A 224,512-nucleotide genomic window follows, 5' to 3' on the forward strand; every position below is an offset into this window, starting at 1 on the left:
CAAAGAGATCATGCAGGTTGCTCTGAACCAGGCTAAAGGTGCGCGTCTGCACATCCTGGGCGTGATGGAACAGGCGATTAACGCGCCGCGTGGCGACATTTCTCAGTTCGCTCCACGTATCCACACCATCAAGATCAATCCAGACAAGATCAAAGATGTTATCGGTAAGGGCGGTTCCGTAATCCGTGCGCTGACCGAAGAGACCGGCACCACCATCGAAATCGAAGATGACGGTACTGTGAAGATCGCAGCAACCGACGGCGAGAAAGCGAAATTCGCGATCCGTCGCATCGAAGAAATTACTGCAGAAATCGAAGTGGGCCGTGTCTACGCAGGTAAAGTGACCCGTATCGTTGACTTTGGCGCGTTCGTTGCCATCGGTGGCGGTAAAGAAGGTCTGGTTCACATCTCTCAGATCGCTGACAAGCGCGTTGAGAAAGTGACTGATTACCTGCAGATGGGTCAGGAAGTACCGGTGAAAGTTCTGGAAGTTGATCGCCAGGGCCGTATCCGTCTGAGCATTAAAGAAGCAACCGAGCAGTCTCAGCCAGCTGCTGCGCCAGAAGCACAGGCAGCAGAACAGCAAGGCGAGTAAGTTGCCATTTGCCCTCCGCTTTGCGGAGGGCCTATTATCAGGCAGGACGCCTTGTTAAGCCGCCGGGGGACAGGACGTTCATCCAATAGTTGTCTTCGGGAGTGGGAAATGAAGCCTTTTTTGCGCTGGTGTTTCGTTGCGACAGCTTTAACGCTGGCAGGATGCAGCAACTCTGCCTGGCGTAAGAGCGAAGTCCTCGCAGTGCCATTGCAACCGACTTTGCAGCAGGAAGTGATCCTGGCACGCATGGAACAAATACTTGCCAGTCGGGCTTTAACCGATGAAGAACGCGCACAGCTTTTATATGAGCGCGGAGTGTTGTATGATAGTCTCGGTCTGAGGGCATTGGCGCGAAATGATTTTTCACAAGCGCTGGCTATCCGACCTGATATGCCTGAAGTATTCAATTACTTAGGCATTTATTTAACGCAGGCAGGCAATTTTGATGCTGCCTATGAAGCGTTTGATTCTGTACTTGAGCTTGATCCAACTTACAACTACGCGCACTTGAATCGCGGTATCGCATTGTATTACGGCGGTCGTGACAAGTTAGCGCAAGATGATCTGCTGGCGTTTTATCAAGACGATCCTAATGATCCTTTCCGTAGCCTGTGGCTTTACATCGTTGAGCGGAAGCTCGATGAGAAGCAGGCAAAAGAGGCACTGAAACAGCGCTTCGATAAATCGGACAAGGAACAGTGGGGATGGAACATTGTCGAGTTCTACCTGGGCAACATTAGCGAAGCAACGCTGATGGAACGCCTCAAGGCGGACGCAACGGATAACACCTCGCTCGCTGAGCATCTCAGTGAAACCAACTTCTATTTAGGTAAGTACTACCTAAGTCTGGGGGATATGGACAGCGCTACGGCACTGTTCAAATTAGCGGTTGCTAACAACGTACACAACTTCGTTGAGCACCGTTATGCATTGTTGGAATTATCGCTCTTGGGCCAGGAGCATGACGACCTGGCAGAATCGGACCAGCAATAGCTGACGACAGAAACATCAGCCCGTAATCTTTTGATTGCCATCACCTTAACTGGTGAGGGCGTTGTTGTTCGTCAATACACCTACTTTGAGCCGGTTCACACTTTTCAATGAAAATTGCTAATCATTTTCACGATGAGCTAAGTAGACTGGCCGCCATTGACATTGAGGCACTCGTACTACATGGCTGAATTCGAAACCACTTTTGCAGATCTGGGCCTGAAGGCTCCTATCCTTGAAGCCCTTAACGATCTGGGTTACGAAAAACCATCTCCGATCCAGGCTGAGTGTATCCCACACCTGCTTTCTGGTCGTGACGTGCTGGGCATGGCCCAGACTGGTAGCGGTAAAACTGCAGCATTCTCGCTGCCGCTGCTGAACAACATTGATCCGGACCTGCGTGCACCGCAGATCCTCGTCCTGGCTCCAACCCGTGAACTGGCTGTTCAGGTTGCAGAAGCCATGACGGAATTCTCTAAACATATGCGCGGCGTAAACGTGGTTGCCCTGTACGGCGGCCAGCGTTATGACGTGCAGTTACGCGCCCTGCGTCAGGGCCCACAGATTGTTGTCGGTACGCCGGGCCGTCTGCTGGATCACCTGAAGCGCGGTACCCTGGACCTCTCTAAACTGAGCGGTCTGGTACTGGATGAAGCAGATGAAATGCTGCGTATGGGCTTCATCGAAGACGTTGAAACCATCATGGCGCAGATCCCGGACGGTCATCAGACCGCGCTGTTCTCTGCAACCATGCCGGAAGCTATCCGTCGCATTACCCGCCGCTTCATGAAAGAGCCGCAGGAAGTGCGTATTCAGTCCAGCGTAACCACTCGCCCGGACATCAGCCAGAGCTACTGGTCTGTGTACGGCATGCGTAAAAACGAAGCGCTGGTACGTTTCCTGGAAGCGGAAGATTTTGATGCGGCGATTATCTTCGTTCGTACCAAAAACGCGACCCTGGAAGTGGCTGAAGCCCTGGAGCGTAGCGGCTACAACAGCGCAGCGCTGAACGGCGATATGAACCAGGCCCTGCGTGAGCAGACTCTGGAGCGTCTGAAAGACGGTCGTCTGGATATTCTGATTGCCACCGACGTGGCAGCACGTGGTCTGGACGTTGAGCGTATCAGCCTTGTTGTTAACTACGACATCCCGATGGATTCCGAGTCTTACGTTCACCGTATCGGCCGTACCGGTCGTGCGGGTCGTGCTGGCCGTGCACTGCTGTTCGTTGAGAACCGCGAGCGTCGTCTGCTGCGTAACATCGAACGTACCATGAAGCTGACCATTCCAGAAGCGGACCTGCCAAACGCAGAGCTGCTGGGCAAACGCCGTCTGGAAAAATTCGCCGCCAAAGTACAGCAGCAGCTGGAAAGCAGCGATCTGGATCAGTACCGCGCGCTGCTGTCGCAGATTCAGCCTGTTGCTGAAGGCGAAGAGCTGGACATGGAAACCCTGGCTGCAGCACTGCTGAAAATGGCTCAGGGCGAACGTAGCCTGATCGTGCCACCAGATGCGCCGATGCGTCCTAAGCGTGAATTCCGTGACCGTGACGATCGCTTCGAACGTCGTGGCGACCGTAACGATCGTGGCCCACGCGGTGACCGTCCAGAGCGTGGTGGTGAAGACCGTCCACGTCGTGAACGCCGTGACGCGGGTGACATGGAGCTGTATCGCATTGAAGTGGGTCGTGATGATGGCGTTGAAGTTCGTCACATCGTTGGCGCGATCGCTAACGAAGGCGACATCAGCAGCCGTTACATCGGTAACATCAAGCTGTTCGCATCCCACTCTACCATCGAGCTGCCAAAAGGCATGCCGGGCGAAGTGCTGCAGCACTTTACGCGTACCCGCATCCTGAACAAGCCGATGAACATGCAGTTGCTGGGCGATGCACAGCCACGTCCTGACCGTGGCGGCGAACGTCGTGGCGGTGGTCGCAGCTTCGGCGGCGAGCGTCGTGAAGGCGGTCGCAGCGAAGGTCGCGGTGGTGAAGGTCGTCGTTTCTCCGGCGAGCGCCGCGAAAGCCGTGGCCCGCGTCGTGAAGAAGGCACCAGCCGTCGTCGTTTCGGTGACGCGTAAGCCTTACGCTTCTGACGTAAAGTAAAATATACAGCCCCGATACATGCTATCGGGGCTTTTTTTATTCCCTTTGTACTCTTGTACTGGTACAGTGCGTCACATTAAAATGCAGAACCGCATGATTGACTGGAGAAAAGGCTGTATGGCGACACTAACCACCACCCAAACGTCACCTTCGCTGCTTGGCGGCGTGGTGATCATCGGCGGAACCATTATAGGTGCCGGGATGTTCTCCCTGCCCGTGGTCATGTCCGGTGCGTGGTTCTTCTGGTCGCTGGCTGCGCTGGTCTTTACCTGGTTCTGTATGCTCCATTCCGGGCTGATGATCCTCGAAGCAAACCTGAACTACCGCATTGGCTCCAGCTTCGACACCATCACCAAAGATCTGCTGGGCAAAGGCTGGAACCTGGTTAACGGGCTGTCCATCGCCTTTGTGCTCTATATCCTGACCTACGCATATATCTCGGCGAGCGGTTCGATTCTGCATCACACCTTCTCTGAGATGTCGCTGAACGTTCCGGCGCGTCTGGCCGGACTATGCTTTGCGCTGGGCGTGGCGTTTATCGTCTGGATGAGTACCAAAGCGGTAAGCCGGATGACGGCAATCGTACTGGGCGCGAAGGTCATCACCTTCTTCCTGACCTTCGGCAGCCTGCTGGGGCACGTGACGCCCGCCACGCTGTTTAACGTTGCCGAAGTGAATACCTCCTATACGCCGTACCTGCTGATGACGCTACCGTTCTGTCTGGCGTCGTTCGGCTACCACGGCAACGTGCCGAGCCTGATGAAGTACTACGGCAAAGATCCGCGCACGATTGTGAAGTGTCTGGTCTACGGCACGCTGCTGGCGCTGGGGCTGTATGTGATCTGGCTGCTGGGGACGATGGGCAACATCCCGCGTCCGGACTTTATCGGCATTGCCCAGAAGGGCGGTAACATCGACGTGCTGGTGCAGGCCCTGAGCGGCGTGCTGAACAGCCGCAGCCTGGATCTGCTGCTGGTTATCTTCTCTAACTTCGCAGTGGCGAGCTCTTTCCTCGGCGTGACCCTGGGCCTGTTTGACTACCTGGCGGATCTGTTTGGCTTTGATGATTCTGCAATGGGGCGCTTCAAAACCGCGCTGCTGACCTTCCTGCCGCCGATTGTGGGCGGCCTGCTGTGGCCGAACGGCTTCCTGTACGCCATCGGCTATGCCGGACTGGCGGCAACCATCTGGGCGGCGATTGTGCCAGCGCTGCTGGCACGTAAATCACGTAAACGCTTCGGCAGCCCGAAATTCCGCGTCTGGGGCGGCAAGCCGATGATTGCGCTGATTCTGGTGTTCGGTGCTGGCAATGCGCTGGTCCACGTGCTGTCGAGTTTTAACCTGCTGCCTGTGTATCAATAAACAGAAAGCCCGGTGGCGCTGCGCTTACCGGGCCTACAGGGATCGCGTAGGCCGGATAAGGCGAAGCCGCCATCCGGCAAAAAACTACCCCACCAGCTCCTCTTTCACCTGCATCGCCAGCTCAAACGAATGCAATCGCGCCTGGTGATCGAAAATCTGGCCGTTAACCATAATTTCATCCGCCTGCGTTTCGCGCAGCACCGCCTCCAGCCCGTGACGCACTTTCGCCTTATCGCCTACCAGCGACATGCTCAGCGCCTGCTGAACGCCATACTGCTCTGACGCTGACCACAGCTGATGCATATTCTCCACCGGCGGCGGAAGCTGGCCCGTCTCACCGCGGCGCAGCTTCACAAACGCCTGCTGCATAGAGGTGAACAGAAATTCCGCGTCGCGATTGCTGTCGGCGGCAATGATGTTGATGCACACCATCGCGTACGGCTTCTCCAGACGCTCGGACGGTTTGAAGTGCGTGCGGTAAAGATGCAGCGCCTGATGCAGCATATCCGGCGCGAAGTGCGAGGCAAACGCAAACGGCAGCCCCAGCTGTGCGGCCAGCTGTGCGCTGTAGAGGCTTGATCCCAACAGCCATACCGGGATCTTCTCACCGTAGCCCGGTACCGGGCGCACGTGCGGGTTCGGATCGCGCGCGTCGAACCAGTCCACCAGCTCTGCCACGTCGCGCGGGAAGTTATCGATATCGCCGCTCATATGGCGGCGCAGGGTGCGCATGGTCGGCTGGTCGCTGCCGGGCGCACGGCCAAGCCCCAAATCAATACGGCCCGGATAGAGGGTATTCAGCGTGCCGAACTGCTCGGCGATCACCAGCGGGGCGTGGTTCGGCAGCATCACGCCGCCGGAGCCCAGGTGCAGAGTGGTGGTATTTGCCGCCAGATAACCAATCAGTACCGAGGTGGCGGCGCTGGCAATGCCCACCATGTTGTGGTGCTCGGCCAGCCAGTAGCGGTGATAGCCACGCTTTTCGGCCAGCTGAGCCAGATCCAGAGAGTGCGAAAAGGCTTCTCTTGCCGAGGAGCCTTGTGGGATCGGCGCCAGATCCAGCACCGAAAACGGAATAGTTTTGTCAGTCATAACAGCTCACTTTGTCGACGGTCAATCTTTAATACTGCATTAAAAAATGATAACCGTTGTTAACAAAGTGAGCCTTTTTTAGGCCTGCAGTTCCAGCCCGGCCAGACGCTTCCAGTAGCCGTTGCAGTCGCTGTTTGCCGTCAGCGGCAGCGGAGCGGCGCCGTTTTCGTTGGCGCGGAAGGCATCCAGCATCGCAAACACGCCGGTATCCAGCGGCGACAGGCGCACCATATCCACCAGCCCGTCCATCGACGCCAGCTCGTTGCCGAGGTTATAGACATAGCCGCTCATGGTCTGAATGCCGTTGAGGACAAACACCTGCTGATTCTCCTGCGACAGCATGCTGCGCCCGTTCGGATACTTAATGCAGCAGGTTTCGCACTCGTCTTTCGGACGGTCTTCCGAGCGCGCGGTAAAGCAGCGGGCAGAATAGGCCAGCGGCAGATGCCCATAGCTCAGCACTTCCACTTCAAACTGATTGCGAATGCCCAGCTCGTCGCACTGGTTAAGCAGGTTAGCCAGCCAGTCGCGGGAGAGTTCCACCGGCATGCACCAGCGCGTCATGCCCTGTTTGAGAAGCAGGCGCAGGGTCACGGCGTTGTAGCAGTTCAGGGCATGGCCCGCGACAAACGGTAGCTTGCGTTCGGCGCACATATTCACCACGCCGAGATCGCTCGCTTCCAGCAGGAACTCGCCGTTTTCGACATAGCGCTTCAGCTCGCCCAGTTCGGAAGACGCCTGCACCAGCGCAAGCGTGGAGAGCACGACCTGCTTGCCGCTTCCGGCCAGGCTTTGCGCCATCTCCAGCCAGTCGCCCACTTTGGTGGCGCGGCGCTTGCTGCACACCGCTTCACCGAGGTAAATCACATCGGCGCTGCTGGTGGCGGCCTGTTGGTAAAAATCTTCCAGCGTCTCTTTTGGCCAGTAGTAAAGCACCGGTCCTAATGAATATTTCATGATTTTCTCACTGCCATTTACGGTGATACGCGCCCAGCGTGGTTTGCGTGCCTTCGGACATCGATCCGAGCGTCTCCATCCAGGCCTGCTGCGGAGCGTAGTTCTGCGGGGCCGCCATGCAGCGGTCGATGGCCTGACGCCACACTTTCGCCACCTGGCTCACGTAGGCCGGGCTACGCTGGCGACCTTCGATTTTCACCGAGGCAATATTGGCCGCCAGCAGTTCCGGCAGCAGCTCCAGCGTGTTGAGGCTGGTGGGCTCTTCCAGGGCGTGGTAACGCTCGCCGTCGACCAGATAGCGGCCTTTACACAGGGTGGGATAACCGGCGTTTTCACCGTCCTGATAGCGGTCGATCAGCACCTCATTCAGGCGAGATTCCAGCCCCTGCGGCGTTTGCTGCCAGCGGACAAAGCGGGCAGGGGAGCAGGCCCCGACAGTATTCGGCGATTCACCGGTTAAATAAGAGGAAAGATAGCAACGGCCTTCGGCCATGATGCACAGGCTGCCAAAGGCAAAAACTTCCAGCGGCACTGGCGTGACGCGTGCGAGTTGCTTAACCTGATGAATAGAGAGCACGCGCGGCAGCACCACGCGAGCCACGTCAAAGTGTTGATGGTAAAAACGCACGGCCTCTTCGTTGGTGGCAGATGCCTGAACAGAGACGTGGCGCTCAATATGGGGATAGCGTTCTGCCGCATACTCAAGCATGGCGAGGTCGGCCAGGATCAGCGCATCGGCACCCAGCTGTGCCGCCATATCCACCGCGCGCTGCCAGCGGGCGTAGCCGTCAGGATGAGCAAAGGTATTGATGGCGATATGCAGTTTGCGGCGGTGCTGGTGAACGAAGTTAACGGCTTCCTGAAGCTTTTTCTCCGTAAAGTTGAGGCCAGCAAAATGGCGGGCGTTGGTGTCATCTTTTAGCCCGATATAGACCGCATCGGCCCCATTTTCGATGGCCGCCTTAAGCGCCGGAAGATTTCCGGCAGGGCAGAGCAGCTCCATAATTTATCCTGATGTAGTCGATCGCAAAATTGTTAACGAGCTGGGATTTTAATTAACCCATAGGCGACAATTTTTGATTTAAGGCAGCTAATGGCGTATTGATGACACCAATAATGAGGTACGGCGGACGACGGTTTGTTGATTTACGCCGCTATGTTGCGCTTCGGATATGGCAAAATAGCAGGACTATAGATATCAGGGAGTAAAGCTCGTGCTGGATAAACTGCGTTCACGTCTCGTACAATTTGGTCCACCAATGCTGAGCGTGCCGGTAAAGCTGGCGCCGTTCGCGCTTAAACGTCAGGTGCTGGAGCAGGTCCTGAGCTGGCAGTTCCGCCAGGCGCTGCAGGATGGCGAGCTGGAATTCCTGGAAGGGCGCTGGTTGAGCATTGAGGTGCGTGATATCGGGCTGCGCTGGTTTACTTCCGTTGAGAATGACCAGCTAATCGTCCGCGAAACCGCCGAGGCGGATGTGAGCTTTAGCGCCAACGCCAGTGATCTGCTGATGATCGCCGCGCGTAAGCAGGATCCGGATACGCTCTTCTTCCAGCGCCGTCTGGTGATTGAAGGCGACACGGAGCTCGGTCTGTACGTGAAGAATTTAATGGATGCCATTGAGCTGGAGCAGATGCCGAAAGCGCTGCGCGTGATGTTAATGCAAATGGCAGATTTCGTTGAGGCCGGGCTGAAAACCCCGCCGGACGGTAAACACACTTCAGTAGGTGAGCCATGCTGATTCGAGTCGAAATTGGGATTGATGCGCCGGGGATCGATGCGTTGTTACGCCGCGCCTTTGCGAGCGATGCCGAAGCCCAACTGGTCCACGACCTTCGCGAAGACGGCCTGATTACGCTGGGGCTGGTTGCCACCGATGACGAAGGTCAGGTGGTGGGCTATGTTGCCTTCAGTCCGGTCATCGTTCAGGGCGAAGAGCTGCAGTGGGTAGGCATGGCACCGCTGGCGGTAGATGAAAGCTATCGCGGGCAGGGGCTGGCACGTCAGCTGGTCTATGAAGGCCTGGATTCGCTCAATGAGTTCGGTTATGCGGCCGTTGTCACGCTGGGCGATCCGGCGTTCTATGGCCGTTTAGGCTTTGAGCAGGCCGCGCATTACGATCTGCGCTGCCGCTGGCCGGGTACGGAATCCGCTTTCCAGGTGCACCGTCTGGCGGATGACGCGCTCAACGGCGTCAATGGCCTGGTCGAGTACCACGACCATTTCAATCGCTTTTAATCAGGCTCTCGCGTAGCGCCTCAAAGGAGCCGTCTCCGGTCACGAGGCGCTCTTTCTGGCGCTTCGTCAGCTGCTTGATGCGGTATTCCAGCCTGAGCGCCAGCGATCGGTCACCGACGGGCGCCGAAAAGGCGAGCTGTAATTCCCCTTTCCCTCGCAGTGCTTTTGCCCCTTTCCCCGTTTGATGTTGTAAAAAACGCCGCGCCACATCGGTGGTGATCCCGGTGTAGAGTGCGTTATCAGCGGTTCGGACAAGATAGAGAAACCAGCACACGGTAAACAGATTCAGTATGTTAAGGTGAACGCACCATAGCATGAGAGAGAACGAAAATGGAAACACTGGCCGCCATTAACCGCTGGCTGGCGAAGCAGCATGTTGTCACCTGGTGCGTCTATGACGAGGGGGAGATGTGGTGCGCTAACGCGTTTTACTACTACGATCCGGAGCGCGTCGCGTTTTATGTCATGAGCGAAGACAAAACGCGTCATGCGCAGATGACTGGCCTGCAGGCGAAGGTCGCGGGCACGGTGAATGGCCAGCCGAAAACGGTCGCGCTGATCCGCGGCGTGCAGTTCAAAGGGGAGATCCGTCGTCTGGATGGCGAAGAGAGCGACGCGCGCCGTAAGCTCTACACGCGCCGCTTTCCCGTTGCCGCTGCGCTAAAAGCCCCGGTGTGGGAAATCCGCCTCGATGAGCTGAAATTTACCGACAACACCCTGGGCTTTGGCAAGAAGCTGCACTGGTTACGCGCCGAGCAGGCGTAGCGCTTCACGGTTAAACGCCGGGAGATCGTCCGGGGTACGGCTGGTGATCAGCTGATCTTTGTCGTTGACCACTTCCTGATCGTAAAACTCGGCGCCCGCATTTTTCAGATCGATAACGATCGGTTTCACCGCCGTGAGCTTACGCCCGCGTACAACCTCCGCGCTGATAAGGAGCTGCGGACCGTGACAGATGGCAAAGACCGGTTTGCCGGTAGAGACAAAGTTCCGGGTAAAGGTCACGAAGCGTTCGTCCCCGCGCAGGGAATCCGGGGAATGGCCACCGGGTAACAGCAGGGCGTCGAAATCTGAGGGGCTAACGTTATCGATAGTCTCATCAATGGTTACGGTCGCCTCGCCCTTATGACCTGTCACCGTTTTGCCCGCCTCTTTCTCAATGGTGATGACCTCATGTCCTGCCTTGCGGAACGCCTCTGCAGGCGAGGTGAATTCTGAATCTTCAAACTCGTCGGTAATCAAGACTGCGATTTTCTTGCCCATGCTTCCTCCGTTGTTTTGGCTTCAGACTGATTTTTCTCCGCTTGTGGTAAATACTTACCTGTAACAGACTTCTAAGTGTGGTCGACGACGCTGAGTTCGCAAACGGACAATTCTGTAAAGGGGATACGATGAGTCAGGTATTGATTACCGGGGCTACCGGGTTAGTGGGCGATCATCTGCTGCGGCTGCTGATTCAGGATCGCCGCGTGAACTATATCGCCGCCCCGACGCGTCGACCGCTGGCAGATTTATCTGGCGTCTTTAATCCGCACGATTCTCAGCTGACGGACGCGCTGGCGCAGGTCCAGGATCCTATTGATATCGCGTTTTGCTGTCTGGGCACCACGCGACGGGAGGCGGGCAGCAAAGAGGCATTTATCCACGCCGACTATACGCTGGTGGTGGACACCGCGCTTACGGCGAAAAAACTGGGGGCCAGACATTTTCTGGTGGTCAGCGCGCTGGGCGCCAGTGCCGGATCGCCTTTCTTCTACAACAAGGTGAAGGGCAAGATGGAGGATGCGCTGATTGCGCAGAAATGGGAGCAGCTGACGATTGTGCGCCCTTCGATGCTGATCGGCCACCGGGACGAACGCCGCTTTAACGAGTCGATACTGGCCCCGCTGTTTCGCATCCTTCCCGGCAACTGGAAGGCCATCGAGGCGCGGGACGTCGCGCGGGCGATGTTAAAAGAGGGACTGGCCCCGTCGAAAGCGGGCGTAAACATTATCCCCTCGGCAAAACTACGTGAAATCGCGCAGGGCGAGGCGTAAACTCCCCCGGCTAATAACCTAATACTCTCCGGGGAATGCTATGACTGGTCAGTCTTCATCTCAGGCGGCAACACCTGTTCAATGGTGGAAGCCCGCACTCTTCTTTCTCGTGGTCATTATTGGCCTCTGGTACGTGAAATGGCAGCCGTACTACGGCAAAGCCTTCACCGCCGCCGAAACGCACAGCATCGGTAAATCTATTCTCGCTCAGGCTGAGTCCAGCCCGCTGCAGGCGGCGTGGGACTATGCCATGGTCTACTTCCTTGCCGTCTGGAAAGCCGCCGTTTTAGGCGTCATTCTGGGGTCGCTGATTCAGGTGCTGATCCCGCGTAACTGGCTGGTGAAAACCCTCGGTCAGCCGCGCTTTCAGGGCACGCTTCTGGGGACGATTTTCTCCCTGCCAGGCATGATGTGCTCCTGCTGTGCCGCGCCTGTGGCGGCAGGGATGCGCCGCCAGCGCGTGTCGATGGGCGGCGCGCTGGCGTTCTGGATGGGCAACCCGCTGCTCAATCCGGCGACGCTGGTGTTTATGGGCTTTGTGCTGGGCTGGCATTTCGCGTTCATCCGTCTGGTCGCCGGGCTGCTGACCGTGCTGGTGGTGGCGACGCTGGTGCAAAAACTGGTGAAGGATACTGCTGAAGAACCCGCAGCCGTTGAGCTGGACGTCAGCGAGCCGCAGGGCGGGTTCTTTGCGCGCTGGGGCAGGGCGCTATGGCAACTTTTCTGGAGCACCATCCCGGTCTATATCCTGGCGGTACTGGTTCTGGGGGCGGCGCGCGTCTGGCTCTTCCCGCATGCGGATGGTGCTATCGACAACACGCTGATGTGGGTCATTGCGATGGCCGTTGCAGGCTGCCTGTTTGTGATCCCAACGGCGGCGGAGATCCCGATTGTTCAGACCATGATGCTGGCCGGCATGGGCACCGCGCCGGCGCTGGCGCTGCTGATTACGCTGCCGGCGATCAGCCTGCCGTCGCTGATTATGCTGCGTAAGTCATTCCCGGCGAAAGCGCTCTGGCTGACCGCGGGGCTGGTGGCGTTGAGCGGGGTGATGGTGGGAAGTATTGCGCTTCTGTGAAAAACGCCCGGTGGCGCTACGCTTACCGGGCCTATAAAAAATCCCCTCAAGTGAGGGGATTTTTTTTTATTTAATGTAAGTAAACGCGGTGGTGACGTGCTTCACGCCGCTCACCCGGCTGGCGATATCGGCCGCCGCTTTCCCTTCACGGTCGGTCACCAGACCCAGCAGGAACACTTCGCCGTTTTCAGTCGTCACTTTCACGTTGGAGGATTTCACCTGGTCCGAGCCGAGAAGCTGGGAACGCACTTTGGTGGTGATCCAGGTATCGGAAGAGGCATCACCCAGGCCAATTGGCTTGCCCTGACGCACTTCGTTAAACACCTCTGTGGTTCCTTCAACACCCATCGCGATTTGTTTCGCACGAGAGGCGAGTTCCATATTCGGCGCCTGGCCTGCCAGCAGAACTTTGCCCTGGTAAGCCGTCACGTTGATACGCGCCTCTTTCTTGATCTGTTCGTCTTTCGACAGCGCACTGTTGACGCGCAGCTCCAGCGTACCGTCATCCACCTGTGTCCCCACAGAGCGCGGATCGGTTGCCGCTTTGGTGCCTACTGCGGCGGTACCCACAACGGCCGCAGCGATACATCCCTGAAGCAGTAATGCAGACATAAGGACTGCGAGGGTCGATAAAGCCTTCATAAGAACTCCTTAATCATCCTGGTGAGGGAAAAGCGTGTTATCGATCAAGTCACATAAGCAGTTCACCGTGAGCATATGCATTTCCTGAATACGCGCGCTCCGGTGAGACGGAATGCGGATTTCCACATCCTGCGGCCCAAGCAGACCCGCCAGCTCACCCCCGTCATAGCCGGTTAAGGCCACGATGGTCATGTCGCGGGTGACGGCGGCTTCAACGGCTTTGACAATATCCCGGCTATTGCCGCGCGTAGAGATGGCCAGCAGCACATCTCCGGCATGACCCAGGGCTCGCACCTGCTTTGCGTAAATTTCGTCATGCAGACGATCGTTAGCAATCGCCGTTAAGACCACATTATCGGTATTAAGTGCAATGGCGGGTAAACTCGGGCGTTCTGTTTCAAAGCGATTGATCATGCTGGCAGCAAAATGCTGTGCGTTGGCGGCTGACGTGCCGTTGCCACAACAGAGGATTTTGTTGCCATTAAGCAGGGATTGCACCAGCGTCATTGCGGCACGCGAGATAGCATCCGGAAGGGCTTCCGCCGCGGCAATCTGAGTCTGGATGCTTTCTGTGAAGCACACTTTAATTCTTTCGAGCACGTTATCCCTTTTAAATCTTAATTATGCGTCTTCGCCAAAAGCGTTTTTAAGCCATTCGATCTCATTTCCGGTGAAGGCTATCACATCGAACCGGCAATCCACAGTATCAAAGCTCCCATTATGGCGGGCAAGCCACAAGTGGGCAGTCTGTAATAATTTATGTTGTTTGGCGAGCGTCACGCTGGCGGCAGCACCGCCAAAACGGGAGGACTGTCGAAAGCGCACTTCTACAAACACGATGACCTGACCGTCTTTCATGATCAGGTCGATTTCGCCGCCACGCCCGCGGACGTTGGCGGCGATGAAATGCAGTCCTTTGCCTTCAAGCCAGCGACGCGCCTTTAACTCCCACGCATCGCCGGTCTGTTTGCGGCTTAACTGGCCGGGACGATCTGCCCCTGCTGGTATTTGAGCCATGATAACTTCCTGTTGATCACGCAGTCCTGAGTGGCGGTCAGATCGCCGGTGTTGCCGTTAAGCTCGAAGCCCGGTACCTGACGCATCTGGGTAAAGTGGTTCGCCAGCGCCCATGCATCGACACCCATCGCATACAGACGGGCCAGCGAATAATCGTTACGTACGGTACTCAGCGCCTGCTGCATCAGCGCCGGGTTGCTGCCTGCCAGCATCGGGATTTCGCTGTACTGCAGACCGTCCATTTCCAGACGGAAATCCGGGCCTGCGGTGCCCTGCGCGCTGCGGGAGCTGGCGTAGAGCGTTGCGCCGCTCTGGCTGCCGTTACGCATCGCAATCATCGGTTTGATAAAGGCGATCTCCTGCGGCGTGGCAACGATATAGGCCGCATCCACTTTACCGCCACCGCTGATCTGCGCGTCGGTAGGTGGGGCAGGGATCGTCAGGCCGCCAATCGTCACGCCCTGCTGCTGCGGCAGGCTCGCGGTGACAGGACTGCCGTTAAGCGCGATGCCCGCCCCGCCGTTTACGCCAGCGCGCAGTTCAGAGACGGAACCGAATTTCTGCTGCAGCACCACGCCGCCGCCCAGCTTCTGCCACTCATCGGCAAAGGCATTGGCCACGCGATCGCCCAGCGCGCTGCGCGGGATGAGCAGCAGCGGAGCCTGCTTACCCTGCTCGTGAATATGACGCGCCGCATCGCGGGCTTCATCTTCAGGAGAGAGCGCGAAGTAGCAAATATTGGCCCGGTTCTGAACCTGCTCCGGCTGGTTGAGCGCCAGCACGTTCAGCGTGGTATTGCTCTTCATCAGCTCTTCCACGTTGTTTTTCAGCAGCGGGCCGACAACAATGCTCGCCCCGTCCTGTTGAACCTGCGCCAGCACCTGATCAAGCGGCTGCGAACTGGTGTCGTAGATTTTCAATTCAGCGCCCGGGTTGGCGCTGGTGGTTGCCACGGCCTGCGGCTGCGCGGCAGGTTGGGCCGCGGGTTGCGCAGGCTGCTGTTGAGGTTGCTCTGCTGTTGTGACAGGTGCAGGTGCCGCTTGCGTCTCGGCCGGAGCCTGGGTCGCAGGTACTGTAGTAGCCGGTGCCGCTGTAGCTGGCGGTGTCGTCGGAGCCGTCACCGGGTTTTGCATCGTGCCCTGCGCCGGCGCTTGCGCCGAGGTCAGGTCGCTGGTCTCTGCGGCAGATGGGCTGACAACATCATTCACGTTAGCCGCCTGAGCCGCCTGCGCGGGAACCGCGCTGCCGGTTACCGACGTCGTGCCGTTTTTCGCCGCTTCAAAGCCCTGCTGAATGGTGCGTCCAAACACCGCCGCCTGGCCGTTGAGTGGCAGAAGGAGTGCGATTTTGCTGGTCGAGGCAGGCTTAAAGTTCTGCACGTTCACCAGCTGGGTTGGCAGCATTTTCGCGCCCGGGTTTTGCGGGTAGCGCGTCTGCCAGTCCGTAATACCGGCTTTCAGCATCTTTGGATCGCTGCGGTTGTTAAACCACATCTGCTGCAAATCCAGCCAGCCCTGCAGGACGTTTTCATCGGCGTTGATGACCAGCGCCTGCGCCTGTTCCTGCGTCATCGACGCCAGCGCTTGCCAGGTGGCATCGATATTTTTCTGCTTATCGGCACCGCCAAGCAGTGGCTCTTGCGCGACGAGCGCGCGGAGCAAGGTCAGCGAAGGGCGTCCCTGCTCAGCGGTAATACCCGCCTGCCAGAAGCGCGCCTGCTGATTTTTATCCAGCGCGCTCACGTCAATATCCCCGAGGATCTTCTTCGCGGCGGCGTAATCTTTCAGCGCGACTTTCAGCTCGGCAGAGAGCAGGCTCTGCTCACGACGCTGGGCGTCGTTAAGATCTTTTGGCAACTGGTTAAACAGCTCGGCTGCCCGCTGGGTTTTACCCTCTTTCAGCAGTGCACGAATGGCGAGTAATTGCCAGTTGGTCTTGGTATCATTTGAACTCTGCGACATTTGTTGCAGATAAAAGCCAGAATCAGCCTGAGCAGAACCCTGGAGATGGGCGGTGCTCTGGTCAGGTGCCTGGGTGCCACAGCCTGCAAAGATCAGGGCTGCCAGCAGAAGCGGCACGCTGCGCGTGGCTTTTTTTCGAAGAAACGTTAACGGTACCATACTGTATCCAGTGATTTTTTTTACGCAATGCTCAATATTAAATCGGCAATACGGACGAAACAATGAAACAACACGAAACGGCAGATAATTCTCAAGGCCAGCTTTATATTGTACCTACTCCTATCGGGAATTTGTCTGATATTACCCAACGTGCGCTCACCGTACTGCAAGCTGTTGATTTAATTGCTGCTGAAGATACCCGCCACACTGGCCTGCTGCTGCAACATTTCGCGATTAACGCCCGTTTGTTCGCTCTGCACGATCACAATGAGCAACAAAAAGCCGAAACGCTGGTGGCGAAGCTGAAAGAGGGGCAGAACATCGCCCTGGTCTCCGACGCCGGTACGCCGCTGATCAACGATCCGGGCTATCACCTGGTGCGTACCTGTCGCGAAGCCGGTATTCGCGTTGTGCCCCTGCCGGGTCCATGCGCTGCCATTGCTGCGCTGAGCGCCGCAGGTCTGCCGTCTGACCGTTTCTGCTATGAAGGCTTTCTGCCTGCCAAATCCAAAGGCCGCCGCGACGTCTTAAAAGACCTGGAAGCGGAACCGCGTACCCTGATTTTCTACGAATCCACGCACCGCCTGCTGGAGAGCCTGGAAGATATGGTGACCGTCTGGGGGGAAGCCCGCTACGTGGTGCTGGCGCGCGAGCTGACCAAAACCTGGGAGACTATCCACGGCGCGCCGGTGGGTGAACTACTGGCGTGGGTGAAGGAAGACGAAAACCGCCGCAAGGGCGAAATGGTGCTGATTGTCGAAGGGCACAAGGCGGAAGAAGACGCGCTTCCTGCCGACGCGCTGCGTACGCTGGCGCTGCTGCAGGCGGAACTGCCGCTGAAGAAAGCCGCTGCGCTGGCGGCAGAAATTCACAGCGTTAAGAAAAATGCGCTGTATAAGTATGCGCTGGAGCAGCAGGGGGAGTAAGTCCCTGACGCCTGTTTTGCCGGGTGGCGGCTGCGCCTTACCCGGCCTACAGAGCTTGATACACCTTTTAGTTAACTGGCATCGCCTCAAACACCAGCGTTTCCAGCGGCTGCAGTGTAATCACCACCGCATTTTTGTACGCCTCCGGTACGGTTGAATTACGGCCATACACCGCCTTCAGACTAAACTGCGCCGCGTTTCCTGTCGGGACTTCGAAATCTTTCGCCAAATCCAGGAAGTAGCTTTGCGGCTTATCCGACGGGTTACGCAAGCCGAGAATCGCTTTGTCCTTGCTCCAGGATGCCCAGCCGTAAACCTGCAGTGCGGTTGGATCACCACCAATCCAGTGCGTATCCACCAGCACGCTGGCGTTATCCCGCGACCACTTCGCCGCCTGTGCCAGGGTATCCCACTTCGCCTTGTTCAGCATTGACGGGGTGATATACAGCTCCTGCAACTGCGTGCCGGTGGCGAAGTAGCTCCAGACCTGGTCGGCAAAATCGCTGTCCGTTTGCACTTTCTCCAGCCCGTAATAGGCGTTTTCCGCGCTGACGATCCCGTGGTACATCAGCGAGTTCAGCGGGAACAGCGGGCCTTTGCGCACAATGGAGCGGTACGTTTCCGCATCGCGGTAGGTCATCCACTGCTGCACCGGCGTGCCGGGGCCGTACAGGTTGATGTCATCGCCCTGGCGCCAGATAGAATCGGCATAGAACAGCCAGGACGGGCTGGCGTTGGTACCTGTCGTCAGGTTGATAAACAGATTCGGGTTGGCGCTGCGCATGTTGTGCAGCAGGGCGATGGAGGCGTCAAAATCCGAGGCATACGGGCTGCCCTGGATATGCGCGTTGGCATTACCCATCCCGTCCAGCTTGAATGAGGTAATGTGTTCGTTTTTGATTAGCTTAACGATCTGCTCATTGAAGTTCTTAAAGTAGTTCGGCCCTGACAGCGCCAGCTTCCCGTCGACGGTTTCGAACCCATACTCTTTTGCATGCGAGACGCGAACGTCGCGCGGCTTGTTGTAGCCTCCCCACGGTGAGAGCCACAGTCCAACCGAGCTGTGCAGGCTGTCGGCTTTTTCCCGAACCTTGCCAAAACCGTTGCTGAATGCCGGGCCAAATAGCCAGCGCCCGGTAAGGTCGTCCCATCCGTCGTCCAGCAGGAAGGCGTCCAGCGCCACGCCGCGTCCGGTAATAAACTCCTTATTCCACTCGTCCATCCGCTCCAGCACATCCTGCTCAGTGTAGGGATTGAAAAAGCCGATATCCATCCAGCTGTTGTAGTGCAGATAAGGCTTGTACGGTCGCGGACGAACGGCATCAATAAACTGGTTTACGCTGCGGCGCAGCTGGCTGATTTCCGGGAAAGTGCCGAACCAGGTGGTAAAGCTGACCGGCGACTCTGGCTGGATCGGCGTTTTCAGTTCTACGTTGAGATTAGTGGTCGCTTCATAGGCGTAAGTGTTAACGATGGGCTTGTCCGGCAAAATAAAGAATGAATCAGCAACGATCGGCGAGCTGTTAATTGCTCCGTCGACATAGGGGGCCTGAGACTGTTTTTTGGTCGGGAAGAAGGTAATTTTCGCCACGTCTCGCGGCTGGCCGACTGCGGCAATGGTGTAGTCGATGCTGGCGTATTTTCCCTTCACCAGGTTTAGCTTCACCGTCACGTTAAAGTCCGGATGGGTAAAGTCGATGACAATTGCGTTGTCCTGCTTTTCGACGTGCTTGATGGTGAAATCAGCAGTGTGGATTTTTGTCTCATCCGGCAGCGTCAGAAAGAACAGCTCCTGCGGCGTGAGCGGATGGTTAGCCTTATTATCCTTAACCACTACCGTTGAGTTTGCGTCATCAAACGAGAGGGCAATATTGTCGTTATTGAGCGCGTAGTTCGCCGCCGCCGCGCTATGGGAAACGCACAGGGCCAGCACTGAGAGTGCGAAGATTTTTTTCATCAGCGTAAGCTCCTTTTTAATCAGGCTTCAGCCGGAAGCAGCAATCGGTTTGCCGAGCCGCAAACGGCGATCTTGCTCCTGACCACCTCTTTCATGGCGTCCATGCCGACCCGCATATAGAAGCGCGGATCGTTACCCTGCGGGTTTTCGGCAAACCAGGCTTTAACCGCGTCAGAGAAGGCAATTTTCAGTTCGGTGGCCACGTTGACTTTGCACACGCCCAGTTCGATGGTGCGACGCACATCCTCATCCGGCACATCGCTCGCGCCGTGCAGCACCAGCGGCACCGTGACCACTTCGCGAATTTCTGCCAGCCGCTGGAAGTCGATTTTTGGGCGCTTGGTATACAGGCCGTGCGCGGTGCCGATGGCGACGGCAAGGCTGTCGACGCCGGTCAGTTCGACGAAGCGTTTCGCCTCCTGCGGATCGGTGAGGAACGCGCTTTCCGCATCAACGCTCATGTCATCTTCCACGCCGCCCAGGCGGCCCAGCTCGGCTTCGACGCTGCAGTCGTTGAGGTGGCAGAAATCGACCACCGACTTCACTAGCTTCACGTTCTGTTCAAACGGATAGTGGCTGCCGTCGATCATCGCGCTGCGCACGCCCGCGTTGACCTTGCGGCGAATATCGTCCAGCGATTCGTGGTGATCGAGGTGCAGCGCCAGCGGCATGTCGTAGGTGTGGGAGTACGCGCTGCACAGGGCGTAGATCTCTTCCAGCGCAATATGCTTAAAGGTGCCCGGCGTGCCCGCGAGGATCACCGGCGATCGCATTTCGCTGCACACTTCGAGGATCGCCTGGATCGTCTCCGCGTTGTGGATGTTGAACGCCGGAACGGCGTAGCCTTTTGCCTGCGCGTCCAGCAGAAGATATTTCGTCGAGATAATACTCATAATCAGATCCTCTTAAGCCTGCCACGGATGAATAACAACGCCCTGCACCACGCGGTTGACCGTTCCGCTGGCGGATGGCGTATCGGGCGTATTGCCTACGCTGAGCGACTGGGTGAGTGCAAAGACCTGGGCATAGATCAGGAAGCAGAACGCCTGTTCCATATCGATAAACGGACGTGAAGGCGGCAGCAGAATGTGCGGACCCGCTTCAATGACCGGATCGTTTTCAGCGGCGATGGCGACGACGCGCATAGCCTGGCGATCGCGGCGCAGCTCGGCCAGCAGATCCAGATCGTACTGGCGCGTATACGGATGGCTGGAGATGAACACCACCACCAGCGTTTCGTTGTCGACCAGAGACTTCGGTCCGTGACGGAAGCCCGTCGGAGAATCGTAAAACGCCGCCAGCTTGCCCGCCGTCAGCTCCAGCACCTTCAGAGCCGATTCGCGCGCCGCGCCCTGCAGGCCGCCGCTTCCCAGATAGACGACGCGTTTCCACGCTTCATTGCCAAAGACGCCGTGGCTGAAATCGCCGAGCGAGGTGAGGATCGCCTGACAGCGATCGGCGACGTCGCGGAAGGTTTTACTGTTGATCGTCTCAGGGGCGAATACGGCCAGACAGCTCGCCATCATGGTGGTGATGCTGCTGGTCATTGCGAACCCGCGATCGTGCGTTTCGGCAGGCATCAGCAGGGCACAGGCGTTATCGCTGTCGACGGCGTTCTGGTACAGGCTCCCCGCCTCGTTGCAGGTAATCGACAGGTGGTAGCACTCCGGCACGAACTGGTTTGCCAGCTCGACGGCTGCGACGCTTTCCGGGCTGTTGCCGGAGCGGGCAAACGAAACCAGCAGCAGCGGATGCGCAGGGCTGAAGTAGTCCATCGGGTTCGTGACCAGATCGGTTGTCGGGACGGCAGTGAAGTTTTTCCCGGTGTAGCTCGCGAGCCAGGGAGAAACGATATCGCCGATAAAGGCGGACGTGCCCGCGCCGGTAAGGACGATCCGCAGATCGTCCTTACGCAGTAGCGGCGTCAGGAAGCTGTCGATCGAAGCACGCAGGCTATCGATATTGTTGAGCGAGCGGATCCAGCTGGCAGGCTGCTGGCGGATCTCTTCCTCGGTCCAGGTGCCGGTTGCGGCGGTGGTAGTTTGTGGCATAACTCAGTCCTTAGTCGTGTGAATTCCACATCAGACGCTGGCAATCGTGTCGCTATCTTTCGTTTCGTTTCACTTGTTCACTTTAGCAGTTAAATAAAATCTATAGAAAAGAAACCGAAACTTCAATGGAAGAAAAGAAATAAAACGAAAAGTGTGATCGTGAAAGGAAAGGGAAAATTTAAGGAAAGGAAAAGAAAGGCCTTACGATCGGGTGCCGTAAGGCCAACAGGAGACACAATGAAAGGGCTAAAGGGGGAGAGCCTGGCCCTGAATCCAGATCTGCTGGAGGTGCAAACCCCCGTCCAGCGCAATGATATTGGCGCGTTTACCCGGGGCTAAGGATCCGAGCTGACCGTCAACGCCAAGCAGCCGGGCAGGGTGTAGCGAGGCCATATGGATAGCGTCTTCGGCGGTTACGCCCGCATACTCCACCATATTCCTGACCGCGGCATCCAGCGACAGCGTGCTACCTGCCAGCCCGCCGGAGCCGGTTCGAACCACGCCGTTTTGCATTGAGACCTCTTCACCACAGAGCGTGTACCGTCCGTCCGGCATACCTGCCGCCTGCATGGCATCGGTAATCAGCACCACGCGATCCTTCGCACAGCAACAGCATAAGCGCATCGCCCCAGGATGTACGTGGTGGCCGTCGGCAATTAGCTCCAGGCACGCCCGTTTGTCCGTCAGCCCTGCACCGACCATGCCGGGCTCTCTGTGGTGCAGCCCCGTCATGCCGTTGTAGCAGTGAACCAGCCCGTCGGCACCCGCATCAAACGCGGCGAGTGTTTGCCGGTACGTGGCAGCGCTGTGGCCCAGCATCACGCGTAAACCGCGCTGTTTAAGATGGTGGATCGCCTGCAGCGCGCCGGGTTTTTCTGGCGCGAGCGCCACTACCCGCAACGTGTTATGCGAGACGTCGATCAGTGCATCCAGCTCCGTGATATTCAGTTCCCGGAATAACTCGGGCGGGTGCGCCCCTTTGTTCTGCGGCGTAAAGTACGGTCCTTCCAGGTAGCTGCCCAGGATCTGCGCCCCGGGGCCGCCCGACTGAGCGCGCCGGGCGATTCGCGCGAGCGCGCCGTTGATAGTCTCCAGCGGCGCGGTAACGGTGGTGGGTAAAAAGGCACCCACGCCTTCGCGCGCTTTATGCATCGCGAGAATATCCAGCACGTCAGGCGCATCATCCATCACGTCCACGCCCGCGCCGCCGTGGACGTGCGTATCGATATACGCCGGGCAGAGCAGCTCTGCATCGCGCGACGTCACGCCTGCCGGGACAGGCTCAATAGCCGCAATCACGCCGTTTTCAATGCGTAGCTGGTGGTCATCCAGCCAGCCCTGTTCGGTAAGCACCCGCCTCGCGCGCAGCAGCTGGCTCATATCCCTTCCTCGGCAGGGGCTTCCTCGCGACAGCGTCCCAGCTCGTCTACGAGGCTCGTCAGGCCGCGGTGCCCGCACTCCAGTGCCTGCAGACGAAATGCTTCACTGCTTAATCCGTCGCGCTCCAGCACCATCTCCAGCAGCAGCTGCAGGTTGGTGCCGGTGATCACTTCACTGCCCGGCCGTTGCATGGCGAGCGTCGATGCCACGCGAAACGGCGTGCCGCCGAGCAAATCGGTGAGAAACACAATATCGTGCTCTGCATCGAGTTCGCTCACCGCCTGCTCAAGCTGAGCGGTCAGCCGCGCGGTGGTGGACGTTTCAGGAAAATCGATGGCGATAAACTGCGGCTGTTCGCCGAGGATCTGCTTCATCGCCTGCTCAAGCCCGCTGGCAAACCCGCCGTGACCCGTCAAAATAATGCCTAACATCGCAACCTCTTTGCTTTTACAGGAAGTGACAGAATTTACCGACAACGCCCAGCAGCACGGTGATACCAATCAGCCGCAGCGGGCTCCAGCCGCGACGCACCAGCCAGAACATGGTCAGGGTGTAGACCAGCGGCAGGAACGCGGGCATCAGCTTGTCGATAACGTCGGCCTGCAGTTTGACAACGGCATCACCTGCCTTGATTTCAAGCGTCGTATTGAGGCGGACGTAGGTTGCCACCAGCGCGCCGATCACCGTCATCCCGACGATAGACGCCGCGTGGCCGACCTTTTTGGTGTTGGCTTTAATCAGCGGGATGGCCGCCACGCCCATCCGGTAAGCGTAGTGCGCCAGGCCAAAACGCAGGCCGAGGTGCACCACGTTAAACAGCACGATAAAGACCACGGCCCCCAGAATCGACCCTTGCAGCGCCAGGCTGGCGCCGATACCACCGCAGATGGGCAGCAGGGTTAGCCAGAACATGGCGTCGCCAATACCGCCGAGCGGCGCGCCGACGGCAATTTTGGTGCTCTGGATACTGTTCACATCCTGCTTGGAGCGCTCCATCGCCAGAATGATGCCGATTACAAAGGTCACCAGGAACGGGTGGGTGTTAAAGAAGCCCATATGGCCTTTCATTGCCCGCGCCAGGTCCCGCTTGTTGGTGTGGATCTTTTTCAACGCGGGCAGCAACCCGTACAGCCAGCCGGAGGCCTGCATACGTTCATAGTTAAACGAGGCCTGCAGCAGCATGGAACGCCAGGCCACGCGGTTAATATCCTTTTTAGTTAACTCGGCACCGATGCTCTGGTCTTCGTAGACGTTTTCATTCACGCCGGTCAGCAGCGTCTCTTCGCGTTCAGACACGTCCGGCAGGGTGGTTTGGTTAGATGCCATCTTCGAATTCCTCTTTCTGGGCTACTGGAGCCGTCGGCTCAGGTGATTTACGCATCAGGTCGATCAGCGCCATCGCCAGCGCGGCCGCCGCAATCGCCAGCACCGGAAGCTTGAGCCAGGCGGCGGCGACAAAACCGATAATGAAGTAAGGGATGTAGACGTTTTTCATCATGATCTTCAGCAGCACGGCGAAGCCGATGGCTGGCATGATGCCGCCCGCGACGCCGAGGCCGTCAATCAACCGTGCCGGCAGAACATCAATGGCGGTTTTCGCATGTTCCGCACCGAAGTAGATCGGCAGGAACGCGCAAAGAAAATAGAAGATGCCGAGCGCCAGCAGCGCAAGATAGTTAACCCGTTCAATACCGTGAGTATCAGCATTGGCCGCCATGCGATCGCAGCGTGACATCACGCCGGACATCACCGAGAAGAGGAACGTAATCCCCATTTGAACCGCAACGGCAAACGGGACGGCGACGCCAACCGCGACTTCTGGCTTCACGCCGGTGCTGATGGCAAATGCGGTACCCACGATGGTGCCGATAATGACGTTCGGCGGCTGGGCACCGGCGAGCGGGGCCAGCCCCATCCAGACCAGCTCTAACGTACCGCCGGTCAAAATACCGGTATGCAGGTCGCCCAGAATCAGGCCGACCAGCGGCCCGAGCACCACCGGGCGGTGCATGTGCGTTAACCCGTTAAACATATCCAGACCGGCGATAAAGGCGAGTATGCCCAACCCCAGCGCCTGCAACAGACTGATTTCCATTGTGAATCCCTCAGAGCAGTTTAAAGAGGTCCAAAGCAGTTTCTGTTGGAACACCCTGAACGAAGCATTCCACACCGGCCGCTTTCAGGCCGTTGAACGCGGCGATATCGTTCGCGTCGACAGAGACCGTTTTGGCAATTTGTTGTTTGCCACTGGCGTAGTGCATGTTTCCGACGTTGATACGGGTGATGGGCACGCCGCCCTCAACCAGCTTCAGAAAATCAGCGGGTGATTTGCAGACCAGCAGGATTTTCTGGCGGTCAGCGGCGCGGTGAATGTTGTCGATCACTTTTTGCAGCGACCAGAAGCGCACGGCGATCCCTTCCGCGAGCACCATCTCCATCAGGTTCTGTTGAACCGGATCTTCAGCCACCTCATCGTTGGCGACGAGTACCAGGTTTGCCCCCGCAAACCCCACCCACTGCACGCCCACCTGACCGTGGATCAGGCGTTCATCAATGCGGCATAAGACAATGTTTGGCATAGCGCTTTCCTCTTTTTATTATGCGTTTTGCGTTGTTACGCCTTCGCAGGCGGCGTGGTACTGCTGGAGTATGTCCTGAATGTGGTCAATGATGAGTTCCCGTGGCGTTGACTTGAGAGCGCCCTCGCGAACTTTGCTGTACTGCAACGGCAGGTACTGGCTGATCAGCGGCAGCGGAATGGGCTCGTCTGCCAGGTTACGCACCAGGCGTTCAAAGGCGTCGTCAATCTGACCGTCCGGCCAGTAGTAGCGCACGCGGTCAGAGTAGCTGTAGCCGCGCGCCAGGCGACGCGCGTTGCCGTCACCGTGGTAATGGCTTTGCCAGTATTCCGGGCGGTCGAGCATGACGTTTTCCAGTACGTGACGCAGGCCGGAGCTGGCTTTTGCCGGCAGCAGCTCCTCTTCTATAGCGGCCAGCGAGAACAGCGCTTCGCGCAGGGCGAAGGTCAGGGCAGGACCAACTTTCAGAATCGCAAAGTGATCGTTGACCAGCTTTCGCAGCGCCTGCGGCGTCTGGTAGTCGGTGGAGTGTGCTTCAAACACCAGCGTGTCGTAGGCTTCAACCATTTTGCTCAGGGCAACGGCTTTCTGCGGCTGATAGTCGCAGACGTGCGCATGGTCGAACTCCACGCCAGGCTGGACCACCAGGCCAATAATGCGCGGCCAGATGTCGCTTAAGCCTTCCTTTTCGAACGCGTGGCGGTGCGCTTCAAGCGTGGCGCGGGCCGCGTCTGGCGTGGTGACGGCAAGTTCGGTGAGCGTCTCGTGCGCGCCACCGGGAACCGGCACTTCCGTGCCGATAACATAGACCAGATCGGATTCACCAAACTGCTCGCGACAGGTCGCTTCGGCAATCTTCGCCAGGCGTGCGGCGCGTCCGGCAACGATCGCATCGGTCAGGGGAACCGGGTCGTCCGCGCAGGACATGCTGCAGTCGAGGTGGATCTTTTTGAATCCGGCAGAAACATAGCTTTTGATCAGATCGTCGGCATTTGCCATCGCCTGTTGCGCAGGCAGGTTTTGCCAGCGGTTAGGGCCCAGGTGATCGCCGCCGAGGATCAGCTGTGACGTCGGGAAACCGAGCGACTCGGCCAGCTGGCAGACAAACCCGTGAAAATCAGCGGGCGTCATGCCGGCATAGCCACCAAACTGATCCACCTGGTTGGAGGTGGCCTCGATCAACAGCGGGGATCGATGTGAATGCGCGTAACGAATTGCAGCTTCCAGTACCAGCGGATGTGCGGAGCAGACGGCGTAAATCCCGTTTGAATTCCCCCGTTTATGGTGTTCCACCATTTCTGTCAGATGTTTCACTTTCCTCTCCATTTCGGATGGTAATGATATTTATCTTTCGTTTTGTTTCATTTAATCCTGCATCATGGTGATCTAAAAATAAAACGAAAGATAATAGTTTTCCGATCTGTTTCACAAAAGAAACATAATGAAAGGTTTCAGCGCGGTGCCAGCTTGCGTATCGTCACTATGCAGGGCTTGCATTCCCGTAAAGGAAAGGCCTTAATAGGCAAAACGAAATGAAACGAAAGAATATTGATTAAGGAGCTCGTATGAGCAGCACCGATTCATCCGCGGAAAAGCGCATCACCAGCACCAGTGAAAGGCGGGAGCAGATCATTCAGCGGTTGCGGGCGCAGGGAAGCGTACAGGTTAACGATCTGTCTCATCTGTACGGCGTATCGACGGTAACAATCCGCAACGACCTGGCGTTCCTGGAGAAGCAGGGCATTGCCGTTCGCGCTTACGGTGGGGCATTGATTTGCGAAGGCAACATGCCGGGCGCTGAGCCTTCCGTGGAGGATAAAAGCTCGCTGAATACGGCGGTGAAGCGCAGTATCGCGCAGGCTGCTGCCGCGCTGGTCAAACCCGGGCACCGTATTATTCTGGACTCCGGCACCACGACGTTTGAAATCGCCCGTATGCTGCGTCAGCACACGGACGTCATCGCGATGACCAACGGGATGAACGTGGCGAATGCGTTGCTGGAAGCGGAAGGGGTGGAACTGCTGATGACCGGCGGACATTTGCGCCGTCAGTCGCAATCTTTCTACGGTGACCAGGCAGAACAGTCGCTACAGAATTACCATTTTGACCTGCTGTTCCTGGGCGTTGACGCCATCGATCTCGACCGCGGCGTGAGCACGCACAACGAAGACGAAGCCCGTCTGAATCGCAAAATGTGCGAGGTGGCAGAACGCATTATTGTGGTGACGGACTCCAGCAAATTTAACCGCTCGAGCCTGCATAAAATCATTGATACACAACGGATTGATATGATTATTGTCGATGAAGGCATTCCGGCGGAGAGCCTGGAAGGGCTGCGAAAAAGCGGGATTGAGGTGGTGTTGGTTTAAGGTTTTTTACCCTCTCCCCTGGGGGGAGAGGGCTGGGTGACGGGAAGTCACGTCACCGGTGCCGGGTTAAACACCGCCAGCTGATTATGCAATCCCCACTGATCCGAAAAGGTTTTCTTCCGTCCGCTGGCGACATCCAGAATGAAGTGGAACAGTTTCCAGCCCACGTCCTCAATACTCTCTTCTCCGGTGGCGATAGTGCCCGCGTTGATATCCATTAAGTCATACCAGCGGTTTGCCAGCTCGGTGCGGGTCGCCATCTTAATCACCGGCACCGCCATCAGGCCGTACGGCGTGCCGCGCCCGGTGGTAAAGACCTGTACCGTAATGCCGGATGCCACCTGCTGCGTGCCGCAGACAAAATCGCTGGCCGGCGTTGCCGCGTAAATCAGGCCGCGTTTCGTCGGGCGCTGGCCCGGGGAGAGCACTTCTGCAATGGCGCTCTGACCGGATTTGGCAATGGAGCCAAGGGCTTTTTCCACCACGTTCGCCAGACCGCCTTTTTTGTTCCCCGGAGACGGGTTGGCGCTGCGGTCGGTTTTGCCCATATCGAGATAGCTATCGTACCAGGCCATCTCCTCAAGCAGGCGCTTGCCGACCTCTTCATTAACGGCGCGTGGCGTAAGCAGATGGATGGCGTCACGCACTTCGGTCACCTCGGAGAACATCACCGTGGCGCCGCAGCGAACAAGCAGATCGGACGCATAGCCTACCGCCGGGTTGGCCGTCACGCCGGAGAAGGCATCGCTGCCGCCGCACTGGGTGCCCACAACCAGCTCAGAGGCCGGACACGTTTCGCGCTGGCGGCGGTTGAGTTTGTCCAGATGTCGCTCTGCCACCTGCAGAATGTCATCGACCATTGAGCGGAAACCAACGTGGCGTTCGTCCTGCAGGCGCACGATGCTGGCCTCGTCTGCCGGGATGGCTTTGACATCCTCGGTACCCTGCAGCAGGCGTTCTGGCTGCAATTTTTCACAGCCGAGGCCGATGACCATCACCTCGCCGCCAAAGTTCGGGTTGAGGGCGATATTGTGGATGGTCCGGATAGGCACCACGGCAGCGGGCGCGTTAATCGCCACGCCGCAGCCGTAGAGGTGGTTCAGGCCCACCACGCCGTCGACGTTCGGGTATTTTGGCAGCAGATCGCGTTCGATGATTTTCACCACGTAATCCACTACGCCCGCCACGCAGTGCACGCTGGTGGTAATACCGAGCAGATTTTTGGTGCCGACGCTGCCGTCCGCATTGCGGTAGCCTTCGAAGGTATAGCCCTCCAGCGGAGGAAGCGGTTCCGGCACGCGGGTTGCCAGCGGAAGCGTGTTCAGCGGCGGCGCTTCTGGAAGTGCCACCAGCGACTCCTCAACCCAGCTACCCTGTGGTATAGCGCGAACGGCATAGCCGATGACTTCACCGTAACGTACGATTTCGCTATTAGCAGGGATATTCACCAGGGCGACTTTATGTCCCTGTGGAATATGCTCAATCAGTTCCAGCCCGTCCGGGAATCGAGTGCCCGCTTTTAAGCCATTGTCGTTGACAATAATCGCCACATTATCGATGTCGTGTACTTTTATATAAAACGCCGTCGGCGATGCCTGTCGAATTTCAATGTCGGCCATTGTTCACTATTCTCCAGCAAAGTATCTGATAATAAATTCAGCCAATTTTCTAATGGTAGAAATTAATACGCGGCTTTCAGAAATAAAGCATGTCAGCATAGGGGATATTAAAATGTGATCGCGATCGCTCCCGAACCCGTAATCCTTGATTCTGTGCATTAGCGCCCAGTGCTTTGTGCATATGCAAAAATTTTTATCAAAATATGCCGTAATACCTGAGCATTAAAACAATGTGCGGTCGCGGATAGCGTCTTATACTGAATGACGTTTTTATCACGCCAGAATACGGCAGAATAATAAATATCATGCTGGCACGGTGTCTGAATGAATAAATAAAATGATACTGGAAAAGGCTGCGGAATAAAAAAGGTAAATACGATGAGTAACGATATCTTCCCGAATAAATTTAAAGCGGCCCTCGCGGCGCACCAGATTCAGATTGGCTGTTGGTCCGCGCTGGCAAACCCAATCAGCACCGAAGTGCTGGGCCTGGCCGGTTTCGACTGGCTAGTGCTGGACGGCGAGCATGCACCGAACGATATCAGCACCTTTATTCCGCAGTTGATGGCGCTTAAAGGCAGCCACAGTGCTCCGGTGGTGCGTGTCCCCACCAACGAACCGGTGATTATCAAGCGTCTGCTGGATATCGGCTTCTACAACTTTCTGATCCCGTTTGTGGAGACGGAAGAACAAGCGGCGCTGGCCGTTGCGTCAACGCGCTACCCCCCGGAAGGGATCCGCGGCGTCTCCGTTTCGCACCGCGCCAATATGTTTGGCACCGTGCCGGACTATTTCGCGCAGTCCAACAGCAACATCACCATTCTGGTTCAGATCGAGAGCCAGCAGGGCGTTGATAACGTCGACGCAATTGCCGCCACAAACGGTGTGGACGGTATCTTCGTCGGCCCAAGCGATCTGGCTGCCGCCTTTGGCCATCTGGGCAACGCCAGCCACCCCGACGTGCAGCGCGCGATCCAGCACATCTTTGCCCGCGCCAAAGCACACGGCAAACCGTGCGGCATTCTGGCGCCGGTTGAGGCGGACGCCCGTCGCTATCTGGAGTGGGGAGCCACGTTTGTTGCCGTCGGCAGCGACCTCGGCGTATTCCGCTCGGCCACGCAGAAATTAGCGGACGCTTTTAAAAAATAACCATCATTGAGGATACAGATTATGACGCTGAAAGTGGGTTTTATTGGCCTGGGGATCATGGGTAAACCAATGAGTAAGAACCTCATCAAAGCGGGTTACTCGCTGGTGGTATCCGATCATAATCCACAGGCCGTGGCGGAAGTGATGGCGGCGGGCGCAGAAACGGCCACCACAGCCAAAGCGATTGCCGAGCAGTGCGACGTCATCATCACCATGCTGCCAAACTCACCGCATGTTAAAGAGGTCGCGCTGGGTGAAAACGGCATTATCGATGGCGCGAAGCCGGGCCTGGTGCTGATTGATATGAGCTCTATTGCGCCGCTCGCAAGTCGTGAAATCAGCGAGGCGCTAAAAGCAAAGGGCGTCGATATGCTGGACGCGCCGGTCAGCGGCGGTGAGCCGAAAGCGATAGACGGTACGCTGTCGGTGATGGTCGGCGGTGATAAAGCCGTTTTCGATAGATATTACGACCTGATGAAAGCGATGGCGGGCTCCGTGGTGCATACCGGGGATATCGGGGCGGGTAACGTGACCAAGCTGGCAAACCAGGTGATTGTGGCGCTGAACATTGCCGCCATGTCCGAAGCGCTGACGCTGGCAACCAAAGCGGGCGTCAACCCGGACCTGGTCTATCAGGCCATTCGCGGTGGCCTGGCGGGCAGTACCGTGCTGGAGGCCAAAGCGCCGATGGTCATGGATCGTAATTTCAAACCCGGTTTCCGCATCGACCTGCATATCAAAGATCTGGCCAACGCGCTGGATACGTCACACGGCGTGGGCGCGCAGCTGCCGTTGACCGCAGCGGTCATGGAGATGATGCAGGCGCTGCGTGCCGATGGCCTGGGCACGGCCGATCACAGCGCGATTGCATGCTACTACGAAAAACTGGCGAAGGTGGAAGTGGCGCGTTAATCACGCCTTGCCCATACCTGAGGGTGACAGCGGCGCGCAAACCCTCTATACTGCGCGCCGAAGCTGACCAGACAGTCGCCGCTTCGTCGTCGTCCCTTTCGGGGGAGACGGGCGGAGGGGAGGAAAGTCCGGGCTCCATAGGGCAGGGTGCCAGGTAACGCCTGGGGGGGAAACCCACGACCAGTGCAACAGAGAGCAAACCGCCGATGGCCCGCGCAAGCGGGATCAGGTAAGGGTGAAAGGGTGCGGTAAGAGCGCACCGCGCGGCTGGTAACAGTCCGTGGCACGGTAAACTCCACCCGGAGCAAGGCCAAATAGGGGTTCACATGGTACGGCCCGTACTGAACCCGGGTAGGCTGCTTGAGCCAGTGAGCGATTGCTGGCCTAGATGAATGACTGTCCAACGACAGAACCCGGCTTATCGGTCAGCTTCAACTTTTTAGAGAACCCCGCTTCGGCGGGGTTTTTGCTTTCAGGGGGTGTAGACTGGGTAAGCGCAGCGCCACCCGGCACCAGACAAACGACATCAATTCTCATATTTGCGACATTAAGCACATTTCACTGTTTTTACCCCTTCCGTATCGCTCCTGTGTCTGCGGACGATCGTCATCACAAAATTTCACGCTAAAAAACTCGCGATTTTCAGTATTGATAATTTGTTATGATTGTTATCTTAATGATCGCGAAACTTTTCTCGTTTGATATGCATACATTGAAATCAAATACATTTCTCCTGTGAATATGTGACGTATTCCACTCTTTTCCGCCAGCCTGAAAATTCGCGTCGGAAAAATTTGATAAATTGAAAGAATGTTTCAAACAAATAGCGGTTATTTATTGGTCTTTAATTGCCTGAAATATCGCCTTTATTGATTTTTTCCGGATGGTAAAATTTATCCGGGTTATCGCCATAAAATAAATTTATTACCGCTATTTTTGTTGATCAATATCAGCGTAGTAGCATATTTGTCTCTATTTATTCCTTTGATAAGTAAGCGTTTTTATGGTTTTTCGCTGTGCGTGATAAAGGGCCTGGAAAGCAAATTGTGAGTAACAGCACATACCCCTTCAAACATTATTGAGTAGAATTCACCCCGTCATAGGGAAATAAGTGCAGAATATTATGAACACTATTATTCTACCGAAAACACAGCACCTCGTGGTATTTCAGGAAGTCATTAAAAGTGGCTCCATAGGTTCTGCAGCAAGACAGCTGGGTCTGACGCAACCCGCCGTCAGCAAAATCATCAGCGATATTGAGTCCTACTTCGGTGTGGAAGTGATGGTGCGTAAAAACACCGGCGTAAAACTCACTGCTGCGGGCCAGGTTCTGCTCTCGTACTCAGAGTCCATCACCCGCGAAATGAAAAACATGGTGAGTGAGATTAACAGCCTGAGTTTCAGCACCGTTATGGACGTCTCCTTTGGTTACCCGTCGCTGATCGGTTTCACCTTCCTGTCCGAAATGATCAAAAAATTTAAGGAAGTGTTCCCGAAAGCACGCGTCTCGATGTATGAAGCCCAGCTCTCCTCTTTCCTGCCGGCCATTCGCGACGGTCGTCTGGATTTCGCTATCGGCACGCTGAGTGATGAAATGCTGCTGCAGGATCTGCACGTCGAACCGCTGTTTGAGTCCGAGTTTGTGCTGGTCGCCAGCAAAACGCGAACGTGCACCGGCCCGACGACACTGGCATCGCTCACGCACGAGCAGTGGGTGATGCCGCAAACCGATATGGGCTACTACAAAGAACTTCTGACCACCCTGCAAGACAATCACATCAGCATCGAAAACATCGTCCAGACCGATTCCGTCGTCACCATTTATAACCTTGTGCTGAATGCCGATTATCTGACGGTTATTCCCCGCGACATGATTGCACCGTTCGGTTCTGACCAGTTTATTGTGCTGCCAGTGGAAGATGAATTACCCGTGGCGCGTTATGCCGCCGTGTGGTCAAAAAATTACAGGATTAAAAAATCGGCGTCAGTATTAGTTGAGCTGGCAAAACAATATTCGTCGATGAATATCGAAAGACGACGATGAATAATTAGTACCCATTTTAAAGAACACCCAGAGCGTTAACGTGTTAACGCGCTGATACCCTGACTTTGCCTGAAAAGAATGAATTATTATAACGAGGATATTATGCATATTACCTACGATCTCCCGGTAACGATTGAAGATATTCAGGACGCCAGAAAACGACTGGCAGGAAAAATATATAAAACCGGTATGCCACGTTCGAATTATCTCAGCGAACGTTGTAAGGGCGAAATATTCCTGAAATTTGAGAATATGCAGCGTACCGGCTCGTTTAAGATCCGCGGCGCGTTTAACAAGTTAAGCTCGCTGACCGACGCTGAAAAACGCAAAGGCGTGGTCGCCTGCTCAGCGGGAAACCACGCGCAGGGGGTTTCCCTTTCCTGCGCCATGCTCGGCATCGATGGCAAAGTGGTGATGCCAATGGGCGCACCAAAATCCAAGGTCGCCGCGACGCGCGACTACTCAGCGGAAGTGGTGCTGCACGGTGAGAACTTTAACGACACCATCGCCAAAGTCAGCGAAATCGTCGAGATGGAAGGGCGTATTTTTATTCCGCCTTACGATGACCCAAAAGTGATTGCCGGGCAGGGCACCATCGGCCTGGAAATTCTCGAAGATTTATACGACGTGGATAACGTCATTGTACCTATCGGCGGCGGCGGATTAATTGCCGGGATTGCGACGGCGATTAAATCCATCAACCCGACCATTAATATTATCGGCGTACAGTCTGAAAACGTGCACGGAATGGCAGCCTCCTGGCAGGCAGGAGAAATAACCAACCATCGCGTTACCGGCACGTTAGCCGACGGCTGCGACGTCTCTCGTCCGGGGAAATTAACCTTCGAAATCGTTCGTGAACTGGTCGATGACATTGTGCTGGTGAGCGAAGACGATATTCGCAACAGCATGATTGCCCTTATTCAGCGAAATAAAGTGGTGACGGAAGGCGCTGGCGCACTGGCTTGTGCTGCGTTATTAAGCGGCAAACTTGACCACTATATTCAGGGCCGCAAAACCGTCTGCATTATTTCCGGCGGCAATATCGACCTCTCCCGTGTTTCCCAAATTACCGGCTTCGTTGACGCATAAAGGTGACCTATGAGCAACACAGAAAGCATTATCGTTGGCCAGACAAAAACGTCCTCCTGGCGTAAGTCTGATACCACCTGGACGCTTGGCCTGTTTGGTACCGCCATTGGCGCAGGCGTGCTGTTCTTCCCCATTCGCGCAGGCTTTGGCGGATTAATCCCTATCCTGCTGATGCTGGTTCTCGCATTCCCGATTGCGTTTTACTGCCACCGCGCGCTGGCGCGTTTGTGTTTGTCCGGCAGCAACGTCTCCGGCAACATCACCGAAACGGTGGAAGAGCATTTCGGTAAAACCGGCGGGGTGGTGATCACGTTCCTCTACTTCTTCGCCATTTGCCCGCTGCTGTGGATTTATGGCGTCACCATTACCAACACCTTTATGACCTTCTGGGAAAACCAGCTCCAGCTGCCCGCGCTGAACCGCGGCGTGGTGGCGCTGTTCCTGCTGCTGCTGATGGCCTTTGTTATCTGGTTTGGTAAAGACCTGATGGTGAAGGTCATGAGCTTCCTGGTGTTCCCGTTTATCGCCAGCCTGGTGCTGATTTCCCTGTCGCTGATCCCTTACTGGAACTCGGCGGTGATCGACCAGGTCAACCTGAGCGATATCGCCTTCACCGGTCATGACGGCATTCTGGTCACCGTGTGGCTGGGTATCTCCATCATGGTCTTCTCCTTCAACTTCTCGCCTATCGTCTCCTCGTTTGTGGTCTCCAAGCGCGAAGAGTACGAGCCAACGTTCGGTAAAGAGTTCACCGAGCAGAAATGTTCCAAAATCATCGGTCGCGCCAGCCTGCTGATGGTGGCTGTGGTGATGTTCTTCGCCTTTAGCTGTCTGTTTACGCTCTCTCCGCAGAACATGGCGGACGCCAAGGCGCAGAATATTCCGGTGCTCTCTTACCTGGCGAACCACTTTGCGTCAATGTCCGGAACCAAATCGACGTTCGCGACGGTACTGGAATACGGCGCGTCTATCATCGCGCTGGTTGCTATCTTCAAATCCTTCTTCGGGCACTACCTGGGCACGCTGGAAGGTCTGAATGGCCTGATCCTTAAGTTCGGCTACAAGGGCGATAAGAAGAAAGTTTCTGTTGGCAAACTGAACACCATCAGCATGGTGTTCATCATGGGCTCCACCTGGGTTGTGGCCTACGCCAACCCGAACATTCTCGACCTTATTGAAGCCATGGGCGCACCAATCATCGCCTCTCTGCTGTGCCTGCTGCCGATGTACGCCATCCGCAAAGCCCCAGCTCTGGCGAAATACAAAGGGCGTACCGAGAACATCTTCGTTACCGCGGTCGGCCTGCTGACCATTCTGAATATTGTTTACAAACTGTTCTAACCCATTGCTCAGGAAGAGCGGAGTCACATGATGATTGAGTTTCCGGTTGTACTGGTAATTAACTGCGGTTCGTCCTCTGTTAAGTTTTCGGTGCTCGACGCCAGCAGCTGCGACGCCCTGATGACGGGCATTGCAGACGGCATCAACACCGAGAAGGCCTTTATTTCCGTGAACGGGGGTGAGCCAGCCAGACTGGCTCACCAGGACTACGAAGGGGCGCTGGCTGCCATCGCCCTGGAGCTGGAGAAGCGTGACCTGATGAGCAGCGTGGCCTTAATTGGCCACCGCATTGCGCACGGCGGCGACCTCTTCAGCGAGTCGACCCTGATTACGGAAGCGGTGATTGAGCAGATCCGCCAGGTCTCTCCGCTGGCGCCGCTGCATAACTACGCTAACCTGAGCGGCGTGGAAGCCGCAGAGCGCTTGTTCCCGGGCGTGCAGCAGGTCGCGGTATTTGATACCAGCTTCCACCAGACGCTGCCGCCGCAGGCGTATCTGTACGGATTGCCGTACCGCTATTTTGAAGAGCTGGGCGTGCGCCGCTACGGCTTCCACGGCACCTCTCACCGCTACGTGGCCGCGCAGGCGCATACGCTTCTCGGGCTGTCCCCCGATGACAGCGGCCTGGTGATTGCCCACCTCGGCAACGGAGCGTCCATCTGCGCGGTGCGCAACGGCGAAAGCGTGGATACTTCCATGGGGATGACGCCGCTGGAAGGGCTGGTAATGGGTACGCGCTGCGGCGATGTGGACTTCGGCGCGATGGCGTGGATTGCCCAGCAGACCGGGCAGTCGTTCGAGGATCTGGAGCGCGTGGTCAACAAAGAGTCCGGGTTGCTTGGGATTTCCGGCATCTCCTCCGATTTACGCACGCTGGAGAAAGCCTGGCACGCTGGCAACGAGCGGGCGCAGCTGGCTATCCAGACCTTCGTTCACCGTATAGCGCGACACATTGCCGGGCACGCTGCGTCACTGCACCGCCTCGATGGGGTGGTCTTTACCGGCGGTATTGGCGAAAACTCGACGCTTGTCCGCGCGCTGGTGGCGGAACATCTGAACGTGTTCGGCATCCGCCTCGACGACGCCAAAAATGCCCTGCCGGGCAGCGCGGGTGAGCGCGTGATCTCCACCGAGTCGTCCCGCGTGGCCTGCGCGGTGATCCCTACCAACGAAGAAAAAATGATCGCGCTGGACGCCCTCCGTCTTGGGAAGGTTACCCCGGCTGCGGCTTACGCCTGATAAAGCGAGAAACACATGAAAGTAACAATCGATACGGGCGTCGCGCCCTACAGCGACGCATGGGCCGGGTTTCGCGGTGAAGAATGGAAAAACGCCGTCAACGTCCGCGATTTTATTCAGCATAACTACACCCCTTATGAAGGCGATGAAGCTTTCCTCGCGCAGGCGACGCCAGCAACGACGGCGCTGTGGCAGAAGGTGATGGTCGGCATTCGCCAGGAGAATGCCACCCACGCTCCGGTGGATTTTGACACCAACATTGCCACCACCATTACGGCCCACGGGCCGGGCTATATCGACCAGGATCTGGAGACGATCGTCGGCCTGCAAACCGATAAGCCTCTCAAGCGTGCGCTCCATCCGTACGGCGGGATCAACATGATCCGCAGCTCGTTCGAAGCCTATGGCCGGGAGATGGATCCGCAGTTTGAATATCTCTTTACCGACCTGCGCAAAACCCACAACCAGGGCGTGTTTGACGTCTATTCGCCAGAGATGATGCGCTGCCGTAAGTCCGGCGTGCTGACCGGCTTGCCAGACGGCTACGGGCGCGGACGTATCATTGGCGACTATCGCCGCGTGGCGCTGTACGGGATTGCTTATCTGGTGCGCGAGCGTGAACTCCAGTTTACGGATCTGCAGGGCAGGCTGGAGCGCGGTGAGGATCTGGAGGCGACGATCCGCCTGCGTGAAGAGCTGGCGGAGCATAAGCGCGCGCTGCTGCAGATCCAGCAGATGGCGGCGAACTATGGCTTCGATATCGCACGCCCGGCGATGAACGCCCAGGAAGCGGTGCAGTGGCTCTATTTTGCCTACCTTGCCGCGGTGAAATCCCAGAACGGCGGGGCGATGTCGCTGGGGCGCACGGCCTCGTTCCTCGATATCTACATTGAACGTGACATGCAGGCAGGAAGGCTGAATGAAGTCCAGGCGCAGGAGCTGATCGACCACTTCATCATGAAGATCCGCATGGTGCGCTTCCTGCGCACGCCGGAGTTCGACACGCTCTTCTCCGGCGATCCGATCTGGGCGACGGAAGTGATCGGCGGCATGGGGCTGGACGGGCGCACGCTGGTGACCAAGAACAGCTTCCGCTATCTGCACACGCTGCACACCATGGGGCCAGCACCTGAGCCGAACCTGACGATCCTCTGGTCTGAACAACTGCCGATCGCGTTCAAGAAATACGCCGCGCAGGTGTCGATCGTCACCTCTTCGCTGCAGTATGAGAACGACGATCTGATGCGTGCGGACTTCAACAGCGACGACTACGCCATTGCCTGCTGCGTCAGCCCGATGGTGATCGGCAAGCAGATGCAGTTCTTTGGCGCGCGCGCCAACCTCGCCAAAACGCTGCTGTACGCGATCAACGGCGGGGTGGACGAGAAGCTGAAGATCCAGGTCGGTCCTAAAACCGAGCCGCTGCTGGACGACGTGCTGGATTACGACACCGTGATGGCGAGCCTCGATCACTTTATGGACTGGCTGGCGGTGCAGTACATTAGCGCCCTGAATCTCATTCACTACATGCATGATAAGTACAGCTACGAAGCCTCGCTGATGGCGCTGCACGACCGGGACGTCTATCGCACCATGGCCTGCGGCATTGCCGGGCTGTCGGTAGCCGCGGATTCCCTGTCGGCCATTAAATATGCCACGGTGAAGCCGGTGCGCGACCATACCGGACTGGCAGTCGATTTCGTGATTGAAGGGGATTATCCGCAGTACGGCAACAACGACGACCGCGTGGACAGCATTGCCTGCGATCTGGTAGAGCGCTTTATGAAGAAAATTCAGGCGCTGCGGACCTACCGCAACGCGGTGCCAACTCAGTCGATCCTGACCATCACCTCCAACGTGGTTTATGGTCAGAAGACCGGGAACACGCCGGACGGACGACGCGGCGGCACGCCGTTTGCCCCAGGCGCGAACCCAATGCACGGGCGCGACAGAAAAGGGGCGGTGGCCTCGCTAACGTCGGTTGCCAAACTGCCGTTCACCTATGCGAAAGACGGGATTTCCTACACCTTCTCCATCGTGCCGCAGGCGCTGGGCAAGGACGAGCTGGTGCGCAAAACCAACCTGGTGGGGCTACTGGACGGGTATTTCCATCACGAAGCCTCTATTGAGGGAGGGCAGCATCTGAACGTCAACGTCATGAACCGGGAAATGCTCCTCGATGCCATCGCGCACCCGGAGAATTACCCGAACCTGACCATCCGCGTTTCAGGTTATGCGGTGCGGTTTAATGCGCTGACGCGCGAGCAGCAGCAGGATGTGATTTCGCGAACCTTTACCCACTCTATCTAAACGTGAGCTCTCATGCCCCCTCAATGCAGGGGGCCTTTTTTTGTCCGCTAAACATACAAAATTGTTTATATAATTACTCACACATATTCATCCGCTCTTGAAAAACAATACCCCTGCTTTTCCCTATAACAGCATGTAAGGACAGTAAGATGATGAAAATGACCCGTATTGCGCTGGTCGCCGCCTCGCTGGCAGTGTGTAGTTTTACGGCACAGGCCGCGAACGTTGAGGCTGCTCCGTCTCCATCGCAGGATCCGCTGGTGCAGCACCTGAAGCTCAGCAATGAGCAGGTTAAGGAGATTGAAGGTCTGCATAAGCAGCTGGAACAAAATGTCAGCAAGATCCCGATGACGGGCGTGAAGGACGGCGCGCTGATCGACATGTTCCAGGCGGGCAAGTGGGACGAAAGCACGGTGAAAAGCCAGCTTGCTGCCTTTAGCAAAATTGAAGAGCAGACCCGTTATTACCGCGTGAAATATTACTTCGACGTCAGCCAGGTTTTGACGCCGGAACAGCGTAAACAAATTAGAACGGATATGGCTAACGCGCTGGCTAACTGATTTCCTGCCCGCGCATGGCGCGGGTTTTTATTTCTTGATCGGCGTCACTTTTAGAAAATTAGCTTTTAATATCCCACTTCAGAAGCAAAATTTCCTCCAGAAGCAGAATATCCTTATTAATGTTGTGACATTTTTCTCCCGCTCTCCGGATATGATCTTCCCACACCAATAACACTCACCTGCAACCATCTGAATCGTAATCGCTGGCGATCGGAAACTAATAAAAACAACTGTTTACCCTACAAAATAAGCGAGTGCCCAATGGATACGGCAACAAACAGCAGTGTGATTGTGAGTGATTCCCCTGCGGCAAGGCGGGCGGGAATGAGTGAAAGCGAGTGGCGAGAGGCGATTAAATTCGACAGCACCGACACGGGCTGGGTCATCATGAGTATTGGGATGGCTATCGGCGCGGGGATAGTTTTTCTCCCCGTGCAGGTCGGATTAATGGGGCTGTGGGTATTTTTGCTCTCATCAATAATCGGCTATCCGGCCATGTATTTATTCCAGCGTCTGTTTATTAATACGCTGGCGGAATCACCGGAGTGCAAAGATTACCCGAGCGTAATTAGCGGTTATTTGGGTAAGAACTGGGGCATTTTATTAGGCGCACTCTATTTCGTGATGCTGGTGATCTGGATGTTTGTCTATTCTACGGCCATTACCAACGACAGCGCCTCGTATTTGCACACCTTCGGCGTGACCGACGGCTTGTTATCTGAAAATCCGTTCTACGGTCTATTCCTGATTTGCATTCTGGTTGCGATTTCTTCACGCGGAGAAAAGCTGCTGTTTAAAGTCTCCAGCCTGATGGTGCTTACCAAGCTGTTTGTCGTTGCGGCACTGGGGCTGTCAATGATTGGCCTCTGGCAGTTGGCCAACGTGGGCATGTTGCCGCCGCTGGGACTGTTGATTAAAAACGCCATCATTACGCTGCCCTTTACCTTAACCTCCATTCTGTTTATTCAGACCCTGAGTCCGATGGTGATCTCATACCGTTCACGGGAAAAATCGGTGGAGGTGGCGCGCCACAAAGCGCTGCGGGCGATGAATATTGCCTTTGGCATCCTGTTTGTGACGGTCTTTTTCTACGCCGTCTCCTTCACGCTGGCGATGGGGCACGATGAGGCGGTTAAAGCCTACGAGCAGAACATTTCGGCTCTGGCGATTGCGGCGCAGTTTATCAGCGGTGACGGCGCGGGCTGGGTCAAAATCGTCAGCGTGATCCTCAATATCTTCGCCGTGATGACCGCGTTCTTCGGCGTCTATCTCGGCTTTCGCGAGGCGACGCAGGGTATCGTCATGAACATCCTGCGCCGCAGAATGCCGGCTGAGAAAATCAATGAAAACGCCGTCCAGCGCGGGATTATGCTGTTCGCCATCCTGCTGGCCTGGAGCGCGATAGTCCTGAACGCGCCGGTGCTGAGCTTCACCTCCATTTGCAGCCCCATCTTCGGCATGGTGGGCTGCCTGATACCTGCATGGCTGGTCTACAAGGTGCCAGCCCTGCATAAATATAAAGGCGTATCGCTGGTGATTATCGTCATCACCGGACTGCTGCTTTGTGTTTCTCCTTTCCTCGCATTCTCCTGAGGGTAATTAAGGTCGTAACGATGTCTGAGCAAACTCATCCTTTATGGAATCAATTTATTCGCGCGGTGCAGGAAGAAGTGAAGCCTGCCCTTGGGTGTACCGAACCCGTCTCTCTGGCACTGGCCTGTGCGATGGCCGCAGACCTTCTGCCGGGGGAGGTCACACGGATTGAGGCGTGGGTCTCGCCGAACCTGATGAAAAACGGGCTGGGCGTGACGGTGCCGGGTACCGGTATGGTCGGGTTACCGATTGCGGCGGCGCTGGGCGCGATTGGCGGTAACGCGCACGCCGGACTGGAGGTGTTGAAAGATGCCACCGCCGATGCACTTGTCCGCGCCAAAGCCCTGCTTGAGGCAGGGCAAGTGCAGGTAAAACTGCAGGAGCCCTGTGATGAGATCCTCTATTCCCGCGCCTGCGTTCATGCCGGGGATCTCTCGGCGATGGTGACCATCGCGGGCGGGCATACGCGGGTGGTGGAAGTGGTTTGCCAGGGGGAAACGCGCTTTACGCTTGACGATCAACGGTGCCAGACGAATGACGATCCGCTGGCGGTGCTTTCAACTACTACACTGTCGCAGATCCTGGAATTTGTCGAGCAGGTGCCGTTTGAGGCGATCCGCTTTATCCTGCAGGCAGGGCGGCTGAACGATGCGCTCTCCCGCGAAGGGCTCAGCGGGAAGTGGGGGCTGCATATTGGCGCAACGCTTGATAAGCAGCGCGCGCGCGGATGGATGGCGCAGGATCTGGGGTCAGATATTGTAATTCGTACCAGCGCAGCCTCGGATGCCCGCATGGGCGGCGCGACGCTGCCCGCGATGAGCAATTCGGGCTCCGGCAATCAGGGGATCACCGCCACTATGCCGGTTGTGGTCGTGGCTGAACACGTTCAGGCTGACGACGAAAGGCTGGCGCGGGCGCTGATGCTGTCGCATCTTTCGGCGATCTATATTCATTATCAGCTTCCGCGCCTGTCCGCACTGTGTGCGGCGACAACGGCGGCGATGGGCGCTGCGGCGGGTATGGCGTGGCTGATGGGGGGCACTTACCAGACCATTGCGATGGCGATTGGAAGCATGATCGGTGACGTCAGCGGGATGATCTGCGACGGGGCGTCAAACAGCTGCGCCATGAAGGTCTCAACCAGCGTCAGTAGCGCCTGGAAAGCGGTGATGATGGCGCTGGATGAGTCGGGCGTAACGGGAAACGAGGGGATTGTGGCGCACGATGTGGAGCAGTCAATCGCAAACCTGTGCGCGCTGGCGTGCCGCTCGATGCAGGCCACGGACCGGCAGATTATTCAGATTATGGCGAGTAAGGTGTCGTGATTTAATCCAACCCGTTACCCCTCACCCTGGCCCTCTCCCCAAAGGGGAGAGGGAACGATCGAGCCCCTTGCCCCTTTGGGGAGAGGGGTTGGGATGAGGGGCAAGTGGCATTCTTTAAACCGGCAAATCAATCAGCAGCGCGCGCAGCGGCGTATCCGCCACCAGGGTGATATTCGCTTCATCACGAATAAACGCCCCGTCGCCGCAGGTTAGCGCTTCTTTCTCTTCCGTATGCGTCACCGCATGCACCGTACCGTGAATAGACTGCAAATAGGCGCGCGGGCCATGAAGCTGGAAGCTCGCCTGTTCACCTTTCTTCAGTTCGATATGGTGCAGCCACACCTGCTGACGCAGCTGCAGGCTACCTTTACTGCCATCCGGCGATGCAATCAGCTGTTGCTTATCGCCCGTTAAATCTAACTTCTGTACCAGCGGATTTTCCCGCTCAGGGCAGGCGTCCAGCCACAGCTGCATGCGGGTCAGCGTTTTGTCTTTGCTGAGGTTATGCTCGCTGTAGCTGATGCCCGGCTGCGTGGAAATTAACAATGCTTCGCCAGCCTTTGCCTGGACATGATTGCCCTCGCTATCGCGGTATTCTGCCTCGCCTTCCAGGATCAGGTTCAGGATATCGACTTTCGGGTACGTACGCGGCTGGAAGGAGGCGCCCGGGGCGAGCACTTCCTGGTTCAATACGCGCAGTGAAGCGTAACCGAGGAGTTTAGGGTCAAAGTAGTGTCCAAAGGAAAAGGTGTAGCGGGCCTGCAGCCAACCGAAATCGGCTTGTCCGCACTGTTTAGCTGTTCTTGTCGTAATCATAAACTTGACCTCTCTTTACACTAAAACAATGGTAAAGGTATGGACGCTGCATTGTTAGCCAGATATTCTGCCTGGTATGTTCAAATTTCCTGAATGAGAACGAGATGGCTAAAGAGAGAGCATTGACGCTTGAGGCGCTTCGCGTCATGGACGCGATTGATCGGCGCGGCAGTTTTGCGGCGGCGGCAGATGAACTGGGGCGCGTTCCGTCTGCGCTGAGCTACACCATGCAGAAGCTGGAAGAAGAGCTGGACGTGGTGCTGTTTGACCGCTCCGGCCATCGAACTAAATTCACCAACGTCGGGCGGATGCTGCTGGAGCGTGGCCGCGTGCTGCTGGAGGCGGCGGACAAGCTCACGACGGACGCCGAAGCGCTGGCGCGCGGCTGGGAAACCCATCTGACGTTAGTTACCGAAGCGCTGGTGCCGTCAGAAGCGCTGTTCCCGCTGGTGGACCGCCTGGCAGCGAAGGCCAATACGCAGCTGTCGATCATCACCGAGGTGCTGGCAGGGGCGTGGGAGCGTCTGGAGACGGGCAGGGCGGATATCGTCATTGCGCCGGACATGCACTTCCGCTCATCGTCAGAAATCAACTCGCGCAAGCTCTACAGCGTGATGAACGTCTACGTTGCCGCCCCCAACCACCCGATTCACCAGGAGCCGGAGCCGCTCTCTGAAGTCACGCGCGTGAAGTATCGCGGCGTGGCGGTCGCGGATACCGCGCGCGAGCGTCCGGTGCTGACGGTGCAACTTCTGGATAAACAGCCTCGTCTGACGGTGACCTCGCTGGAAGACAAACGGCAGGCGCTGCTGGCAGGTCTGGGCGTGGCGACGATGCCGTACCCGTTTGTGGAAAAAGATATTGCAGAAGGGCGACTGCGGGTCGTGAGCCCGGAGTATACCAGCGAAGTGGATATCATTATGGCGTGGCGTCGCGACAGCATGGGCGAAGCCAAATCATGGTGCCTGCGCGAAATACCCAAACTTTTCGCCCACCACAATAAATGAACGAGTAGGCCCGGTAAGCGTAAGCGCCACCGGGCGTTATTTTACGCGCCGACCTTAGGATCGGGGCCAAAGCGGTTTTCGCCCGGCGTCCCGCTCTGGCAGTTGAAAATCAAAATCACGATCCAGCCCACAATCGGGATCAACAGCAGCAATAGCCACCACGCTGAACGATCGGTGTCGTGCAGTCGACGGAACAGCACCGCCCATGATGGCAGCAGGACCAACAGGCCATAAATGGTGGTCAGCACGCCTTCACCGCCAGCCCGCTCCCAGCCGAGAATTTTATCCACAATGCCCAGCACCATGACGAGGATGAAGTTTACCAGAACGAACATCCAGTACTCTTTGCGGCGGGCGCGGCCACCGAATCCAATGTAGTTGCGCAGTACTTTTAAATACCAGTCCATTTTCCTTGCCTCATTAGTCAGTCAATCACTTGTTTTCTAAGCGATCGAGGTAAGGATAGATGGAGATTGTGAATTAAAAAAGGGCATTTACCCGTCATACTTCAAGTTGCCTGGGCGTTGGCTTTCCTCGCTCACCCCAGTCACGTACTAATGTACGCTCCTGGGGATTCGCTGCGTCGCCGCCTTCACGCAACTTGAATTATTTAGGGTATTGATTGGTGTCCTTAATATTTATCCAAAACGGACGTCGCGCCCGTGAGGTTCATCCAGATCCTGCCACGGCCCAATGGAGATAATGCCCGTCGGGTTGATGGTCTTGTGGCTGCGGAAATAGTGGGTGCGAATATGGTCGAAGTTGACCGTCTCCGCGATGCCCGGCATCTGGTAGATGTCGCGCAGGAAACCATACAGGTTCAGGTAATCGCTGATGCGGTGCTTGTCGCACTTAAAGTGGGTGACATAGACCGGATCAAAGCGAACCAGCGTGGTCCACAGGCGAATGTCCGCTTCCGTCAGGCGATCGCCCGTCAGGTAGCGATGCTTGCCCAGGAGCTGTTCCAGGCGTTCAAGCGATTCAAACACTTTTCCAACCGCTTCGTCATACGCTTCCTGGCTGGTGGCGAAACCGGCCTTATAGACACCGTTGTTGACGTTGTCGTAAATCCAGCTGTTCAGCTCATCAATCTTATCGCGCAATTCAACCGGGTAGTAATCCCCGGCGCGGGCGCCGTGGGCATCAAATGCGGTATTGAACATGCGGATGATTTCCGCAGACTCATTGCTGACAATCGTCTGGTTTTTCTTGTCCCACAGCACCGGCACGGTCACGCGACCGGTGTAATGTGGATCGGCGCGCAGATAGAGCTGGTACAGGAAATCGTGGTGATACAGTTCGTCGCCGGTCGCCGCAGGGAAATCACTGTCAAACGTCCAGCCGTTTTCCAGCATCAACGGGTTGACGACGGAAACCGGAATGAAGGATTCAAGACCTTTAAGCTTGCGCACGATCAGCGTGCGGTGGGCCCACGGACAGGCAAGGGAAACATAAAGATGATAACGGTCTTTCTCAGCCGCGAAGCCGCCTTCACCGCTAGGGCCTGGCGCACCATCGGCGGTCAGCCAGTTACGGAAGGCCGAAACAGAGCGTTTAAAGCGACCTCCGGTGGATTTGGTGTCATACCAGACATCCTGCCAGACGCCGTCTACGAGTTGTCCCATTTTTTCTCCTCCGTCAGATAGCAAAAGCGAGGAGATGTCTCCTCGCTTTGTGTTCATTCAGTATAGCGTGCTTACCATTTCTTATTCAGAACGCGGTCGATGCTGTATGCGCCCGGGCCAGTGACGGCCAGCAGCAGGAAGCCACCCGCGATGGTCAGGTTTTTCATGAACATCAGAGAGTTCACGCCTTCCGCAAAGTTGCTGTGGAAGATGAACGCCGTCAGCACGGTGAAGCCTGCAGTAAACAGCGCGGTGGTGCGGGTCAGGAAGCCGAACAGGACTGCCAGGCCGCCGCCGAACTCAAGAAGAATGGTCAGTGGCAACAGGAACCCCGGAACGCCCATGGCTTCCATATACTGCTGGGTACCCGCATAACCGGTGATTTTTCCCCAACCTGCCACGATGAACAGAATTGGCATCAGAATACGCGCTACCAGTACACCAACATCTTCTAATTTTTTCATTTTACTCTCCAGGAAACCACATCAGCGGCTGAACGTTATTTGTCTGCAATTCCGCGTAGATACCGCGTCGTTGCTGTCGATGGAGAGGATAATAAACGGGGCGGGTGGCAATTGTTAGCAAGGAAAACTGTCAATCTTTTTCAAAGATATTGAGTAAGGGAAAGTGCGCGCTGGTGCCCTCACCCCAACCCTCTCCCACAGGGAGAGGGTGCAAAAACAAAAAACGGTAACCTGGGTTACCGTTTTGCTTTTATCACCGCAGTTGCTGCTGCCGCAACGTTGCTTTCACCAGACGCCAGGCGCTCCAGGCACCAAATCCACGACGCGCCCAGCGGATCAGCATGTTCGGATGACGAACGGACCAGATAGCCATGACGCTGCTGCCGACCAGCGCCCATGAACGCAGGCTCAGGACGGTATTCCAGCCCCGGTCAAACCGTCGCGTCACGTCAATCCAGTCGCGACGGCTGGCAGACAGGTCCAGCCGTTGCTGCTGGATCTGGCTTAGCAGGTACGCTTTTCGCTTTTGACGTTCGGCTTTACCGCTCACGGCTAGTCATCCTCCAGCAGGGCGCGATCGTTCGCCAGCTCCTGACGCGTATGGCGCAGGAAAGTAGACTTGCGCGCTTTACGCAGCGTCCAGATACCGCCTATCAACGCGGCGACCAGCAGAACGACGGTGGTGGCAATCATCGCGTTAAGACGATACTGCGGGTCAATGGCCCAGATGATTAACACCATCAGGCTCATCAGGCCAAACGCGGCGAAGAGCATGGTCAGCCCGAGCATCAGCAGCATCTGGAAGAGGTTGGCTTTCTCCTCTTCCAGCTCGACCACTGCCAGCCGGACGCGCGTTTCGGCAATCCCGACCAGCGTCGTTAAAATACGCTGGCCGATGCCGAGGACGTTGTTAGCAGGCCCTTGTGCGTGACGAGGATCTTCCATATCAACGACGCGTCAGCAGGACACCCAGCACCACACCCACTGCGGCACCAATCCCTACACCCGTCCATGGATTATCACGCACATATTCGTCCGCGCGGGCAGCCGCTTCACGGGTCTGTTTCGCCAGTGCATCACCGGTTTCACCCAGGCGATAACGGCTCTCTTTCAGCGCTTGCTCCGCCTTGCTGCGCAGCTTGCTGACCTCTTCTTTTGACTTGTCAGCAGAGGAGTTCAGCACCTCTTCAAGGGTATCGGCCAGGGATTTCAGTTCAGCGCGCAGATGTTCAGACGTCGTATCTTTTGACATGATTCTCTCTCCTGTTGAGATTTCCGTTAACTCAATAATCGCGAGCTTCCAGCGCTTTCAGGTCGTCCTGCGCTTCTTTCAACTTCTTCTCGCGCTTAGCAATTTTTTCCGCATCCCCTTTCTCTTTCGCTTCCTGCAGGTCGCGACGGCGCTCGGCTATCTCGTCCTTCTGTTCAGCGATTTTCTTCTGGTGGTCGGCACGAAGCTTGCTGTCTGAACAGTTCGCTTTCACTTCGCTCAGCGCTTTTTTAAGTCCATCAACACGGTGCTGATTGTTATGCTTTTCGGCATAACCGATCTCACGCTGAATATCCTGTTCTTTCTCCTGACAGAGAGAGTTTGCGAAGGATGCTGTGCTTAAAGAAAAAAGGGCCAGAGCCAGAGTCATGCGGAATTTCATTATCGAAACCTTCCATTGTGTTGCGGCTTGAGCCGCTATCCAAAGTTATGCGGAGTACATCGAGGGGTGCTCCGCGTACTTAAGCATAGTAAGTAAACGGGGGATTCACCAAAGTGAGTGAAAAGATTCGGAATCCTGGAAGTTATCCAAACCGATGCGACGTATCGCGAATCAGCGACAGCCAGGCAGCAGGCTGGCTGTCATCTTCCTGCTGAGCAATGATATACCCGCGCGGCAGCGTACGGTCGAGAACCACTTTCGCGGCGGCACTTTGCGCACGGGAATCAAACTTGATCAGTAAAACATCGTCCTGCGGGGTGATGCTCTTAAAGCGGATCCCGTTCGCATCCAGATGATGCCAGACAGAAAAACCGTCAGGTACGCTGGCACCCTGGTTTACCGGGCGGATGGCCAGCGTCGATTCCTGATGCGAAAGCGCGCTCCAGGCCAGCAGCAGGGCGCTGAGCAGCACCAGCGTAATCATGGCAAAGGCAAAACGGCGCAGAGCGAGCGGTGAGATAACCATCGTCAGCCTCTGGCTCCGTATTTCTTTTTCCACAGGACGACCAGGGAGCCGATCAGGCCGAAGACCAGCAGAACCACAGGCAGCAGCATCAGGCAGGACATCAGCTGGTCTTCATATTTCATAAAGACCGGCGTTTTACCCAATGCATAACCCAGCGTCGTCAGAATAAGCACCCATAGCAGACCACTCATCCAGTTGAAGAACTGGAAGCGCGTGCTGCTCAACCCAGACAGCCCGGCAATGGTGGGCAACAGGGTGCGAACAAAGGCAATAAAGCGGCCAATCAGCAGCGCGGAAAGCCCGTGCTTATGGAAAAGGTGGTGCGCACGCTGATGATAATGTGCAGGCAGGTGCGAGAGCCAGTTCTGGACGATTCGGGTATTGCCCAGCCATCTTCCCTGGATATAGCTCACCCAGCAGCCGAGGCTGGCCGCGACGGTCAGTAATAAAATGGTGTGTGGAAACGCCATCGCCCCTTTGGCACACAGCACGCCGACGAGCACCAGCAAACTATCACCGGGCAGGAAGGCAGCAGGCAGCAAACCGTTCTCAAGGAACAGGATCATAAACAAGACGAAATAGAGCATGCCAATCATGGAAGGGTTGGCCAGCGTTTCAAAATCCTGCGCCCAGAGGGCATGCAGTAGTTGGGTCAAAAGTTCCATTCAGTGTTCCTGGAAATCGGTTAACGTCACGCCTGTTATCCGGGACAAACAGCACGGCGACATTGTTGTGATTTCATTATGGTCGCTCGCGGACACATTGCGGTGTGGCCAACACTGTTCCCTGTTAATTGGCTGGTTAGCAAGCACTAACTTACAAAATAAGGAATTGAATCCAATTGTAACAAAGCCCAACGTTCTGCGTCACAGAATTTGCAGGGGGTGAGTTGATTTTGGCGTAAGCCCAGGAAGTGAGCGAGGGGATTTACAAAGGCTGACACTATATATGTTTTGCTTACCCATGTAAGCCGGAAGGCGCAACGTAGCGCCTGCCAGCAGAAAGGTCATCTATTTTGCGGCACTGGATGCCGTATCGAGATGAACAACGGGATTGTCGGCGAAAAGATAGCGGTCAGCGTTAAATTCGAAGTCATCGCTGGTTTCGTTGAACAGCATCTGCTTGGTGTTTTCCAGGTGCTGCCACATCGCCAGCTTAGCGGCATGCGGGTCTTTACGAATCAGAGCCTTAAGGATTTGATCGTGATCGTCACACCAGTTGTCGACGGTACGGGAATCGATATGGTCGTGCAGTTTTTTCCAGTACGGGTTGTGAACGCGCTGAGTCCACATTTTTTCTACGATTGCCGCCAGCGCCGTATTTTGGGTTGCCAGGGCGACCTGAACGTGGAACTGCAGATCCCACTCTGAATCGCGGAAACATTTTTCCTTACGGGCATTCTCCTGGATCTCCATCAACTTCATGATGTCCTGCTTGGTCACCTGCGTCGCCGCAAACTCGGCAATATTGCTTTCGATCAGCTGGCGAGCCTGGAGCAGCTCAAACGGGCCATAGCTGGCGAATTCCAGACTTTCGTCCGCGACGGGAGAGTGTTTCGGCAGATTAGAAATCACGTGAATGCCGGAGCCTTTGCGTACCTCAACGTAGCCTTCCACTTCGAGCATGATAATCGCTTCACGCACCACGGTGCGGCTCACACTTTTTTCATCCGCGATAAAGCGCTCGGCGGGAGGTTTATCACCGACAAGATAGACCCCTTGCTCGATGCGATCTTTCAGCTCGGCAGCAAGTTGTTGATATAAACGACGTGGTTCGGTGATTTCCATATGCGCTCCAGGCAGGGTACGGCAGATGATTTGTTATACCACTTTTGCGTGCCACTCTCCAGATTTTGCCATTAAAAAAGCCGCCCGGAGGCGGCTTCGGTGAAACGCATTTTCGCTAACTCTGCGTCGCCGGTTTCCCGAGGGACTCTTTCGCCAGCTCTTCTGCCGATTTGCTTTTCAACACCGTCCAGATCACTACCGCCCCCAGCAGGTCGAAAATAGCCAGCACGGCGAACAGCGGGCTGAAGCCGATGGTATCCGCCAGCGCGCCGACCACCAGCGCAAACATCGTACTCGCGGTCCAGGCGGCCATCCCGGTCAGGCCGTTGGCGGTGGCCACTTCGTTGCGGCCGAAGACGTCAGACGAGAGCGTAATCAGCGCGCCGGACAGGGACTGGTGCGCAAAGCCACCGATGCACAGCAGGGCAATGGCGACGTACGGGCTGGTGAACAGGCCGATCATACCGGGGCCAATCATCAGCAGCGCGCCCATGGTGACGACCATCTTACGGGAAACAATCAGGTTCACCCCAAACCAGCGCTGGAACAGCGGTGGCAGGTAGCCGCCCACGATACAGCCCAGGTCAGCGAACAGCATTGGCATCCAGGCGAACATCGCGATCTCTTTCAGGTTAAAGCCGTAGACTTTAAACATGAACAGGGGGATCCACGCGTTAAAGGTGCCCCAGGCCGGTTCAGCCAGGAAACGCGGCAGGGCGATACCCCAGAACTGACGGGTGCCCAGGATCTGCCAGACGGTCATTTTTTTGCCGTTGTTGGTCTGATGCTGCGCTTCCTGACCACCAATGATGTATTCGCGTTCTTCTTCGGAGAGCTTTTTCTGATCGCGCGGGTGTTTATAGAAAATCAGCCACGCCATTGCCCAGGCAAAGCTCAGCACGCCAGAGATGATGAACGCCATCTGCCAGCTGTGCATCACAATGGCCCACACCACCAGCGGCGGTGCAATCATTGCCCCGATGGACGAGCCCACGTTGAAGTAGCCGACCGCAATGGAGCGCTCTTTCGCCGGGAACCACTCGGAGCTGGCCTTCAGGCCTGCCGGGATCATTGCGGCTTCTGCCGCACCGACCGCACCACGCGCCAGCGCCAGTCCACCCCAGCTGCCTGCCAGCGCGGTGGCACCGCAGAACACCGCCCAGGCGATGGCGAAGAAGGCATAACCGATTTTGGTACCGAGAATGTCCAGCACATAGCCAGCAACAGGCTGCATGATGGTATACGCCGCGGAATAGGCGGCAATGATGTAGGAGTATTGCTGCGTGGAGATATGCAGCTCTTCCATCAACGTTGGCGCTGCAGCTGCCACGGTGTTACGCGTCAGGTAGCCCAGCACGGTGCCTAACGTCACCAGTGCGATCATATACCAACGTAACCCTTTAATTTTACGCATCTAAAACCTCATCGTTATGTTATGTCCGCGCCAGAGCACGGCAACCTCTCAACCGTTTCCGGGAGCAGTTGTGTAACGGGAGGGGCGTAGCGGGAGCATGTCCCGGAACGGCCCGAACCTTGCCATAAGTAAGCGTGCATAAGTCGGTATCCGTACCGTTAAACCCGATGCCTCTCACACCGGTAATGCATTCCGTCGGCTTAGCGTTTGCGACGGCGAAAAGATAACTTGTCATACAACTTTAAAAGGTGAGTGACATCACAAATGTATGATTCTTTGTAGGGACATTAATCGCTGCGCACAAAGCCAGTAATGGCGCGGCCTGTAGAAGGGTTTACGCCATTGAGGGTAATTTATTTGTTGGTGTTTATTGATCTCACTCACGAAAAAAGCTTCGGTGGGTGGAAATTGGTGTGATAACTTTGCAGCATATGAACATACGCTTTCTGACGCTCCCGTAATGAGGAAGACGATAATGACGCCGTTTATGACCGAAGATTTTCTGTTGGATACCGAATTTGCTCGCCGCCTGTATCACGACTACGCAAAAGACCAGCCGATTTTCGACTACCACTGCCATTTACCGCCGCAGCAGGTTGCCGAAAATTACCGTTTCAAAAACCTGTATGACATCTGGCTGAAGGGTGACCACTACAAATGGCGTGCCATGCGCACCAACGGCGTCGCTGAACGCCTGTGCACCGGCGATGCGACCGACCGCGAGAAGTTTGACGCCTGGGCGGCGACCGTTCCGCACACCATCGGCAACCCGCTTTATCACTGGACGCACCTCGAGCTGCGTCGTCCGTTTGGCATCACCGGCAAACTGCTCTCCCCAGCGACCGCCGATGAAATCTGGGATCGGTGCAATGCGCTGCTGGCGGAGGATAACTTCTCCGCGCGCGGCATCATGAAGCAGATGAACGTGAAGATGGTGGGTACCACCGACGATCCGATTGATTCCCTGAAACATCATGCCGTCGTCGCCAAAGACACCTCTTTTGATATCAAAGTGCTCCCAAGCTGGCGCCCGGACAAAGCCTTCAACATAGAGCAGGCCACGTTTAACGACTACATGGCGAAGCTGGCGGAAGTGTCCGATACCGACATTCGCCGTTTCGCTGACCTGCAAACCGCGCTGACCAAACGTCTGGATCACTTCGCGGCGCACGGCTGTAAAGTCTCTGACCACGCGCTGGACGTCGTGCTGTTCGCGGAATCAAACGAGGCCGAGCTGGACAGCATTCTGGCGCGTCGCCTGTCCGGTGAATCGCTTAGCGAGCACGAAGTGGCGCAGTTCAAAACGGCGGTGCTGGTGTTCCTCGGCGCGGAATACGCGCGTCGCGGCTGGGTACAGCAGTACCACATCGGCGCGCTGCGCAATAATAACCAGCGCCAGTTCAAACTGATCGGCGCGGACGTGGGCTTTGACTCCATCAACGACCGTCCGCTGGCGGAAGAGCTGTCCAAACTGCTGAGCAAACAGAACGAACAAAACCTGCTGCCAAAAACCATCCTGTACTGCCTGAACCCGCGCGATAACGAAGTGCTGGGCACCATGGTCGGCAACTTCCAGGGCGAAGGGATGCCGGGCAAGATGCAGTTTGGTTCCGGCTGGTGGTTCAACGACCAGAAAGACGGCATGGAGCGTCAGATGACGCAGCTGGCGCAGCTTGGCCTGCTGAGCCGCTTTGTCGGCATGCTAACCGATAGCCGCAGCTTCCTCTCTTACACTCGCCACGAATACTTCCGCCGCATTCTGTGCCAGATGATTGGCCGCTGGGTGCACGCGGGCGAAGCGCCGGCGGATATCCAGCTGCTGGGCGACATGGTGAGAAACATCTGCTTTAACAATGCGCGTGACTACTTCGCCATTGAACTGAACTAAGGCCGTTTGAGGTTGATATGCAATACATCAAAATCCATTCGCTGGATAACGTGGCCGTCGCGCTGACGGATCTCGCTGAAGGCGACGTGGTGACCGTTGATAACCAGAGCGTCACCCTGCGTCAGGCGATTGCTCGCGGACACAAGTTTGCCGTGAAGCCTCTCGCTAAAGGGGACAACGTCATTAAGTACGGTCTTCCGATTGGGCATGCGCTGGCGGATATCGTGCCGGGTGAACATATTCATTCCCATAATACCCGCACCAATCTGAGCGATCTGGACAAGTACAGCTATCAACCTGATTTACCTGCGGCACAAGAGCAGGCGGCGGATCGTGACGTGCAGATCTACCGCCGCGCCAATGGCGACGTGGGGATCCGCAACGAGCTGTGGATCCTCCCGACCGTCGGCTGCGTGAACGGGATTGCGCGTCAGATCCAGACGCGCTTCCTGAAAGAGACCCACGATGCCGAAGGCACTGACGGGGTGCATCTGTTCAGTCACACCTACGGCTGCTCCCAGCTGGGGGATGACCACATTAACACCCGCACCATGCTGCAAAACATGGTGCGTCACCCGAACGCGGGCGCGGTGCTGGTGATTGGCCTGGGCTGCGAGAACAACCAGGTGGACGCCTTCCGCGATACGCTGGGCGAATTCGACCCTGAGCGCGTGCATTTTATGGTGTGTCAGCACCAGGACGACGAAGTGGAAGTGGGCGTTGAACAGCTGCACCAGCTGTATAACGTGATGCGCCACGACAAGCGCGAGCCGGGCAAGCTGAGCGAGCTGAAGTTTGGTCTGGAGTGCGGCGGGTCTGACGGCCTGTCCGGTATCACCGCCAACCCGATGCTGGGCCGCTTCTCGGACTATATGATTGCTAACGGCGGCACGACGGTGCTGACCGAAGTGCCGGAAATGTTCGGCGCGGAACGTATTCTGATGAGCCACTGCCGCGACGAAGAGACGTTTGAGAAAACCGTCACCATGGTGAACGACTTCAAACAGTACTTCATTGCTCACAATCAGCCGATTTATGAAAACCCGTCTCCGGGTAACAAAGCGGGCGGGATCACCACGCTGGAAGAGAAATCCCTCGGCTGCACCCAGAAAGCGGGCGTGAGCCAGGTGGTTGACGTTCTGCGCTACGGCGAGCGCCTGAAAACGCACGGTCTGAACCTGCTGAGCGCCCCGGGTAACGATGCGGTCGCCACCAGCGCGCTGGCGGGTGCCGGCTGCCATATGGTGCTGTTTAGCACCGGGCGCGGCACGCCGTACGGTGGTTTTGTGCCGACGGTGAAAATCGCCACCAACAGCGAGCTGGCGGCGAAGAAAAAGCACTGGATCGACTTTGATGCGGGGCAGCTTATCCACGGCAAGGCGATGCCGCAGCTGCTGACGGAATTCGTGGACGCGATTGTGGAATTTGCCAACGGCAGGCAGACCTGCAACGAGAAGAATGAGTTCCGCGAGCTGGCGATCTTTAAGAGTGGTGTGACGCTTTAATCGGTGCGGCCTGATGCCCTCACCCTGGCCCTCTCCCACGGGGAGAGGGTACAAACACTAAAAACGGCAACCTCAGGGTTGCCGTTTTGCTGTTAACCTCGCAGGGCGTTCTTCGCTAAACGCGCGTCTTCCGCCTGGCACACGGCGGCGGTGAACATCACGTCGGTGGAGGAGTTAATCGCCGTCTCGCAGGAGTCCTGCAGCACGCCGATGATAAAGCCTACCGCAACCACCTGCATGGCGATCTCATTCGGGATGCCGAACATATTACATGCCAGCGGGATCAGCAGCAGGGAACCGCCCGCCACGCCGGATGCGCCGCAGGCACAGAGCGCAGCAACGACGCTTAGCAGCAGCGCGGTTGGCAGATCCACCGGAATACCCAGCGTATGCACCGCGGCCAGCGTTAGCACCGTGATGGTGATGGCCGCTCCCGCCATATTGACGGTCGCACCCAGCGGAATGGATACGGAGTAGGTATCACGGTCCAGATTCAGCTTCTCACACAGCGACATGTTGACCGGAATGTTTGCCGCCGAGCTGCGGGTGAAGAAGGCGGTCACGCCGCTTTCGCGCAGGCACATCAGCACCAGCGGGTACGGGTTACGGCGGGTCTGCAGAAACACCAGCAGTGGGTTAATCACCAGTGCCACGACGGCCATACAGCCAATCAGCACCAACAGCAGCTGCGCATAGCCCCACAGCGCGCCGAAACCGGTGGTTGCCAGCGTGGATGCCACGAGGCCAAAAATACCAATCGGTGCGAAGCGGATGACCACCGTCACGATAAAGGTTACGGCGTGAGAAAGGTCGTTAACCAGATTTTTGGTCGTGTCGTTGCTGTGGCGCAGAGCGAAGCCCAGACCGACGGCCCATACCAGGATCCCGATGTAGTTTGCGTTAATCAGCGCATGGATCGGGTTGGCGACAATGCTCATCAGCAGGCCGTGCATCACCTCAACAATGCCCGCAGGTGGGGTAATGTCGGTAGCGCCGGTGGTCAGCTGCAGCGTGGACGGGAAGATAAAGCTCACCACCACGGCCGTCAGGGCCGCAGAGAAAGTCCCCAGCAGGTACATCCACAGAATCGGGCGAATATTGGTTTTTTGTCCCTGCTGGTGATTGGCGATTGAGGCCATCACCAGGGTCAAAACCAGAATCGGCGCGACCGCTTTCAGCGCGCCGACGAACAGCGTGCCGAGCAGGCCGGTGGCCTCGGCGGCAGGTTTCGAGATCAGTGCTAGTGCGATGCCGAGCACAAGGCCAACCAGTATTTGCTTAACGAGGCTGCCGCGCGAGAGGCGCGCAAACAGACCAGACGAGGATGTAGTCATAGGTGTTCCTTAAGTGAAATTGCGTTCCATCCCGGATGTGCTCTTAGTCACATTTATGTCCGGATGTAAGTAAATGTTTGCCTGGTCGAGTATAGGGAAAGTGTCTTGGGAAGGAAGCGTAAAATGCTGGATTTTACGTGGTGCGTCATGTTTTTTAACTACTGCGTTACAAATGTGTGTTCACCCTCTCCCTGTGGGAAAGGGCCGGGGTGAGGGCATCACCCCGCACCGAACGTTTTACTCCACCTGCTGCTTCTTATCGTGCTGGCGGTTAACCCAGGTATTGATAATCAGCGTCACGATCAGAATGCCAAACACCACGCCGAGCGAAATGGCGATCGGGATATGGTAGAAATCGACGATCAGCATTTTGATACCGATAAACACCAGGATCACCGACAGACCGTACTTCAGCATCGAGAAGCGCTCCGCCGCGCCTGCCAGCAGGAAGTACATCGCACGCAGGCCGAGGATGGCGAACAGGTTTGAGGTCAGGACGATGAACGGGTCGGTGGTGACCGCAAAAATGGCCGGAATGCTGTCCACGGCGAAAATCACGTCGCTTAGCTCAACCAGAATCAGCACCAGCAGCAGCGGGGTGGCAAACAGCAGGCCGTTCTTGCGCACGAAGAAGTGCTCGCTCTCAATCTTGTCGGTCATGCGCAGGTGTCCACGGATCCACTTCACCAGCGGGCGATCGCCAATCGCAGAGCCGTCCTCTTTCGCCAGCGCCATTTTGACTCCGGTGAACAGCAGGAACGCGCCGAAGACGTACAGCAGCCATTCGAACTGGGTAATCAGCCAGCTGCCGGCGAAGATCATGATGGTACGCAGGATAATCGCGCCCAGCACGCCGTAGACCAGCACGCGGCGCTGCAGGGCCGCAGGCACGGCGAAGTAGCTGAACAGCATCAGCCAGACAAAGACGTTATCGACCGCCAGGGCTTTTTCAATCAGATAGCCGGTGAGGAAGGCGAGGGCCTGAGGAGCGGCCACCGCGCGGCCTTCGGTCGAAGCCAGATACCACCAGAAGGCGGCACAGAAGAGCAGGGAGAGGGTGACCCACACCAGCGACCAGGCCGCAGCCTGTTTCATGGTCATGCCGTGCGCGCCGCGACGCCCCTGTAAAAAGAGGTCGATCGCCAGCATGATGAGCACGACAACCGCGAATCCGCCCCACAACATGGGAGTGCCGACAGAATGCATACTATTTTCCTTACACATAAAAAAACAAAAACGGCCATGGTCAGAAGACGATAGCCGTTAGCTTTTTATGCATAGACCTCGCCTTCCGGCAAGGTCTCACTTACAACCACGAGGGTTGCCCGGCGACCGGATGCGGTATTGCACGCATCGTAATGACGATCCACCGACGAAGAAGTTACTCCCCTTTGCAGGTAACAAAATATGTCAGACCATTGGTTTCGTCAATGGTCTGCGCCGTTTCATTACACAGCTTTACGCGATCGCTTCCGCGCTCACGCCGTCTGCCGGGAATACCACGCCGGTCTGACGGCGGATCTCCGTTTGCAGCTTCGCCGTGGTGCGGCTCACCGCAAGGCCTGGGTGATTCACTTCGTTGTCTTCCACCAGACGGGCGAAGACCTCTGCCTCATAGAGCATAGTGTTTATATGCTGAGGCTGCGTCAGCTCCTGGGCTTTGCCGCCGCGCGGCACGAAGCTCACCTTCTGGCACTCGGAGATCTTCTCGATGACCAGCGAGCCCGCTTCGCCCTGAATTTCGCTCGGCAGGACTGAATCGCTCACCTTGGAGTGCTGCAGCGTGACGCTGAAATCACCGTAATCCAGCACCGCGACACCGTGCGCATCCACGCCGCTCTCCAGCAGGCTGGCGGTGGCCGTGACGCCGTGTGGCTCGCCCCACAGGGCCACGGCAGAGGCCAGGCAATAGAAACCGATATCCATAATCGAGCCGTTAGAGAAGGCCGGATTAAAGGTGTTCGGGTTCTCGCCGTCGAGATAGCGCTGGTAGCGCGACGAGTACTGGCAGTAGTTGATAAACGCTTTGCGCACTTTGCCCACCTTCGGCAGGGACTGCTGCAGCAGCAGGAAGTTCGGCAGGCTGGCGGTTTTGAAGGCTTCGAACAGCACCACCTGGTTTTCGCGGGCAAGCGCAATGGCGGCTTCGACTTCATCGATGTTCGACGCCAGCGGCTTCTCGCAAATCACATGCTTTTTATGGCTGAGGAACAGCTTCGTTTGCGGGAAGTGCAGGGAGTTCGGGCTGGCAATATAGACCGCGTCAATGGCGTCGCTTTGCGCCATCTCATCAAGCGAGGTGAAGAGATGCTCGACGAGGTAGTCGTTGGCAAAACTCTGCGCCTGCTCAAGGCTGCGGGAATAGACTGCGGTAAGTTTCAGTTTGCCGGTTTCGTGGGCGGCGTCGACGAACTGGCGCGTGATCCAGTTCGTTCCAATGACTGCGAAACGTATCATAAACGTTTACGTACTCCGTAGCGGGGAACCTTTAGCCACTGTAGCACGTCATCATGACAATTCGCGTGCGCTATTCCGCATTACCTTTTAACGATAAATGCGTAAGCCACAGACGGGTATCAAACTCCAGCTGGTGGTACTGCGGCTCCATGTGGCAGCACAGGGAATAGAACGCTTTGTCGTGCTCTTTCTCTTTCAGGTGTGCCAGCTCATGGACGACGATCATCCGCAGAAAGGCTTCCGGCGCATTGCGGAAAACCGTCGCGACGCGGATTTCGGCCTTCGCCTTCAGCTTGCCGCCCTGCACGCGGGAAACGGCGGTGTGCAGGCCGAGCGCGTTTTTCAGCACGTGGATCTTGTTGTCGTACATCACCTTGTTGATCGGCGGGGCGCTCTTCAGATACCGGTTTTTCAGATCCTGCGTATACTGCCAGAGGGCCTTATCGGTCGCGAAATCGTGGGTGCCGGGGTAGCGTTTTTCCAGCACCGCGCCCAGCTTCTGCTCGGCAATCAGGCTGCGAACCTGAGTCAGTAAATGCTCCGGGTAGCCCTGGAGATAAGTAAGTTGGTTCATCAAGAGCCCAAATTAATGCGAAAAAGGGTATACCCTTCATCCTTCACGTTGTCTCTGCGTTGGCTGCGTCTGCTCACCCCAGTCACTTACTTGTGTAAGCTCCTGGGGATTCTCAGACTTGCCGCCTTGATACAACTTGAATGATTTTGGGTATATACTCACGCACCCTTTTCAGGGATACGCCAAATTTTACCATTCAGGAGGGCCGATGAGCCACTTAGACAACGGTTTCCGTTCACTCAACCTTAAACGTTTCCCGGAAACGGACGACGTTAACCCGCTTCAGGCGTGGGAAGCAGCGGATGAATATCTGCTGCAGCAGTTGGATGACACTGAAATCCGCGGCCCGGTTTTGATCCTGAATGACGCGTTTGGCGCGCTGGGATGCGCCCTGGCGGAGCACACGCCATACAGCATCGGCGATTCCTACCTGAGCGAGCTGGCGACGCGTGAAAACCTGCGCCATAACGACATCGAAGAGTCCAGCGTGAAGTTTCTCGACAGCACCTCGGACTACCCGCAGGCGCCCGGCGTGGTGCTGATCAAAGTGCCAAAAACCATGGCGCTGCTGGAGCAGCAGCTGCGCGCGCTGCGTAAGGTCGTGACGCCGGATACGCGCATCATCGCGGGTGCCAAAGCGCGCGATATTCATACTTCGACGCTGGAGCTGTTCGAGAAAGTCCTCGGCCCGACCACCACCACGCTGGCCTGGAAAAAAGCGCGCCTGATCAACTGCACCTTCAGCGCACCGGAGCTGGCCGACGCGCCAGAAACGCTGAGCTGGAAGCTGGAAGGGACTGACTGGACCATCCATAACCACGCGAACGTCTTCTCCCGCACCGGTCTGGATATCGGCGCGCGCTTCTTTATGGAACATCTGCCGGAAAATCTGGAAGGTGAGATTGTCGACCTGGGCTGCGGTAATGGCGTGATTGGCCTGACGCTGCTGGCGAAGAACCCGGAAGCCAGCGTGGTGTTCAGCGACGAGTCGCCGATGGCGGTGGCCTCCAGCCGTCTGAACGTGGAAACCAACATGCCGGAAGCGCTGGACCGCTGCGAGTTTATGATCAACAACGCGCTGTCTGGCGTAGAGCCGTTCCGCTTCAACGCGGTGTTCTGTAACCCGCCGTTCCACCAGAAGCACGCCCTGACGGATAACGTTGCGTGGGAAATGTTCCACCACGCGCGCCGCTGCCTGAAAATCAACGGCGAGCTGTACATCGTGGCGAACCGCCACCTGGACTACTTCCACAAGCTGAAGAAGATTTTCGGCAACTGCGTCACCATTGCGACCAACAATAAGTTTGTGGTGCTGAAGTCGGTGAAGCTGGGACGTCGTCGTTAAGATTGGGTATGTGCGGCCTGATGCCCTCACCCCGACCCTCTCCCACAGGGAGAGGGAGCAAACATTAAAAACGGCAACTGGGTTGCCGTTTTGCTTTTACCCCGCTGCCCGGCAATGTTCTAGATCATCAGAGCTAATTTCGTCCCCTGCGCAATCGCGCGCCGCGCGTCCAGCTCCATCGCCACGTCGCACCCGCCAATCAGATGCACCGTTTTACCGGCTTCGCGCAGCGGATCCGCCAGATCGCGCTTTGGCTCCTGCCCGGCACATAAAACGACATGATCCACGCGCAGCAGCTGCGGTTCGCCGCCGATCGTGACGTGCAGACCCTCGTCGTCGATCTTCTCATAGCTCACTGCCGGGATCATCTTCACCCCGCGCGAGAGCAGGGTGGCGCGGTGGATCCAGCCCGTGGTTTTACCCAGCCCTTCGCCCGGCTTGCTGGCTTTACGCTGCAGCATCATGATCTGGCGCGGACTTTTCGGCAGCTGCGGCCCTTCGGGGCGCAGGCCGCCGGACTGGCTGAGGCTGGTATCAATGCCCCATTCGACGCAAAACTCGGCGATATTCTGGCTGGTGGCCTCGCCCGGCTGGCTTAAATACATGGCGGTATCAAAGCCGATCCCGCCGCAGCCGATAATCGCCACCTTCTCGCCAACCGGCGTTTTGTCTCGCAATACATCCAGATAGCTCAACACCTTCGGATGATCGATACCCTCGATCGCAGGTGTGCGCGGTACGATCCCGCTCGCCAGGATCACCTCATCGAAATCAGTCAGATCCGCCGCGCGGACAAACTGGTTAAGCCGCAGCTCGACGCCCGTCAGCTCGATCATCCGGCGGTAGTAGCGCAGCGTTTCGTAGAATTCCTCTTTGCCGGGGATCTGTTTGGCGATATTAAACTGTCCGCCAATCTCCCCGAGCGCATCAAACAGCGTCACGCTGTGCCCGCGCGAGGCGGCATTGACCGCAAACGACAGGCCCGCAGGCCCTGCGCCGACAACCGCCAGGCGTTTTTTCGCTATCGCCGGGATCACCGGCATTTTGGTTTCGTGGCAGGCGCGCGGGTTAACCAGGCATGAGGTGACCTTGCCGACGAAGATCTGATCCAGGCAGGCCTGGTTACAGCCGATGCAGGTGTTGATTTCATCCGCACGGCCGCTTTGCGCTTTGGACAGCAGCTCGGCATCGGCAAGGAACGGCCGCGCCATTGAGACCATGTCGGCGTCGCCGCGTGAAATCACATCGTCCGCCACCTGCGGATCGTTAATGCGGTTGGTGGTGACCAGCGGAACAGACACTTTCCCTTTCAGCCTGCGCGTCACCCAGCTGAACGCCGCGCGCGGCACCGGCGTGGCGATGGTCGGGATGCGCGCCTCGTGCCAGCCGATGCCGGTGTTGATAATGGTGGCACCTGCGGCTTCAATCGCCTGCGCCAGCTGCACGGTTTCATCGAACGTTCCGCCGCCTTCCACCAGGTCGAGCATCGACAGGCGGAAGACGATAATAAAATCAGCCCCTGCACGTTCGCGCACCGCGCGCACCACCTCTACGGCAAAGCGCATCCGGCGGGCATAGTCGCCGCCCCATTCGTCTTCACGGTGGTTGGTGCGGGCGGCGAGAAACTCGTTGATCAGGTAGCCTTCTGAGCCCATCACCTCAACGCCGTCGTAGCCCGCCTCGCGCGCCAGCGCCGCGCAGCGGGCGAAGTCGTCAATCAACGCCAGGATCTCGTCGTGGGTGAGGGCGTGAGGTTTAAAACGGTTAATCGGTGCCTGAAGAGCCGATGGCGCGACCAGATTCGGCTGATAGCTGTAGCGTCCGGTGTGCAGAATTTGCAGGGCGATTTTGCCGCCCTCGCGGTGTACCGCGTCGGTCACAATGCGGTGGTGCGGCAGCTGTGACGCATCGTTCAGGACCGCGCCGCCCTCCATGCCCACGCCGGAAGGGGCAGGGGCCACGCCGCCGGTGACGATCAGCGCCACCCCGTGGCGTGCGCGCTCGGCATAGAAAGCCGCCAGACGCTCGGCCCCGTCCGGGTGCTCCTCCAGCCCGGTGTGCATCGACCCCATCAACACGCGGTTTTTGAGTGTGGTGAACCCCAGATCGAGAGGGGCGAATAACGACGGGTAGCGGCTCATAGTCTCTTCCAGTGTAAAATTATTGTTATGTGGTCGGATGAGTTACTAATTTAGCCAGCGGCAGCGGAAAGGTAAAAGCGGGATCGAATGATTGTGATAGATCTCAAAGAACTTCCCCGGTGGCGCTGCGCTTACCGGGGCTACAAAACCCCAGGACAGATAAGCGTAGCGCCATCCGGCGTTATTTACGGCGCCGCTGCCCGCACCAGCCCCGGTGCCTGCCACATCGACGTCGTCAGCCCGCTGTCCACCAGCCCAAGCTGGTCGGCGTACACCGCCTGCCATTTCTTCATCATGCCGTCGTACAGCTCGCGATGTACCGGGTTTGGCGTGAACTCGCGGCTCCATTTCACCAGCCGCTCGCCCGTCGAGGCCATATCGGCAAACAGCCCCGCGCCAACGCCTGCCGCAATGGCGCAGCCGAGCGCCGTCGCCTCCTTTACTTCCGGCACGCGCACCGGCAGGCCGGTGACGTCGCTGAGGATCTGGCTCCACAGCGCGCCTTTCGAACCGCCACCGGCAAACACCAGGCTCTCAAACGTCACGCCGGAGAAGCGCGAAATCTGCGCCAGGTTGCAGGCCGAGACGATCGCCGCGTTCTCTTCCAGCGCGCGGAACAGCGTCGCTTTGTTGCACTTTTCCGGGTCGATGGAGAGGTTAATAAACGACGGCGCGGCGTGGTACCACTGCTTAAAATGCATGGCGTCGGAGAAGATCGGCATCACCCCGTGTGAACCCGCCGGCACGCGGCTGGCCATCTCTTCCAGCAGGGAGTAGGTGTCCATCCCCATCCGCTCGGCAATCAGCTTTTCCTCCGCGCAGAAGGCGTCGCGGAACCAGCGCATGGTCAGCCCGGTAAAAAAGCTGATCGACTCCGCCTGCGCCATGCCGGGGATAACGTGCGGGTTGACGCGGATGTTCATCTCGGGGTCGGTGCGCACCTGCGGCAGGTTCACCACCTGCTGCCAGAAGGTGCCGCCCAGCACCGCCGTCTGCCCGGCGCGAACTACGCCCAGCCCCAGACAGCCCAGCTGTACGTCGCCGCCGCCCATGACGACCGGCGTGCCTTCGCGCAGGCCGCTTTGCTGCGCGGCCTCTTTGGTGATAGCGCCCAGCACGGTGCCGGTCTCTTTCACCGGGGAGAGAATATCGGCGCGCAGCCCGGCCATGTCGAGCAGCGCCGGACGCCAGTCGCGGGAGAAGAGATCCAGCATGCCGGTGGTGCCCGCGTTAGACGGGTCGACCGCCAGCTCGCCGGAGAGCTTCGCCGCCAGCCAGTCGCTGATCATGGTGATGGTCGCGGCCTTGCGGTAAATATCCGGGCGATGGTGTGCCAGCCACAGCAGGCGCGGCATGGCGCTCAGCGCCAGCGTCTGCCCGGAAACGTCATACACTTCGGATTCAAAACGGTAGTCGTGGATCTCTTTGAGTTCGGCCACCTCGCGGCTGGCGCGGGCGTCAACGTTGGCGCAGGCCCAGATGGCCTCGCCGTTGCGGTCATACAGCACTATCCCTTCGCGCATGGAGCAGCATGCAACGGACTGAATATCCGCCGCGCCCAGATTCGCGCGCGACAGCGCCTGATGAATGCACTGGCAGGCCAGCCGCCAGTTGGTGTCGAGGTCGAACTCCATCGACCCCGGCACGTTCTCTACGTTCAGGTGCTTCCACTCGGCCTGGCCGACGGCAATCTGGTTGCCCTGCAAATCGAAAATCACGGCGCGAACGCTGCCGGTCCCTGCATCTAACGCTAAAAGGTAACTCATGAGCTTGCCTCGCTGTTAGCGCAGGGCGGGCTCTCACTTGGCCAGAGCCAGCACCGCGCGGGCTGTCGTCTCCTCCGTCACCAGGCCATTGATACGGCGACCCTTCAGTGCGGCATAAATCGCATCGGCTTTCTCTTCCCCTCCGGCCACGCCAACGATGGTGGGCAGCTGCGCCAGCTCATCAAGCGAGACGCCGAGTAATTCTTTATGGATCTCCAGTTCCTCGACGCACTCCCCTTCGGCATTGAGGAAATAGCCGAGAATGTCGCCGACCGCGCCTTTGCGGGCGTACATCAGCTGTTCACCTTCGCTGATATAGCCGGATCGCAGTATCGTGGCGTCACGGCGCTGGTTCACCGACCCAATGCCGACCACCGCCACGTCGGCAGCGGTGGCGGCGAGGATTACGTCCCGCACGCTGGTTTCACGTTTTAAGATCCCGGCCACCTCGGCGGATGACACGCGAAGCGGGGCGGGGATCATGCTGACACTGCATGCCGCGTCCAGCTGGCCGATACCGGTCATATACGGCCCGACGCCGCCGGAGAGCGTCACCAGGCGGATCTGCTGCGAGCTGATAAAGCCGCTCAGGTGCTGCAGGCTGCTCATGGTGGTTTCACCAAACCCCACCGCCAGCAGCTGGCCGGGCTCCAGTACGCCCATCAGCGACTGCGCCGCGCCAATGCCCAGCCGCACGTTCATCGGCGGCGTATTCAGGGCGGGCATCACGCGCACCAGCTTCAGGTCAAAGCGCTGCTGTAGCTCGGTTTCCAGCGCCAGGCAGCCCTCGTAGCGGGAGTTGATCTGCACGCGGATCACCCCGGACTGACGGCCCTTCTCCAGCAGGCGGGAGATTTTTAATCGCGGCAGCCCGAGCCGCTCGCCGATATCGTTCTGGGTCAGCCCATCGTGGTAGTAGCACCAGGCCACGCGCGCCACCAGCTCCTCTTCCGCCAGTGCCAGCCCGGCAAACCGTCCTTCTTCCGCAGTGCGTTTATCGCTCATAGTTGAACTCTTATAAAAATTTAGATCATATGTTCGTGATGGCGCGAAGGGAAAGTGTGAGCCACGCGACAAAACGGATCATTTCGATCGTTTCTGGTTTATCTGAATCTCAATCGATAAAACTGTGATCCCTGCACGGTTGTAAATATAGTTCACCGTCTACGCTTTTGAACATTATTAAATCTAAAAATCATTTGTTCAATAGCGGAGCGATGATGACCTCACTTCTCGACGCGCGGAATATCAGCAAGCAGTTCTCAGGCGTGCCGGTTCTTAAAGGCATTGATTTCACGCTGCTTGCGGGCCAGGTGCACGCCCTGATGGGCGGAAACGGCGCGGGAAAATCGACGCTGATGAAAATCATCGCCGGGGTCGAAACGCCTGACAGCGGTGAACTTTCTGTCGAGGGGCAGTCATATGCGCGGCTGACGCCCGTTCAGGCGCACAGGCTTGGCATTTATCTCGTGCCGCAGGAGCCGCTGCTGTTCCCCAACCTGACGGTGCGGGAAAACATCCTGTTCCGTCTGCCGCGCGAGCGCGATCTTGAAAAGTGCCTGGCGGAGAAACTCCAGCAGCTGCAGTGCCAGCTTAACCTCGACGCCGCCGCCAGCACTCTGGAAGTGGCGGATCAGCAGATGTTGGAGATCCTGCGCGGATTAATGCGCAACGCCCGGATCCTGATCCTCGACGAACCTACGGCCTCCCTCACGCCGGGCGAAACCGAACGGCTGTTCCGCCAGATCCGCGCCCTGCAGACACTCGGCGTCGGGATTGTTTTTATCTCCCATAAGCTGCCGGAAATTCGCATGCTTTCAAGCCATGTCTCGGTGATGCGCGACGGCGCGGTGGTGCTGAGCGGCGAAACCGCGCAGTTTGACGATAGCGCCCTGATCGCCGCCATGACGCCAGTAAGCCGGGAGAAATCCCTCAGCGATACGCAAAAGCTGTGGCTGGCGCTCCCGGGCAATCGCCGTACCCAGCCGCAGGATTTCCCGGTGCTGCGCGTTGACGATCTTACCGGGGAAGGCTTTATCGATCTCAGTCTTGAGATCTATGCCGGGGAGATCGTTGGCCTGGCAGGGCTGGTGGGATCCGGACGCACCGAGTTTGCGGAAACGCTCTACGGCCTGCGGCCCGTGCGCGGGGGCCGCGTCTGGCTGGAGAACCAGGAGATCACCGGCGATCCGGTAAGTTCACGCCTGGAAAAAGGGCTGGTCTACCTGCCGGAAGACCGGCAGGTGTCCGGCCTGTTCCTCGACGCGCCGATCCGCTGGAACACCGTGGCGCTGAACGAGCCGTCGCTCTGGCAGCAGCGCAAGCGGGAGTCGGCGGTGGTGGAACGCTATCACCGGGCGCTGGGGATCAAGCTCAACCATGCGGATCAAACCGTGCGCACGCTCTCCGGCGGTAACCAGCAGAAGGTGCTGCTGGCGCGCTGCCTGGAGGCCAACCCTTTGCTGCTGATCGTCGATGAACCGACGCGCGGCGTGGACGTCTCGGCGCGCGCCGACATCTACCAGCTGATCAAAAGCGTGGCGGCGCAGAACGTGGCGGTGCTGATGATCTCAAGCGATCTCGATGAGTTTCCGGGCCTCGCGGACCGCGTGCTGGTGATGCACCAGGGCGTGCTCAGCGGCGAGCTGCCGCGCCATGCCGTCAGCCTCGACAGAATGATGGCGCTGGCGTTCGGAGGGCAAGCATGAAGACCTTACTGAAAAACCGCGAGCTGAGCGCGTTTCTCGCCATTCTGGCTCTGTTCGCCGTGCTGGTGGCGCTCAATCCGTCCTACCTGAGTTTGCAGACGCTGGGGATGATCTTCGCCAGCTCGCAGATCCTGATCCTGCTGGCCATCGGCGCGGCGCTGGTGATGCTGACCCGCAATATCGACGTTTCCGTCGGCTCCATCGTCGGGCTGTCCGCCATCGCCGTCGGCGTGGCGCTCAACAGCGGCTACAGCCTGCCGGTTTCCATCCTCTTCGCGCTCACGGTTGGCGCGCTGGCCGGGGTATTCAACGGGTTTCTGGTGGTGGGGCTGCGCATCCCGGCGATTGTCGCCACCCTCGGCACGCTGGGGCTGTACCGTGGAGCGATGCTGCTCTGGACGGGCGGAAAGTGGATTGAAGGGCTGCCGCCGGGGTTGAAATCCCTCTCTGAGCCTGCGGCCATCGGCGTGTCGCCCCTTGGCATGGTGGTGTTGATTATCGTGGTCACCGGCGCGTGGACGCTGTCGCGCACCGCGTTCGGGCGTGATTTTTACGCCGTGGGCGATAACCTCGCCGCCGCGCGGCAGCTGGGCGTGGCGGTGAACCGCACCCGCATGATCGCCTTTACCCTCAACGGCGTGCTGGCGGCCTGCGCCGGGATCGTCTTTGCCGCGCAGATTGGTTTTGTGCCCAACCAGACCGGCAGCGGGCTGGAGATGAAGGCCATCGCCGCCTGCGTGCTCGGCGGTATTTCGCTGCTGGGCGGCACGGGCACGCTGCTCGGCGCGCTGCTCGGCGCGTTTTTCCTGACGCAAATCGACACCGTGCTGGTGCTGTTCAGGCTCCCGGCCTGGTGGAACGACTTTATCGCCGGGCTGGTGCTGCTGGGCGTCCTGGTGCTCGACGGGCGTCTGCGTCAGGCGCTGGCGCGCCATCAGCGGGCGCTGAAGTACGGTCGCTTCCAGCCGGGTAACAGAGGGGGAAAGCACGTCACCCCGTTTCCCAAAAGCAAAAAAGAGGTGGCGTAAATGAGGCTTAACTGGGAAAGCGCGCTGCTCATTTTGCTGGTGCTGGAGATCCTGCTCTTCGGCGCCATCAACCCGCGCATGCTCGACATCAACATGCTGCTGTTCAGCACCAGCGACTTCATCTGCATCGGCATTGTGGCGCTGCCGCTGACGCTGGTGATCATCAGCGGCGGGATCGACATTTCGCTGGGCTCAACCATTGGCCTTTGCGCCATTGCGCTGGGGGTGATGATGCAGGCCGGGTGGCCGATGGCGGTCGCGATTCCGCTGACGCTGCTGCTGGGACTGCTGTGCGGGCTGGTAAACGCGGCGCTGATCCACTACACCGGCATCAGCCCGCTGGTGATTACCCTTGGCACGCTCTACCTCTACGGCGGCGGGGCGCTGCTGCTCTCCGGCATGGCGGGAGCCACGGGCTACGAGGGCATCGGCGGCTTCCCGGACAGCTTCACGGCGTTTGCTAACCTCACGGTGTTGGGCTTGCCGATCCCGCTGGTGCTGTTCGCGGTGATTACGTTTTTTTTCTGGCTGATTACCCACCGCGGGCGCTTTGGTCGTCACCTGTTTTTAATCGGCCAGAATCCTCGCGCGGCGCGCTATGCGGCGCTGTCGGTGAACGGCATGCCCTATGCGCTGTACGGCCTGGTGGGCGTGGCCTCGGCGGTTGCCGCGCTGGTGATGGTCTCCTATTTCGGCTCCGCGCGGTCGGATCTGGGGCGCGATTTGCTGATGCCAGCGCTCACCGCCGCCGTACTCGGCGGGGCCAATATCTACGGCGGGTCAGGTTCGGTTGTCGGTACGGCGCTGGCGGCGCTGCTGGTGGGCTACCTGCAGCAGGGTTTACAGATGGTCGGCATACCTAACCAGGTGTCGAGCGCGCTGTCAGGGGCGCTGCTGGTTGTGGTGGTGATGGGACGTTCGCTGAGTCTGCACCGTGAATGGGTGCGATCTCTCTTTAGAAAACTATCCGGAGCGTAAGATGAAAACAAAACTGTTCGTCCTGGCAATGGCCCTCGGCTTCGCTTCGGCGCAGGCGGCGGATCGCATTGCCTTTATCCCGAAGCTGGTGGGCGTGGGCTTCTTCACCAGCGGCGGCAACGGCGCGAAAGAGGCGGGGAAAGATCTTGGGGTGGACGTCACCTACGACGGCCCGACCGAGCCGAGCGTCTCCGGCCAGGTGCAGCTGATCAATAACTTCGTCAACCAGGGCTATAACGCCATCATCGTCTCCGCCGTGTCGCCGGACGGCCTCTGCCCGGCGCTCAAGCGCGCGATGCAGCGCGGCGTCAAGGTCCTGACCTGGGACTCCGACACCAAACCGGAGTGCCGCAGCATCTATATCAACCAGGGAACGCCGGAACAGCTGGGCGGCCTGCTGGTGGAGATGGCGGGCAAGCAGGTCACCAAACCGAATGCCAAAGTGGCGTTCTTCTACTCCAGCCCCACCGTCACCGACCAGAACCAGTGGGTGAAAGAGGCGAAGGCCAAAATCGAGAAAGATCATCCCCAGTGGCAGGTCGTCACCACCCAGTTTGGCTATAACGACGCCACCAAATCTTTGCAAACCGCCGAAGGGATCTTAAAAGCGTATCCGGATCTGGATGCGATCATCGCCCCGGACGCCAACGCGCTGCCGGCCGCGGCGCAGGCGGCGGAAAACCTGAAGCGCGAAGGGGTGGCGATTGTCGGGTTCAGTACGCCGAACGTGATGCGCCCGTACGTTGAGCGCGGCACGGTAAAAGCCTTCGGCCTGTGGGATGTCGTACAACAGGGCAAAATTGCGGTCAATGTCGCCGATCGTTTGCTGAAAAAAGGCGATCTTAACGTCGGCGACAGCGTGGACGTAAAAAATATCGGGGCGCTGAAGGTCGAGCCGAACAGCGTGCAGGGCTACCAGTATGAGGCGAAGGGCAACGGCATCGTGCTGCTGCCGGAGCGGGTGGTGTTCACCAAAGAGAACATCAGCAAATACGATTTCTGACGGGGGAGCAAATGGCTGATTTAGACGATATCAAAGACGGTAAGGATTTTGGCATCGGCACGCCGCAGGTCAACGTGCCGTTCACGCTGAAGGGCTGCGGCTCGCTGGACTGGGGCATGCAGTCCCGCCTGGCACGCATCTTCAACCCTAAGAGCAACCGTACGGTGATGCTTGCCTTTGACCACGGCTACTTTCAGGGGCCGACCACCGGCCTTGAGCGTATCGATCTCTCCATCGCGCCGCTGTTTGGTGAAACCGACGTGCTGATGTGCACCCGCGGCATCCTCAGGAGCCAGGTGCCCGCCGCGACGAACAAACCGGTGGTGCTGCGCGCCTCCGGCGGTAATTCGATTCTTGGCGAGCTGTCGAACGAGTGCGTGGCGGTGGCGATGGAGGACGCGCTGCGCCTGAACGTCTGCGCGGTGGCGGCGCAGGTGTACATCGGCAGTGAGTTTGAGCATCAGTCGATCAACAACATCATCAAGCTTGTCGATGCGGGCGCGCGCTACGGCATGCCGACGCTGGCGGTGACGGGGGTCGGTAAAGAGATGTCGCGTGACGCGCGCTATTTCTCGCTCGCCAGCCGCATCGCCGCTGAAATGGGGGCGCAGTTCGTCAAAACCTACTACGTGGACGAAGGCTTTGAAAAAGTGACCGCCAGCTGCCCGGTGCCGATTGTGATCGCCGGGGGCAAAAAGCTGCCGGAGCACGAGGCGCTGGAGATGTGCTGGCGTGCGATAGATCAGGGGGCATCCGGCGTGGACATGGGGCGCAACATCTTCCAGTCCAGCGCGCCGCTCGCCATGCTGAAGGCGGTGAAAAAAGTGGTTCACGAGAACTGGAACGCCCGCGATGCGTTCCAGTTCTGGCAGGAAGAGAAACAGGGAGAAGCAAAATGAACGTGACGCTGGTTGAAATCAACATTAAGCCCGAGCGGGTGGACGAGTTTCTGGAGGTATTCCGCGCCAACCACGAGGGGGCAATCAAGGAGCCGGGAAACCTGCGCTTTGACGTATTGCAGGACCCGAGGGTGAAAACCCGGTTCTTTATCTACGAAGCCTACAAAGACGAAGAGGCGGTGCTGGCGCATAAGCAAACGCCGCACTATCTGGCGTGCGTGGATAAGCTTGAGGAATTGATGTCGGAGCCACGTAAGAAACGCAGTTTTGTGGGGTTGTTGCCGGAGTAACGGTACGGGTAAGAGGTTGTGTTGATTTTGTAGGCCGGGTAAGCGTTAGCGCCACCCGGCATTGTTCAGGCCAGCACCAGATCCGCAAGTATCGCAGCAAGCGCTTCGCGCGGCTCACCCTGAATAGCCTGAAGCGGGAAGGGGAGCGCGGGTGTTTCCACTTTCCCCAGCATTTCTGCCGCTGCCGCTACCACCCGCAAGCTGCCGTATCGACGGAACAATTCCCACAGCGGCTCCAGCCGCTCGGAGTGTGCCGTCTCTTTCGAACGCGCAATCGCCAGCGCTGTTTGCGGGAACAATCCGCCGAGCACCGAGTACCAGACGTCAAACCCGGCATGCAGGGCGGAGGCCGCTCGCCAGTCGCCGGCGATACCCAGCGTGACGGTATCAGGAAGACGAGCCCGTACCTGCGACAGGTCCTCCGGCACGCGGCCAAGCTTTATGGAGCCTATATTCGGCAGGGCCGCGACGGCAAATAACAATGCATCGCTAAACGAAAAACCGGTCGTGGCGGGATTATCGTAAATGCACAGCGGTACGGAGATCTGGCGGGTCACCGTTTCATAGAGATTAAACACTTCGTCTTCCGTTAATCGCTGGTACGACACGGGCGCCAGCAGCAAGCCGGAGACACCTGCCGATTGCGCGTCGTCAGCCAGACGCAGAATATCGTCCAGCCGTAATGCGCCAATGCTGACGATGACCGGAATGTCATCAGCATGCGCCACCGCGCAGCGTGCGACCCGACCGCGCTCTTCTACGGTAAGATAGGCATAGCTTCCCGTTGAGCCGAGAATGCCCAGAGAATCCACGCCAGCGTCGACCATGGGGCGCAGAAGATTAATGAAGGACTGCTCGTCAAACGTCCCCTCTTTCAGGGGGGTTAACGGAAAAGCGCTTAATCCGTGAAACATCGTGTTGTCCTCTTACAGCGTCAGCATCTTAACCTGAGCCGTGGCCCCCGGCATCAGCCGCTGCAGGTTGTTGACCAGCTCTTCTCCCGCCTCTTCCAGTGCCGCAAGCGGCATCGACGGCAGGCTTTCAAGAATAAACCACATAGATTGCGCCTGGCTGTCCAGACGGGTACGCACCCCCTGTCGCCAGTTCCAGCGGCGGCAGGTGACGCCGAGATTGTCGCGCCAGATAACTTCGCCTGGTTCCGGATGTTCCACCACTGGTTGTCCCTCTTTTAAAGTATCAAACGGCTCGCTGCCGTCGGCCAGCGTCAGACGCGGCGCACCCGAGTACGCCGCGAGATTTTCCCCACCCACCGGAATGGCATAGCGAATGCTCACTGCGTTATAGATATCCACCACCGGATCCAGCGACGGCAGCGAACCGTCTTTCAGCACCCGCTTACGCAGGGCGGTCGCCGAGCAGGGCGTGCGTTTCGGTTTCGCACCGAAGGCTTTAAACACCTCATCCCAGTCTGAAAGGTGTGCATCAGCCCACGGCACATCATCATTCAACATCTGCTGGCAGGCCTGCGCCAGCGCGGCGGGCGCTACCTCCGGGTGAGTAATCGGCGCAGCTTCAACCAGAATGCTCAGCGCCCGAAAGCCTGGGGCAATCCCGGCAAGACGCGAATCTATTGACGGCGTAACGAGAGACATAAATAATCCTGTATTGACTGTTTTATACCATGGTAGTGACCAATGACTGATAAAGTCAATATAATGACTGATTCGGGTGCCGATGTTGCCCAGGTAAGCCTGGCCGTGGCGAACCGCATCCGCAACTGGCGTAAAGAGAAAAAGCTGTCGCTGGACGAGCTGTCCCGCCGCGCCAGCGTCAGCAAAGGGATGCTGGTGGAGATCGAAAAGGGCGCAGCCAATCCCAGCATCGCCATTTTGTGCAAGCTTGCCGCCGCGCTCGGCATCTCCGTGGCGGATATCGTCAACGTCTCCAGCGAGCCGCTGGTACATGTTATCGAAGAAGAGGCGATTCCGGTGCTGTGGCAGGGCGCGCTGGGTGGACGCGCCAGACTGCTGGCGGGTACCGCGGGACCTGACATGATTGAGTTATGGCAGTGGGAGATGCAGCCGGGAGAACGTTTTACCTCTCCGGGGCACCCGGCGGGAACCTTTGAGCTGCTGCACGTAAACGAGGGCGTGTTAACGCTGACGGTGGATGAGACGGTGACCCAGGTTAACGCTGGTGCGTCGGCGGTGGCGAAAACGGAAGCGTCGCACGGCTACGCCAATGAAAGCGATACCGTGCTTCGCTTCACCATGACGGTGGCGGAGTTTCACCGATAAAAAACTGCCGGGTAGCGTAACGCCACCCGGCGTTGATTACGCCTCTTCCACGCTCACCCGCAGCGCTGCCAGCGCTTTACGCGCCGCTTTCAGCACCTGCTCACACTGCTCAATCGTCAGCGTCAGCGGCGGTTCAATGCGGATGGTTTTCGAGTTGTTGAGCGTTCCGGCCACCAGCACCCGCTGGCGGAACATCTCGCTCGCGAAGCTGTAGCCGGTTTCGTTATCAACAAACTCAATCGCCATCAGCATCCCTTTCCCACGCGCGTCCTGCACCAGGTCCGGATACTCCCGGCCTAGCTGACGGAAGCCGTCCAGCAGCATGTCGCCTTTCTGCTCCGCCTGCGCGGGCAGGTTTTGCTCCAGCAGCACGTTAATGGTCGCCAGAGCGGCCGCACAGGCCAGCGGGTTACCGCCAAAGGTGGTGGTATGCAGGAACGGATTGTCGAACAGCACCGAGAAGACCTCCTCGGTGGCCACCGTCGCGCCAATCGGCATCACGCCGCCGCCGAGCGCCTTCGCCAGGCACAGGATGTCCGGCTGCACGTTCTCGTGCTCGCAGGCAAACATCTTGCCCGTGCGGCCCATCCCGGTCTGGACTTCGTCGAGGATCAGCAGGGCGCCAAACTCATCGCACAGCTGACGCACGGCGGGCAGATAGCCCTGCGGAGGGAGGATCACGCCGCCTTCGCCCTGAATCGGCTCCAGGATCACCGCCGCCACGTCATCGCCGGTCTTGCGGCATTCGCTCAGCGCGGTGCGCATGGCGTTGATGTCGCCAAACGGCACGTGGCGGAAGCCCGGCAGCAGCGGCATAAACGGTTTGCGGAAGGTGGATTTGGCGGTAGCAGACAGTGCGCCCAGGGATTTACCGTGGAACGCGCCGCTGGTGGCGATAAAGGTGAATTTCCCGCGCGGCGACTGGTACGCTTTGGCGAGTTTAATCGCCGCTTCGACCGATTCCGTGCCGCTGTTGCTAAAGAAGCTGTACTTCAGTTTGCCGGGCGTTAAGGCCGCCAGCGTTTTCGCGAGCATGGCGCGAAGCGGGTCGAGCAGTTCCTGGCTATGGAGAGGTTGTTTCGCAAGTTGATTCTGTACGGCGGAAACCACAACTGGATTACGGTGCCCCACGTTGAAAATTCCAAAACCTCCCAGGCAATCGATAAACTCCTGTCCCTGGGTGTCGACAAGCGTGTTCAGACTTCCCGCTTGCCACTCTACGGCTCCGTAATCCCCGCCGGCGGTAACAGATTTGCGATACTCCAGAAACCCTGGATTGACGTGCTCTTTAAAGTAATCGATGACCTCTCGGTTAAGTTGTTTCATCTCCTCATGATCGAGCGTTCGCTTCTCAATGAGATTCAGTGCGTGCGCGGTACAGGCAAGAGCCGAGGCGCTGGAAGGTAACCTGTTCAAAATGTGCTCCCGGGGATCGCGTATCACATGATACTGAGTTAAGTATTGCAGGGATTACGCCACTTCAGATGACTTAACGAAAATCGGGATAAACGCCAGGTTAAAATAATGTTGCACAATATTTAATCATGCCGATAGAAGCCAAACGGGATTTAGCGGTACGGGGCAGAGAGTATAAAAGAAGGGGGAAGAGCGCCGCTGCACTAAAGAAGTGCATACGCTGCAACTTAAGTGGGCATTAACGGGTCATGCTTTGTGGGTAATTTCTCTGCGAAAGTATTTGAAATCAATGGATTAAAAAATCGCACAAAAAGTATGGTTTAAGTCAAATCTGCGATCTCCATCAAGTTTAACAACTAAAGATAAATTGTTTACCGCCGAAAAAACATTGACCCACAAAATTAACATTCAAATAACCTGCAAGGGATGCCCACGATGTCCTCTCCAACCTATGTCACCCAGAATGAATATCCTCTGGACGATGACACCACCTTAATGTCTACCACAGACGTCCACAGCTATATCACACACGCCAACGACACCTTTGTGCAGGTGAGCGGCTACCAGCTCGATGAGCTGACGGGCCAGCCGCACAATATGGTACGCCATCCCGATATGCCAAAAGCCGCGTTTGCCGATATGTGGTACACGCTGCAGCAGGGCGAGCCGTGGAGCGGGATTGTTAAAAACCGGCGCAAAAACGGCGACCACTACTGGGTGCGTGCGAATGCGGTACCGATGGTGCGCCGCGGGCAGGTGACGGGCTATATGTCCATTCGCACCAAAGCCACAGCGGAAGAGATTGCCACAGTGGAGCCGCTCTACCGGGCGCTGAACGACGGGCGCTGTAAAAAACGTATTCATAAAGGGCTGGTGGTCGGAAAGGGCTGGCTGGGCAAACTGCCGGCAATGCCGCTGCGCTGGCGCGTGCGTAGCGTGATGGCGGTGCTTTTTGCCGTACTCGCCGCCACGCTGGTCGCGACCTCCGCCGGGTGGATGTCGCTCGCCGCAGCCGCGCTGGTGATGCTGCTGGGGACACTGCTGTTTGAGCAACAGATTGTCCGCCCGATAGAGAATGTGGCGCGACAGGCGCTGAAGGTCGCCACCGGCGAGCGCAACAGCGTGCAGCACCTTAACCGCAGCGACGAGCTGGGGCTGACGCTGCGTGCGGTAGGACAGCTTGGCCTGATGTGCCGCTGGTTGATCAATGACGTGTCGAGCCAGGTGGTGAGCGTCCGTGACGGTAGCGACAGGCTGGCGCAGGGAAATGAAGATCTGAACGATCGGACGCGTCAGACCGTGGCGAACGTGCAGCAGACCGTCGCGACAATGAACCAGATGGCCGCGTCCGTTCAGAGCAATTCCGAAACCGCCGCCGAGGTGGACAAACTCTCCGTGGCCGCGAGCAGCGCGGCAACGAAAGGGGGCAACGCGATGCAGACTGTCGTTAAAACCATGGATGACATTGCCGACAGCACGCAGCGAATTGGCTCGATTACCTCCCTGATTAACGATATCGCTTTCCAGACCAATATTCTGGCGCTGAACGCGGCGGTTGAAGCGGCAAGGGCAGGGGAGCAGGGCAAAGGTTTTGCCGTGGTCGCGGGCGAAGTCCGCCATCTTGCCAGCCGCAGCGCCAGTGCCGCGAATGATATTCGTAAACTGATTGATGCCAGCGCCAGCAAGGTGCAGTCCGGCTCTGAGCAGGTACACGCCGCAGGCCGTACGATGGATGATATCGTTGTGCAGGTGAAAAACGTGACGCAGCTTATCGCCCAGATCAGCCACGCGACCTCCGAGCAGGCAACCGGACTTTCAGAGTTGACCCGCGCGGTGGCTGAACTCGACAGCATCACGCAGAAAAACGCCGACCTGGTCGAGGAGAGCGCGCACATTTCTGCGATGGTGAAGCATCGCGCCGGACGCCTTAAGGATGCGGTGACTGTGCTCCATTGAGTCAATAATGTTCCGGAAAAGCCGTTTATTCCGTAAGGAATAAGCGGCGTTTTATTTTCTGGTTGTGACTATTAATGTATTTTATTGTTAAGTTAATATTAAATAACTAAAGAAAGTGCCTCAGTTATTTATTCCTGCCTAAGTCAATTATTCAGAACGCTATTTTGAAAAATACCCATCTGGTGGTCTGGTAACGATCGATGGAGCAATATTAATAGCCTCTACCTATCCATTGTGATGGTTATGAAATAAAAAAACGATCAAAGTCATAAAGTTAGCAAATTCGTTACCGATAACAGCGATCGTCTGAGAAATAATCACATCGATGGAGAAAATATGCTCTTACATGACGTAAAGATCGGCACGAAATTATTTCTGGCGTTTGGATTCTTTATTGTCCTGATGGCGATCAGCGCGAGCCTGTCTCTGCTGAGTCTGAACCGGGCTAATAACGGGATGCAATCCATTATTACCAGTGATTATCCGACCACGGTAAAAGCGAACCAGTTAATCGATAACTTCCAGGAATTTATTAGCACGCAACAGCTGATGCTGCTGGATGAGCAGGGTACCTACACGGGGCAATCGCAGCAGCGCCTGAAAGAGATCAGCGAGCACATCACGGTGATCCTGGGCGAGCTGAACAACGCGCTGCAGGATCAAAAGTCTCAGCAGGTGCTGGCGGATATCCGCAGCGTGCGCCAGCAGTATCTGGACTCGCGCTACCGCATTTTGCAGGCGGTGCAGAACAACAATCGTGCGGGCGCTATTCAGGAGATGATGACCACCACCCTCGCCGTGCAGCAGGCTTATAAAGCGAAGGTGAAGGAGCTGATTACTATTCAAAACAGCGAGATGCAGAGTGCAGGGGCGCAGGTGGAAGGAGATTTCAGGTCTAACCGCCTGCTGCTGATCCTGATCACGCTCTTTAGCGTCGTGGCAGGCAGCCTGATTGGCTGGTTTATCGTGCGCGCTATCACACGTCCGCTCGGCGAGGCGGTGCATTTTGCAAAAGCCATTTCAGAGGGCGATCTGACGGGAAGCATCACGCCGCACGGCAAAGACGAAACGGGTCTGCTGCTGCATGCGCTGATGGAGATGAAGACGCGACTGCTGGACATTGTGCAGCAGGTGCAAACCGGCTCGGAGAATATCTCCAGCGCAGCCGCGCAGATTGTCGCCGGGAACCAGGATTTGGCCGCGCGCACGGAAGAGCAGGCAAGTTCTGTCGAACAGACCGCTGCCTCGATGGAGCAGATCACCGCGACGGTGAAAAATACCGCCTCGCATACCGGGGAAGCGACCAACCTTTCTGCCGATGCCGCCACGGTGGTCAAAAACAACGGTGAGATGATGAAGCAGGTGACCAGCAAAATGCGCCTGATTAACGAAACATCGAACCGGATGTCCGACATTATCGACCTGATCGACGCCATTGCGTTCCAGACCAACATTCTGGCGCTCAACGCGGCGGTGGAAGCGGCGCGCGCCGGCGAGCACGGACGCGGCTTTGCGGTGGTGGCCGGTGAGGTTCGCCAGCTTGCCCAGAAGAGCGCGTCGTCTGCCAGCGAAATCCGGGAGCTGATTGAGAGCTCCACCAGCCAGACCCAGGACGGGATGAACCTTGTCGAAAAAGCGAGTGGGCTGATCAACGGGATGGTGGGCAACGTGGAGGAGATGGACGTGATTCTGCGGGAAATTCGCCAGGCCAGCCACGAGCAGACGGAAGGTATCTCGCAGATTAACAGCGCGATTGGCCTGATTGATGCCACCACCCAGCAGAACTCCGCGCTGGTGGAGGAGTCTGTGGCTGCGGCGGCATCGCTTAACGAACAGGCGATGCACCTGAAAGAGCTGGTACGCGTCTTCCGCGTGAGCGAGCACGCGCCGGCTTAATCCAGCTGGGAGATCTCCAGCGCCGCGCGGTCAATCACGCCGATAATCTGCTTAAGCTGCGCGTCGTTGAGCTCTCCCTGATTCACCTTCAGGTCTAACACCGCTTTAAAGTTATCCAGCGCCCGCTTCATCTGCGGGTTTTTGCGCAGCTGAAAACCGACGCTGCGCGCTTTGATACGCACCTGGATCTGTTCCAGCTGTTCCCGGTTTTCATCCAGCCAGCGCTGTCCTTCAGCGGTAATCGCAATGCGCTTACGCCCGCTCTCTTCTTCCGTAATGGTGATAAATGTCTGATCCTGAAGATAATCCAGGGTTGGGTAGATGACGCCTGGGCTCGGGGTGTAATTCCCCTGGGTCAGGTTTTCAATCTCTTTGATCAGTTCGTAGCCGTGGCTCGCGCTACGGGTCAGGATATCCAGAATCACCAGCCGCAGATCGCCGTGGCCGAAAAAGCGCGGTCGGCGCCCGCCGCTGTCGTGTTCGTGTCGCATAACAGGTCCTTTAATTGATATATCTAAACTATATCTAAGATATATTCAGATGCAATCTAAAAGATCTTGCATTTTTCATTATTAGTAATCATTATCATTTGAAAATTGATTTAGATATATCGTATTTACCAGAAAAGGGTCTAAAAATGGCATCTACTCGTTATCCACAGCGTGTTCGTAATGACCTGCGTTTTCGCGAGCTGACGGTGCTCCGCGTTGAGCGCGCCAGCGTGGGTTTCCAGCGCATTGTTTTAGGCGGTGAGGCGCTGGAGGGCTTTAGCTCCCGCGGTTTCGACGACCATACCAAAGTCTTTTTTCCGGCGCCCGGGACGACGTTTACGCCGCCAATGGTCACCGATGAAGGCATCGACTGGGGCGACGGCGTGCGTCCGCAGGCGCGCGACTATACGCCGCTCTACGATGAGGCAAATCATGAGCTGGTTCTCGATTTCTTCATTCATGACGGCGGCATTGCCAGCAGCTGGGCGGTCGAGGCGAAAGCGGGCGACAGGCTGACCATCGGCGGCCCGCGCGGTTCGCTGGTGGTGCCGGAGGATTACGCCTGGCAGCTATACGTGTGCGATGAATCCGGCATGCCCGCGCTGCGTCGACGTTTAGAAAGCATTGCTAAACTGCCGGTTCGCCCGGAGGTTCATGCGGTCGTGACGGTCGGGGACGAATCTTATAAAGACTATCTGGCGCACCTGAGCGGGTTCAATATCACCTGGGTGGTGGGCCATAGCGAGCAGGCGGTCGCAGACCATCTGACGGCGCTGACCGTTCCGGGGGAAGACTACTTCATCTGGCTGACCGGGGAAGGGAAGGTGGTGAAAACGCTGAGCCGTCAGTTTGAAACCGACGCGATTGATCCGCAGCTGGTGCGTGCCAGCGCATACTGGCACGCCAAATAATCAGGCGGCGGAATCCAGCTGCGCTTCGTTCACCTGATGTTCGAGCGAGGCGCGGACCTCGTGCAGCGCTTTCTCCTGCTGAGCGAAGTACGCTTCCATATTGTTGAGCGACGAGACCAGCAGCCAGGACTCCTCTTTCTCCAGTTCCGCCAGCTCGTTCACTAAAATGTCGATTTGCTCGCGGACCTGCGCCATTTTTTTGCGGATACGTTCCAGATCGTTCAGCCTGTCGCTGGCCATCAATGGCTCGAAGCCCTGTTGCAGACGGGCCACCAGCGAGCGAATGGCTTTCACATCGCCGCGCTGCTTCGCCTGGTTAAGCTGCACCATCATGCTGTTGGCTTCTTCTTTCAGATCGTCCGCCACCAGATCCGGGTGACAGAGCTTGCTCGCCTGCCGCCAGAGACGCTTGAGTTCGTTCTGGTCTTCTTCCGAAAGATGCTTACCTTTGCGCAGCCGCACTTCGGCATCATGATGCTGCTCGCGATACTTCTCGTACTCTTCGTTCGCCTCGTCGCGCGCCTGACGCGCAGGCTCCTCTTCGCGTGTTAAGCCGCTCTCCAGCTCCAGCGCTTCGGCCAGCAGGTTGGCAATCAGATTGCTTTGCTGCTCCAGATGCTTACGCGCCTCAGCGGCCTGTACGGAATCGGCCGGGAGATCGCGCCAGCGCTGGGTGAGCGTCGCCAGCACCTCTACCGCCTGCGCCATATAGTGCTGGCAGCGACGGTAATCTTCCTCGCGACGACGCGCTTCCGCCTGCTGACGACGCAGGTTTAGCTCCGCCAGGGTTTTACGCAGGGCGAGGATCTGCTGCATCAGCGGCCCAAGGCGGGAAAAATAGAGATCGTTAAACTCATCAAGCTGCTGCACGCGGGCGTTGCGGCGGTCAATCAGATCGCGCAGACGCTCTTCCAGCGCCTTCAGCTCCAGCTTGCTGGCGGCCACCTGCGGGTCGCGCCACGGGGTGACGGCGCGCTGGCCCTGCAGCCAGGCGGTAATGGCCGCCATGGCCACGGTGTAGTTCTTCTCCTCAAGCGCCACGACGATTGCCTGTAGCTCATCGTCAAACGCTTCATTTTTCAGGCGTGTCAGCTGGCTCTGGATGATGTCGTCATCTTCCAGTTCAATGGCATTTTTAATGATTTCTAGCCGTTTGATCGGTGTGCTCATGATGCCTTTCGCTTTGGCGCTTAAGTATTTGAGTTAAGGTTAGTTGTTGTAAAAGCTACAGGAAATAATACACACGGATGATGATCGGCGCGATGGGGGATTTCTTTAGTTTTGCAGTTTGTGAGGTGGGGAAGTGAGCAGGAGCCTGTAAGGTGGAGGGTGAGGATAACTCCGTTTCCTGCTCTACCTGTGAAACCATTCTTGGCTATGGGCTTTGCAATTCCTTCAACGCGCCTTGTGCGGCATTCTCAATCTGATTGCAGAACGCTTTACCGCCTTCGGGGCAGCTATCCGTGGCGTTTCTCACGACTTTATCGAGCTCGCGATCGTTCGTGGTCGTATCGATGTGATTAATCATCCATGACTCAAAAGCGCGATCGTTTACAGATAGCTGCATGAGTTGATGGGAGGTCTTCCAGTTGTTGGCTAACAGCCCGACAATAGTCGCTGATATCCCTTCTGCGATATATCCCTCATCACACTGTCTGTAATTTTTGTAAAAAGAATGGATGCCTTGCCAGTCCTGAATGGCAGAGGCTGCGTTATCTGCCTTATCCATTTCTTCAACAGAAGTACAGTCATTTGCATAAGCCACGTGCGATATCACTAACATAATCAAAAACAGCTGCATCGTTTTCATATCAAGTTCATTCCCGGTGGGATATAGATATTTTCAAATTTCTGCGTCGCACTCATAGCCGAGCAGCCGCTGTTATTTGATACGGTGATGGTTGAAAGGGAGGATTTAGCCATGTGCTCTTTTATTTTTGGATAAACTGGAGTGATATGTAGTTTATTATTTAATGGTTCAAAGATTAAGCGCTCAGAAGAGCGCTTGTTATAATATGATGCTAACGTTTTGAGTCCTTAACCTTTTCTTGCTTAACCTCATTGATTACATCGAGCATATTGCTTAAGCATTCTCTTGCTGGGGAGCCCGCTTTCTCCAATGCTGGTTTAGCCTTTGCTAAATAGGTTTCAACCTCCGCATTAGTGCTGTGTATCATCATCGGTATGCTACATATCAAAGTGGTTCCAAACCGTTGCTGTAAAGGGTCTGGGTTCAACTCAAATTGATTGGTGACATTCAGCACTAATTCTGGGGCGCGGATAAGCGCCATGCTGATGGCGGTCGCCAACTGTTCAGCATGCTCGTCATCCAGATTATCACCAGTGCTTTTAATCTTCGCTGGTAATGCCTGAATAGCTGCCATGTCAGCGCTGGACACCAGCTTAATATAGGTTATCCAGTCACTCTCTGACGCTATACAGGAAGCCGTAAGAATGCAGGTAATTAGAGAAAACACGTACTTTTTCAACGAACTACCTCAAGCGTACGATCTGACGAAAGAATTATTTTAGAGCGAATGTGAGGTCCCATGATAATGCAGCCCTCTGATGCAAAACCAGGAATGGCTGGTGCCTTTTTCTCACCATGGATGCGAAACAGCGATCGCCCATAGCTCTCACCAGAGGTTTGTTTGAGGTTAATTGTCATTGGCCCCCTTGAGGATGTATGGCCTCCTATGCGATACGTTCCGCGTGGTAATGGTCCCATCCCCTTAACGTGCTGACGGTCTGGATTATTTTTGTTTGTCAGGTTTCCGGAATAACCTGTGCCAATAAGTTTACCTTTATGCCACAGTTCACCGGTACTTTGGTAGTAGGTCCATGCCATGAGCTATTCCCCTTATGCCGCGCTGCGTTCTTTCCAGCTATCGGAATGGACAATGTTACCGTCCAGATATTTCCATGTTATTTTTTCATATGTCATTTCTATGGCTTCCATATGATCATAATGTGTGAAGTCGGGATCCTTCACATCTTCCATATAAGGCACAATGCAGGTAATACGTGCATTTTCCATAAAAATATTAAAATATTCTTCTTCCTGCCCTGCGTGGTTGATTCGATAAAATTTTAGCTCAGCAGATTTAAGAACGCTCCCCGTACTAACGATCTGATAAAGGTAAGGACTTGAGACGTCTTGCGCTTTTGTAAAAACAAAGGGAGAATGTTGGCGTGTGGCTGTTATTTTTCCGGAGTAATCATCTGTAGGTATCTCTACGCCGTGTGACAGTCCGGTTATTTCAATGCTACCTTCGCGTCTATGTACATCAACGCTACCTTTTAACTGTTTCCCTTCTTCGCTGTAAATCCAGAGATAAACTGGTATAGCCATTCTGGTTAACTCCATTTATTTAATTAATTTCTCTGACCTTACTCCTTCATGATTTTTCTGTTTGTAATATTTCGTGTCACTACAGTTACATGCATTCATTGGTTGAATGAAGTAATAAAAAATATAATTTAAAAACATATATTTTTTTATGAGTGTTATAAGCCTGATTAAACAAGAACAGAGAAGCGAATTATACGGACATATAATTCGCTTCTCTGTATCGGTTTATCTTGCGGCAGATCCACAGCCACGAGGGGGGGATGAAACATCCTCAGCTTACTTCGCTATAGATCCCCACCACACGCCCTACCGTTTTAATCTCGTCGATACCGCACTCAAACGGAACCTTGCCGCCCGCCACGTGGAGTTTTTTACCCGGCAGCAGAGTTAGGTCGCGGATGCTGGCGGTGCCTTCAATCTCAACCAGCCACAGGCCGTCGGTTAACGACGCGTCTTTTTCGATAAAGTGCAGCTTCCCATCCGCCCGGACGGCGATGCCGCGCGCCAGCGGTTTGCTAAAGAAAGCAGAGTCTATACTCAAAATGGAATTTTCTTCCAGTCTCCCGTCACTGAGTGTGAATGTCGAAACTGAAACGGGATCGCCCGGCACGGGATGACCTTCAAACTGCGCCCCTTGGCCGGTCATCAGCCAGCGAAGGCTCGCGCCGGTGTCCAGCGCGCACTGAACCGCAAAGTCGTAAGAGACGGTACCGCGCGCGTAGCGGTTCTGAAGCGAGCTGGCGGCGATATTAAAGTGCCGGGCCAGCTGGATTTTCTGCGTGAAACCATATACCTGACAGATTCTATCGAGTAACTCTTCATTATTCACTTGAGAATCTAAGATCAAAATATATTCCTTTGGGTGTTTACTAATACTCAATTGGGTATTAATATCATTGCAAATTCGGGCAATCAGCGGCAGACGTTGGCAAACAGAGGCTAATGATTGCAGACAGTATCAAAATGGGAATCATGCAGCATGGCTTCTGAAATCGCAATCATCAAACGGTGGAAAAAACCGTGCTGTACCCGTTTTCAGCACATTAGCGTGCGTGAATTTATGCGAGGGGAGATATGGCGATAGAAGCTGCCCGTGCAAGGGTTCCACTTAGCGTGGGAGCGCGTCTTAACGGGCTTAACCACGTCGCTGAACTGCGCGCCCGATACGGGAGCGATAGCGGAAAAGAGCTGGCGCGGTTTATGGCCGAGCTGCGCGATAAGCGCGATCCCTGTTTTGAGGAGAACTGCAGGGCGCTGGCCGCCCTCTTTTTCCTGGCGAGATTGCCCGTCGCCCGGCATGAGTGCGATATCAGCGAGCTGACGACCGAAGAGAAACGGGCGCTGATTAACGCCATGAACCATTTTCGTGCTGTTGTGAGTTTATTTCCTGAACGGCTGACCATGCCGATATAACCCAACCCAAAAACTAATGGCGTAAACCCGCCGGGCATCCTTTTGCCTGAATTTAAGGAGAACGCGTGATGCGAAACAGTGAAAACCGCCCTTATCCGATCGGAAGTGAAGAACTGAAACGCCTGCTGGCAGAGGCAAAAACGGAGGAACGATGCGCGCGAGCCCTCGCGGTCTCCCTGCGCCTGGAGGCGCTGGCGAGCCATATCTACAAAACCGGTATGAGCGGAGAGGACGTTGCCGAACTGCTGTGCCACGAAGCGGCTCGCTACGAGCGTGAATCCCAGGAGCTGCACTGATGGCCGATTTTATCGATCTTGCCCAGGCGCGCGAACAGGAAGACAGAGAGCGCCACATTAATAGCGCCCGCAGACGACCCGCATCGCCTTCGCGTTTCTTCTGCGAGGAGTGTGAGGCTCCAATACCGCAGGCGCGCCGTATGGCGGTGCCCGGTGTGGCCCTGTGCGTAACCTGCCAGGAGATCGCAGAGATGAAAAATAAACACGTCCGGGGAGGATGAGTTGGCGACGTCATTTGCTTATCCGTGGAATGCCCCACGGTCGGCCATTGCCAGCCCTTATCTCACCCATGCCCAACAGCAGCGCCGCGATCGCTTCTTCGCGGCGCTGAAGCAGGCAAGAATGGCTCTTTCACAGCAGCCTGACTGCGTGCGTTTTGAGGTCTGGCGCGCGTTTGACGCCCTCGAACAGCATCGTGGCAGCCCGCAGGCTAACGCCTTTTTGATCCGCTTCTGCAAAAGAATGTTACCTCGCCTGCGGCGGGTCTCTGAACGCTATGCCTGCGCAGGTTTGCATGAAGCAGTCTCCCGAACCGTGTTTGACGGCCATTTCGATACCCTGCTTCTGCAGTACCTTGCCTCGCGAATGGTCGAACTGGTTGCCCGCTATAACCGTCTGCCGGATATGTCCCGCGCGGACATCGACCTGCTGGCCGCCGATATCGCCAGCTTTATTCGCGGCGAGCTGGCGAATATTAACGATGCTGAGATGGGCGAATACCAGACGCTGTACGTCTGGTATCAGCGCGCCGGACTGATCGCCCGCCAGTTCAACGTGTCGCCTCCGCACTGGGAACGGGTGTCGAAGACATGTTTCGACAAAGATGACGTTGCCGCGGCGGTGATACGCATGTTTTCCGAGGCGTGGTGGCGCGGGCGTCTGCGTCGGGTCGCGGCGGCCTGGCGCGAGCATTTGCAGATTGCCCTCGGCAACGTCAGCAAACGGAGAACGGCGTATGCGAGCAAACGCTGCGTGACCGAGTGGCGCGAGCAGAAGCGCCGCACCCGCGAATTTCTCAAGGGCATGGAGCTGGAAGATGAAGAGGGCAACCGCATTAGCCTGATTGAAAAATTCGATAGCTCGGTGGCCAACCCGGCGATACGACGCTGTGAACTGATGACCCGTATCCGCGGATTTGAAAATATCTGTGAGGCGCTGGGCTATGTGGGCGAGTTCTATACCTTAACCGCACCCGCGCAGTATCACGCGACGCTGAAATCAGGCTACCCCAACGCGAAGTGGAGCGGGGCCAGTCCGGCGGATACGCAAAGCTACCTCACCCGGCTGTGGGCGCGCATCCGCGCAAAGCTCCACCGTGATGGGATCCGTATTTTCGGTATCCGCGTTGCGGAACCCCATCACGACGGTACACCCCACTGGCACATGCTGATGTTTATGCTGCCGGAAGATGTCGAATGCGTTCGTCGGATTATCGGGGACTACGCGCGGCAGGAGGATGCCGCTGAGCTGCAGAGCGAAAGCGCCAGACAGGCGCGCTTTCACGCGGACGCGATCGATCCGCAGAAAGGCAGTGCTACCGGCTATATTGCCAAATACATCTCAAAGAATATCGACGGCTATGCGCTCGATGGCGAGACCGATAGCGAAAGCGGCGGGCTGCTGAAGGAGACGGCGTCCGCCGTGTCGGCCTGGGCGGGGCGCTGGCACATTCGCCAGTTTCAGTTTATCGGCGGCGCGCCGGTAACGGTCTACCGCGAGCTGCGACGTCTGGCGGATCCCGAGGCCGCGCGCGGTCTGAGCGTCGAGTTTGCTGCCGTTCATGAGGCTGCCGACGCCGGCGACTGGGCGGGATACGTTACTGCACAGGGCGGCCCGTTTGTGCGTCGCGATGATTTACAGGTGCGCACCCTGTATGAGCCGGGCGCCGGGTTTAACCAGTACGGCGAGGAAACGGTCCGCATCCGCGGCGTGTACGATTCCGCCGTCGGCGCGGGCAGCCCGGTTTTAACCCGGCTCACGCAGTGGAAAATTGTGCCGAAGCGGGCCGCGGAACTTAAGGACGCACCTGTATCCTCTCGGAGTTCTGTCAATAACTGTACGCAGACCGATCTTTCTCAACCCCTCAGCAGGCGTGCGAGGCGGGCGTTAACCGAACGCATCAAATTCATCCGCCCAGGCGCGTCGTCGCCCATCGTCTTCGCGAGCGACCCGCAGAACGGGGTTCCGGAGAAGGTGATCGATGAGATACGGCTCGCCACCGGAATCGCCATCAGCCGTGGAGAGGCCCTGCATCTTATGGCTGGCGGCGTTAGCCGCTTTAACGACAAATGGTGCAGAGGCGCAGCTGACGGATCGCTCTTTCCGGCAGCGCGTTCTTATCAGCACAAGGCGCGGAAAATCCTTGAACGTATTGGCTATTTAACGGATCTCTTTGCTCAGAGAGCCCGCTAATCTCCATCCATATCATGTACATACCGTGAAGGGTTCTGATTTTTCGCTTCACTCTTTTTATGAATACGTGCTACTGTATGTTTATACAGTATCTCGTGGTGGAGGTTGTGTGGACAGAGAGTTGAACGAGCAGGTCATGATTGAACGCGTCGAGATGATTGCGCGACTGACGACAGAAGGAACATGTCAGGAAAGAGATCGTGAGATTGCCCTGAATTTGATTGCTGAGATTGCGCGGGGAAATTTAATCAAGAACAACGCATTTACCGTTGTTTTCTCAGCATCGCCTGTTCCGGAACGAATCAAAAAAGAGGGCAACGTTCGGGTGAACATTACGCTCGATAAAGATCAGCAGATTGGCCATGCCGTCGTTGAAGCCTTTCAGTGCGAACTGACCCGCAGAATACGATCCCTGTTTCCGTCATCGCGGGTGAGCGTGAAAATAGGATCGGTGACGGGAGTCGAGCTCCAGGGGCTTGAAGGAGAGGCCGATCGCGAAATGCTGGATAATATTCTCCGGGAAGTCTGGGAAGACGAGAGCTGGCGTTAGCCCAGCGTCATAGCCCGAACGTACACCCTCATTCAGATTTTGCGCTTTCGTCGACCCACGCTTCGCTGCTTGTGGACGGTCTGTTGTGTCCGAGATTGTCCATCCGTCAGCGATAGCGAAAAGACCGCCGGCCCGGGAAACTCTACAGTACCTGGTAACCGGATGTTGGGAGCGTCTGATGAAGATCTATGCAATGCAGGGGGACACGCTTGATGCCGTTTGCGCCCGCTATTATGGGCGCACGGCTGGCGTCGTAGAAACCGTTCTGAAGGCCAATCCTGGCCTCGCGGAGTCAGGCGTTATTTTGCCTCACGGCACGCCGGTAGAGATGCCGGAGGTGAATAGCGCCCCCACCAAAGAATCCGTAAACCTATGGGACTGAGCCTGGAGAAAATCACCACGGTTATCGCTTACTGGCTGGCCGTGGTGCTGGCCTGGTTCGGGGCGGTGTCTCCTGAAAAGGTTGCGCTGTACGTGGGGAGCCTTTGCGCCATTTTTACCGCGCTGACGAATTACTGGTTTAAGCGCAAAACCTGGCGCTACCTCCAGTCTTTGGGCCTCGATAAGAAGAGCATTCGTGAACTCAATCATTAAGCGTTGCAGCGTCGCCGGCGTGCTGGCCCTGGCGGTGCTGATGCCTGACTTTCGATTACTGAAAACCTCCCCGGAGGGGCTGGCGCTGATTGCCGATCTCGAAGGATGTCGCCTCTCGCCCTACCGGTGCAGCGCTGGCGTATGGACGTCAGGCATTGGGCACACGGCAAACGTCGTGCCGACGCGGGACATTACCGAGCGTGAGGCCGCGGTAAATCTGGTCGCTGATGTGCTCAACGTTGAGCGTCGTCTGGCGGCGTGCGCGCCGGTGGAGATGCCGCCGCGGGTCTACGACGCGCTGGTGAGTTTTTCCTTTAACGTCGGCGCAGGCGCCGCCTGCCGTTCGACTCTGGTCTCCTTTATCAAACGTAAACAGTGGTCACAGGCGTGCGGGCAGCTTACCCGCTGGGTGTACGTCAACGGCGTCAAAAATACCGGGCTGGAAAATCGTCGTGTCCGCGAGAAGGCCTGGTGCATGAAGGGGCTGCCATGAGAGTCCTCATGCTGATGCTGGCCGGACTGCTGGCCATCACGCTGTGGCTTCGTCATGACAACCAGACCCTGTCCCGTTCTTTAGCCACGGCCAACCGGGTCGCCAGCGAGCAAAAAACGGCCCTCGCCACGCTTAACCATCAGCTGTCCCTGTCGCAACGGTTGGCCAGAGCAAATGAAAACGCCCAGGTCAGGCTCCGTGAGGAGCTTGTTACTGCGGGCGAGGAGAGGGCAAGACGGGAAGCGACTATCGGGAGATTACTCAATGAAAATGAAGCGTTACGCCGCTGGTATACCGCTCAGTTGCCTGATGCTGTCCGCAGGTTGCACACCCGCACCGCCTGTGCCTCCGCAGCCCATTGTTTACAACGCCTGCCCGAAGGTGAGCCGCTGCCCGATGCCGGGAAGCGAACCCGCCACTAACGGCGATCTCAGCGCGGATATTCGCAGGCTGGAATACGCCCTTATCGCCTGCGCGCTGCAGGTTGAAACCATAAAAGACTGTCAGGATAAACTCGATGCACAAACTCAAGAGCCTGCGTCAGGCATTAATTGACGCGATCCCCCAGCTGAATGCCAACCCGGAGCGCCTGCAGATGTCGGTCGGCAGCGGCAATATAGACGCCCGACTGGCCTCCTCGCTCTCCTTTGAAAAGCGGTATGCGCTGAACGCGAAGGTCAGCGGTTTCACCGGCGACAGCGAGGGATTTTTTGTCCCGGTGCTGGCCTGGCTGCGGGAAAACCAGCCGGACATTTTTACTCTCGATGACGGACGCAAAAACGGATACACCTTCACGATCGTCTTAAACGATGACGATACGATGGATATCACCATCAGCGTGCAATTGACCGAGCGCATTCTTGTTTCCCAGGATCATGGCGCTCTGCACGCGACCTATTCCCCGGAGCCGCCGCTGCCGGAGCCCGTCACGCGTCCGAAGGCGTTGTACATCAATGGTGAGCTGGTCAGCCAGTGGGAGGACTAAGCTCCCCGCGCTGAAGGCCGCCAGCCGCCTGCTGTCTGGACCGCTTGTTGTATCATCCCGCAGAAAACCCCGTCTCGTTGCTGCCGTTCGTCCTGAACGGCATTCTCTTCTCATGAATACATTAACTTCCATGAACGGTATCGCTCGCGCGATCCGCAACCTGATTCGTATCGGTGTTGTGACCGACGTTGACCTCAACAGAGGGCTTTGTCGTGTCCAGACCGGCGGGATGAAAACCACCTGGCTGAACTGGCTAACCTGTCGTGCGGGACGTTCGCGCGTGTGGTGGGCCCCTTCCGAGGGAGAGCAGGTGCTGCTGCTGGCCATCGGCGGTGAGCTGGATACCGCCTTTGTTCTGCCCGGCATTTTCTCGGACGACCATCCGGCACCGTCCGGGTCACCTGACGCGTTCCACGTCTCGTTTCCGGACGGCGCGGTGATCGAGTACGAACCCGGGCGCGGGGCGTTGACGGTTGCAGGCATTAAAACGGCCGATATTACCGCCTCTGAATCGCTGACCGCCACAGTGCCAGAGGTGAGGGTGACATCAACGTCCCGCATCACGTTGGATACGCCTGAAGTGGTGTGTACCAACAGGTTAATTACCGCCTCGCTGGAAGTGCAGAAAGGCGGTGTGATGGCCGGAAATATTGAGCATTCCGGCGGTAAATTCACCTCCAACGGGGTGCAGGTGGACAACCACGCGCACGGCAGTGTGCAAAGCGGCGGAAGCTGGACTAAGGGGACACAATGACGGTGCGTTACAGGGGGATGAACAGGCAGACCGGGCTGAGCATTTCAGAGGCTGAACACATTCGGCAAAGCGTGCGCGACATCCTGGTCACGCCGATTGGTTCGCGGGTCATGCGGCGGGATTACGGCTCGCTGCTGGCGGAGATGATTGACAGGCCGCAGAGCCCGGCGCTGCGCCTGCAGATCATGGCCGCATGCTATTCCGCCATCCAGAAATGGGAGCCGCGGATAAGCCTGACGGCCATCACTTTCGAGCGTTCGGAGAACGACGGGACGTTGTATGTCGATATCACCGGCACGCGCCCGATCTCCGGACAATCCTTTTCTATCACCATTTCACTGAGTTAAACGCTATGGCTATTTTTGATCTGAGCCAGCTCGCCGCGCCTGATGTCGTGGAGGAGGTGGATTATGAAACGCTGTTGGCAGAACGAAAGGCCACCTTTGTCTCCCTCTATCCGGAAGAGGAGCGAGAGGCGATTGCACGGACGCTGACCCTGGAGTCAGAGCCGATTGTGAAGCTGCTGCAGGAGAACGCCTACCGGGAAGTCATCTGGCGCCAGCGGGTTAACGAGGCTGCACGGGCGGTCATGTTGGCCTACGCGGCGGGCAGCGATCTGGACCAGATTGGGGCAAACGCGAACCTTGCGCGTCTGACTATTACCCCTGCCGACGACACCACGTTACCGCCCACTCCGGCTGTGATGGAGTCCGATACCGACTTTCGTCTGCGCATCCAGCAGGCGCCGGAAGGGCTGAGCGTGGCCGGTTCGACGGGCGCGTATCAGTTCCATGGCCGCAGTGCAGATGGCCGGGTGGCAGACATTTCCGTCATTAGCCCACAGCCGGCAAACGTCACGGTCTCCGTACTCTCCCGGGAGAATAACGGCATAGCGTCTGAGGAACTGCTCGCCATTGTTCGCAATGCGCTGAACGATGAGGATGTCAGGCCCGTCGCCGACCGGGTGACCGTCCAGTCGGCCAATATTGTCGACTACAGCATTGAAGCATCGCTTTTCCTTTTTCCCGGCCCCGAAAGTGAACCGGTACTCAATGCGGCAAGAGCCCGGTTACAGGCCTACATCACGGCTCAGCATCGGCTGGGACGCGATATCCGCAAGTCCGCCATTTACGCGGCCCTTCATGTGGAAGGGGTGCAGCGGGTGGAACTGACCGCACCCGCGGCTGACATCGTGCTTGATGAAACGCAGGCCTCATGGTGCAGCCACTACAGCGTAATCGTGGGGGGAAACGATGAGTAATACACGCCTGTTACCGGTTGGCTCATCGGCGCTTGAGGTCGCTGCGGCGCGCGCCTGCGCGGACATCGAAAATACGCCGGTTCCGCTGCGCCATCTCTGGAGTGCGGATACCTGTCCGGCGAATTTGCTTCCCTGGCTGGCGTGGGCGTTTTCCGTTGACCGCTGGGATGAGAACTGGCCGGAGGCCACCAAACGGGAGGTGATCCGCGCCGCGTGGTTTATTCATGCCCACAAGGGAACGATAGGCGCTGTACGTCGCGTGGTGGAGCCGCTTGGCTATCTGATTAACGTTACCGAGTGGTGGCAAACCAACGATCCGCCCGGCACCTTCCGCCTTGATATCGGCGTACTGGACACGGGCATCACTGAGGAAATGTATTACGAAATGGAGAGGCTTATTGCCGATGCAAAGCCTGCCAGCCGCCACCTTATTGGCCTGAATATCATCCAGGACATTCCCGGTTATCTCTATACCGGTGCCCTGAGCTATGACGGCGACATCATCACGGTTTATCCCGGATAAGTGAGAGCACTATGACAGTGAAATATAAAACGGTTATCACCAAAGCCGGTGCCGAAAAACTGGCTGCCGCGACCGTCCCGAACGGGAAGAAAGTCAATTTTACGGCGATGGCGGTCGGCGACGGTGGCGGTGCACTGCCGACGCCCGACGCCGGACAGACGAAGCTGGTGAATGAAGTCTGGCGCCATGGGCTAAATAAAATCAGCCAGGACAACAAGAATCAAAATTATGTGATCGCTGAGCTGCTCATCCCACCTGAAACCGGCGGTTTCTGGATGCGCGAAATGGGGCTTTATGATGACACGGGTACACTGATCGCTGTCGGGAACATGGCAGAAAGTTATAAGCCGTTGTTGGATGAGGGATCTGGGCGTGCGCAGACCGTGAGAATGGTGATCATGGTTAGTGATATCGTCTCGGTCGAACTTTCGATAGATACATCCACGGTAATAGCGACCCAGGAGTATGTAGACGAAAAGATCGAAGAGCATGAGCAGTCCCGCAGGCATCCTGATGCAACGCTAACGGTAAAAGGATTTACTCAGCTCAGTAGCGCGACCGATAGTCTGTCTGAGACGCTTGCCGCAACACCGAAATCGGTTAAGGCCGCCTATGACCTTGCCAGTGGGAAGTATACGGCTCAGGATGCGACCACAGGACAGAAAGGGATTGTTCAGCTCAGTAGCACCACTGACAGCGCGTCTGAGACACTGGCAGCGACGCCGAAAGCAGTCAAGGCGGCGAATGACAATGCGAATGGCCGCGTGCCGTCAGCAAGGAAGATTAACGGGCGGGCTCTGACGAATGATATCAATATTACCTCTCAGGATATTGGCGCAGTATCGTCGAATGGAGGGAATTATAATTCAATATTCAGGTTTGGTAGCGTCGGAACTGTGCCTACTGAAAGAAATACTGCGTCGCTTGTCAGTGCCCAAGGAGGTGCTGGCAGTATTATCTCTGGAGTTGCTTTCGAATGGTACGATAATGCGATGGTTCTCGGCCTTGTGAGAGGTGACAGCACTAACACGCTGGGGTTCGCTATGTGGTTGGGCAGTAAGAACCTTTTCAATATTGATCCTACCGGGAATGCAGGTCTTGCAGGTAACTTAGTTTCTAATGGTAGTATTTATGCAAATTACGTACAAACATCCGGAGATTTGCGTTCTGAACGCAATATCAGCAGTAAGGGGTTAATAGAGGCCGGTGGGGGATTATACGATACTCCCGGTGTGCGAGTGTATTCACCTAATAACCAACCGCCAAAGCAGGATTTGAGTCCTTATGCAACTACAGCATGGACTATAGCAAATTTCCTGCAAGGAGGGCTCCGGCTTGCATCGGCGGGAGTCGCTACAAACGGGAATAATGATAATGAGTTTGCATATGCACCTAACGGGACGGTGGTCACTGCTGTGCAGCAAAAAACGAATTACACAGCGGTACAATATCGCTCCCTTCAATATAACATCGGTGGAAACTGGTACACAGCGTGGGTGGCTTAATGACAATGCAATCAGGTGTATTCGAAAAATATAATCCGTTAGACAAATGGGGAGAGTATACTGCTGCGAAAGTGGCTAAACTTTCACAGGAGGAACTTGAGCTATATTATATTGCGAAATCTCCAGTTATGAATGTTATTTTTCTGAAAGATGAGAATGGCAATGACTGGTATCAGTGGCTAAAGAGACTTTCAAAAGAAACGCTTAAGATATCTTTTAATCCAGAATCAAAAGAAATTATTCACTTCTCTTACGATGCTAGCGCTATTTTTCCTATTAATCAGATTGTCGTGGAAGTTGAACCAGACAATGTGCCTGATGAATTTACTAATGCTGGAAATAATGCGCTAGGTGGCGCGTTTATTTTTGATGATGGGAAGATAACCCTTGCTCCAGTGGAGCATCGGGCAGAAGCACAACGCAAAAAACTGGAATTGTTAAAACAGGCAAATAATGCGATTGCCATGCTTCAGGATGCGATTGAGCTGGATATGGCGACCGAGGAAGAAGCTGCGAAATTGCAGAAGTGGAAACAATTCCGTGTGTTATTGAACCGCGTTGACGTGAGTAAACCGGACTGGCCTCCATTACCAGATACAGAGATATGAGTCAGCAAGATCGTGCCATTGCCTGACTAAACCCAAACCCTCCATCCGGAGGGTTTTCGTTTGTTGTGTAATCCTTTCCCCAACCCCAATACGTCGCATCAATCACGCACTCCACAGACAATAGCCTCACCACTAAACGAAGGAGTTAACCGGATGGGCGACTATCACCACGGCGTGGAAGTTATCGAAATCAACGATGGCACCCGCACCATTTCCACCGTCTCGACGGCAATCATCGGTATGGTCTGTACGGCCAGCGATGCTGACGACAAGACATTTCCTTTAAACGAGCCCGTGCTCATTACCAACGTGCAAGCTGCGATTGCGAAAGCCGGTAAGGCGGGGACGCTGTCCGCTTCTCTGCAGGCGATCGCTGACCAGTGTAAACCGGTTGTCGTTGTTGTTCGCGTGGCTGAAGGCACCGCAGAAACCCCGGAAGAGGCGCGCAAACAGACCGTTTCCAACATCATCGGTACCACCGATGAAAACGGTAAATATACCGGCCTGAAGGCACTTCTGACCGCGAAAACAGTGACCGGCGTTAAGCCACGTATTCTCGGCGTCCCGGGGCTCGATTCTCAGGAAGTGGCGACCGCACTGGCCGCGATGTGCCAGAGCCTGCGCGCGTTCGGCTATGTCAGCGCGTGGGGCTGTAAAACCATCTCTGACGCGATCAACTACCGCAAAAACTTCAGCCAGCGCGAGCTGATGGTTATCCATCCTGATTTTCTGGCATGGGATACCACCACGAACGCAACGACGACGGCCTGGGCGACCGCCCGTGCGCTTGGCCTGCGCGCCAAAATCGACCAGACCATCGGCTGGCATAAAACCCTGTCAAACGTTGGCGTCAACGGCGTTACGGGCGTAAGCGCCTCTGTCTCCTGGGATCTGCAGGAACAGGCTACCGATGCGAACCTGCTTAATCAGGCGGGCGTCACCACGCTGATTCGCAACGACGGCTTCAAATTCTGGGGTAACCGTACCTGCTCTGACGACCCGTTATTCGTCTTTGAAAACTACACCCGTACCGCGCAGGTGCTGGCCGATACCATGGCGGAAGCGCACGCGTGGGCGATGGATAAACCCATCACGCCAACGCTTATCCGCGACATCGTTTCCGGTATTAATGCCAAGTTCCGCGAGCTGAAAACCAACGGCTATATCGTCGACGGCTCCTGCTGGTATGACCCTGAGTCTAACGATGCATCAACCCTGAAAGCGGGGAAACTGTATATCGATTACGACTACACCCCTGTCCCGCCGCTGGAAAATCTGACCCTGCGCCAGCGCATCACCGATACCTATCTGGCAGACCTGTCAGATTCGGTTAATAGCTAAGGAGCTGCAGCATGGCGTTACCACGCAAACTTAAATACCTGAATATGTTCAACGATGGCCTGAGCTATATGGGCGTTGTTGAGTCTGTCACCTTACCTAAGCTTACCCGCAAGCTGGAGAAGTATCGCGGCGGCGGTATGCCGGGCTCGGTCTCTGTCGACCTCGGTCTGGACGATGATGCCCTGGCGCTGGAGTGGACCGTTGGCGGTCTGCCGGACGCCGCGCTGTGGGCGCAGTATGCCTCTCCGGGCGCGGACAGCGTGCCGCTGCGCTTTACCGGCTCTTATCAGCGCGATGATACCGGCGAAATCTCTGCCGTCGAAATCGTCATGCGCGGCCGTCATAAAGAGTTCGATGGCGGTGAAAACAAGCAGGGCGAGAGCGGCACTACCAAGATGTCCACCGAGTGCGCGTACTACCAACTGACCATTGATGGCAAAGAGATCATCGAGATCGACATCATCAACATGGTGCTGAAAGTCGACGGCGTCGATCGTCTGGCAGAACACCGTAAGGCCATCGGCCTGTAACCCTTTAACCGGCCGGGATTACCGGCCGGTGAGTTAACTTTCTGAAGAGTAAAGAAATGGAAAATATCAACGAGACCGCCATGCACGAAAGTGAAAACCCACATATCGTCACGCTTGATAGCCCCGTTCAGCGCGGTGAGCAGAAAATTGAACAGGTGACGGTTTCTAAACCCAATGCGGGAACCCTGCGCGGGGTATCGCTGGCGTCGCTGGCGCAATCTGACGTCGATGCGCTGATTAAGGTGCTGCCGCGAATGACCTCTCCGGCCCTGACCGAGCATGAGGTTGCGCGCCTGGATGCCTGCGATCTGCTCTCTTTTGCAGGTAAGGTGATCGGTTTTTTGTCACCGGCTTCGGCTCGCTGAAATTTCCCGAAAATCTGTCGGTCGACGATCTGATGGCGGATATCGCGGTGATCTTTCACTGGCCGCCGTCAGAACTGTACTCCCTTAGCGTGACCGAACTCCTCTTATGGCGCGAAAAAGCGCTGCAGCGAAGCGGAAACCACCATGAGTAATAATGTCAGTCTTCAGGAGCTGCTTAAGGCAGTCGACCGGGCAACCCGACCGCTTAACGCTCTCCAGAACGCCAGCGTCACTCTCGCAAGCGATATCCACGATTCGCAGACGGCGTTGGGGGCGCTTGATGAGCAGGCGGGGCGTATTAACGGCTTCAGGAAAGCAAACGCCCAGCTCTCCGTGACGGAGCAGTCGCTTGCTCAGGCGAAACAGCAGGCAGCGGCGCTGGCGGTGCAGCTTAAAAACACGCAAAACCCTACCCAGGCACAGGCTGATGCGCTGTCCGCAGCCCGAAAATCGGCGGCCGACCTTAAGCTTGAGTACAACAGCTTACGCTATTCGGTACAGCGCCAGCGCACTGAACTCGCCCTGGCGGGAGTCAACACGCGTACGCTCTCGTCTGATGAGCGTCGTTTACGAACTCACATCAGCGAAAAAACGCAGCAGCTTAACCGACAGCGGGATGCGCTGGCCCGCGTCAACCAGCAGCAGGAGCGGCTGAGTACCGTTCAGAATCGCTATGAGTCAGGCAAACGCGTTACCGCGCGGGTGCGCCAGCTTGCGAATGCGGGTGTGGGCATGGCCAAAGCGGGCTTTGACCAGACGTCCCGGTTTATGGCGCCAGGCATCAGCGTTGAAAAGCAGATGTCGGCCATTCAGGCAAACCTTGGCCTGGCGAAGGGGGATTCCCGGCTTGAGGCGATTCGCCAGCAGGCGCGGGAGGTCAGTGCCAGGACCGGAGTACCTGCAGATACGGTCCTTCGGGCACAAACCGAACTGACTCGTTCAGGCTATGACGCCGATGGGCTGCTTGCGGCCACCGCGCCAACGGTCAACCTCAGCCTGGCGGGGAATGTCGACGCGGCTAAAGCGGCCGATATGATCGCCAGCACGCAGGCCGCGTATAGCCTGGCCGATGCGGATGCGGGACGCATCGCAGATGTGCTTACCCGCGGTTTTACCTCTTCGAATACCAGCCTCGCTGAGATGGTGGCGGCCGTCACCTCTGCAGCGCCCGCTGCGGATGCCGCCGGTATGGGGCTTGAAGAGACCACCGCGCTGCTGGGCGTTCTGGCGGAAAAAGGGATGAAAGGCGCCGCCGCCGGGGACGCGCTTAGCGCGATGTTGCGCCATGTTCAGACTCCGGATTCTATAAAAGCCTCGGGGGCGCTGGCTTCCGCCGCGGGTGATGGATCGCTTGATGAAAAACGCCAGCAGTTGCAAGGGGCGAAGGGCAGTACCGCGCTCGCGGCTTCCGTGCAGACCGATAATCTTGACGGCGATATCAACCGACTCCAGGCCGCGTGGAACGGGTTGAAGATTGATGTATTTGATAAAGCGGATGGCGCTCTGCGTAACCTGATAACAACCGCAACCGGCTGGCTTGGCACGGCCTCCCTTTGGGTGAATGCCAACCCTGAGCTGACGCAGACCCTCGCCAGCGTAGTTGTCGGCGCGCAGGCGTTTGCTGGCGTACTGGGTGGCGTAGGCACGGTTCTCGGCCCGGTTCTAACGGGCGTCAATATGGTTATCACCGCGGCCGGGATGTTAGGAACGGTATTCAGCGTGGTGGGCGGCGCCATCATGACGGTGCTGGGTGCCCTTAGCTGGCCGGTGATTGCCCTTGGCGCGGCGATTGCCGCCGGCGCCTTACTGATTTTCAAATACTGGGAGCCCATCAGCGCCTTCTTTGGCGGAGTGATGGAAGGGCTTTCAACGGCTTTCGCACCGCTGGGTGCGCTGTTCTCACCGGTGATGGCGGTATTTGACGCTATCTCGGAGAAGCTGGGCGGTATCTGGCAATGGTTCACCGACTTAATCACGCCGATCAAGGCGACGCAGGAAACGCTGGATGGCTGTAAAAACGCTGGCGTGATTTTTGGACAGGCGCTGGGTGATGCGTTAATGGCACCGCTTAATCTCTTTAACAGCCTGAGCGGCAAGGCCAGCTGGCTGCTGGAGAAACTCGGTCTTATCAAAAACGAGTCGGGTAATCTCGATGCCGCGGCGGAAAAAGCAGGCGCGACATCCTCTTCTGCGGGCAGTTCGTCCATTCCGGTGGCGGGGATCTCTGGCGTCGGCCTGGGGTATCAGCCAACCCTCGTGCCGGGAGGACGCTCTTACGTCGATCAGAGTAAAAGCGAATACAACATCACGCTGCAGGGGGGCACGGCTTCAGGAACGGATCTGACGCGTCAAATCCGGGAGACAATAGATAGCATTGAACAGGATAAAGCGAGACGGCAGCAAGCCAGCTTTATGTAAGGTTGAGGAGAGAGAAAATGTTAATGGTGCTGGGTCTGTTTGTCTTTGAACGACGAACCTTACCCTATCAGACAATGCAGTTTACAAAGGATTATCGCTGGGTGTCCAACAATCGGATCGGGAAACCTAAAGCCTGGCAGTACCTTGGCGAAGGCGAGACATCTTTTACCCTCTCCGGACTGCTTTACCCTGAGCTCACGGGAGGGCGGCTTTCCCTCAAGGCGGTTGAGCTGATGGCGAATGAGGGGCGGGCATGGCCGTTGATAGACGGTACCGGCATCATTCACGGCATGTTTATCATTGAAAAAGTCACGCATACGCATTCGGATTTTTACAGTGACGGTACCGCCCGAAAAATTAATTTTACGCTGGAACTGAAACGCGTGGACGAATCGCTGATGACGATGTTTGGCGATCTGAGAACCCAGGTCGAAGAGCTGGTGACGAGCGCACGTAATAGCATTGGAGGGCTGGTGGGATGATTACGGAAATGAATATCCGGGCGGGTGGGAAAATCGCCCCTGATTTTATGCTTAAGCTTGACGATCGCGATATCACACAAAATTTCAGCCATCGTCTTATCAGTCTGAGCATGATCGACAAACGTGGACTGGAAGCCGATCAGCTGGATATTCAACTGGATGATTCCGACGGGCTGTTAGACTTGCCGGCCCGGGGGGCAAAGCTCTCCTTATGGCTGGGATGGGAGGGAACCCCGCTCCAGCCGAAAGGGAACTTTACGATCGATACAATTGAATTTCGGGGCGCGCCGGACACGCTGACCATTCGGGGATGCAGCGCTGATTTTCGTGGAAAGCTAAACGTGCGGCGCGAACAGTCGTGGCATGACACGACGATCGGCGCGATAGTCAATACTATCGCTCAGCGTAACCAGTTAACTGCCAGCGTTGCGGCGGGACTTTCATCGATTGCTATTTCTCATATCGATCAGTCTCAGGAGACCGATGCTGCGTTTCTCACCCGCCTGGCCGAACGTAATGGTGCCTTTGTTTCAATCAAAGCCGGCAAGGTTATTTTTATGAAAGCGGGGCACGCCGTGACGGCCAGCGGCACGCCGATCCCCTTAATGATGATTGAGCGTGGGGACGGCGATAAGCACCTTTTTTACGTTGCCGATCGTGAAAACTATTCCGGCGTGACGGCCAAATGGCTGCAAACGCGCGACCCAAAACAGCAAAATACTCAATTGAGTATTAATCGTCTGCCTGAGGGGCAAGCGACAGAGGGGCTGCAGCACCCGGAAGCCGCCGTGCCGATTGCAGAACCAGGAGGCAAGGAGCAGAAGCCGCAAGAGAGGCTGGTAGGATCGGCGGAAAACGTATTTGAGCTCACCACGGTGTATGCCTCTGAAGAGCAGGCTCTCAGGGCCGCAGAGGCGAAGTGGCGCGCGCTGCAGCGGGGTACCGTGAATTTTTCTATCCAACTGGCGCTGGGGCGAGCCGATCTGTACCCCGAAACGCCGGTATTGGTAAACGGTTTTAAACGCGTCATTGACGAGCAGGCGTGGATCATCAGCGAGGTGGTGCATACCCTCAACGATAGCGGATTTACCACGCAGCTTAAGCTTGAACTGAATGCCACTGACGAAAAATTTATTGTTGATAGTGAGTAATGTAGTTGCTATTGGTTTTATTTTGGGTATTATTAATTCACAAAATGTGAATCAAGTGGAGGGGTACATGTTTCATTGTCCTAAGTGCAAGCACTCTGCGCATGCGCGTACCAGTCGCTATCTAAGTGAAAATACCAAAGAGCGCTATCACCAGTGCACCAATGTGGACTGCAGCTGTACGTTCGTGACTATGGAGTCCGTGGAGCGCCTGATTGCGACTCCCGGTGCCTCTGAACGTGTCCAGACGGCTTCGCTGAACCAGGGTTAGTGGCTGCGTCACCGGCTCAAAAAAGCCAATAAAAAAGCCACTCAATCGAGTGGCTTAATCATATGATTCTAAAACTAAAATTTGGTGGCCCTGCTGGACTTGAACCAGCAACCTGGCGATTATGAGTCCCAATTTAAAGTCTTATAAAACAATACCTTACTTTTTAAATGGGTTGTTGCATCGAATAATTTCAAATATGAAAGCATAGTGAATAGGTCTGCTGCCATTTTGCTGCCAATGATGCCTATAAAAAAAGATAATCGCCATTCAAGAGGTAGAGGGCTAAACCAATCATAAAGGAGCCGAACAGCGAAAACACAGTGTTATACCAGTAGAAGTAGATAGGTGTTTCGGATCGGTAGATGTAGTAATTTTCATATGTGCCTTTATACCAGCCGACGAAGACCCCACTTCTAAGAGCTTTTGCTGAATGAAAAATCATCCACAATCCGCAAAGAAGTACACAGATCAATACTAATAATGTATCCCATTCCATAGCTTATCTTCTAAAAACAATGCCTTAAAAAAGTGTTAGTGGGTTGAGCAATGTCGCTTCATTCAGGTGGTCAGGTGCAAAGTGAGCGTAGCCGAGAAACTCGAAAATTTGGAGCTATGGAGGCGCGCAGCAACGCGCTGGCTTGAGGTGATGTATTTGCCAGACCAGACCGATAAAACGCGCGCAGCGGCAGCGGTACGCCGCAATAACTGCCAGAGAATGCTTAACAGCATAAAGCATGATTAAAATACCCCAAACGTATAAGAAGTGCGGAGAGCCGGCACCGGGTGATCGAGCGGGGTATTGCTATCGAGGGAGGCTACGTGCTGGCAGACCCAGGGTGCGAGAGAATTGGCACTAAAAACAATATAGGGCGGATTAACCGCCCCCTTTTTTTTACGCTGTTACACGCTCGTTCCATGCGTCTGAATATTGGACGTTCCCATCGCAATACTTCCAGGTGATCCGCTCATAGCGCAGCTGTACGCCCTCATTATGATTATGCATCTGTAAACCTGGCTCTTTGCAGTTATGCATAACTGGGTTAATGCTGACTACCCGCACATTCTCAAGCAGCATGTTGAAATACTCGACCTCTTGCCCCGCGTCGTTGATTCTGTACCACTTAATTTCAACGCTTTTAAGCGTCTGGCCGGTTGCTACCGCTTTATAGAGATACGGGCTGGAGCTATCAAATTCTTTCTCGATCATAAGCGGCGCATGTAAGCGTGTACCCGTGATTTTGCCCGTGTTGCTATCGGTTGGAACAAGCAAGCCGTGACTAAAAGAGAGAATTTCTACGCTACTTTCACGATCCTGAACATCTACAGACCCCCTGATCAGGTTGCCGCCATCGTCTTTAAGCCACATGTAAGCTGGAATAGCCATTTTTAAAACTCCATTTTATGAGGGTAAACCCTCATTAAACGGCTAAAACCGGATCGCAGGTGATACAAATTGTGTTATCGGTATGAGTGATTAAAACGCGTTAATTATTGATATTAATAATAAAAATGATTGATTGATCTCAAACAGTACCGTGCAGCGCCGTTGCTCTTATGTTGCTGGTTTTGCCAGGCAAAAGGGAATAACGATGGCATGTATACCGATTTACCCGCCCCGCGGGCTGGAAATTTTGCGCGAACACATTAGGCTCGCGCGGGCGCGTCACGGAGTCCAGGATATGGCTACCCCGCTTACGTATACGTGGTTTTATGAGCGAGTAAGAAACGGCGGGGTGTGGGATTACAAACAACAAAAACGGGCTTACGCTGACTTCGGGAATTTTCATTACGGCGCAGTGGGTTATGCAGCGTGCATACCTGCAAAGATTTTGCTTATTGCCGCCGGCGCGGCGCAGTGGAAAGCCGGCACATCAAGACCAGAGTGGGGGAATTTCACGGGGGCCCCGCCGTTTGGTGATGATCCGATGGACCAATTTTGGATAAAGCAAGGCATAGACTATGTTAAGCAGCACCACTATTAAGGCGTTTAAGGCGTTGCATTGGGTGGCTACATTCGCTATGGCTATCGTGATTGCGGGGTACTGTTATTTTCAGCATATCCAGCACTTAACGGTGAGTGACAAACTTTATGAGGTTCGCCAGCTCACGCCCCGTACGTGGTTATATATAACTGAATATGACGGCTCGGACATGACCACAGGGGAAGTATATCGTTATTTTTTAGCAAGCAAGATTGACGGCGATCCGCTGGTGGCTCTCGAAAAACAACATATCGCCCCAACGCTTACAGCGAACACCGCCCGTGTGAAAGTTGACGGTATAGGCAACAATATCTCATTTACTGTTTATGGCACCGTGTACAGCTTTACAACGTCCGCATTTTTTTATGATGCAGAGGGAATAGCGGCCGCGCCGTCAATCGACTTAACGGCCCGTGGCGAGGGCTGGGACAAGGGGAAATTTAGTCGATAGTAAAAATCCATTGCAGTCGGGTCAATGACCCGATTAGCCGCGTGTAAGTTTTCACGGCGTACCCGTAGCGGTTCATGGATCAAAAGTACATTGTGATTGCCCGCCGGGCACAAATTGGGTTATTGCCCCTGCAGGTCAATGGTTGGGGCGTGGGTGAGATCCGGTTGATGTTACCAGGGAAGAACTTCCCTGCAAAAATTACAGCCAGAATCCCCCACATACGATCTGCGAATTCGCAACTTTTGGTTTAATGATTTCGGGAATCATCATGATGCTTCGATCGTCTCAAAACACATGTCGGCGGTATGTCTAGCGGGTTTTTTGGCAGGGGAAGGCCTGATAATTCGCGGATATGCCTTACCCTGTTAGCTGTTAAAAAATGATAAGGTTTTTGGGGCATACCTTCAAAAGGGTTTTTGCGTTGATTGCTGCGAGCAAAAAGAAAAGGCAGCATTAACTGATAAGCTTTTCCGGTTGAGTCAACTTTCATGGGCGGATATCCGCCAGCAGCACCGGCATAAATTCGGATACGAAAAAATCTCCCGTAACTCAATCAAGGCGGCCATCCCCGCTCATGTTACCGAAGACGTGGAGCTTATTGCATTCCGCTTCTGTAGCAAGGCACCCATGGTAGGTTACAAGCGCGATGCTACGTTTTACGTTCTGTGGCTAGACAGGGCATTTACGCTTTATAACCATTCCTGACACGTTCCCATACTGACTATCTGAAACCTCGCTACTGGGCTACCACCAGCATCAGACTCGTAACAGATAACCAAAATATACAGGTGTATATTTAGCTTTTCTGTATCGGTTTATCTTGCTGCATACCCATGGATAGGAGGGGGAGGATCAATCCCAGAGCCTTTCATTTTGCGGAACGGCCCGCTTCATCGAATTTTTACACCCGCGAAAATAAAAAATTAGGGTAACGAACAATGCAGGCATCTGACGTGCTGGTGGGATGGTGTTTTAAACACCTTTCGGACTGAGGAACATCAGTAAGCCTGTGCCGACGACCGCGCCAAGAAAACCATAACCGCCGATGAAGTACATGGAGATCAGTCCAGAAAAATTCACTACGGCCAGCAAAACACAGAAAAGTAAGGAGGGCAGTTTATTTTTTGAGGCTATCAATGCTGCCCCAAACTCCCAGCCCAGCGAAAAGCAAAAGTAGAAGGCCGAAAATCAGCAGCGCTTTTTCATTCGTTAGGTTTCTACAGGCATAGTAACAGCCAGTATGAGCATTATTGAGAGTGGCAAACAGAACCGAAGCAGTGATGAAGATCCGTTTCATTCATACCCCTTGCAGTAGTGGTTACTGCATGAAGCTGGTTAATTCCAGGAGTGTATGAACTGTCATAAATTAACCATGAATCACTATGGTTAATTTTTTGGAAATCCCCGGTATAGCCCCGGAAAAATCAGGCTGGTAGGTGACTCCCCGCCAGCCATTGCGGTGTCTGGTGGCCCCTGCTGGACTTGAACCAGCGACCAAGCGATTATGAGTCGCCTGCTCTAACCACTGAGCTAAGGGGCCGTGGCGGTGAATTATAAAGTAACTCCCCGCAGCAATCCAGCCATTCACACCTGCCTGCTGTTTTTATAAACAACGCATAATCAATCCTTTATACTTCCCTGACGATGTATCGAGCAGGAGTAAAGATGATCAACGATATTCTGGCCCCAGGCCTGCGGGTGGTGTTCTGCGGAATCAACCCGGGCAAGTCCTCGGCGCACACCGGTTTTCACTTCGCCCATCCGGGGAATCGCTTCTGGAAGGTGATCTACCAGGCCGGGTTTACCGACAGGCTACTCAAGCCCGAAGAGGAGCAGCATCTGCTGGACACGCGCTGCGGGATCACCATGCTGGTCGAGCGGCCGACGGTGCAGGCGAGTGAGGTCAACCTGCATGAGCTGCGCAGCGGCGGGCGGGAGCTGATCAAGAAGATAGAGGATTATCAGCCGGCCGCGCTGGCGATCCTCGGCAAGCAGGCCTACGAGCAGGCGTTTAGCCAGCGCGGAACGCAATGGGGTAAGCAGAGCATCATGATTGGCGTGACGCAGGTGTGGGTCTTGCCGAACCCGAGCGGGCTCAACAGAGCAACGCTGGATAAGCTGGTAGAGGCGTATCGGGAGCTGGATGAGGCCCTGATGGTGCGGGGGCTTTAGGGGCCTCTGCGGGCTGATGCCTTCACCCTAATCCTCTCCCACAGGGCTGAGGGTTCCCCAGTAATTTTCCCTGAAGCGATGAACGTTGCTTCAGCAAAATTAATAACTTACAGCGACGCCCTGGTCCGGCTGTAAATCGCCGAAGCGTTTCCGTAAGGCCGGGGCGAGGCGCAGGGATGCGCCGAGAGGGCGTGGCCTGCAGGGATGCAGGCTCATGCCCGACCCGATAGCCTGAAGGAATAAGCTGAGGGTACCGCGAAGCGGCGATTTACCGCCGGGAGCCCGGGTCGCCAGGGTGGTGGCGACTGAGCCACCCTGGCACGTTCACTGGTCATGTCGTTACAGAGTAGCAAGGAACATAAAGTGAACGGAATGACCACCACAGCCGTAGGTTCCCCCTCACCCCATCCCTCTCCCTCAAGGGAGAGGGGGTCGTCCGTGCAGCCATTATTTTGAGGGGATCCCACAGCCCACAGGGAGAAGGAATAAACAAAAAAAAGCTCCCGATTGGGAGCTTTTTCACGGTCAGGACAGGTTAGTCGTCCAGGAAGCTACGCAGCACTTCAGAGCGGCTTGGGTGACGCAGCTTACGCAGCGCCTTCGCTTCGATCTGACGGATACGTTCGCGGGTAACGTCGAACTGTTTACCCACTTCTTCAAGCGTGTGGTCGGTGTTCATATCAATACCGAAACGCATACGCAGTACTTTCGCTTCACGGGCGGTCAGGCCAGCCAGCACGTCGTGCGTTGCGGCACGCAGGCTCTCGGTGGTGGCAGAGTCCAGCGGCAGCTCGAGGGTGGTATCCTCGATGAAATCACCCAGATGTGAATCTTCATCATCACCGATTGGTGTTTCCATGGAGATTGGCTCTTTGGCGATCTTCAGCACTTTACGGATCTTGTCTTCCGGCATCAGCATGCGCTCGGCCAGCTCTTCCGGCGTCGGCTCGCGGCCCATCTCCTGCAGCATCTGGCGGGAAATACGGTTGAGCTTGTTGATGGTCTCAATCATATGCACCGGAATACGGATGGTGCGCGCCTGATCCGCGATAGAGCGAGTGATCGCCTGACGGATCCACCAGGTTGCGTAGGTGGAGAACTTGTAACCACGACGGTATTCAAACTTATCTACCGCTTTCATCAGACCGATGTTGCCTTCCTGAATCAGATCCAGGAACTGCAGACCGCGGTTGGTGTATTTCTTGGCGATAGAGATAACCAGACGCAAGTTCGCTTCAACCATCTCTTTCTTCGCACGGCGGGCTTTCGCTTCACCGATGGACATACGACGGTTGATATCTTTAACCTGCTCGATGGTCAGGCCGGTCTCTTCTTCAATCTGATGCAGTTTCTGCAGGCCGCGATGCACATCGTCCTTCACGTCGTGCAGTTTTTCAGACCATGGCTTGTTCATCGCGATAGCCGCGTTGAACCAGGTTTCGCTGGTTTCGTTGCCGGTGAAGAGGGTGATGAAGTTCTTCTTCGGCATTTTGCACTGCTCAACGCACAGCTTCATGATGATGCGTTCCTGGGTACGTACGCGATCCATCATCACGCGCATGCTGTTTACCAGGTAGTCGAACTGTTTTGGCACCAGGCGGAACTGTTTGAATACTTCAGACAGTTTCAGGATCTCTTCCTGTGCGGCAGCATGGCTGCGGCCTTTCGCTTTGATGGTGTCACGCGTCACTTCGTACTGGGTACGCAGCTCGGCAAACTTCTCACGCGCCAGCTCCGGGTCGATGCTGTTGTCATCATCCGCGGTGTCGTCGTCGCTCTCTTCCTCATCTTCGTCTTCGTCATCATCCATCTCTTCCTGAGACAGTTCAGAACCGACGTGAGTGGCGGTAGGCGCCATATCTTCTTCAGCGTTCGGGTCGACAAAACCGGTGATCAGGTCAGACAGGCGCGCTTCTTCCGCTTCAACGCGATCGTACTGCTCCAGCAGATAGGTAATCGCTTCAGGGTACTCGGCAACAGAGCACTGAACCTGGTTGATCCCGTCTTCGATGCGTTTTGCGATGTCAATTTCGCCTTCGCGGGTCAACAGTTCAACGGTACCCATTTCGCGCATGTACATGCGGACCGGGTCAGTGGTACGCCCGATTTCAGATTCCACGCTGGACAGTACCTGTGCAGCAGCTTCTTCCGCATCTTCGTCAGTGTTGTTGGAGGTTTCAGCCAGCAACAGATCATCGGCATCCGGTGCTTCTTCCATCACCTGAATGCCCATGTCATTGATCATTTGGATGATATCTTCGATTTGATCTGAATCGACGATATCTTCCGGCAGATGGTCATTGACCTCGGCATAGGTCAGATAGCCTTGCTCCTTACCACGTTGGACAAGAAGTTTCAGCTGTGACTGCGGGTTTTGCTCCATAAGACGGTATCCACACTTAATTCGTTTGATTGGTGTCGGCGATGGGGCTGCCAACCTTTAAAGCGAGGGCGTACTTATATTTTTGCCGCTGCCTCTCAGTGCGGCTGCCGGGGGCTTCCCGATCGATATTCGGCACTTAAGCCGTTAAATTTCTTTATTTCTTCGCCAGTTCCTGGTTAATCATCCAGAGCTCCCGGCGTTCTTCGCTGCTTAAACCGTGTGTGCGCTCGCGAGCTATCAACTCTTCCTGGCGCAGCTCAAGCATCGAATCAAACATATGGTTGAGTGAGTCGGTGAACGTTTTTTCTGCAATGTCCTTATCTGCTATATCGTCCCACATCGACAATTTTTCAAGGGTTGCGGCCTCTTTTGTGCCGCGATAATGCTCTAAAAGTTGTCCGGTGGTCAGACCTGGCTGAGACAAACAGGTGTTGACCAGTTCTGAAAATAAGCCAAGCCCGGGCAATTTTTCGTGGTTCAAACCCGCCAGCGACGGCACCTGTGGCGCCAGTTCGGGGTTTTGCACCAGTAACCCTATCAGTATACGCATGGTTGTGCGTTTTAGCTGAGGCGCGGGGCGAACCGCGCCGTTTTCAGCCTGTTTAGGCATTAAACGTTCAAGCTGGCTATCATCCAGAATACCGAGCTTGTTGCCTAACTCCTGACGCAGGTAAATGCGCAGCGTTTCGCCGGGCACCTGGCTGATTAACGGCAGCGCCAGCGTACTGAGCTGCGCGCGCCCGTCAGGGGTACTCAAATCGACCTGCGGCATCAGGCTGTTAAACAAAAACGTGGAGAGCGGCTGAGCCTGCTCCATCCGCGCTTCAAACGCCGCTTTGCCCTCTTTACGCACCAGCGTATCCGGGTCTTCACCGTCGGGCAGAAACATAAAGCGTAGCTGACGCCCGTCGGTCATATAGGGTAGCGCGGTTTCCAGCGCGCGCCAGGCGGCATCGCGTCCTGCGCGGTCACCGTCGTAACAGCAAATCACGTTGTTGGTCACGCGGAACAGCAGTTGAATGTGATCCGCTGTCGTTGACGTTCCTAACGACGCAACCGCGTAGTTGATGTCGTACTGCGCCAGCGCAACGACGTCCATATACCCTTCGACGACCAGAAGACGCGGAGGTTCCGCGTTATCCTGCTGCGCCTCATAAAGACCGTAAAGCTGGCGGCCTTTATGGAAAATATCGGTTTCCGGGGAGTTGAGGTACTTCGGCAGGGCATCACCCAGCACGCGACCACCAAAACCAATTACCCGGCCTCGCTTGTCGCGGATTGGGAACATCACCCGTTCGCGGAAGCGGTCGTAGCTTCGTCCCTGGTCATTGGTGACCAGCATGCCTGCATCGATAAGAGACTTACGATCTTCGCTATTGCCGCCAAAACGCTTTAACACGTTGTCCCAGCCGGGCGGGGCGTAGCCAATAGCGAAACGCGCAATGACATCGTCGCTCAGTCCGCGCTTGTTCAGATACTGACGCGCAGGCTCAGCCGCAGAGTGCTTAAGAGACTGTTGGTAAAACGAATTCAGGCCATCCATCAGTTGATACAGCGTTTGCCGTTGATGGCGCTCGATCTGACTTGGCCCACTGCCTGCTTCATACGGCACTTCAAGGTTATGCATCGCCGCCAGCTCTTCGACGGTTTCAACGAACTCGAGCTTGTCGTAGTTCATCAAAAAATCGACGGCATTACCGTGTGCGCCACAGCCGAAGCAATGGTAGAACTGCTTTTCACCGTTTACGGTGAAGGAGGGGGTTTTTTCGTTATGGAACGGACAGCACGCATGGTAGTTCTTGCCCTGCTTTTTCAGCTTTACCCGCGCGTCGATGAGATCGACGATGTCGGTTCTGGCAAGCAGGTCATTGATGAAAACGCGTGGGATTCTTCCGGCCATATGCCCCAAAATTTTAAGCGACTTATAAACGAAAACAAGCCGCGCATTCCTTCCGGAAGCACGGCCTTACGACTATTACTCTGTCTGTCAATTGAGGGCTGAGGCCCTCAACCAATTAGTACAGACGAGTACGGCGTGCGTTTTCGCGAGCCAGTTTCTTCGCGTGACGTTTCACAGCGGAAGCTTTAGCGCGCTTACGTTCGGTCGTTGGTTTTTCATAAAACTCACGACGACGAACTTCAGCCAGAACACCTGCTTTCTCGCATGAACGTTTGAAGCGACGCAGTGCTACGTCGAACGGCTCGTTTTCACGTACTTTAATTACCGGCATGTAACTCTCACCTTTAATAAATTCGGTTTGCCGCTGGCATCAACGCCAGCTTATTTCAAAATGGTGCGGAATTTTACTGCAAATGCTGCTGCTTTGTAAAGCACCGATGCGATTTTGAAAGGGACTTTAATAAGGGTGAGGAGTATACACGAGCCTTCTTCCTGGGGCGAACAAAGTTTTACATCAACCCGCCCAGGCTCTACACTGCGCGGTATTGAAACGAGGTAAAACAAGTCATGCGTGTACTGGGTATTGAAACATCCTGCGATGAAACCGGCATCGCCATTTACGACGACGAAAAAGGGCTTCTGGCCAACCAGCTGTATAGTCAGGTGAAATTGCACGCTGACTACGGCGGCGTCGTGCCTGAACTGGCCTCTCGTGACCACGTGCGTAAAACGGTTCCCCTGATTCAGGCGGCGCTGAAAGAAGCAGGATTAACGGCAAAAGAGATTGATGCAGTGGCGTATACCGCAGGCCCGGGCCTGGTCGGTGCGCTGCTGGTTGGCGCAACGGTTGGCCGTTCGCTGGCCTTCGCGTGGGATGTGCCGGCGATCCCGGTTCACCATATGGAAGGGCACCTTCTGGCGCCGATGCTGGAAGAGAATCCGCCTGAATTTCCGTTTGTGGCGCTGCTGGTCTCCGGCGGTCACACGCAGCTGATTAGCGTAACGGGCATTGGCAAATACGAGCTGCTGGGCGAGTCGATCGACGACGCCGCCGGCGAAGCCTTCGACAAAACCGCCAAGCTGCTGGGACTCGATTACCCAGGCGGCCCGATGCTGTCGAAAATGGCGTCACAGGGAACGGAAGGGCGCTTTGTCTTCCCGCGCCCGATGACAGACCGTCCGGGGCTGGACTTCAGCTTCTCCGGGCTGAAAACCTTCGCGGCCAACACGATCCGCAATAACGATGACAGCGAGCAGACCCGCGCCGATATCGCCCGCGCGTTTGAAGACGCAGTGGTGGATACGCTGATGATCAAGTGCAAGCGCGCGCTGGATCAGACCGGCTTCAAGCGTCTGGTGATGGCGGGCGGCGTGAGTGCCAACCGTACGCTGCGCGCGAAGCTCGCCGAGATGATGCAAAAGCGTCGCGGGGAAGTGTTCTATGCCCGTCCGGAATTCTGTACCGATAACGGGGCAATGATCGCCTACGCGGGTATGGTGCGCCTGAACGCTGGCGCAACGTCCGACCTGAGCGTGTCCGTGCGTCCGCGCTGGCCGCTGGCGGAACTGCCTGAGGCGTGAGTTTTTTTGTCCGGTGGCGCTGCGCTTACCGGGCCTACGGTTTTGTAGGCCGGGTCAGGCGAAGCCGCCACCCGGCAACAAACCGCACTACACCCGCAGCATCCCTTTCTCTTCCAGAAACGCAATAATCGTCGCTAAACCGTCCCCCGCCTTCAGGTTGGTAAAGGTCCATGGACGCTCGCCGCGCATGCGGTTGGTATCGCGCTCCATCACCTCCAGCGACGCACCGACGTACGGCGCGAGATCGGTTTTGTTGATCACCAGAAAATCGGATTTGGTGATCCCCGGCCCGCCCTTGCGCGGGATTTTTTCCCCTTCGGCCACGTCGATCACGTAAATAGTCAAATCCGCCAGCTCCGGGCTGAACGTCGCGCTCAGGTTATCCCCGCCGCTTTCAACGAAGATCAGATCCAGGTTGCCGAACTTCTCGCTGAGCGCTTCCACCGCCGCCAGGTTCATTGAGGCGTCTTCGCGGATAGCGGTATGCGGACAGCCGCCCGTCTCCACGCCCACGATGCGCTCCGGCGCCAGCGCGCCCGCCTCGGTCAGAATGCGCTGATCCTCTTTGGTGTAGATATCGTTGGTCACCACCGCAAGATGATAGGTATCGCGCATCGCCTTGCAGAGCGCTTCCAGCAGCGCGGTTTTGCCCGACCCTACCGGGCCGCCTACGCCCACGCGCAGGGGATGTTTGTAATCAGCCATATTGACTCCTCAGGAACGGAATAGTCGAGAATATTGGGTTTCGTGGCGCGCGGAGGCGATGGCGGACAGCGGCGTTGCTGCCCCCAGCGCGTCGTCGCGACGTAAAAATGCCTGTTCAAAACCAGCGGCGTAGTGGTCGCTCAGTTCGATAATCAGCTGCTGTGCGGCCTGCTGCCCAAACGGCACCAGCTTGACGCCTGCCATCACCGCGCTCTCAATCCAGCTGTAGCCAAGGCTCAGCGCCAGCTCGCGCACGCTAATGCCCCAGCGTACGCCGAGCCAGGCCATGCCGCAGAGCTGGCTTTGCATAAACAGCGGCAGCCATTCGGGCGGACAGTCAGGTTCCCAGCTCTTAATCAGTCGCGTAAAGGCCGCCCCACGGTTGCGCTCCTCTTCGCGCAGCTCGCGCGTTTCACGGCAGGCGAGAAGGTATGCCGTCCAGCGTTTTGCATTTGTAAGAGAGGATTGCTCACAGGCCTGATAAAGACGGATAAACAGCGGCAGATCGACGCAGAAAAAGCTCTGCTCCATCTGCTGTATTTGCCAGCGTTTAAAGGCCCCGGCGTCCGTGACCCAGCCCGCCTCAACGGCCCACTCCAGCCCCTGGGACCAGGTAAACGACCCGACCGGCAGGCTGCTGCTGGAGAGCTGCATCAGGCGCAGCCTCTGGCGAGCGTGCTCCATCAGCTCATCAGCGCCAGCAGGGCGGAGACAATCAGCCCGCCGCCGAAGGTTTTACGCAGGCCGTCGTGACGGCGCAGCAGCAATCCTGCGGCGAAACTGGCGCACAGCACCGTGGCGCTGGCGAACATAAACCCGCTGGTGAAGAGCCAGAAGTTATGGCCGGACATCTCCACGCCGTGCGCCCAGCCGTGGAACATCGCCAGGGCAGGCACCGCCAGCAGCAGACGGTTTTCCGTTTTAAACATCATCACGCCGCTGACCGCCAGCGAGGCGATAATCAGCATCTCCATGCCGCTGAAGCCGCCGAGCAGGCTGCCCGCAATGGCGCCGACAAGCATCATCCCGAGGGTGGCAAACGGCAGCAGGAGTTTGCGACCGCTCAGCGCCGAGAGCACGCCTGCACCGGTCAGCATCAGGAGATGATCGAGCCCGGTCAGCGGGTGGAGAAAACCGGCCTGAAAGCTGTCGGCGCCGTGGCCGGGATGCGCGAGCGCGGGAACGGAAAAAGCCAGCAGTAACAGCGGTAAATACTTGCGCATGATGGATCCTTAATGTGAATGAGCGTGAGAATGGCCGTGGCTGTGGGCACCGCTGGTATAAGCGCCCGCTTCCGGTTCAAACGGCAGGCTGGCGTAGCCCACGTCCAGCCCGAACTGGCGCAGCATGTCGTCGAGAACGTGGTCGTGGTGATAGCGCAGCTCGCCGGGCATGATCTGCAGCGGCACGTGGCGGTTGCCCAGGTGGTAGCAGGCGCGGGCGAGCAGGAACGGATCGGCGCAGCGCACCACGGAAACCGACTCCGGGGCGGCGATCACTTCGATCACTTCGCTGCCGTCGTCGGTAGTCAGCAGGTCGCCCCCGCGCAGCAGCAGGCCGCGCGGCAGCATCAGCCCGGCTTCGCGGCCGTCGTTCAGCGCCACGCGGGCGCGGCTTTTCACCCGCACGTCAATCGGCAGCGTGACGCTGGCGGTAGTCTGATGCGCATGGTCCAGGCGTTGGGTTAAATAGATCATCATCACTCCTCAAAACAGGAAATAGCGTTGCGCCATCGGCAGAACGTCAGCCGGTTCGCTGGTAATCAGTTCGCCGTCGACGCGCACCTCGTAGGTTTGCGAGTCGACGGTGATATTCGGCTGCAGCCCGTTGTGGATCATGTCCGCCTTTTTCACCGTCCGGCAGCCTTTTACCACCGCGGTGGCGCTTTGCAGGTTGAGCTGCTGCGGGATACCGTTCGCACTGGCCGCCTGCGAGACAAACGTCAGTCGGGTGGCGTGGCGCGCGGCGCCCAGCGCGCCAAACATCGGGCGGTAATGCACCGGCTGCGGCGTGGGGATTGAGGCGTTGATATCCCCCATCGGCGCGCAGGCGATCATCCCGCCCTTGACGATGGTGGCGGGTTTGACGCCGAAGAACGCCGGAGACCAGACGACCAGATCCGCCAGCTTGCCCGCCTCAATCGAACCGACCTCATGGGCGATACCGTGGGTCAACGCCGGGTTGATGGTGTATTTGGCGACATAGCGCTTCACGCGGAAGTTATCGTTCTCGCCGGTCTCTTCCGGCAGCGCGCCGCGCTGGACCTTCATGCGGTGCGCGACCTGCCAGGTGCGGATAATCACTTCCCCGACGCGGCCCATGGCCTGAGAGTCTGACGAGGTGAGCGAGAACGCGCCGATGTCGTGCAGCACGTCTTCGGCGGCGATGGTCTCCCGGCGAATGCGGGATTCGGCAAACGCCACGTCCTCGGCGATATCCGGATCGAGGTGATGGCAAACCATCAGCATGTCGAGATGCTCGTCGATGGTATTCACCGTGTAGGGCAGGGTCGGGTTGGTGGAGGAGGGCAGAATATTCGGGTGCGCACAGGCGGTGATGATATCCGGCGCGTGGCCACCGCCCGCCCCTTCGGTGTGGAAGGTGTGGATTGTGCGCCCGCCAATGGCGGCCAGCGTATCTTCGACAAACCCGGACTCGTTCAGCGTGTCGCTGTGCAGCGCCACCTGAATGTCCATCTCTTCGGCCACCTCCAGCGAGCAGTTGATCGCCGCAGGCGTCGCGCCCCAGTCTTCGTGGATTTTAAGCCCGATGGCGCCGGCGGCAATCTGCTCGCGCAGGGCGTCCGGACTGGAGCCGTTACCTTTGCCGAGCAGGCCGATATTCACCGGCAGCGTATCGGCAGCCTGCAGCATGCGGGCGATATACCACGGCCCCGGCGTGCAGGTAGTGGCGTTGGTGCCCGCCGCCGGTCCGGTGCCGCCGCCGATCATGGTGGTGACGCCGGAGATCAGCGCCTCTTCCGCCTGCTGCGGGCAGATCCAGTGGATGTGGGTGTCGATCCCGCCTGCGGTGACGATCTTTCCTTCGGCGGCAATCACTTCGGTTGCGGCACCAATCGGGATCGTCACACCGGGCTGAATGTCCGGGTTTCCGGCTTTACCGACGGCGAAGATCCGCCCGTTCTTCACGCCGATATCGGCTTTCACGATCCCCCAGTGATCGACGATCAGTGCATTGGTGAGAACCAGATCCACGCAGCCGTCTGCGGTCATCTGCCCCTGACCCATGCCGTCGCGGATCACCTTCCCGCCGCCGAACTTGACCTCTTCACCGTAGACCGTGAGATCGTCTTCCACTTCGATCCACAGCTCGCTGTCGGCCAGCCGCACTTTATCCCCGGTGGTGGGGCCGAACATATCGGCATAGGCCTGGCGCGAAATCTCAGCCATGTTTCACCTCGCCCATCACCTCGCCGCGAAAGCCGACAATGCGCTGCGCGCCGGCGACCTGAACCAGCGTGACTTCCCGCTTCTGGCCTGGCTCGAAGCGCACGGCGGTACCCGCCGGGATGTTCAGCCGGTAGCCTTTGGTGGCTTCCCGATCGAACTTCAGCGCCGGGTTGACCTCGTAAAAGTGGTAGTGCGATCCGACCTGGATCGGCCTGTCGCCGTGGTTTTCGACAATCACGGCTTGGGTTTCGCGCCCCACGTTGATCGCAATCGCGCCGGGCTGGATCTGATATTCGCCAGGGATCATCATGCGCTCCTTAGACGATCGGGTTGTGGACGGTGACGAGCTTCGATCCGTCCGGGAAGGTGGCTTCGACCTGAATATCCGGGATCATCTCCGGCACGCCCTCCATCACCTGGTCGCGGCTCAGGACGTGGCGGCCTGCCTCCATCAGCGAGGCGACGGTTTCACCATCGCGCGCGCCTTCCATGATGAAGGCGCTGATCAACGCGACCGATTCCGGGTAATTGAGCTTTACCCCGCGCGCAAGGCGGCGTTCGGCAACCAGCGCAGCGGTGAACAGCAACAGCTTGTCTTTTTCTCTGGGGGTCAGTTCCATAACGTTTCTCTTATGTCTGCCAGATACGCGGCGAACAGGCGGTTTTGGTGGTGAGAAGCGGGCGAAGCGACTGCCAGACGTCGCGCATCACCCGCTGACAAATCAGGTTATCGTGGGAGAGAAAGCGCATCGACATGAGATCGTCTGCGAGCGTGGCGCCCGCAAACGTATCCAGCGGGGCGAGCAGTGCACGCGCCGCGTCGAGATGTGCTTCTCTGGCCGGGTAGAACAGCAGCGTGCCAATCCACGGATGCCCGGCGACGGGCGTGAGATCGCCGTCGGCAAGGTGCTGACGTTCAATCAGGCGTGGCTCGTCCTCAACCCAGACTTCAAGGCGGCTCTCCAGCGTGCCGTGGCTGAAGGTCTCATTGATTACCGGTCGTCCCAGGCAGTACAGCTCCCACGCCAGCAGCGTGCTGGAGGCCTTCAGGTGGAAGACGGAGCGCAGCGCGGCATTCGCACCGGGGAAGATAATGGTGTCCTGCGGCAGCCACTCCAGCGTGGATCCCTCATCGAGATAAAAGTGCTGATGCAGGCGAGCCTGCGGGCCGCTGCTGCGATAGAACTTGCTGGCGCCGGGCATGGTGATAAGCGCATGGCTTTTGGCGTCCAGACGCACGGTGATATCCAGCGTATCCCCGCCCACAACCCCGCCCGGCGGGTGCAGAAGATAGAGGTGGCAGGTCTCGCCTTCGGGATAAAATGGACGCTGAACGGTAAGCGGCCCGACGTGATGAGCGGAGTGCAGGAGGGTTTTCTCAGGGGTGTGACAAAACTGCAGGGCAAGCGACGCCAGCCAGCCTTTGTACGAATTATCAGTGACCTGAGCTGCTAACATGCTGCATCCATTTCCACACCATCGGGATACGTTTCAGTATGCCCTGGCGGAAATGAAGGCTGTCATATGAGTCGCTTATGGATAAAAAACCGGCTCTTGTGAGCCGGTTTGCGGGACTAGCGGTAATCCTCCGCATCCACATCATACCCGGACGGCTCCCAGCGGATCGCCAGCAGCGAGGCCAGGCCGATAAACGGCGCCAGGGCAATTACCCAGAACACGGCGGTATCCAGCGAGGCGACCAGCAGCGGGAACAGGAACAGCGACAGCGTCGAGCTGCTGCGCATCAGCGTCTGGTTGAGGCCCACGCCCACGCCGCGCAGCGAGGTCGGGTAGCTCAGCGAGGCGAACGTCATGGTATGCGCGCCCGGGCCAAAGCCCTGACCGAACAGGAATAGCGCCAGCATCGCGACGGCGAGCACCCCTTCAGAGGCGCCTTCAGGGCGGCCAATCAGCGCCAGTCCCAGCAGCGCGACCAGCTGGCAGGCGTAACCCGCCAGCGACATTCGCCATGCGCCGAAGCGCGGCACGTAGCGTACCGCCAGCAGTCCGCCAACGAAGGCAAACAGCAGGTTAAGCGCCAGAGATATCAGGATGGTGGTCAGCATCGACTGGACAAAGAAGCTGGAGATGATCACTGGCAGACCAAACGCCACCGCGTTATAGGCGAACGAGGAGACGACGGACAGCAGCGTGGCGAGCGTGGTGCGCCGCAAGTAGATGCCGCGGAACAGGTTCAGGTAGTTGGACCATTTCGCTTTATTCACGACGGGGGCTGGCTGGCTCAGCGCATCCTGCGGCACGTGGGCATTGATGTTGTATGAGTGGCGTAAAATGGACGCTGCCTCCTTCAGGTTGCCCTGATTCGCCGCCCAGACCGGCGATTCGCTCATATAGCGGCTGCGGATGGCAATAATCACCAGCGCCGGCACGGCACCAAAGCCGAGAATCAAACGCCACAGCCAGTCGCTGTGGCTTTCCGGCAGCACGGCGTAGAAGAAAAGCACCAGCAGGTAGGAGATACTGATGGCGGCATACCAGGTGGGGCACCACATCGCGACGCTGGAGGCCTTATTGCCGGGCCCTTTCAGCCTGGCGAACTCGCTTAAAAACGCCATCGCTACGGGAAGATCGATCCCGACCCCGAGCCCCATGACAAAGCGGGCGCCCGCGAGCACATATTCGTTCGGGGCCAGCGCACAGGCGATGGCTGCCACCACGAAGAACACCATATCAGCCATAAAAACGCGGTAGCGCCCGATTTTATCCGTGAGGTAACCGCCGAGAAGCGCCCCGACAATGGCTCCAAAGGTAATCGCCGAGGCCACCATGCCGGTACCGGCGGGCGTCAGGTTAAATTCGCGGGTGATGTCTTTAATGCCGAATGCCAGCGCGCCCAGATCGTAGGCATCGAGGAAAATGCCGCCCAGCGCGATACCGACTACGATACGGGCGTTTGCCCGGCCCTGAGAACCGTCATTAACGAGGCGTGATACATCCGATGCGCTGCGCACCCACTGGATGTCGCCATCAGGGGGAATACCTGCCGTTGAAAGGGGAGTAGATTCTGTGATTTCAGCCATTTTCTTCTTATGCGGTTGTGTTGTGTCCCTAACAGTTACCACAGGCAGAAGGTGACCAAAATCACATTTGGCTATAAGGCATAACTAACCCTTCGGAGCGTCTTTTTTCTTCCTCTTGAGCTTCGTCCAGATTTTGGTCTCCTGACGACGCCACAGGCGCTGGATATTGTCGTGATGACGCAGCAGGATAAGACAGGAGAGCATCGACACCGGGAAGGTGAACTGGGGTTTGAACCACCAGACGTAGAACGGGGCGATCAGCGCGCTGACGATAGCGCCCAGCGACGAATAGCCGCTCAGAAGAATGGTCAGAAGCCAGGTCCCGGCCATGACGCCGGTTAAGTCCCAGCCAATGGGGGCAATGGCACCAAAGGCGGTCGCCACACCTTTGCCGCCTTTAAAGCCGAAGAATACGGGCCAGATGTGGCCGACGCAGGCAGCAATAGCAATGAGCCCCAGCCAGAACGGCGTGACGCCCAGCGCATACGCGCCCCAGACGGGTAGCATCCCTTTCAGAACATCAAAAATCAAAACCGCTACGGCTGCTCCCTTGCCGCCAATTCGTAGTACGTTGGTCGCCCCCGGATTCCCGGAACCATTTTCACGCGGGTCAGGTAACCCGGCAATGCGGCAGACCAGAATGGCGCTGGAGATTGAGCCGCAAAGATAGGCGAGGAGGATCATTCCAGGCGCGATTGCACTCATAACGCTGTTCCGTTTTGAAAATGTATCTGTATTCTCAGCATCTGTGGATAATACGCATAATTCGCCGGAAGTGGTATCCGGTTTAGCCAAAAAGCAGGCAGGTCGTGATGGATATTGTATTTATAGAGCAACTTTCGGTAATCACCACTATTGGTGTTTACGACTGGGAACAGACCATCGAGCAGAAACTGGTGTTCGATATCGAAATGGGCTGGGATAACCGCAAATCGGCAAAAAGCGATGACGTGAACGACTGTCTGAGCTATGCCGACATCAGTGAAACGGTCATCAACCATGTGGAAGGGCAACGTTTTGCGCTGGTCGAACGGGTGGCTGAAGAAGTCGCAGAATTGCTGCTGAAAAAATTTAACTCACCGTGGGTGCGCATCAAGCTGAGCAAGCCGGGCGCGGTGGCGCGCGCCGCCAACGTTGGCGTCATCATTGAGCGTGGCACAAATCTGAAAGGCAAGAATTAACGTCATAATTGCTAAACCAATTTAGGTTATACCGGTCTCAGGACTGTATCTTATCGGTTGTCCGTATGGGACACCGTTTTTTTATATCTTTTTAGGGGTTTATAGATGAGCGATATGCACTCGCTGCTGGTGGCGGCAATACTGGGTGTGGTCGAAGGATTGACGGAGTTTTTGCCGGTGTCCAGTACGGGCCATATGATTATCGTTGGCCATCTGCTGGGCTTTGAAGGCGATACCGCCAAAACGTTCGAAGTGGTGATCCAGCTGGGTTCGATTCTGGCGGTGGTGGTGATGTTCTGGCGCCGTCTGTTTGGCCTGATCGGCATCCATTTTGGCCGTCCGCCGCAGCACGAAGGGATGAGTAAAGGTCGCCTGTCGCTGATCCATATTCTGCTCGGGATGATCCCTGCGGTGGTGCTGGGCCTGGTTTTCCACGACGCCATCAAATCGCTGTTTAACCCAATTAACGTGATGTACGCGCTGGTGGTGGGGGGCTTCCTGCTGATCGCCGCGGAAGTGCTGAAGCCAAAAACGCCGCGCGCGGAAGGTCTGGACGATATGACGTATCGTCAGGCGTTTATCATTGGCTGCTTCCAGTGTCTGGCGCTGTGGCCGGGCTTCTCGCGTTCAGGCGCTACCATCTCCGGCGGGATGCTGATGGGCGTAAGCCGTTACGCCGCGTCAGAGTTCTCGTTCCTGCTGGCGGTGCCGATGATGATGGGCGCCACCGTACTCGACGTCTATAAGAGCTATCACTTCCTGACGGCAGGCGACATTCCGATGTTCGCCGTTGGCTTCATCACCGCGTTTATCGTGGCGCTGATTGCCATCAAAACCTTCCTGCAGTTGATTAAGCGTATCTCGTTTATTCCGTTCGCGATCTATCGCTTTATCGTCGCGGCTGCGGTGTACGTGGTCTTCTTCTGACCGATGGCCCTCAGTCTTTTGGCTGAGGGCAATGCTTTTCTTTCCAGTCAGACACCGCCTGAATTCGCCGTTTCGTGAGTTCTTCACGAATTTCCGGTCCTTTGAATCCCGCCTCGACAACGTCCTTCGTGGGCACCGCTTTCGCCACCTCCCAGGCTTTACGCAGTAAACGTCCCTGCGGGTAGTCGCACGCTTCAAACCCGGTACGCCCGCGCACGTCAGCTTCGCTGGTCAGCGCGATTTGCTCTACGCGCTGGGGTTTGCGCCAGGCGTCGATATTATCGAAAAGCTTAACGATGGTGGCCGGTTTCAGGATCGGGAAGGTGTGGATCAGATCGTGGAATTCGGCAACCAGTTTCGCCAGATCGCGGATCTCGTTCGGCACGCGCAGACGCTGGCACAGCCCCTCGACCAGCTTCACCCCTGCCGGACCGTGCCCGTGGTGGCGAGGCCAGAATTCTTTTGGCGTTAAGCCTTTGCCGAGATCGTGGCACAGGGTGGAAAAGCGCACGTCCACGTCAGGGCTGAGCATGGCCGCCATGCTCAGGGTCATCAGCGTGTGTACGCCGGTATCAATTTCCGGGTGCCATTTTGCCGGGGCAGGTACGCCAAACAGCGCGTCTATTTCCGGGAACAGCACCTTCAGCGCGCCGCAGTCGCGCAGGACCTGGAAAAAGACCTGCGGGTTGCGCGTGGTGAGTGCATTTTCCGTCTCTTTCCAGACGCGCTCTGGCGTCAGGTGTTCCAGCTCGCCCGCCTCGGTCATGGCGGTCATCAGCGCCATTGTCTCATCTGCAATACGGAAACTGAGATGGGCGTAACGCGCGGCAAAGCGCGCCACGCGCAGCACGCGGAGCGGATCTTCAGAAAACGCCGGGGAGACGTGACGTAAAAGACGGTTGCGCAGATCGTCCTGACCGCCATAGGCGTCAACGATCTGCCCGTGCTCGTCCTGCGCCAGCGCGTTGATGGTGAGATCGCGGCGCAGGAGATCTTGCTCCAGCGTCACGTCCGGCGCGGCATAGCAGGTGAAGCCCGTATAGCCCGAGCCCGATTTCCGCTCGGTACGCGCCAGGGCATACTCTTCACGGCTTTTCGGGTGCAGGAACACGGGAAAATCGCGGCCTACCTGCTGGTAGCCCGCGTCGAGCATCTCTTCAGGGGTGGCGCCAACCACCACCCAGTCTTTATCTTTGACCGGCAGACCTAACAACGCATCACGTACCGCACCACCGACCAGATAACTCTTCACGCCCAACTCTCCCGTTTTCTCTTTTCCAGAATGATACGTAAGTCTGGCAGAGAAGACGAATTAGTTCATCCAGCGGTCTTTACGCTTACGGCTTGGGATCAGATGCGGCAGGACCAGACCCAGTACCAGACCCACGCCCAGCACGCCACCGCCATACATAAACCACTGCATGATAATGGTGCGCTGTTTGTCGTCGAGCTGCAGGTTGGCGGCATTCACTTTCTTCTGCGCGACAATCAGCTCGTTTTTCAGTTTCTGGTTCTCTTCTTTCAGGCCGTTAATCACACCGTCGCTTTGCGCCACTTTCTGCTGCATTTCAGCGGTGCGCTGGTTCCAGGTGCCGTCGATGTTGTTCAGCTTGTCGGTCAGGGTCTTCACCTGGTTTTCCAGATCCGGCACGCGCGTGCGCAGGCTTGGCACGGTGCTCAACTCTTTCAGCGGGATCCAGGAAGTACGCCCGGTACTGTCGCGAACCTGACCGTAGTTGGTGTCCGCATTGGTTTGTAACAGGGTGACTTCCTCGCCGGCATTTACCGTGCCCACGAGGCGATAATTATCTCCGGGGCCACTGCGTACCCAGGTGTTCAGTTCGTCAGAAACGTAACGCTTTTCTTCAGCGTGCACGGCGGTTGCGGCGCTAAAAGCGAGTAAAGTAAGTCCAATCAGGCGTAATTTAAGCATCATTAGTCGTTATTTTCATAAATAGTGGAACGATAGTAGTGGCAACAGTGTCTCTACGCAAAGCATTCGTCAGCAATCAGAATCATCTGTGTCACGACTCTACACATTTACGCCCGACAAATTGCTCATTGCATGGCAATTTGGCGCAAAATACTATGTACTGACAAACAAATGGCGAGGAAGTTCGCCCTCATTGACGCGTCTGTGACGCACGCAAAAGTACAAGGCTATGGCACAAGAAATCGAATTAAAGTTTATCGTCGAAAAAGACAGCGTTGACGCACTCCGCCAGCATCTGCATACGCTTTCCGGCGAACACCATGCACCGGTACAACTGCTTAATATCTATTACGAAACGCCAGACAACTGGCTGCGCCGCCACGATATGGGGCTGCGTATCCGGGGCGCGGGCGGGCGCTACGAGATGACGATGAAAATTGCCGGCCGCGTGGTCGGCGGCTTGCATCAGCGCCCGGAATACAATATCGACATCAGCAAGCCAGAACTTGAGCTGGAACGTTTTCCGGCGGAAGTCTGGCCGGAAGGCGAGCTGCCTTCCACGCTGGCGGAACAGGTGCAGCCGCTGTTCAGCACCGATTTCTGGCGCGAAAAATGGCTGGTGACGGAAGGTAAAAGCCGCATCGAAATTGCCCTCGATCTGGGGGACGTGAAGGCGGGTGAGTTCCAGGAACCGATTTGCGAACTGGAGCTTGAGCTGCTGGAAGGGGACGCCAATGACGTGCTGAAGCTGGCGCGCAGGCTGGTAAACCAGTCCGGATTACGTCAGGGAAGCCTGAGTAAAGCCGCGCGAGGTTACCATCTGGCCGCCGGAAATGCGCCGCGCGTGCTGAAAGAGACGACCATTTTGCACGTTGCGCCGAAAGCCAGCGTTGAACAGGGTCTGGAAGCCGCGCTGGAGCTGGCGCTTTCTCAGTGGCAATATCATGAAGAGCTGTGGGTGCGGAATGTGAAAAACGCCAAATCCCACATGCTGGCGGCGATTGCTCTGGTGCGCCATACCCTTGCGCTGTTCGGCGGTATTGTTCCTCGCAAAGCGAGCGCTCACTTACGTGACCTGCTGACGCAGACCGAAACGCTGATGCTCTCCGATGTCTCGGCGCAAACGGCGATCTACAGCCCGCAAACCGCCACGGCAAAACTGGCGCTGACCGAGTTTCTGGTGACGCGCGGCTGGCGCGCCTTCCTGGATGCGAAAGCAGAGGCCAAAATCGCGGAAAACTTTAAGCGTTTCGCGGATATTCATCTTTCCCGTCATGCCGCTGAACTGAAGAGCACCTTTGCCTATCCGCTCGGCGATAAGTATGGCGATCAGCTTCCCCGTCTGTCGCGCAACATCGACAGCATGCTGCTCCTTTCCGGTGCCTACGACGGGCCACAGGCGCAGGCGTGGCTGGAAAACTGGCAGGGGCTGAAGCATGCCATCGAAACCCGCCAGCATATTGAGATTGAGCATTTCCGTAACGAGGCCATTTCGCAGGAGCCGTTCTGGCTGCACAGCGGAAAACGTTAACTCTGGCAAGGAACCCCTAAAATGCCGCTTTCTTCACCGTTACAGCAGCAGTGGCAGACCGTGTGCGAACGTCTGCCTGAGTCATTACCGGCGTCATCGTTAAGCGAGCAGGCGAAAAGCGTGCTCGCCTTCAGTGATTTTGTGCAGGAAAGCATCACCGCCTACCCGGACTGGCTGATGGAGCTTGAGAACGCACCGCCGCAGGCGGACGAGTGGCGGCACTATGCCGGCTGGCTGCATGCCGCACTCGAAGACGTAGCGGATGAGACGACGCTGATGCACGTCCTGCGTCAGTTCCGCCGTCGGGTGATGGTGCGCATTGCCTGGGCTCAGGCGCTGGAGCTGGTGAGCGAAGAGAGTACGCTGCAGCAGCTAAGCGAGCTGGCGCAAACGCTGATTGTCGCCGCGCGCGACTGGCTCTACGCCGCCTGCTGTAAAGAGTGGGGCACGCCGTGCAGCGAGGAAGGGGTTCCTCAGCCGCTGTTGATTCTGGGGATGGGCAAGCTGGGCGGCTGCGAGCTGAACTTCTCCTCCGATATCGACCTGATTTTTGCCTGGCCTGAGAACGGCTCCACGCGCGGCGGCCGTCGCGAGCTGGACAACGCCCAGTTCTTTACCCGTCTCGGTCAGCGTCTGATTAAGGCGCTGGATCAGCCCACGCAGGACGGTTTTGTTTACCGTGTGGACATGCGCCTGCGTCCGTTTGGCGACAGCGGCCCGCTGGTGCTGAGCTTTGCCGCGCTGGAAGATTATTACCAGGAGCAGGGGCGCGACTGGGAGCGTTATGCGATGGTTAAAGCGCGGATCATGGGCGACAGCGACGACGCCTACGCCAACGAGCTGCGCGCCATGCTGCGCCCGTTCGTGTTCCGTCGCTATATCGACTTCAGCGTCATCCAGTCCCTGCGCAATATGAAAGGGATGATCGCCCGTGAGGTTCGCCGTCGTGGGCTGAAGGACAACATAAAGCTTGGCGCGGGCGGCATTCGCGAAATCGAATTTATCGTCCAGGTCTTCCAGCTGATTCGCGGCGGGCGTGAGCCGTCGTTACAGTCCCGTTCACTGCTACCGACGCTGAGCGCCATCGAGCAGCTGCACCTGCTGCCGGACGGCGACGCGCAAACCCTGCGCGAGGCCTATCTGTTCCTGCGTCGTCTGGAAAACCTGCTGCAAAGTATCAACGACGAACAGACCCAGACCCTGCCGGGGGATGACCTTAACCGGGCGCGTCTGGCCTGGGGGATGCGCGTGGACGACTGGTCAACGCTGACCGAACGGCTCGATGCCCATATGGCAGGCGTGCGCCGCATTTTTAACGACCTGATCGGTGATGACGAAAGCGAATCGCAGGACGATGCACTTTCCGAGCACTGGCGCGAGCTGTGGCAGGATGCGCTCCAGGAAGATGACACGACCCCCGTGCTGGCGCACCTGAGTGACGATGCCCGGCATCGCGTGGTGGCGCTAATCGCCGATTTCCGTCTTGAGCTGAACAAGCGCGCCATCGGCCCGCGCGGCCGTCAGGTGCTGGATCACCTGATGCCGCACCTGCTGAGCGAGGTCTGCTCGCGAGCGGATGCGCCGGTGCCGCTGTCGCGCATGATGCCGCTGCTGAGCGGGATCATCACGCGTACTACGTACCTTGAGCTTTTGAGCGAGTTTCCGGGGGCGCTGAAGCATCTGATTACGCTCTGCGCCGCCTCGCCGATGGTGGCCAACAAGCTGGCGCGCTATCCGCTGCTGCTGGATGAACTGCTCGACCCGAACACCCTGTATCAACCCACGGCGACGGATGCCTACCGGGACGAGCTGCGTCAGTATCTGCTGCGCGTGCCGGAAGAAGATGAAGAGCAGCAGCTGGAGGCGCTGCGCCAGTTTAAGCAGGCCCAGATGCTGCGCGTGGCGGCGGCGGATATCGCCGGAACGCTGCCGGTGATGAAAGTGAGCGATCACTTAACCTGGCTCGCGGAGGCGATCATCGACGCGGTAGTGCAGCAGGCGTGGGTGCAGATGGTGGCCCGCTACGGCCAGCCGAAGCACCTTGCTGACCGTGAGGGGCGAGGGTTTGCCGTGGTCGGTTACGGCAAGCTCGGCGGCTGGGAGCTGGGATACAGCTCCGATCTGGATTTAATCTTCCTGCACGACTGCCCGGTTGACGTGATGACCGACGGCGAGCGTGAGATTGACGGGCGTCAGTTCTACCTGCGCCTGGCGCAGCGCATCATGCACCTGTTCAGCACCCGCACCTCGTCGGGCATTTTGTATGAAGTCGATGCGCGCCTGCGTCCGTCCGGCGCGGCGGGCATGCTGGTGACCTCAACGGAATCCTTCGCCGATTACCAGAAGAATGAAGCCTGGACGTGGGAGCATCAGGCGCTGGTGCGCGCCCGCGTGGTGTATGGCGATCCGCAGCTCAAAACGCAGTTCGATGCCATCCGTAAGGACGTCATGACCACCCCGCGCGAGGGCAGTACGCTGCAGACCGAAGTGCGCGAGATGCGCGAGAAAATGCGCGCGCATCTCGGCAATAAACACCGCGATCGCTTTGATATCAAAGCCGACGAGGGCGGGATCACCGATATTGAGTTCATTACCCAGTATCTGGTGCTGCTCCACGCCAACGACAAGCCGAAGCTGACCCGCTGGTCCGATAACGTGCGCATTCTGGAACTGCTGGCGCAAAACGACATCATGGACGAACAGGAGGCGCAGGCCTTAACCCGCGCCTACACGACGCTGCGCGACGAGCTTCATCACCTGGCGCTGCAGGAGGAACCGGGGCACGTGGCGCTGGACTGTTTCACTGCTGAACGCGCTCAGGTAACGGCCAGCTGGCAGAAGTGGCTGGTGGAACCGTGCGTAACAAATCAAGTGTGATATTATCGCGCGCAAATTGTGAATCTTTCTGGAGTCAGGAATGAAAGTAACACTGCCAGAGTTTGAACGTGCTGGGGTAATGGTTGTTGGGGATGTGATGCTGGATCGCTACTGGTATGGGCCGACCAGCCGCATCTCTCCGGAAGCACCGGTACCGGTGGTAAAGGTCGACACCATTGAAGAGCGTCCCGGCGGCGCGGCAAACGTGGCGATGAACATTGCCTCTCTGGGCGCGCACTCGCGTCTGGTGGGCTTGACCGGCATCGACGATGCGGCGCGCGCGCTGAGTAAGTCGCTGGCGGACGTGAACGTGAAGTGCGACTTCGTTTCTGTTCCGACTCACCCGACCATCACCAAGCTGCGCGTGCTGTCTCGCAACCAGCAGCTGATCCGCCTCGACTTTGAAGAAGGGTTCGAAGGCGTTGATCCCGAGCCGCTGCACGAGCGCATTAACCAGGCGCTGGGCAATATCGGCGCGCTGGTGCTGTCCGACTACGCGAAAGGCGCGCTGGCGAGCGTGCAGACGATGATCCAGCTGGCGCGTAAAGCCAGCGTGCCGGTGCTGATCGACCCGAAAGGCACCGACTTTGAGCGCTATCGCGGCGCGACGCTGCTGACGCCAAACCTCTCCGAGTTTGAGGCGGTGGCGGGCAAGTGCAAAACCGAGGAAGAGCTGGTTGAGCGCGGCATGAAGATCATTGCTGACTTTGAGCTGTCCGCGCTGCTGGTGACCCGCTCCGAGCAGGGGATGACGCTGCTGCAGCCGGGCAAGGCGCCGCTGCATATGCCAACCCAGGCGCAGGAAGTGTACGACGTGACCGGTGCCGGTGATACGGTGATCGGCGTGCTGGCGGCGACGCTGGCCGCAGGAAACTCCCTGGAAGAGGCGTGCTACTTCGCTAACGCCGCGGCGGGTGTAGTCGTCGGTAAGCTCGGTACCTCAACCGTTTCCCCAATCGAGCTGGAAAATGCGGTGCGCGGCCGTGCGGACACCGGTTTTGGCGTCATGACCGAAGACGAGCTTAAAGTGGCCGTCGCCGCCGCGCGCAAGCGCGGTGAGAAAGTGGTGATGACCAACGGCGTGTTTGACATCCTGCACGCGGGCCACGTCTCCTATCTGGCGAATGCGCGCAAGCTGGGCGATCGCCTGATTGTGGCGGTCAACAGCGATGCGTCGACGAAACGCCTGAAGGGTGAAACGCGTCCGGTGAACCCGCTTGAGCAGCGGATGATCGTGCTCGGCGCGCTGGAAGCGGTGGACTGGGTGGTGTCGTTTGAAGAAGACACGCCGCAGCGCCTGATTGCCGGTATTCTGCCGGACCTGCTGGTGAAAGGCGGGGATTACAAGCCGGAGCAAATCGCGGGCAGCGAAGAGGTCTGGGCCAACGGCGGCGAGGTGATGGTGCTCAACTTTGAGGACGGGTGTTCCACCACCAACATCATCAGGAAGATCCAGAAAGACAGTCAGTAAAAAAAACGGGCCAGCTGGCCCGTTTATTTTTTCACCCTCTCCCTGTGGGAGAGGGCTGGGGTGAGGGCATCAGGCCGCACTTACTCCTGGTCATCCACCGGTGGAATGGCCGGTGCCGGCTTCACTTCTTCCGGCGCATTGCGGTTTTCCAGCTCGGTCAGACGCTGTTCCAGCAGCGCCAGCTTCTCGCGGGTGCGCAGCAGAACCTGGGTCTGCACGTCAAATTCTTCACGGCTGACTAAATCAAGGCGAACCAACTGCGCCTGCAGCGTCTGGCGGATTTTTTTCTCAACGTCATCACCAAATTCACGAATGCCTTTTGGCATGGATTCATGAACCTGACGCGCGATCTGCTCAATTTTTTTCGGGTCAATCATTGTCGTTTCCCTTGATGGAAAGGTGTTAGTGTCCATTGTAGCGCGTCATGCCCGGGGTAAACAAAATTGTTTGATGCTTATGCATTGCCCAGGATAATCAATAGCGTTATAGTTATCTCGCTTATTCTCAGGGCGGGGCGAAATTCCCCACCGGCGGTAAATCAGCGTGACGCTGAAAGCCCGCGAGCGCTTTGGGTGAAAACTCAAAGGTCAGCAGATCCGGTGTAATTCCGGGGCCGACGGTTAGAGTCCGGATGGGAGAGAGTAACGATCCAGTCGGGCATGGGCCCGCTCACGTTATCTTTTTGCCGCTTATACGGCGCTCCTAAGACTGCCCTGATTCTGGTAACCATAATGTTAATGAGGTTTTTTTACCATGAATCAGACGCTACTTTCCTCTTTTGGCACTTCAACTCAACGTGTTGAACATGCACTGGATGCACTGCGCGAAGGCCGCGGTGTGATGGTGCTTGACGATGAAAACCGTGAAAACGAAGGCGACATGATTTTCGCCGCCGAAAACATGACCGTTGAACAGATGGCACTGACCATCCGTCACGGCAGCGGCATCGTATGCCTGTGTATTACCGAAGATCGTCGTAAGCAGCTCGAGCTGCCGATGATGGTCGAAAACAACACCAGCGCCTTTGGTACCGGTTTTACCGTGACTATTGAAGCGGCGCATGGCGTGACCACCGGTGTGTCTGCGGCTGACCGTCTGACCACCGTACGTGCCGCGATTGCTGACGGTGCGAAGCCATCCGATCTGCATCGTCCAGGCCACGTCTTCCCACTGCGCGCGCAGGCGGGCGGCGTCCTGACCCGCGGCGGTCACACCGAAGCGACCATCGACCTGGTGACGCTGGCGGGCTTCAAACCTGCGGGCGTGCTGTGTGAACTGACCAACGATGACGGCACCATGGCGCGCGCGCCGGAGTGCATTACCTTTGCGCGTCTGCACAACATGCCGGTGGTCACGATTGAAGATCTGGTGGAGTATCGCCAGGCGCACGAGCGCAAAGCCAGCTGATAATAAAAACGCCGGGATATCCCGGCGTTTTTTTACCCGATTCCTGCGGTCTGCAGCAGAACCAGGCTTAATCCCATCACCGACATTCCGCACAGCACGCCATAGCTGGGGTTGTTGTTAGGATCTATCTCCTTCGCCAGCGGCATCAGTTCATCCACCGAAAGTGCAACCATGATCCCGGCTACCGCTGCCATAATCGCCGCCATCACTACCGGAGAGACCAGGCTACCAAGGATCAGCCAGGCCAGCACGCCGCCAAGGATTTCGGCCATCCCGGAAATACCTGCCCAGAACACCGCGGTGCGTTTCGAGCCCGTGGCGGCATAGACCGGACCGGCCACCGCGAGTCCTTCAGGAATATTGTGTAAGGCGACCGCCAGCGCGATGCCAAAGCCCATCTCAAGATTGCTGCTGGCCGTCACGTAGGTGGCGACCCCTTCCGGGAAGTTATGCAGGCTGATGCCCAGCGTCAGCAGAACCGCCGTTCGCTTAATATTCCGCGGCATGGGCGTTACGTTTTTCTGCATTAAATCCTGCGGATGCGCGTGCGGCAGCATCCGGTCGAGGGCAAAGTACCCCAGCAGGCCAAAAACAAACATGCCGTAACCCAGCAGCGGAGACATGCCTTCTGTGCCCAGCGCGGCAGGCAGCATCTCCATCAGGGAGATGAGCAGCATGATCCCGGCAGCAAAGCCCAGCGAGAAGGCCAGCACGCGGTTAGAGGGCTTTTGACCAAGTACGCCGAGGATCGCACCGATAAAGGTCGCAGCGCCCGCGAGTATGGTCAGGATCAAGGGGACTGACATGCATAACTCCTTGTGATAATGATTCTCATTAATATAAATGATTCATTTCTGGCAAAGCGAGGGGCGAACCCCGGCTTTACACATTCCTTACATTCAAATTTCCTGATGATGATCTTCACGCTTATCTGCGTTCATCTTTGCCGGATTGCGCGTAATGTAGCACCATTAAATTGACACCTTCTGTAAGGATATCATCATGACTTCTTCCCGTATGCCAGCCCTGTTTTTAGGCCACGGCAGCCCAATGAACGTTCTGGAAGACAACGTCTATACCCGTGCCTGGCGTCATCTGGGCGAGACGTTGCCGCGTCCAAAAGCGATTGTGGTGGTATCCGCGCACTGGTTCACCCGTGGAACGGGCGTGACTGCCATGGAAGCGCCAAAAACCATTCATGATTTTGGCGGCTTCCCGCAGGCGCTGTATGACACGCATTATCCAGCCCCCGGCTCGCCTGAGCTGGCACAAAGGCTGGTGGATCTGCTGGCGCCTGTTCCTGTAACGCTGGATAAAGAAGCCTGGGGTTTTGACCATGGCTCCTGGGGCGTGCTGATTAAAATGTATCCTGATGCGGATATCCCGATGGTGCAGCTGAGCATCGACAGCACCAAACCGGCCGCCTGGCATCTGGAGATGGGCCGCAAGCTGGCAACGCTTCGTGATGAAGGCATCATGCTGGTGGCAAGCGGCAACGTGGTGCACAACCTTCGTACGGCGCGCTGGCACGGTGAAAACACGCCATATCCATGGGCGACCGCTTTTAACGACTACGTTAAAGCGAACCTGACCTGGCAGGGTTCGGCTGAGGAGCATCCGCTGGTGAACTATCTGGATCATGAGGGCGGTTCGCTCTCTAACCCGACGCCGGAACACTTCCTGCCGCTGCTGTACGTACTTGGCGCGTGGGATGGTCAGGAGCCGGTTACGATCCCGGTCGACGGGATTGAGATGGGAAGCCTGAGTATGCTGTCGGTGCTGGTGGGGTAATAAAAGCAAAACGGCAACTTCAGGTTGCCGTTTTTAGTGTGTGCACCCTCTCCCTGTGGGAGAGGGCTGGGGTGAGGGCATCAGGCCGCAGTCTTATTCCACAAAAATATGCGGATAAAACCGCGACAGATCCTGCGTGATCAGCGCGCGATCTTCGCGAATGCCAATTCCGGCTGGCAGATCGTTGATGAGCCAGCTGCCAATCAGCGTATAGCTGTCGCCAAACTTCGGCAGTTGATAGAACTCCTGGACGATCATCCCTTCTTCGCCGTACGGCCCTTCAACCGCTTCCAGCGTCTTACCGTTTTCGATAATCGACACGTTCGCGCCTTCGCGGGAGAAGATCGGCTTAACGACGTATTTCTCCATTTGCGGGTAATCATCTTCCGCAAAATACGCCGGCAGCAGGTTCGGGTGATTCGGGAACATCTCCCACAGCATCGGCAGCAGGGCTTTGTTAGAGATAATGCTCTTCCAGGCCGGTTCCAGCCAGCGCACGCCAGCATCTTCCAGCTTGGTGGAGAACATCTCGCGGAGCATGTATTCCCACGGGTAGAGCTTGAACAGGTTGCTGATCACCTGATCCTGCGTATCCGTAAACTGACCTTTTTCACCCAGGCCGATATCCTCGATATAGAGGAACTCGGTCGCCACCTCCGCTTCGGCAGCGCAGTCCTGCAGATACTGAACCGTGCCACGGTCTTCTTCCGTGTCGCGGCAGCAGGCGAGATGCAGCAGGTTGAAGCCAAACTGCTCGCGCAGCTCGGCGAAGCGCTCGATCAGCTTCTCCTGCAGGCTGTTGAACTGGTCGCTGCCATCCGGCAGGTTTCCGGCATTGGCCTGGTCTTCCAGCCAGATCCACTGGAAAAACGCCGCTTCGTACAGGGACGTTGGGGTATCGGCGTTGTTTTCCAGAAGCTTCGGTTCACCTTTGCCGTCCCACGCCAGATCCAGGCGAGAGTAAAGCGAAGGCTGATTCGTTTTCCACGACTGGCGGACAAAGCTCCAGGTGTGCTTCGGAATGCGGAACTTTGCCATCAGCTCGTCGCTGTCGATGACCTTTTCCACGACCTTCAGGCACATCTGATGCAGCTCGGCCGTCACCTCTTCCAGCTTCTCAACCTGGGCCAGCGTGAGCTTGTAGTAAGCGTCTTCACACCAGTACGGCTCGCCGTACATGGTGTGGAAGTTAAAACCGTACTCGGTGGCTTTTTCACGCCAGTCCGGGCGCTCGGTGATACTGACTCGTTCCATGATCAGCCGCCCATTGAGCGAGTAGATGAGGTGCCTGTCGCGCTGCGCTGCATGCTGGTCTGCTTCGCCACCGATTCACCAAACCCGCCGCGGGTGATGGTGCTGGTCGTCGCAGGCTTCGGCGCCATTGCCGTTTTCGGTACCGTCACGGTGCGGCCAGGCGTCGCTGCGCCGTAGCCTTTACCGCTGGCATCGGTATATTGACCGTAAGCCGGGCTGGCCGGGTTTTTCGAGCTAAACAGCGGCTGCTGCTGGTAGCCTGCACCGCCGCCCATCAGGCGACCCATCATGTAGCCTGCCATCAGCGGCATCCAGAAGCTGCCGCTGGACTGCGCCTGCGCCTGATTTTCAGGTGCGGTGCTGGCCTGGGCCGGTGCCTGCTGACACTGACCTTCACCGAATTCCGCCACGCAGTCTTCGCGTGAGGCATATTTCGGCGCGGTACGTTCTGCTTCTTTCAGCGCGCTCGTATAAGCCGTTTTACACTCGGCGGCTTTGCCGGTTGCGGCAGAGCAGTCGTCTGCGTTTTGATACAGCGAAACCGTTTCGTCATTTTTCTCACAGCCTGCCAGCATAAAGACAGCCGTGACCGCCAGCGCAACAGGGGTGAGGTGACGCGCGTTCCAGCTCTTGCGGAACGAAGCGTGATTTATAGATTTTGTCCGTTTCATCTTTGTCTTCCAGGACCCAGTGGTAATAACGCTCAGGATAGAGGATGAGTGGTTGAAAATGAAGCGAAGAGGGGCGGAATCCGGGGGATCTTTACGTTGGCTTACGTTCGGATGTGATTCAGATGCTCCCTCTCCCTGTGGGAGAGGGGCGGGGTGAGGGCATCAGGCCGCAGCAGGCCTGATGACACTCTTAATTACGGAACGGATTATTGCCCTTGCTGGCAGGCGCTGTGGTACGCGCGGCAGCGGGCTGTGCAGCAGGGGTGTTGCTGTTAGCGTTGAAGTTATCAACCGCGGCAACCTGGTCAGGATTCTCAGGTGCAACGCTCTCCGGAGAGGTGGAGACCGGTTTGCCCAGCGCGCTGTTCAGCATCTGCAGGTCTTGCTCGTTCAGCGTACCCAGAGCCTGCTTAATGTTCAGCTGGTTAATCAGGTACTGATAACGCGCGCTGGAGAGCTGCTGCTTCGCGTTGTACAGCGTGGTGGTCGCGTCGAGCACGTCAACGATAGTACGTGTACCGACCGAGTAACCCGCTTCCATCGCGTCCAGGGAGCTCTGTGCAGACACAACGGCCTGTTTATAGGCGTTGATGCTGCTGATCGAGGCGTTCACGTTGTTGAAGGAGGAACGCACGGTCTGCACCACGTTACGGTGGGCGCTTTCCAGCTGCTCGCTCGCGCCAACAAAGTTGTACTGCGCCTGTTTCACCTGGGAGTTGACCTGACCGCCCTGGTACAGCGGCAGAGAGAAGCTCAGGCCCACCTTGTTCTGGCCCATATTGCTGTCATTATAACCCTGCGAATTGGCACCATTCGTTTTAGAGCCACTGTAGGTGGTGTCAGAGATACCGGTAGAGGCGCTCAGGCTCAGGGTTGGCAGATGACCGTCCTGCGCCTGACGAATTTGCTCGCGGGCCAGGTCCTGGCTCAGACGCGCCTGCAGCAACGTCAGGTTGCGGTTTTCCGCCTCTTTCAGCAGGGCGTTAACGGCCTGCGGTTTATCCGTTTTAAAGCTGTCGACGTTCAGAGACGCCAGCTCAGGATAATAATTCCCGGTGACCTGACGCAGGGATTCCAGCGCGTTATCGAGGTTGTTACGCGCGGTCACTTCGTTGGCCAGCACGGTGTCGTACTGTGAACGGGCGTTCTGCACGTCGGTGATCGCCACCAGGCCCACGTTGAAGCGCTGGGTAGTTTGATCTAACTGGCGGTAAATCGCCTGTTTCTGCGCTTCGGTGTAGGAGAGTGCGTCAATCGCGCTCAGCACGTTGAAATACGCCGTGGCCGTGTTCAGGATCAGCGTCTGCTGGTCGGTCTGATAGGTCACATCCTGGATGCCTGCGCTTTTTTCCTGCAGGGTCAGGGCACGCCATTTGGACATATCAAACAGCGTCTGTGTTAATTGCAGTGAGGCGCTGGTAGCATTGGAGTTTACGCCGTTAGCGTCGCGGAAACCGTTGCTGTAGGTATAATCTGCACCTAACCCTAACTGTGGCAGCAAGGGGCTACGCGCTTCGTTAATCTTTTCAAACGCAGCATCACGATCGGCCGCTGATTTACGTAAATCAGGGTTGCCCAGACGTGCCTGCTGGTAGACCTGTAACAGGTTTTCCGCCTGGCTCATTGCACTGAAGCCCGTCAGGCTCAGGCCGATAAGGATGGGGAGCAATTTCTTCATTTGCATTCCTTGTTGTGAAGCAGTATTAGCGCTGATCTAATTAAAAAATAATTGCCGATTCTAACAGAATCTTCCATACCAAAAGGTTGGCGTTACGTGCCATCTGGCGGTAATTTGCACCAATCTACCATATAGCCTTACAAACGGCAGCCAAACAGCCTTGAAATTCACAATTTCATCACCATTGCTACCAGGACTCGACTCATGCAAAAACCAGATAAGTTGCCCGTGACCTTCGCCAAAAACGATGTAGAAATTATTGCACGAGAAACGCTTTATAGCGGTTTTTTTTCAATGGATCTTTACCGTTTCAGGCATCGCCTGTTTAACGGGGAAATGAGCGGCGAAATCAGACGCGAAATTTTTGAGCGCGGGCATGCGGCAGTCTTGCTACCCTTTGACCCAGTGCGTGACGAAGTTGTGCTGGTGGAGCAGATCCGCATCGCCGCTTATGACGTCAGTGAGAGCCCGTGGCTGCTGGAGATGGTGGCCGGGATGATCGAAGAAGGCGAGTCGGTCGAGGACGTCGCCCGGCGCGAAGCGCTGGAAGAGGCGGGGCTGGTGGTCGGCCGTACCAAACCGGTGCTGAGCTATCTGGCAAGCCCGGGAGGCACCAGCGAACGCTTATCCATAATGGTGGGCGAAGTGGACGCCACGACCGCAGAAGGCATTCACGGTCTGGCTGATGAAAACGAAGATATTCGGGTTCATGTGGTAAGCCGGGAGCAGGCTTATCAGTGGGTAGAAGAGGGGAAAATCGACAACGCAGCATCTGTCATCGCCCTGCAATGGCTACAGCTGCATTATCAGACATTACGAAACGAGTGGAAAAAATGAAGCGCTATACGCCTGACTTCCCAGAAATGATGCGCCTGTGCGAAACCAATTTCGCACAATTGCGCCGCCTGCTGCCGAAAAACGACGCACCCGGCGAAACGGTAAGCTATCAGGTGAGCAACGCGCAGTATCGATTAACGATAACAGAATCAACGCGCTACACTACGCTGGTGGAGATTGAGCAAACGGCACCCAGCATTAGCTACTGGAGCCTGCCGTCGATGACGGTACGTCTCTATCACGACGCGATGGTCGCTGAAGTGTGTTCAAGCCAGCAGATCTTTCGCTTCAAGGCGCGGTATGATTACCCGAATAAAAAGTTGCATCAACGCGACGAAAAGCATCAAATTAACCAGTTTTTAGCCGACTGGCTAAGATATTGTTTAGCACATGGAGCAATGGCGATTCCGGTTTGTTAGCGTCATAAACCTACCTAAGGACACCATTTGGAAAGCCTGTTGAACCTGACTGTTGCTGGTGGGGCGCCAGTCAGGATATTACAAATCACCGATACCCACCTTTTTGCCGAAAAGCATGAAACGCTGCTGGGGGTGAATACCTGGGAGAGTTATCAGGCGGTACTGAGCGCCATTCACGCTGAAAACCGTGCATGCGATCTGATTGTCGCAACGGGCGATCTGGCGCAGGACCAATCTTCCGCGGCCTACCAGCATTTTGCTGAAGGCATCGCGAGCTTTAGCGTGCCTTGCGTCTGGCTGCCGGGAAACCATGACTTCCAACCTGCCATGTACAGTTCTCTTCAGGATGCGGGTATTTCTCCGGCGAAATGTGTTTTTGCGGGTGAACAGTGGCAGATCCTGCTGCTGGACAGTCAGGTGTTTGGCGTCCCGCACGGTGAACTAAGCGAGTTTCAGCTCGACTGGCTTGAGACCAAACTGGTTGCTGAACCTGAACGTCATACGCTGCTGTTGCTTCATCATCACCCTCTGCCGGCGGGCTGCAGCTGGCTCGATCAGCACAGTCTGCGCAACTCCGCGGCGCTGGATCGCGTGCTGGCGAAGTTCCCGCGGGTGAAAAATCTGCTGTGTGGGCATATTCACCAGGAACAGGATCTCGACTGGAACGGGCGCCGCATGCTGGCGACGCCGTCGACCTGCGTTCAGTTTAAGCCGCACTGCGCCAACTTTACGCTGGATACCATCGCGCCAGGCTGGCGCTGGCTGGAACTGCATGCCGACGGCACGCTGACCACGGAAGTCTGCCGTTTGACCGGTGCAAAATTCCGCCCGGATACCGCTTCAGAAGGCTATTGATGTCTACGCTCCTTTATCTGCACGGATTCAACAGCTCGCCACGCTCCGCAAAAGCGACACAGTTTCGCCAGTGGCTGAGCGAGCATCACCCCGACGTTGAGATGATTATCCCTCAGCTGCCGCCTTACCCGGCAGAAGCCGCGGAGATGCTGGAATCCATTGTGCTTGCGCACGGCGGCGAAACCTTCGGTGTGGTCGGTTCATCCCTGGGCGGGTATTACGCCACCTGGCTCTCGCAATGCTTTATGCTGCCCGCCGTTGTGGTTAATCCGGCGGTTCGGCCATTTGAGCTGCTGCGGGACTTTCTTGGCGAAAACGAGAACCCCTACACGGGCCAGCAATATGTGCTAGAGTCACGCCATATTTACGATCTCAAAGTTATGCAGGTCGACCCGCTCGAGGCGCCGGATCTCATCTGGCTGCTGCAGCAGACGGGAGATGAAGTGCTGGATTACCGCCAGGCAGTGGCGTATTACGCCTCCTGCCGCCAGACAATAGAAGAGGGCGGAAACCATGCTTTCACGGGCTTTGAGAATCATTTCACCCAGATTGTCGATTTTCTTGGACTGCACAGCCACTGACAATCAATGCGAATTGCTAGTTTAAATCATGACGCAAACCTATAACGCTGATGCCATTGAGGTCCTCACCGGGCTTGAGCCGGTTCGCCGCCGCCCGGGGATGTACACCGATACGACGCGCCCAAACCATCTGGGCCAGGAAGTTATTGATAACAGTGTGGACGAAGCGCTGGCGGGCCATGCCAAACGCGTTGACGTCATCCTGCACGCCGATCAGTCGCTGGAAGTCATTGACGACGGGCGCGGCATGCCGGTGGATATCCACCCGGAAGAGGGCGTCCCGGCCGTTGAGCTGATCCTCTGTCGTCTGCATGCGGGCGGCAAGTTCTCCAACAAAAACTACCAGTTCTCCGGCGGCCTGCACGGCGTGGGGATTTCCGTCGTCAACGCCCTGTCAAAACGCGTGGAAGTGAACGTCCGTCGCGACGGTCAGGTGTACAACATCGCGTTTGAGAACGGCGAGAAGGTGCAGGATCTGCAGATTGTCGGCACGTGCGGCAAACGCAACACCGGCACCAGCGTTCACTTCTGGCCTGACGAAAGCTTCTTCGACAGTCCGCGCTTTTCCGTTTCCCGCCTGACGCACCTGCTGAAAGCCAAAGCGGTGCTGTGCCCGGGCGTGGAAATTACCTTTAAGGATAACGTCAACAACACCGAGCAGACCTGGCGCTACGAAGATGGCCTTAATGACTATCTGTGCGAAGCGGTAAACGGCCTGCCGACGCTGCCGGAAAAACCGTTCGTCGGCAATTTCACCGGCGACACCGAAGCGGTGGACTGGGCGCTGCTGTGGCTACCGGAAGGCGGCGAGCTGCTGACCGAAAGCTACGTTAACCTGATCCCAACCATGCTGGGCGGTACGCACGTCAACGGCCTGCGTCAGGGCCTGCTGGATGCGATGCGTGAGTTCTGCGAATACCGTAACATCCTGCCGCGCGGCGTGAAGCTGTCGGCGGAAGATATCTGGGATCGCTGTGCCTACGTGCTCTCCGTGAAGATGCAGGATCCGCAGTTTGCCGGTCAGACCAAAGAGCGCCTGTCGTCACGTCAGTGCGCGGCGTTCGTTTCCGGCGTGGTGAAAGATGCATTTACCCTGTGGCTGAACCAGAACGTTCAGGCGGCAGAGATGCTGGCTGAAATGGCCATTTCCAGCGCCCAGCGTCGTCTGCGCGCCGCCAAGAAAGTGGTGCGTAAAAAGCTGACCAGCGGCCCTGCGCTGCCGGGCAAGCTGGCGGACTGTACCGCGCAGGATCTCAACCGTACCGAGCTGTTCCTCGTGGAAGGGGACTCGGCGGGCGGGTCGGCCAAGCAGGCGCGCGATCGTGAATATCAGGCGATCATGCCGCTCAAGGGTAAGATCCTGAACACCTGGGAAGTCTCGTCTGATGAAGTGCTGGCCTCGCAGGAAGTCCACGATATCTCGGTCGCGATCGGCATCGATCCGGACAGCGACGATCTGAGCCAGCTGCGCTACGGCAAGATCTGTATCCTCGCGGATGCGGACTCCGATGGTCTGCACATCGCCACGCTGCTGTGCGCGCTGTTTGTGAAGCACTTCCGCACGCTGGTGAAAAACGGTCACGTCCACGTCGCGCTGCCGCCGCTGTACCGTATCGACCTCGGCAAAGAGGTTTACTACGCGCTGACGGAAGAAGAGAAAGCGGGCGTGCTGGAACAGCTGAAGCGTAAGAAGGGCAAGCCTAACGTGCAGCGCTTTAAAGGGCTGGGCGAGATGAACCCGATGCAGCTGCGCGAAACGACGCTGGATCCGAACACGCGCCGTCTGGTGCAGCTGACGATCAGCGACGAAGACGAACAGCAGACAAACGCCATGATGGATATGCTCCTTGCCAAGAAACGTTCGGAAGACCGTCGTAACTGGCTGCAGGAGAAAGGCGATATGGCGGATATTGAGGCCTGATGCCCTCACCCTAACCCTCTCCCACAGGGAGAGGGAATGGATCGTAGGCCCGGTAAGCGTTAGCGCCACCGGGCTTTTTTACGTCAAAACTCCATCTTCACCGTCAGCTGCACTTCGCGCGGATCGCCAATCTGATTACCCAGATTGTTGGTGGCGATAGATGAGGTGTAGTAGGTCTTATCAAACAGGTTTTTCACGTTCACCTGCAGCGTCACCGGATACTGCAGCTTCATCTTATACGCCGCAAACGCATCCGCCACGAAATAGCCCGGCAGATAGTAATCCGCACCGTTGGTTGCGGAACGACGGCTTACGCCGTGCCCGCCGCCGCCCAGCGTCAGGGTATTCCCGGCAAACGCATTGTGAATATCGTAGGTCAGGAACAGGGAGCCGGTATGGCGCGGCACGTTCGGCAGCGGTTTGCCCGCATAGTCCGGGTCTTCCAGCACCTTAGCGTCGGTATAGCCATAGCTGGCGATGATATTGGTGTTCTCGGTCAGCGATCCGGCCAGATCCACCTCCACGCCCTGGGAGCGCACGCGGCCCGCCGTTTTGGCGATGGTTTCACCCCCCACGCTTTCGTTATACAGCACGTTGCGCTTGTGGATATCAAACAGCGCGATGTTGGCGGTAATGCCGTCGAACAGGTCGAACTTTGCGCCCACTTCGTAAGCATTCGACGTTTCCGGCGGCAGGTCGCCGATGTAGCTCGCAATGGACGACTGCGGCATAAACGTCTGCGAGTAGTTGGCAAACAGCGAGACCGCTGGCGTGAGCTTGTAAACCAGCCCCAGCTTCGGCGTCCACTGTTCGTCGCGGCTGTCGGTGTTGACGTTGAACGGACGGCCTTTGCCCGCGTACTGGGTGTAATACTGATAGCGCATCCCGGCGACGGCGATCCACTTATCGGTCAGGTACAGGGCATCCTGCGCGTACGCAGAGTAGCTTTCCTGCTTGAGCGTCTGGTCGCTGTCGGACGCCGACACGGTGGTGCATTTGCCGAGATTGCCATACGTCGGGTGATAGATATTGAAATCCTTCACGTTTTTACAGCGCATCATGTCCGTGCGCAGCAGATCGTAATTCTCATACGACACGCCGGTCAGGATCTCATTGTAAAAGCCCGCAATATCGACATTCCCCTGCAGATCCGCACGGGTGCTGTGCATGCGCTGGGTCGAGCCCTGGGTCGCATCCACGCGGCGGGTCAGGTTGCCGGTTTTTGAATCGTAGGCCATCACGCGGGCCTGGTTATCGCTGTATTTGTCCTGGCTGTAGCTGTAGTCAAACTTCGCGGTCCACTGGCTGTTGAGGCGATACTCCGCGTTGAGCTGAGCGAGATCGGACTGGCCGTCGGTCACGTTAAACGGCTCATCGAAGCGGGTTTTGCGATCGACGTCGACGGCTTTCTTGGTATTGAGATCGAAGATCGTTCCGCGATCGAACGGCGTCTTATAGTCACGATGCGAATAGAGCACGGTCACGGTGGCATCATCGCCGAACCAGGTGAGGGATGGGGCGATAAAGGTGCTGCGTTCGTTGCCGAAATTACGCCAGTAATCCTCGTCCTGATATTCGCCCGTGAGGCGATACGCCAGGCGCGTGCCGTCAATCGGGCCGGTAACATCGACCTGTCCGGTGCCGCCGCCAAAGCTGGAAGAGGTGGCAGAAATCGAGCCGCCGAAGATTTTCTCCGGGCTTTTGGTGACGACGTTGATCAGGCCGCCCGGATCGAGAATGCCGTACAGGGTCGAGGCCGGACCTTTCAGCACCTCCACGCGCTCGGTGGCGGCATTGAAGCTGCGCGGCAGGACGGTGCGCAGGCCGTTGGTCATGATCGAGCCGTCGCGGTTCGCGCCAAACCCGCGGCGCACAAAGGCATCCTGCGTACCGCCCAGGGTGTTGGTCTGCACCACGTTGCTGACGTTATAGAGCGCCTCATCCAGCGTGGTGGCGTGCTGGTCCTCCAGCACTTTATCGCTGACGGTATTCACCACCTGCGGGATATCCAGCATCGGCATGTTGGTGAGCGTCGCGGTGGAGGTATTCAGCGGCTGATAGCCGTTGGTGGCTTCCGCCGCAGTATTTGGATCGGCGGTGACGGTAAGCGTTTCGCCGTCTTTAGCCGCGGTGGTGTCTGCTGCCTGCGCCAGCGGCGCCATAAACAGCAGTGAAAAGAGCGCGCGCCCTTTTACCCCAGAGAGTGAAGGTGTGAACGTAGCCATTACATCTGTTATCCCGAAATATACCGCGAATGCGTTCGCGGCAAACTGTGTGAGTCATTGCCCTTTACGGTCTGTCCGTTAGCCGGAAGTGGCATCGGACATGTAATTGAGAATCATTCAACCATGCAGGGATGTAGTAGTAAATGGAAAAAAGAAAAAATCGACTACAGCGTTTAAACGTGCGGATAAGCGCAGAGGGGTGTTAATTAACTTATTGAAATTAATATTTTTATAAACCTTAATGCATTCATCTTTACTCTGGCTTACCCCTGATTTTTTCAGGGTGTTTCTTCGCTTGACTACTACATGGCGCAGCGTCAAACTCTCAAAAGAGAATGAGTTTTATTTTTATTTGTTGTTTTTTCATTACGTTGGCGTTCACGTGGCTCACAACACACACAAACCGGGTCTGGTTCTGGAGAACCTCTCTGCGGGCTATCAGAAAAAAATCATCGTTGATGATATCTCTCTTGCCATCCCTCAGCAGAAAATGACGGTGCTGGTAGGGGCGAACGGCTGTGGAAAATCCACGCTGTTGAGCACTATCGCGCGGCTGCTGCAGCCGCTGGGGGGAACCGCGCTGCTGGACGGTAAAGCCATTCATGAGCAGCCCACCAAAGCGGTCGCCCGTCAGCTTGGCATTCTCCCGCAGTCTCCGCTGCTGCCGGAAGGGTTGACCGTCTTTGAGCTTGTCTCGCGCGGGCGTTTTCCCTGGCAAAACGTTATGCGTCAGTGGAGCGACGAGGACGAACTGGCGGTGGAAGAGGCCCTGCGGCTGACCGGCACGGCAGAGTTTGCCCATATGCCGGTGGAAAGCTTGTCCGGCGGCCAGCGTCAGCGCTGCTGGATCGCCATGGCGCTGGCGCAGCAAACGCCGTATATCCTGCTTGACGAGCCGACGACGTATCTCGATCTCCGCTACCAGGTGGAGATCCTGGAGCTGCTGCACGCCCTGACCCGCCAGCACGGGCGTACGGTGGTGGTGGTGCTGCACGATCTCAACTTCGCCGTGAACTACGGCGATTCGCTGGTCTTTTTACGCCAGGGAAAAGTTGAGGGCGTATTGCATGAGGGCGATGCCTGCACGCCGGAGCTGATCAAAGCGGTGTTTGATGTGGACGTGCATATGTCCCTAAACCCGTTGACCGGCAAGCCGTTCTTTATGCCGTTTCGCCAGAGCATCGAACAGCCATGATGCGTGCTTCTCTGGCCTTCCTGATTTTTACATTGCTGCTGGCACTGGGCGCGATTATGCATCTGGGCATCGGCGCACGTTTTATCGCCCCGCAGACGGTGGTGGAGGCATTCTTTCATTTCGACCCGCGCAATTTCGACCATAACATCATCATCAGACTACGACTGCTGCGCCTCTGCGCCGCAATGGTGACTGGCGCCGCGCTCGGCGTGGCGGGTGTGCTGCTACAGTCCGTGATCCGCAACCCGCTCGGCGAGCCGCATATTCTGGGGCTCAACGCCGGGGCCGCGCTGGCGGTAGTGATTACCAGCGCGCTTGGGCTGTCGCTGCCGTTTGGTCGCCCTCTCGTTGCCGCCGCCGGTGCCGCCGCGCTATTTTTGCTGGTGCTGATGTTTTCCTCGTCCGGTCGCACCGGGCTCACGCCGATGAAGGTCACGCTGTGCGGCGTGGCGATGTCGGCGTTTGCCTCGTCGATTACCGCCGCGGTGTTACTCCTCGATGAACAGACGCTGCTCGCCATGCGCACCTGGCTGGCGGGTGATATCGCCGGAGTCAATGCGCAGATGCTCCAGAGCGCCCTGTGGGCGGCATCCGCCGGTTTTGTTCTCGCTATCGGGCTGTCGCCCTCGCTCAACATGCTGGCGCTGGGAGACCGGATGGCCCAGGGGCTTGGCGTGTCGCTGCTGAAAACCCGCCTGCTCGCCCTGCTGGCCATCGCGCTGCTCTGCGGCGCGGCCGTCTCTGTCGCCGGGCCGATTGGCTTTATCGGCCTTGTGGTGCCGCAGCTCATCCGCCGTCTGGTGTCGGTCGATTTACGCGTCATGGTGCCGCTGTCGGCCCTGTGCGGCGCGCTGGTGCTGCTGCTGGCGGACATCGCTGCCCGCACGCTGTTTACTCCCTGGGAGCTGGCAACCGGCATCATGACGGCCCTGGTCGGCGCGCCCGTGTTCATCTTTATGGCGTCGAGGATGTTCAAATGAACCGGGCCGGACTCCGCGCGATCCGCGTTGGCTACCTGTCGGCGCTGGTTCGTCCGAAGGCGCTGGCGTACCTGTCGCTTTTCGCGCTGGCGGCGCTAAGTCTGCTGGGCTTTGGCCTGACGCACGGTTCTCTACCCATTCCCGCCTCTGCCATCGGGCGCGCGCTTTTTTCGCCTGAAAGTCTGACGGCCGAGACGCGCTACGTCGTGTTGGACATCCGCCTGCCGCGCCTGCTGATGGCGATACTGTGCGGCGCCATGCTCGGCATGGCAGGGGCGGCAATGCAGTCCATCACCCGCAACGGTCTGGCTGACCCCGGGCTTATCGGCGTAAAGGAGGGCTGTAGCGCGGCGGTACTGCTGTTGATTTTTCAGTTCCCGGCGCTGGGCCTGGCCTGGCGTCCGCTGGTCGGCATGGCCGGTGGGCTGCTCACCGCGCTGCTGGTTATCGCCCTGGCGCGCGATATCTCGCGCCCGCGATTCATCCTGATCGGCATCGGCGTGTCGTGGGCGTTTGCCGCGGCAATGGGCGTCTTTATCACCACCGCCGACGTGCGCGACGTGCAGACGGCGATGCTGTGGCTGGCGGGAAGCCTGCACGCGGCCAACTGGACGCTGGTAGGGCTGGCCGCGCTCTGGACGGCTCCCGCGTTTGCGCTGCTGCTGTTTACCGCCCGGGCCGCGGACGTGGCGTTGCTCGGCAATCAGGCCGCCGCAGGTCTTGGCGTGCGCACAACCCGGCTGGCGCTGCTGCGGGTTCTCGCCCCGGTGGTGCTGACGGCGGCCTGCGTCTCCTGCGTGGGCAGTATTGGCTTCGTGGGGCTGATTGCTCCGCACATGGCGCGCCTGCTGCTGCGCGGTGGGCAAACCGCGCTCCTGACGGGAAGCGCCGTGCTGGGCGCGCTGCTGGTGCTGCTGGCGGATAACGTCGGACGTCTGGCATTCCTCCCGCTGCAGCTGCCGGCGGGGATTGTAATTTCATTGATTGGCGGACCGTTTTTCCTGCTGCTGCTCTGGCAGCGTCGGGACAGATTTTAGGGGACTATGATGCGCATACTGTTTTCGATGCTGTTGCTGGTGGGGTTCGCGGTGAGCGCGGCGGAGCCGACGCAGGTATTTACCGACGATTTGGGACGCAAAGTCGTTGTGCCGGTTCATCCGAAGCGGATTGTTTCATTACACGATCTGGATATCACCATTCCGCTGATTGAGCTTGGCGTGCCGCCGGTGGCGAGCCATGGCCGCACGCGGCCGGACGGCAGCCACTTTCTGCGCTCCAGCGGCATGTTGACCGGCGTCGACTTCGATAATTCCGATATCAAATTTATCGGCACGGCCGATATCGATATAGAGGCCATCGCCGCCGCAAAGCCTGACCTGATTATCACCGAGCCGACGCGCAACACCCCGGTGGAACAGCTGGAAAAAATTGCCCCGACGGTGAGCATCGATCATCTCGACGGCGGCGCGCCGGAAATCTACCGCAAGCTGGCGCAGCTCACGGGCACGCAGGCAAGGCTAAACACTCTGGAACGCCGCTATCAGGAACAAATCAAGGCGCTGAAGGCGACCATCGACACGCGCAAAATCACTGTGTCGGTGATTCAGGCTAATCAGGGGAAAATCAACGCCATGCACAGCTACCACTCGCTGGGTCGCGTGCTGCGCGACGCCGGATTCAAATTCCCGCCACTGATTGAGTCCATCCCGGAAGGGGGGCGGATTGACGTCAGCGCCGAGCGCCTGCCGGAGCTGGATGCCGATTTCGTCTTCGCCACCTGGCGCGGGGATACGGGCGGTAAACCGCAGGACGAGCTGGCGGCGATGGATGCGGTCATGCCGGGCTGGTGTCAGTTCCTGAATGCCTGCCGAACCGGGCGCTACGTGCTGATCTCGCGTGAAGAGGCCATCTCGAATTCGTTCGCGTCATTAGGGCTGATGGCCGCGCAGGTGCAGTCGCAGATTGCCGGGCGTCCGCTGCCGGAGGCGTCACGATGATCCGAAGAGTCGATGTTTACGGTGAGCGATTCCGCTCGCGGGCGCATCAGCTGACGCCGCGTCTGCTGCAGGTCGCACGCTATATCCATGACAACCGCGAAGCGGTGATGGAGCAGACCGCCATGGAGATTGCCGCCGTATTGAAAACCTCGGATGCCACGGTAGTCCGCGCCATTCAGGCGCTGGGTTTCGCCGGGCTGCGCGATCTCAAGCAGACGCTGGAGCAGTGGTTTGGCCCAGTGGTCACCTCCAGCGAAAAGATGTCCACCACGGTGAACACGCTCGCCAGCGACGTCAACGCGAGCATTGATTTCGTGCTGGAGGGGCATCAACACACCTGTGAGGTGTTATCCGAGCCCCATAACCGCTACGCGATGGCGCAGGCGGTCTCTCTGCTGGCGCAGGCAAGGCAGGTCGCCATATTTGGCATTGGTGCATCCGGCATTCTGGCCGAGTACACCGCCAGGCTTTTCAGCCGTATGGGGTTACCCGCCACGCCGCTCAACCGTACCGGGATCGGGCTTGCCGAACAGCTGATTGCGCTTCAGCGCGGCGACGTGCTGGTAATGATGGCGCAGAAATCCGCGCACCGGGAGGGGCAAACCACCCTGCGTGAAGCAAAACGTCTGGGCATTCCCACCATCCTGCTGACCAACGCCCTTGATTCGCGTTTCAGTAAGGAGGCCAGCGTGGTGATCCACGTTCCGCGCGGCGGCGAAAAGGGCAAAATCCCGCTCCACGGCACGGTGCTGCTGTGTCTGGAGATGATCATTTTGTCCGTCGCCTCCACCGAGCCGCAGCGCACCATTAAGTCAATGAAGCGCATCAACGAGCTCCATCGCGGGTTAAAACCGGGGAAGAAAAGCAGCTAAAAACAACAAAGCCCGGTGGCGCTAGCGCTTACCGGGCCTACGGTTCAGGTTTTGTAGGCCGGGTAAACGCAGTGCCACCCGGCAAATTCCACGAACTTAAACCCCTTGCTCAAGAATACGGATGTGGGTTTCCAGCACGTCACCCTTCACCGCGTCGCTCCACGCTTTCATGTGCGCGGTCTGCAGATGCGCTTCAAGATGTGCGACGGTTTCCCACTGCTCAACCATGATGATCGAGTCCGGCGCGGTCGCCTGGAAGCTGGCATCAGTGGCGGCATCCACCATCGGCGCGTAGCCGTGGCAGCCTTCTTCTTTCAGTACGGTCGGGATAATTTTCGCGAACTGATCCAGCACCGCCTGGCGGTGATGTTGACCTGGACGAGTACGGATTTCTGCGATAACGGTAAGCATGTTTACTACTCCTTTAATTCCAGGCTACCAGTTAAGCAAAAATTTTCGCGAGATGCTTGCGATATTCTGCGATATAGCTCGGGACATCAGGCATTTTAATCACGTCGTTGACGATAAAGGTCGGCAGCGGATCCATGCCCAGGAACTGATTCGCCTTGTGGAACGGCAGATACGCACCGTCCACGCCCACGCCTTCGAAGAACTGATCTTTCTCGGTGAAGGCTTCCAGCGGCGCGTTCCAGGTCAGTGACAGCATATATTTTTTGCCCTGAATCAGACCGCCTGAACCGTATTTTTTGGACGCGTCAGAGCGGGTGCGGCCATCGCTGGCATACAGTGAGCCGTGACCTTCGGTGAACACGTCGTCCATGTATTTTTTCACGGTCCACGGCGCGCCCATCCACCAGCCTGGCATCTGCCAGATCACCACGTCAGCCCACAGGAAGTTCTGCACTTCTGCTTTCACATCGTAGTTGCTGTCTGCACGCACGACCTTAACATCATGCCCGGCGTCGCGCAGGAAACCGTCCGCGACCTCGGTCAGGGTGTCATTCAGCTGGCCTTTAGAGTGCGCAAATTCTTTTGCACCGTTGATAATCAGAATGTTGCTCATTTTTTGTCCTCGACGATGAGAGTATGCCGGGTATTCTACGCGCGAGGACGGAGCGGAAAAATGAGCAAAATGTGCAAAGTCTTTTGCGTTAAACGCAATAATTCCTTACCAGCTGACCTTCGCTTCAAAACCACCTTCAGGGGCATTGCTCAGCGAGACGCGCATCCCGTGCAGCGCGGCGATGCGTTTTACGATGGATAATCCCAACCCGCTGCCCGTGGCATCCTGACCCGGCGGACGATAAAAGCGCTCGCCGATGCGCGCCAGCGCGTCCGGTGAAATCCCGGGACCGTTGTCGCGCACGCTAAAGCTACGCGCGTCAAGCGTCACGTCCACCACGCTGCCGTGCGGGCTGTAGCGAATCGCGTTATCCAGCAGGTTGCGCACCAGCAGGCTCAGGAGCAGCGGCTGGCCCGTACGTGTAACCTCTGGTGCATGGATATTCAGGCGAACATCAATGCCCGCCTGCTGCGCCGGATGCCAGATATCCAGCACCGCCGACTGCAGTAGATCGGCAAGCGTTATCGGTTCGACATCGTCCAGGTTGTCCAGCGAGTCCAGACGCGACAGCGTGAGGAGCTGGTCCACCAGCCGGGAAGCGCGGTCGATTCCCGCATGCAGCTGCATCAGCGCCTTTTCCCGCGCCTGCGGATCGTCATGAGAGAGCTGCGCCACGTCAGTTTGTACCTTCAGGGCCGCCAGCGGGCTGCGCAGCTCGTGGGCGGCATCGGACGTAAAGCGGCGCTCGCGGGTCATCATTTCCTGGGTACGCGCGAAGAGGTGATTCAGCGCGTCGAGCAGGGGGCGTACTTCTGTTGGTACGCCCTCCGTCGGCAGGTTATCTGTGGCGTCCGGCGAGCGGGAGCGCAGGGTCTGTGCCAGCTTTTTCAGTGGCTTCAGCTCCCGACTGAGGAGGAGAACCAGCAGCAGCAACATCACGGGCAGCGCCACCAGCCAGGGGGTCAGCTGTGAGCTGACCACGTCCAGCGCCATATCCTGGCGGTACTCCCACTCCTGACCGACCACCACGCGGTACTTCCCGTCGGGTGAGGTCAGCCACAGGAAACGCCATTCGTCGTTGTCGTCCTGGAGCTGCCCGTTATCAAACCCGTCGCGGCGATAGTGGTACGGAATATCGCGCCCGTTCTCGCCGTCGTTCAGCAGCATTTTGCCCTCGACGCTGTAAATGGCGAAAGCCAGCGCGTCGTCATCCAGACGACCATGCTTCACTTTTTTGGGGATCTCACGCATGCGTTCGGGGGCGCGGATCTCGTCAAGATCCATCGTCAGCAGCCGTTTGGCAAACAGCATCTGCTGCGTGTCGAAGAGCTTATCCAGCTTGTGGGTGGTCTGCTGCCAGGCCACCAGGCTGGCGGCAAACCATGCCGTCAGGGAAAGCGCTAAAAAAAGGAGCGTCAGGCGCAGCTTCAGGCTCAGGCGTTGCGTCAGCTTCATGCGTCACCCAGGATATAGCCGATGCCGTGCACGGTGCGGATAAACTCGCTGCCAAGCTTGCGGCGCAGATGATGAACGTGAACTTCGATGGCGTTGCTGGAGACGTCGTCGTCCCAGGTATACAGTTTTTCCTCGATAAGCTTTCGCGGCAGCACCCGACCCGCGTTACGCATTAACAGCTCCAGCAGCGCGAACTCTTTCGGCTTCAGCGTCAGCGGCTCACCGTCCAGCGTGGCGACGAGTCGGGTCGGATCGAGCGTGACCTTGCCGTGGCGTAGCTCGCTATGCGTCTGGCCGTGGCTGCGGCGGACCAGCGCCTCAAGGCGGGCGCCGACTTCAATCAGCGCGAACGGCTTACAGAGATAATCATCCGCGCCAAGACGCAGCCCCTCCACGCGCTGGTTAAGCGCATCTCGTGCGGTCAGGATCAATACCGGCTCGCTGCGCCCGCTTTCGCGCCACGCGCGCAGGATCTCCAGACCGTCGATTTCCGGCAGCGTCAGATCCAGCACCACGGCATCATAGGGCGCAGAAGCGAGCGCGGCCTGACCGGTTTTACCGTCGGTAAACCAGTCCACGCTAAAGCCCATTTTGCTTAACCCCGCCTTGATACCGTCACCGATTAACCTGTCGTCTTCTACCAGTAAAATGCGCATGTTCCCTCCTTGATGCCGTCAGTAAACCCTCTGTAAGCGCCTGCTGTACAGCAATAATAAATAAATTTTTCCCTTAAGAAGTTGTTAAGGATTACCCTGTTTAATGGACTGCGAAACCAGATTAAAGGGAGAGTTAATATGAAAAAATTCGCTGCTATTGCCGCCATCATGATGATGACCACTGCCCCCGTTTTTGCCGCGCAGGGCGGATTTAACGGCCCGTCTGCCGCACAGACCCAGACCCAAACGCAGGCAGGCGGTTTTGTCGACAACGACGCTAACCTCACCACCGCGGTGAAGGTGAAAGAGATGAAGGACGACAGCTGGGTGAAGCTGCGCGGGAACATCACCCAGCGCCTGTCTGATGACCGTTACACCTTCCGCGATGAGACCGGCACGGTGAACGTAGAAATTGACCACAAGCGCTGGAACGGCGTGACCGTCACTCCTCAGGATAAAGTGGAAATCCAGGGCAAGGTCGATAAAGAGTGGAACGATTTTGAAATCGACGTGAAGCAGGTCATTAAGCTGAACAAATAACCCGGAAAGGGCCGCATAAGCGGCCCTTTTTCTTTGTGACTCAACTCGCCAGATAAGGTAGTATCTGCGGCAATATTGCCTGAAACCCTTCGGTTTCTGAGTTGAGGAATCACACGTAATGAGCGATATGGCAGAGCGCCTCGCGCTACATGAATTCACGGAAAACGCCTACCTGAACTACTCCATGTACGTCATCATGGACAGGGCGTTGCCGTTTATCGGGGATGGCCTGAAGCCCGTTCAGCGCCGCATCGTCTATGCGATGTCCGAGCTGGGGCTGAACGCCACCGCCAAGTTCAAGAAATCCGCCCGTACCGTCGGTGACGTGCTGGGTAAATACCATCCGCACGGCGACAGCGCCTGTTATGAAGCGATGGTGCTGATGGCCCAGCCGTTCTCTTACCGCTACCCGCTGGTGGATGGCCAGGGGAACTGGGGGGCGCCGGACGATCCGAAATCCTTCGCGGCGATGCGTTATACCGAATCCCGCCTCTCTAAATATGCCGAAGTGCTGCTGGGCGAGCTGGGGCAGGGTACCGTTGACTGGGTACCGAACTTCGACGGTACGCTGCAGGAGCCGAAGATGCTGCCTGCGCGTCTGCCGAACATCCTGCTGAACGGCACCACCGGGATTGCGGTCGGTATGGCGACGGACATTCCGCCGCACAACCTGCGTGAAGTGGCGAAAGCCGCCATCACCCTGATCGAGCAGCCGAAAGCCTCGCTCGACGATCTGCTGGATATCGTACAGGGTCCGGATTTCCCGACCGAAGCTGAGATCATCACCTCGCGCGCGGAAATCCGCAAAATCTACCAGAACGGTCGCGGCTCCGTGCGCATGCGCGCGGTGTGGAATAAAGAGGACGGCGCCGTGGTGATCACCGCGCTGCCGCATCAGGTTTCCGGTGCCAAAGTGCTGGAGCAGATCGCCTCCCAGATGCGCAATAAAAAGCTGCCGATGGTGGACGACCTGCGCGACGAATCTGACCACGAGAACCCGACCCGTCTGGTGATTGTGCCGCGCTCCAACCGCGTGGACATGGAGCAGGTGATGAACCACCTGTTTGCCACCACCGATCTGGAAAAAAGCTACCGCATCAACCTGAACATGATCGGCCTCGACGGGCGCCCGGCGGTGAAAAACCTGCTGGAGATCCTCACCGAATGGCTGACGTTCCGCCGCGATACGGTCCGCCGTCGTCTGAACCATCGTCTGGAGAAAGTGCTTAAGCGCCTGCATATCCTCGAAGGTTTGCTGGTGGCGTTCCTCAATATCGACGAGGTGATTGAAATCATCCGTACCGAGGACGAGCCGAAGCCCGCCCTGATGTCGCGCTTTGGCATCAGCGAAACCCAGGCCGAAGCGATCCTCGAGCTGAAGCTGCGCCATCTCGCCAAACTGGAAGAGATGAAGATCCGCGGCGAGCAGAACGAGCTGGAAAAAGAGCGCGATCAGCTGCAGGCGATCCTCGCGTCCGAACGCAAGATGAACACCCTGCTGAAGAAAGAGCTGCAGGCCGATGCCGACGCGTTTGGCGACGACCGTCGTTCTCCGCTGCACGAGCGCGAAGAAGCGAAGGCGATGAACGAGCACGACATGCAGCCGTCCGAGCCGGTGACCATTGTCCTGTCGCAGAGCGGCTGGGTGCGCAGCGCCAAAGGCCACGATATCGACGCGCCGGGGCTCAGCTACAAAGCGGGCGACAGCTTCAAAGCGGCGGTGAAAGGGAAGAGCAACCAGCCGGTGGCGTTTATCGATTCCACCGGCCGCAGCTACGCCATCGACCCAATCACGCTGCCTTCCGCGCGCGGGCAGGGCGAGCCGCTCACCGGCAAGCTGACGCTGCCGCCGGGCGCGACGGTTGACCATATGCTGATGGAAGCCGATGACCAGAAGCTGCTTCTGGCGTCCGATGCGGGCTACGGCTTTATCTGTACCTTTAACGATCTGGTTTCCCGCAACCGTGCCGGTAAGGCGCTGATTAGCCTGCCGGACAACGCTCACGTGATGGCACCGCTGGTGATTGAGAACGAAAGCGACATGCTGCTGGCGATCACCACCGCCGGACGTATGCTGATGTTCCCGGTCAGCGATCTGCCGGAGCTGTCGAAAGGCAAGGGCAACAAGATCATCAACATCCCGTCGGCGGAGGCCGCTAAAGGCGAAGATGGCCTGGCGCACCTCTTCCTCCTGCCGCCGCAGAGCACGCTGACCATTCACGTCGGCAAGCGCAAAATCAAGCTTCGTCCGGAAGAGCTGCAGAAGGTGGTGGGTGAGCGCGGTCGCCGCGGCTCGCTGATGCGCGGTCTGCAGCGCATCGATCGCGTGGAGATTGACTCTCTTGCACGCAGCACCGCGGGTGACAGCGAAGAGTAATGTCGTGATATCCCCCTCTGTCCGGAGGGGGAATTTCAATAAAATTTCCCGTAAAATCGTTGTTAATTCGTGCGTTGCGATTAACAATACGCGCTCGTAATAAAGTCCTTACCTGGCCACAGGTGAAGTATAATTGTCAGCTGTTGGGGCTTCAGAGGTCGCTATGCTATATATTGTTCGTCTTATTCTTACCGTTATCTACTGCATTCTGGTCTGTATTTTCGGCTCTATTTATTGCCTGTTCAGCCCGCGTAATCCGAAGCATGTCGCCACCTTCGGCCATATGTTTGGTCGCCTTGCGCCGCTGTTCGGTCTGAAGGTTGAAAAACGTCTGCCGGAAGGGGCGGAGAATTTCGGTAACGCCATCTATATCGCCAACCATCAGAACAACTACGATATGGTGACGGCCTCTAATATCGTGCTTCCACCGACCGTGACGGTGGGCAAAAAAAGCCTGCTGTGGATCCCGTTTTTTGGTCAGCTGTACTGGCTTACCGGTAACCTGCTGATCGACCGTAACAACCGTGCAAAAGCGCATAGCACCATTGCGGAAGTGGTGAATCATTTTAAAAAGCGCAAAATTTCAATCTGGATGTTCCCGGAAGGGACGCGCAGCCGCGGCCGCGGCCTGCTGCCGTTTAAAACCGGTGCGTTTCATGCCGCAATTGCGGCAGGTGTTCCAATTATTCCTGTGTGCGTTTCCAATACTTCGAATAAGATTAATCTTAACCGCCTGAATAACGGGCTGGTGATTGTCGAAATGCTGCCACCCGTCGATACCAGCAAATACGGTAAAGATCAGGTGCGCGAGCTGGCCGCGCACTGCCGTGATCTGATGGCTGAGCATATTGCGCTGCTCGACAAAGAAGTCGCAGAGAGAGAAGCCGCCGGTAAGATTTAATCCGGCGTTGAAGGGAAAACGAATTCCCGCGTTGTTAGTCGTTTCAGATGGAGCTTATATGTCACTCAGTCGGCGTCAGTTTATTCAGGCTTCGGGGATCGCCCTTTGTGCGGGTGCGATGCCGCTGACAGCCAGCGCCGCCGGGCAGCAACAGCCGCTGCCTATTCCGCCACTCATTGAATCCCGTCGAGGTCAGCCGCTTTTCCTGACGCTGCAGCGCAGCCACTGGTCCTTTACCCAGGGGACGCGTGCACCCGTCTGGGGCATTAACGGACGTTACCTTGGGCCGACCATTCGCGTGTGGAATGGCGATGACGTAAAGCTCATCTACAGTAACCGCACCCCTGAAAATGTCGCCATGACCATCAGCGGCCTGCAGGTGCCTGGCCCGCTGATTGGCGGCGCGGCGCGCATGATGTCCCCCAGCGCCGACTGGGCGCCCGTTCTGCCGATTCGCCAGAGCGCGGCAACCCTGTGGTATCACGCCAACACGCCTAACCGCACGGCGCAGCAGGTCTATAACGGCCTGGCCGGAATGTGGCTGGTGGAAGATGAGGTCAGCAAATCCCTGCCGATCCCGAACCACTACGGCGTGGATGACTTCCCCATTATCATCCAGGACAAACGTCTGGATAATTTCGGTACGCCGGAATACAGCGAACCGGGCAGCGGCGGCTTCGTTGGCGATACGCTGCTGGTAAACGGCGCGCAGAGCCCGTATGTAGAAGTGTCCCGTGGCTGGGTGCGCCTGCGTCTGCTCAACGCGTCTAACTCGCGCCGCTATCAGCTGAAAATGAGCGATGGCCGTCCGCTGCACGTAATTTCCGGCGATCAGGGCTTTTTACCGGCGCCGGTTTCCGTCAAACAGCTGGCGCTCTCGCCGGGTGAACGTCGCGAAGTGCTCATTGATATGACCAATGGGGATGAAGTGTCTGTCACCTGCGGTGAAGCGGCCAGCATTGTTGACCGTATTCGCGGGTTCTTTGAACCGTCGAGCATACTTGTCTCGACCCTGGTGCTGACCCTGCGTCCAACCGGTCTGCTGCCGCTGGTGACCGATAGCCTGCCAATGCGTCTGCTGCCGCAGGAGATCATGAGCGGCTCGCCGGCGCGCAGCCGTGATATCAGCCTGGGCGACGATCCGGGGATCAACGGCGCGCTGTGGGACGTTAACCGCATCGACATCACCGCGCAGCAGGGCACCTGGGAGCGCTGGACGGTTCGCTCGGATATGCCGCAGTCGTTCCATATTGAAGGGGTGTCGTTCCTGATCCGCAACGTCAACGGCGCGATGCCGTTCCCGGAAGATCGCGGCTGGAAAGATACCGTCTGGGTGGACGGCCAGGTGGAACTGCTGGTTTATTACGGCCAGCCTTCGTGGCCGCACTTCCCGTTCCTGTTCCACAGCCAGACGCTGGAGATGATGGACAGGGGGTCGGTAGGGCAGATGCTGATCAATCCGGCACCGTAAATTGTTTTTCTCCCTCTCCCTGTGGGAGAGGGTTGGGGTGAGGGCAACAGCCCGCATAATACCCCTTCATTTCCCACAATGATCCAGCGTATAATCCCCGCCCTTTTGTCTATTTTTTCTTCGGAAGCATTATGAGCGCAATTTCCCTGATCCAGCCGGATCGTGACCTCTTCTCCTGGCCCCAGTACTGGGCGGCCTGCTTTGGACCGGCGCCGTTCCTGCCGATGTCCCGGGAAGAGATGGACCAACTGGGCTGGGACAGCTGCGACATCATTCTGGTCACGGGCGATGCCTATGTTGACCACCCGAGCTTCGGCATGGCCATCTGTGGCCGTATGCTTGAAGCGCAGGGCTTCCGCGTGGGGATCATCTCCCAGCCTGACTGGAACAGCAAAGACGACTTTATGCGTCTGGGTAAACCCAACCTGTTCTTCGGCGTGACCGCAGGCAACATGGACTCGATGATCAACCGCTATACCGCCGACCGTAAGCTGCGTCATGACGACGCCTACACGCCGGATAACGTGGCGGGTAAACGTCCGGACCGCGCGACCCTCGTCTATACCCAGCGCTGCAAAGAAGCCTGGAAAGACGTCCCGGTGATCCTGGGCGGCATCGAGGCGAGCCTGCGCCGCACCGCGCACTACGACTACTGGTCAGATACCGTTCGCCGCTCGGTGCTGGTGGACTCCAAAGCCGACATGCTGATTTACGGCAACGGCGAGCGTCCGCTGGTGGAAGTGGCGCACCGTCTGTCGCAGGGCGAGCCGGTGAGCAGCATCCGTGACGTGCGCAATACCGCCATCATGGTGAAAGAGGCGCTGCCCGGCTGGCGCGGTGTGGATTCGCGCATCATTGATATGCCGGGCAAAATCGACCCGATCCCACACCCGTACGGTGAAGATCTGCCGTGTGCCGATAACAAGCCGGTTGAGCCGAAAAAAGCGGAAGCGAAGGCTATCGTCGTGCAGCCGCCGCGCCCGAAACCGTGGGAAAAGACCTACGTGTTGCTGCCGTCCTACGAGAAGGTGAAAGCCGACAAGGTGCTCTACGCGCACGCGTCCCGTATTCTGCACCATGAAACCAACCCGGGCTGCGCCCGCGCGCTGATGCAGAAGCACGGCGAGCGTTTTATCTGGATCAACCCGCCGGCCATCCCGCTCTCCACCGAAGAGATGGACAGCGTCTTTGCGCTGCCGTACAAGCGCGTGCCGCACCCGGCGTACGGCAACGCCCGCATCCCGGCGTATGAGATGATCCGTTTCTCGATCAACATCATGCGCGGCTGCTTCGGCGGATGCTCCTTCTGCTCCATTACCGAGCACGAAGGCCGTATTATCCAGAGCCGTTCGGAAGAGTCGATCATCAATGAGATCGAAGCGATTCGCGACACGGTGCCGGGCTTTACCGGCGTGATTTCTGACCTCGGTGGCCCAACCGCCAACATGTATATGCTGCGCTGCAAGTCGCCGCGCGCGGAGCAAACCTGTCGTCGCCTCTCCTGCGTCTATCCGAGCATTTGCGAGCACATGGACACCAACCACGAGCCGACGATTAACCTCTACCGCCGCGCGCGCGATCTGAAGGGCATCAAGAAGATCCTGATCGCTTCCGGGGTACGTTACGACATCGCCGTGGAAGATCCGCGCTACATCAAAGAGCTGGCGACGCATCACGTCGGCGGCTATCTGAAGATTGCGCCGGAGCATACCGAAGAAGGCCCGCTGTCGAAGATGATGAAGCCGGGCATGGGCAGCTATGACCGCTTTAAAGAGCTGTTCGACACCTATTCCAAGCAGGCGGGCAAAGAGCAGTATCTGATCCCGTACTTCATCTCCGCCCACCCGGGCACGCGCGATGAGGACATGGTCAACCTGGCGCTGTGGCTGAAGCAGCGTCGCTTCCGTCTGGATCAGGTACAGAACTTCTATCCGTCACCGCTCGCCAACTCGACGACCATGTATTACACCGGCAAGAACCCGCTGAGTAAGATTGGCTATAAGAGTGAAGAGGTGGTGGTGCCGAAAGGGGATAAACAGCGTCGTCTGCACAAGGCGCTGCTGCGTTACCACGATCCGAAAAACTGGCCGCTGATCCGCCTGGCGCTGGAAGAGATGGGTAAAAAACACCTGATCGGCTCGCGACGCGACTGCCTGGTACCGGCCCCGACGCTGGATGAGATGCGCGAAGCGCGTCGCCAGAACCGCAATACGCGCCCGGCGCTGACCAAGCACACGCCAATTGTGCATCAGCGTTCGAACGGTGGGGCGGGAACGAAGAAGAACGTAAAACGTAAGATCGGTTAAACCTGTAACAATGCCCGGTGGCGCTGCGCTTACCGGGCCTACAGGTCAGCGCGTAGGCCGGGTAAGGCGCAGCCGCCACCCGGCTTTTTTCTGCATAAGGGTAGGAGGCCCAAAATGAAAATAAGGAAGTTAACAGGAACGATGCTGATTGGCCTGACGTTATGCGGTTGTGTAATGCATCGCCAGACACAGCCAGAAGTGGAAGGACGTCTAATCGACAGCGCAGGTAAGCCAGTCTCTGGCGCTAAAATAACATTAGAGAGGGAGCAAACGCTTTCTGACGACAACGGTCGTTTTGCTTTTCAGAGCCAGCATGAGTGGATCTTTTTTCTGCCAATAGGTCCGATGGACTGGATTTATCACACCCCGCTCCAGATAAGTGTCAACGGAAAGGAATATGATGCAGAAGCAGGCGGCGGTCTCGGTGGGCCACATAAACTTGAAGGGAAAGCGTATAACGTTATTTGCACATTGCCTGACTTTCCCGGAGAAGCGAGATGTCAGTCCGGTTTATAGATTAAAACGAGCCCGGCGGAAGACCGGGCTCGTTTTAGGTATTACCCGCCAAACTGATCCGGGTCCGGCCCAAGCCGCTTACCCTTATCCAGCTTCGCAATCTCACCCAGCTCGTCTTTGTCCAGACGGAAATCCCAGACGTCGAAGTTCTCGGCGATGCGCGACGGCGTGACTGATTTCGGTATCACCACCAGGCCGTTGTCCAGATGCCAGCGAATGACGATCTGCGCCGGACTTTTGCCGTATTTATCCGCCAGTTCGCGGATAATTTTTTGATCGAACACGCCCTGGCCACCCTGCGCCAGCGGGCTCCAGGACTCGGTCTGGATTTTATGCGTGGCGTTCCAGGCGTGAAGCTGACGCTGCTGCAGCAGCGGGTGCAGCTCGATCTGGTTAATGACAGGCGCGACGCCCGTCTCGTCAATCAGCCGCTGCAGGTGATGAACCTGGAAATTACAGACGCCGATGCTTTTCACCAGCCCCTCTTTCTGCAGTTCAATCATCCCTTTCCAGGCATCAACGTAGTGATCGATAGCCGGAACCGGCCAGTGCATCAGCCAGAGATCGACGAAGTCGAGCTGGAGTTTTTCCAGGCTCTCTTCCAGGGCTTCGCGGGGACGTTTTTGGTCGTCGTTCCAGAGTTTAGTGGTGATGAACAACTCATCGCGAGGGACACCGGCGCTGGCCAGTGCTGTACCCACGCCGTCCTCGTTTTTGTACGCGGCGGCAGTGTCAATCGACCGGTAGCCGACTTCCAGGGCTTTATGAATGGCGGAGACGACCTCGTCGTTACCGGCTTTCCATACACCTAGCCCCAGCTGGGGCATCACGTTGCCGTCCTGCAGCTTGATTACGGTTTGGTTTGCCATTTTTCCTCCTTCAGGTGCGCATCGCCGGAGGGTTCCTCCGGCGATGGGGTGTGCATTAAGTCTGGACGAAATGTCAAAAAACGAAAGTCGGGGGGACAAAAACGCTTAGCGTGCCGCCTCGTAAATACGACGGCTGACGTCCAGCGTGATGTCGCCGTGCTCGCCCAGATGGGTCATACCGTGCTCTTCGAGTTTCGCCAGCAGGGCAGGGATCGAGCTGCCGTCCAGGCCGTAGCCAGACAGACGCGTTGGCACGCCCAGACCTTCAAAGAAGCTGCGGGTCGCTTCGATGGCGGCATCAATACGCGCATCGTCAGAACCCTCGGTGATGTTCCACACGCGTTCAGCGTACTGCAGCAGTTTGGCGCGTTTAGTGTCGCGTTTTTCGTTCCACAGGGCAGGCAGCACAACGGCCAGCGTCTGAGCGTGGTCCAGACCGTGCATCGCCGTCAGCTCGTGGCCCAGCATGTGGGTTGCCCAGTCCTGCGGCACGCCAGCACCGATCAGGCCGTTCAGCGCCTGCGTGGCGGCCCACATTACGTTGGCGCGAACGTCGTAGTTTTCCGGCTCTTTCAGCGCTTTCGGACCTTCTTCGACGAGCGTCAGCAGAATGCCTTCCGCGAAGCGATCCTGAATTTTGGCATTCACCGGATACGTGACGTACTGCTCAACGGTATGAACAAATGCGTCGACCACGCCGTTCGCCACCTGACGCGCAGGCAGGGTGTAGGTGTAAACCGGGTCCAGAATGGCGAACACAGGCTGAACGTGTTCGTTCATGAAGGCCTGCTTGTCACCGGTGGTTTTACGGGAGATCACCGCGCCCTTGTTGGATTCAGAACCGGTGGCCGGCAGGGTCAGCACGGAGCCCATCGGGATAGCGCTTTTGATGTCGCTGCCGCGGGTTTCCAGAATGTGCCATGGATCGATGCCGTCAGCGTAGTGCGCTGCCGCCGCGATGAATTTGGTACCGTCCAGCACGGAGCCGCCGCCGACCGCCAGCAGGAAGGTGATGTTTTCTTCGCGGGCGATTTTCACCGCGTTCATCAGCGTTTCGTAAGACGGGTTTGGCTCGATGCCGCCGAACTCACGCACGTCCAGACCGTCCAGCGCGCTGTAAACCTGATCCAATACTCCGGTTTTTTTCACGCTGCCGCCACCGTAGGTGATCAGCACGCGGGCGTCAGCAGGGATCTGCGCGCGCAGATCGGCGATAGCGTCTTTACCAAACAGAATGCGGGTTGGGGTGTGAAGATTAAAGTTGTTCATTGCTCGTTCCCTTTAGTGGGTGAAAAACCGTGGTGGCGCAGAGGGCGACCTGATGCTGCTCATTGTGGCCGCCCGGGGCTACGCCCTCAATGCACATTCCTGCCGATGTCTTGCCCATTTCTACAGAGCGCTGGAGAAAGCGCTGAAAACGACGCACACTGTCAACGTCGAAAACCGCACCCGGAGTAACGCAAGATGAACCGTGAGGCTATCTGCCAGCAGCTCACTGCGCAGATTAAAAGACTGATAGATAACGAAAATGGCGTCAGTGGCCTGCTTCCTGACATTCGCCTGCTTTATGGCACGCAGCCAGGGACGCGCACGCCGGTCATGTACCAGCCTGGCATCGTTTTTCTCTTCTCTGGCCATAAAATTGGCTATATCAACGAGCGCGTGTTCCGCTACGACACCAACGAATATCTGCTTCTGACGGTACCTTTACCCTTTGAATGTGAAACCTTCGCGACAGAGGCCGTTCCGCTGGCGGGTATTCGCGTCAACGTCGATATTCTGCAGCTGCAGGAACTGCTGATGGAGATTGGCGAAGATGAACTCTTCCAGCCTTCGATGGCGTCGAGCGGGATTAACTCGGCGACGCTGTCGGAAGAGATCCTCTGCGCCATTGAGCGTCTGCTGGACGTGATGGAGAGGCCGCTGGACGCGCGCATTCTGGGCAAGCAGATTATCCGCGAAATTCTCTACCACGTGCTGCTGGGCCCGGGGGGCGGAGCGTTACTGGCCCTGGTGAGCCGACAGACCCACTTCAGCCTGATAAGCCGCGTGCTCAAGCGTATCGAGAGCCAGTACACGGAAAACCTTAGCGTCGACCAGCTGGCGGCGGAAGCGAACATGAGCGTCTCGGCGTTTCACCATAATTTTAAATCGGTGACCAGCACCTCGCCGCTGCAGTACCTCAAAACCTACCGGCTGCATAAGGCGCGGATGCTGATGATCCACGACGGTATGAAGGCCAGCGCGGCGGCGATGCGGGTGGGCTACGAAAGTGCGTCGCAGTTCAGTCGGGAGTTTAAGCGCTATTTCGGCGTTACGCCGGGAGAGGATGCGTCACGTATAAGAACGATGCAGGGAGTCTGACGAAAAACGTAGGCCGGGTAAGCGATAGCGCCACCCGGCTTTGTTGAATTATGCGCTGCAGTACTTCTTCTTAATCACCACCGCGATAGTCCCCACCAGACCCGCCACCAGCAGGAACATCGGCAGCACCATCAGGAAGGTCATCACCTGATCTTCGTGGTGTTTCACGAAGGGGATCATATTCAGCGCGTAGCCGAGCGTCGTCACCACGCCAACCCACAGCAGGGCGCTCAGCCAGTTGAAGAACTGGAAGCGGCGGTTCGACAGGCCGGAAATGCCCGCCATCGTCGGCAGAAGGGTGCGAACGAACGCCAGGAAACGCCCCGCCAGCAGCGCCAGCAGGCCGTGCCGGTCAAACATGCAGGTCGCACGCTGATGATATTTATGCGGCAGCTGCGCCAGCCAGCTTTTGACGACGCGCGTGTTCCCCAGCCAGCGGCCCTGCAGATAGCTCAGCCAGCAGCCCAGGCTGGCTGCGGAGGTCAGGATAACCATCGTTGGCGTGAAGTCCATGACGCCTTTACCGATTAACGCCCCGGCAAGTAAAAGCAGGCTGTCACCGGGTAAAAACGAGGCTGGCAGTAATCCATTTTCCAGAAACAGAGTTGCGAACATCACGAAATAGACGATACCGACGACGTGAGGATCCGCCAGCGCGGCAAAATCGTGGTGCCAGAGCGCCGCGATAATATCTTGAATAACAGCCATGGACTTTCCTGTGGAACAGCAGATATAGCGCTATTGTACTCCCTTATTCGCCCGTCGGGTTTGATCCCGGGCGCAACTCATGCAGACTTTTCCGCTTGCGGTGTCCACAAAAGCGTCCAGGGAGTACATTTTCAGCCAGCACTCTACACGATACGCTCGAACCCTGCTGCTAAATCCGCAATCAGATCGTCAACATTTTCTAAACCGATATGCAGTCGAATCAGGGTACCGCTGAAGTCCACGTCGCCACCGGGGCGCAGGGCCGCAATCTGTTCCGGCTGGTTAGCCAGGATGAGGGATTCAAAACCGCCCCACGAGTAGGCCATGCTGAAGAGGGTAAAATTATCCAGATAGCTTGCCAGCTCGTCATTATTCAGCCGTTTTTTCAGCACAAACGAGAACAACCCGCTGCTGCCTGTAAAGTCACGCTGCCAGAACTCATGGCCTTTACTGCCGGGTAGCGCGGGGTGATTCACGCGCTCAACCTGCGGATGCTGCGCCAGCCATTCGGCCACCTTCAGGCTGCTTTCATGGTGCTGACGCAGGCGAACGCCCAGCGTGCGGATGCCCCGGCTGGTCATGTAGGCCGTGTCGGCATCCACCATCTGGCCCATCAGGTAGGCGTTTTCACGCAGCTGATCCCAGCAGCGCGCGTTGGAGACCGCAGTACCGATCATGCCGTCAGAGTGGCCAATCAGGTACTTCGTCGCCGCCTGAATCGAGATATCAATGTCGAAGTCCAGCGCTTTGAACAGCACGCCTGCCGCCCAGGTGTTGTCGATCATAACGATCGCCTCTGGCGCTTTGCTGCGCACGGCCTTCACGATAGCCGGCACGTCGTGAACTTCCATGGTGAGCGACCCCGGCGATTCCAGGAACACAATGCGCGTGTTTGGCTGAATAAGTTCGGCAATACCTTCACCAATCAGCGGGTCGAACCAGCCGGTGGTCACGCCGAGCTTGCTGAGAATTTTGGTACAGAAGTCCTGGCTGGGTTCGTAGGCGGTGTTGGTCATCAGGATGTGATCGCCCTGTTCCACGAACGCCAGAATGGTGTTGGCGACCGCAGCCGCTCCGCACGGGAACAGCGCGCAGCCTGCGCCGCCTTCCAGCTCGCACATCGCCTCCTGCAGAGAAAAATGGGTTAGCGTGCCGCGACGGCCATAAAACAGGCCGCCTTTCGCGCGGTTGCGCGTGGCGATTTTTTTCTCCTCAACGGTATCAAACACCAGCGAGGAGGCGCGTTGAATCACGCTGTTGACCGATCCCTGAGTATATTTTTTGCTGCGTCCTGCCTGTACCAGCGTGGTATCAAGATGCTTCTTTGTCATGTTCGCTAACCCTGTTTTTATACGTCTGGACGTCCAGACTACCACGATTGGAAAAAACTGCACCCGCAGGCTTATCGAATAAGCAGAAAATATTAGCAAAAAAACGCATAAGAAATTTTTACTGCGTAAGCGCAAGGAAAGTGAACGAAAATTGCGGCACTATGCAAATACTAATGAGAACTACTATCAATTCGACGACGTTTTGATATTATTACGTTCAGATTTTGTGATTTGCGTCCTGGAGATACAGAGTGGGTAATAATTTGATGCAGGCGGATCTCTCCGTTTGGGGCATGTATCAGCATGCTGACATCGTGGTTAAGATTGTGATGATCGGCCTGATTCTGGCGTCCGTTGTCACCTGGGCTATCTTCTTCAGCAAGAGCGCCGAGCTGCTTTCGCAGAAGCGTCGTCTCAAGCGGGAACAGCAGCAGCTGGCTGAAGCCCGCTCTCTGGATCAGGCTTCAGACATGACCTCATCCTTCCACGTGAAAAGCCTGACCACCCTGCTCGTGAATGAAGCGCAGAACGAGCTGGAACTCTCCGCGGGCAGTGAAGATAACGAAGGCATCAAAGAACGTACCGGTTTCCGCCTGGAGCGTCGCGTGGCGGCCGTTGGCCGACACATGGGGCGCGGCAATGGTTATCTGGCGACCATCGGGGCGATCTCACCGTTTATCGGCCTTTTCGGTACGGTCTGGGGCATCATGAACAGCTTTATCGGTATCGCGCAGACCCAGACCACCAACCTGGCGGTTGTGGCCCCGGGTATCGCAGAAGCGCTGCTGGCGACGGCGATTGGTCTGGTCGCGGCGATTCCGGCGGTGGTTATCTATAACATCTTCGCGCGTATGATTGGCAGCTACAAAGCCACGCTGGGTGACGTTGCCGCGCAGGTTCTGCTGCTGCAAAGTCGCGATCTCGACCTGAATGCCAGCTCGGTTAAGCCGGTGCACGCGGCGTCCAAACTGCGCGTGGGTTGATAGTATGGCGATGCGTCTAAACGAAAATCTGGACGATAACGGTGAAATGCATGAGATCAACGTGACGCCGTTTATCGACGTTATGCTGGTTCTGCTGATTATCTTCATGGTGGCTGCGCCGCTGGCGACGGTGGATGTGAAGGTAAATCTGCCTGCCTCATCCAGCCAGCCCCAGCCGCGCCCGGAGAAGCCTATCTACCTGTCGGTGAAGGCGGATAAATCCATGTTCCTCGGCAATGACCCGGTGACGGCCGACTCTGTCATCCCGGCCCTGGATCAGCTTACGGGCGGTAAGAAAGACACCACGGTCTTCTTCCGTGCGGATAAAACCGTTGATTATGAAACCATGATGAAGGTAATGGACACGCTGCATCAGGCGGGTTACCTGAAGATTGGGCTGGTCGGCGAAGAAAAAGCGGCCAAAAAATAGAACGAAAGCTGGCGAAAGCCAGCTTTTTTGTTTTCTGCCACGCAACATCGTTATTATTTTCTGCTGTATATCCCCATTCTTCATATTTCCTTATCAATAAAGCAATAATTAATAATCCATTGATAGTTAAGTAAATATCAGTATTCGGCTGAGCCATTAAAATATATCGTTGGCTGAAATGGCGTCGGGGAATATCCCCACTACGCTTAAAAAAGATAATAAAAACAAACCTTCTTCGAAGGCTCTTTTCACCTGCACAGCAAGAGACTCCCTATGGCTACGATGACATGGCTGTATCCGCACGCGCCTCAAAACGATCTGTTTTCGCTTTCTGCCATTCGACGACGCGCCGACAGGCTAATACTGGTGCTCATCTGGTCGCTGTGGGCCATCTCGCTGGGGGTGGGCTATATCAACGAGAATATCGTGCAGGGGGCGATTATTGGCACCTCTCTGGCCTGTTTATCGACGCTGCTGACGCTGTTGTTTCCCGGCGCGCTGTTGCTCCGCCTGAGCTCTGCGTTTGTGCTAATGGCATTTTCCGCGCTGCTGATTCATCTGGGCGAAGGCGAAACTGAATACCATTTTTCGGTTTTTGTCCTGCTCTCCGCGCTCCTTGCCTGGCGAGACTGGCGCCCGCTGGTGATGGGGGCGGCGGTCATCGCGTTACATCATCTGGTGTTTAACTATCTGCAGGAGAATGACCTTTACGGCGTCGTGGTGTTCATGCACACCGGCTTTCATATGGTGGTTTTCCACGGGCTGTTTGTGGTGGTTCAGACCGCAATTCTGGTTCTGCTGGCGATACGAATGGAGCAGGACGCCCGCTCGGCGAGCGAGGTGGCAAGGCTGGCGGGGGTGATCAACCGTGAACCGGGGTACCTCACGCTGGCCGTCGATGCGGTCCCCGCAGAGTCTTCCTTTGCCCGCACGTTCAGCCTGACGCTGGGCACCATGCGCGCCACGCTTGAGCAGGTCAGCGCCAATATTGGGCAACTGCTGGAGGCATCCCGCGCGTTAGGACAGCGCAACAGCGCGCTGTCGGAACGTACCGATCACCAGGCGAGTTCGCTGGCGACGGCGGCCAGTGCGATGGAACAGTTAAGGGCTGTCGCCACCCTGACCAGTGAAAAAGCAAGCCAGGTCAGGGAGGTGGCGTTCAGCACCAGTAACGTGGCGGAGCAGGGGGGCCATAACGTACGGCAGGCGATTGCGGCGATGGAGCACATTCGCGAGGAGTCGCAGCGCATTTACGCCATTCTGGAGCTGATCGACGGGATTGCGTTCCAGACCAATATTCTGTCGCTCAACGCCTCGGTCGAGGCTGCCAGAGCGGGCGAACATGGCAAAGGCTTCGCGGTGGTTGCCTCGGAAGTGCGCGTGTTGGCCCAGCGCAGCGAGGGGGCTGCAAAAGATATCCGCCAGCTTCTGACCGCATCGCAGGCAACCACGCTGCAGGGCGTCGAGCAGGTTGAGCAGGCGGGTATGACAATGAAGTCGATCATTGAGAGTATCGAAGGGCTTCGCTCTCTGCTGGAAGAACTGTCGCAGATGAGCGAGCAGCAGCGGGCGAGCATTGCGCAGATGAACGACAGCATTGCCAGCATCGATGCCAGCGTGCAGGAGAACGTGCGTCACGTAGCGCAAACAGTGCAGGTGGCTGAAGCGCAGCGCCAGCAGACGGGTCAGTTAAAAGAGGCGATTGCCGTATTCAGATTTAATTAGCGTTGCGGTTCGGAGGGGGCGCTGGCACCAGACGCCAGCGCGTCTTCATCAAGCGCCACGCAGGTGACGTTTGAGGTACGGAACTCACCGTCTGACAGCTTGCGCGTCAGGCGCAGGGTGGCGATTTCTCTGGAAAGCAGATACTGGTAATTGGCCTCGAGGCGACCCAGAAGCTTCTCTTTCAGCTCTGGCCGCTGTTCCATGATGGTGTTCATCACGGCACCGTAAATTTCTTCTTTGACCTGTAGCGGATAAATTTCACGGCGATTCTGCCATTTCAGCCGCACCAGCGTTGCCGGGATCGATACCAGGTCCTGGGTAATACGCGTCATCTCGTCATTTTTTGTGTTTCGCAGCGCATCGAGATTTTGCTTTAAGATAAATTCATCACTTTTCTTATCATCTAAAGTCAAATAAACGTCGTTGTTTTTAACTTCCTTCACGTTAATCCTCCCCAAGGCTATAAAAAATTGGGTTGTTTTTTTCGCGCGTAATTAAGTTAAGCCAAATTTCATTGCCCGCTTTGTTAATTTCTTCGGTTTTCTCGGCCAATATTTGACTTAGTTTCTGGGCATCTATTTCACCCTCGGCCTGCAGGTCATTCAGCAGGTGGACAAAGGCTTCAATTTTTATGGCGCGAAATAAGCGGTCTTTTATATGGCGATCGTGCTCTTCCAGCAACATATTTCGGGATTTGCCAGTTCGGGAAACACCAATTAATATATCGGGCTCGAAATCAGAGAGCTTTCTTTTCCCCTGAGTGAAACTGGCCTCTTTTTCTGCTTCCGTCGGTTGCTGTTCCACAGGCGTGATGTGGTACTTAGCCGGGACGAGATAGTCGGGCAGCATTTTCAATTTCCTTTAATTTCAACAGGGTGGGGTTGGTAAAGGCGTGAGATTCGTTGACAATATCATGAGGCAAATTTAAAATCAAAAAAAATGGAGCCTACCCATGAACAGCATCTTTTTTACGGTCATCACATTACTATTACTGACCGCTGGTGTTCTTTTATTGATGCAGGAGTTCAATAAAACGAAAGTGTCGAAAGACACCAGTGAACCCCCGCAACCTGAACTGATGACAAAAGAGGAAGGTGAAGACCATTTCTCTGTATTGATGAACTCCGTTACGCCGGTCTGGTACTGGCGGGTGAACCACGAATATATCGACTTTTTACACGCGACAATTAAGCGCATGAAAATGTCGGAAATTAATGATACGCCCGGACTGTTTGAGGCGCAGCGTCGCTGTAGCGACCTGAATTCAGCCGTGTATAAATATTATGACAATATCAAAAAACGCTGCCTTAACGGCGAGAAGGTCTCTTATTCCGATCTGGACGTATTAAATTTGCGGCAGTGTTTTCGCGAGTTCAGTCTGGAAGCCTATCCTGAGCTGGTGGCGCTTGTCTGGCCGGAGTACGCCCGTCCCGAGGTTAACCCGGACAACGTCTGAGTGGCGTACTGTTGAGTTATTGCAAACAGTCAGCGCCGTTGAGATATACTGGGCGCTGGTTTCTTTTGCAAACAGGACTTTATGGAACGCTTTTTTGAAAATGCCATGTACGCCTCTCGCTGGATACTGGCCCCCGTCTATTTTGGCCTTTCGCTGGCGCTTGTCGCGCTGACGATTAAGTTCTTTCAGGAAATCCTGCATGTTCTGCCGAACATTTTTTCCATTGCCGAAGCGGATTTGATTCTGGTTCTGCTGTCGCTGGTGGATATGACCCTGGTGGGCGGGCTGCTGGTGATGGTGATGTTCTCCGGCTACGAGAATTTTGTCTCCCAGCTTGATATCGACGAGCGTAAAGAGAAGCTCAGCTGGCTGGGCAAAATGGATGCGTCATCGCTGAAGAATAAAGTGGCCGCGTCGATTGTGGCGATCTCCTCTATCCACCTGCTACGCGTGTTTATGGACGCGAAGAACGTGCCGGATAACAAACTGATGTGGTACGTCATTATCCACCTGACGTTTGTGCTCTCTGCGTTTGTGATGGGGTATCTGGATAAGATCAGTAAGAAGTAATTCCCCCTCACCCTAACCCTCTCCCACAGGGAGAGGGCCGGGGTGAGGGCATCAGACCGCACTATTTATCCGACGACGCCTGCCACAGATTCAACTCCCCATCCGCAACATGCTGGTCAATCCGCTTGAGTTCGTCCTCCGTAAAGCGCAGGTTTTCCAGCGCCTGAACATTCTCTTCCAGCTGTTCCGGGCGGCTTGCGCCAATCAGCACGGACGTCACGCGCGCATCTTTCAGCAGCCAGCTTAGCGCCATCTGCGCCATGGTCTGACCGCGCGCCTGCGCCATTTCACTCAGTAAACGCAGGCTGTTCAGGTTGGCTTCGGTCAGCATCTTTTCGTTCAGACCACGGACTTTCTTGCCTTCACGCTGCATGCGTGAATCTTCAGGAATACCGTTCAGGTATTTTCCGGTCAGCAAACCCTGCGCCAGCGGGGTAAAGGCGATACACCCCGTACCGTTTGCTTCCAGCGCATCCAGCAAACCGGTCTTATCGACCCAGCGGTTGAGCAGGTTATAGGACGGCTGGTGGATCAGCAGAGGGATCTTCCACTCGCGCAGCAACTCGGCCATTTTTTGCGTGCGCCCGGTTGAGTAGGAGGAAATGCCCACATACAGCGCTTTTCCACTCTGCACGGCGTGGGCCAGCGCAGAGGCCGTCTCTTCCATCGGCGTGTTTTCATCCACGCGGTGGGAATAGAAAATATCCACATACTCGACGCCCAGACGCTTCAGGCTCTGATCGAGGCTGGCGAGCAGATATTTGCGTGAACCGCCCGAACCATATGGCCCCGGCCACATGTCGTAACCGGCCTTGGTGGAGATAACCAGCTCGTCGCGGTACGCGGCAAAGTCCTCCCGCAGCAGGCGGCCGAAATTCTCTTCCGCGCTACCCGCCGGAGGTCCGTAGTTATTGGCCAGATCGAAATGGGTGATGCCGAGGTCGAAGGCTTTGCGCAGCAGCGCGCGCTGGGCATCAAGAGGCTGGACGTGGCCGAAGCTGTGCCACAGTCCCAGCGACAGCGCAGGAAGGCGCAGACCGCTCTTTCCACAGTAGCGGTACTGCATATGTTCATAGCGGGTAGCGTCAGGGTACCAGGACATGATGTCTCCTTTTCTTATCGATAATTTTTTGAAACGTCGTTTTCATTCTGAACTTATCACATCACTAAGCGCGAAGATAATGGTTAACGGCCGCTGTGCGACCAGTGAAGCCACGCTAATTAAAAATGATCACAAAACGTTATAATTTCCCTCGTTCCTGCCGATAACGAGAGTAGTACTCGCCTCTGGGCGAACTCACCCTCACGGCAAGGAAGACTTATGAATATGCTCCGTAATTTCACGATCCGTTTCGTCATGCTGGCGATTCTCGGGATCTTTTGTTTAATGTGGGCGGGTGTGGGGCTGTACAGCACCTGGTCCCTGTCTCGCGTGACTGATGGCAATGAAGTCGATCGCCAGCTGGTTAAACAGATGACGGTACTCAGCCAGGGTAACGATCAGTATTTCCGCTTTGTGACCCGTCTGAGCCGCGCAATGGAAGTTAAAGCCGCAGGCGGCACGCCGGATTTGGCCTCTGCCCAGCAGGCGCTGGATAACATGGGCAAGAAGCTGGCCGAGATGAAAGCCATTTCTCCAGGCCCAATGGATGAGCAGATCTCTTCCCGGGTGATCGGCACCTGGCAGGCGCTGCTTGAACAGGGCGTGACGCCGCAAATGCAGCAGGCGAAGCTGGGCGCGCTGGACGGCTATCGTCAGCAGGCCAACAACGTCACCCCACCGCTGAGCCGCGCGTTCGGCGCGGCGGCTGAAGAGTTCAACAATGCTGCCGCGAAGTCGCTCGACAGCACCCGCGTGGTGGTGGATAGCCTGACCAGCATGACCCGCACGGTGATAATCGTCGCCACGATTATCGGCCTGCTGATCCTGCTCTTCACCGACCGCTACCTGGTGGCGATGCTGGTCAAACCGCTGGATCGCATTCGCCAGCAGTTCCGCCAGATTGCCCAGGGCGATCTCAGCCAGCCCATTGAGCCGTTCGGCCGCAACTGTGTGGGCCAGCTGGTGCCGCTGCTGAGCGCCATGCAGGACAGCCTGCGCGAAGCGGTCAGCACGATCCGCTCCGGCAGTGAGAATATCTGGCGCGGCGCGACGGAGATCTCCAGCGGTAACAACGATCTCTCGTCCCGTACCGAAGAGCAGGCGGCCGCGCTGGAAGAGACGGCAGCCAGCATGGAACAGCTGACCGCCACGGTGAAGCTGAACGCGGAAAGCGCGCGTCAGGCAAGCCAGCTGGCCGATGTGGCCTCTACCACCGCCAGCCGCGGCGGCTCGCTGGTGGAAGAGGTGGTGACCACCATGAGCGGGATTTCGGAAAGCTCGAAGAAAATTGCCGAAATCACCAACGTCATTAACAGCATTGCCTTCCAGACCAATATTCTGGCACTCAATGCGGCGGTTGAAGCGGCGCGCGCGGGCGAACAGGGCCGTGGTTTCGCGGTGGTGGCAGGTGAAGTTCGCAACCTGGCAAGCCGCAGCGCCAATGCGGCCAAAGAGATTGAGGGGCTGATTACCGACTCCGTGTCCCGCGTAGAGCAGGGGGCGAAGCTGGTGGGCGACACCGGCACCACCATGGATGCGATTTTGCGTGACGTGACGGAAGTGACGACCATCATGAAGCAAATAGCCTCTGCCTCTGAGGAGCAAAGCAAGGGCATTTCGCAGGTCGGGGTTGCCATTACCCAGATGGACGGCGTTACCCAGCAAAACGCCTCGCTGGTTGAAGAGGTTTCCGCGGCGGCGGCGGCGCTGGAGCGCCAGACCGAAGATCTTCAGCGCTCGGTGCAGAAGTTCCGCCTGACGGCATAACGCAGCGCTGCAAGGCCGCCTTGTGCGGCCTTGCATTATTAACGTCTTCCCCTCCAGCTCGCGCTGAAACTGCTATTCTTTTGCTAACCCCCCTGACGTTCTGGGCTCTCTTCTATGAGGTGTTGCTATGAACAGATCGTTATCTGTCATCCCTGTTCTCTCTTTCATTTTTCTGATGCTGTTTTCGGTTTTTGCCAGTGCGACCCAGCAGGCGCAGGAACGGCGCGTGGCGCGTGATGTCAGGCAGGAAACCCGCGATGCGTCACGGCAGGTGAAGCAGACCTGCGTGGCAAACAATAACCAGAGTAATCACGACTGCCGCCAGGACAAGCGCCAGATGAAACAGTCCGGACGGCAAAAAGCGCGGGATATTAAGTATTAACATAACAGGTGAGGCGGCATGCAAGCGTATTTCTTGCCGCCTTTTTAAAAAACGTAAGTCAATATTTTTTAAATATTAAAGTATTTGCTTGTAACAATATATTTGGCATTTTCTGCACATTCCAGAACATGAAAATTAATATTGTCTTAAGATTCAGCCGACATAATGAATTATCTTCTTGATACCGGAAATAATTCAATTTATGAAAAACCGTATTATTTTATTTGCTGCCCTGGCAGGTTTTGCCGTGTTCAATACAGCTATGGCCCAGAGCGTCACGGTCGATGTCCCTGCCGGGTATAAGGTCGTGATTGTTCCGCAGTCAGCCACGGTTCCTGAGGCGGTAAGCGTTGCGCCTGCACCTGCACAAACAACGTATGCCGCCCCTGCACCGGTCTATCATCCGCGTGCACGCCATGTGGCGAGCGTGGCGGAAGGGATGGTGATTGAGCATCAGTATGACGATCACCACTGATGTATTCCGGGTGACATTTCTGGCCATAAGTTGAGGGCAAATAGTCGTGATTGGGTGCAGGGAGTTATTACTGAACAGTCATGAGGCCGGGCACGCGCTGCGACGCCCGGCGAAATCTATTAGTGCGTCGCTTCACCAATCAGCGCGCCCGTTCCCGCGCCAACGGCCGCACCTTTCAGCACGCTCTTGCCGGTAACCGCTGCGGCACCTGCGCCCACGGCAGCACCTACCGCACCACCTTTACGCGCGGCTTTACCTTTGTCGCCGTTTTTGAACATGGCACCGGTGCCTGCGCCAACGACGGCGCCGCCAACCGTCGATTTCAGATCTTTACCCGTCGCCGCGCCAATGGCTGCGCCTGCTACCGCGCCAGCGGCGGTTTTGTCGATGGCCATTCCCGAGGTGGAAAAAATGAGGGCGCTGATAACCAGCGTTGTTTTAATAAGTTTCATAACAGATCCTTTGTGACTGCTGTCGGTTGATACGTTGCTTCTCACTCTGAGGTGAGAAAAACGCACAGATAGTGCCAGCAATGCCGGCTCAACCTTTAGGCCAATCATGCCCTGAGCAAGGATCTCTGTTGCCGGGCGGCGAACCGCCCGGCTAGTCGTCACGCCTGACGTTTGTCTTCTGTATTGGTCTCGAAGTCGCTCGCCGCGTGGCGTTCGTGGAGCTGCTCGTTCAGCTCGCCGCTGGTGCGGTTAACGATGCGTCCGCGCTTAACGGCATGGCGGTTCGCCACGTCTTTCGCCCAGCGCTGCACGTTGGTGTACTTTTCTGCGTCGAGGAACTCAGCGGCGTTATACACGCTGCCCAGCGCTACGCAGCCGAACCATGGCCAGATAGCGATATCCGCGATGGTGTACTCCTCACCCGCCACGTAGCGGCCGCGCGCCAGCTGTTTATCCAGCACGTCGAACAGGCGTTTGGCTTCCATTGTGAAGCGGTCAATCGCGTACTCGATTTTCACCGGAGCATAGTTGTAGAAGTGGCCAAAACCGCCGCCGAGGAACGGCGCCGCGCCCTGGAGCCAGAAAAGCCAGTTCAGCGTTTCGGTGCGTCCCGCCGGATCCTTCGGCAGGAAGTGGCCGAACTTCTCCGCCAGATAGAGCAGAATATTGCCGGACTCAAATACGCGCGTTGGCGGGTTCGTGGAGTGGTCACGAAGCGCCGGTATTTTCGAGTTCGGGTTCACCTCAACGAAGCCGCTGGAGAACTGATCGCCCTCGCCGATGCGGATCAACCACGCGTCGTACTCCGCGCCCGTCACGCCCAGCGCCAGCAGCTCTTCGAGCATGATCGTCACTTTCTGGCCGTTCGGTGTTCCCAGCGAGTAGAGCTGCAGCGGGTGCGAACCGACAGGTAGATCTTTCTCATGGGTCGCGCCGGAAATGGGGCGGTTGATGTTGGCGAACGCGCCGCCGTTGTTCTTTTTCCATTCCCACACTTTTGGTGGCTGATACGTGTTGTCTGACATGTTGGCCTGCCTTTTGAGTGATGTGTTGAGGCAGTGTAGCAGGAGATTTGTGAAGCGTTTAACCAACTGAGCGTAATCGATCTGCCGCTATTCCTTCCGGCGCTTATATATATCAAATCCGGCATAAGCTTAATCGAAAATCGCATTTTCATAATTAATGCGTAAACGGATAAAGCTGCATATGATGCTTCAACATAAATAAAAGATGCAGTAATAAACACTTTATAAGGCAAGGAGTTAGTGAGATGCGCAAGCTTCTGTTATCGGCAGTGGTCGTTTCGCTCGCGTTAGGCCTGGCGGGCTGTGATGATGCGAAAAATAAAGAGACCAATACCCCCCCTGCGGCAAAAAGCGACGCGCCAAAAGAGGGCGGTTCGCTGATTATCGGTATTACCTCCGGCGACCCGTTAGCCGTTAATCCGCTCTATGCCAGTGACCGTACGACGTTAACGATCATGCAGGCGCTCTATGCCCCGCTCTATAGCTTCAACAACGGTAAGATCGAGTGGGGCCTGGCGGAAAGCCTGACGCCCTCCGCCGACAACCTGAGCTATACCCTGACGTTAAAACCCAACCTCAAATGGCAGGACGGACAGCCGCTGACGGCGGACGACGTGGTCTTTACGTTCAATAAGCTGCTGGATGCCAAACAGCACAGCTTCTTCCGCAGCATGTTCACCTACGGCGATAAGCCGGTACAGGTAAGCAAGGTTGACGACCGCACCGTTAAGTTCACCTTACCGCAGGTTAGCGCGGCCTTTACCGGCACTCTGGTTCAAATCTACCCGATTCCGCAGCACGTGTTCGCAGGTGAAGGTGACCTGGAAAAGAGCAGCAAAAACGATGCGCCGGTCGGCTCCGGGCCGTTCAAATTCAAAGAGTACCGCGCCGGACAATACTACGCCCTGACCCGTTTTGACGATTACTGGAACGGCAAAGCGAAGCTTGATTCGGTTACCTACCGTTTCGCCAAAGACAGCAACGCCGCCAACCTGGCGCTGCAAAACGGAGAAATCAACCTCAAGATGGTTGACCCGCAGGATGTAAACCGCCTGAAAAATACCGGTAAGTTTGACTTCGTGGTCTATCCGGAAGGCCGCCTGGCCTATATGACGTTCAACCAGAACGTGCCGGTGATGAAGAGCAAAGCGCTGCGTCAGGCCATCGCGTATGCCATCAACAAAGACGAGCTAACCCAGACCGCCTTTACCTCGCTGGACTACGCGAAACCGGCGACGTCGTTCCTGACGCCCGATACGCTTTACAAGACGGATGACGTCGAGCAGTACAAGTTTGACCTGCAAAAAGCCCAAGACCTGCTCAAGAGCTCCGGCGCGCCGGACAACCTCAAGCTGCGCCTGGCGTATGTGAACACCAACAAAACCCAGGAGAGCATGGCGCTCTATATTCAGCAGGCGCTGAAGGCGATTGGGGTGAACGTGGAGCTGATGCCGCTGGACTCCAACGCCATGTCTCAGCGCAGCCTTGATATGAACAACACCGCGTGGGAGCTGAATCTGGGCGGCTACATCATGGGCTCCGAGCCGGACGGTTACAAATCGCTGTTCATGAGCAACGAAGCCTATAACTACGCGCACTACAAAAATCCGCAGTTTGATGCTCTGTGGGATAAAGGCGCCGTGGAAACCGACGCCGCGAAACGTGCCGATATCTACAAGCAAATTCAGCAGACCGTGGCGAACGACATGACGTACTACCCGATTGCCTACACCAATGCGACCGTCGCGGTGGACAAGCGCTTCGGCGGCACCCAGGAGGCAGAGCCGAAACCGGTCTATCTGTTCCAGGATCTGTCAAAAATCTATCAGAAATAAGTGATTGCCCCGGCCGTCAGGTCGGGGATTTTGTAAGGGCACGTCGTGAACACACTCCTCACGCGTCGGCTGCTGCAACTGCTGCCGATGCTGTTCTTTATTTCACTGGTGGCGTTTTTGCTGGTCAAGCTCGCGCCCGGCGATCCGGTGGCGGCGTACATTACGCCGCGCATGGCCCCGGAAGATATCGAACGTATTCGCCAGAGCCTGGGGCTGGATAAGCCGCTGGTCACGCAGTACGTCCTGTGGCTGAAAAACGTCCTGCAGGGCGATCTCGGCTATTCGCTTATCTACCACCGCCCCGTGCTGGAGATGATCGGCGAACGCATTCCGGCCACGCTGGGGCTGATGGGCGCGTCGCTGCTGATGGCGATCGTGCTGGCCATCCCGCTGGGCCTGCTGGCGGGGGCATTTAAGCACCGCTGGCTGGATCACGTGCTTAACCTGTTCGCCTATATCGGCATCTCGGTACCGATTTTCTGGTTCGGCATTTTGCTCATCACCGTTTTTGCCGTGCAGCTTAACTGGTTCCCCAGCATGGGGATGCGCACCATCGGCATGGAAGATAACGCGCTGGACGTGCTGCGTCACGGCGTGCTGCCGTGTATTGCCCTCACGTTCTACAACCTCTCCAGCTACGTGCGCTACATCCGCTCCAACACCATCTCGCAGCTCTCGGCCGACTACGTGCAGACCCAGCTGGCTTACGGCGCCACGCGTTCCAGCATTCTGTTCCGCCACGTGCTGAAAAACGTGCTGCTGCCGGTGATCACCCTGTTCGGCCTGTCGTTCGGTGAGCTGATTGTGGGGGCCTATGTGACGGAAAGCGTCTTCTCGTGGCCGGGGATGGGGCTGCTCGGGATCCAGTCGATCGCCTCGCTGGACTACCCGCTGATCATGGCGATCATCATGCTCTCGTCGATGATGCTGATCGTCGGTAACCTGATCGCCGATCTGCTTTATCGCTTCGCCGATCCCCGCATTCGTACGCTGAGGTAACCCGGATGAGCAGACGCTGGCAGCAGGTTCGTCACCAGCTGCGCCGCAACCGTCCGGCGCAGTTCTCCCTGTTTGTGCTTTTTATTTTCGTTGTCGCCGCGCTCTGTGCGGGCCTAAGTCCGTACGATCCGGATCGGATGGCGCTCGGCGCACGCACGCTACCGCCGGATGCCGCGCACTGGTTCGGCACCGACGAGTATGGCCGCGACTACTTCACCCGCGCGCTGTATGGCGGCCAGATCTCCCTGATGGTCGGTTTTCTCGCCATGCTCTTTTCCACGCTTATCGGCACGGTGGTGGGAACGGTGAGCGGCTATTTTGGCGGCTGGCTGGATAACGTGATGATGCGCGCCGTGGATATCCTGATGGCCATTCCGGCCTTCTTCCTGCTGCTGGTGGTGAATGCTTACCTCAAGCCGGGCGTGGATAACATCATTCTGATCATCAGCCTGCTGACGTGGATGAACATGTCGCGGCTGGTGCGCGCAGAAACCTTATCGGTGAAAGAGCGCGAGTATGTGCTTTATGCCCGCGCGTCGGGGGAAAACCCGCTGCGCATTATCGTGCGCCACATTATTCCCGGCGTGCTGCCGACCATTATCGTGGCCGCCACGCTCAATATCGCCTCGGCCATTCTGATGGAGTCGACGCTCAGCTTCTTAGGGCTGGGCGTGCAGGCGCCTGCGGCATCGTGGGGAAGCATGCTCAACAACGCCCAGTCGTATATTGGCGAAGCGTCGTGGCTGGCGATGTTCCCCGGCATTTTGATCCTGCTGACGGTGTTCAGCTTTAACGTGCTGGGCGATGTCTTCCGTACCGCCTTTGAGCCAGGAGCGAATCGCGATGAGTAACTTATTAGCGCTTGAGAACCTGCAAACCACCTTCCGCACACGCGAGGGCGAGGTTCACGCGGTGCGCGGCGTGAGCTTTCAGGTTCAGCCGGGCGAACTCGTCGGTATCGTCGGCGAGTCGGGCTGCGGGAAAAGCGTCACCTGTAAGTCGATCATTCGGCTACTGGGGAACAACGGACGGATAACCGGCGGCAGCATCCGCTTCCAGAATGACGATCTGGCGCAGAAAACCCCGGAGCAGATGCGCGCCATTCGCGGCAACGAGATCGCGATGATTTTCCAGGATCCGATGACCGCCCTGAACCCGGTGCTGACCATCGGCAAACAGATGGCGGAGATCCTGATGCGCAATAAAGGACTGACCAAAAAAGCGGCCAAAGCGGCGGCTATCGCCATGCTGGAACAGGTGGGCATTGCCGAGGCTGAACGCCGATACGACCAGTATCCCCACGAGTTTAGCGGCGGGATGCGCCAGCGGGTGATGATCGCGATTGCGCTCTCCTGCAACCCGAAGCTTCTTATTGCCGATGAGCCAACCACCGCGCTGGACGTGACCATTCAGGCGCAGATCCTGCGTCTGCTGAAAAGCCTGCAACAGCAGACCCAAACCGCGATTCTGCTGATCACCCACGATCTCGGCGTGGTGGCACAGGTCTGCAGCCGCGTGGTGGTGATGTACGGCGGGCTGGTAATGGAAGAGGGGAGCGTGGAAGACATTTTTTATCGCCCTGCACATCCTTACACCCAGGGGCTGCTGGCCTCGCTGCCGCGCCCGGACGAGGTTAATCAACGTTTATCGCCCATCGAAGGCGCGCCGCCCGGGCTGCTTAACCCGCCGCCGGGCTGTCCGTTCGCCGAACGCTGTCCGAAACGCATGCCCCAGTGTGAACGGCAGCCCGCATTTTACACCACCGGAGAGGGTCATCGCGCCGCCTGCTGGCTATGGGCCGATAAGGAGATTCAGGCATGAGTGAACAACAGGCGCCATTAGTGAGCGTTCGCGATCTGCGCAAACATTATCATCTTAACGGTGGTTTGCTGCGTAAAGGCGTGGCCGTGAAGGCGGTTGATGGCGTGAGCTTTGATATTCAGCCCGGCGAGACGTTTGGCCTGGTGGGAGAGTCCGGCTGTGGGAAATCCACCCTCGGGCGCGCCATCCTGCGCCTTTTCGATATTACCTCCGGCGAGATCCACTTTGCCGGGCAGGCGATCGCTCACGCCCGCGAAAGAGAGCTCAAGCCGCTGCGTAAGCGGATGCAGGCGATTTTTCAGGATCCTTACTCCTCGCTCAACCCCGGTATGACGGTGCGACAGCTGGTAGCCGAACCGATGCAGATCCACGGCTACAGTAGTGAAGAACAGCGCGAACGGACGGAAACGCTGCTCTACAAAGTGGGGCTTAAGCAGGAGCACCTTGAGCGGTTCCCGCATGAGTTCAGCGGCGGGCAGCGCCAGCGCATCAGTATTGCCCGCGCGTTGTCCGTTCATCCTGAATTTGTGCTGTGCGATGAACCGCTTTCGGCGCTGGACGTCTCGGTGCAGGCGCAGGTGGTGAATATTTTGCAGGATCTGCAGCAGGAGCTGGGGCTGACCTATCTGTTCATCGCCCACGATCTCTCCATGGTGCGCCATATCTCCAGCCGCATTGGGGTGATGTATCTCGGTAAACTGGTGGAGGTGGCCCCGGCGAATGAACTGTATCAGCGTCCCGCGCACCCTTACACCCGCGCGCTGCTGGCAGCGGTTCCCCGGCCCGATCCGCGCATCCGCAATCTCGAAGACGCCACCCTGCGCGGCGACATTCCAGGCCCCACGTCCGCGCTGCCGGGCTGTAAGTTCTGCAGCCGCTGCCCGCACGCCATGCCGGTTTGCCAGACGCAGGAGCCCGCCATGCGGGAGATTGCGCCAGGGCATTTCGCGGCGTGCTGGTTGTTTAACGTGTAATTAATGCCCCACGCAGGTGTATGATAAATGCCCCTCTGTCAGGTTAATTACAACGTGCAGACGACGACAACCCTTAAAAAAAAATTGCCGCCTGCCTGTTTTAGGTTGGATACATGCGTAAAGGAAAGTTAAGCAGTGATGCGCCATTCGGGACATTGTTAGGCTATGCGCCCGGTGGCGTGGCGATTTACTCTTCAAATTACGGCAGTCTGGACCCGCGCAACTACCCGCAAGACGCGGATTTTCGCAGCTACATTGGCAACGAATACATGGGCCACAAGTGGCAGTGCGTTGAGTTTGCCCGCCGTTTCCTGTTTCTCAACTATGGCTTCGTGTTTACCGACGTCGGCATGGCGTGGGAAATCTTCTCTCTGCGCTTTTTGCGTCAGGTGGTGAACGATAACATCCTGCCCCTTCAGGCTTTTGCCAATGGCTCAAAACGCGCGCCGCGGGCCGGGGCGCTGCTGATCTGGCAGAAGGGTGGCGAGTTCCATGAGACCGGCCACGTGGCGGTGATCACCCAGCTTCTGGACGATAAGGTGCGTATCGCCGAGCAGAACGTGATTCACTCTCCGCTGCCGCTCGGGCAGCAATGGACGCGCGAGCTGCGTCTGAGCGTGGAGAACGGGTGTTATACGATCCATGACACTTTCAACGACACGGAGATCCTCGGCTGGATGATCCAGACCGACGACACGGAACACAGCATTCCCCAGCCGGAAATCGACGGCGAACTGCTGAAAATCAGCGGCGCGCGGCTGAAAAACAGGCGTCAGTTCGACGGGAAATGGCTCAACGAAAATGACGCATTGCAGCAGGCGTATATCCGCGCCAACGGCCATGTGATCAACAAAGATCCCTGCCAGTACTTCACCATTACCGAAAGCGCCGAGCAGGAGCTGATCAAGGCCACCAACGAACTGCATCTGATGTACCTGCACGCGACGGACAAGGTGCTGAAAGACGACAGCCTGCTGGCGCTTTTCGACATCCCGAAAATCCTCTGGCCGCGCCTGCGCCTCTCCTGGCAGTGGCGTCGTCACCATATGATCACCGGTCGTATGGATTTCTGCATGGATGAGCGCGGCATCAAGGTCTACGAGTACAACGCGGATTCCGCCTCATGCCATACCGAGGGCGGGCTGATTCTCGAAGAGTGGGTGAAAAACGGCTATCGCGGCAACGGGCATAACCCGGCGGAAGGGCTGCTGGAAGAGCTGACCGGCGCCTGGAAGCACAGTCACGCGCGGCCGTTTGTCCACATCATGCAGGACAACGATGTCGAAGAGGACTATCACGCGCTCTTTATCCAGCGTTCGCTGATGCAGGCCGGGTTTGAAACCAAAATCCTGCACGGGCTGGGGGCGCTGAGCTGGGATGCCGCCGGACAGCTGATTGACGACGAAGGTCGCCACGTCAACTGCGTGTGGAAAACCTGGGCGTGGGAGACGGCGATAGAGCAGATCCGTGAGGTCAGCGAAACCGAATACGCCGCCGTGCCGATCCGCACCGGACATCCTGAAGGCGAGGTGCGCCTGATTGACGTCCTGCTGCGCCCGGAGGTGCTGGTCTTTGAACCGCTGTGGACCGTCATTCCCGGCAACAAGGCGATTCTCCCGGTACTGTGGCAGCTGTTCCCGAACCACCGTTACCTGCTCGACACCGATTTTGAGGTCAACGATCTGCTGAAGCAGACCGGATACGCCGTCAAGCCGATTGCCGGACGCTGCGGCAGCAATATCGATCTGATTAGCGCCCAGGACGAACTGCTGGATAAATCCAGCGGCAAGTTTGTCGACCGTAAAAACATCTACCAGCAGCTGTGGTGCCTGCCGAAGGTCGACGGCAAGTACATTCAGGTCTGCACCTTCACCGTGGGCGGGAACTACGGGGGTACCTGCCTGCGCGGCGATGACTCGCTGGTGGTGAAGAAAGAGAGCGATATCGAGCCGCTGATTGTGGTGAAAGATAAGTAGTTGACTCCCGCGATACAAAAGCCCCCGCTGGGCATTCTGCGGGGGCTTTTCGTTACTGTTCTTCCTCTTCCTGTCCGTTGATCTTCAGATCGATGATGCGGCCAATCTGGTCATGATAGACCGTCAGCAGGTTGTACTGGCTCATCTCGGAGATGATCTGCGGTGAGACATTAAAGCTGCGGGCCAGCTCCTCCTGGTGAAAATAGCCCGGCTGACGCCGCCTCACGTGGGCGCGGCGGCGGTTGTACTGATACCACAAAATCAGCAGCCAGCCGTTGAGCGCGGCGAACAGTAAATAGATCAACACCGTATTAAAGGACGCAATAATGACGCCCCAGCGGTGGTCGCTCTCATCGGTGAGCTGCATCCAGAGCCGGGCATACAGGAAAAACAGAAAGCCTCCCCACGCCACCAGCGTTAACGCGGCATCGAAAACACGTGGCAATAGCCGATGTTCGGTCAAAATTAAGGTATTTTCGTTCATTGAATGCTTCCTTTTCCCCGGTCCGGACTGATCCAGCGCGCGCGGGCGCGCTGGCGTTTAAGCATGACTTTTGGAAATGCGACGAGGGTGGTGAACAGGCCAATCATCCAGTACACCATCGGGAACCAGATCACCCAGAAAAGCGAGCTGGCTACCTTCCGTTCATAGCGCCGCTCGATGTACAGGCTGACCAGGAACTGCAGGAGGCACATCACGCCCAGCAGCAGCCCGGTAAACTCCGGTGGAAAGAGGCTCTCCACGGTCAGCCTGGCAGGAACAGGGGCGATATGGCTGAGGATAAATAACAGCACCGTCATCGCGTACGCGAAGGCCCACAGCGTTGACAGGGCATACTCAAGAAACAGGGGCCACATGCGGTGATGCTCCCAGCGCACAATCCTGCGCAGGTTGACCAGAAACACCTCCGCGCCGCCCTGGGCCCAGCGCAGACGCTGTTTCCACAGGCCCTTGAGCGTCTCCGGCATCAGGATCCAGCACAGCGCCCGCGGCTCGAAAAAGATATCCCAGTGGCGCAGCTGGAGCTTCCAGCTGATGTCGATGTCTTCGGTGATCATGTCCGGGCTCCAGTACCCGACGTCCGCCAGCGCCTGTCGGCGAAAGGCGGCGATAACGCCCGAGACGGTAAAGACCCGGCCATAGATCCGCTGCGTCCGCTTGATGAGCCCAATAATCGATGAGAACTCGCCCACCTGAATGCGACCAATCAGCGTGGAACGTGTGCGAATACGCGGATTGCCGGTGACCGCCCCGACGTGGGGATACTGAATCAGCGGTGCCACCAGATACGCTGCCGTATCGCGATCGAGCAGGGCGTCACCGTCAATGCAGACCAGCAGATCGCCCCGGGCCGCCGCTGCCCCGGCTTTGAGCGCCAGCGCCTTCCCCTGGTTCTCCGCGAGGTTAATCACCCGCAGGCGCGGATGTTCCTGCGCCAGAGCCTGCAATACCTCCGCGGTGTTGTCAGACGAGCCGTCGTTGATGGCGATAACTTCTATATTTTCATACCGCTGATCCAGCGCGGCGCTGATGGTCTCCCGGGCATTTCGTCCCTCGTTAAAGCAGGGGATCAGAATGGAGATGAGCGGCTCACCGGCGAGCGTCGGGGCGGGCGTCTCTTTATCCCACGACCAGTGGCGTTCAAGCTGAAACCAGAAATAGAGGCCGCCGGTTATCCAGAGCACCGACATGAACAGCGGCCAGAAGAACACAAAATCCAGAATCAGCTCGCCGGTAAAGAGGGCGGCCACGCCTAACGGCAACCCGAATACCAGACATAAAATAGAGAATGCGATAATGCGATCAGTCATTGTCAGGGTACCAGTACGAAGAAAATACAGGCCTGATACGTGAGATATCAGGTTGGTTGTTGATGAAATCATCGGGGTAGTAGCCGTAGTTTTTGACGCCGTTCAGCTGGAGCACGCGCATCCACTGTGCCAGCTGGCTGTCTGAAACGGCGCGCGGCGGTTGCTGATCCCAGTCTCTGGCCTGCAGCTCGAAAATGGTTTTATCGAGCGCGCCGGGACGCGTGGCGACCGCTTTAACCAGACGCGTCAGCCAGGTATCGCTTTCGTCTACCGGGACGGACTCCATCAACGGCATGGCCATCGGCACCGTCCAGTCATACTCCGCCAGAAAATCGTCAAGATTCTGCGCGAACCACGCCTCGCTTTCGGGCTGCAGAATGGGTAAGGCGAACATATTTCGCGCGGTTTTTATCTGCGGGCCACGGATATGCTTCACCGCCAGGCTCAGAGCGTGGGTAAACCCGATAAGCAGTTGGCTCTTCTGGCGAGTCGTGTCCTGCCCGGCATCGTCCACGTCCGTCAGCACCGCATCGTCATGGAACAAAATCCCATTGAAGCTGGCATAGCGGGACAGATCTTCATAGATGTCCGTCACCTGCTGGCGCACCTGCGGGTCCCACGGGGAGAGCCGGATATAGGGCTCGGTGGCCTCGCTCAGCTGGCCTGTCTGGCGATCCCGGCGCTGCACGCGCGGCAGAGCAGGATCGAGATCGAACGAGAGCACCGGCATCCACGCGAAGACTTTCACGCCCGCGCGGGTCTGCAGCTGCCAGGAGACAAAATTAAAGAGATCGGCCCGGACCGGTAGCCGACGGTTGGGAAAATAGAGTGCCTTGATCCTGCCGTCGCCCTGCGGGTCGGCAAACGCCTGCAGGAAAACATGGCTGATTTTCATGTCGTAGACCCGCTGGATCAGCCTGTTGATATTTTGGGTCTGCTGGGCCGGATCGGGATCGTAAACGTAGTCGAGATCGACGTGCATGACGCGCACGGGCTCGCGCTCCTGAACCTGGCTTACCGTACTGGCAAACGCCTTGAGGGAGGGATTGCCGGCGATCAGCAGACGAGGGATGTTCCCCAGCTCCTGCACGTTCCCCAGCCCGTCTTCAAGGGTAAAGGCCAGCTGATAACCCTGCTGTCTGGCGATCGCAAGCGACGTACCGTTAGCAGCGCCGTAGGGCCAGACCCAGGCGCGCGGTGCCTTGCCCGTCACCTGCGCGATTTTTTCGGTCACTTTACGAACGTCATCGCCGATCCGCTGGTTGAACTGTTGGTCGGTTTCATAGCGGCCCGTTGCTTTATCATAAAAGCGATTGGCGATCGCCGGTTCGCGGCTGCCCTGCGGGTTGGCCGGAATGCCGTAATGCGAGGCCCAGGTATGCGATCCAATCTCAATCAGCGGGGACTGGCTGAGTTCGCGCACCATGTCCCACGTCGCGAAGCGATCGCGGGGCGTCATCAGGCCGCCGAAGTTAACTTTTTGATTTTCCGGCGTATCCACCCAGCTGCCCACCGGCGCCCACAGCGCAGGAACGTTCCACGCCTGAAGCAGCGGCCAGACGCGGGTGTAAAAGCTGCTGTAGCCGTCGTCAAAGCTGAGCAGAACGGCTTTGGGCGGCAGCGTTTTTTTCCCGTCATGGGCATCCAGGATGTCCTGCACGCTGATGACGTGATAGCCGTTGTGCAGCAGCCAGCTTATCTGCTCGTTTAACGCGCTGGTACGTACGGAGAGGTAGCGCTGATCGGCGGCATCGTCTTCGACGTCGTGGTAGGCCAGTACCAGAAACTGGTTCTGCGGCCAGGGTTTGCTCGCCTCCAGCTGTGGCCGCGCGTTGGGCGCAATAAACGTAAATGCCTGCGCGCAAACGCTCGCGCTGAGGCAGAGCCAGCCGATGAGTATCAGGCTCACGGAAAAACGTGTGTTCATCATCATCATCCTTAAAAGCGTAAAGTCGCATCAAACGTGACGGAGAGGTTGCTCTCGCGTTTGCCGTCGTAAGGGCGCTTGTCCCAGTTCAGCATCACGCCGGTGTCCATGACGTTGTTCCACTGAACGCGTTGTCCGTAACCCAGCAGGGTGATGGCGCCAGCGGACTGATTTTTCTGCCAGTAGCCGCCGCCACCCGCCACGAACTGCTGGGTCCAGAGGGTGTCGTAATGGCGATACATTTCATGGTCGATGGACAGGGCGGCCGTCACGGACAGGTCCCGCGCCGGGTTGTAATAGAGCGTGTCGTGCAGGCTGTTTTTACTGGCGGCGATCCCTGGTTCGAGATCCAGCGTCAGGGACGGGGTCTGCCAGAGACGCTCCTTACCCATGAGGGTGTATTCCTGACGGTGGTTATGGTCTGAGAAGCGGCTGAGGGCGGCGCTGAACTGGTACTCACGGCGCTCGTTTTGATACCAGCGCACCCCGCCTTCACCCCGGTTGGCGCTAATTCCGTTGCGTAACGCCCGCAGGGGCGTGGTGCGCGACAGGCGTTCAAGGCTGCCGCTGACCTGCCAGTTATCCGTCAGAACGTACGAGGTTGAGAGGCGAGCGCCCGGCTTGTTTGCCCCGTGATAGCGGTTGCTGGAGAGCTCGGCTTCGAGCTGGAGGTCGCGTGGTCGCCATTCGACGCCGCCCAACAGGTGACGGCTGGTGCCTTTGCCTTCTTCGAAATTACTCTGCGCATAGCGGGTGCCGGCAAACAGCCGCCAGTTATCCGCTACGGGCGGGCCATAGAGCGTGGCGTCCCAGTTGAGGTCGTGCGTCCCGCTGACGGGGTTATCGGAGTGCAAGCCCTTGCTCGCGTTGAGGCGCAGTTCGGACATGTGGTGGACGGTGCGTAGCCTGTCCAGACGCCTTGCGCTGCGATCGACGGGCGTGCGGGTGATGACGTCGTCGGCCAGTAAATCCATCTGCCGCCACTCCTGCAGATCCATGGCGACGTAAGCCTGCTGCTGCTCAAGTTCCAGATTCGAGGGCTCCAGCGCCTCCGCCATTTTCAGCGTTTGCTCGGCCGCGCGCGGCAGACCCCGCGCCTGAAGCAGCGTGGCGTAGTCAATCTGTAATCCCTGATTGCCCGGCGCCGTTGTCGCCAGATGGTGCGCCAGCTTTTCGGCTTCCGGCAGGGCATTCGTCGCCCGCAAATAGTTAAAACGGAGCGACTGCCCGGTAAGCCACAGATCGTTAGGCTGAGGAGTAGGGGAGCCGAAATCGTAACGGGTCCAGGGGACGTTGCGGGTCTGGCGCTCTGCATACCGGCGGGCGGACGGATACTCTCCCGTATCCAGCCAGGCGTAGAAAAGCGCGTGCTCCTCGTCCTGCGGGTCGGAAGCGTATTGCGGATAGCGTTGCAGAAGCGAGAAGGCGGCAGCCGCGTTTTTCTCCTGCAGGTACGCGGAGATCACCCAGCCGATTGCCCAGCCCGGCACCGGATGCTGGGCTGCCGTCAGATCCTGATATTCGCTGATGACCCGCGGGTAATCACCATGGGCGTACAGCGCGCCGAGCCGGTCGATACGCGCAAGGATGATGTCTTCCGCCGCCTGCGGCTCGCGTTGCCAGTGAGCAAGCAGCGCGCCGTAACGATTCAGCGCAGATTGCGCAAGCTGCAGGCGCTCCTTTTCTGTTCGGCCAGGCACATCGGCAAGGCGAACGCTTTCGGCTGCGGCATTCAGCTCAAGGCGACGACGCTCCGCGGGGGACAGCGCCACCTTTTGTGAAAGAAGGAGCGCGGGGGTATTGACCCGGTTATCCGTTAGCGCATCGATCAGCTCCCTGAGGAGCGTTTTATTCTCAGGTGAGATATTCAGCGCGCGCGTGTCTGCTAATAGCCGATCCCAGCTTTTTCCCTGGCGTAACCAGACATACGCCAGCGTCTGAAGATGCGCCTGAGAGGGATTTTCCGCCACCAGCCGCCGGGCTTCCTGCAGGGCAAGCGTATCTTTGCGGGCATCGGCCAGGGTTTTGATATAGCCGATACGATAATCATCGTTATCCGGCGCAAGGCTGCGCGCCTTTTCCCAGAGCGCCAGGGCGGGCTGCCACGCCTTTTGATTTCGCCTGGATTGCGCGACAGCCGCAACGCCACGGGCGGGCAGCGGCATATAAATGCTGTAGCGCTGCCAGACCTGAATAACCTCGTCATCATGACCTGCCCAGGCCGCCACCTGTAACCAGTCCGCGACGTGTTCAGGCGTCAGGGCATGCTGCTGCTGATAACGCTGAAGATAATCGAGAAACGACGTGTAATTACCGTTACGCGCCTGTTGAATCTGTTGCTCATAAACGGATTCCGTAGCCTGAACCAGAACAGGAAAGAGTAATAACAGAAACAATAATGTTGGGGTGCGATAAAAGAATAATGTACTGAAGCTAAGTGATCTTTCCATATCTATTTGCCATTTGTTTATCATGAATCCATTGCATAACACGGCCGCCTTTAAGCTCAGCGTAAAAGGCCATAAATGAGAACATTAAATCTGAATGCAGTGATGTTACGGGGTACTTACTTAAAGGTAATTATGGATCCTCATCTCAGTAGACTGGATGGGAGGTAATGTACACCTGATATGTTGCCGGATAAATATGCTGAAAAGCGGCTGAGTAGTTTTGAGATAATTCTGGAATGAGCAGGTTTTAATGATTATTTTGAATTGGATGGTTAATCGTAACTGACTGAAATAAAATGATTTTATTTTTATTGTGACAATTTTGTATATATTTTTAATGACGTTTATCCGCCTCAATTAAAGTACTTTCTGGTGCATGTTTGGGAAGTTTCATGACAAAAATTCTTAATGTTTAGAGAAGTGACTTTTCTGCGATTGTTTTTTATTTATAATTAATGGCAGACATTGAATGATAGTCTACAGGAAGTCTTACTCATCAATGTCTGTATTGAGGGATGTCCAAAGCCAGAATACATTTATCGTTAATATAACAGCGCTATAAAACGAAGGCGGCCTTCTTTCTGAAGGATCGTTCTTGCTTTAATCTAAAAGGGATGGTTAGTGGCAACTTCAATAGTGTTAGTGACTCAGGATCGCTACCTTGTCAGAGGAATGCGGATATTTTTTCCGGATATTATCCTGCTCGACTCGATTGACAGAAACATATTTGATAACGGTGCAGATGAATATTCTGTATTGATTGATAGTCGTTGTCCGCTCCGTTTATATGATTACCTGATACGCCATCCGGCCAGAACGAAAAAAACAATCTGCTGCGTTATGCTTGATATGCGTCACCGCGAGGAGAATCTGCTCAGTATGAAGCTGTTTATGAACACGTCGCTCACTGCGCCGGATATGGCCTCGCTGTTTAATCTGGTGCTCAATATGAAAGGCAGGCGCCTGACCACGAAGTGGCTGCTGAATTTACGGCTTAGCACGCACGAAGCGATCATGCTGCGCTTGCTGAGGGCAGGGATGTCGATGGAAGCTATTGCCGATGAGCTGAATACGTCGGTGAAAAGCCTCTACCGCAAACGCACGGCGCTCTCGGAACGCCTGGGGGCGGAGAACTTTAATGAGGCGTGTTTGTTTATTTTTAAAAACAAACTGCTGGACGCAGGTGGGAACGATCCCTAGGGTGAGGATAGATTAAAAGCAAAATTGCGGGCGGTATTCTGAGCTTTGAGAATGCTGGATGAGGACAACTTCCTGGCCTTGGGTTTGGATTTACTCTGGCAAAACGACACAAGGACGTTGTCATGGACACGATTGAAGAGTCTGGTCACCGCTACTGTGTAGCATATCTTCAAATATTTGATTTAAATAAAAATTTTACAAATATCGTCAAGGAGCGATTTATCCGTCAAATTAAGTTAAACTTCGTCACAGGTTTCAGTGAGTTATGGGACGGATGGCAGAATGACGAGCGAAGAAGCACTTTTAAAATCAGGTTTTAGTAAACGAGATCTTCAAAAGCTAAAAAACAATATCGAGAATTACGGTGGTTCGTTTGATAGCGTAACTCATGATCTGGCCAATCGTTTTAAGGCAATGAAGTGGATAACTATTATTGCCTTTATCATACTGGCTTTAACTCTTTTACTTGCATCCAGGGATACAAGTCTGACACTTGCGCTCACGTTATTGATTGTACTCCCTTTTATCTGGTATATAACGCCAGCAAAACTTGGCTACAAATCCTGGCGTTATCGTAAAATGCTGACTAATTCTGGGACGGGTCGCTGACGGACAACAGATCAAAAATAATCTTAGCTTTGACCCCATAACCAGCAATTTTCATTGTAAGCTGCGGGCGGCTCAGTGTGCTCACCTTTCGGTAATAGTCTGTGGGCATATAACGAAACAGTCGCCAGGTACCTGGTCGCCGCAACAAGCCAAAAATGGTATAAGCGTTAGCGGCCAGTGAAATTGATTTGTAGACACCTAACCCGTTCTCACGACTAAAGCCCATAAACTCAGCTGTAGACATCGCGGCATCCGCGACCAGCCCTTCACTGGTAGTGTTGTTCGTTGCGTAGCGAGCCACTTCTTTACTGATGCTGTTTGCCCCGTCAGTAACCAGAACCGCACCAGCAAGGACCCCGAGAGGGGTCATAGTGCCAATAAGGGTAAATCCTGCGGCTATTTCAGCACCGGCCAGGACAACACTAACTGCCGAGATCACATACCCAACAATTTTGTTATTCTCTCGGATGAACTCGACTTTAGCGTAAAGCTTCGCTGCCTTAGTTCGTAATAAACGAGCTTGTTCCAGAAGGTTATAGTTTTCTTCTCTAAGTTTTTTAACGCATTCCATGCATTCTTCATCTGATTTAGCACGACGAGCTAACGTAAACTGTTGTTCTATGAGGTCCCGAATTTCCTGAATAAACTTCATTCGAGTCAGACCATCGCTGAGATGAAAAGCCGACAGAGTGTTGGCTGTATTTACCAGTTTTCTGGCTTCCATATTCACCATCGTTTCCGCCCAGGCTTTATTTCTTCCACCTGAGTGCATCATGTTAAGCAATGCTGCATCCATTGTAATTCCTCTCAATTGCTTTACCGGCATCTGTTTAGACGGATAAACGGCTCCCTCTGACAGCCACGCGTGCCAACGCATGCACAATATAGTAGCAATGTAGTTACGGGGTCTGAAGCAGAAGTCGCTTTTTGCAGCTTCGCTCCTCGGCCTGCTTTGTCGCCGGTGCTCACATGTGTTGTGCCACTCCTGCTCCAGTGAATAGCTGCCCTACATATCTGAAAGCAATCTTTGCACTTTCGATAAAGCCGGATGACGGGGAGAGCCCCTATCCTGTTGAGTAATTTACTCATTTCGCTGAGTGGTTGGCGGGGTCAGTCCATGTTGAGGGCAGGGATGTTAATGGAGGAGGTTGCAGGCGAGCTGAATACGTCGGTGAAAAGTCTCTATCGTAAACGGACGGCGCTCTCGGAACGGCTGGGGGCGGAGAATTTTAATGAGGCGTGTTTGTTTATCTTCAAAAACACACTGCTGGGCGCAGGTAGGAACGATCCCTGGGTTGGGGAGAGACCAAAAGCATAAAAATGTCTTGCGGGCGCTATTCTGAGTTTTAAGAAAAATGGACGGTGACAGCATCCTTGTTTCAGATATGGATTTACTCTGGCTCAAAACGAGAGAAAGGACGCTGTAATGGACACGGTTGAAGAGTCTGGTGGAACATATTTCTATCACGGTAATGCTAACGTAACAGCGCAGGAGCTATTTTTGCTCATATTTGCTGAAGGTCTTGCAAATCATATAGGGGTGACGGTTGAGACTGCTGCAACCATTTTGGCTGGGCAACCCCTTCTGCCTAAGCGAAAGGTCCTGGGTGCATCCGGATCACGGACAAGTATTGCCTCGAAAGTGGCGCGGCGTATTTTAAAGGGAGCACGTTTCCCCGATGGCATAAGGGTCGAAACCACCATTGGTATGGGTAAGACACGTCTAACAAACAAGGTCGGGGCAGCAGTAGGGCGGGCGGTTCCGTATGTTGGCTATACTCAGGCGGTGATTATTTTTATTACGGTTGCCAGAGAAACGAGAAGCAAGTACAACCTCATCGCGCGACCTAAAGATCGTATTGCCTGGACATACTTCTGATGTTGCTTCCTGATGAGCAAGAATTACTAGATTACATCACTGAGAATTATAGTGACCGTAAAACTCCGGCAAGGAAAGAATGGACCTTCCAGGAGCATTTCAATCTCGTACCAGAAGATCTTGAGGACATGCTGCTTGACCTTTTCACCCGGTATGGAATTGAATATAGCAACTTTGTGATGGACCATTATTTTGAACCGGAGCTGTATTGGTTTCAGTTTCGGCTCAGAAAAAAATTCCGCGATCGGCAGTACAAGCCGCTAAATCTCGAAATGATTATTGAGTCGGCAAAAGCGGGGCGCTGGCTATATGACTAAGGGGCTGAAAGCCCCTTATGATGTTTACGCCGATTGACGCTCGTTCCATGCATCACTAAAGATGATGTTCCCATCGTTATGCTTCCAGGTGATTTTCTCGTACCTGAGTTCGATGGTTTCCATATGGTTTTCGTTAGGGTTATCGCCTGAAGCCATCGCTGGGGAAATCGACACTATCCTGACGTCTTCAAGCAACATGTTGAAATACTCTTCTTCCATGCCAGAGTAATTTATTCGATACCACTTTATCTCAGCTGATGACAGGTTTTGACCTGTCGCAACGGCTTTGTAGAGGTATGGGCTTGAACAATCGAATTCCTTAATGATCAACATAGGTGAGTGCATTCGCGTACCGGTTATTTTACCGGTTGCGTTATCTGTTGGGATAACAAGGTTATGATGAAAACCTTTCACTTCAATGCTGCATTCTCTGTGTTGAACATCAACTCCGCCTTTAATCAACGCGCCACCATCGTCCTTCAGCCATAGATAAGCCGGTATAGCCATTCGAATATTCCTTCCTTTTTGCGTGTGGATCTCCATCCTGCTTTCGCAGACCATTCGGGCAAGCGTATACGCGTAGCTGGTATAGAAGTTCAAAACAGATCATGTTTACGGCCTGTCTTTGTTTTTTAAGACAATGACTTGTTATTTTTTAATCAAAAATTAAAAGAAAGTCTGACGCTGGAAGCGTAATACTTTGTCAGTGATTGGCTGTATGAGCTGCTGGACTAGCGCAAAAGCAAAAACCCGCCACGAGGGCGGGTTTTCTGAAGAAGTGGTGCCCGGACTCGGAATCGAACCAAGGACACGGGGATTTTCAATCCCCTGCTCTACCGACTGAGCTATCCGGGCAACGGGGCGCATTAAACCCGATCTGCCCGGTGGCGTCAACGAAAAATGTTGTTTTCGTTACAGACTGCGCAATCTCTCACCATTTCGCCGCATCCTTAAGCGAAAAAGTGCGTCCAGAGTGCGGAGAGCGGCATGGCGAGCAGCAGTGCGGGCAGCATGTTCACCACGGCAAACATCTTAATCCCACAGATACGCAGCCCGGTAGCCAGCAGCAGCAGGCCGCCGACGGCGGTAAAGTCTGCCATCATCGCTGGCGTGGTGAGCGGAAGAATCAACGTGGCGCAGGTAGCCAGTGCCAGCTGGATAAGCAGCATCGGGACGCAAATCGCCGCCACGGCGACGCCAAGAGTAGTGGCGAAAATGGTGGCGGTGAAGAAATCAAGAAACGCCTTCGCAATCAATATGCTCGGGTCGCCCGTCATCCCTTCCTGCATCGAACCGAAAATCCCGGTGCCGCTGGCGCAAAACAGAATGATGATGGCGACATAGTTTTGAATAAACGACTCATGCGTACCGTGTTTCGCCTTGCCGCCGGGTCGGGCAATCAGGTTTTTGGCTTTACTCACCGCGCCGTTAATGCCTTTTTCCAGATAGCAGAACTCGCCAATCAGCGCGCCGAGCAGGGTGGCCAGCACCATCACCGGCAGGTTGGCGCATTTGATGACTAAAAGAATACCGATCCCTAACGATGCCAGGCCGAATATCGAGGGCATGGAGGTGCGAATCCGCTCCGGCAACCGCTGGCTCAGCACGGCGCCGAGTACGCCGCCCAGCAATACGGCTCCTGCGTTGATAAATGGCCCGATAACCAAAGTTAACTCCTGTTATTTAATCATTGATATTGCATTATTATGGCACGTCAGGCCTGCGCGAGCCTTAGCTTTGGGTGGTTTCGTGCATACTGATTCCTTCTTGCACCTCAAAATAAAAGGTGACATTATTGCGCGAATTTTCTCCTCCCTGTCTCACCGCTCGGTGAGGGTAACTGCGCCTATGAAAACCATGAAAATTGCCGTCAGCCGCGAGCTGGCCTCCACTGTGTCTACGCACCGCGAAAAGGTGATGCTGGACAGCACTGATTTTACCGATGTGGCGGCCGTCGTCATCACAACAGCTGAAAGTCGCAGCGGCATTCTTGCACTGCTGAAACGTACGGGCTTTCAGCTACCGGTGTTTATTTTCTCGCAGGAGGCAACGGACGTACCTGACGGCGCCACCGCGGTTATATCGGGCAAAGCTCAGGAGTTTCTGGAACTGGAGACAGCTGCCAGCCGTTATGAAGAGAATTTGCTGCCGCCGTTTTTCGACACTCTGAGCCAGTATGTGGAGATGGGCAACAGCACTTTCGCCTGCCCGGGACACCAGCACGGCGCCTTTTTCAAAAAACACCCGGCGGGGCGGCAGTTCTATGATTTCTTCGGTGAGAACGTATTCCGCGCCGACATGTGCAATGCCGACGTGAAGTTGGGCGATCTGCTGATCCACGAAGGGTCCGCCAAGCACGCGCAAAAGTTCGCGGCGAAAGTGTTCAACGCGGATAAAACCTACTTCGTGCTGAACGGAACGTCGGCGGCCAACAAGGTAGTGACCAACGCGCTGCTCACCCGCGGCGACCTGGTGCTGTTCGACCGCAACAACCATAAATCTAACCACCACGGGGCGCTGATCCAGGCGGGCGCCACGCCGGTTTATCTGGAGGCTGCACGTAACCCGTTTGGCTTTATTGGCGGGATTGACGAGCACTGCTTTGACGACGCGTATCTGCGGGACCTGATCCGCGAGGCGGCGCCGGAGAAAGCCGACGAGGCGCGTCCGTTCCGCCTGGCGATCATTCAGCTCGGCACCTACGACGGAACGATCTACAACGCCCGTCAGGTGATCGACAAGATCGGCCATTTGTGCGACTACATCCTCTTTGACTCCGCCTGGGTGGGCTACGAGCAATTTATTCCGATGATGGCGGCAACGTCCCCGCTGTTGCTGGAGCTGAACGAGAACGATCCGGGCATTTTTGTGACCCAGTCGGTGCATAAACAGCAGGCCGGATTCTCGCAAACGTCGCAGATCCATAAAAAGGATAACCACATCCGCGGCCAGGCGCGTTTCTGCCCGCACAAGCGGCTGAACAACGCCTTTATGCTGCATGCCTCCACCAGCCCGTTTTATCCGCTGTTCGCCGCGCTGGATGTGAATGCCAAGATCCACGAAGGGGAAAGCGGGCGCAGGCTGTGGGCCGAGTGCGTCGAGCTGGGCATTGAGGCGCGCAAGGCAATCATTGCCAACTGTCATATGATCAAACCGTTTATCCCACCGGTGGTGGTGGGGCGGCCGTGGCAGGATCATCCGACGCACGCCATTGCCAGCGAGCTGCGCTTCTTCAGCTTTGAGCCGGGGGCCAAATGGCACGGGTTTGAGGGCTATGCTCACGAGCAGTACTTTGTCGACCCGTGCAAGCTGCTGCTGACCACGCCGGGCATCGATGCCGAAACCGGGGAGTACACTGATTTCGGGATCCCGGCGACGATTCTGGCGCACTACCTGCGCGAAAACGGCATCGTGCCGGAGAAATGCGACCTCAACTCGATCCTGTTCCTGCTGACGCCTGCCGAAAGCAGCGAGAAGCTGGCGCAGCTGGTGGCGATGCTGGGCCAGTTTGAACAGCATATTGAAGACGACACGCCGCTGGCGGACGTGCTGCCGACGATCTTCCAGAAATACCCGGTGCGCTACCGGGATTACACCCTTCGCCAGCTGTGCCAGGAGATGCACGATCTCTACGTCAGCTTTGACGTCAAGGATCTGCAGAAGGCGATGTTCCGCAAGGAGAGCCTGCCGGAGGTGGTGATGAACCCACAGGATGCCAATCAGGCGTATATTCGCGGAGAGGTGGAGCTGGTTCGCATACGGGATGCCGAAGGACGGATTGCTGCCGAAGGGGCGCTGCCCTATCCGCCGGGCGTGCTGTGCGTGGTGCCGGGTGAAGTCTGGGGCGGGGCGGTACAGCGTTACTTCCTGGCGCTGGAGGAGGGGATCAACCTGCTGCCGGGCTTCTCGCCGGAGCTGCAGGGGGTTTACAGCGAGAAGGATGCTGACGGGATCAAGCGGCTGTATGGGTATGTGTTGAGATAGTGCGGGCTGCTGCCCTCACCCTAACCCTCTCCCACAGGGAGAGGGAACCTTTCATCAAACCGCACTACGCTTGTACATCCTCCTCGGATGCCCAATCTTGCCGTACAGCATCTCCACCTTCAGAAAACCTGCCTCCACGCAGTGTTCCAGATAGCGCCGGGTGGTGGTTTTGCTTAATCCCGTTTCGCTCACCACTTCATCCACGGTAAAGCAGTGCGTTGCCTTGTCGTTAAACAGCGACTGCACCCGCGCCAGCGTATTTTCCTCAATGCCCTTGCTGCCGTTGTCCTGGCGGTAGTTTTTCGCCTGTAGCTGATACAGCGAATCCACGTTCTGCTGGTCGACAATCTTCCAGACCCGCTGCTGTTCGGCAAACTGCACAAACCGCTCCAGCGACTGGCTGAGCCGCTTCCAGGAGACGGGTTTGAGGATGTAGTCGAACGCGCCGTTGCGAATCGCCTGGCTGCAGGTGTCCATATCGCTGGCGGCAGTGATAAAAATCACCGAGCAGTTGGCGCGGGCCAGCATGGGGTTATTGATCAGCGAGATCCCTTTGCCGTCCGGCAGATAGTTATCCAGCAGCACCAGCTGCGGCTGTTTGTTTGCAAGCTCTGCCTGGGCCGCAGCCAGCGACGAGGCAATACCCACCAGCCTCAGACGCGGATGTTTGCCTATCAGCTCCGCGTGCAGTTGCGCCAGTTCGTTCTCGTCTTCAACAATCAGTACGTCGATAAGTTCATGTTGCATAGTCGGTGTCTTCCAGTTGCCGGGCGGTTCCCGTGGCCGGGATAAACAGGGAGAAAATGGCGCCGCGCGGCGTATTATCGGCAACTTCTATCGCGCCGCCAGCCTGTGTGACATAGCTTTCGATCAGATACAGACCAATCCCATGATCGCCGCGTGTTTTGGTGGTGATGCCGCGCTCAAAGATCCGGTCACGGATCTCCGGCTTGATGCCCACGCCCTGGTCGGCCACTTCAATGATCAGCTCCTGTTCGCTGAGCTTTATCAGCACTTCCACCGGCGCGTGGGGAAGCGGCGACCGCTGTGTCGCTTCGATGGCGTTATCCAGCAGGTTGCCAATAATCGAAATCAGCTCTTGCTCTCCTAACGGCAGGAACGGTCTGTCCAGCCGACAGGCCGGGTCGAAGCACAGCTCGACGCCTTTCTCACGCGCGCGGGCGGCTTTGCCCAGCAGCAGGCCACACAGGGTCGGGGAGCTGAAGCGCGAAGAGATAAAGTCCAGCAGCTCCTGGGCATGCTCCGACTGCGCCTGAATGTAGCCAATGGCTTCCTCATAGCGGCCCATATGCAGCAGGCCGGAGAGCGTGGTCATTCGGTTTAGCTGCTCATGGCGCATAATACGCAGGTTATCGACATAGCGTTTTACCTGGCTGAGCTGGGCGCTCAGCGAGTCGATTTCGTTGCGATCGCGGAAGGTGATCACCCACCCCTGCAGCGACCCCTCCAGCATGATGTGCACCCGGCTGGCAATTACCGTGAGATCGTTAAAACGGCAAATCTCGTCATGGGTATCTTTCGCCAGCATCGTCTGTGTGTCGAAGAACGGGACCGGATCGATAACCTGGCTTATCAGCTGCCCGCGCAGCTCCCGGGCCGGCTGGCTCAGACCCAGCAGCTTGCGCGCCGCCTGGTTGATCACCTCAATCCGCCGCCGATCGTCAATGGCAATCACCCCTTCATAAATAGACTCCATTAGCGCCTTCTGCTGGCGCACCAGCAGCCCGATTTCTCGCGGCTCAAGAGAGAAGATCTGCTTCTTGATGCTGCGGGTAAAGAACCAGGAAAAAATAAAGAGAGCGATTAGCAGCAGCACGGCGGCAATCAGGATATTGACCACCTTACTGACGGTAATGGTGTCCAGGTAACTGGTGAGATAGCCGACCGAAACAATGCCGACCACCTGTCCGGCAGCGTTGAAGATGGGGGCTTTACTGCGCAGCGAAATGCCCAACCCGCCTTTGCGAATGGTGGTGGTGCTTTTACCCTGCAATACGGCTTCGTTGTCTCCGCCAACCAGGGTTGTGCCCACTCTGTCGGCAAAGACGGAGTGAAAAAGATGCTGACCCTTATTATCACCAATCACAATAAAGCTGGCGTCACTGTGCGCAGAAATCTTCTGCATAAAATCATGGATGGCGCTGATATTTTTTTGTTCAACTTCATTACGCAATGTCGGAATAAGCGCAATCTCTTCAGCCTGTATTTTGGCTCGCGTACTCATTTCCTGATATAGCTGTTTCCCGACGTCGGCATAATAATATCCGCCCAGTAACGCAAAAAGTACTGAGAAAAAGGCAACCAGCGAAATAAACAACTTGATCTGGAAAGAGACTTTCATAACTATCACGCAAGGTAGCAGCAAAGATCGCCAATATATCATCTTTTTTCGCGCGGACGTCCGCTTTGCCGAAAACTTGTGATCCCTTGCACAGCGGGCGCTGTAAAAGCGTTATCCTAAAGTCTGGCGTGCCTCTGGCTGCATGAACAAATGTTATTTGTTTGTTCGATTCGGAAAAGAAACCATAAAAACCACGCTAATAAATAAGGTATAAATCACATTAAATAAAAGAAACCATTAAAACCATAGCTGCCATTAAAACTTCGCTTTTAATATGCCATTCCTCACATAAAGCAAGCCTTTGTGACTCTAAGCTGAACGCACAAAATAACCAAGGGGCTTATTATGAGCACAACTGACGATTCTTTCTCTGTTACCCACGACCCGATTGAAATTCAGCGACCTTCGCTCAAAGAGCGCTGGTGGCATATTATGGATACCTGGAAAATTGGGATTATTCCTCTGCCGCTGTTCGTTCTGGCGGGTGCACTGATCGCGATTGATTGCCTGGGCGGAAAACTGCCGAGCGATATCGTGGTGATGGTGGCAACGCTGGCCTTCTTCGGCTTTGCCTGCGGCGAGTTTGGCAAACGCCTGCCGATTGTCGGCAAGCTCGGCGCGGCGGCGATTTGCGCCACCTTTATTCCTTCCGCGCTGGTCTACTATGGCCTGCTGCCGGACGTGGTGGTCGAGTCCACCACCAAGTTCTACAAATCCACCAACATTCTCTATCTCTATATCTGCTGCATTATTGTCGGCAGCATCATGAGCATGAACCGCACGGTGCTGATTCAGGGCTTCCTGCGCATCTTCTTCCCGATGCTGTGCGGCGAAATCGTCGGCATGCTGGTGGGGATGGGCGTCGGCCTGGCGCTGGGTCTTGAGCCGTTCCAGATCTTCTTCTTTATCATTCTGCCGATTATGGCGGGCGGCGTCGGGGAAGGGGCGATCCCGCTTTCCATCGGCTATGCCACCTTACTGCACATGGATCAGGGCGTGGCGCTCGGCCGCGTGCTGCCGATGGTGATGCTCGGTGGTCTGACGGCGATCATCATCTCCGGCTGCCTGAACCAGCTCGGTAAACGTTTCCCGCACCTGACCGGTGAAGGCCAGCTGATGCCTAACCGCGCCAATGCCGATACCACCGTCTCTCAGCCTGCGTTCTCCGGCAAAGCGGATGTGACCACTATTGCCTCTGGCGCGCTGCTGGCGGTGCTGCTCTACATGCTGGGCATGCTCGGCCACAAGCTGATTGGCCTGCCTGCTCCGGTCGGCATGCTGTTTATGGCGGTGCTGGTGAAGCTCTGCAACGGCGCCTCTCCACGCCTGCTGGAAGGTTCTCAGGTGGTGTACAAATTCTTCCAGACTTCTGTGACCTACCCGATCCTCTTCGCCGTTGGCGTGGCCATCACCCCATGGCATGAACTGGTGGCGGCGTTCACCGTCAGCAACCTGCTGGTGATTGTCAGCACCGTTTCTGCACTGGTCGCCACCGGCTTCTTCGTCGGCAAAAAGATTGGTATGCACCCGATTGATGTCGCCATCGTCTCCTGCTGCCAGAGCGGCCAGGGCGGTACCGGCGACGTGGCGATCCTGACCGCAGGCAACCGCATGAGCCTGATGCCGTTCGCCCAGATTGCTACCCGTATCGGCGGGGCGATTAACGTCTCTGTCTCACTGCTGATTCTGGGCAACTTCCTCGTTTAAGTTTTCAGGAAAGAACAATGAAACTCGCAAGCTTTTTATACCAGGGAAAACGCAGCTACGGCATCGTCCAGGTCGACGGCGTGATTGATTTAGGCCGCCGTCTGGGCGACCGCTACAGTGACCTCAAAGCGCTGCTGCAGGGCAACGGGCTGGCACAGGCCACCCGCTACCTGAACGATGCCGTGGACGTGCCGATGAGCGCCATCACCTTCTTACCGGTGATTGAGCAGCCGGAAAAAATCCTCTGCGTGGGCATGAACTACGCCGACAAGCGCAAGGAGTTTGACCAGCACAACCCGGCCCCGACGCTGTTTGTCCGCTTCCCGGATTCACAGACCGGCCACAACGAGCCGGTGCTGAAGCCGCGCCACTCCAGCGAATTCGACTACGAAGGCGAGCTGGCGGTGATCATCGGTAAAGGCGGGGAGAACATCAGCCGTGATGACGCCCTGCGCCACGTGGCGGGCTACAGCTGCTATATGGACGGCTCCGCCCGCGACTGGCAGCACACCTGGTTTACCGCCGGTAAAAACTGGCGTCAGACCGGCGCGTTCGGCCCGTGGATGGCAACGGCGGACGAGATCCCGGATCCGCATCAGCTGGCGATCCGCACCTGGCTGAACGGACGCATGGTGCAGGAAGACAACACCAGTAGCATGATCCACAAGGTTGCGGAGCTGATCGAGTACATCAGCACCTTTACCCGCTTAAGCCCGGGCGACGTGATCATCACCGGCTCCCCGGGCGGCGTGGGTAAAAAGCGCAATCCGCCGCTGTTTATGAAAGAGGGCGATCGCATTGAGGTGGAGATCGAGCATATCGGTCATCTGAGCAACGTGATCGTGGAAGCGCCAGCCGTCGGGCTTGCGGCAGCACATTAGGTAAGGCGGCAGCATGCATTCGCAACCCATCGATTTTCGCCACACGCTGGTGGCGAAGCACCCGGAACGCTTAAGCCAGATCCGCTACCTGCTGGCAGACAGCGGCCTTGGCCTGGACAACGACATCACGCTGTTTGTCGAAGCCTGGTCAGGCCCGCAGCTGGTGGGTTGCGCAGGGCTTGCCGCCAACGTCATCAAGTGCGTGGCGGTCAACGAGCAGCTTCGCGGTGAGAACCTCAGTGCGCGGCTGCTGGCAGAGGTGGAACATGCGGCGCTGGAGCGCGGCCATTTTCATCTTTTCCTCTGCACCAGGCCGTGCAACCGGGAGCGCTTTGCCCGCAGCGGCTTCTGGCCGATTACCCAGAGCGGGAACAACGCCGTGCTGATGGAGAACACCCCGCAGGGGATCGAGCGCTACTGCCGCTCTCTGCGCGCGAACCGCAGGTGCGGGGAGAAGATTGGCGCCATCGTGATGAACGCCAATCCGTTCACCCTCGGCCACCGCCATCTGGTGGAGCAGGCGGCGGCGCAGTGTGACGCCCTGCACCTGTTCGTGGTGCGCGAAGACGCGTCGTTCTTCCCGTTCAGCGCGCGGCTCGAGATGGTGCGCGCGGGCGTGGCGCATCTGTCGAACGTGGTGGTGCATGAAGGCTCTCAGTACATCATCTCTCGCGCCACGTTTCCGGCCTACTTCCTGAAGGAGACCGGCAAAGTGCAGCAGGCGTGGAGCGAGATCGACGTGCTGATCTTCCGGGACTTTATCGCCCCGGCGCTCGGCATCACGCACCGCTTCATCGGCTCGGAGCCGTTCTGCGATATCACCCGCCAGTACAACCAGACGCTGCACGACCTGCTGGCCTCGCATATCGAGGTGGTGGAGATGCCGCGCATCAAGGCCACCGGCAACGCCATATCTGCCTCGGAAGTGCGCCGCTTACTGAAGACACAGCAGTTTTCCCGGATCCGGGAGATTGTCCCGGACTCCACCTTCGCGCATCTCGAAACGCATTACCGTGCGAGTGCGGAAGTCGCTTAACTACCAGGAATTTATCATGAAAATTGTAAGGGAGGCGCTGGCCGGAACGCAGGAGTCCAGCGACCTGATGGTGAAAATCGCTCCCGCTCACGGCGAGCTGGAGATCGTCATCCACAGCGAAGTGATTAAGCAGTTTGGCGAGCATATTCGCCAGGTGGTCAACGACACGTTGCGCGCCATGAACGTGCACCAGGGATTAATCATTATTGAAGACAAAGGAGCGCTGGACTGTGTGATTCGCGCCCGTCTGCAAAGCGCGCTGATGCGTGCCGCCGATGAACAGGCCATCAACTGGGGGGCGCTGAAATGAGCAAACTCCGCCGCAGCATGCTGTTCCTGCCGGGCGCCAACGCCGCCATGCTCTCCACCGCCTTTATCTACCGTCCCGACTCCATCATGTTTGACCTTGAGGACGCCGTTGCCCTGCGCGAGAAGGATACCGCGCGCATGCTGGTGTTTCACGCGCTGCAGCACCCGATGTATCAGGATATCGAAACCGTGGTGCGCATTAACCCGCTCAGCACGCCGTTTGGCCTGCTGGATCTGGAAGCCGCCGTGCGGGCCGGCGTGGACGTGATCCGCCTGCCAAAAACCGACACGCCGGACGATATCTACGAGCTGGAGGGCCACCTTGAGCGTATCGAGCAGGCGTGCGGCCGCGAGGTCGGCTCCACCCGCGTGATGGCGGCGATTGAGTCGGCCATTGGCGTCATCAACGCCGTGGCGATTGCCCGCAGTTCTCCGCGCCTCATCGGCATTGCGCTGGCCGCCTTTGACTACGTGATGGACATGCAGACCGAGCGCGGCGACGGCACCGAGCTGTTCTACGCCCGCTGCGCCGTGCTGCACGCCGCCCGCGCGGCGGGTATCGACGCCTTCGACGTGGTGTGGTCAGACGTTAACGACGAGGCCGGGTTCCTGCGCGAGGTCGATCTGATCCGCAAGATGGGCTTCAACGGCAAATCGCTGATTAACCCGCGCCAGATTGACCTGCTGCACAACGCCTACGCCCCGACGCAGGAAGAGGTGGATCACGCCAGAAGGGTGATTGAGGCGGCAGAAGAGGGCGAGCGTAACGGCCTGGGCGTGGTGTCGCTTAACGGCAAAATGGTGGATGCACCGATTATTAACCACGCGCAGGTGGTGCTGGAGCGCGCGGCGGCTTCCGGCGTGCGTCGGTAAGGATAAGACAATGAATCAGACAGAACTTCTTCATGTGAATTTTCCCCATCTGCGGGACCTAAAACCCTTTGATACCGCCCATAGCACCACGCCGTGGCTGGCGGACAGCGATGCGAAGCACAGCCGCAAGCTCTGCGCCTCTGTTGAAGAGGCGGTTAAGCGCTGCGGCCTGCAGGACGGGATGACCATCTCCTTCCACCATGCGTTTCGCGAAGGCGACCGGGTGATCAACACCGTCGTGGCGCTGCTGGCGCGGATGGGCTTTAAAAACCTGACGCTGGCCTCCAGCTCGCTGATGACCTGCAACGACGCGCTGATCGAGCATATCAAAAGCGGCGTCATCACCCGGATTTACACCTCCGGCATGCGCGGCAGGCTGGCGGACGCCATCTCCCACGGGCTGATGGACGAGCCGGTGCAAATTCACTCCCACGGCGGGCGCGTGAAGCTGCTCCAGGACGGCGAGCTGAATATCGACGTGGCATTTCTCGGCGTGCCGTGCAGCGATGAGTTTGGCAACGCCAACGGGACGCACGGCAAATCGTGCTGCGGTTCTCTCGGCTACGCGATGGTGGACGCCCACTTTGCCCGCAAGGTGGTGCTGCTGACTGAAGAGCTGGTGCCGTTCCCCAATATGCCCGCCAGCCTGGTGCAGGACCAGGTGGACTACATCGTGCAGGTTGAAAGCGTGGGCGACCCGGCGAAAATCAGCGTCGGCGCGGCCCGTGTCACCAGCAACCCGCGCGAGCTGATGATCGCCCGCTATGCGGCGGACGTCATTGAACACTCCGGCTACTTCAAACCGGGCTTCTCGATGCAGACCGGCTCCGGCGCGGCGGCCACGGCCTGCACCCGCTTTATGGAAGAGAAGATGGAGCGCAGCGGCGTGAAGGCGCGCTTTGCGCTCGGCGGCATCACCGGCAGCCTGGTGGATCTGCACGAGAAGGGGCTCATCGAAAAGCTGCTCGATACCCAGTGCTTTGACGGCCAGGCGGCGGCCTCGCTGGCGCGTAACCCGAACCACGTGGAGATCTCCACCAACGTTTACGCTAACCCAGGCAGCAAGGCGGCAAGCTGCGACCAGCTCGACGTGGTGATCCTCAGCGCCCTGGAAATCGACGTCGAGTTCAACGTCAACGTCATCACCGGATCCGACGGCGTGATGCGCGGCGCGTCCGGCGGGCACTGCGACGTGGCCGCCGCGGCGAACCTGACCATCGTCGTTGCCCCTTTGCTGCGTAGCCGCATTCCGACGGTCGTGAAGCGGGTTACCACGCGCCTCACGCCGGGCGAAAGCATCGACGTGCTGGTTACCGATCACGGCATCGCGGTCAACCCGGCGCGCCCGGAAATCCGCGAGCGGCTGCTGGAGGCCGGGCTGAAGGTTGTGGATATCAACGCGCTGTATGAGCGGGCGATCTCCCTGACCGGCGTCCCGAAACCGATTGAGTTTACCGACAAAATCGTCGGGGTGATCCGCTACCGCGACGGCAGCGTGATCGACACCGTGCGACAGGTGAAGGAGGAAGTATGACTTTAGCGACACCCGTGCGGGCGGGTGTCAGCCTTGACGAACTGCTGGCGGCGAAAGAGCGCCGCGCAGCGCGCCAGGCTGATATGCTCGAGCACTATCAACAACCGGTGATTTCCCTCACGCTGGTCACGCCAGGGGAAATCAAGGACAGCCTGCGCTATCGCAATACCATGGGCGTGGCGCTGCAGATGTGCGACCAGCTGCTGTGGGAGAACCGCTGGCAGGTGCTGGACCGCCAGGTACTGTGGCTCCCTACCGGGCCTGAAGCCCTCTGGTGCGTGGCCCATCCGGCGGTGGAAATCAAAGCGCACTGTGCGGATCTGGAGCAGACGCACCCGCTCGGCAGGCTGTGGGATCTGGACGTGATCTGTCCTCAGCACGGCCACGTCGGGCGTCAGTCGCTGGGGGCGAATCTCAGGCGCTGCCTGATCTGCGACGCGCCCGCCCACGCCTGTTCCCGTTCGCGCAACCACCCCGTTGAGCAGGTGGTTTCCCGCGTGGAGAAGACGATCGATGACTGGTTTGCTCGCGACTAAACCGCGCCCGGCTGACGTGCCCGCGCTTGCCGAAGCGGCGCTGTGGCAGGAGCTGGAGCTGACGCCCAAGCCTGGGCTGGTGGACAGGCTCAACAACGGTTCCCATCGCGATATGGACCACGCGCTGTTTGTCCGCAGCATCGCGGCGATTACGCCGTGGTTTTCGCGCTTTGCCGAGCTGGGCAGCGCGCATGCGGATAAACCCGCTGGCGAACAGCTACGCGTTCTCCGCCCGATGGGGCTGGCCTGCGAGCAGGCGATGTATGCCGCGACGAACGGAGTGAACACGCACAAAGGCGGGGTTTTTGCCCTGGGTTTACTGTGCTTCGCCGCCGGTCGTGTGAAAAATATCTCCGCAGAGAGCCTCTGCTGTGAGGTGAGTAACATCTGCCGCGGGCTGGTGTCGCGGGAGCTGGCCGCACGCAGCGGACAGACGACGGCTGGCGAGCGACAGTTCCAGCAGTACGGCTTAACCGGTGCGCGCGGTGAGGCGGAGAGCGGCTTTGCGACGGTGCGTAAGGCGCTGGCGCAGTGGAACGGACATTCACTTCACGGCCTGCTGTTACGCCTGATGGCCGTCAATCAGGACAGCAATCTGGTATCTCGCGGCGGCATGGAAGGGCTGCGCTACGTCCAGGGCTACGCGCGGGAACTGCTGGCTAACGGCTGGGACCGCGAGGCGTTGCTTAGAATGGATAACGCACTGATTGAACGGAACTTGAGCCCGGGCGGCAGCGCGGATTTACTGTCGGTAGGGTGGGTGCTGTCTGGAATAAAATAGCCGGGTGGCGGCTTCGCCTTACCCGGCCTATGGTCTGGTTTTGTAGGCCCGGTAAGCGCTAGCGCCACCGGGCACAACAATCAATGCGCGATCGGCTGCGCACCGTGCGGTTCACGCACGTGCTTATACTTGAACAGCGCGATAAACGCGAAGAACAGCACCAGCGAGTACGCCGCGAAGATCAGCCACACCGGCTGCCAGTTGGTGATGCCGTTGGTGGTGTACATCTCAACCACTTTACCGCTCACCACGCCGCCCAGAATACAGCCGAAGCCGTTGGTCATCATCAGGAACATACCCTGCGCGCTGGCGCGGATTTCAGGCTTCACTTCTTTTTCCACAAACACCGAACCGGAGATGTTGAAGAAGTCGAAGGCGCAGCCGTAAACAATCATCGACAGCACCAGCAGCACGGTGCCGAACGGGCTTGGGTCGCCGTAGGCGAACAGACCGAAGCGCAACATCCACGCCGCGATACTGATCAGCATGACGTTCTTGATGCCGTAGCGGCTCAGGAAGAACGGGATGGTCAGGATGAACAGCGTCTCAGAGATCTGAGAGATGGACATCATCACCGACGCATGTTCAACGATAAAGCTGCCGGAGAACAGCGGGTTGTTATCGAAGCTGTGCAGGAAGGTGTTGCCGAACATGTTGGTGATCTGCAGCTCCGCGCCCAGCAGCATGGAGAAGATGAAGAAGATCGCCATGCGTTTGTTTTTGAACAGCGCGAAGGCATCCAGGCCGAGCATGGTGCTCCAGCTCTGGTTTTTCTGCTGGTTAGACACCGGAATGGTTGGCAGCGTCAGGGTGAAGATCGCCAGCAATACGGAGAGCGCTGCACCGATATAGAGCTGCATATGGCTCAGTTCGAAGCCCGCGAAGCTCACGCCCCACATCGCCATGATAAAGCCGATGGTGCCCCAGATACGGATTGGCGGGAAATCGGTCACGATATCCATATCCGCGGATTTCAGGCGGTAGTAGGAGATGGTGTTGATCAGCCCAAGCGTTGGCATATAGGCCAGCGAGTTAAGCAGGATCACCATGAACATTGCCCCCGGCGTGGTCACCTGGGCTGCCATAAACAGCGTCCCCGCGCCCACCAGATGGCAAAGCATGTACAGCCATTTGGCGCTTAGCCATTTATCCGCCACGATCCCCAGCAGCGTTGGCATGAAGACCGCCGCAATACCGAGCGAGCTGTATACGGCACCGATTGACGCACCATCGAACTTGAGCGTCACAAACATATAGGAGCCGAGTGTAGTCAGCCAGCTACCCCACAGGCAGAACTGCAGAAACGACAATATTTTAAGCTGCAGCTTAAGGTTCATGTTACTTTCCTCACAAGTGAGCGGGAGATATGTTGTTATAGGAACATTCAGGGTTGTTATTTGATGCAATTCTATCAGTTGGCAACGATATGTTTTGTTACCTCCCGCAAAAAAATGCAATCCACATTAATTTGCAGTTTGGATTGTGATGCAAATAACATTTTCGTATGGGTGGGGGGAAGCAGAACACCTTCTCCTTGCAGGAGAAGGTGTGCCGATCACCGACGACGATAGTTTTTCTGCGCCGTATTCACCTTATACAAGTACCGGCGGGATTCCGCAGAAGGGTGGCGGGTGGTAAGAGTGGAGTAGACATCCCCCGGCGCCATGCTGTTGATGATGTTCGCGGCCTGCACTTTGTCATTTGAGAAGACGCGCAGCACGCTGCCCGCACCGCCGTTATAGGCGGTGATCACCGCATAGCGGCGCGACGTTGGGTTATCAATTCCACCCAGGTACACATTGTTCAGCATCGCCAGGTAGGCGGTGCCGGTATCAATGTTGCTCTGCGGGTCGAACAGATAGCTGCGGCTCGGCGTGCCGGATTTCCCCTGCGCGCGGAAGACGTCTTTCCCGGCGCTGTGCTGCACCACCTGCATCAGCCCCAGGGCGTCGGAACGGCTTACCGCATACGGGTTAAACGACGATTCGGTCTGCATAATCGCCAGGATCAGCGACTCATCCACGCCGTACTTACGTGAGGCCTGACGCACCATCCCAATGTACTTATGCGCACGCTTGTCGAGGTGGTTCGGGACGAGGTTGATGGTGACGCTGTAGATAATCTTCAGACCGTTAGAGCGGCTTTTCAGGCGCGTCTGCAGCAGGTAGTCGGCAAATTTCGTGGCGCGACCTTCCCAGCGGATCGGCTGGCCGGTCTGATCGACAACCTGGCCGTACAGGAACGGCTCTTTCGAGATCGTAATATCGTCGGCATCGGAGTAGAGATCGATAGATCCCGGATCGTCACCCATCAGCAGGGTTTTGATAATGGCCTGACGTAAGCGCGCTGCAGGGTCAGTGCCTGCAATGGTCTCAATCGTGATCGTACCCTCATCAAAGTTGATGTGGCTACGGGTCAAATAGGCGTCGGTGTACTTAACGTAGTCCTTGGGTCCGGCAATAAGAACTTCGTTAAATCCCCATATGTTCTCGATGTTGTGGGCAAACTGCCCCATCAAAATGTCAAAACCGTTGGTGTCCTTGATCCAGGCTTCGTTGTAATCTTCGCCTTTTTTTGACGAACACGAGACAAGCAACGGCGCAACAAGGGCTAGCGCTAAAAGTTTTTTCATCATTCCGGGAGTGCGTGTTGTGTTTGCTTTAACGGCGGGGTTTCCCCCGCACGCTGTTATTTTTCCGGTGGCGTATAGCCTTCGATGTGTACGTCTTTACCTTCGAACAGGAAGCTCACCATCTCCTGCTCCAGCAGCTTGCGGTGTTCCGGGTTCATCATGCTGAGTTTCTTCTCGTTAATCAGCATGGTCTGCTTTTTCTGCCACTGTCCCCAGGCTTCTTTGGAGATTTCATTGTAGATGCGTTTACCCAGGTCGCCCGGATAAAGCTGGAAATCCTGGCCCTCAGCGTCACGCTGCAGGAAAGTACAAAAAATCGTTCTGGCCATACTCATTCCTCTTTTATTTGTCGATGCTAAACCATTGCACCGGCACGTAATTGCTGTAACAGGCGCTCCACGGGAGCCGCCAGTCCGACTGATGGCGGTTGCGCTAAGTTATACCAGAGAGCGGTGCCTTCATCCATGCACGAGGCAAATGACGACACGGGAAGCCACATGGGTACAATATCCAGGTGGAAATGGCTGAAGGTATGGCGAAACGCGGTCAACTGCGTCAGGTTATCGGCAGCAATCCCGCGCTTTTTAAGCCATTCACGCAGCAAGTCTTCATCTTCAAACTGTGGGAAGCAGTATAGACCACCCCACAGGCCGCTCGGCGGACGCTGGGCCAGGAAGACCTCGTCGCCGTGCTGCATCAGCAGCATATAGCCGGTGCGCTCCGGCAGCGTCTGTTTGGGTTTCTTACCCGGATACTGCGCCCAGGAATGGTTGGCATACGCCACGCAGAGAGTATTCACCGGGCAGAGTTCGCATTTTGGTTTTGAGCGCGTGCAGACCATGGCGCCGAGATCCATCATCGCCTGGTTGAAACGCTCGACGCCGTTGGCCGGGGTGACCTCTTCACTAATTTCCCAAAGACGTTTTTCAACGTCCTTCTTCCCAGGCCAGCCTTCGACGGCGTAGCAGCGTGCCAGCACGCGCTTTACGTTGCCGTCGAGGATCGGAAAATGCTTGCCTAACGACAGGGAAAGAATCGCACCTGCGGTTGAGCGTCCGACGCCGGGGAGATCTGCCACCTCATCGAAGGTTTCCGGGAATTTCCCGTTGTGGCGCGTCGCGACCTGCTGTGCGGCCTTGTGAAGGTTACGCGCGCGGGCGTAATAGCCAAGACCGGTCCACAGGTGCAGGACCTCGTCCAGCGGGGCGTTGGCCAGATCGGTCACCGTCGGGAAGCGCGCCATAAAACGCTCGAAGTAAGGGATCACCGTGGCGACCTGCGTTTGTTGCAACATCACCTCGGAGAGCCATACTTTGTAAGGCGTTTTTTCAATTTGCCAGGGCAGGGTTTTACGCCCGTATTTGTCGTACCAGTCCAGCACCTGGGCTGAAAATTGAGAGGCTTGCATGGTCATCGATTCGCATAATCAGGGACGCAGATTGCAGCACAGCGTCAATCTGCTGTAAACCGGATCTTTCCCATGCTTGCATAGAAGCCTTAACTTTGGATAATGCCCGTTTCCCGAACATTCTCACAAGCAGACAACTCTTTTATGAAAAACGACGTCATTTCACCGGAATTTGATGAAAACGGTCGCCCGCTGCGCCGTATTCGCAGCTTTGTCCGTCGTCAGGGCCGCCTGACAAAAGGTCAGCAACACGCGCTGGACAACTACTGGCCGGTGATGGGCGTTGAGTTCAGCGAGCAGCCTCTGGACTTTACTGAACTGTTCGGCCGCGAAGCACCCGTCACGCTGGAGATCGGTTTTGGTATGGGCACCTCGCTGGTGACCATGGCGAAAGCCCGCCCGGAGCAGAACTTCCTCGGTATTGAAGTCCACTCCCCGGGCGTGGGTGCATGCCTGGCAACGGCCCATGAAGAGGGCGTTGAGAACCTGCGCGTGATGTGTCACGACGCGGTGGAAGTGCTGCACAAAATGATTCCTGACAATTCTTTAACCATGGTTCAGCTCTTTTTCCCTGACCCGTGGCACAAAGCACGTCATAATAAACGCCGTATCGTTCAGGCACCGTTTGCCGAGCTGGTGAAAAGCAAGCTGAAGCTGGGCGGTGTCTTCCATATGGCGACCGACTGGGAACCGTATGCGGAACATATGCTGGAAGTGATGTCGTCGCTGGACGGTTACAAAAACCAGTCTGCGAGCAACGACTATGTACCGCGTCCGGAATCGCGTCCGGTAACGAAATTTGAACAGCGTGGCCATCGTCTTGGTCACGGTGTATGGGACTTAATGTTCGAGAGGGTGAAATAATGGCAAAGAATCGTAGCCGTCGTCTGCGTAAAAAGATGCACATCGAAGAATTCCAGGAAGTGGGCTTCTCCGTTGCGTGGCGTTTCCCGGAAGGCACCAGTGTAGAACAGATCGATCAGGACGTGGATGCGTTCATCAACGACGTGATTGAGCCAAACAAGCTGGCCTTCGACGGTAGCGGCTACCTGGCATGGGAAGGTCTGATCTGCACCCAGGAAGTGGGTAAATGCACCGAAGAACATCAGGCGCTGGTGCGTAAATGGCTTGAGGACCACAAGCTGGAAGATGTCCGCGTCAGCGAACTTTTCGACGTTTGGTGGGACTAATAAAGAAGTCAGGGGCCAGCATTAGCTGGCCCATTTTGTCTGAGGGAGTGTTTAAGATGCGCAAAACGTTGCTGGCTGTTGCTTTGATGGCAACTGGATTCACCGCCCATGCGGATTATCAGTGTAGCGTCACCCCGCGTGATGACGTGGTGTTAAGCCCGCAAACCGTGCAGGTCAAAGGCGAGAACGGCAATCTGGTGATTACGCCGCAGGGGAACGTCACCTTTAACGGCAAGCAGTACAACCTGACTGCCGCACAGCGTGAGCAGGCGAAAGACTATCAGGCCGATTTGCGTACCGCGCTGCCGTGGATTAATGAAGGTGCCCTGACGCGCGTCGAAAAGAGCCGCGTGGCGCTGGATAAGATCATCACCAAAGAGGTGGGGGAGAGCAGCAATATGCGCACCCGCCTGACGAAGCTTGATAAGCAGCTTAAAGAACAGATGAACCGGATTATCGAGACGCGTTCCGACGGCCTGACTTTCCACTACAAGGCGATTGATCAGGTCCGTGCCGACGGGCAGCAGCTGGTGAACCAGGCGATGGGCGGCATCCTGCAGGACAGCATCAACGAGATGGGCGCCAAAGCGGTGCTGAAAGGCGGCGGTAACCCGCTGCAGGGCGTGCTGGGCAGTCTGGGCGGCCTGCAAACCTCTATTCAGAACGAGTGGAAGAACCAGGAAGATGATTTCCAGCAGTTCGGCAAAGACGTGTGTAAACGCGTGGTGTCGCTGGAAGATAGCCGGAAGGCGCTGGTGGGGACGCTGAAGTAAGGTCCCCTCACCCTAACCCTCTCCCCAAAGGGGCGAGGGGATGGTTTGCTCCCTCTCCCTTTCAGGGAGAGGGCCGGGGTGAGGGTTGCAGCATTTGCAATGTTTCAAGGATCTTTTCCAGCACAGCCTCTTCGTTATTCCAGAGTTCGTTGTTCCAGAATCGTATAACGTGCCAGCCCTTTTGGTTTAACCACAACGTCCTTTGACGATCGTATTCCTGATTTTCATCATGCTGTCCGCCATCCAGCTCAACTGCCAGACGTGCTTCGCAGCAGGCGAAATCGAGTATGTAATTTCCTGCCGGATGCTGTCGGCGAAATTTATAATTTTCGAAACGGCGGCTGCGCAGTAGATACCAAAGTCGCCTTTCTTCCGTTGTCAGCTCGCGTCTGAGCTGTTTTGCATATGAACGAGTAATTTCCATCCCCACACTCTGCCAGCCTTTCCCTCAGCCGGCAGAACGGGATGCAAAATCCTGAATCAGCCTTCAGGATTCTTCGGCGAGGAACAGCTCAAGAAGGGAGTTTAAGAACAGTTTGCCGTGCTCGGTGATCTGCCAGTATTCATCACACTCGGTGAGATACCCCTGGGCCAGCGCCTCGTCGATCTGCGGGCGAATCACCGACTCCGGCAGCCCGGTGTAACGTGTAAATTCCGCGCGCGGCGCGGCCTCCAGCAGGCGGAAGCGGTTCATAAAGAACTCAAACGGCTTATCCACCGCCTCGACGTCGTGCTGATGCTCCAGGTAGCGGCCTTCCATATACCCGCGCGGGTGGCGGGTTTTGGCGGTGCGCAGAATGCGCCCGTCCGGAAAGGTCACCTTGCCGTGCGCGCCGCAGCCAATCCCGAGATAGTCGCCAAAGCGCCAGTAGTTCAGGTTGTGCTGACACTGATAGCCCGGCTTCGCGTACGCGGACGTTTCATACTGCTGATAGCCCGCAGCGGTTAACAACTGGTGACCCTGCTCGAAGATATCCCACAGCGCGTCGTCGTCCGGAAGCACCGGCGGGCGGGAACCGAACAGCGTGTTTGGCTCGATGGTGAGCTGGTACCACGACAGGTGCGGCGGGTTCAGCGCAATGGCCTGGCGCAGGTCGTCCAGCGCCTCGTCCAGAGACTGATCCGGCAGGCCGTGCATCAAATCGAGGTTGAAGCTGCGAAGATTAAGCCCGGTCGCCAGGTTTGCCGCGCGCTTCGCCTCTTCCGGGCCGTGAATGCGCCCCAGACGTTTTAGCTTCGGTTCGCTAAAGCTCTGCACGCCGATGGAGATGCGGTTTACGCCCGCGCGCTGATAGTCGACAAAACGGTCGGCCTCAACGGTGCCGGGGTTGGCTTCCATCGTAATTTCAGCATCCGCTGCCAGGTTCAGGCGCGCACGCACGCCGTCCAGCAGGGTCTGCATAGCCGGACCGGACAGCAGGCTCGGCGTACCGCCACCAATGAAAATGGTCTTAACTTCACGTCCCTGTGCGTAAGGTACATCGGCGTCCAGGTCGGCCAGCAGATGCGCAACGTAATCATCGTGCGGCACTTCGCCCTTCAGCGCGTGCGAGTTGAAATCGCAGTACGGGCATTTCTGCACGCACCACGGGATGTGAATATAAAGACTCAGAGGCGGCAAATTAGCCATTACGCAGTGCTTCCAGTAACAGTTTCAGCGCGCGTCCACGGTGGGAAATCGCGCTTTTCTCTTCGCGGGTCAGTTCCGCAGCGGTTTTGCCCTCGGTCGGGACAAAGAAAATCGGGTCGTAGCCAAAGCCGCCGTTACCAGCCGCTTCACGGGTAATCACGCCCGGCCAGCTGCCGTGGCAGACGATAGGCGTAGGGTCTTCCGCGTGACGCAGATAGACCAGTACGCAGTGGAACTGCGCGGTGCGCTGCTCGTCCGGTACGTCTTTCAGGGCGACAAGCAGCTTTTCGAGATTCTGCTGGTCGGTGGCGTCAACGCCGGAGTAGCGCGCGGAGTAAATCCCCGGCGCGCCGCCGAGAAAATCCACGGCCAGGCCGGAGTCGTCGGCAATCGCGGGCAGGCCCGTAATCTGCGCGGCGTGGCGCGCTTTCAGGATCGCGTTTTCGATAAACGTCAGCCCCGTCTCTTCGGCGGAATCCACGCCAAGATCGGTTTGGGCGACCACGTCCAGCCCAAAATCATTTAATAGCGAGGCCAGCTCGCGCACTTTACCGGCGTTGCCGGTCGCGAGAACAACTTTCTGCATGGTTTAGTCCTGTTCTTTCAGAGCCGCGACTTCCGTCGGGATAGATTGCGGATTAAGGATTTTTACCTGTTTATGTCGCCCAAGTTCACCTTTTTCAATGATGACCTGGCTTTTGGCGACGCGAAACTGTTTTGCCAGATATTTGGTCAGATGCGCGTTCGCCTGGCCGTCAACCGGCGGGGCGGTGATGGCGACTTTTAACTCGTCGCCATGCAGCCCAACAATACCGTCACGGCTGGCTTTTGGCTGAATATACAGCCGCAAGACCAGCCCGTCAGCGCAGGTGCTTACGGCACTCATAGCGCCATCCACAGCCCCGGCAGCAGCATATTGCCCGTGGACTGTAACAGCTCAGCGATCCCCATGTTGACCACATAGAGCAGCAGAACCAGGATCATCGGGGAAAAATCGATGCCGCCCATAGACGGAAGCAGGTTACGGATTGGACGCAGCAGCGGCTCTGCCAGCTGAATCAAAGCATACTCCACCGGGCTACGCCCCTGGCTGACCCAGCTCATGATGGCCATCACCAGCAGCACCCAGAAAATAAGCAGGCCGACGGTTTTGACCAGAATCAGGACCGCAGCAATCCAGATAATCGGCTGGAAGGTAATGACCATAAACAGCACGATCGCTTTGATAACGCTCAGAATAAACGCCACCAGCAGAGACGAACTGTCGATGGGGCCCATGGCCGGGATAATACGGCGCAATGGTCCGACAACAGGCTGCGTGATTTTCACGACAAACTGCGAGAACGGATTGTAAAAATCACAGCGGGCCCACTGCATCCAGACGCGCAGCAAAAGCGCCATCGTATACAGCTCAAGCACAGTTGAGAGCAGGAAAGTCAACGTCTTCATGGCGTTCCTCAGGTTTCCTTATTATTTTGAGTAGTCGCGCGCACCGAAAATTGCCGTGCCGATGCGCACCATAGTGCTGCCTGCCGCGATGGCGGCTTCCATATCATCCGACATGCCCAGAGAAAGCGTGTCTACCGTGTTATAGCGCGCTTTAAGCGCCTCAAATGCTACAGCCATTTGCTGTGCCACGGCAAACTGCCTTTCATAACTTGACTCAGGCGCCGGAATGGCCATCAGCCCGCGCAGGGTTAAGCGCGGCAGTTCGGCCACCTCTGCGGCCAGCGCGTCCAACTCGCTCAGCGCAATGCCGGACTTGCTGTTTTCGTCGCTGATGTTGACCTGAATCAGCACGTTAAGCGCTGGCATCTCTGCCGGACGCTGGTCGTTCAGACGTGTCGCAATACGCAGACGGTCGATGGTGTGACACCAGTCGAAGTGCTCTGCCACCAGACGGCTTTTGTTCGACTGCAGCGGGCCAATAAAGTGCCACTGCAGATCCGTCTTCCCCTGTTCCTGGAAGTAGCGAATTTTATCCACGCCTTCCTGCACGTAATTTTCACCAAACGCCCGCTGGCCTGCGTCAATGGCTTCTGCGATAGCGCTCGCAGGCTTGGTTTTGCTGACTGCAAGCAGGGTAATTTCTTCTGAAGCACGGCCGCAACGCGTTGCAGCGGCTGAGATTTTGTCCCGGACCTGTGCCAGGTTATGCGCAATATCGTTCATTTTCCGAGGAGTAGTCTATGGATGTGGAAGAAATTGTGGCCCTTAGTGTAAAGCATAACGTCTCCGATCTACACCTGTGCAGTGATTCGCCACCCCGCTGGCGCAGAACAGGCCGCCTTGAGCCGGCACCGTTTCCTCCTCCCGACGTTGGGGCGTTGTTAAAAGCGTGGCTCAATGATGAGCAGCAGGGGATATGGTGGGCCAGCGGGCAGGTGGATTTTGCCGTGACGGTGGCGGGAGGCCAGCGTCTGCGCGGCAGTGCCTTTAAGCAGATGAGCGGTATCTCTGTAACGCTCCGGCTGTTGCCGCGTACCTGCCCGCAGCTCGCTTCGCTGGGCGCGCCGCGGGCAATCCCGGAACTGTTAACCAATGACGCCGGACTGATTCTGGTGACAGGAGCAACCGGCAGCGGTAAATCTACGACGCTGGCGGCGATGGTCGATTTTCTTAACCGCCATACTGATGGCCATATCCTCACGCTCGAAGATCCGGTGGAGTTTATCTACCGGAGCGAACGTTGTCTGATCCAGCAGCGGGAGATAGGTCAGCACAGCCCGTCATTTGCAGAAGCGCTGCGCAGTGCCTTACGCCAGGATCCGGACGTGATTCTGCTTGGAGAGTTGCGCGACAGCGAAACGATCCGCCTTGCGCTAACTGCGGCGGAAACCGGGCATCTGGTGCTGGCGACCCTGCATACGCGCGGAGCATCGCAGGCGATTGAACGGCTGGTCGATACGTTCCTGGCGCAGGAGAAAGATCCGGTGCGTAACCAGCTGGCCGGCAGCCTGCGGGCGGTGCTGGCGCAAAAGCTGCTTCCCGATCTACAGGGCGGGCGCGTCGCGCTGTATGAACTGCTGGTGAACACCGCAGCGGCGGCGAATCTCATTCGTGAAGGGAAAACGTGGCAACTGCCCGGCATTATTCAAACCGGTCAGCAGGCAGGCATGCAGAACTTTGACCAGAGCCTGGCGGAGAGACGGGCGCAGGGGCGGCTGTAGGCCCCTGTGCTTAAAAGCCCTGCTCGAAATAGCTTTCGAGGATGATGACGGCAGAAGCGGAGTCCACGCTGCCTTTGTTCAGCGCCCGGAAGCCGCCGTGCTCAAACAGACCCGAGCGCGCTTCGACGGTGCTCAGACGCTCGTCGTGCAGCTTCACGGAGACGCCAAAGCGGCCATGGATTTTATTGGCAAACTTACGCGCCCGGGCGGTCAGCGGCTGTTCGGTACCGTCCATGTTGAGCGGCAGCCCAACAATCACGTCATCCGGCTGCCACTCTTTGAGCAGGCGCTCAATGAGGTTCCAGTCCGGCGTGCCGTCGTTGGCCTTCAGGGCCGTAAGCGGACGCGCGGTACCGGTGATGCGCTGCCCCACGGCGACGCCAATGCTTTTAGTACCAAAATCGAAGGCAAGAAGCGTTCCGCTCATCAGGCGTGCCCCGCTACGCCAGGCATGGTCAGGATATCAATGCCAATCAGCTTTGCCGCGTCACGCCAGCGATCGGCGATAGGGGTTTTAAACAGGATATTCATGTCCGCAGGGGCGGTGAGCCAGGCGTTATCGAGGATCTCTTGCTCAAGCTGGCCTTTCTCCCACGACGAATAGCCCAGCGCCACCAGCACTTCAGAAGGCTGCTCTGCGGTGCCCAGCGTTTCGAGTACGTCACGCGAGGTCGTGATAACGGTCTTGTCGGAGATGCGAATGCTGGAAGAGAATACCGGCGGCGTATGCAGGATAAAACCGCGATCTTCTGCAAGAGGTCCACCCAGCATCACGGGCTTATCAAGCCGGATTTCCGGCAGTCGCGCTTCAGCCGGGATTTTCAGCTTGTCCAGAATCCCTTCAACCTGAAGATTTTCCAGCGGTTTATTAATGATAATGCCCATCGCGCCGTCTTCATTGTATTCACAAATATAAACCACGGCGCGGCGAAAAATCGGGTCCTGGAGAGCAGGCATGGCAATAAGAAAGTGATGCTGTAAATTCATTGTCAGAGGTACTGTTTCCTGGTTTAAAAAGCGACAGCGCCCAGTATGGGGACAAACTCAGGCGCTGTCACTAATAGTATTGTTAGGTTATTTTTGTAAACGCTTTTCGATAGCGTCCATCAGCATGCCGGTGATTGAGACAGGGAATTCCGCCTCAATTTCACGAATGCAGGTCGGGCTGGTGACGTTCACTTCGGTAAGACGATCGCCGATGATATCCAGTCCGACGAAGATCAGACCTTTGGCTTTCAGCGTCGGGCCAACGCGGCGGGCAATTTCCCAGTCGCTTTCGGTCAGCGGACGCGGCTCGCCGCGGCCACCGGCGGCCAGATTACCGCGGGTTTCGCCACCCTGCGGGATACGTGCCAGGCAGTAAGGAACCGGTTCGCCATCCACCACCAGAACGCGTTTGTCGCCGTCTTTGATCGCTGGAATATAGTTCTGCGCCATGCAGTAGCGCGTGCCCAGTTCGGTCAGCGTTTCGGCAATCACGCCAATGTTTGGGTCGCTCTCTTTCACGCGGAAAATCGATGCGCCGCCCATGCCGTCCAGCGGCTTCATGATGATATCGCCGTGCTTCTGCCAGAATTCTTTCAGCTGCGCTTTGCTGCGGGTCACCAGGGTTTCCGGCGTCAGGTCAGAGAACCAGGCGGTGTAGAGCTTCTCGTTACAGTCGCGCAGGCTCTGGGGCTTGTTGACGATCAGCGTGCCTTTCTCTTCAGCGCGTTCGAGAATATAGGTGCAGTAGATGTATTCGGTGTCGAACGGCGGATCTTTACGCATCAGGATGACGTTGAGATCGGCCAGGGAAATGTCCTGCTCGGTGCCGAATTCGTACCATTTGTCGTAGTTCTGCTCGACGTTAACGATGCGGGTGCGCGCGCGGGCTTCACCGTTGATCAGGTAAAGATCGTTCATCTCCATATAGTGGAGTTCATAGCCGCGACGCTGCGCTTCCAGCAGCATGGCGAAGCTGGAATCTTTCTTGATGTTAATGTTTGCGATGGGGTCCATCACGATGCCGAGCTTGATCATGTTCTTCTCCGTTAATGCTTCAACCCAGATCGCCAAACCGTACCTGTAGCGCGGTAATGGCCGTGAGTGCCGTTGTCTCAGTGCGCAGAACGCGAGGTCCCAACAGAATATCAGTAAACTGGTAACGTGCCGTCATCGCAATTTCGTCCGCCGACAGGCCGCCTTCGGGGCCAATCAGCAGGCGTACGCGCTCAACGGGCAGGGGCAGCGTATTGATGCTGGCGCTGGCGCGCGGATGAAGATTGAGCTTCAGCCCACTGTCCTCTTCTGCACACCACTCCTCCAGATCCATCGCCGGGCGGATCTCCGGAATACGGTTGCGGCCACTCTGTTCGCAAGCCGCAATGGCAATTTTCTGCCACTGCTGGATCTTTTTGTTCAGACGTTCCGCATCCAGTTTAACGCCACAGCGCTCAGAAAAAAGTGGCGTAATGAGGCTTACACCCAGTTCAATGGATTTCTGAATGGTGAACTCCATTTTCTCGCCGCGCGACATCACCTGGCCCAGATGAATGTGCAGCGGTGATTCCCGGTCGTCCACTTCGCCACGCAGGACGTTAACGTGTACGCTTTTTTTATCAGACCGCGTGATTTCCGCGTCGAAAACCTGGTTCGAGCCGTCGAACAGCTGTATTGCCTGACCTGCGCCCATGCGCAGCACGCGGCCAACGTGGTTGGCAGCGTCATCAGACAGGGCGATTTCGCGGCCTGCGGTAATCAGTTCAGGATGGTAAATGCGGGGAATGCGCATAGTCAGAAATTCCATGTGTCATGCGATATAAGCGAATTGCCGTAGTGTAGGTTAGCTCTTTTGCGCCTGGCAAGCCCGCTGGACGTAAGGGTTGTGATTCCCCTGGACTCTGGCGATACGTTCGTCGCGCTGGCATTCCCACTCCGTCACCGGGTACTGCTTGTCCCAGGCGTTGAACAGCTGCGTCTGCTGGCGGGAAAGGTTGAGGTCGTAACGGTCACGCATATAGAAGTAGGTGCGGGCAATGCTGCCGCGCGCGCGGGCAGGGGGCTCGGCGACTTTCTCTTTAAAATCAACCTTCATACCGCACTGGCCGTACTGGCCTTCGCCACCGTTCCACTGGCTGTACATGAAATTACCCCGGTCGCCGTTCACTTCACCCACGGCAGGCTGCAGGTTATGCATATCGCTTTCCATCTGGCGATACACCGGATCTTTGGCGCAGTTTTTACGTCCGCCATCCTGCCAGCACTGGCGCTGGTGGCCAAACTGCCAGGCCGGAACGACATGCTCCCATTCAATACGGCTGGCGCGGTTTTCGTTTTTACGCACCTTATAGCCGCAGGACTCAAGGTCAACGACCCCTTTTTTACCCTGCCAGTTAATTTTACAGCCGCAGTAGAAATCGCCCGGCACGTCAGCGTTGACCTTCACGCCTGCGGCCTTGGCCTGGGAAAAACTGTTGATACCGTCGGCCAGAGAATGGCCTGAGAGCGCCGTCGTCAGAAAGGCGACCGCGAGAGAAAAATTACGGGACATCTTACACTCCGTGTCAAAACGAGCCCGCAACGTAACGAATGTTGTTCCTGTATGCAATCAGTCAGATCAGGAAAGTTCCTGAAAGTTCAGATGATTATTCCGCAACCAGCGGCTCGCCGCATTTGACGCAGCGGTAGGTCGCCTCACCGCGCACCACGCGATTATGGCGACGGACGGTAAGCTGGTGCTGCTGACACTGGCATCGGTAGGGGAAGGTATTGCGGCGCACCGATTCCAGCTCGAACTGATGGGTACGGCGTGCCGGAACGCCGAGCACTGCCTCCATCATCCACTTCCACTCTTTTCCATGCGGCGCGACGCGGCCAAAGTGTTTCCACACCAGCAGATGTGCCAGCTCGTGCGGCACCACTTCCTCGATAAACGCCTGCTGGTTTTCCATCATCAGCACCGGGTTAAGGCGGATCTCATACGACTCGAGCCAGGCGGTACCGGCCGAGGTTCCACGCTGCTGGTAGACGAGTTTGGGTTCAGGATAATTGCGACCGAGCTTCAGGTTCGCCTGGGCGAGTTTTTCCCGCAGGCTGCGCATAACGGCCTGCTGAATGGCGATGGGGAGACGGGGTGCTTTCATAGGGGCAGAGCATAAAGCGCGAAGCGGGGAGGCGCAAGAGGCGCCTCCCGCAAGATAATTAGTCGTGAGCGCCGATTTCGCGCAGAGGACGACCTTTCATCAGGTTACGTTCAATATGTTCCAGCGAAACGTGTTTGGTTTCTGGAACCAGCCAGATGGTCAGCACAATAAAGAAGATGTTCAGACCGGCGTATACCCAGAAGGTGTTCGCGTTGCCCAGGGTATTGAGCATGGTCAGGAACGTTGCGCCGACGATCATGTTGGCAACCCAGTTGGTTGCGGTAGAGCAGGTGATACCAAAATCACGCCCTTTCAGCGGCTGAATCTCCGAGCACAGTACCCAGATCAGCGGACCGGCGCTCATCGCAAACCCGACGATAAACATCAGCAGCATGCCTACCGCAAAGTACTGGGCGGTTGGGGAGTGAATGCCCACATGCATCATGGTACCGAGGACGCCCATACCGGCCGCCATCACCAGGAAGCCCAGCGTCAGGGTTGGCTTACGTCCCCAGCGGTCCACCAGACCGATGGCGATAAAGGTCGCCAGCACGTTGGTCAGACCCACGATGACGGTCCCCCACATCTGCTCGGTGGTGTTGGTATAACCCGCCAGCTCAAAGATTTTTGGCGCGTAGTACATGATGACGTTCATCCCGGTGAACTGCTGCATGACCTGCAGCAGCACGCCAAGGAACACCGCACGGCGGAAGTTGCTGTTCTCTTTAAACAGCGCCCAGCCGGACTGTTTGACCTTCAGGCTTTCGCGGATCTCTTCCAGCTCGTTTTTTGCCTCCGCACTGGTATCGCGCAGGCGAAGCAGCACGCGTTCAGCATCCACGAAGCGGCGTTTGGCAGCGAACCAGCGCGGGCTGTCCGGCAGGAAGAAGACGCCAATCAGCAGCAGGATGGCCGGGATGATGATCACGCCGAGCATCCAGCGCCATGCGCCGCTGTAGCTAAACGCGGTATCGGAAAGGTACGCGCCCAGGATACCGATGGTGATCATCAACTGGTACATCGAAATCATACTGCCGCGGATTTTCTCCGGCGCGATTTCAGACAGGTAAAGCGGGGCGGTATAGGACGCCACGCCCACGGCCAGGCCGAGCAGCACGCGGGAAACCAGCAGAACCTCAACGTTAGGCGCAGCGGCCGAGAAGAGTGAACCGGCAACGAACAGGATCGCGCCGATCATCAGGCTCTTTTTACGCCCGAGCTTGAAGGAGAGCCAGCCGCTGCCGACGGCCCCGACGGCAGCGCCAAACATCATGGAGCTGACCACCCATTCCTGGGTGTGAGCGCTGATCTGGAACTCGTCAGTGATGAAAGGTAATGCACCGGCAATCACGCCGATATCCAGGCCAAAAAGTAATCCTGCCAGGGCGGCGAGGAAACAGACGAAGAATGTCATCGCCTTGTTGGACGTACGCCCCTGTTTTTTATTGTCAGGCATTATGCCCTCCAGTTGGGTTATCAGTTTTATTGATGTAAAGGGTAGGTGAGCAACTCGTAAAAATATGTGAGATTAATCACATAGGTGTAATCGGTTACACTAACGTGGAACCGTAAAAATAATTAAAGCTTTGAAAATATAGAGGTAAACGAGGTGATGTGCATCGCGTTTGTTATAATTTCGGACTTAACTGAAATGAAATGTAACAGCAGAAGAAAGGCGATCAGGCAAAGAGATTATTCTGAAAGCGGGATATATTTGGCATGGTGTAATCGGTTTCAAACATAAAAAAAGGCCAGCCCGAAGGCTGGCCTTTTAAAAGCGATGTCAGTCGATTACTTCAGACCGGCAGCTTCACGCAGCAGGGCGGCTTTGTCGGTTTTTTCCCATGGGAAATGTTCACGACCAAAGTGACCGTATGCCGCGGTTTCTTTGTAGATTGGGTGCAGCAGATCCAGCATCTGAATCAGGCCGTATGGACGCAGGTCGAAGAACTCGCGCACCAGCAGCGTCAGCTGTTCTGAAGGCACTTTTTCAGTACCGAAGGTTTCAACCATGATGGAGGTTGGTTCAGCCACGCCGATAGCGTAGGAAACCTGGATCTCACAGCGGTCAGCCAGGCCGGCGGCAACGATGTTTTTCGCCACATAACGTGCAGCGTACGCCGCAGAACGGTCAACTTTAGACGGATCTTTACCGGAGAACGCACCGCCACCGTGACGCGCCATGCCGCCGTAGGTATCAACGATGATTTTACGACCGGTCAGACCGCAGTCACCCATTGGGCCGCCGATAACGAAGCGTCCGGTTGGGTTGATAAAGAATTTGGTCGCAGAGCTCAGCCATTCGGTCGGCAGAACCGGCTTGATGATCTCTTCCATCACTGCTTCCTGCAGGGATTTCTGATCGATATCTTCGGAGTGTTGGGTAGAAAGCACTACCGCGTCAATACCGACGATTTTGCCGTCGTCGTACTGGAAAGTGACCTGGCTTTTCGCATCCGGGCGCAGCCACGGCAGGGTGCCGTTTTTACGAACTTCAGCCTGACGCTGCACCAGACGGTGTGCGTAGGTGACCGGTGCTGGCATCAGCACGTCGGTTTC

Annotated in this window: 233 protein-coding genes, 2 tRNA genes, 1 other RNA gene, 1 pseudogene and 1 riboswitch (2 of these 238 only partly in view); of the genes and pseudogenes, 123 read left to right on the forward strand and 114 right to left on the reverse strand. The window is 56.9% G+C overall.

Annotated features, from left to right (window positions below; all coding sequences use genetic code 11):
• The 5 genes from pnp to mtr all read left to right on the forward strand — a co-directional run.
• Positions 1-595 carry the 3' end of a polyribonucleotide nucleotidyltransferase gene (gene pnp / locus ACDO57_RS16535; RefSeq protein WP_024906369.1) on the forward strand. 1,544 nt of this gene lie to the left of the window's left edge, so the window shows 595 of its 2,139 coding nt (coding positions 1,545-2,139); the start codon falls outside the window, past its left edge; the stop codon is at positions 593-595.
• A 108-nt stretch (positions 596-703) separates the two neighbouring features.
• Positions 704-1,588: a lipoprotein NlpI gene (gene nlpI / locus ACDO57_RS16540; protein ID WP_023309331.1), complete on the forward strand. Its 885-nt coding sequence runs from the start codon at positions 704-706 to the stop codon at positions 1,586-1,588.
• 107 nt (positions 1,589-1,695) lie between these two features.
• Positions 1,696-1,776, forward strand: a complete 81-nt coding sequence (yrbN, locus tag ACDO57_RS16545; protein ID WP_100122156.1) for a protein YrbN — start codon at positions 1,696-1,698, stop codon at positions 1,774-1,776.
• Complete coding sequence (locus tag ACDO57_RS16550; protein WP_024906370.1) at positions 1,769-3,664, forward strand: DEAD/DEAH family ATP-dependent RNA helicase; 1,896 nt, start codon at positions 1,769-1,771, stop codon at positions 3,662-3,664. Before yrbN ends, ACDO57_RS16550 begins: the two co-directional genes overlap by 8 nt.
• Before the next feature lie 142 nt (positions 3,665-3,806).
• Positions 3,807-5,051, forward strand: a complete 1,245-nt coding sequence (gene mtr / locus ACDO57_RS16555) for a tryptophan permease (RefSeq protein ID WP_024906371.1) — start codon at positions 3,807-3,809, stop codon at positions 5,049-5,051.
• A gap of 84 nt (positions 5,052-5,135) precedes the next feature.
• On the opposite strand, the gene ACDO57_RS16560 is transcribed toward mtr, so the two are convergent.
• From ACDO57_RS16560 to ACDO57_RS16570, 3 genes are all read right to left on the reverse strand, one after another.
• Positions 5,136-6,143 carry a luciferase-like monooxygenase gene (locus tag ACDO57_RS16560; RefSeq protein WP_370884270.1) on the reverse strand — a complete coding sequence of 336 codons (1,008 nt, stop codon included), beginning with the start codon at positions 6,141-6,143 and terminating at the stop codon, positions 5,136-5,138.
• Positions 6,144-6,221: 78 nt separating this feature from the next.
• Positions 6,222-7,100 (reverse strand): U32 family peptidase, encoded by an 879-nt coding sequence (locus tag ACDO57_RS16565; RefSeq protein WP_370884271.1) that lies wholly within the window; start codon positions 7,098-7,100, stop codon positions 6,222-6,224.
• A gap of 7 nt (positions 7,101-7,107) precedes the next feature.
• The gene (locus ACDO57_RS16570; RefSeq protein WP_370884272.1) at positions 7,108-8,103 is read right to left on the reverse strand and encodes a peptidase U32 family protein; all 996 of its coding nucleotides are present in this window, start codon (positions 8,101-8,103) and stop codon (positions 7,108-7,110) included.
• Positions 8,104-8,314: 211 nt separating this feature from the next.
• Here ACDO57_RS16570 and ACDO57_RS16575 point away from each other — a divergent pair, with 211 nt between their 5' ends.
• Together ACDO57_RS16575 and ACDO57_RS16580 are read left to right on the forward strand one after the other, a co-directional pair.
• On the forward strand, positions 8,315-8,839 hold the full coding sequence (locus tag ACDO57_RS16575) for an SCP2 domain-containing protein (protein WP_370884273.1): 525 nt from the start codon (positions 8,315-8,317) through the stop codon (positions 8,837-8,839).
• Positions 8,833-9,336 (forward strand): GNAT family N-acetyltransferase, encoded by a 504-nt coding sequence (locus tag ACDO57_RS16580; RefSeq protein WP_023309324.1) that lies wholly within the window; start codon positions 8,833-8,835, stop codon positions 9,334-9,336. The genes ACDO57_RS16575 and ACDO57_RS16580 overlap by 7 nt, the downstream gene beginning before the upstream one ends.
• Here the strand turns inward: ACDO57_RS16580 and ACDO57_RS16585 are convergent.
• Positions 9,323-9,652: a GIY-YIG nuclease family protein gene (locus ACDO57_RS16585; protein WP_008501484.1), complete on the reverse strand. Its 330-nt coding sequence runs from the start codon at positions 9,650-9,652 to the stop codon at positions 9,323-9,325. The two genes, ACDO57_RS16580 and ACDO57_RS16585, sit on opposite strands and share 14 nt — an antisense overlap.
• 14 nt (positions 9,653-9,666) lie before the next feature.
• Here ACDO57_RS16585 and ACDO57_RS16590 point away from each other — a divergent pair, with 14 nt between their 5' ends.
• A complete protein-coding gene (locus tag ACDO57_RS16590; protein ID WP_024906376.1) occupies positions 9,667-10,101 on the forward strand; it encodes a YhbP family protein in 435 nt (144 codons plus the stop codon).
• Here the strand turns inward: ACDO57_RS16590 and ACDO57_RS16595 are convergent.
• A complete protein-coding gene (locus ACDO57_RS16595; RefSeq protein WP_370884274.1) occupies positions 10,081-10,599 on the reverse strand; it encodes a type 1 glutamine amidotransferase domain-containing protein in 519 nt (172 codons plus the stop codon). The genes ACDO57_RS16590 and ACDO57_RS16595 overlap by 21 nt on opposite strands.
• Before the next feature lie 128 nt (positions 10,600-10,727).
• On the opposite strand from ACDO57_RS16595, the gene ACDO57_RS16600 reads away from it, so the two are divergent.
• Together ACDO57_RS16600 and ACDO57_RS16605 are read left to right on the forward strand one after the other, a co-directional pair.
• Positions 10,728-11,372, forward strand: coding sequence for an NAD(P)H-binding protein (locus ACDO57_RS16600; RefSeq protein WP_248272473.1), 645 nt, complete (start codon positions 10,728-10,730; stop codon positions 11,370-11,372).
• Positions 11,373-11,412: 40 nt separating this feature from the next.
• The gene (locus ACDO57_RS16605; RefSeq protein ID WP_090418856.1) at positions 11,413-12,450 is read left to right on the forward strand and encodes a permease; all 1,038 of its coding nucleotides are present in this window, start codon (positions 11,413-11,415) and stop codon (positions 12,448-12,450) included.
• 66 nt (positions 12,451-12,516) lie between these two features.
• Here the strand turns inward: ACDO57_RS16605 and dolP are convergent, their stop codons facing one another.
• The 4 genes from dolP to ACDO57_RS16625 are packed head-to-tail and all read right to left on the reverse strand — an operon-like array spanning position 12,517 to position 16,229.
• The gene (gene dolP / locus ACDO57_RS16610) at positions 12,517-13,092 is read right to left on the reverse strand and encodes a division/outer membrane stress-associated lipid-binding lipoprotein (protein WP_024906379.1); all 576 of its coding nucleotides are present in this window, start codon (positions 13,090-13,092) and stop codon (positions 12,517-12,519) included.
• A 9-nt stretch (positions 13,093-13,101) separates the two neighbouring features.
• Positions 13,102-13,692 (reverse strand): DnaA initiator-associating protein DiaA, encoded by a 591-nt coding sequence (diaA, locus tag ACDO57_RS16615; protein ID WP_003861754.1) that lies wholly within the window; start codon positions 13,690-13,692, stop codon positions 13,102-13,104.
• A gap of 21 nt (positions 13,693-13,713) precedes the next feature.
• Entirely contained in the window at positions 13,714-14,109 is a 396-nt protein-coding gene (locus tag ACDO57_RS16620) for a YraN family protein (RefSeq protein ID WP_045910089.1), read from the reverse strand.
• The gene (locus ACDO57_RS16625; protein ID WP_370884275.1) at positions 14,067-16,229 is read right to left on the reverse strand and encodes a penicillin-binding protein activator; all 2,163 of its coding nucleotides are present in this window, start codon (positions 16,227-16,229) and stop codon (positions 14,067-14,069) included. The genes ACDO57_RS16620 and ACDO57_RS16625 overlap by 43 nt, the downstream gene beginning before the upstream one ends.
• Positions 16,230-16,291: 62 nt before the next feature.
• Between ACDO57_RS16625 and rsmI the strand changes: the two genes are divergently transcribed.
• Positions 16,292-17,155: a 16S rRNA (cytidine(1402)-2'-O)-methyltransferase gene (gene rsmI, locus ACDO57_RS16630; protein WP_061716424.1), complete on the forward strand. Its 864-nt coding sequence runs from the start codon at positions 16,292-16,294 to the stop codon at positions 17,153-17,155.
• A 67-nt stretch (positions 17,156-17,222) separates the two neighbouring features.
• Here the strand turns inward: rsmI and ACDO57_RS16635 are convergent, their stop codons facing one another.
• The 9 genes from ACDO57_RS16635 to kbaZ form a co-directional block, all read right to left on the reverse strand.
• Positions 17,223-19,112, reverse strand: a complete 1,890-nt coding sequence (locus tag ACDO57_RS16635) for an enterotoxin (protein ID WP_370884276.1) — start codon at positions 19,110-19,112, stop codon at positions 17,223-17,225.
• Between the two features lie 20 nt (positions 19,113-19,132).
• The gene (gene kbaY, locus ACDO57_RS16640) at positions 19,133-20,005 is read right to left on the reverse strand and encodes a tagatose-bisphosphate aldolase subunit KbaY (protein ID WP_048992574.1); all 873 of its coding nucleotides are present in this window, start codon (positions 20,003-20,005) and stop codon (positions 19,133-19,135) included.
• A 12-nt stretch (positions 20,006-20,017) separates the two neighbouring features.
• Positions 20,018-21,163, reverse strand: a complete 1,146-nt coding sequence (locus tag ACDO57_RS16645; RefSeq protein ID WP_370884277.1) for an SIS domain-containing protein — start codon at positions 21,161-21,163, stop codon at positions 20,018-20,020.
• Between the two features lie 246 nt (positions 21,164-21,409).
• Positions 21,410-22,543 (reverse strand): N-acetylglucosamine-6-phosphate deacetylase, encoded by a 1,134-nt coding sequence (gene nagA / locus ACDO57_RS16650; RefSeq protein ID WP_370884278.1) that lies wholly within the window; start codon positions 22,541-22,543, stop codon positions 21,410-21,412.
• Entirely contained in the window at positions 22,540-22,974 is a 435-nt protein-coding gene (agaF, locus tag ACDO57_RS16655; RefSeq protein ID WP_045355421.1) for a PTS galactosamine/N-acetylgalactosamine transporter subunit IIA, read from the reverse strand. The genes nagA and agaF overlap by 4 nt, the downstream gene beginning before the upstream one ends.
• A 16-nt stretch (positions 22,975-22,990) precedes the next feature.
• Entirely contained in the window at positions 22,991-23,869 is an 879-nt protein-coding gene (agaE, locus tag ACDO57_RS16660; RefSeq protein ID WP_061716429.1) for a PTS N-acetylgalactosamine transporter subunit IID, read from the reverse strand.
• On the reverse strand, positions 23,859-24,638 hold the full coding sequence (gene agaW, locus ACDO57_RS16665) for a PTS N-acetylgalactosamine transporter subunit IIC (RefSeq protein ID WP_061716430.1): 780 nt from the start codon (positions 24,636-24,638) through the stop codon (positions 23,859-23,861). The genes agaE and agaW overlap by 11 nt, the downstream gene beginning before the upstream one ends.
• A 10-nt stretch (positions 24,639-24,648) precedes the next feature.
• The gene (gene agaV, locus ACDO57_RS16670; protein ID WP_023333561.1) at positions 24,649-25,122 is read right to left on the reverse strand and encodes a PTS N-acetylgalactosamine transporter subunit IIB; all 474 of its coding nucleotides are present in this window, start codon (positions 25,120-25,122) and stop codon (positions 24,649-24,651) included.
• Positions 25,123-25,140: 18 nt separating this feature from the next.
• Positions 25,141-26,448, reverse strand: a complete 1,308-nt coding sequence (gene kbaZ, locus ACDO57_RS16675) for a tagatose-bisphosphate aldolase subunit KbaZ (protein ID WP_370884279.1) — start codon at positions 26,446-26,448, stop codon at positions 25,141-25,143.
• Between the two features lie 239 nt (positions 26,449-26,687).
• On the opposite strand from kbaZ, the gene ACDO57_RS16680 reads away from it, so the two are divergent.
• A complete protein-coding gene (locus ACDO57_RS16680; RefSeq protein WP_024906389.1) occupies positions 26,688-27,491 on the forward strand; it encodes a DeoR family transcriptional regulator in 804 nt (267 codons plus the stop codon).
• 47 nt (positions 27,492-27,538) lie between these two features.
• Here the strand turns inward: ACDO57_RS16680 and garD are convergent, their stop codons facing one another.
• Positions 27,539-29,110 carry a galactarate dehydratase gene (garD, locus tag ACDO57_RS16685; RefSeq protein WP_370884280.1) on the reverse strand — a complete coding sequence of 524 codons (1,572 nt, stop codon included), beginning with the start codon at positions 29,108-29,110 and terminating at the stop codon, positions 27,539-27,541.
• Between the two features lie 378 nt (positions 29,111-29,488).
• Here garD and garL point away from each other — a divergent pair, with 378 nt between their 5' ends.
• The 11 genes from garL to ACDO57_RS16740 all read left to right on the forward strand — a co-directional run bounded on the left by garL (position 29,489) and on the right by ACDO57_RS16740 (position 42,675).
• On the forward strand, positions 29,489-30,259 hold the full coding sequence (gene garL, locus ACDO57_RS16690; RefSeq protein WP_032650347.1) for a 2-dehydro-3-deoxyglucarate aldolase: 771 nt from the start codon (positions 29,489-29,491) through the stop codon (positions 30,257-30,259).
• Positions 30,260-30,280: 21 nt separating this feature from the next.
• Positions 30,281-31,171, forward strand: coding sequence for a 2-hydroxy-3-oxopropionate reductase (gene garR, locus ACDO57_RS16695; RefSeq protein ID WP_090418824.1), 891 nt, complete (start codon positions 30,281-30,283; stop codon positions 31,169-31,171).
• Positions 31,172-31,230: 59 nt separating this feature from the next.
• An RNA gene (gene rnpB, locus ACDO57_RS16700) (RNase P RNA component class A) lies at positions 31,231-31,608 on the forward strand.
• Positions 31,609-32,294: 686 nt separating this feature from the next.
• Positions 32,295-33,215 (forward strand): transcriptional regulator TdcA, encoded by a 921-nt coding sequence (gene tdcA, locus ACDO57_RS16705; protein WP_008501504.1) that lies wholly within the window; start codon positions 32,295-32,297, stop codon positions 33,213-33,215.
• A 102-nt stretch (positions 33,216-33,317) separates the two neighbouring features.
• Complete coding sequence (gene tdcB / locus ACDO57_RS16710; protein ID WP_045260157.1) at positions 33,318-34,307, forward strand: bifunctional threonine ammonia-lyase/L-serine ammonia-lyase TdcB; 990 nt, start codon at positions 33,318-33,320, stop codon at positions 34,305-34,307.
• A gap of 9 nt (positions 34,308-34,316) precedes the next feature.
• On the forward strand, positions 34,317-35,648 hold the full coding sequence (gene tdcC / locus ACDO57_RS16715) for a threonine/serine transporter TdcC (RefSeq protein WP_024906394.1): 1,332 nt from the start codon (positions 34,317-34,319) through the stop codon (positions 35,646-35,648).
• A 30-nt stretch (positions 35,649-35,678) separates the two neighbouring features.
• Complete coding sequence (tdcD, locus tag ACDO57_RS16720) at positions 35,679-36,887, forward strand: propionate kinase (protein ID WP_048992631.1); 1,209 nt, start codon at positions 35,679-35,681, stop codon at positions 36,885-36,887.
• A gap of 15 nt (positions 36,888-36,902) precedes the next feature.
• Complete coding sequence (gene pflB / locus ACDO57_RS16725) at positions 36,903-39,197, forward strand: formate C-acetyltransferase (RefSeq protein WP_024906396.1); 2,295 nt, start codon at positions 36,903-36,905, stop codon at positions 39,195-39,197.
• A 149-nt stretch (positions 39,198-39,346) separates the two neighbouring features.
• Positions 39,347-39,757, forward strand: coding sequence for a hypothetical protein (locus ACDO57_RS16730; protein ID WP_048992587.1), 411 nt, complete (start codon positions 39,347-39,349; stop codon positions 39,755-39,757).
• Positions 39,758-40,018: 261 nt separating this feature from the next.
• Complete coding sequence (locus tag ACDO57_RS16735; RefSeq protein WP_048992589.1) at positions 40,019-41,350, forward strand: amino acid permease; 1,332 nt, start codon at positions 40,019-40,021, stop codon at positions 41,348-41,350.
• 20 nt (positions 41,351-41,370) lie between these two features.
• Positions 41,371-42,675: a serine dehydratase subunit alpha family protein gene (locus ACDO57_RS16740; RefSeq protein WP_370884281.1), complete on the forward strand. Its 1,305-nt coding sequence runs from the start codon at positions 41,371-41,373 to the stop codon at positions 42,673-42,675.
• 114 nt (positions 42,676-42,789) lie between these two features.
• On the opposite strand, the gene ACDO57_RS16745 is transcribed toward ACDO57_RS16740, so the two are convergent.
• Entirely contained in the window at positions 42,790-43,491 is a 702-nt protein-coding gene (locus ACDO57_RS16745) for a pirin family protein (RefSeq protein ID WP_023309295.1), read from the reverse strand.
• Between the two features lie 104 nt (positions 43,492-43,595).
• Between ACDO57_RS16745 and ACDO57_RS16750 the strand changes: the two genes are divergently transcribed.
• Entirely contained in the window at positions 43,596-44,498 is a 903-nt protein-coding gene (locus ACDO57_RS16750) for a LysR family transcriptional regulator (protein WP_032650335.1), read from the forward strand.
• A gap of 41 nt (positions 44,499-44,539) precedes the next feature.
• Here the strand turns inward: ACDO57_RS16750 and ACDO57_RS16755 are convergent, their stop codons facing one another.
• From ACDO57_RS16755 to ACDO57_RS16805, 11 genes are all read right to left on the reverse strand, one after another.
• Positions 44,540-44,905, reverse strand: coding sequence for a DUF805 domain-containing protein (locus ACDO57_RS16755; RefSeq protein WP_024906401.1), 366 nt, complete (start codon positions 44,903-44,905; stop codon positions 44,540-44,542).
• A 231-nt stretch (positions 44,906-45,136) separates the two neighbouring features.
• Positions 45,137-46,123 (reverse strand): glutathione S-transferase family protein, encoded by a 987-nt coding sequence (locus ACDO57_RS16760; protein WP_370884282.1) that lies wholly within the window; start codon positions 46,121-46,123, stop codon positions 45,137-45,139.
• A 71-nt stretch (positions 46,124-46,194) separates the two neighbouring features.
• Positions 46,195-46,587 carry a DoxX family protein gene (locus tag ACDO57_RS16765; RefSeq protein ID WP_023309292.1) on the reverse strand — a complete coding sequence of 131 codons (393 nt, stop codon included), beginning with the start codon at positions 46,585-46,587 and terminating at the stop codon, positions 46,195-46,197.
• A gap of 253 nt (positions 46,588-46,840) precedes the next feature.
• Entirely contained in the window at positions 46,841-47,137 is a 297-nt protein-coding gene (locus ACDO57_RS16770) for a YqjK-like family protein (protein WP_061716436.1), read from the reverse strand.
• 2 nt (positions 47,138-47,139) lie between these two features.
• On the reverse strand, positions 47,140-47,532 hold the full coding sequence (locus ACDO57_RS16775; protein ID WP_023333540.1) for a phage holin family protein: 393 nt from the start codon (positions 47,530-47,532) through the stop codon (positions 47,140-47,142).
• A gap of 1 nt (position 47,533) precedes the next feature.
• On the reverse strand, positions 47,534-47,839 hold the full coding sequence (locus tag ACDO57_RS16780) for a YqjD family protein (protein ID WP_008503141.1): 306 nt from the start codon (positions 47,837-47,839) through the stop codon (positions 47,534-47,536).
• Positions 47,840-47,870: 31 nt separating this feature from the next.
• Positions 47,871-48,239, reverse strand: coding sequence for a DUF1090 domain-containing protein (locus tag ACDO57_RS16785; protein WP_008503142.1), 369 nt, complete (start codon positions 48,237-48,239; stop codon positions 47,871-47,873).
• 142 nt (positions 48,240-48,381) lie between these two features.
• Entirely contained in the window at positions 48,382-48,765 is a 384-nt protein-coding gene (mzrA, locus tag ACDO57_RS16790; protein ID WP_157189769.1) for an EnvZ/OmpR regulon moderator MzrA, read from the reverse strand.
• A 2-nt stretch (positions 48,766-48,767) separates the two neighbouring features.
• Positions 48,768-49,430 carry a DedA family general envelope maintenance protein YqjA gene (gene yqjA, locus ACDO57_RS16795; protein ID WP_024906405.1) on the reverse strand — a complete coding sequence of 221 codons (663 nt, stop codon included), beginning with the start codon at positions 49,428-49,430 and terminating at the stop codon, positions 48,768-48,770.
• A 345-nt stretch (positions 49,431-49,775) separates the two neighbouring features.
• On the reverse strand, positions 49,776-50,552 hold the full coding sequence (gene exuR / locus ACDO57_RS16800) for a transcriptional regulator ExuR (protein WP_370884283.1): 777 nt from the start codon (positions 50,550-50,552) through the stop codon (positions 49,776-49,778).
• A 115-nt stretch (positions 50,553-50,667) separates the two neighbouring features.
• On the reverse strand, positions 50,668-51,966 hold the full coding sequence (locus ACDO57_RS16805; RefSeq protein ID WP_024906406.1) for an MFS transporter: 1,299 nt from the start codon (positions 51,964-51,966) through the stop codon (positions 50,668-50,670).
• Positions 51,967-52,441: 475 nt separating this feature from the next.
• On the opposite strand from ACDO57_RS16805, the gene uxaC reads away from it, so the two are divergent.
• Together uxaC and ACDO57_RS16815 are read left to right on the forward strand one after the other, a co-directional pair.
• The gene (uxaC, locus tag ACDO57_RS16810; protein WP_370884284.1) at positions 52,442-53,854 is read left to right on the forward strand and encodes a glucuronate isomerase; all 1,413 of its coding nucleotides are present in this window, start codon (positions 52,442-52,444) and stop codon (positions 53,852-53,854) included.
• 17 nt (positions 53,855-53,871) lie between these two features.
• Complete coding sequence (locus tag ACDO57_RS16815) at positions 53,872-55,359, forward strand: UxaA family hydrolase (RefSeq protein ID WP_370884285.1); 1,488 nt, start codon at positions 53,872-53,874, stop codon at positions 55,357-55,359.
• Between the two features lie 92 nt (positions 55,360-55,451).
• Here ACDO57_RS16815 and sstT read toward each other — a convergent pair whose 3' ends face one another.
• The 4 genes from sstT to ACDO57_RS16835 all read right to left on the reverse strand — a co-directional run bounded on the left by sstT (position 55,452) and on the right by ACDO57_RS16835 (position 59,724).
• Positions 55,452-56,693, reverse strand: a complete 1,242-nt coding sequence (sstT, locus tag ACDO57_RS16820) for a serine/threonine transporter SstT (protein WP_370884286.1) — start codon at positions 56,691-56,693, stop codon at positions 55,452-55,454.
• Positions 56,694-56,930: 237 nt separating this feature from the next.
• Positions 56,931-57,899, reverse strand: coding sequence for a TerC family protein (locus tag ACDO57_RS16825; RefSeq protein ID WP_370884287.1), 969 nt, complete (start codon positions 57,897-57,899; stop codon positions 56,931-56,933).
• A 252-nt stretch (positions 57,900-58,151) separates the two neighbouring features.
• Positions 58,152-59,150 (reverse strand): Gfo/Idh/MocA family protein, encoded by a 999-nt coding sequence (locus ACDO57_RS16830; RefSeq protein WP_370884288.1) that lies wholly within the window; start codon positions 59,148-59,150, stop codon positions 58,152-58,154.
• 70 nt (positions 59,151-59,220) lie between these two features.
• On the reverse strand, positions 59,221-59,724 hold the full coding sequence (locus ACDO57_RS16835) for a YgjP-like metallopeptidase domain-containing protein (RefSeq protein ID WP_024906411.1): 504 nt from the start codon (positions 59,722-59,724) through the stop codon (positions 59,221-59,223).
• 208 nt (positions 59,725-59,932) lie between these two features.
• On the opposite strand from ACDO57_RS16835, the gene rlmG reads away from it, so the two are divergent.
• Positions 59,933-61,069, forward strand: coding sequence for a 23S rRNA (guanine(1835)-N(2))-methyltransferase RlmG (gene rlmG, locus ACDO57_RS16840; protein WP_370884289.1), 1,137 nt, complete (start codon positions 59,933-59,935; stop codon positions 61,067-61,069).
• A 119-nt stretch (positions 61,070-61,188) separates the two neighbouring features.
• Here the strand turns inward: rlmG and ACDO57_RS16845 are convergent, their stop codons facing one another.
• The 3 genes from ACDO57_RS16845 to lsrR form a co-directional block, all read right to left on the reverse strand.
• Positions 61,189-63,210, reverse strand: a complete 2,022-nt coding sequence (locus ACDO57_RS16845; RefSeq protein ID WP_370884290.1) for an FAD-dependent oxidoreductase — start codon at positions 63,208-63,210, stop codon at positions 61,189-61,191.
• A 185-nt stretch (positions 63,211-63,395) separates the two neighbouring features.
• Positions 63,396-64,976 (reverse strand): autoinducer-2 kinase, encoded by a 1,581-nt coding sequence (gene lsrK / locus ACDO57_RS16850; RefSeq protein ID WP_370884291.1) that lies wholly within the window; start codon positions 64,974-64,976, stop codon positions 63,396-63,398.
• Positions 64,977-65,009: 33 nt separating this feature from the next.
• Positions 65,010-65,981: a transcriptional regulator LsrR gene (lsrR, locus tag ACDO57_RS16855; protein ID WP_024906415.1), complete on the reverse strand. Its 972-nt coding sequence runs from the start codon at positions 65,979-65,981 to the stop codon at positions 65,010-65,012.
• A 215-nt stretch (positions 65,982-66,196) separates the two neighbouring features.
• On the opposite strand from lsrR, the gene lsrA reads away from it, so the two are divergent.
• Genes lsrA through lsrG form a run of 6 tightly spaced genes read left to right on the forward strand, consistent with a single transcriptional unit; the run spans position 66,197 to position 71,882 of the window.
• Complete coding sequence (gene lsrA / locus ACDO57_RS16860; RefSeq protein ID WP_061716443.1) at positions 66,197-67,684, forward strand: autoinducer 2 ABC transporter ATP-binding protein LsrA; 1,488 nt, start codon at positions 66,197-66,199, stop codon at positions 67,682-67,684.
• Positions 67,681-68,712, forward strand: a complete 1,032-nt coding sequence (gene lsrC / locus ACDO57_RS16865; RefSeq protein ID WP_370884292.1) for an autoinducer 2 ABC transporter permease LsrC — start codon at positions 67,681-67,683, stop codon at positions 68,710-68,712. The genes lsrA and lsrC overlap by 4 nt, the downstream gene beginning before the upstream one ends.
• A complete protein-coding gene (gene lsrD, locus ACDO57_RS16870) occupies positions 68,713-69,690 on the forward strand; it encodes an autoinducer 2 ABC transporter permease LsrD (protein ID WP_370884293.1) in 978 nt (325 codons plus the stop codon).
• 1 nt (position 69,691) lies between these two features.
• Positions 69,692-70,693: an autoinducer 2 ABC transporter substrate-binding protein LsrB gene (lsrB, locus tag ACDO57_RS16875; RefSeq protein ID WP_370884294.1), complete on the forward strand. Its 1,002-nt coding sequence runs from the start codon at positions 69,692-69,694 to the stop codon at positions 70,691-70,693.
• 11 nt (positions 70,694-70,704) lie between these two features.
• On the forward strand, positions 70,705-71,592 hold the full coding sequence (gene lsrF / locus ACDO57_RS16880; RefSeq protein ID WP_370884295.1) for a 3-hydroxy-5-phosphonooxypentane-2,4-dione thiolase: 888 nt from the start codon (positions 70,705-70,707) through the stop codon (positions 71,590-71,592).
• Entirely contained in the window at positions 71,589-71,882 is a 294-nt protein-coding gene (gene lsrG / locus ACDO57_RS16885; protein WP_003862606.1) for a (4S)-4-hydroxy-5-phosphonooxypentane-2,3-dione isomerase, read from the forward strand. The genes lsrF and lsrG overlap by 4 nt, the downstream gene beginning before the upstream one ends.
• Positions 71,883-71,947: 65 nt before the next feature.
• On the opposite strand, the gene ACDO57_RS16890 is transcribed toward lsrG, so the two are convergent.
• On the reverse strand, positions 71,948-72,796 hold the full coding sequence (locus ACDO57_RS16890; RefSeq protein WP_370884296.1) for a dihydrodipicolinate synthase family protein: 849 nt from the start codon (positions 72,794-72,796) through the stop codon (positions 71,948-71,950).
• 12 nt (positions 72,797-72,808) lie between these two features.
• On the reverse strand, positions 72,809-73,495 hold the full coding sequence (locus ACDO57_RS16895) for a B3/4 domain-containing protein (protein ID WP_061716447.1): 687 nt from the start codon (positions 73,493-73,495) through the stop codon (positions 72,809-72,811).
• A gap of 42 nt (positions 73,496-73,537) precedes the next feature.
• Between ACDO57_RS16895 and ACDO57_RS16900 the strand changes: the two genes are divergently transcribed.
• Positions 73,538-74,140 carry a helix-turn-helix domain-containing protein gene (locus tag ACDO57_RS16900; RefSeq protein WP_048992625.1) on the forward strand — a complete coding sequence of 201 codons (603 nt, stop codon included), beginning with the start codon at positions 73,538-73,540 and terminating at the stop codon, positions 74,138-74,140.
• Positions 74,141-74,176: 36 nt separating this feature from the next.
• Here ACDO57_RS16900 and ygjG read toward each other — a convergent pair whose 3' ends face one another.
• On the reverse strand, positions 74,177-75,556 hold the full coding sequence (gene ygjG / locus ACDO57_RS16905; RefSeq protein ID WP_032650311.1) for a putrescine aminotransferase: 1,380 nt from the start codon (positions 75,554-75,556) through the stop codon (positions 74,177-74,179).
• Positions 75,557-75,991: 435 nt separating this feature from the next.
• Here ygjG and ACDO57_RS16910 point away from each other — a divergent pair, with 435 nt between their 5' ends.
• Both ACDO57_RS16910 and ACDO57_RS16915 read left to right on the forward strand, forming a co-directional pair.
• Entirely contained in the window at positions 75,992-77,512 is a 1,521-nt protein-coding gene (locus ACDO57_RS16910; protein ID WP_370884297.1) for a methyl-accepting chemotaxis protein, read from the forward strand.
• Positions 77,513-77,848: 336 nt separating this feature from the next.
• Complete coding sequence (locus ACDO57_RS16915; RefSeq protein WP_370884298.1) at positions 77,849-79,408, forward strand: methyl-accepting chemotaxis protein; 1,560 nt, start codon at positions 77,849-77,851, stop codon at positions 79,406-79,408.
• Here the strand turns inward: ACDO57_RS16915 and ACDO57_RS16920 are convergent.
• The gene (locus ACDO57_RS16920) at positions 79,405-79,899 is read right to left on the reverse strand and encodes a PadR family transcriptional regulator (protein WP_048992628.1); all 495 of its coding nucleotides are present in this window, start codon (positions 79,897-79,899) and stop codon (positions 79,405-79,407) included. The two genes, ACDO57_RS16915 and ACDO57_RS16920, sit on opposite strands and share 4 nt — an antisense overlap.
• 146 nt (positions 79,900-80,045) lie before the next feature.
• Between ACDO57_RS16920 and ACDO57_RS16925 the strand changes: the two genes are divergently transcribed.
• On the forward strand, positions 80,046-80,810 hold the full coding sequence (locus tag ACDO57_RS16925; RefSeq protein ID WP_370884299.1) for a siderophore-interacting protein: 765 nt from the start codon (positions 80,046-80,048) through the stop codon (positions 80,808-80,810).
• Here ACDO57_RS16925 and ACDO57_RS16930 read toward each other — a convergent pair whose 3' ends face one another.
• The 6 genes from ACDO57_RS16930 to ACDO57_RS16955 all read right to left on the reverse strand — a co-directional run bounded on the left by ACDO57_RS16930 (position 80,811) and on the right by ACDO57_RS16955 (position 85,009).
• Entirely contained in the window at positions 80,811-81,980 is a 1,170-nt protein-coding gene (locus ACDO57_RS16930; RefSeq protein ID WP_370884300.1) for a DNA repair protein, read from the reverse strand.
• Positions 81,981-82,185: 205 nt separating this feature from the next.
• Positions 82,186-82,620 (reverse strand): hypothetical protein, encoded by a 435-nt coding sequence (locus tag ACDO57_RS16935; protein WP_048991070.1) that lies wholly within the window; start codon positions 82,618-82,620, stop codon positions 82,186-82,188.
• A 211-nt stretch (positions 82,621-82,831) separates the two neighbouring features.
• Entirely contained in the window at positions 82,832-83,194 is a 363-nt protein-coding gene (locus tag ACDO57_RS16940) for a hypothetical protein (RefSeq protein ID WP_370884301.1), read from the reverse strand.
• A gap of 101 nt (positions 83,195-83,295) precedes the next feature.
• Entirely contained in the window at positions 83,296-83,658 is a 363-nt protein-coding gene (locus tag ACDO57_RS16945) for a tlde1 domain-containing protein (protein ID WP_071994439.1), read from the reverse strand.
• Positions 83,659-83,670: 12 nt separating this feature from the next.
• Positions 83,671-84,162, reverse strand: a complete 492-nt coding sequence (gene tssD, locus ACDO57_RS16950) for a type VI secretion system tube protein TssD (protein WP_370884302.1) — start codon at positions 84,160-84,162, stop codon at positions 83,671-83,673.
• A 271-nt stretch (positions 84,163-84,433) separates the two neighbouring features.
• Positions 84,434-85,009: a phage repressor protein CI gene (locus ACDO57_RS16955; protein WP_290093968.1), complete on the reverse strand. Its 576-nt coding sequence runs from the start codon at positions 85,007-85,009 to the stop codon at positions 84,434-84,436.
• A 227-nt stretch (positions 85,010-85,236) separates the two neighbouring features.
• On the opposite strand from ACDO57_RS16955, the gene ACDO57_RS16960 reads away from it, so the two are divergent.
• From ACDO57_RS16960 to ACDO57_RS17080, 25 genes are all read left to right on the forward strand, one after another.
• Complete coding sequence (locus tag ACDO57_RS16960; RefSeq protein WP_024906434.1) at positions 85,237-85,575, forward strand: DUF5347 domain-containing protein; 339 nt, start codon at positions 85,237-85,239, stop codon at positions 85,573-85,575.
• Between the two features lie 68 nt (positions 85,576-85,643).
• Positions 85,644-85,871 carry a DUF2732 family protein gene (locus tag ACDO57_RS16965; protein WP_023309252.1) on the forward strand — a complete coding sequence of 76 codons (228 nt, stop codon included), beginning with the start codon at positions 85,644-85,646 and terminating at the stop codon, positions 85,869-85,871.
• Positions 85,871-86,092 carry a TraR/DksA family transcriptional regulator gene (locus ACDO57_RS16970; protein WP_048028939.1) on the forward strand — a complete coding sequence of 74 codons (222 nt, stop codon included), beginning with the start codon at positions 85,871-85,873 and terminating at the stop codon, positions 86,090-86,092. The genes ACDO57_RS16965 and ACDO57_RS16970 overlap by 1 nt, the downstream gene beginning before the upstream one ends.
• 1 nt (position 86,093) lies before the next feature.
• Positions 86,094-88,283 carry a replication endonuclease gene (locus ACDO57_RS16975; protein WP_370884303.1) on the forward strand — a complete coding sequence of 730 codons (2,190 nt, stop codon included), beginning with the start codon at positions 86,094-86,096 and terminating at the stop codon, positions 88,281-88,283.
• A gap of 109 nt (positions 88,284-88,392) precedes the next feature.
• Positions 88,393-88,833, forward strand: a complete 441-nt coding sequence (locus ACDO57_RS16980; RefSeq protein ID WP_024906437.1) for a DinI-like family protein — start codon at positions 88,393-88,395, stop codon at positions 88,831-88,833.
• A 178-nt stretch (positions 88,834-89,011) separates the two neighbouring features.
• Positions 89,012-89,215, forward strand: coding sequence for a tail protein X (locus tag ACDO57_RS16985; RefSeq protein WP_157189749.1), 204 nt, complete (start codon positions 89,012-89,014; stop codon positions 89,213-89,215).
• A complete protein-coding gene (locus tag ACDO57_RS16990; protein ID WP_370884304.1) occupies positions 89,206-89,427 on the forward strand; it encodes a primosomal protein in 222 nt (73 codons plus the stop codon). Before ACDO57_RS16985 ends, ACDO57_RS16990 begins: the two co-directional genes overlap by 10 nt.
• On the forward strand, positions 89,411-89,920 hold the full coding sequence (locus ACDO57_RS16995; protein ID WP_024906439.1) for a lysozyme: 510 nt from the start codon (positions 89,411-89,413) through the stop codon (positions 89,918-89,920). Before ACDO57_RS16990 ends, ACDO57_RS16995 begins: the two co-directional genes overlap by 17 nt.
• On the forward strand, positions 89,917-90,342 hold the full coding sequence (gene lysB / locus ACDO57_RS17000) for an Rz-like lysis system protein LysB (protein WP_370884305.1): 426 nt from the start codon (positions 89,917-89,919) through the stop codon (positions 90,340-90,342). Before ACDO57_RS16995 ends, lysB begins: the two co-directional genes overlap by 4 nt.
• On the forward strand, positions 90,230-90,475 hold the full coding sequence (lysC, locus tag ACDO57_RS17005) for an Rz1-like lysis system protein LysC (RefSeq protein ID WP_230581841.1): 246 nt from the start codon (positions 90,230-90,232) through the stop codon (positions 90,473-90,475). Before lysB ends, lysC begins: the two co-directional genes overlap by 113 nt.
• Complete coding sequence (locus tag ACDO57_RS17010; protein ID WP_061716454.1) at positions 90,438-90,905, forward strand: phage tail protein; 468 nt, start codon at positions 90,438-90,440, stop codon at positions 90,903-90,905. Before lysC ends, ACDO57_RS17010 begins: the two co-directional genes overlap by 38 nt.
• A gap of 112 nt (positions 90,906-91,017) precedes the next feature.
• A complete protein-coding gene (locus ACDO57_RS17015; protein WP_032645069.1) occupies positions 91,018-91,659 on the forward strand; it encodes a phage baseplate assembly protein V in 642 nt (213 codons plus the stop codon).
• Complete coding sequence (locus tag ACDO57_RS17020; RefSeq protein WP_090418761.1) at positions 91,656-92,006, forward strand: GPW/gp25 family protein; 351 nt, start codon at positions 91,656-91,658, stop codon at positions 92,004-92,006. Before ACDO57_RS17015 ends, ACDO57_RS17020 begins: the two co-directional genes overlap by 4 nt.
• Before the next feature lie 5 nt (positions 92,007-92,011).
• Positions 92,012-92,920 (forward strand): baseplate assembly protein, encoded by a 909-nt coding sequence (locus tag ACDO57_RS17025; protein ID WP_370884306.1) that lies wholly within the window; start codon positions 92,012-92,014, stop codon positions 92,918-92,920.
• Positions 92,913-93,443, forward strand: coding sequence for a phage tail protein I (locus ACDO57_RS17030; RefSeq protein ID WP_090418755.1), 531 nt, complete (start codon positions 92,913-92,915; stop codon positions 93,441-93,443). The genes ACDO57_RS17025 and ACDO57_RS17030 overlap by 8 nt, the downstream gene beginning before the upstream one ends.
• Positions 93,444-93,454: 11 nt before the next feature.
• A complete protein-coding gene (locus ACDO57_RS17035) occupies positions 93,455-94,948 on the forward strand; it encodes a phage tail protein (protein ID WP_370884307.1) in 1,494 nt (497 codons plus the stop codon).
• Entirely contained in the window at positions 94,948-95,556 is a 609-nt protein-coding gene (locus tag ACDO57_RS17040) for a tail fiber assembly protein (protein ID WP_370884308.1), read from the forward strand. Before ACDO57_RS17035 ends, ACDO57_RS17040 begins: the two co-directional genes overlap by 1 nt.
• Positions 95,557-95,709: 153 nt before the next feature.
• The gene (locus tag ACDO57_RS17045; RefSeq protein ID WP_024906447.1) at positions 95,710-96,897 is read left to right on the forward strand and encodes a phage tail sheath protein; all 1,188 of its coding nucleotides are present in this window, start codon (positions 95,710-95,712) and stop codon (positions 96,895-96,897) included.
• 11 nt (positions 96,898-96,908) lie between these two features.
• A complete protein-coding gene (locus ACDO57_RS17050) occupies positions 96,909-97,427 on the forward strand; it encodes a phage major tail tube protein (protein WP_023309235.1) in 519 nt (172 codons plus the stop codon).
• 56 nt (positions 97,428-97,483) lie between these two features.
• Entirely contained in the window at positions 97,484-97,792 is a 309-nt protein-coding gene (locus ACDO57_RS17055; RefSeq protein ID WP_024906448.1) for a phage tail assembly protein, read from the forward strand.
• Positions 97,793-97,824: 32 nt separating this feature from the next.
• Complete coding sequence (locus tag ACDO57_RS17060) at positions 97,825-97,944, forward strand: GpE family phage tail protein (RefSeq protein WP_023616176.1); 120 nt, start codon at positions 97,825-97,827, stop codon at positions 97,942-97,944.
• On the forward strand, positions 97,937-100,210 hold the full coding sequence (locus ACDO57_RS17065; RefSeq protein ID WP_090418750.1) for a phage tail tape measure protein: 2,274 nt from the start codon (positions 97,937-97,939) through the stop codon (positions 100,208-100,210). The genes ACDO57_RS17060 and ACDO57_RS17065 overlap by 8 nt, the downstream gene beginning before the upstream one ends.
• Before the next feature lie 17 nt (positions 100,211-100,227).
• Complete coding sequence (locus tag ACDO57_RS17070; protein WP_090418747.1) at positions 100,228-100,692, forward strand: phage tail protein; 465 nt, start codon at positions 100,228-100,230, stop codon at positions 100,690-100,692.
• Complete coding sequence (locus ACDO57_RS17075) at positions 100,689-101,843, forward strand: phage late control D family protein (RefSeq protein ID WP_157189745.1); 1,155 nt, start codon at positions 100,689-100,691, stop codon at positions 101,841-101,843. The genes ACDO57_RS17070 and ACDO57_RS17075 overlap by 4 nt, the downstream gene beginning before the upstream one ends.
• A 67-nt stretch (positions 101,844-101,910) precedes the next feature.
• Positions 101,911-102,111, forward strand: coding sequence for an ogr/Delta-like zinc finger family protein (locus ACDO57_RS17080; RefSeq protein WP_061714441.1), 201 nt, complete (start codon positions 101,911-101,913; stop codon positions 102,109-102,111).
• Between the two features lie 244 nt (positions 102,112-102,355).
• Here ACDO57_RS17080 and ACDO57_RS17085 read toward each other — a convergent pair whose 3' ends face one another.
• Positions 102,356-102,607, reverse strand: a complete 252-nt coding sequence (locus ACDO57_RS17085) for a DUF2542 family protein (RefSeq protein WP_370884309.1) — start codon at positions 102,605-102,607, stop codon at positions 102,356-102,358.
• An 81-nt stretch (positions 102,608-102,688) separates the two neighbouring features.
• Here ACDO57_RS17085 and ACDO57_RS17090 point away from each other — a divergent pair, with 81 nt between their 5' ends.
• The gene (locus tag ACDO57_RS17090) at positions 102,689-102,853 is read left to right on the forward strand and encodes a PerC family transcriptional regulator (protein WP_148768801.1); all 165 of its coding nucleotides are present in this window, start codon (positions 102,689-102,691) and stop codon (positions 102,851-102,853) included.
• 150 nt (positions 102,854-103,003) lie between these two features.
• Here the strand turns inward: ACDO57_RS17090 and ACDO57_RS17095 are convergent, their stop codons facing one another.
• Positions 103,004-103,495, reverse strand: coding sequence for an Hcp family type VI secretion system effector (locus ACDO57_RS17095; protein ID WP_024906453.1), 492 nt, complete (start codon positions 103,493-103,495; stop codon positions 103,004-103,006).
• Positions 103,496-103,790: 295 nt separating this feature from the next.
• Between ACDO57_RS17095 and ACDO57_RS17100 the strand changes: the two genes are divergently transcribed.
• Entirely contained in the window at positions 103,791-104,093 is a 303-nt protein-coding gene (locus ACDO57_RS17100; RefSeq protein ID WP_228117504.1) for a polymorphic toxin type 44 domain-containing protein, read from the forward strand.
• Entirely contained in the window at positions 104,071-104,544 is a 474-nt protein-coding gene (locus ACDO57_RS17105) for a hypothetical protein (RefSeq protein WP_370884310.1), read from the forward strand. Before ACDO57_RS17100 ends, ACDO57_RS17105 begins: the two co-directional genes overlap by 23 nt.
• Positions 104,545-105,661: 1,117 nt before the next feature.
• Here ACDO57_RS17105 and ACDO57_RS17110 read toward each other — a convergent pair.
• Positions 105,662-105,841 (reverse strand): hypothetical protein, encoded by a 180-nt coding sequence (locus ACDO57_RS17110; protein ID WP_370884311.1) that lies wholly within the window; start codon positions 105,839-105,841, stop codon positions 105,662-105,664.
• A gap of 167 nt (positions 105,842-106,008) precedes the next feature.
• Positions 106,009-106,084 (reverse strand) — tRNA-Ile (locus ACDO57_RS17115).
• A gap of 125 nt (positions 106,085-106,209) precedes the next feature.
• Here ACDO57_RS17115 and mug point away from each other — a divergent pair.
• Positions 106,210-106,716, forward strand: a complete 507-nt coding sequence (gene mug / locus ACDO57_RS17120) for a G/U mismatch-specific DNA glycosylase (protein ID WP_029741755.1) — start codon at positions 106,210-106,212, stop codon at positions 106,714-106,716.
• A 535-nt stretch (positions 106,717-107,251) separates the two neighbouring features.
• Here the strand turns inward: mug and rpoD are convergent.
• From rpoD to rpsU, 3 genes are all read right to left on the reverse strand, one after another.
• Positions 107,252-109,099 (reverse strand): RNA polymerase sigma factor RpoD, encoded by a 1,848-nt coding sequence (gene rpoD / locus ACDO57_RS17125; protein ID WP_023309228.1) that lies wholly within the window; start codon positions 109,097-109,099, stop codon positions 107,252-107,254.
• Between the two features lie 154 nt (positions 109,100-109,253).
• On the reverse strand, positions 109,254-110,999 hold the full coding sequence (gene dnaG, locus ACDO57_RS17130; protein WP_023294585.1) for a DNA primase: 1,746 nt from the start codon (positions 110,997-110,999) through the stop codon (positions 109,254-109,256).
• 115 nt (positions 111,000-111,114) lie between these two features.
• Entirely contained in the window at positions 111,115-111,330 is a 216-nt protein-coding gene (rpsU, locus tag ACDO57_RS17135) for a 30S ribosomal protein S21 (RefSeq protein WP_001144069.1), read from the reverse strand.
• A gap of 236 nt (positions 111,331-111,566) precedes the next feature.
• Between rpsU and tsaD the strand changes: the two genes are divergently transcribed.
• Positions 111,567-112,580, forward strand: coding sequence for a tRNA (adenosine(37)-N6)-threonylcarbamoyltransferase complex transferase subunit TsaD (gene tsaD / locus ACDO57_RS17140; RefSeq protein ID WP_032650276.1), 1,014 nt, complete (start codon positions 111,567-111,569; stop codon positions 112,578-112,580).
• Between the two features lie 87 nt (positions 112,581-112,667).
• Here the strand turns inward: tsaD and ureG are convergent, their stop codons facing one another.
• The 10 genes from ureG to plsY form a co-directional block, all read right to left on the reverse strand.
• On the reverse strand, positions 112,668-113,285 hold the full coding sequence (ureG, locus tag ACDO57_RS17145) for an urease accessory protein UreG (RefSeq protein ID WP_024906473.1): 618 nt from the start codon (positions 113,283-113,285) through the stop codon (positions 112,668-112,670).
• Positions 113,286-113,294: 9 nt separating this feature from the next.
• Positions 113,295-113,969 (reverse strand): urease accessory protein UreF, encoded by a 675-nt coding sequence (locus tag ACDO57_RS17150; protein WP_032650275.1) that lies wholly within the window; start codon positions 113,967-113,969, stop codon positions 113,295-113,297.
• The gene (locus tag ACDO57_RS17155) at positions 113,969-114,508 is read right to left on the reverse strand and encodes a HupE/UreJ family protein (protein ID WP_370884312.1); all 540 of its coding nucleotides are present in this window, start codon (positions 114,506-114,508) and stop codon (positions 113,969-113,971) included. The genes ACDO57_RS17150 and ACDO57_RS17155 overlap by 1 nt, the downstream gene beginning before the upstream one ends.
• A gap of 9 nt (positions 114,509-114,517) precedes the next feature.
• Positions 114,518-114,982: an urease accessory protein UreE gene (gene ureE / locus ACDO57_RS17160; RefSeq protein ID WP_090418735.1), complete on the reverse strand. Its 465-nt coding sequence runs from the start codon at positions 114,980-114,982 to the stop codon at positions 114,518-114,520.
• A gap of 9 nt (positions 114,983-114,991) precedes the next feature.
• Complete coding sequence (ureC, locus tag ACDO57_RS17165; protein WP_267217253.1) at positions 114,992-116,695, reverse strand: urease subunit alpha; 1,704 nt, start codon at positions 116,693-116,695, stop codon at positions 114,992-114,994.
• Positions 116,688-117,002 carry an urease subunit beta gene (locus ACDO57_RS17170; protein WP_032650271.1) on the reverse strand — a complete coding sequence of 105 codons (315 nt, stop codon included), beginning with the start codon at positions 117,000-117,002 and terminating at the stop codon, positions 116,688-116,690. Before ACDO57_RS17170 ends, ureC begins: the two co-directional genes overlap by 8 nt.
• A 10-nt stretch (positions 117,003-117,012) precedes the next feature.
• A complete protein-coding gene (locus ACDO57_RS17175) occupies positions 117,013-117,315 on the reverse strand; it encodes an urease subunit gamma (protein WP_090418727.1) in 303 nt (100 codons plus the stop codon).
• Positions 117,316-117,325: 10 nt separating this feature from the next.
• Positions 117,326-118,153, reverse strand: a complete 828-nt coding sequence (locus ACDO57_RS17180; protein ID WP_370884313.1) for an urease accessory protein UreD — start codon at positions 118,151-118,153, stop codon at positions 117,326-117,328.
• A 116-nt stretch (positions 118,154-118,269) separates the two neighbouring features.
• Positions 118,270-119,736, reverse strand: coding sequence for an MFS transporter (locus tag ACDO57_RS17185; RefSeq protein WP_370884314.1), 1,467 nt, complete (start codon positions 119,734-119,736; stop codon positions 118,270-118,272).
• An 84-nt stretch (positions 119,737-119,820) separates the two neighbouring features.
• Positions 119,821-120,441 (reverse strand): glycerol-3-phosphate 1-O-acyltransferase PlsY, encoded by a 621-nt coding sequence (gene plsY, locus ACDO57_RS17190; RefSeq protein WP_023309216.1) that lies wholly within the window; start codon positions 120,439-120,441, stop codon positions 119,821-119,823.
• Between the two features lie 107 nt (positions 120,442-120,548).
• Here plsY and folB point away from each other — a divergent pair, with 107 nt between their 5' ends.
• Both folB and bacA read left to right on the forward strand, forming a co-directional pair.
• A complete protein-coding gene (folB, locus tag ACDO57_RS17195; RefSeq protein WP_032645073.1) occupies positions 120,549-120,917 on the forward strand; it encodes a bifunctional dihydroneopterin aldolase/7,8-dihydroneopterin epimerase in 369 nt (122 codons plus the stop codon).
• A gap of 105 nt (positions 120,918-121,022) precedes the next feature.
• Positions 121,023-121,844, forward strand: a complete 822-nt coding sequence (gene bacA / locus ACDO57_RS17200) for an undecaprenyl-diphosphate phosphatase (protein WP_024906482.1) — start codon at positions 121,023-121,025, stop codon at positions 121,842-121,844.
• Between the two features lie 10 nt (positions 121,845-121,854).
• Here the strand turns inward: bacA and ACDO57_RS17205 are convergent, their stop codons facing one another.
• Both ACDO57_RS17205 and ACDO57_RS17210 read right to left on the reverse strand, forming a co-directional pair.
• A complete protein-coding gene (locus tag ACDO57_RS17205; RefSeq protein WP_032650479.1) occupies positions 121,855-123,096 on the reverse strand; it encodes a multifunctional CCA addition/repair protein in 1,242 nt (413 codons plus the stop codon).
• A gap of 60 nt (positions 123,097-123,156) precedes the next feature.
• A complete protein-coding gene (locus ACDO57_RS17210) occupies positions 123,157-123,777 on the reverse strand; it encodes a TIGR04211 family SH3 domain-containing protein (protein ID WP_024906484.1) in 621 nt (206 codons plus the stop codon).
• A gap of 229 nt (positions 123,778-124,006) precedes the next feature.
• Between ACDO57_RS17210 and ACDO57_RS17215 the strand changes: the two genes are divergently transcribed.
• The 3 genes from ACDO57_RS17215 to hldE are packed head-to-tail and all read left to right on the forward strand — an operon-like array spanning position 124,007 to position 129,656.
• Positions 124,007-125,308: an inorganic triphosphatase gene (locus ACDO57_RS17215; RefSeq protein WP_370884315.1), complete on the forward strand. Its 1,302-nt coding sequence runs from the start codon at positions 124,007-124,009 to the stop codon at positions 125,306-125,308.
• A gap of 21 nt (positions 125,309-125,329) precedes the next feature.
• Positions 125,330-128,185 (forward strand): bifunctional [glutamate--ammonia ligase]-adenylyl-L-tyrosine phosphorylase/[glutamate--ammonia-ligase] adenylyltransferase, encoded by a 2,856-nt coding sequence (glnE, locus tag ACDO57_RS17220; RefSeq protein ID WP_370884316.1) that lies wholly within the window; start codon positions 125,330-125,332, stop codon positions 128,183-128,185.
• A gap of 40 nt (positions 128,186-128,225) precedes the next feature.
• Positions 128,226-129,656 (forward strand): bifunctional D-glycero-beta-D-manno-heptose-7-phosphate kinase/D-glycero-beta-D-manno-heptose 1-phosphate adenylyltransferase HldE, encoded by a 1,431-nt coding sequence (hldE, locus tag ACDO57_RS17225; RefSeq protein WP_061714460.1) that lies wholly within the window; start codon positions 128,226-128,228, stop codon positions 129,654-129,656.
• A gap of 80 nt (positions 129,657-129,736) precedes the next feature.
• Here the strand turns inward: hldE and ubiK are convergent, their stop codons facing one another.
• Positions 129,737-130,033 (reverse strand): ubiquinone biosynthesis accessory factor UbiK, encoded by a 297-nt coding sequence (ubiK, locus tag ACDO57_RS17230; RefSeq protein WP_014071796.1) that lies wholly within the window; start codon positions 130,031-130,033, stop codon positions 129,737-129,739.
• A 119-nt stretch (positions 130,034-130,152) separates the two neighbouring features.
• A riboswitch (FMN riboswitch) is annotated at positions 130,153-130,303 on the forward strand.
• A gap of 106 nt (positions 130,304-130,409) precedes the next feature.
• On the opposite strand from ubiK, the gene ribB reads away from it, so the two are divergent.
• Positions 130,410-131,063, forward strand: coding sequence for a 3,4-dihydroxy-2-butanone-4-phosphate synthase (gene ribB, locus ACDO57_RS17235; RefSeq protein WP_010435670.1), 654 nt, complete (start codon positions 130,410-130,412; stop codon positions 131,061-131,063).
• A gap of 32 nt (positions 131,064-131,095) precedes the next feature.
• Here ribB and zupT read toward each other — a convergent pair whose 3' ends face one another.
• Positions 131,096-131,869: a zinc transporter ZupT gene (gene zupT, locus ACDO57_RS17240; RefSeq protein ID WP_024906487.1), complete on the reverse strand. Its 774-nt coding sequence runs from the start codon at positions 131,867-131,869 to the stop codon at positions 131,096-131,098.
• A 196-nt stretch (positions 131,870-132,065) separates the two neighbouring features.
• On the opposite strand from zupT, the gene ygiD reads away from it, so the two are divergent.
• Entirely contained in the window at positions 132,066-132,854 is a 789-nt protein-coding gene (ygiD, locus tag ACDO57_RS17245) for a 4,5-DOPA dioxygenase extradiol (protein WP_157189734.1), read from the forward strand.
• A gap of 93 nt (positions 132,855-132,947) precedes the next feature.
• Here the strand turns inward: ygiD and ACDO57_RS17250 are convergent, their stop codons facing one another.
• The 3 genes from ACDO57_RS17250 to tolC form a co-directional block, all read right to left on the reverse strand.
• Positions 132,948-134,108, reverse strand: a complete 1,161-nt coding sequence (locus tag ACDO57_RS17250; protein WP_157189733.1) for a glutathionylspermidine synthase family protein — start codon at positions 134,106-134,108, stop codon at positions 132,948-132,950.
• Positions 134,109-134,110: 2 nt separating this feature from the next.
• Positions 134,111-134,779, reverse strand: a complete 669-nt coding sequence (locus ACDO57_RS17255; protein WP_024906490.1) for a DUF1190 family protein — start codon at positions 134,777-134,779, stop codon at positions 134,111-134,113.
• A gap of 190 nt (positions 134,780-134,969) precedes the next feature.
• Positions 134,970-136,457 (reverse strand): outer membrane channel protein TolC, encoded by a 1,488-nt coding sequence (tolC, locus tag ACDO57_RS17260; RefSeq protein ID WP_024906491.1) that lies wholly within the window; start codon positions 136,455-136,457, stop codon positions 134,970-134,972.
• Positions 136,458-136,661: 204 nt separating this feature from the next.
• On the opposite strand from tolC, the gene nudF reads away from it, so the two are divergent.
• The 5 genes from nudF to parE are packed head-to-tail and all read left to right on the forward strand — an operon-like array spanning position 136,662 to position 141,070.
• On the forward strand, positions 136,662-137,294 hold the full coding sequence (gene nudF / locus ACDO57_RS17265) for an ADP-ribose diphosphatase (RefSeq protein ID WP_024906492.1): 633 nt from the start codon (positions 136,662-136,664) through the stop codon (positions 137,292-137,294).
• Positions 137,291-137,713, forward strand: a complete 423-nt coding sequence (locus tag ACDO57_RS17270; RefSeq protein WP_014833293.1) for a DUF1249 family protein — start codon at positions 137,291-137,293, stop codon at positions 137,711-137,713. Before nudF ends, ACDO57_RS17270 begins: the two co-directional genes overlap by 4 nt.
• 27 nt (positions 137,714-137,740) lie before the next feature.
• Entirely contained in the window at positions 137,741-138,568 is an 828-nt protein-coding gene (gene cpdA, locus ACDO57_RS17275; RefSeq protein ID WP_090418705.1) for a 3',5'-cyclic-AMP phosphodiesterase, read from the forward strand.
• Complete coding sequence (gene yqiA, locus ACDO57_RS17280) at positions 138,568-139,149, forward strand: esterase YqiA (protein ID WP_008502976.1); 582 nt, start codon at positions 138,568-138,570, stop codon at positions 139,147-139,149. Before cpdA ends, yqiA begins: the two co-directional genes overlap by 1 nt.
• A gap of 28 nt (positions 139,150-139,177) precedes the next feature.
• A complete protein-coding gene (gene parE / locus ACDO57_RS17285) occupies positions 139,178-141,070 on the forward strand; it encodes a DNA topoisomerase IV subunit B (protein WP_024906494.1) in 1,893 nt (630 codons plus the stop codon).
• 83 nt (positions 141,071-141,153) lie between these two features.
• Here parE and ACDO57_RS17290 read toward each other — a convergent pair whose 3' ends face one another.
• Complete coding sequence (locus ACDO57_RS17290; RefSeq protein WP_370884317.1) at positions 141,154-143,295, reverse strand: TonB-dependent siderophore receptor; 2,142 nt, start codon at positions 143,293-143,295, stop codon at positions 141,154-141,156.
• 382 nt (positions 143,296-143,677) lie between these two features.
• Between ACDO57_RS17290 and ACDO57_RS17295 the strand changes: the two genes are divergently transcribed.
• From ACDO57_RS17295 to ACDO57_RS17315, 5 genes are read left to right on the forward strand one after another with little or no spacing between them, the layout of a single operon-like run.
• Positions 143,678-144,490, forward strand: a complete 813-nt coding sequence (locus ACDO57_RS17295) for an ABC transporter ATP-binding protein (RefSeq protein WP_370884318.1) — start codon at positions 143,678-143,680, stop codon at positions 144,488-144,490.
• Positions 144,487-145,470 carry a FecCD family ABC transporter permease gene (locus ACDO57_RS17300; protein ID WP_370884319.1) on the forward strand — a complete coding sequence of 328 codons (984 nt, stop codon included), beginning with the start codon at positions 144,487-144,489 and terminating at the stop codon, positions 145,468-145,470. Before ACDO57_RS17295 ends, ACDO57_RS17300 begins: the two co-directional genes overlap by 4 nt.
• The gene (locus ACDO57_RS17305) at positions 145,467-146,507 is read left to right on the forward strand and encodes an iron ABC transporter permease (protein WP_048990497.1); all 1,041 of its coding nucleotides are present in this window, start codon (positions 145,467-145,469) and stop codon (positions 146,505-146,507) included. Before ACDO57_RS17300 ends, ACDO57_RS17305 begins: the two co-directional genes overlap by 4 nt.
• A gap of 9 nt (positions 146,508-146,516) precedes the next feature.
• Positions 146,517-147,467 carry an iron-siderophore ABC transporter substrate-binding protein gene (locus tag ACDO57_RS17310; protein ID WP_048990541.1) on the forward strand — a complete coding sequence of 317 codons (951 nt, stop codon included), beginning with the start codon at positions 146,517-146,519 and terminating at the stop codon, positions 147,465-147,467.
• The gene (locus ACDO57_RS17315; protein WP_048990494.1) at positions 147,464-148,339 is read left to right on the forward strand and encodes a MurR/RpiR family transcriptional regulator; all 876 of its coding nucleotides are present in this window, start codon (positions 147,464-147,466) and stop codon (positions 148,337-148,339) included. Before ACDO57_RS17310 ends, ACDO57_RS17315 begins: the two co-directional genes overlap by 4 nt.
• Positions 148,340-148,435: 96 nt before the next feature.
• On the opposite strand, the gene ACDO57_RS17320 is transcribed toward ACDO57_RS17315, so the two are convergent.
• The 4 genes from ACDO57_RS17320 to qseB all read right to left on the reverse strand — a co-directional run bounded on the left by ACDO57_RS17320 (position 148,436) and on the right by qseB (position 151,474).
• Complete coding sequence (locus ACDO57_RS17320; protein ID WP_008502984.1) at positions 148,436-148,750, reverse strand: putative quinol monooxygenase; 315 nt, start codon at positions 148,748-148,750, stop codon at positions 148,436-148,438.
• Between the two features lie 31 nt (positions 148,751-148,781).
• Entirely contained in the window at positions 148,782-149,363 is a 582-nt protein-coding gene (locus tag ACDO57_RS17325) for an NAD(P)H-dependent oxidoreductase (protein ID WP_024906501.1), read from the reverse strand.
• Between the two features lie 105 nt (positions 149,364-149,468).
• Positions 149,469-150,818 (reverse strand): quorum sensing histidine kinase QseC, encoded by a 1,350-nt coding sequence (gene qseC / locus ACDO57_RS17330; protein WP_157189729.1) that lies wholly within the window; start codon positions 150,816-150,818, stop codon positions 149,469-149,471.
• The gene (qseB, locus tag ACDO57_RS17335) at positions 150,815-151,474 is read right to left on the reverse strand and encodes a quorum sensing response regulator transcription factor QseB (protein ID WP_090418686.1); all 660 of its coding nucleotides are present in this window, start codon (positions 151,472-151,474) and stop codon (positions 150,815-150,817) included. Before qseB ends, qseC begins: the two co-directional genes overlap by 4 nt.
• A gap of 138 nt (positions 151,475-151,612) precedes the next feature.
• On the opposite strand from qseB, the gene ACDO57_RS17340 reads away from it, so the two are divergent.
• The 6 genes from ACDO57_RS17340 to ACDO57_RS17365 all read left to right on the forward strand — a co-directional run bounded on the left by ACDO57_RS17340 (position 151,613) and on the right by ACDO57_RS17365 (position 159,585).
• Positions 151,613-152,014: a YgiW/YdeI family stress tolerance OB fold protein gene (locus tag ACDO57_RS17340; RefSeq protein ID WP_023344926.1), complete on the forward strand. Its 402-nt coding sequence runs from the start codon at positions 151,613-151,615 to the stop codon at positions 152,012-152,014.
• Between the two features lie 118 nt (positions 152,015-152,132).
• Entirely contained in the window at positions 152,133-154,391 is a 2,259-nt protein-coding gene (parC, locus tag ACDO57_RS17345) for a DNA topoisomerase IV subunit A (protein ID WP_370884320.1), read from the forward strand.
• A 163-nt stretch (positions 154,392-154,554) separates the two neighbouring features.
• Positions 154,555-155,292 (forward strand): 1-acylglycerol-3-phosphate O-acyltransferase, encoded by a 738-nt coding sequence (gene plsC / locus ACDO57_RS17350; RefSeq protein WP_024906505.1) that lies wholly within the window; start codon positions 154,555-154,557, stop codon positions 155,290-155,292.
• A 58-nt stretch (positions 155,293-155,350) separates the two neighbouring features.
• Positions 155,351-156,763, forward strand: a complete 1,413-nt coding sequence (gene ftsP, locus ACDO57_RS17355) for a cell division protein FtsP (protein ID WP_148769372.1) — start codon at positions 155,351-155,353, stop codon at positions 156,761-156,763.
• Between the two features lie 131 nt (positions 156,764-156,894).
• Entirely contained in the window at positions 156,895-159,069 is a 2,175-nt protein-coding gene (locus ACDO57_RS17360) for a YgiQ family radical SAM protein (protein WP_370884321.1), read from the forward strand.
• 114 nt (positions 159,070-159,183) lie between these two features.
• Positions 159,184-159,585: a carboxypeptidase regulatory-like domain-containing protein gene (locus ACDO57_RS17365; protein ID WP_370884322.1), complete on the forward strand. Its 402-nt coding sequence runs from the start codon at positions 159,184-159,186 to the stop codon at positions 159,583-159,585.
• A 41-nt stretch (positions 159,586-159,626) separates the two neighbouring features.
• Here the strand turns inward: ACDO57_RS17365 and dkgA are convergent, their stop codons facing one another.
• Together dkgA and yqhD are read right to left on the reverse strand one after the other, a co-directional pair.
• Positions 159,627-160,454 (reverse strand): 2,5-didehydrogluconate reductase DkgA, encoded by an 828-nt coding sequence (dkgA, locus tag ACDO57_RS17370; protein WP_048990483.1) that lies wholly within the window; start codon positions 160,452-160,454, stop codon positions 159,627-159,629.
• Between the two features lie 105 nt (positions 160,455-160,559).
• A complete protein-coding gene (yqhD, locus tag ACDO57_RS17375) occupies positions 160,560-161,723 on the reverse strand; it encodes an alcohol dehydrogenase (protein WP_024906510.1) in 1,164 nt (387 codons plus the stop codon).
• 195 nt (positions 161,724-161,918) lie between these two features.
• On the opposite strand from yqhD, the gene ACDO57_RS17380 reads away from it, so the two are divergent.
• Entirely contained in the window at positions 161,919-162,818 is a 900-nt protein-coding gene (locus ACDO57_RS17380; protein WP_148769371.1) for an AraC family transcriptional regulator, read from the forward strand.
• A gap of 48 nt (positions 162,819-162,866) precedes the next feature.
• Here ACDO57_RS17380 and yghB read toward each other — a convergent pair whose 3' ends face one another.
• Complete coding sequence (gene yghB / locus ACDO57_RS17385; protein WP_024906512.1) at positions 162,867-163,526, reverse strand: DedA family general envelope maintenance protein YghB; 660 nt, start codon at positions 163,524-163,526, stop codon at positions 162,867-162,869.
• Positions 163,527-163,669: 143 nt separating this feature from the next.
• A complete protein-coding gene (gene metC, locus ACDO57_RS17390) occupies positions 163,670-164,857 on the reverse strand; it encodes a cystathionine beta-lyase (RefSeq protein WP_061714473.1) in 1,188 nt (395 codons plus the stop codon).
• A gap of 251 nt (positions 164,858-165,108) precedes the next feature.
• Here metC and exbB point away from each other — a divergent pair, with 251 nt between their 5' ends.
• From exbB to ACDO57_RS17405, 3 genes are all read left to right on the forward strand, one after another.
• Positions 165,109-165,840 (forward strand): tol-pal system-associated acyl-CoA thioesterase, encoded by a 732-nt coding sequence (gene exbB, locus ACDO57_RS17395; RefSeq protein WP_048990476.1) that lies wholly within the window; start codon positions 165,109-165,111, stop codon positions 165,838-165,840.
• Positions 165,841-165,844: 4 nt separating this feature from the next.
• Positions 165,845-166,270, forward strand: a complete 426-nt coding sequence (gene exbD / locus ACDO57_RS17400; protein WP_024906515.1) for a TonB system transport protein ExbD — start codon at positions 165,845-165,847, stop codon at positions 166,268-166,270.
• A 273-nt stretch (positions 166,271-166,543) separates the two neighbouring features.
• The gene (locus ACDO57_RS17405; protein WP_061714474.1) at positions 166,544-167,995 is read left to right on the forward strand and encodes a methyl-accepting chemotaxis protein; all 1,452 of its coding nucleotides are present in this window, start codon (positions 166,544-166,546) and stop codon (positions 167,993-167,995) included.
• Here the strand turns inward: ACDO57_RS17405 and ACDO57_RS17410 are convergent.
• Together ACDO57_RS17410 and ACDO57_RS17415 are read right to left on the reverse strand one after the other, a co-directional pair.
• On the reverse strand, positions 167,992-168,438 hold the full coding sequence (locus tag ACDO57_RS17410) for a cytoplasmic protein (protein WP_370884323.1): 447 nt from the start codon (positions 168,436-168,438) through the stop codon (positions 167,992-167,994). The genes ACDO57_RS17405 and ACDO57_RS17410 overlap by 4 nt on opposite strands.
• A gap of 1 nt (position 168,439) precedes the next feature.
• A complete protein-coding gene (locus ACDO57_RS17415) occupies positions 168,440-168,844 on the reverse strand; it encodes a hypothetical protein (protein WP_048990472.1) in 405 nt (134 codons plus the stop codon).
• A gap of 103 nt (positions 168,845-168,947) precedes the next feature.
• On the opposite strand from ACDO57_RS17415, the gene ACDO57_RS17420 reads away from it, so the two are divergent.
• Positions 168,948-169,451, forward strand: coding sequence for an ESA_00282 family adhesion-associated protein (locus tag ACDO57_RS17420; RefSeq protein ID WP_023309170.1), 504 nt, complete (start codon positions 168,948-168,950; stop codon positions 169,449-169,451).
• 81 nt (positions 169,452-169,532) lie between these two features.
• Positions 169,533-170,021: a TIGR00645 family protein gene (locus ACDO57_RS17425; RefSeq protein ID WP_023333400.1), complete on the forward strand. Its 489-nt coding sequence runs from the start codon at positions 169,533-169,535 to the stop codon at positions 170,019-170,021.
• Between the two features lie 61 nt (positions 170,022-170,082).
• Here ACDO57_RS17425 and ACDO57_RS17430 read toward each other — a convergent pair whose 3' ends face one another.
• Positions 170,083-171,123, reverse strand: a complete 1,041-nt coding sequence (locus ACDO57_RS17430) for an aldo/keto reductase (protein WP_370884324.1) — start codon at positions 171,121-171,123, stop codon at positions 170,083-170,085.
• Between the two features lie 219 nt (positions 171,124-171,342).
• On the opposite strand from ACDO57_RS17430, the gene ACDO57_RS17435 reads away from it, so the two are divergent.
• The 3 genes from ACDO57_RS17435 to ACDO57_RS17445 all read left to right on the forward strand — a co-directional run bounded on the left by ACDO57_RS17435 (position 171,343) and on the right by ACDO57_RS17445 (position 173,747).
• Positions 171,343-172,890, forward strand: a complete 1,548-nt coding sequence (locus tag ACDO57_RS17435; protein WP_370884325.1) for a methyl-accepting chemotaxis protein — start codon at positions 171,343-171,345, stop codon at positions 172,888-172,890.
• 127 nt (positions 172,891-173,017) lie between these two features.
• Positions 173,018-173,272, forward strand: coding sequence for a hypothetical protein (locus tag ACDO57_RS17440; RefSeq protein WP_024906521.1), 255 nt, complete (start codon positions 173,018-173,020; stop codon positions 173,270-173,272).
• Between the two features lie 202 nt (positions 173,273-173,474).
• The gene (locus ACDO57_RS17445; protein ID WP_024906522.1) at positions 173,475-173,747 is read left to right on the forward strand and encodes a hypothetical protein; all 273 of its coding nucleotides are present in this window, start codon (positions 173,475-173,477) and stop codon (positions 173,745-173,747) included.
• Positions 173,748-173,866: 119 nt separating this feature from the next.
• Here the strand turns inward: ACDO57_RS17445 and ACDO57_RS17450 are convergent, their stop codons facing one another.
• Both ACDO57_RS17450 and yghU read right to left on the reverse strand, forming a co-directional pair.
• The gene (locus ACDO57_RS17450; protein ID WP_008499797.1) at positions 173,867-174,199 is read right to left on the reverse strand and encodes a glycine zipper domain-containing protein; all 333 of its coding nucleotides are present in this window, start codon (positions 174,197-174,199) and stop codon (positions 173,867-173,869) included.
• Positions 174,200-174,357: 158 nt separating this feature from the next.
• Positions 174,358-175,224 (reverse strand): glutathione-dependent disulfide-bond oxidoreductase, encoded by an 867-nt coding sequence (gene yghU, locus ACDO57_RS17455; protein ID WP_008499796.1) that lies wholly within the window; start codon positions 175,222-175,224, stop codon positions 174,358-174,360.
• Between the two features lie 245 nt (positions 175,225-175,469).
• Here yghU and ACDO57_RS17460 point away from each other — a divergent pair, with 245 nt between their 5' ends.
• The 6 genes from ACDO57_RS17460 to gss all read left to right on the forward strand — a co-directional run bounded on the left by ACDO57_RS17460 (position 175,470) and on the right by gss (position 182,829).
• Complete coding sequence (locus tag ACDO57_RS17460; RefSeq protein ID WP_370884326.1) at positions 175,470-177,059, forward strand: ABC transporter substrate-binding protein; 1,590 nt, start codon at positions 175,470-175,472, stop codon at positions 177,057-177,059.
• A 45-nt stretch (positions 177,060-177,104) separates the two neighbouring features.
• A complete protein-coding gene (locus ACDO57_RS17465; RefSeq protein ID WP_080350521.1) occupies positions 177,105-178,058 on the forward strand; it encodes an ABC transporter permease in 954 nt (317 codons plus the stop codon).
• Between the two features lie 5 nt (positions 178,059-178,063).
• Complete coding sequence (locus tag ACDO57_RS17470; protein WP_248272407.1) at positions 178,064-178,909, forward strand: ABC transporter permease; 846 nt, start codon at positions 178,064-178,066, stop codon at positions 178,907-178,909.
• Positions 178,902-179,879: an ABC transporter ATP-binding protein gene (locus ACDO57_RS17475; protein WP_370884327.1), complete on the forward strand. Its 978-nt coding sequence runs from the start codon at positions 178,902-178,904 to the stop codon at positions 179,877-179,879. The genes ACDO57_RS17470 and ACDO57_RS17475 overlap by 8 nt, the downstream gene beginning before the upstream one ends.
• Positions 179,876-180,853: an ABC transporter ATP-binding protein gene (locus ACDO57_RS17480; protein WP_370884328.1), complete on the forward strand. Its 978-nt coding sequence runs from the start codon at positions 179,876-179,878 to the stop codon at positions 180,851-180,853. Before ACDO57_RS17475 ends, ACDO57_RS17480 begins: the two co-directional genes overlap by 4 nt.
• 113 nt (positions 180,854-180,966) lie before the next feature.
• Complete coding sequence (gene gss / locus ACDO57_RS17485) at positions 180,967-182,829, forward strand: bifunctional glutathionylspermidine amidase/synthase (RefSeq protein ID WP_061714481.1); 1,863 nt, start codon at positions 180,967-180,969, stop codon at positions 182,827-182,829.
• Between the two features lie 52 nt (positions 182,830-182,881).
• Here the strand turns inward: gss and pgaD are convergent, their stop codons facing one another.
• Genes pgaD through pgaA form a run of 4 tightly spaced genes read right to left on the reverse strand, consistent with a single transcriptional unit; the run spans position 182,882 to position 189,018 of the window.
• Positions 182,882-183,313, reverse strand: a complete 432-nt coding sequence (pgaD, locus tag ACDO57_RS17490) for a poly-beta-1,6-N-acetyl-D-glucosamine biosynthesis protein PgaD (RefSeq protein WP_090418649.1) — start codon at positions 183,311-183,313, stop codon at positions 182,882-182,884.
• A complete protein-coding gene (pgaC, locus tag ACDO57_RS17495; protein WP_248272405.1) occupies positions 183,310-184,641 on the reverse strand; it encodes a poly-beta-1,6-N-acetyl-D-glucosamine synthase in 1,332 nt (443 codons plus the stop codon). Before pgaC ends, pgaD begins: the two co-directional genes overlap by 4 nt.
• Positions 184,634-186,571, reverse strand: coding sequence for a poly-beta-1,6-N-acetyl-D-glucosamine N-deacetylase PgaB (gene pgaB, locus ACDO57_RS17500; protein ID WP_248272404.1), 1,938 nt, complete (start codon positions 186,569-186,571; stop codon positions 184,634-184,636). Before pgaB ends, pgaC begins: the two co-directional genes overlap by 8 nt.
• An 8-nt stretch (positions 186,572-186,579) precedes the next feature.
• The gene (gene pgaA / locus ACDO57_RS17505; protein ID WP_370884329.1) at positions 186,580-189,018 is read right to left on the reverse strand and encodes a poly-beta-1,6 N-acetyl-D-glucosamine export porin PgaA; all 2,439 of its coding nucleotides are present in this window, start codon (positions 189,016-189,018) and stop codon (positions 186,580-186,582) included.
• 672 nt (positions 189,019-189,690) lie between these two features.
• Here pgaA and ACDO57_RS17510 point away from each other — a divergent pair.
• Positions 189,691-190,218 (forward strand): helix-turn-helix domain-containing protein, encoded by a 528-nt coding sequence (locus tag ACDO57_RS17510; RefSeq protein ID WP_048990453.1) that lies wholly within the window; start codon positions 189,691-189,693, stop codon positions 190,216-190,218.
• Between the two features lie 282 nt (positions 190,219-190,500).
• Positions 190,501-190,827: a hypothetical protein gene (locus ACDO57_RS17515; protein WP_071995311.1), complete on the forward strand. Its 327-nt coding sequence runs from the start codon at positions 190,501-190,503 to the stop codon at positions 190,825-190,827.
• Here ACDO57_RS17515 and ACDO57_RS17520 read toward each other — a convergent pair.
• Positions 190,805-191,623 carry a DUF4225 domain-containing protein gene (locus tag ACDO57_RS17520; RefSeq protein ID WP_157189715.1) on the reverse strand — a complete coding sequence of 273 codons (819 nt, stop codon included), beginning with the start codon at positions 191,621-191,623 and terminating at the stop codon, positions 190,805-190,807. The genes ACDO57_RS17515 and ACDO57_RS17520 overlap by 23 nt on opposite strands.
• A gap of 321 nt (positions 191,624-191,944) precedes the next feature.
• On the opposite strand from ACDO57_RS17520, the pseudogene ACDO57_RS17525 reads away from it, so the two are divergent.
• The 3 genes and pseudogenes from ACDO57_RS17525 to ACDO57_RS17535 form a co-directional block, all read left to right on the forward strand.
• Positions 191,945-192,145: pseudogene (locus ACDO57_RS17525) on the forward strand (hypothetical protein); the annotation flags it as partial.
• A gap of 108 nt (positions 192,146-192,253) precedes the next feature.
• Positions 192,254-192,706 carry an STM2901 family protein gene (locus ACDO57_RS17530; RefSeq protein WP_024906536.1) on the forward strand — a complete coding sequence of 151 codons (453 nt, stop codon included), beginning with the start codon at positions 192,254-192,256 and terminating at the stop codon, positions 192,704-192,706.
• Positions 192,706-193,023, forward strand: coding sequence for a DUF1493 family protein (locus tag ACDO57_RS17535; RefSeq protein WP_024906537.1), 318 nt, complete (start codon positions 192,706-192,708; stop codon positions 193,021-193,023). Before ACDO57_RS17530 ends, ACDO57_RS17535 begins: the two co-directional genes overlap by 1 nt.
• A gap of 24 nt (positions 193,024-193,047) precedes the next feature.
• Here the strand turns inward: ACDO57_RS17535 and ACDO57_RS17540 are convergent, their stop codons facing one another.
• The 3 genes from ACDO57_RS17540 to ACDO57_RS17550 all read right to left on the reverse strand — a co-directional run bounded on the left by ACDO57_RS17540 (position 193,048) and on the right by ACDO57_RS17550 (position 194,690).
• Complete coding sequence (locus tag ACDO57_RS17540) at positions 193,048-193,530, reverse strand: Hcp family type VI secretion system effector (RefSeq protein ID WP_061714485.1); 483 nt, start codon at positions 193,528-193,530, stop codon at positions 193,048-193,050.
• Positions 193,531-193,802: 272 nt separating this feature from the next.
• Positions 193,803-193,878, reverse strand: a tRNA-Phe gene (locus ACDO57_RS17545).
• Positions 193,879-193,973: 95 nt separating this feature from the next.
• Positions 193,974-194,690 (reverse strand): DUF554 domain-containing protein, encoded by a 717-nt coding sequence (locus ACDO57_RS17550; protein ID WP_048989588.1) that lies wholly within the window; start codon positions 194,688-194,690, stop codon positions 193,974-193,976.
• A gap of 181 nt (positions 194,691-194,871) precedes the next feature.
• On the opposite strand from ACDO57_RS17550, the gene ACDO57_RS17555 reads away from it, so the two are divergent.
• On the forward strand, positions 194,872-197,007 hold the full coding sequence (locus ACDO57_RS17555) for an ornithine decarboxylase (RefSeq protein ID WP_370884330.1): 2,136 nt from the start codon (positions 194,872-194,874) through the stop codon (positions 197,005-197,007).
• 54 nt (positions 197,008-197,061) lie between these two features.
• On the opposite strand, the gene ACDO57_RS17560 is transcribed toward ACDO57_RS17555, so the two are convergent.
• Positions 197,062-197,754 (reverse strand): response regulator, encoded by a 693-nt coding sequence (locus tag ACDO57_RS17560; protein WP_370884331.1) that lies wholly within the window; start codon positions 197,752-197,754, stop codon positions 197,062-197,064.
• Positions 197,744-199,369 (reverse strand): ATP-binding protein, encoded by a 1,626-nt coding sequence (locus ACDO57_RS17565; protein ID WP_370884332.1) that lies wholly within the window; start codon positions 199,367-199,369, stop codon positions 197,744-197,746. The genes ACDO57_RS17560 and ACDO57_RS17565 overlap by 11 nt, the downstream gene beginning before the upstream one ends.
• A 345-nt stretch (positions 199,370-199,714) precedes the next feature.
• Here ACDO57_RS17565 and ACDO57_RS17570 point away from each other — a divergent pair, with 345 nt between their 5' ends.
• From ACDO57_RS17570 to citG, 8 genes are read left to right on the forward strand one after another with little or no spacing between them, the layout of a single operon-like run.
• Positions 199,715-201,076 carry a 2-hydroxycarboxylate transporter family protein gene (locus tag ACDO57_RS17570; RefSeq protein ID WP_032650157.1) on the forward strand — a complete coding sequence of 454 codons (1,362 nt, stop codon included), beginning with the start codon at positions 199,715-199,717 and terminating at the stop codon, positions 201,074-201,076.
• Between the two features lie 17 nt (positions 201,077-201,093).
• Entirely contained in the window at positions 201,094-201,957 is an 864-nt protein-coding gene (locus tag ACDO57_RS17575; RefSeq protein WP_370884333.1) for a fumarylacetoacetate hydrolase family protein, read from the forward strand.
• 13 nt (positions 201,958-201,970) lie between these two features.
• Positions 201,971-202,993, forward strand: coding sequence for a [citrate (pro-3S)-lyase] ligase (citC, locus tag ACDO57_RS17580; protein WP_370884334.1), 1,023 nt, complete (start codon positions 201,971-201,973; stop codon positions 202,991-202,993).
• Between the two features lie 16 nt (positions 202,994-203,009).
• Positions 203,010-203,303, forward strand: a complete 294-nt coding sequence (gene citD, locus ACDO57_RS17585) for a citrate lyase acyl carrier protein (RefSeq protein WP_021242087.1) — start codon at positions 203,010-203,012, stop codon at positions 203,301-203,303.
• A complete protein-coding gene (gene citE, locus ACDO57_RS17590) occupies positions 203,300-204,175 on the forward strand; it encodes a citrate (pro-3S)-lyase subunit beta (protein WP_023326048.1) in 876 nt (291 codons plus the stop codon). Before citD ends, citE begins: the two co-directional genes overlap by 4 nt.
• A 10-nt stretch (positions 204,176-204,185) precedes the next feature.
• Entirely contained in the window at positions 204,186-205,709 is a 1,524-nt protein-coding gene (gene citF, locus ACDO57_RS17595) for a citrate lyase subunit alpha (protein WP_048029064.1), read from the forward strand.
• Entirely contained in the window at positions 205,706-206,245 is a 540-nt protein-coding gene (gene citX / locus ACDO57_RS17600) for a citrate lyase holo-[acyl-carrier protein] synthase (RefSeq protein WP_023618643.1), read from the forward strand. The genes citF and citX overlap by 4 nt, the downstream gene beginning before the upstream one ends.
• Positions 206,223-207,026, forward strand: a complete 804-nt coding sequence (gene citG / locus ACDO57_RS17605; protein ID WP_370884335.1) for a triphosphoribosyl-dephospho-CoA synthase CitG — start codon at positions 206,223-206,225, stop codon at positions 207,024-207,026. Before citX ends, citG begins: the two co-directional genes overlap by 23 nt.
• Before the next feature lie 80 nt (positions 207,027-207,106).
• Here citG and ACDO57_RS17610 read toward each other — a convergent pair whose 3' ends face one another.
• The 4 genes from ACDO57_RS17610 to mutY form a co-directional block, all read right to left on the reverse strand.
• Positions 207,107-208,363: a nucleoside permease gene (locus tag ACDO57_RS17610; protein WP_008499767.1), complete on the reverse strand. Its 1,257-nt coding sequence runs from the start codon at positions 208,361-208,363 to the stop codon at positions 207,107-207,109.
• 218 nt (positions 208,364-208,581) lie between these two features.
• On the reverse strand, positions 208,582-209,658 hold the full coding sequence (mltC, locus tag ACDO57_RS17615; protein ID WP_024906549.1) for a membrane-bound lytic murein transglycosylase MltC: 1,077 nt from the start codon (positions 209,656-209,658) through the stop codon (positions 208,582-208,584).
• Between the two features lie 56 nt (positions 209,659-209,714).
• On the reverse strand, positions 209,715-209,987 hold the full coding sequence (locus ACDO57_RS17620; protein WP_023309138.1) for an oxidative damage protection protein: 273 nt from the start codon (positions 209,985-209,987) through the stop codon (positions 209,715-209,717).
• A 26-nt stretch (positions 209,988-210,013) separates the two neighbouring features.
• Positions 210,014-211,072 carry an A/G-specific adenine glycosylase gene (mutY, locus tag ACDO57_RS17625; RefSeq protein ID WP_370884336.1) on the reverse strand — a complete coding sequence of 353 codons (1,059 nt, stop codon included), beginning with the start codon at positions 211,070-211,072 and terminating at the stop codon, positions 210,014-210,016.
• Positions 211,073-211,210: 138 nt separating this feature from the next.
• On the opposite strand from mutY, the gene trmB reads away from it, so the two are divergent.
• The 3 genes from trmB to ACDO57_RS17640 are packed head-to-tail and all read left to right on the forward strand — an operon-like array spanning position 211,211 to position 213,029.
• Positions 211,211-211,930 carry a tRNA (guanosine(46)-N7)-methyltransferase TrmB gene (trmB, locus tag ACDO57_RS17630; protein ID WP_023333355.1) on the forward strand — a complete coding sequence of 240 codons (720 nt, stop codon included), beginning with the start codon at positions 211,211-211,213 and terminating at the stop codon, positions 211,928-211,930.
• Positions 211,930-212,256 (forward strand): YggL family protein, encoded by a 327-nt coding sequence (locus ACDO57_RS17635; protein WP_014885198.1) that lies wholly within the window; start codon positions 211,930-211,932, stop codon positions 212,254-212,256. Before trmB ends, ACDO57_RS17635 begins: the two co-directional genes overlap by 1 nt.
• A 56-nt stretch (positions 212,257-212,312) precedes the next feature.
• The gene (locus tag ACDO57_RS17640) at positions 212,313-213,029 is read left to right on the forward strand and encodes a DUF2884 domain-containing protein (protein ID WP_024906551.1); all 717 of its coding nucleotides are present in this window, start codon (positions 212,313-212,315) and stop codon (positions 213,027-213,029) included.
• A 61-nt stretch (positions 213,030-213,090) separates the two neighbouring features.
• Here the strand turns inward: ACDO57_RS17640 and ACDO57_RS17645 are convergent, their stop codons facing one another.
• The 6 genes from ACDO57_RS17645 to ACDO57_RS17670 form a co-directional block, all read right to left on the reverse strand.
• Entirely contained in the window at positions 213,091-213,453 is a 363-nt protein-coding gene (locus tag ACDO57_RS17645; RefSeq protein ID WP_073961472.1) for an endonuclease domain-containing protein, read from the reverse strand.
• A 63-nt stretch (positions 213,454-213,516) separates the two neighbouring features.
• Entirely contained in the window at positions 213,517-214,659 is a 1,143-nt protein-coding gene (gene hemW / locus ACDO57_RS17650; RefSeq protein ID WP_370884337.1) for a radical SAM family heme chaperone HemW, read from the reverse strand.
• Complete coding sequence (locus ACDO57_RS17655) at positions 214,652-215,245, reverse strand: XTP/dITP diphosphatase (protein WP_370884338.1); 594 nt, start codon at positions 215,243-215,245, stop codon at positions 214,652-214,654. The genes hemW and ACDO57_RS17655 overlap by 8 nt, the downstream gene beginning before the upstream one ends.
• Positions 215,246-215,248: 3 nt before the next feature.
• Positions 215,249-215,545, reverse strand: coding sequence for a DUF167 family protein YggU (gene yggU / locus ACDO57_RS17660; RefSeq protein ID WP_023309131.1), 297 nt, complete (start codon positions 215,543-215,545; stop codon positions 215,249-215,251).
• Complete coding sequence (locus ACDO57_RS17665) at positions 215,542-216,108, reverse strand: YggT family protein (RefSeq protein WP_010435467.1); 567 nt, start codon at positions 216,106-216,108, stop codon at positions 215,542-215,544. The genes yggU and ACDO57_RS17665 overlap by 4 nt, the downstream gene beginning before the upstream one ends.
• A 21-nt stretch (positions 216,109-216,129) precedes the next feature.
• Positions 216,130-216,831 carry a YggS family pyridoxal phosphate-dependent enzyme gene (locus ACDO57_RS17670; RefSeq protein WP_335244817.1) on the reverse strand — a complete coding sequence of 234 codons (702 nt, stop codon included), beginning with the start codon at positions 216,829-216,831 and terminating at the stop codon, positions 216,130-216,132.
• Between the two features lie 17 nt (positions 216,832-216,848).
• Between ACDO57_RS17670 and ACDO57_RS17675 the strand changes: the two genes are divergently transcribed.
• Positions 216,849-217,829: a type IV pilus twitching motility protein PilT gene (locus ACDO57_RS17675; RefSeq protein ID WP_370884339.1), complete on the forward strand. Its 981-nt coding sequence runs from the start codon at positions 216,849-216,851 to the stop codon at positions 217,827-217,829.
• 10 nt (positions 217,830-217,839) lie between these two features.
• Here the strand turns inward: ACDO57_RS17675 and ruvX are convergent, their stop codons facing one another.
• The 8 genes from ruvX to metK form a co-directional block, all read right to left on the reverse strand.
• Positions 217,840-218,256 carry a Holliday junction resolvase RuvX gene (ruvX, locus tag ACDO57_RS17680; RefSeq protein ID WP_235402081.1) on the reverse strand — a complete coding sequence of 139 codons (417 nt, stop codon included), beginning with the start codon at positions 218,254-218,256 and terminating at the stop codon, positions 217,840-217,842.
• Positions 218,256-218,816 carry a YqgE/AlgH family protein gene (locus ACDO57_RS17685; RefSeq protein WP_032645077.1) on the reverse strand — a complete coding sequence of 187 codons (561 nt, stop codon included), beginning with the start codon at positions 218,814-218,816 and terminating at the stop codon, positions 218,256-218,258. The genes ruvX and ACDO57_RS17685 overlap by 1 nt, the downstream gene beginning before the upstream one ends.
• 87 nt (positions 218,817-218,903) lie before the next feature.
• Complete coding sequence (gshB, locus tag ACDO57_RS17690) at positions 218,904-219,851, reverse strand: glutathione synthase (protein ID WP_061714498.1); 948 nt, start codon at positions 219,849-219,851, stop codon at positions 218,904-218,906.
• Positions 219,852-219,870: 19 nt separating this feature from the next.
• Positions 219,871-220,602 carry a 16S rRNA (uracil(1498)-N(3))-methyltransferase gene (gene rsmE / locus ACDO57_RS17695; protein WP_024906558.1) on the reverse strand — a complete coding sequence of 244 codons (732 nt, stop codon included), beginning with the start codon at positions 220,600-220,602 and terminating at the stop codon, positions 219,871-219,873.
• A 51-nt stretch (positions 220,603-220,653) separates the two neighbouring features.
• Complete coding sequence (gene endA, locus ACDO57_RS17700) at positions 220,654-221,361, reverse strand: deoxyribonuclease I (protein WP_248272393.1); 708 nt, start codon at positions 221,359-221,361, stop codon at positions 220,654-220,656.
• Positions 221,362-221,455: 94 nt separating this feature from the next.
• The gene (locus ACDO57_RS17705; RefSeq protein WP_032650144.1) at positions 221,456-221,953 is read right to left on the reverse strand and encodes a SprT family zinc-dependent metalloprotease; all 498 of its coding nucleotides are present in this window, start codon (positions 221,951-221,953) and stop codon (positions 221,456-221,458) included.
• A 58-nt stretch (positions 221,954-222,011) separates the two neighbouring features.
• Positions 222,012-223,409: a galactose/proton symporter gene (galP, locus tag ACDO57_RS17710; RefSeq protein ID WP_048991665.1), complete on the reverse strand. Its 1,398-nt coding sequence runs from the start codon at positions 223,407-223,409 to the stop codon at positions 222,012-222,014.
• Positions 223,410-223,744: 335 nt separating this feature from the next.
• Positions 223,745-224,512: the 3' portion of a methionine adenosyltransferase gene (gene metK / locus ACDO57_RS17715; protein WP_010435443.1), read on the reverse strand. 387 nt of this gene lie beyond the right edge of the window; 768 of the gene's 1,155 nt are visible here — the last part of the coding sequence; its start codon lies off the right edge, out of view; the stop codon is at positions 223,745-223,747.

The sequence above is a fragment of the Enterobacter cloacae complex sp. 2015409 genome, from assembly GCF_041365315.1.
GTDB classification, from domain to species: Bacteria; Pseudomonadota; Gammaproteobacteria; order Enterobacterales; family Enterobacteriaceae; genus Enterobacter; species Enterobacter pseudoroggenkampii.

Bases quoted from the DNA above. Each gene is read 5' to 3' on its own strand.
- ACDO57_RS17635 (WP_014885198.1), top strand. From the start codon at position 211,930: ATGGCAAAGAATCGTAGCCGTCGTCTGCGTAAAAAGATGCACATCGAA.
- ACDO57_RS16900 (WP_048992625.1), top strand. From the start codon at position 73,538: ATGACTGATAAAGTCAATATAATGACTGATTCGGGTGCCGATGTTGCC.
- lsrG (WP_003862606.1), top strand. From the start codon at position 71,589: ATGAACGTGACGCTGGTTGAAATCAACATTAAGCCCGAGCGGGTGGAC.
- pgaC (WP_248272405.1), bottom strand. From the start codon at position 184,641: ATGACTGATCGCATTATCGCATTCTCTATTTTATGTCTGGTATTCGGG.
- ACDO57_RS17675 (WP_370884339.1), top strand. From the start codon at position 216,849: ATGGATGTGGAAGAAATTGTGGCCCTTAGTGTAAAGCATAACGTCTCC.
- ACDO57_RS17570 (WP_032650157.1), top strand. From the start codon at position 199,715: ATGAGCACAACTGACGATTCTTTCTCTGTTACCCACGACCCGATTGAA.
- ACDO57_RS17440 (WP_024906521.1), top strand. From the start codon at position 173,018: ATGAACAGATCGTTATCTGTCATCCCTGTTCTCTCTTTCATTTTTCTG.
- ACDO57_RS16755 (WP_024906401.1), bottom strand. From the start codon at position 44,905: ATGGACTGGTATTTAAAAGTACTGCGCAACTACATTGGATTCGGTGGC.
- gss (WP_061714481.1), top strand. From the start codon at position 180,967: ATGCGTAAAGGAAAGTTAAGCAGTGATGCGCCATTCGGGACATTGTTA.
- ACDO57_RS16785 (WP_008503142.1), bottom strand. From the start codon at position 48,239: ATGAAATTCCGCATGACTCTGGCTCTGGCCCTTTTTTCTTTAAGCACA.
- tssD (WP_370884302.1), bottom strand. From the start codon at position 84,162: ATGGCTATACCAGTTTATCTCTGGATTTACAGCGAAGAAGGGAAACAG.
- ACDO57_RS17535 (WP_024906537.1), top strand. From the start codon at position 192,706: ATGTTGCTTCCTGATGAGCAAGAATTACTAGATTACATCACTGAGAAT.
- yghB (WP_024906512.1), bottom strand. From the start codon at position 163,526: ATGGCTGTTATTCAAGATATTATCGCGGCGCTCTGGCACCACGATTTT.
- agaE (WP_061716429.1), bottom strand. From the start codon at position 23,869: ATGGCATCTAACCAAACCACCCTGCCGGACGTGTCTGAACGCGAAGAG.
- ACDO57_RS17055 (WP_024906448.1), top strand. From the start codon at position 97,484: ATGGAAAATATCAACGAGACCGCCATGCACGAAAGTGAAAACCCACAT.
- ACDO57_RS17425 (WP_023333400.1), top strand. From the start codon at position 169,533: ATGGAACGCTTTTTTGAAAATGCCATGTACGCCTCTCGCTGGATACTG.
- ACDO57_RS17305 (WP_048990497.1), top strand. From the start codon at position 145,467: ATGAACCGGGCCGGACTCCGCGCGATCCGCGTTGGCTACCTGTCGGCG.
- exbD (WP_024906515.1), top strand. From the start codon at position 165,845: ATGGCGATGCGTCTAAACGAAAATCTGGACGATAACGGTGAAATGCAT.
- lsrK (WP_370884291.1), bottom strand. From the start codon at position 64,976: ATGAGTTACCTTTTAGCGTTAGATGCAGGGACCGGCAGCGTTCGCGCC.
- ACDO57_RS16620 (WP_045910089.1), bottom strand. From the start codon at position 14,109: ATGGCTCAAATACCAGCAGGGGCAGATCGTCCCGGCCAGTTAAGCCGC.
- rlmG (WP_370884289.1), top strand. From the start codon at position 59,933: ATGAGCCACTTAGACAACGGTTTCCGTTCACTCAACCTTAAACGTTTC.
- ACDO57_RS16925 (WP_370884299.1), top strand. From the start codon at position 80,046: ATGGCATCTACTCGTTATCCACAGCGTGTTCGTAATGACCTGCGTTTT.
- lsrF (WP_370884295.1), top strand. From the start codon at position 70,705: ATGGCTGATTTAGACGATATCAAAGACGGTAAGGATTTTGGCATCGGC.
- ACDO57_RS16970 (WP_048028939.1), top strand. From the start codon at position 85,871: ATGGCCGATTTTATCGATCTTGCCCAGGCGCGCGAACAGGAAGACAGA.
- ACDO57_RS16550 (WP_024906370.1), top strand. From the start codon at position 1,769: ATGGCTGAATTCGAAACCACTTTTGCAGATCTGGGCCTGAAGGCTCCT.
- mug (WP_029741755.1), top strand. From the start codon at position 106,210: ATGATCAACGATATTCTGGCCCCAGGCCTGCGGGTGGTGTTCTGCGGA.
- ACDO57_RS17640 (WP_024906551.1), top strand. From the start codon at position 212,313: ATGCGCAAAACGTTGCTGGCTGTTGCTTTGATGGCAACTGGATTCACC.
- garD (WP_370884280.1), bottom strand. From the start codon at position 29,110: ATGGCCGACATTGAAATTCGACAGGCATCGCCGACGGCGTTTTATATA.
- mltC (WP_024906549.1), bottom strand. From the start codon at position 209,658: ATGAAAAAACTTTTAGCGCTAGCCCTTGTTGCGCCGTTGCTTGTCTCG.
- tdcB (WP_045260157.1), top strand. From the start codon at position 33,318: ATGCATATTACCTACGATCTCCCGGTAACGATTGAAGATATTCAGGAC.
- plsY (WP_023309216.1), bottom strand. From the start codon at position 120,441: ATGAGTGCAATCGCGCCTGGAATGATCCTCCTCGCCTATCTTTGCGGC.
- rpoD (WP_023309228.1), bottom strand. From the start codon at position 109,099: ATGGAGCAAAACCCGCAGTCACAGCTGAAACTTCTTGTCCAACGTGGT.
- ACDO57_RS16730 (WP_048992587.1), top strand. From the start codon at position 39,347: ATGATGAAAATGACCCGTATTGCGCTGGTCGCCGCCTCGCTGGCAGTG.
- garL (WP_032650347.1), top strand. From the start codon at position 29,489: ATGAGTAACGATATCTTCCCGAATAAATTTAAAGCGGCCCTCGCGGCG.
- ACDO57_RS17080 (WP_061714441.1), top strand. From the start codon at position 101,911: ATGTTTCATTGTCCTAAGTGCAAGCACTCTGCGCATGCGCGTACCAGT.
- pflB (WP_024906396.1), top strand. From the start codon at position 36,903: ATGAAAGTAACAATCGATACGGGCGTCGCGCCCTACAGCGACGCATGG.
- ACDO57_RS16845 (WP_370884290.1), bottom strand. From the start codon at position 63,210: ATGAGCCGCTACCCGTCGTTATTCGCCCCTCTCGATCTGGGGTTCACC.
- ACDO57_RS16915 (WP_370884298.1), top strand. From the start codon at position 77,849: ATGCTCTTACATGACGTAAAGATCGGCACGAAATTATTTCTGGCGTTT.
- pgaD (WP_090418649.1), bottom strand. From the start codon at position 183,313: ATGAACGAAAATACCTTAATTTTGACCGAACATCGGCTATTGCCACGT.
- yggU (WP_023309131.1), bottom strand. From the start codon at position 215,545: ATGAGTGCCGTAAGCACCTGCGCTGACGGGCTGGTCTTGCGGCTGTAT.
- ACDO57_RS16940 (WP_370884301.1), bottom strand. From the start codon at position 83,194: ATGGCAGCTATTCAGGCATTACCAGCGAAGATTAAAAGCACTGGTGAT.
- ACDO57_RS17020 (WP_090418761.1), top strand. From the start codon at position 91,656: ATGACGGTGCGTTACAGGGGGATGAACAGGCAGACCGGGCTGAGCATT.
- ACDO57_RS17645 (WP_073961472.1), bottom strand. From the start codon at position 213,453: ATGGAAATTACTCGTTCATATGCAAAACAGCTCAGACGCGAGCTGACA.
- glnE (WP_370884316.1), top strand. From the start codon at position 125,330: ATGCCGCTTTCTTCACCGTTACAGCAGCAGTGGCAGACCGTGTGCGAA.
- mtr (WP_024906371.1), top strand. From the start codon at position 3,807: ATGGCGACACTAACCACCACCCAAACGTCACCTTCGCTGCTTGGCGGC.
- ACDO57_RS16965 (WP_023309252.1), top strand. From the start codon at position 85,644: ATGCGAAACAGTGAAAACCGCCCTTATCCGATCGGAAGTGAAGAACTG.
- ACDO57_RS17010 (WP_061716454.1), top strand. From the start codon at position 90,438: ATGCACAAACTCAAGAGCCTGCGTCAGGCATTAATTGACGCGATCCCC.
- tdcC (WP_024906394.1), top strand. From the start codon at position 34,317: ATGAGCAACACAGAAAGCATTATCGTTGGCCAGACAAAAACGTCCTCC.
- ACDO57_RS17480 (WP_370884328.1), top strand. From the start codon at position 179,876: ATGAGTGAACAACAGGCGCCATTAGTGAGCGTTCGCGATCTGCGCAAA.
- ACDO57_RS16920 (WP_048992628.1), bottom strand. From the start codon at position 79,899: ATGCGACACGAACACGACAGCGGCGGGCGCCGACCGCGCTTTTTCGGC.
- lysC (WP_230581841.1), top strand. From the start codon at position 90,230: ATGCTGTCCGCAGGTTGCACACCCGCACCGCCTGTGCCTCCGCAGCCC.
- ACDO57_RS17105 (WP_370884310.1), top strand. From the start codon at position 104,071: ATGTTAAGCAGCACCACTATTAAGGCGTTTAAGGCGTTGCATTGGGTG.
- ACDO57_RS17460 (WP_370884326.1), top strand. From the start codon at position 175,470: ATGCGCAAGCTTCTGTTATCGGCAGTGGTCGTTTCGCTCGCGTTAGGC.
- citD (WP_021242087.1), top strand. From the start codon at position 203,010: ATGAAAATTGTAAGGGAGGCGCTGGCCGGAACGCAGGAGTCCAGCGAC.
- tsaD (WP_032650276.1), top strand. From the start codon at position 111,567: ATGCGTGTACTGGGTATTGAAACATCCTGCGATGAAACCGGCATCGCC.
- lsrR (WP_024906415.1), bottom strand. From the start codon at position 65,981: ATGAGCGATAAACGCACTGCGGAAGAAGGACGGTTTGCCGGGCTGGCA.
- dnaG (WP_023294585.1), bottom strand. From the start codon at position 110,999: ATGGCCGGAAGAATCCCACGCGTTTTCATCAATGACCTGCTTGCCAGA.
- mzrA (WP_157189769.1), bottom strand. From the start codon at position 48,765: ATGGTTATCTCACCGCTCGCTCTGCGCCGTTTTGCCTTTGCCATGATT.
- ACDO57_RS17415 (WP_048990472.1), bottom strand. From the start codon at position 168,844: ATGCTGCCCGACTATCTCGTCCCGGCTAAGTACCACATCACGCCTGTG.
- ACDO57_RS16930 (WP_370884300.1), bottom strand. From the start codon at position 81,980: ATGAGCACACCGATCAAACGGCTAGAAATCATTAAAAATGCCATTGAA.
- kbaZ (WP_370884279.1), bottom strand. From the start codon at position 26,448: ATGGAGAGGAAAGTGAAACATCTGACAGAAATGGTGGAACACCATAAA.
- citC (WP_370884334.1), top strand. From the start codon at position 201,971: ATGCATTCGCAACCCATCGATTTTCGCCACACGCTGGTGGCGAAGCAC.
- kbaY (WP_048992574.1), bottom strand. From the start codon at position 20,005: ATGAGTATTATCTCGACGAAATATCTTCTGCTGGACGCGCAGGCAAAA.
- ACDO57_RS17685 (WP_032645077.1), bottom strand. From the start codon at position 218,816: ATGAATTTACAGCATCACTTTCTTATTGCCATGCCTGCTCTCCAGGAC.
- agaW (WP_061716430.1), bottom strand. From the start codon at position 24,638: ATGGAAATCAGTCTGTTGCAGGCGCTGGGGTTGGGCATACTCGCCTTT.
- ACDO57_RS17380 (WP_148769371.1), top strand. From the start codon at position 161,919: ATGAACCGTGAGGCTATCTGCCAGCAGCTCACTGCGCAGATTAAAAGA.
- ACDO57_RS17705 (WP_032650144.1), bottom strand. From the start codon at position 221,953: ATGAAAGCACCCCGTCTCCCCATCGCCATTCAGCAGGCCGTTATGCGC.
- ureC (WP_267217253.1), bottom strand. From the start codon at position 116,695: ATGGCTGAGATTTCGCGCCAGGCCTATGCCGATATGTTCGGCCCCACC.
- galP (WP_048991665.1), bottom strand. From the start codon at position 223,409: ATGCCTGACAATAAAAAACAGGGGCGTACGTCCAACAAGGCGATGACA.
- ACDO57_RS17050 (WP_023309235.1), top strand. From the start codon at position 96,909: ATGGCGTTACCACGCAAACTTAAATACCTGAATATGTTCAACGATGGC.
- ACDO57_RS16595 (WP_370884274.1), bottom strand. From the start codon at position 10,599: ATGGGCAAGAAAATCGCAGTCTTGATTACCGACGAGTTTGAAGATTCA.
- ACDO57_RS17340 (WP_023344926.1), top strand. From the start codon at position 151,613: ATGAAAAAATTCGCTGCTATTGCCGCCATCATGATGATGACCACTGCC.
- ACDO57_RS16780 (WP_008503141.1), bottom strand. From the start codon at position 47,839: ATGTCAAAAGATACGACGTCTGAACATCTGCGCGCTGAACTGAAATCC.
- ACDO57_RS17475 (WP_370884327.1), top strand. From the start codon at position 178,902: ATGAGTAACTTATTAGCGCTTGAGAACCTGCAAACCACCTTCCGCACA.
- ACDO57_RS17420 (WP_023309170.1), top strand. From the start codon at position 168,948: ATGAACAGCATCTTTTTTACGGTCATCACATTACTATTACTGACCGCT.
- ACDO57_RS17210 (WP_024906484.1), bottom strand. From the start codon at position 123,777: ATGCTTAAATTACGCCTGATTGGACTTACTTTACTCGCTTTTAGCGCC.
- lsrB (WP_370884294.1), top strand. From the start codon at position 69,692: ATGAAAACAAAACTGTTCGTCCTGGCAATGGCCCTCGGCTTCGCTTCG.
- ACDO57_RS17110 (WP_370884311.1), bottom strand. From the start codon at position 105,841: ATGAAACGGATCTTCATCACTGCTTCGGTTCTGTTTGCCACTCTCAAT.
- ACDO57_RS16635 (WP_370884276.1), bottom strand. From the start codon at position 19,112: ATGAAAAAAATCTTCGCACTCTCAGTGCTGGCCCTGTGCGTTTCCCAT.
- tdcD (WP_048992631.1), top strand. From the start codon at position 35,679: ATGATTGAGTTTCCGGTTGTACTGGTAATTAACTGCGGTTCGTCCTCT.
- ACDO57_RS17045 (WP_024906447.1), top strand. From the start codon at position 95,710: ATGGGCGACTATCACCACGGCGTGGAAGTTATCGAAATCAACGATGGC.
- yqjA (WP_024906405.1), bottom strand. From the start codon at position 49,430: ATGGAACTTTTGACCCAACTACTGCATGCCCTCTGGGCGCAGGATTTT.
- ACDO57_RS16600 (WP_248272473.1), top strand. From the start codon at position 10,728: ATGAGTCAGGTATTGATTACCGGGGCTACCGGGTTAGTGGGCGATCAT.
- citG (WP_370884335.1), top strand. From the start codon at position 206,223: ATGACTGGTTTGCTCGCGACTAAACCGCGCCCGGCTGACGTGCCCGCG.
- hemW (WP_370884337.1), bottom strand. From the start codon at position 214,659: ATGGCTAATTTGCCGCCTCTGAGTCTTTATATTCACATCCCGTGGTGC.
- ACDO57_RS17150 (WP_032650275.1), bottom strand. From the start codon at position 113,969: ATGGAGCACGCTCGCCAGAGGCTGCGCCTGATGCAGCTCTCCAGCAGC.
- sstT (WP_370884286.1), bottom strand. From the start codon at position 56,693: ATGACTACATCCTCGTCTGGTCTGTTTGCGCGCCTCTCGCGCGGCAGC.
- ACDO57_RS16835 (WP_024906411.1), bottom strand. From the start codon at position 59,724: ATGAACCAACTTACTTATCTCCAGGGCTACCCGGAGCATTTACTGACT.
- ACDO57_RS17155 (WP_370884312.1), bottom strand. From the start codon at position 114,508: ATGCGCAAGTATTTACCGCTGTTACTGCTGGCTTTTTCCGTTCCCGCG.
- ACDO57_RS16830 (WP_370884288.1), bottom strand. From the start codon at position 59,150: ATGATACGTTTCGCAGTCATTGGAACGAACTGGATCACGCGCCAGTTC.
- lsrD (WP_370884293.1), top strand. From the start codon at position 68,713: ATGAGGCTTAACTGGGAAAGCGCGCTGCTCATTTTGCTGGTGCTGGAG.
- citE (WP_023326048.1), top strand. From the start codon at position 203,300: ATGAGCAAACTCCGCCGCAGCATGCTGTTCCTGCCGGGCGCCAACGCC.
- citX (WP_023618643.1), top strand. From the start codon at position 205,706: ATGACTTTAGCGACACCCGTGCGGGCGGGTGTCAGCCTTGACGAACTG.
- ACDO57_RS17560 (WP_370884331.1), bottom strand. From the start codon at position 197,754: ATGCAACATGAACTTATCGACGTACTGATTGTTGAAGACGAGAACGAA.
- ACDO57_RS17030 (WP_090418755.1), top strand. From the start codon at position 92,913: ATGAGTAATACACGCCTGTTACCGGTTGGCTCATCGGCGCTTGAGGTC.
- ACDO57_RS16895 (WP_061716447.1), bottom strand. From the start codon at position 73,495: ATGTCTCTCGTTACGCCGTCAATAGATTCGCGTCTTGCCGGGATTGCC.
- ACDO57_RS17365 (WP_370884322.1), top strand. From the start codon at position 159,184: ATGAAAATAAGGAAGTTAACAGGAACGATGCTGATTGGCCTGACGTTA.
- uxaC (WP_370884284.1), top strand. From the start codon at position 52,442: ATGACGCCGTTTATGACCGAAGATTTTCTGTTGGATACCGAATTTGCT.
- ACDO57_RS16760 (WP_370884282.1), bottom strand. From the start codon at position 46,123: ATGGGACAACTCGTAGACGGCGTCTGGCAGGATGTCTGGTATGACACC.
- ACDO57_RS17175 (WP_090418727.1), bottom strand. From the start codon at position 117,315: ATGGAACTGACCCCCAGAGAAAAAGACAAGCTGTTGCTGTTCACCGCT.
- ACDO57_RS17040 (WP_370884308.1), top strand. From the start codon at position 94,948: ATGACAATGCAATCAGGTGTATTCGAAAAATATAATCCGTTAGACAAA.
- dkgA (WP_048990483.1), bottom strand. From the start codon at position 160,454: ATGGCAAACCAAACCGTAATCAAGCTGCAGGACGGCAACGTGATGCCC.
- ACDO57_RS17575 (WP_370884333.1), top strand. From the start codon at position 201,094: ATGAAACTCGCAAGCTTTTTATACCAGGGAAAACGCAGCTACGGCATC.
- ribB (WP_010435670.1), top strand. From the start codon at position 130,410: ATGAATCAGACGCTACTTTCCTCTTTTGGCACTTCAACTCAACGTGTT.
- ACDO57_RS17315 (WP_048990494.1), top strand. From the start codon at position 147,464: ATGATCCGAAGAGTCGATGTTTACGGTGAGCGATTCCGCTCGCGGGCG.
- ACDO57_RS17610 (WP_008499767.1), bottom strand. From the start codon at position 208,363: ATGAACCTTAAGCTGCAGCTTAAAATATTGTCGTTTCTGCAGTTCTGC.
- ACDO57_RS17445 (WP_024906522.1), top strand. From the start codon at position 173,475: ATGAAAAACCGTATTATTTTATTTGCTGCCCTGGCAGGTTTTGCCGTG.
- tolC (WP_024906491.1), bottom strand. From the start codon at position 136,457: ATGAAGAAATTGCTCCCCATCCTTATCGGCCTGAGCCTGACGGGCTTC.
- ACDO57_RS16805 (WP_024906406.1), bottom strand. From the start codon at position 51,966: ATGCGTAAAATTAAAGGGTTACGTTGGTATATGATCGCACTGGTGACG.
- ACDO57_RS16735 (WP_048992589.1), top strand. From the start codon at position 40,019: ATGGATACGGCAACAAACAGCAGTGTGATTGTGAGTGATTCCCCTGCG.
- garR (WP_090418824.1), top strand. From the start codon at position 30,281: ATGACGCTGAAAGTGGGTTTTATTGGCCTGGGGATCATGGGTAAACCA.
- ACDO57_RS16765 (WP_023309292.1), bottom strand. From the start codon at position 46,587: ATGAAAAAATTAGAAGATGTTGGTGTACTGGTAGCGCGTATTCTGATG.
- yrbN (WP_100122156.1), top strand. From the start codon at position 1,696: ATGAAAATTGCTAATCATTTTCACGATGAGCTAAGTAGACTGGCCGCC.
- ACDO57_RS16815 (WP_370884285.1), top strand. From the start codon at position 53,872: ATGCAATACATCAAAATCCATTCGCTGGATAACGTGGCCGTCGCGCTG.
- bacA (WP_024906482.1), top strand. From the start codon at position 121,023: ATGAGCGATATGCACTCGCTGCTGGTGGCGGCAATACTGGGTGTGGTC.
- gshB (WP_061714498.1), bottom strand. From the start codon at position 219,851: ATGATCAAGCTCGGCATCGTGATGGACCCCATCGCAAACATTAACATC.
- ACDO57_RS16560 (WP_370884270.1), bottom strand. From the start codon at position 6,143: ATGACTGACAAAACTATTCCGTTTTCGGTGCTGGATCTGGCGCCGATC.
- ACDO57_RS17095 (WP_024906453.1), bottom strand. From the start codon at position 103,495: ATGGCTATTCCAGCTTACATGTGGCTTAAAGACGATGGCGGCAACCTG.
- ygiD (WP_157189734.1), top strand. From the start codon at position 132,066: ATGACTTCTTCCCGTATGCCAGCCCTGTTTTTAGGCCACGGCAGCCCA.
- ACDO57_RS16775 (WP_023333540.1), bottom strand. From the start codon at position 47,532: ATGGAAGATCCTCGTCACGCACAAGGGCCTGCTAACAACGTCCTCGGC.
- ACDO57_RS17655 (WP_370884338.1), bottom strand. From the start codon at position 215,245: ATGCAGAAAGTTGTTCTCGCGACCGGCAACGCCGGTAAAGTGCGCGAG.
- ACDO57_RS17405 (WP_061714474.1), top strand. From the start codon at position 166,544: ATGGCTACGATGACATGGCTGTATCCGCACGCGCCTCAAAACGATCTG.
- ACDO57_RS17360 (WP_370884321.1), top strand. From the start codon at position 156,895: ATGAGCGCAATTTCCCTGATCCAGCCGGATCGTGACCTCTTCTCCTGG.
- parC (WP_370884320.1), top strand. From the start codon at position 152,133: ATGAGCGATATGGCAGAGCGCCTCGCGCTACATGAATTCACGGAAAAC.
- ACDO57_RS16740 (WP_370884281.1), top strand. From the start codon at position 41,371: ATGTCTGAGCAAACTCATCCTTTATGGAATCAATTTATTCGCGCGGTG.
- rpsU (WP_001144069.1), bottom strand. From the start codon at position 111,330: ATGCCGGTAATTAAAGTACGTGAAAACGAGCCGTTCGACGTAGCACTG.
- ACDO57_RS16935 (WP_048991070.1), bottom strand. From the start codon at position 82,620: ATGAAAACGATGCAGCTGTTTTTGATTATGTTAGTGATATCGCACGTG.
- ureE (WP_090418735.1), bottom strand. From the start codon at position 114,982: ATGATCTATTTAACCCAACGCCTGGACCATGCGCATCAGACTACCGCC.
- ACDO57_RS17015 (WP_032645069.1), top strand. From the start codon at position 91,018: ATGAATACATTAACTTCCATGAACGGTATCGCTCGCGCGATCCGCAAC.
- ACDO57_RS17555 (WP_370884330.1), top strand. From the start codon at position 194,872: ATGAAAACCATGAAAATTGCCGTCAGCCGCGAGCTGGCCTCCACTGTG.
- trmB (WP_023333355.1), top strand. From the start codon at position 211,211: ATGAAAAACGACGTCATTTCACCGGAATTTGATGAAAACGGTCGCCCG.
- exuR (WP_370884283.1), bottom strand. From the start codon at position 50,552: ATGGAAATCACCGAACCACGTCGTTTATATCAACAACTTGCTGCCGAG.
- ACDO57_RS17515 (WP_071995311.1), top strand. From the start codon at position 190,501: ATGACGAGCGAAGAAGCACTTTTAAAATCAGGTTTTAGTAAACGAGAT.
- ACDO57_RS17310 (WP_048990541.1), top strand. From the start codon at position 146,517: ATGCGCATACTGTTTTCGATGCTGTTGCTGGTGGGGTTCGCGGTGAGC.
- ACDO57_RS16890 (WP_370884296.1), bottom strand. From the start codon at position 72,796: ATGTTTCACGGATTAAGCGCTTTTCCGTTAACCCCCCTGAAAGAGGGG.
- ACDO57_RS17325 (WP_024906501.1), bottom strand. From the start codon at position 149,363: ATGAGCAACATTCTGATTATCAACGGTGCAAAAGAATTTGCGCACTCT.
- nlpI (WP_023309331.1), top strand. From the start codon at position 704: ATGAAGCCTTTTTTGCGCTGGTGTTTCGTTGCGACAGCTTTAACGCTG.
- zupT (WP_024906487.1), bottom strand. From the start codon at position 131,869: ATGTCAGTCCCCTTGATCCTGACCATACTCGCGGGCGCTGCGACCTTT.
- ACDO57_RS16990 (WP_370884304.1), top strand. From the start codon at position 89,206: ATGGGACTGAGCCTGGAGAAAATCACCACGGTTATCGCTTACTGGCTG.
- ACDO57_RS16985 (WP_157189749.1), top strand. From the start codon at position 89,012: ATGAAGATCTATGCAATGCAGGGGGACACGCTTGATGCCGTTTGCGCC.
- ACDO57_RS17670 (WP_335244817.1), bottom strand. From the start codon at position 216,831: ATGAACGATATTGCGCATAACCTGGCACAGGTCCGGGACAAAATCTCA.
- ACDO57_RS17085 (WP_370884309.1), bottom strand. From the start codon at position 102,607: ATGGAATGGGATACATTATTAGTATTGATCTGTGTACTTCTTTGCGGA.
- folB (WP_032645073.1), top strand. From the start codon at position 120,549: ATGGATATTGTATTTATAGAGCAACTTTCGGTAATCACCACTATTGGT.
- ACDO57_RS17025 (WP_370884306.1), top strand. From the start codon at position 92,012: ATGGCTATTTTTGATCTGAGCCAGCTCGCCGCGCCTGATGTCGTGGAG.
- yghU (WP_008499796.1), bottom strand. From the start codon at position 175,224: ATGTCAGACAACACGTATCAGCCACCAAAAGTGTGGGAATGGAAAAAG.
- ACDO57_RS17470 (WP_248272407.1), top strand. From the start codon at position 178,064: ATGAGCAGACGCTGGCAGCAGGTTCGTCACCAGCTGCGCCGCAACCGT.
- ACDO57_RS16625 (WP_370884275.1), bottom strand. From the start codon at position 16,229: ATGGTACCGTTAACGTTTCTTCGAAAAAAAGCCACGCGCAGCGTGCCG.
- endA (WP_248272393.1), bottom strand. From the start codon at position 221,361: ATGTCCCGTAATTTTTCTCTCGCGGTCGCCTTTCTGACGACGGCGCTC.
- ACDO57_RS17255 (WP_024906490.1), bottom strand. From the start codon at position 134,779: ATGAAACGGACAAAATCTATAAATCACGCTTCGTTCCGCAAGAGCTGG.
- ACDO57_RS17565 (WP_370884332.1), bottom strand. From the start codon at position 199,369: ATGAAAGTCTCTTTCCAGATCAAGTTGTTTATTTCGCTGGTTGCCTTT.
- ACDO57_RS17320 (WP_008502984.1), bottom strand. From the start codon at position 148,750: ATGCTTACCGTTATCGCAGAAATCCGTACTCGTCCAGGTCAACATCAC.
- rsmE (WP_024906558.1), bottom strand. From the start codon at position 220,602: ATGCGCATTCCCCGCATTTACCATCCTGAACTGATTACCGCAGGCCGC.
- ACDO57_RS17250 (WP_157189733.1), bottom strand. From the start codon at position 134,108: ATGGAACGAGTCAGTATCACCGAGCGCCCGGACTGGCGTGAAAAAGCC.
- agaV (WP_023333561.1), bottom strand. From the start codon at position 25,122: ATGCCAAACATTGTCTTATGCCGCATTGATGAACGCCTGATCCACGGT.
- ACDO57_RS16590 (WP_024906376.1), top strand. From the start codon at position 9,667: ATGGAAACACTGGCCGCCATTAACCGCTGGCTGGCGAAGCAGCATGTT.
- ACDO57_RS16825 (WP_370884287.1), bottom strand. From the start codon at position 57,899: ATGCATTCTGTCGGCACTCCCATGTTGTGGGGCGGATTCGCGGTTGTC.
- ACDO57_RS16645 (WP_370884277.1), bottom strand. From the start codon at position 21,163: ATGCCACAAACTACCACCGCCGCAACCGGCACCTGGACCGAGGAAGAG.
- ACDO57_RS17170 (WP_032650271.1), bottom strand. From the start codon at position 117,002: ATGATCCCTGGCGAATATCAGATCCAGCCCGGCGCGATTGCGATCAAC.
- ftsP (WP_148769372.1), top strand. From the start codon at position 155,351: ATGTCACTCAGTCGGCGTCAGTTTATTCAGGCTTCGGGGATCGCCCTT.
- plsC (WP_024906505.1), top strand. From the start codon at position 154,555: ATGCTATATATTGTTCGTCTTATTCTTACCGTTATCTACTGCATTCTG.
- ACDO57_RS16565 (WP_370884271.1), bottom strand. From the start codon at position 7,100: ATGAAATATTCATTAGGACCGGTGCTTTACTACTGGCCAAAAGAGACG.
- qseB (WP_090418686.1), bottom strand. From the start codon at position 151,474: ATGCGCATTTTACTGGTAGAAGACGACAGGTTAATCGGTGACGGTATC.
- citF (WP_048029064.1), top strand. From the start codon at position 204,186: ATGAATCAGACAGAACTTCTTCATGTGAATTTTCCCCATCTGCGGGAC.
- ubiK (WP_014071796.1), bottom strand. From the start codon at position 130,033: ATGATTGACCCGAAAAAAATTGAGCAGATCGCGCGTCAGGTTCATGAA.
- pgaB (WP_248272404.1), bottom strand. From the start codon at position 186,571: ATGATGAACACACGTTTTTCCGTGAGCCTGATACTCATCGGCTGGCTC.
- ACDO57_RS16750 (WP_032650335.1), top strand. From the start codon at position 43,596: ATGGCTAAAGAGAGAGCATTGACGCTTGAGGCGCTTCGCGTCATGGAC.
- ACDO57_RS17180 (WP_370884313.1), bottom strand. From the start codon at position 118,153: ATGTTAGCAGCTCAGGTCACTGATAATTCGTACAAAGGCTGGCTGGCG.
- ACDO57_RS17300 (WP_370884319.1), top strand. From the start codon at position 144,487: ATGATGCGTGCTTCTCTGGCCTTCCTGATTTTTACATTGCTGCTGGCA.
- ACDO57_RS17060 (WP_023616176.1), top strand. From the start codon at position 97,825: ATGGCGGATATCGCGGTGATCTTTCACTGGCCGCCGTCAGAACTGTAC.
- agaF (WP_045355421.1), bottom strand. From the start codon at position 22,974: ATGTTAGGCATTATTTTGACGGGTCACGGCGGGTTTGCCAGCGGGCTT.
- ACDO57_RS17215 (WP_370884315.1), top strand. From the start codon at position 124,007: ATGGCACAAGAAATCGAATTAAAGTTTATCGTCGAAAAAGACAGCGTT.
- ACDO57_RS16680 (WP_024906389.1), top strand. From the start codon at position 26,688: ATGAGCAGCACCGATTCATCCGCGGAAAAGCGCATCACCAGCACCAGT.
- ureG (WP_024906473.1), bottom strand. From the start codon at position 113,285: ATGGCTGATTACAAACATCCCCTGCGCGTGGGCGTAGGCGGCCCGGTA.
- lsrC (WP_370884292.1), top strand. From the start codon at position 67,681: ATGAAGACCTTACTGAAAAACCGCGAGCTGAGCGCGTTTCTCGCCATT.
- hldE (WP_061714460.1), top strand. From the start codon at position 128,226: ATGAAAGTAACACTGCCAGAGTTTGAACGTGCTGGGGTAATGGTTGTT.
- lsrA (WP_061716443.1), top strand. From the start codon at position 66,197: ATGACCTCACTTCTCGACGCGCGGAATATCAGCAAGCAGTTCTCAGGC.
- ACDO57_RS16580 (WP_023309324.1), top strand. From the start codon at position 8,833: ATGCTGATTCGAGTCGAAATTGGGATTGATGCGCCGGGGATCGATGCG.
- metC (WP_061714473.1), bottom strand. From the start codon at position 164,857: ATGACAAAGAAGCATCTTGATACCACGCTGGTACAGGCAGGACGCAGC.
- ACDO57_RS16570 (WP_370884272.1), bottom strand. From the start codon at position 8,103: ATGGAGCTGCTCTGCCCTGCCGGAAATCTTCCGGCGCTTAAGGCGGCC.
- ACDO57_RS16605 (WP_090418856.1), top strand. From the start codon at position 11,413: ATGACTGGTCAGTCTTCATCTCAGGCGGCAACACCTGTTCAATGGTGG.
- lysB (WP_370884305.1), top strand. From the start codon at position 89,917: ATGAGAGTCCTCATGCTGATGCTGGCCGGACTGCTGGCCATCACGCTG.
- ACDO57_RS17510 (WP_048990453.1), top strand. From the start codon at position 189,691: ATGCGGATATTTTTTCCGGATATTATCCTGCTCGACTCGATTGACAGA.
- ACDO57_RS17430 (WP_370884324.1), bottom strand. From the start codon at position 171,123: ATGTCCTGGTACCCTGACGCTACCCGCTATGAACATATGCAGTACCGC.
- ACDO57_RS16945 (WP_071994439.1), bottom strand. From the start codon at position 83,658: ATGGCATGGACCTACTACCAAAGTACCGGTGAACTGTGGCATAAAGGT.
- ACDO57_RS16745 (WP_023309295.1), bottom strand. From the start codon at position 43,491: ATGATTACGACAAGAACAGCTAAACAGTGCGGACAAGCCGATTTCGGT.
- ACDO57_RS16960 (WP_024906434.1), top strand. From the start codon at position 85,237: ATGGCGATAGAAGCTGCCCGTGCAAGGGTTCCACTTAGCGTGGGAGCG.
- ACDO57_RS17540 (WP_061714485.1), bottom strand. From the start codon at position 193,530: ATGGCTATACCGGCTTATCTATGGCTGAAGGACGATGGTGGCGCGTTG.
- ACDO57_RS17620 (WP_023309138.1), bottom strand. From the start codon at position 209,987: ATGGCCAGAACGATTTTTTGTACTTTCCTGCAGCGTGACGCTGAGGGC.
- ACDO57_RS17435 (WP_370884325.1), top strand. From the start codon at position 171,343: ATGAATATGCTCCGTAATTTCACGATCCGTTTCGTCATGCTGGCGATT.
- ACDO57_RS17520 (WP_157189715.1), bottom strand. From the start codon at position 191,623: ATGGATGCAGCATTGCTTAACATGATGCACTCAGGTGGAAGAAATAAA.
- mutY (WP_370884336.1), bottom strand. From the start codon at position 211,072: ATGACCATGCAAGCCTCTCAATTTTCAGCCCAGGTGCTGGACTGGTAC.
- ACDO57_RS17070 (WP_090418747.1), top strand. From the start codon at position 100,228: ATGTTAATGGTGCTGGGTCTGTTTGTCTTTGAACGACGAACCTTACCC.
- ACDO57_RS17270 (WP_014833293.1), top strand. From the start codon at position 137,291: ATGAAGCGCTATACGCCTGACTTCCCAGAAATGATGCGCCTGTGCGAA.
- ACDO57_RS16585 (WP_008501484.1), bottom strand. From the start codon at position 9,652: ATGCTATGGTGCGTTCACCTTAACATACTGAATCTGTTTACCGTGTGC.
- ACDO57_RS17450 (WP_008499797.1), bottom strand. From the start codon at position 174,199: ATGAAACTTATTAAAACAACGCTGGTTATCAGCGCCCTCATTTTTTCC.
- ACDO57_RS16910 (WP_370884297.1), top strand. From the start codon at position 75,992: ATGTCCTCTCCAACCTATGTCACCCAGAATGAATATCCTCTGGACGAT.
- yqhD (WP_024906510.1), bottom strand. From the start codon at position 161,723: ATGAACAACTTTAATCTTCACACCCCAACCCGCATTCTGTTTGGTAAA.
- dolP (WP_024906379.1), bottom strand. From the start codon at position 13,092: ATGAAGGCTTTATCGACCCTCGCAGTCCTTATGTCTGCATTACTGCTT.
- ACDO57_RS17185 (WP_370884314.1), bottom strand. From the start codon at position 119,736: ATGGCTGAAATCACAGAATCTACTCCCCTTTCAACGGCAGGTATTCCC.
- ACDO57_RS17075 (WP_157189745.1), top strand. From the start codon at position 100,689: ATGATTACGGAAATGAATATCCGGGCGGGTGGGAAAATCGCCCCTGAT.
- ACDO57_RS17065 (WP_090418750.1), top strand. From the start codon at position 97,937: ATGAGTAATAATGTCAGTCTTCAGGAGCTGCTTAAGGCAGTCGACCGG.
- ACDO57_RS17530 (WP_024906536.1), top strand. From the start codon at position 192,254: ATGGACACGGTTGAAGAGTCTGGTGGAACATATTTCTATCACGGTAAT.
- yqiA (WP_008502976.1), top strand. From the start codon at position 138,568: ATGTCTACGCTCCTTTATCTGCACGGATTCAACAGCTCGCCACGCTCC.
- ACDO57_RS17100 (WP_228117504.1), top strand. From the start codon at position 103,791: ATGGCTACCCCGCTTACGTATACGTGGTTTTATGAGCGAGTAAGAAAC.
- nagA (WP_370884278.1), bottom strand. From the start codon at position 22,543: ATGAGCCAGCTGCTGCGCGCGAGGCGGGTGCTTACCGAACAGGGCTGG.
- pgaA (WP_370884329.1), bottom strand. From the start codon at position 189,018: ATGGAAAGATCACTTAGCTTCAGTACATTATTCTTTTATCGCACCCCA.
- ruvX (WP_235402081.1), bottom strand. From the start codon at position 218,256: ATGAGCGGAACGCTTCTTGCCTTCGATTTTGGTACTAAAAGCATTGGC.
- ACDO57_RS17290 (WP_370884317.1), bottom strand. From the start codon at position 143,295: ATGGCTACGTTCACACCTTCACTCTCTGGGGTAAAAGGGCGCGCGCTC.
- rsmI (WP_061716424.1), top strand. From the start codon at position 16,292: ATGAAACAACACGAAACGGCAGATAATTCTCAAGGCCAGCTTTATATT.
- nudF (WP_024906492.1), top strand. From the start codon at position 136,662: ATGCAAAAACCAGATAAGTTGCCCGTGACCTTCGCCAAAAACGATGTA.
- ACDO57_RS17665 (WP_010435467.1), bottom strand. From the start codon at position 216,108: ATGAAGACGTTGACTTTCCTGCTCTCAACTGTGCTTGAGCTGTATACG.
- ACDO57_RS17035 (WP_370884307.1), top strand. From the start codon at position 93,455: ATGACAGTGAAATATAAAACGGTTATCACCAAAGCCGGTGCCGAAAAA.
- tdcA (WP_008501504.1), top strand. From the start codon at position 32,295: ATGAACACTATTATTCTACCGAAAACACAGCACCTCGTGGTATTTCAG.
- qseC (WP_157189729.1), bottom strand. From the start codon at position 150,818: ATGAAGCTGACGCAACGCCTGAGCCTGAAGCTGCGCCTGACGCTCCTT.
- parE (WP_024906494.1), top strand. From the start codon at position 139,178: ATGACGCAAACCTATAACGCTGATGCCATTGAGGTCCTCACCGGGCTT.